The organism is Robinsoniella sp. KNHs210, from assembly GCF_000686105.1.
Lineage (GTDB): Bacteria > Bacillota > Clostridia > Lachnospirales > Lachnospiraceae > Robinsoniella > Robinsoniella peoriensis.
Genome location: NZ_JMLZ01000002.1, coordinates 885,858 through 1,116,543, shown reverse-complemented (window position 1 = coordinate 1,116,543; position 230,686 = coordinate 885,858). Strand labels below are relative to the sequence as shown.

Sequence of the window (230,686 nt, the reverse complement as noted above, 5' to 3'; positions counted from 1 at the left end):
CCAGCATTACGGAAGGGCTTTTCACCCAAATTTCCTCGTCCACTATTTTCACTTCACATCCCGGCAGAAGTTTGCCTACGGAATTTTTACGGCTGTCCCACTCCAGATTCGTACTGATCACCGGAGAACATTCTGTCATTCCATAACCCTGGAGAATACGGATCCCGTATGCACTAAAACCGTCGATTAAGTCCGGATTCAAATAGGCACCGCCGCTGCAGATCGTTTTCAGATTTCCTCCAAGAGCAGCTTTTGCCACCATCTTTTTCGGTAAAATCCCAGTTGCATCCACAAGCTTTGCATATAATGATTCAATCACCATTGGCACCAGCAAAATGATTTCCGGTTTAAATAATTTCATATTCTTCTGTACATGCATAATGGAATCATTGATGCAGATAACCATTCCGATATAGATGGCTTTTAAAATATCCATGGTAAAACAATAAGCATGATGAATGGGTAAAAGCGTCATGGATATGGTGCCTGCCGGAATCTTCATATCCAGACACACCGCATTATCCGCAAGATTACGATGGCTCAGCATAACACCTTTGCTCTTTCCGGTTGTTCCGGATGTAAAGAGAATAGCGGTCATTTTATCACAGTCAATATCGGTAAAAAAGGTGCCTTCATTTTCTACAATCAGCCTGTTAAAAGACAGGATTTCATCTAAACTTTCGGAAGCCTGCATGGAAATCAGGTACTGCAGTCCGGGACACTTCTCTTTTACTGCCTGTACCAGATCTTTACGAAGTTCATCAAATACCAGGACGCTGATATCTGCGCGGTTTATCAGTTCGCACAATTCCTCTGCGGGAAGCTGTGCATCCAGCGGCACTGCCACACTGCCCGAATTAACCGTTCCAAAATAACTGATAATCCATGGATATGTAGTGGGACCAATAATCGCCACATGCTTTTTAAGCATATTCAGTTTTTCCAGTGACCGGCTGAATGATTCACTGTCTTTTTTTATGTCCCGATAGGTTTTGGTAATGACCTCTTTACGCACCTTATACCGGATTGCAGGGGATTCCCCATACATTTCTGCGGCGTATTCAATAATGTCTTTCATATTTTGAATTTTAGTTTCCATATGCTCCTCCCATTTCAGGTTTGTTCCATAACGGTGTCAAAATCTACTTACGTTACTTATGCTTATGCTTCCTGAAGTTCCTTTATATATTTCACTGCATCGCCAACTGTTTTTACATTTACCACTTCGCGCTCTTCTACTTCAATATCAAAAGTATCTTCGATCTCCCCCACCATACTCATAAAATCATAGGAATTAAATCCAAGATCCTCGATAAAACGGCTCTCTTCTTTAATCTCAGACTGATCAACTTCCACATATTCACAAATCATTTCCTTTAATTGTTCCAGCATCTTTCCCGCCTCCCTTATACATGATCCATTATTTCTCCAACCGTATTCTCCGGATGGGTGGTTCCATAAAATAATATTTTGCAGAGATAGTAATATACATATTCCAGTTTTTCCGGTGTCACTGCTCCGGTCTGATATTCAAAACTAAAATCCAGTCCGTTATCCTGCGCTCTGTGCATAACTGTAAGGTACAGGGTATGGGCTGCTGCTCCATTGGTATACCAGGCAGTCTTGTATTTAATATCTCCCAGTTTGTCCAATCCCTTACTCTGCATGGTAAGTGGCTGGTAGGTCAGGCTCATGGGTTCATAAGTCTGTGCGCCCTGCATTTTATAATATTTTCTTCTCACATCAAAGTAAGAAACCGGGTCATAATTGGCATGTCGGAATAATTGATTCTGCCCGTCACGGATCTTATGAATTCCTTCCAGAAAGGTCTCATCCCGGGAAACAACTGTTCGGAAAGGAAAGCAGTGAATTCTTGTTCCGCCGCTTTTTTTCTCCGAAAGTGTTGCTCTTCTGGCAATCGTTGTGGTTAAGGAAACATCATCCATATCATTCTCTTTTTGTAAAAAGGTGCGAAGTCCCATCATGAGCAGGCATACCATGGAAATCTGGTGTTCCTCACAGAAATCCAAAAGCTGCTTGGAAGGCTCCGCTTCAAGATGAAATACCGTAATATTGGCATCCACATTATCGGTGAGATTTGTAGCAGCACGAAGTTTGGGATTGCCCGTGGATTTACGTTCATTCATCAGTTTCTCTGGTCCATGTATATCGCAGAAAAACGGCTCTGAATTTTTAATCAGGCTTTCAAAAAAAGCCGTATCCCTTTTCTTTGCAGAAGTTCCTGCTTCATAAGCAATATCTTTTTCCAACTGGGTAATGTAAGACGCCATTTCTTTTGGATAATCAATTCCTTCATACTTGTAATGACAGTAAATCTCGATGACATCCTTTAAAAAGACAATCAGCGACTGAGCATCCATAGTCATGTGGTCCACCAGCATATAAACGCCCTGATACCCATCGGGAAGCTGAATCATGACAATCCGGTTCATGGGACTGTCAAACCGCTCAAAGGGAATCCCAGTCCATTCTTTCATTTTATCCTCAGCATGTTTGTGCTGCCATCCGGTAAAATCAAAGTGTTCTATTTCACGTTCCTCTCTGTCCGCAATATATTGATATACATTACCAGCTTTATCCTTTGCAAAGCGGATGCGCATACTCTCACATCTGGCATATGCTTCATATATTGCTTTCTTTAAAACCTCCCAGTCCAGATCCTGTTCGATGGTTAGACTGGTTCCAATATTTAAGACCTGTTTCTTAGGGCAGTGAGCCAGTGTAAAGAAATGCAGGCGCTGCGCCGCAGTTATCGGATATACTTTTTTCCCATATCTTGTTTTCATCATAACTACTCCTCCAAAATGCTGTTCAAGAATTCTTTGACTTTATTTTCGTATTTTTCTGTGCCTTTATAATAACTTTCTGCATGGGCTGCACCTTTCACTATCAGCATCTCTTTTCGTGCTTTGCATGCTTTATACAGTTTATGACACATCCGGGACGGCACAAAAGTATCCGCATCCCCGTGAATAAACAAAATAGGAACGGTGGATTTTGCCACCTCATTTAATGCATTACACTCATTCAGCCCATATCCTGCTTCTCTTTTTGCCATTACATCGGCTATCTGTAAGATTGGGAATGAGGGCAGATGGTATGTATTTTTTAAAACCGAATCAAAGACCTCCCATGCAGAAGTAAATCCACAGTCGGAAATAATCCCTTTTACACAGTCCGGAAGTGAAAGTCCGCTGACCATTAAAGCAGTTGCGCCTCCCATTGAGATACCATGAAGCATGACCTGACAATTCTTTCCACATCTTTTTTCCAAATATTTTATCCATTTTAATGCATCAAATCTGTCTAAGCATCCAAAGCCAATATAGGTTCCTTCACTCTCCCCGTGTGATCTGTGATCTACAATCAACAGACTGTAACCTAAATGCAGATAGAAATATGCCAGAGAATTAAAATCATTGGAACCCCGGCTGGTATAACCGTGTAAACATAAAATGACTTTATCCGGATTAGCGCCCGGATAGAAATGTCCTTTCAGTCTCAATCCATCCCTGGCGATGATGGAAACAGCTTCCCGTGCCTGTCTGACTACCCATTCTTTTTTCTTCCGTATTTCCGGCAGATATTGGTTCCAGTCGGTTCCCGCCATCTTGGTGGTTCGTTCTTCTTTTGCATTTCCCCGAATCATGGTACGGCGGAAAAAATATCCTGCAATCCCGGTCTCCACTGCAGCAGCTACTATTCCTGCTCCCAGTATTATTACTGATTTACTCATAGATAAACTCCTTTCAACCCCTCCGGTCAAAAACCCCGTCGCCTGCGGGAATAAATTTCTGAAGCATCAGTGCTTTGTCAAAATCTCCTTCTACTTTTAACTGCCCAAGGGTAAATGCCAAAATGGGATCTGACTTCTTTTTTGCAATTTTCAAAAGTGTCTTTGCAGTGCAGGTAAACAGCACATCTCTGTCGTAATACTCATATGGTTCTATATAAAGCTCCCCGTCTTTCACCTCAGCATAAAATGCACCCTCAGCTTCTCCCTCAATATTAAACTGATATGCCAGGTGTGTGGCTATGTCACTGACATCCGCCTTCATAAACATACATTTAATCTCTTCAAATAAATCTTCATAGGTCATATTTTCCGCTCCTTCTCTTCCCTGATTCCTTCTTTTTCATCTAAAATATCCAGCACCCCTTTGTCATATTCATTCAGTTTCCTGCTGGTAATATCCAGACATTTTTTCATTGCCTGCATCCGGTATTCTAAATATTCACGGTATTGGGTGATTAGCGTTCTTCTCTGGGACAACGTAACTTCTCCCTGCACCAGAAGTGAAATATATTCTTTTATTTTTGCAATGGGCATATCGATTTCACGGAGGGCAAGAATCATATCCACCCATTCTACATCGCCTTCCGTAAAGACCCTGGTTCCATTTTCCTTTTTCTTAATAAATGGCAGAAGTCCCTCTTTATCATAATAGTGTAACGTATAAACTGATATTCCTAATTTCTCTGAAACTTGTTTTACTGAATATTCCATAACTGCCTCCTTGTTTTATTATGCGCTATAGAGTGCACTCTATGTCAATAGGAAAAGATTATACAGTTTATGCAGTATTTGGATAAAAAACTGTATAAATTTCATAGTTCTTTTTTCTTTGTATGTGGGTTTCATGTTGGATTTTGGGGGTTTCTGTCGAATCGCTTTGTATGTAAAGAAAGTGTAAATCTATGATTTGATATCATGAAAAAACACCAAAGAAAAACCTCACTGGGAAATGTTCTCTTTGGTGTTTTATTTATTTTTCTGTATAAATAATCATCTGTTTCCAGAATTCTTAAATTAGTGCGAACTCTTTCAGTCCATTATAAATGCCGTCTTCATACATCCCGTCAGTTCTGTATTTTGCAACTTCAAATACTTCTTCGCTGCTGTTGCCCATGGCAATTCCATAATTTACGTATTGGATCATTTCCAGATCATTTACACTGTCTCCAAATGCGTAACTGTCTTTCTTATCGATATCCAGGTACTGCAGCAGCGTTTCGATACCCGTTGCTTTTGTAAAACCAACAGGCACACATTCCGCATAATTCTCGTCATCTGATTCAAAATGTATAATAAAATCCAGAATGTCTTTTAACTCTTCCCGAAATCCTTTTAATTCAGATTCTTTCCCAAAATGTACTGTTAACTTATTTATTTGGATGGAATCTCTGTTCTCAATCATTGGCAGAAGTAAACAGTACTTTCCTGTCATATGTTTAATCTGTTCCAGATACTGGGGCAAATTTAAATTCTCATTGTAATACATGGCTTTACTTCCCTCCAGGATTACCTCCAGTCCGTATTTTACAGATGCGTCCACTACCCGCTGTACATCCCTATTGCTTAGGGTACGATTTTCTACCTGCTTTCCCTGATACTCAACATATGATCCACAGACGCCCACAATTCCCTGAAACCCCAGATCTATCAGTTCCTGCATGATCATCGCTCTTGCCCTGCCAGTACAAAGGACAGGAATATGGCCATTCTCTACCAGCATTGCAATTGCCTGCCTTGTAGATGGCTCTACCCCTGTCCTGTGATCATATATAGTTCCATCAATATCAAAAAATATAATTTTCTTATGATTCATCTTTTTACTCCTCATCTGTTCTTGCCCATGCCTGCAAAGCACATGCACTGTTCACCGGTATTTCAATATTAGGATATCGGGAGATGAGGAAAAAGTCAATATAGAAAACGCATGATAATTTTACCTTTTTTGATTTGAATTTGGAAAAATTGTGCGTAGTACTTTATGAATGATACATAAATCTCTTCATAACGTACTTTACGCGCCTTATTAATGGCTGCAGTTATGTCCGCAGCTGTGATCTGCATGGCTGCCGCAATCGCTGTGGCCTTCCCCATGAGCATGCTCATGATGGCTGCATTTTACATCCGGATTATACTGAAGCTTGTCCTTCAGCAAATCTGCAACAGCCTTATCTGCATCACCGGAAGCTCCGCCAAACAGCTTGATTCCTGCATCCTTAAGGGCATTCTGGGCTCCTCCGCCGATACCGCCGCAGATCAGCACATCAACACCTGCCTCTTTCAAAAATCCTGCCAGTGCACCATGTCCGCTGCCGTTGGTATCCAGTACTTCACTGGAAATAATCTCATTCTCATTGATCTCATATACCTTAAACTGGCTGCTATGTCCAAAATGCTGGAAAATTTGTCCGTTTTCATACGTTACTGCTACTTTCATGTTCGTTTAGTCCTCCTATAAATTGAATTTCTTATAGTTTAACATACTTTTGGATATAATTCCAGTAGGTCGGGACGGGGCAGGGTTGGTGACCGGAAGGCGCAGGGGGCCTTCCGTACACGCGCTTAATCAGCAAAGCGTCCTTTCTAATTAAAACACATCACTTCTTCAACCTTATCACATTCCAAGAAGCCCTGTTCAATACCGTCTTCAAAATTCCATCTTCCACTCTGCTGTTAGCAGAATGTCCAGGTACCACCCTTTCTTTTCCCGGACCATTGCTTGCCTTTAAGTCATCGCTTTCCAGCACGATATGCTCCAGTATCTGGTAACCTGGAAAGCTTCTGATATCGCATTCCATAGGTATTCCTTCTTCTAAATCGCGGTTTACGGCGAAGATGGTTACCTCCTCTGCTTCCTCGTTGTAAACTGCTACTGCATCCACATCCGTTACATCGGTATATTCTTTTGTATCGTGCCTGGAGCTGTCAAATACCGGCTGCAATGCAGTACCCCTTCCATATATGGAAGCATGGAGGTATGGATAAAAGATCGTTTGTTTCCACGCACCGCCGTCTGTCTCTGTCATTATGGGTGCGATAACATTGACCAGCTGTGCCAGGCATGCTATTTTTACCCTGTCGGCATGTTTTAAAAAGGTAATAAGCATCAGTCCCACTAAAAGAGCATCCTCAAAAGTATAGACATCTTCCAGAAGCGCCGGAGCTTTCTGCCATGGATGGTTTGCCATGGTATCTTGATCGGATTCGTTGGAGTGGAACCATACATTCCATTCATCAAAGCTTAAGTTGATATTCTTACTGCCTCTCTTTTTCGCTTTTACGAAATCACATGTGGCAATGACTGTGCGAATAAAGTGATCCATTTCCACGGAACGTGCCAGGAAGTTCTTTGTATCATGATCCGGATTACCAAAATACTGATGGAGGGAAACGTAGTCTACGTAATCATATGTATGTTCCAGGGTTGTTGCCTCCCACTGGGGAAACGTTGGCATTCCGGTATTGGAACTGCCGCAGGAAACCAGTTCTATGGAAGGGTCTATCAGTTTCATTGCCTTTGCCGTTTCCGACGCAATCCGCCCGTATTCAACCGGGGTTTTCGATCCTACCTGCCACGGGCCATCCATTTCATTACCAAGGCACCAGGTTTTGATTCCATGAGGCTGTTTTACACCGTGGGAAATTCTCAGATCGCTGTACTTCGTCCCGGATGGATGATTGCAGTATTCTAACAGGCTGCAGGCATCCGCTACACCTCTGGTTCCCAGATTTACCGCCATCATAATTTCTGAGTTTACCTCTTTGCACCATTTTGAGAATTCATTTACCCCGATTTCATTGGGTTCCAGACTTCTCCATGCCAGCTCCAGACGTTTCGGTCTCTGCTCCACCGGTCCCACACTGTCTTCCCAATAAAAGTTAGATACAAAATTACCGCCGGGATAACGTATTATGGGCACCTGTAATTCCTTTACCAGATCCATCACATCCTGACGAAAGCCATTTTCATCTGCCGTGGGATGACCAGGCTGATATATTCCTTCATATACGGCACGCCCCAGGTGTTCTATAAAAGATCCATAAATCCGCTTATCAATCTTAGATATCTTAAAATCTTTGTCTATTACCATTTTTGCATACTTTTTACCAGTCATTTCCTACTCCTTTTCTCCTAGTCACCATTCTGGAGTTGTGTGGGGGCAGCCATTTTTTTCAATGACTGCTCTCATTTCCACAAAACATCCGCATATTCTGCACATTCCATTTATCAGGCTGTCACACGCTTTACATTTATCAAGGCGTTCCCGATACTTATTTTCTTCTGTTTTAACATCTTCATCCAGCCGGCTGATGTAATCATAGAGATTTTGATAATAAACGCTCTCCGGCATTTCTTTTAAGAGGCATTTTTTACATACTCTCTGGCTTTGATTCATTTATTCCACCTCAATATGAACTACGCTGCACGGCGGGATTACAAAAGATATGCCCTGACCGGTAATCTGAATATCATCAAAGTTCTGAACCTTAACTGTTTCCGGCTCATCAAACGTATTCATAGCATGCATCTCATTTACCAGAATTTTGCCCACTGCCTTTTCCACGCTGCGCCCTGCGATTGTGGTATCAATCGGATAAGCTTCTTCTATGGATAAGTTGGTTATGGTAAGATGCATCTTGCCATTCTTATCTTCCGATACCGATTCTGTAAGATTTGGTACCAGGAACTCTTCTTCCAGTCCGATCTGGTCCGTATCTATATGGCTTTCCAGAAGCACTGCATCCTGATGGCACTGATACATATGGAACACATGGTAGGTAGGTGTCTTTACCATACGTGGTCCTTCGGTTAAAATCACAGACTGCAGTACATTTACTAACTGGGCGATATTTGCCATACGGACACGTTTGGAATATTTGTTGAAAATATTCAGATTAATACCGGCTACCAGAGCGTCCCGCATGGTGTTCTGCTGATAGAGGAATCCTGGATTTGTTCCCGGCATGGCATTGAACCAGGTTCCCCATTCATCTACAATGAGTCCGATCTTCTCATCCGGGTCATATTGATCCATAATTGCACTGTGGCGTTTGATCAGGGTCTCCATATAAAGGGTTTTGGAGAGTGTCTTATACCAGGCCTTTTCATCGAAATCCGTTGCACTGCCCTTATCTTCCCATCCCTCAGGGTGGGTGTAATAGTGGAGGGACAGTCCGTCCATAAAACCATGCTGGAAAGGCTGGGAATGACGGAAACAGGTTTTTAATACTTCCTGCGTCCATTCATAATCATCCACGTTTGGCCCGCAGGCAATCTTGTAGATTTTCTTATCCTGTTTGTAATCCCGGACGTATGTCTGATATCTTCTATATTCATTGGCATAATATTCCGGAGTCATATTACCTCCGCAGCCCCAGTTTTCATTGCCTACTCCGAAGAATTCTACATCCCAGGACTCTTTTCTTCCATTCTTTTTTCTGAGTTCTGCCATTGGTGAGACACCGTCAAAGGTGAGATATTCCACCCATTCAGACATTTCTCTTACCGAACCGCTTCCTACATTTCCATTGACATACGCTTCACAGCCCAACTGGCGGCACAGTTCCATAAATTCATGGGTTCCAAAGCTATTGTCTTCTACCACGCCTCCCCAATGTGTATTGATCATTTTCTTTCTATTTTCCTTTGGTCCAATACCGTCCTGCCAGTGGTATTCATCGGCAAAGCAGCCTCCCGGCCAGCGCAAGACCGGTATCTTCATATCTTTCAGCGCTTCTACCACATCGCTGCGCATTCCGTTCCTATTGGGTATCTGTGAGTCCTCTCCCACATAGAGACCCTCATAAATACACCTTCCCAAATGTTCTGAAAAATGACCGTAAATTTCCTTATGTATTTTACTTTTTTTCTGCTGCGCATCAATGAAAAGTCTTGCCATCTTAATTTTCCTCCAAAATTATTAAATTATTTTTTTCTTTTATCCCACACCGCTTCATTATCCTTTGACTGCTCCCGCCGTCATTCCATCAATAAAATACCTTTGAAAACATAAAAACAGTACAAATATTGGCAGAATAGAAAACATAGAACCTGCAATTAACAGGTCATAATTATTTCCATAAGGAGTCAAAAGCGTATTTAAACCGATGGGCAAAGTAAATTTATCAGCATCACGAAATACCAGCAGGGGCCATAGCATGTTATTCCAGGAACCCATGGCGCATAATATTGACATTGCCGCAAAAGCCGGCTTCGTGATTGGCATCATTATTTTAATACTGATTCCATACTCCGTTGCCCCGTCTATTCTGCCTGCATCCAGCAGTTCTTTCGGCAGCCCGCTCATGTACTGCCGGAAAAAGAAGATCGTTGACGCAGCACAAAGTCCCGGAAGAATCGCCCCCGCACGGCTGTTAATCAGTTTCAGGTCTATGATCTCCTGATACAGCGGAAGCATCAGGATTTCAAAAGGTACCATCATTGTTGCAATTACCAGGAAAAACAGTAAATTCTGCAGTTTATACTGATACATCGTCAGCCCGTATGCTACAAAATAACAGATCAGAAGTGTCAGTACAACTGTCAGAACCGTAAGCACCATACTGTTTTTAAACCATAAGAAATAACTGTGATTCCCGGTAAACAAGTATTTGTAATTATTCAGGCTCATGGCGGAAAAATCCAGATTCAGACTCATTCCATACCTTATCAGATCCTTACCTGGACGATATGATGCTATAAACGAAATAAGCAGCGGGGCTACTACAACTAAACTTACAATCGCAAAGATTCCGGTATTGACTGCTGCCAGGATCTTCTGGTTTCTGCTCATGGATGAACGTTCTTTTCTTTTACCCATCTTACCGTTCCTCCTTTTTAAAAGTCCCATTCATAACCAGTTGGAATATATTGATAATCAAGGCTATCAGAAGAAGCACCAATCCTACGGCAGATGCATACCCCAGCTGGTTCTTCTCAATACCGCGCCGATACAGGTACCCTACAATCGTAAGTCCGATATTTTTGGGTGACGAATTCCCATTCCATAGCATAAAGCTTTCCAGGAACATGGATAATCCTGCATAAATGCTGATTGTCAATACATAGATACTGGTGGGCTTCAAAAGCGGAACCGTTACAAAACGGAATTTCTGCCATTTTGTTGCTCCATCGATATCTGCCGACTCGTAAAGAGCTGTGTCAATATTTTTAAGCCCTGCTATAAAATACAGTGTATTCACACCGGTCCATCTCCAGCATGCCAGCACAAGTAATGCCAACATGCCTGTTGTGGATTCTTTCAGCCATTTCAGAGGGCCTGCTCCAAACAGTCCGATCAGCTGATTCATGGCGGACCCATTCAATTCGCTGAACATCAGCCGGAATATAGTACCTGCTACCACTACTGAGGTAAGGGCCGGGAGATATAAAATTGCTTTCCAGAGTCCCTTTGCTTTTGTCAGGCGGCTGTCCATCATTACCGCATACAGCATGGGAAAAGGGATCAGTAATGCAATGGTGAACAGCGTATATTTTGCGCTGTTCCAGACAGCCGTATGAAATGCAGCATCTTTTATTAGCTTGGTATAATTGGCTGTCCCTATCCATTCCACCTGACCCGGCAGGACCGACTGGAAACTCATCTTAACCGTACTGAACAAAGGATAGATCCAGAATACCAGGAAGCTTAAAATAAACGGAAGAACAAACACATAAGGTGCAATTTTCTGGGAATAAAATATTTTTTTTAACTTGTTCACGGTATTTCCCTCCTTTAACCAATTTTAGCATCTGCACTCATTACTGTTCCAGGGAAACATTATCCTGCGCTTCCTGCAGCGCCTCTGTAACATCCTGCCGGTCTTCTAAAATTGCATTTAAGGTGGTATTATTAAATACTTCGCCAATAGTCGGGGTAATCGTAACTACTTTTACAATGCCGATCTCATCTTTAATCTCATTTAAAGTATCAAATGGATTTGTCTTGAAATAGGAAATATATTTATTTGATGTATCTTCTGTTATGGATTTATCTGTCCATATTTTCGTATTACAGGTATCAAAGCCCAGGTCTTCCCAGATTTTCTTTTCTCCTTCTTCCGACAATTTCGCCCATGCCAGAAATTCTGCTGCCAGGTCTGCACTTTCACACTGATTGGTTACAACCGTTCCTGTTCCGCCGATGCCCACAGATCTGTTCTGTCCTTCTTCATATACCGGGCAGGGTGCAATCGCCCAGGTATCTGTCATTTCCGGCATATAATTCAGGAATCTGGACATAAACCACATTGCTTTTGGGAATGAAGCAATATTTCCATCTGCCACATTGGCATACCCTTCCTCCATATCTACATGGCCGCCCGGCGATACCATGGCAATTCCTTCATCCAGCCAGTCCTGCTGCATGGTAAGCATCTTGTTCACAGAATCAATGGTTACGTCTGCTGTGCCCTGTTCATCTGTCCAGTCCTCACCATATTCCGCCATAGACAGGGACAGCCAGTCCGTACCTGCCGTATCCACAGATGTCATCCTGACTTTACCATCAGACGCTTCTGCTAACTTCTTCCCTGCCTGTGTGTAATCATCCCAGGTTTTAATCTGCGTATAGTCTATACCATACTGATCCAGGATCTTTGTGTTATAGAACATTACCGTTGCCCCAACATGGGTAGGCACTCCGTAATTTTTCCCATCTTTACTGTAAAGGTCAATACGTGACTGTACGATATCTTTTGTATAAGGTTCCATAAAACTATTCAGTTCTTTAAACTGTACTTCCCCCTGCAGAAAATTGGGGAATTGTCCAACTTCCACATCGCATAAATCAGGTGCACCTTCGCCTGACTGTAATGCCAGGGTAAGCTTATTATGCATATCTGCAAATGGATATGTAGTAAATGTAACTTCAATGGTCTTATCCGGATTTTCTTCGTTCCACTTCTGCACCATATTTGAATAAAACTGTGAATGCATCTCTACAAATGTCCACATATCAAAATGCGTTCCATTGGCATCGCCGGTAGTTGTCACAACTTCTGTCTCAGAATCTGCTTCCTTCCCATCCGCATTTTCAGAAGAAGCATCCTCCTTAGAGCTTGTATTGGTCCCTTCCGTTCCCGAAGCCGAACTGCTCTCCTTACCTCCACACCCGGTAAGCATAGTAACTGCCATAGACACACACAATAAAGTACTAATTAATTTTCTTCTCATTTTCGTTCCTCCCTGAATAAACTCACTTAGAAAATAACTCACATAAGGTTACATTTACCAAGCAAAAAAGGTCATCAACCCACACATCACAGCACTGCTTCAACAATCATCAAAACTATTTTCTGCCGGCCGGCATTTAGTATATATTCATCATATGTATTTTGTGCAATTTGTATATTTTTAATGACTTTTTATTCGCTTCGTAACTAAACTATACATTTTAATCCATATCTTGTCAAGTTATTTTTAAATTAATTTAGTTTATCTTAAACTCTTTGATTTTGTTGTGTGTTCCTTCTGCTTCCGTATTCGTTATTGTATTTTCCTTCAAATAGCGCTATAATAATTCTCAATACGACCAAAAAGGTTTTACGAAAGGAACACCCTATGCGTTATCTCAAAGACATCGACAGCGGCCTGCCGCTTTTTAAAGCCCTTGGTTCCGATATCCGGATCTCTATTTTAAATCTGTTGTTGGATGAAGGCCCTATGAATATGAACGTACTCGCCGGACGGGTAAATATAACGAACGGTGCCCTGACCAGCCATATTAAGAAGCTGGAAGACTGCGGTCTGGTGAAAATCACCAGCGAAGGTGATGGACACGGCAACCAGAAGGTCTGCTCTGCTCATATCGGACAGATACTTTTTTCTCTGACTCAGGAACCTGTTATCCAGAACGAATCTATTGCGGAATTGAAAGTCGGGCAATATTCCGATTTTTCCATTTATCCCACCTGCGGCATCTCCACACCTGCTTCTCTGATCGGTGATGTGGATGATCCCAGATTCTTCGTTCATCAACAGCGTTTTGACGCTGATATCCTCTGGCTCGGAAAAGGCTATGTGGAATATATCCTGCCTAATGTACTGCCTGCGTCACAGCGAATTGATGAAATTGATATCTCTCTGGAAATCAGCTCCGAAGCCCCGGGAAGCAACAGTATCTGGCCATCCGATATTCATTTTTATATAAATGAAACCTTTGTGGGTTATTGGACCAGCCCCGGAGACTATGCAGACCGCCCGGGTCATTTTACGCCAGGCTGGTGGTTTCCGAATTGGAATCAATATGGCCTTTTAAAGAACCTGATCATAAATAAAAACGGCACCTTTATGGATGATTTGAAAATCTCAGATGTCACGATTGATGATTTTGCTTTTACCGACCGGGACATGATCCGGTTCAGACTGGGCGTTCCGGATACCGCCAGACATGTAGGCGGAATGACTATATTTGGCAGCTCCTTCGGGGATTATAACCAGGATATCCGCTTTAAGGTCCGCTATTCACCACTGAAAGACGAGGCTTAAATACAAAAAAACAATAGGATTACACGAAAAAACGGGCGTATTGTCATCAGCAATACGCCCGTTCCCCGTTCTATCTTTAATTACCGGACTTTCCTCATATCTATTTCAATATTCTAAGCAGCATGTCTCCGGTTCCAACATTATAGCCGCTGGTTGCATATACTCCGTTTAAGCCGGGATTTGTCACAATAATTAGCGGTAACTTATCCGGGTCTACATACATCCTTCTTCCCAGTGTATTTACATTTTCAGCAAAGCTGTCATAATAAATCTGAACATCCTTCAGAGATGCCAGCGTTCTGGATAAGGTAGGATCCTGCAGTGATTTTTCTTCCTTTACTACAAAGATAATCTGTCCGTCAATGCTGTTAAATTCCTCTTTCCGTTCATATAATTCATTTAAAATATGTTCGGTAGGCTCTTTGCTCTCTTCCATCCAGATAATCAGGTTCTTTTTATTCTGCAAGATTTCAGAAGCCATGATCTCGCTTCTGTCTTTTCTGTGAAGTATAAAATCATTAATCTCGATATTTTCCAGCATATCGGATAATTTTGCCTCGCGCAGGGAAAGAACTAATTCTTTCTTTTCTCCCTGGTCCAATGAGAAACAATACGTTTTTGCAAAAATATTTCCGTTTGGCAGACGGTTTGAGGTTACAATGCGGTAAACTCCTGTCTCTAATGGAACGGTCATACCATCCTTCCACACTTCTGCCGCCAGGTTCAAAGTATGATAATCACCATTTTTTAATACTGCAAGAGTCCAGTTCTGGAAATATACCCATTTTGTACTGTCGCCGGATGCCAGACTGAGTGTACAATCTTTTTTCGCATTTTCCAAGATGGGACAGAATGCTCCTTCTTTATAATACTCCATGGCAAGATCCGCAGGATTTAACCTTGCCGCTATGCCCAGTGTACGGCAGACTGCAACAAAAAGAATCTTTTTGGACTGGGTGCTGCCTGTCTTCAGCATCAGACATCCCACCGGTGAAGTTGTCAGGCTGTCATATTCTCTGTCTTTCTTTTCCCCAACGGCTGCTTCAATATAATCCCAGATACGGGATGGTTCTGCAATAAATGCCTGTTTTTGATCCTCTGTAAAATATCCAAGGATGGACTCACGGTATTTGGTAAGGGGTTCCATATGCACTCTGGGGTTTAAAATGTAACGAACAAAAATGTCATGGGGTACATGTTCGGCATAAGCCTTGCTTTCTCTTAGATGCTCTTCCAGTACGTCACTTTTCAAATCACGGTAATCTTTTTTTGTCAATACGAAGAGCAGTTCTTTTCTAAGATCCATTTCTTCGGAAGCAGACAAAAATTTTACTACTTCCTTAAAATTGCCCCTGCTTTCTTTTAGAATCTCATCAATCCCGCTTCCATATGAGCTGCTGATCTCATTTGCTTCTGCCGCCTGATAGAAGGATGCCGCCTTTTTCTGTCTGAGGGCTGCGGCCTCTGCGAAACGTACCTCTCCTCTTTCCTTTTGCTCTTTTGCCGGCTGCTTCGTGTTAATTCTGGCATCTTTAGGAGCAATCACGTCAAAATCCTGCCAGCCGTCCATAACCGGCGGTATGCATCCGGCTTTGACATCTGTAAGGTGATCTTCTTCCAGTACAGCATCAAAAGATACAGAACACTCCTTTTCTTTATCCACATCCACTAAGATCTCTGCAAATACCCCATCTTTTATCACATGCAGATGACAGCTTCCAAGTCCTGTACAAAATCCCGCCTGCCCCTTTTCATCTGTTACGATTGAAGCGATGGGAGCAAATTCGGAATAGTTTAAAATCTCAAATTTTACAAGTGCTCCCGGTACCGGCCTGCCATTACGGTCTGTAACGTGTACCGTCAGTTTTTCTGTGAGCGCATAACGCTTAAGCTGACCCAGCACGGTTACCATGCCATCCTTCTGGATCACTTCTTCCTCTGCCCCTATGAAATCAAACCATCTGGAATGAATCAGCATGGCCCTGGATGACGCATTGGTAAACCAGCCTTTGTCCAGAATTTCTTCCGGTTCACACGCACCAATAAAATGCCATTCACCATCGCACCATACTTCTACCCAGGCATGATTATCATCACAATGGGACCATTTGGGAGCATAGACCTGACGCGCAGGAATCCCCACACTTCGCAGTGCACTTGTGGTAAATGTAGATTCTTCCCCACATCTGCCAAACGCACTTTTATACACAGTCATAGGTGATACGGTACGGTCATCCGTAGTCTGGTATGTAGCTTCTTCGGCACACCAGTAATTTACTTCCAGGGCCGCTTCCTCCATACTTTTCCCCTCTATCCGTTTAGACAACTGTGAATAGAAAAAGCTTCTGCAAGGAGAAATATCCTCTTCATTTATACGGTGATAAACTACATAATTTAAGAAGATGTCCTCTGGAACTTTTCCGGCAAACGGGCCCTTTTCCCACAGTAACACGCCCTGTTTCGCATAATCTGAAAAGTCCTCAAAAGTGTAATTTCCAAGATCACTAAGGGGCATGGCTGCATATAAATATTTCATCAGAATTGTCTCATGTTCGGAGCATTCGTTAAATTTCTCAATGATTTTTCCATAAATCTCCGGATATGCCGCTGCTGCATCTGCAAATCCTTTTTCAATCCGTTCTTCGCATTTTATTGAAAACATTTTAATTTTCCTTTCTGTCTAATAAATAATAAAGGGATGTAACTCCTGCACCGGTTGCACCTTTTGACTGAAACTCAAAAAGTGGGCTGTCTACCCAGGCAGTACCTGCGATATCCAGATGAATCCACGGTTTTTCCTCCGCGAACGCTTTTATAAATAACGCTGCCGTAATGGTACCGCAATGGCTTTCTCCCATATTTTTGATATCTGCAATTTTACTCTCAATCATTCGCTCCTGCTCTTCATAGACAGGCAGCCGCCAATAGCGTTCTCCTGATATCTGATATGCCTCTTTAAAGTCTGCGAAAAGGTCATCGTTATCACATACAACTCCCGCTGTAGAGAATCCAAACATATTTACAACCGCTCCCGTAAGTGTGGCAATATCTAAAACCCGGGTCACATTTTCATTTTTCACAGCATAGGCAACCGCGTCCGCCAATATCAGGCGCCCCTCTGCATCCGTGTTACATATCTCAATTGTCTTTCCAGCATAAGAAGATATCACATCTCCCGGAACAAGGCTTCCTGGAGCAATCCGGTTCTCACACATTGGAATGAGACCAATTACATTTGTTTTAACCTTATTTTTTGCCAGCGCCAGTACCGCACCTGCAACGGCTGCGCCCCCTGCCATATCGCCTTTGATTCCAAGCATGGAATTAGCAGGCTTTAAGCAATATCCGCCCGTATCACAGGTAACTCCTTTTCCAACCAGGGCTGTTATTTCTTTACTGTCCGGAGCTGCAAGATATCGGAAAATTAAAAAGCAGGGTTCATTGGAGCTGCTCTCACCAACTGCCAGCAGACCTTTCATTCCAAGCTTTTTCAATTGTTCATAGCTGATAAGTTCGCAGACAGCACCACTACTTTCCATCTTTTTACTGATCTCTGCAGCGAAATCCAAGGGCTTAAAATGATTGCCGGGCATGTTAACCATATCTCTTGCCCATACTACTGATTCCCCGATATGAATCCCTGCCTCAAGCTCTTTTTTTGCCAGCTCTAACTCGGCTTGTGCTATTCCGGTTAAATATACTTTCCATTCTTTCTTTTCTTTCTCTCCAAAAAAAGGTCCTTCGTAAGCTCCCATAAGGATTCCCTCCGCTGCTTCACGAACGGCAAAGGTTCCCTTTTTTTCTATGAAGTCCGATACATCTATGGAAAACTCATAGATATTGTGCTGCTTCATCTCTTTTACTGCCTTGGCTGTAACCTCTTTGATCTCCTTACTGCTACACTCATTATCACCTAAACCGATGAATAAATCAATCCGTTCATTTGAATTTTTCATAAAGCAGGATTGAAGATATTCACCCTGGAAAAGTCTTTTTACATATTCCGGGCATTTCGTGCGGCTCCATGCCTCTTTATTTATAAAATTCACCTGAAAAGTCTCGCTGCTGTTCACAACTGCTTCTATCATAATCACACCTCACCTGACGTACTGTTGACGGCGGGCATTCCTTTCTCTGTTTTTATTTAGGACTCCATAAAGAGCAGGATGCTTGAGATCTCTCCTGGCATCCTGCTCTTTAATATTAATCGTGTTTTCCCGTTTTATTAAAATTGATAATATTCGGAAATAGACAAGTGTTTATTGAGGATTCAAGCTATATGGACTACTGGATTAATACTGGATACTAATCATGTTATGTCCTTTCACTTCCTGCAAAGTAAAAGTAATATACTGTCCTTCCTGTTTAAAGGAAATGGCATTGTTCTCCGGTACCAGAGACACGGATTTAACTTCTTTGTCTCCTGCATAAAGCTTCATTGTAATCATATACAGCGGGATGATATCTTCTACCGTATAGATATCTTCGGAACGTTTTTCAGTAATATAATGTAATAAATGAAGAATATCACGGTTTTCTGCTTCCTGGTGATTCAGTGATGATATCAGTGTGGATGGTCCATCATGGTTTACCAGCTTATTCTCTAATAATAAATCCAGCGCATCTTTCACCATCAGTTTGCACCATCTTGCCGCATTCTTGCGATAGAGATGGAAGATCGGATGTGAAAAATAAACGGCATTTCCATTTCTCGTCACAGCCGGATAACCTGCTTTTCCGGATGACGGAGCATGCTGATGGGAACAGAAAGTCTTGCCAATACGGTCAAAATAAGGTTCTATTTTATCCATTAACACTTCGGCTCCTGCCGCTTCCACATCAAATCCTCTTAAATACATAACAAATTCTTCTTTTGGAAGATCTTTGCCAATTACTTCATTCGGCATGACAAATTCACGGTAAAACTTAGATTCTCCTAAATATTTCACACCATAAATATTTTCACTTCCATCCTTTGGAATACAGGAATCAAAAGAACCAATTACTTTTCCGCCTTTTGCAATATAATCTTTCATCACCTTTTCCAAATCCGCATTGTAATAGATACAATCCGGTAAGATGACAACTTTATACTGATCCATAGGCATCTGACTGTCAATGATGTCAAACTGGTAGGACAATTCCTGAAGCATACGTACCGTACCAATCAGAGATGGTGAAATTCCCAGATCGTATTCTTCTTCCGGATAGAACTCTTCCGGTGTAAGCACTGCTATTTCTGCTACGGATGACGCACTGCGGCAATATGGTTCTTTTTCCTTAACGCTGCCATAAACCTGCCCGATCAGGTCATAGGCACCCGGGGATAATTTCCCATTTGGATGCAGCTGGTCACCTATAGAACAGCCTGCGCCCATTGCCAGCATGCTAAAGCATTCTAACTCCAGCGCCGCACGGTTTTTCAGAGAGTGGAAATCTCCCCAGTAAGTATGAAATTTACCGGTCATTCCGATCATCTCTTTTCCAAGGTTTCTTGCATATCGGCTGGTTGCCGGGAAATGATCATATCCCCACCCGCCGCTTGGCAATGACTCCAGCTCTAAATGGCTGTAATCCTTGAAACTGTCCTTATAAGCAGGACCCACATGGGAACTGTTATAAAAAATACTTGCTTTCGGCGCTCTTTCACGGATGAATGCTGAAATTTCAGACTTGAATTCTTCCAGCATATGTATGGAATAACGAAGGCGCATCGCCTTGCTTTCCACATCTACGTGAAGTTCTTCCATCTTCTTAACACAGTGCTCACATTTACAATCAACCTGGAAAAGTATATCCATGAAGATACCATCCACATTATCTGCCCCTACCACATCAATCATATCTTCCAAATGTTCCTTGAAGAATTCACGATATCCGCTGTTCAGGCAGATGGTATGGTAAAAATGAGGTGCCGGTACGTGCTGGGTATCGATATATTCACCATTCTCATCCACAGCAAGCCATTCCGGATGTTCTCTCATAATACGTCCATCCCACTGTGCAGTTGTATAGATCGGTACTTTGATGCCTTTTTCATGGCAGGCTTCAATCTGCTCTAATAACAGGTTGTGGTTCGTAAGTTCCGGATGGATTAATTCCGGAAATTTCTTAGATGGATAATAGAGCCATCCATGGTGGCATCTTGCAAAACAGGTAATAGAATCTACATTTGCTTTCACTAAGGTGTCTGCAAATTCTTCTTTATTGAAGTCTTTTCCTACTTCTGGTATATATTCACTGGTATGGAAGTCTAAATGAATTTGTCTGTATCTGATATTTCCCACGTACCATTCCTCCTGATGTTTTCCGCCCTTATTTCGTTTGTAAAAAACTGCCTGGGCATATATTTAAAATTATATCTGATTATTCAGCCAATAGCAATTATCAATTCTTATTCTTTTACTGCTCCTGCTGACAAACCGCTCTCTACTTTTTCCTGGAACAACAGGTATAATACAAGCGGTACTACTACTGTTATAACAATTGCAGCCATTAAAAGACCATGTTCACTTCCACGTTCTCCGTTGAAGTTCAGCAACCCTAAGGCAATTGGTTTTAATTTTTTATCATTGATGAACAACAGAGGGAATAAAATGTTATTCCATGCACCCAGGAAATTGAAAATGGAAATTGTGGACAAAGCCGGTACCGATAATGGAAGCATAACTTTGCGGTATATCTGGAAATAAGTAGCACCATCAATTAATGCTGCTTCTTCAAGGGATTTGTTAACCCCTTTCATAAAGTTTGAAGTTACAATTATACTGAATGGAAGGTTGAACGCAACATAGATCATAATCAGTGCCGGTATATTATTTTTCAGATTTAAAGCTCCGATAATATAGGAAACCGGAACAAGAACCGTATGCACCGGTATCATCATACCTACCATAAAGAATACACTTAAAAATCCATTTATTTTGAAATCAAATCTGGAAAGCATAAAAGCTGCCATAGATGCCACAATTGCTAACACGATAACCGTAGCACCTGCCTGAATGATACTGTTCATGAAATACTGGCCCATGTTGGCACCGTTCCATGCATCTACGTAGTTTTTCCACTGAAATACTTCCGGAAGCGCAAACGGCTTGGAGAAGATTTCTACTTTCGTTTTTACAGAAGACAACAAGGTGAAAACCATTGGCATTGCAAACATTACCGCATTCGCAATCAGGAATAAATACATTACCAAGGTACCCACTGTTATTTTTTTACGTTCTTTTTTCACTTTGTTTTTCATGGTATACCTCCTAGTTCTCTTTGCTGCTCATAAGTTTATTACTGATTAAAGTACCACCCAGACAGATGACCAGTATGATAATACCGATTGCACTGCCAAGTCCGTAATGACTGTATTTGAATGCCTCGTTGTACATAAGCGTTGTCGGCAGATTGGTAAGTCCGTTTGGTCCTCCGCCGGTCATCGCAAATACCAGGTCGAATACTTTTACAGATCCGATGATATCCAGTAAGATACACATAGAAATAGTTGGTTTCATCATTGGTACTGTGATTTTAAAGAACTGCTGTACTTTTGTAGCACCGTCTATGGATGCCGCTTCATACAGGTCTTCCGGTATTGTAGTCAGCCCTGCAAGTAAAATTACCATGAAATATCCAACACCCGCCCAGATATTAACGAATACGATTACGTTCATTGCAGATGCAGGGTTAACCAGCCAAGGGGTAACCAGATCGGAAAGTCCGATTACTTTTAATAATGCATTGAATGATCCTGTTGGCATAAATACAAAATACCACATCAGACCTACTGCAGTTAACGGAAATACTGTCGGTACAAAGAATAATGCCTTAAACACACGGTATCCTTTGCATTTCGTGTTAATTGCAACAGCCATTAAAAGAGCGATTGGTGTATGGAAAATAACACTGAATACTACCATCTTTAACATGTTTTTCAACGCTAATATAAAGTCGGGATTCTTAAATGCATTTGCATAGTTCTGGAATCCTACGAACTTCAGCTCTGATCCTGCAATTCCGCTCCATTCAATAAAGGAAAAATACACTGCTCCGATTAATGGAATAATCTGAAACAGAAGGTATATCACTAATGCAGGAACGATAAATAGAAAGATATAAAATTTGGTCTTCTTACTTTTTAGTTTCATTCGTATCTTTGTCCTCCTTTTAGACAAAAAATTTCACAATTCAATTTAAAGCACACCGCATCAGCGTGGTATCATTAACATACTCAAAAGTGAATTGTGAAATTTTTTATATACTGCCGGAGTATTCCCCGGCAGCATCTGAAATTATGAATTTAATTTACTGACTGATACCCCGCACTATTTTGCGTTATTGTCAACTTCGCCCTGAATCTCCTGTGCAGCTGCTTCTGCGGTTGCACCTGTAAACATACTTACGATAGAGTTTCTGGTTCTGTCCTGCATGGATGTCAATGGATCAAAGTCGAATATATCAACACCGATACCAGTTGAGGTTCCGCCTAATTTTACATTTTCAACAAATAATGGTGAGCATTTGCTTTCGTCAAGATCGATATCTGTTCTCGGGATTAAGAAAGCAGCTTCTTCTGCATATCTCTTAGCAGCATCTTTGTTTGTCAGCATTTTTAATAATTCAATTGTCAGGTCTAATTCTTTTCCCTGTAATTTGCCGCTTACCATGTATGGGCTTAATGTCTGCATATCTTCGTTTTTAAATTCCTCTTTTTCTTCGAAATATGGGAATTTTGCAACTTTGATACTGTCAGCTACAGGTGTTTTTTCTTTATCTGTAAAGGTTCCGATGTTCCATGGTCCTGTGATAACCATTGCTGCTTCACCCTGCTGGAACTGTGTCATAGCGATATCATCTGTGATACCAGCTGCACTTGCATCGAATGCACCTAAATCGATTAAGTCTTTTTCTTTCTGTAAGGTTTCAACAACGTCACTGTCTGTCCATTTCTTTTCACGGGTTCCAAGCAGTTTCGCTGCTTCTGTTCCTAACCATTTGTAGAAGATCTGGTCATGTAAATGTCCTGCCATGTAAGTACTCTGAGCTCCCATAGCAATCGGGATTACACCGCTGTCTTTTAATTTTGTAATAGCATCTGTAAATTCTGTCCATGTTTCCGGGAATTTATCAACGCCTGCAGCTTTGAATAAATCTTCGTTATAATATACACCGATCAGTCCGGATTCCATTGGTACTGCGTAAGTTCCTTCCTGTCCAGGTACCTGGTAGTATGCAAGGGAACCTTCTGTAAATCCGCCGCCCCATTCTTTATCTTCATCTAAATACGGCTGAAGATTTAAGATCATGCCGTTATCAATATACTCAGAAAGGTTTGCAACACCCTGGATTCTGAAGATATTTGCCATCGTTCCGGATGCAATATCTGTTGAGAGAATATTGTTAAATGCAGACTCATCACTCTGGGAATCATCCACGATTGTTACATCCGGATGTTTTTCCTTGAACTCATTGATGATATCATTGTAGATATTAACCTGAGTTGTTGTTCCTGCCATTCTGGTCAGAAGACGGATCGTAACTTTTTCACCATCACCGGATCCTTCTGATTTTGCCGCATCTGTTCCGTCAGCCGCTTTTGTTTCTCCAGCTGCCTGTGTATCACCTGCTGCTTTTGTTTCCTTTGTGTCGGATGAATTACCGCATCCAGCCAAAGCTCCAACGCACATAGCACTTGCCAGTAATAATGCTGTTACTTTTTTCATTCTCATTGCTTCTTCTCCTCCGTTTTTTATATTTTTTTAAGTTTTCATTTCTTAAGTCTTAATCATTATAAAAAATTTCCCCGCAAATTAGAATGGTCATTTTCTATTTTTTTTGTACATTTTGCATTTCATTTGCAAAAAGCATATTCCTTACGTAGACTTTTTGTCTAAAATAATATAATATAAGGAAGATAATAGGAGAAACTAAAAATCTCTTTATTTATAAGAAAGGAAATTTTTTCATGAATAAGAAAAATTCTGCCTCGATACAATCTAAATTTTTCCTGAGCAGTGCCGGGATTGCCATAGCATTTATGGTCGTTTTGCTTCTTAGCACGTCTTTTATTTTTTATAAACATTTTATTGCTTTGGAAACAAACTCCGCATTGCGGCAGTTAGATTATATTTCTTCTCAGCTAGATTATTATTTGACATCTACCAAAAATTATTCTAAGACTATTATTATAGATAATACGGTACAGTCTCTGATGCGAAAATATAAAGATAATAATACTGCCTTTAATGCTGATGACAAACGAAATATAACCGCCCAGATTAACCGCATTGTACAAGCCACTCCCTTTATACATGCGGTAACCATATATTCTTCAGAAAAAGATATGGTGGCTACTACTGAGATTTATCCCTATGATACGTCTCTTGATGATGTTCCGGTAGATACGGAATCCGTATGGGTACTTCGCACAAAGCACCCGCAGACAAATCGTTATCAGAATATGGAAGCGGTCTCTTTAGTCCGTCCTTTTTATCATTATCAGACAGCCTCCCTATTGGGCTATATTGAAATATCCATACCGGAGCACACAATTTCCCAGATTTACCGGGATAAGATTACCGAAACAAATCATATATTTATGGCGGATGAAACGGGCAATGTGCGAAGTTCTGATAATTCCATCTCCCTTGGCTCCCAATATGACTCTTTTTCTTTATTAAAGCCGACTACCGGGGATGAATCCAGATTTACGTCTCATTCCATTATATTATATAAGTATTTTCCTACCCTGGACTGGTACATTATAAACGAAATTAATCTTCTGGATTTTATCAGGCCAACCATGTTTTTATTTTTTATAACCATGATGATCACACTGATATGTATCGCAGTATGTATCTATGTATCCCATAAGGTTTCCCATACAATCAGTTCTCCTATTGACCATCTGATTCATCACACGCGGACGATCAAGGAAGGAAACTGGACACCCGTACAGGAAGAATGCAGCGATACGGAGATCGGAGAATTATTTAAGGCTTTTAACAGCATGATTGCAGCCCAGGAAAAGTTAAAAAATGACCTGCTGGAATCCCAGAAAATGAAAACTAAAATATCACTGGATCTGCTTCAGCAGCAGGTGAATCCGCACTTTCTCTATAATACCCTGGATAATATCTGTTCCCTTGCTGAAATTGATGAGAAAGAGACTCTGATTGATATCGTAATGAATCTATCTACTTTTTACCGGGAAGGCTTGAGTAATGGTAAGTTTTACATTACAATAAAAGAAGAGCTGGAAATAACAGAAGCCTATCTGCACATTATGCAGGTGCGATACTTTAATAAATTTGATTACTATATTCACTGCCCCGTTTATCTGTATGAATATCCCTGCCTGAAACTGCTTCTGCAGCCGATTGTGGAAAACAGCATTTATCACGGGATTAAAGAGCTGGAATATAAAGGTGTACTGGAAATTATGGTCACGGAATATACCGATGCTATCCGCATTGTTGTGCAGGACAACGGCATTGGTTTTTCAAAGGACGCATATGACCAGATATGGCAGGCTGGCAGCGATCACTTTGGTATTAAAAACATTCATCAGCGTATCCAGCTTTATTACGGAACGGAATATGGCCTGGAAATCGCTAATCGCCCTGAAGGAGGCTGTGTAACAACAATTACAATTGGAAAGGAGGCCGCAAATCAAAATGACCTTAAATCTGCTGATCGCTGACGATGAATATTTCATCCGACAGCGTTTAAAAAAAATTATTCCCTGGACTGCTCTGAATCTGAACTTTATCGGTGAAGCAGAAAATGGACTGGAAGTCATGGAACTGCTGGAGCACCACCCAGTGGATATCATTATACTGGATATTAAAATGCCAAAAATGACAGGAATTCAGGCAGCGGAACAAATTCACGAGGATTACCCTCACACAAAAATTATTATTTTATCCGGCTATAATGATTTTGAATATGCCCGTACTGCCATGCGGTATGGAGTTACAGATTATCTGTTAAAACCGGTGGATACACTGGTACTGAAAAGTACCCTGGAGGATTGTATAGAAAAAATTGCCCTCTCCAGACAACAGCATCGCCAAATTGAGAAACTCTATCATTACGAGAAATGTACTGCCCTTACAAATGTTCAAAACGGATCTCTGGATATCCAGGAACTATATACCAATTATCCTGAATTTTTACAGATCTCCCATGCACTTTATATTGGTGCTTTTGTATTTGAAGATACCGAGATTGAAGTTCATCGCCTGATCACGGCACTTCGTCTTGAAGGATTCCAATGTGAATACACCCAGGAAGCAGAATACATTTATGTGCTGCAGATCTTTTTTACTGCCCCCCAGGCTTCCCATCATATTGGCAGTGTATTAAATGAATTTGTAGAAAAAGAAAAACATTTTGTATTCCTAAGCGTGGGTAACCTGTTTGCATTAAGCGAAAGCTGGAATCCTTATTTTAAGCGTGTTTTGCATGGATTGAGCAAGCGCTATTTTTCTTCCGGCTCTAACCTGCTCTTAGAATATGCAGCTACACCGGAACCCGATTATTCCATTGACCTGCCTAAAATACGGCAAAATATTACGTTGCATCTCAATGGAAAAGACGAAAGAACATTTTCCGATTATATTGAAGAACTATTTTCATCCATTGAAAAAAAGCACAGTGTTGACTATCTGTATCTGATCGTAACGGAATTATTTATGACCTTTCATATTTATTACCACATACTGGAGAATACACCCCAGAATATCAATGAATTTATTTCTTCCATTCTGGATGAAGAGTATACACTGGAAAGTTTAAAAAATACAGCTATCCATTACGGACTGCAGTGTATCCAGCAAAATGACACCTCTCCTTCTGATGTGGCGCTGAGTAAAAAACTAATGTCTTACATCGATGAACATTACAGTGACCAGGATTTATCCGTGGCCCAGATTGGTGATATTTTTCAGCTAAACTCATCCTATATGGGCAGTGTATTTAAGAAAGTAAACGACATATCCATCCTGCAATATATCACAAATGTACGTATGGAGGCTTCCAAACGGCTTCTGGAATCCAATCAATATAAGATCTCAGAAATCGCTGAACAGGTTGGATACTCTGACGTTTTCTATTTCAGCAAGCGTTTCAAAAAATCTTACGGATACTCTCCAAAAGATTATGCACTTCGTAATAAAAATTAAAAGAATATGCGGATACTGTTTCATAACTTTTTATGCGTTAAATATACGCAGGTAGTTGAAAATACTGCCAGATGGGAGATTATATGAAAAAGAAATTAATGGCAGTGCTATTAGCACTATCGATGACGTTACCTATGAACCATGTTACAGCACTTGCTGCAGATTCAGCATTGTCAAAGACCTGGGAATATCAAAGGAGTGATGCAAAGCCGTCAGAATTACCGGAAAGAGGAACTGTTGAAAGCAGCTCTGTTGAAAGTAATACTTTGGAAAGCGAAACAAGTAAAATTGGGGAAAGTGATACCTTTGTGCCGGATACTGCAGTATCAGAAACTACAGATGATCCGGATCGCAATGATAAGAACCAGACTTCTTCTTCGGAATCTGAAATTCCTCTGTCCGAAATAACAGAGAAAACAGAAATGACAGAAAAAGTAACGGAACACCTTACAAAACCAGAAAAAGAAACTTCGACAGGTATGGTTACCAGCCCGAAACAGCAGCGCACAAAAGTATCCGAAACAGAACCTGCTTCTATCGGGAAAGTCTCTAAAGCAAAACAGACAAAGCAGAAAGAATACGCTCCAAAATCCAATTCTGCACGAATTACCAGTTGTAAAGGCAGCGGTGTGGATCGAATTACGATAAAGGCTAACATTGGCAAACGTATCAAAAGCGCTGATTCATATTACTACCTGGTAACTGTAGATCCCAATTCCGGTAAGATTTTAAAAAGGGCTGCAAAGACCGCAAAGAAAACTTCCGTAACCTTTACATTAAAAACGGCCGAACCTAATAGAGGTTATGTATTGGCTAAATATGCAATCGCCATTAAACAAAAAAAGGGATATAAAGTGATCAGCAGTGCCAAATATGTAACTAATCCGGAAATTACTGCTGTAAACAGACATACATATGAAACCGGTCAAACAAAAAAAGGAATCCAGTTTACTACTACCCAGGATGTCGAAAATGTGGATGCCAAGAATACATTTTTAAATCTATATGCATCAACAATTTTATCGAATCCCGATACGACTTATAAATACAACGGAAAAACTTATCATTTTAACAGCCTCCGGGGATATGAAATTGCTGTATCCGAATTTAATGCCAAAGGTATCAATGTAACTTTACAGTTAGGTTTGGATTGGGGTGACGGCAGTTATCAGGATTTAATTGCATCCCAGGCGAGAAGCGAGGGGCATATCCTATATACCTGGAATACGTCTAATAAAGCGGCAAGAGAAAAAATGGAGGCCATGTTCAGTTTCCTTGCTTCAAAGTTCAGTACCAGTGAATGCCACGTATCCAACTGGGTTTTAGGAAATGAGGTAAATTCCTGTAATCTTTGGAACTATAAAGGCAGTATGAGCAAGAAAAAATTTATCAATTCCTATGCTTATGCTTTCCGTTCCTTATATAACGCTGCAAAAAGCAACTGGAATAACTCAAAGGTATTTATTTGTCTGGATCATTGCTGGAATACTGCAGATGCCGGCTACACAGCAAAAGACTTTATGAATTCCATTGCAAAGAAAATAAAAAGCATGCAGGGTGGTATCAATTGGAATGTAGCATTTCATGCCTATCCGGCACCTTTAACAAGTCCTGATTTCTGGAATAACAGCGCTGTTTCATCCAAAGAAGATTCACCTTATGTCACGATGGAAAATATTCAGGTATTAACAAATTACGTTAAAAAGCATTACGGCTCAAAAACCCGCATCATCTTATCGGAGCAGGGTTTCAGTTCTTCAAAAGGGGAAGACGTGCAGGCAGCGGCCATTGCATACGGATACTACAAAGCAGCATGTAATCCCATGATTGATTCCTTTATCATAAGAAGTTACAGCGATGAACCCGGTGAAACGGCACAGGGTCTTTATATGGGTATTAGCGGTAAAAAATCATATAAAGTGTTTAAATATATGGACACCAGAAAATCAGGTAAATATACTAACAAATATTTGAAAACCATTGGAAAATCAAGCTGGAAGAAAGCCGTTCCCGGCTACACGCCAAACAGGATCTATAAGATGTACCGTAAGTAAATCCTATGCCAGCAGACCTCTCAAAAAGGTCTGCTGGGAAAATTACTCTTTTCTCATTTATTACATAGATATACTTTTTGGCATTTTCATAATATCTTCGATTGCCATTTCTGTAAATTCAGCAATCTCCTGTATGGTTTTCCCTGCACGAATCATATTTTCTGCAATTTTAATCTGTTTTCTATGTTCACCTTCCAAAATGCCTTCCTCCATTCCTTCCTCAAATATTATTTTTTCTACTTTCAACATACGAATTTCCCTCCTTATCTCTTCTGCCAGTTGTCTGCTTATTATCTTATCAGCAAATGTCAATAATCCTGCCATAATAAATGTACGATCATTTTCATCTTCCATTTCTTTTGCTAACATGATGATCTTTTTTAAAAGAATCAGTTTCTCCTCTTTTCCTTTTACCGTCAACGGCAAAATAATCATTTGCATATTTTCATCATCTGTCAGTTTCTCACGGCATTTTATTTTCTTATGTATATTTTCATAAATTCCGGCTGTGTCTAAGCCGCAAAGAAATGCCTGCTCAATTTTAAATGTGAGACATCCGATATCAAGAACATCGTTTGCATGTTCAACATCCGATGTATACAGGATTAAGACCCTTAATTTCACGCCAGACCATTCCTCTCCCAACCTTTTTAGAATTCTGCAGACATAGCCCAAATAATCTATCAGGTCTTCATTCAAAAACTTACTCTCATAATCTACCAGGACAATACTGTTATCCGCCAGCAAAAACAGATTATCTAAACGCAGTTCATTTACCTGCAGGCTGGGTAGATTGGTTGGCAGTACTTCTATAATCTTCGGTAGCTCAATTCCGTAAACAGAAAATGATTTCTCTTTTAGTGACTCTGCAAATATTTTCGATAAAATATCTTTGTTTTGATATGCAATTCCTTCCAGCTCGGACACTCTCCTTAACATGCAAACGTACCACCATACATATACTACACTAAAAAATATAACTTTAAACATATACGTATCATCATACTTTGCTTAACAACAGGGGTTTTTGATTTGAATAAATCAGAAGTTTTCAGATATTAAAATACACATAAATAGGTTGGATGAATCTCTTATTATTTATTAATATAACATAACCACAAGAATAATACAAGGAATTTTTCTACTAGGTATAATAAAAAGGCATCTTCCGCTCACCGCCAACGGAAAATGCCCTGCTCCCATGCCTTTTAAACCTCATGATTCCGATATTCATTTGCCGACATCCCAGTCTGCTTTTTGAACACCCTTGAAAAATGTGCCATATCCAGAAATCCCACTGCTTCTGCTATATCCCCGATTCGAAGGGAAGGATCCTTTAACATCTCTTTCGCATGTTCAATTTTTGTATGGTTTAACAGCTCTGAGAAACTTTGCCCTGTATGGCGGTTCAGAAGCTTACTCAAATGCCACTGGCTTACGTAAGTCTTCTCTGCCACCTCCAGAAGCGTTATTTTTCGATTATAATTGTCCTCAATATATTTCAATGCATTTTTAACAATAAAACTGCTGGCTGCACTGTCGGAACTCTCCTCCACTGCTTCCGCCTCTCCGGTAATTTTCTTCTTCCGGAGATTTTGCACCATTGCATCTACAGCTTCCTCTATTTCACTCATATTAGAAGGCTTCAGCAAGAACCTGGTCACCCCCAGGCGGATGGCTTTCTGTGCATAATCAAAATCCCGGAATCCGGTCAGGATGGTAATTTCCATGTTTTCAAATTCTGATTTCAACCCGGCTGCCATTGCCAGCCCGTCTAGTCCCGGCATAGAGATATCGGAAACTATGATATTGGGCTTATGCTCCCGGATTACTTCCTGTCCTTCAATGCCGTCATTTGCCGTGGCAACAACTTTACAATCCCATTTTTTCCAATCCACACTTCTTGAGATTCCTTCCACAATGATTGGCTCATCATCAATAATTACTACTCGATACATAACTACGGCCCCCAGTACTTTTCTTGTCCAGACAGACACATCCACAGACTGAAATGATCCCTTTATCTGGATAGTATATCCATATTATCCCTTAATTGCACCCGCTGTCAATCCCTTAATAATGTTTTTCTGCAGGAAAATGTATACAATTAATACCGGAACTACAATCAGGGTTACCGATGCCGCCATGAGTCCGAAATCCGTTCCGTACTTGGAACTGATCATTTCTAATAATGCACAGATCGGCATATTTTTTGGATCACGCATCATCGTTTTCTGTACAAACAAATCATTATAGGACCATAAGAAGCTGAAAATTGCTACGGTAGAAAGGGATGCTTTACATAGCGGTATAATGATTTTAGTGAATACCTGGAATACATTGGCACCTTCCATATATGCCGCTTCTTCCATCTCGATTGGCAGTCCCCTTAGAAATCCCATCATTACGATTGCCGCAAAGCTTAAATTTCCGGCTATCTGAGGGAGAATAACTGCAATCGGCGTACTCAGAAAATCTGCTTTTACCATCATTCTCAGTACCGGTATAATTGTGGAGAATACCGGAAACATCAAACTTGCCACAATAAAACTGTCCATGAAGTTTTTTCCCTTGAAATTATATCTGGTCATCGCAAATGCCATCATGGTTGAAAGCAGCATAACACCCAGTGTTACAGATCCTGAAATGGTAATACTGAACCCATAAGCCCTTAAAATATTCAGGCTTTCAAATGCTTTCTTATAGTTTGCCAGATCAAATGCCTGAGGCAGACTGAATGAATTACTGATTACTTCAGCAGACGGTTTGAAAGAGTTCAGGAACACCCATAAAAATGGAAAGATTGTAGTGACTGCCCATAAAATCAGCACCGCATAAATTACAATTTTCCCAATACCGGCCTTCTTTTTTGGTATCTTCAAATCCATTGAAAATTCTTTACTTTTACTATATCTTAATTCCGTCATAACCGTCCTCCTACATGTTTGCGTCTGGTCTGGCAACTTTTGTAACGATCTTGGATACGATAACTCCTAAAATAACGATCAAGATTGCGATTGCAGAGCCATAGCCATAATCATTTAATTCAAATGTGGTCTGGTACATATAAGTTCCCATAAAATGTGTCAGTCCATAAGGAGCTCCCTGACTGGCAATTACCCAGGGCAGATCGAATACCTTTAAAGCTCCTGTTACCGCCAGGGTAATACAGGTACAGAAAACACCGCGAAGCATTGGCATTGTGATATAAAATACCTGTTTGAACTTACTGCATCCGTCGATGGATGCTGCCTCATATACCTCTTCCGGTATGTCACTTAATCCGGTCAGCAGTATTACAAAATAGAAGCCCACATAAGACCAGAGCGTTGGTATACATACCATGATAAATGCAAGGCTCTCACCCAGCCACTTGACCTTGGCAAATCCCAGTGCGGTTAATATCTGATTTAACATACCGGAATCGTAGTTATAGAATAATTTAAACAGTAAGCCGATTGCTGTTGCTGAAATAACAATCGGGAAGAAGTATACGGTTCTGAAAAACTGCTGCCCTTTTTTGATATTGCTTACCAGTACAGCTAAGACAAATGCAATTCCTACTTCAAAAATTACAGTTAGAAACATCATTTTTACAGAGTTCCCCAGAGCCACACGGATCATAGGATCGGAAAACAGTTTCTGGAAATTTTCAGCGCCCACATACCGGAATGCACGGCCCGGCATTGCTACTGGAACGGACATATCATAAAGGGCATTTTTGATATTTTCTACAAAGGGTACGTACAGGAATATCACAAGAAATAAAATTCCTGGAATCAAAAAGATGAGAAGCGGCCATTTTTTCTTATATAACATGGTGAATTACCTCCTGTTTTAAAAAATACATTGAATTTTGGGTATAAAGAAGCAGAGGGGGCGGTTTTGAAATCTCCCTCTGCTCACAAGGACAATATTTATTTCTTTACTACTCTATGGTTTCACCGTTTTTATAACGTGTAATCATATCATTGATAATGTCTTCTGCCTTCACCATACCTGCTGCCATACCGGAAATCTGGCTGGTCAGTGCTTTGTATGTGTTGTATCTTGCGTCAGTTGGCAGTACCAGTCCTTTTGCTGCCTGAGCATACTCAAGACCGCTCTTAGCCAGGTTGTCAGAAGGCATTTCATCTTCAGAGATTTCACAGGTCGGGATACCTGCACCATTCCAGTATTTCATAAGGGAATCCTTACAGGTCTGAGCCATAACAAACTTGACTGCTGCATCTCTCTTGTCAGGATCATCCCATGCTTTTCTTGTGATATAGAATCCGGAAGATAAACCGCTTACCATATAGCCTGCTACATCTGCTGCCTGATCAGGTACACCCGGGAAAGGAACGACTACTACGTTTTCTTTATCATCAATACCATTCATTCTCCAGTTGCCGTCTAACTGCATTGCAGCTTTTTTGCTGTTAAATAGCTGCTCTGCGGATGAGTTGTCGATGGTATCGGTATCTTCAGGGAATGCGCCCATTTCTTTCAAAGTCTTAATGACTTCAATTCCTTTGATCCAGCTTTCAGGTGCTTTATCCGGCATGGAAACATATTCTTCCTGTCCAGCTGTATACAACATACAGAACTCAACCCAGTAATGAGGTACTTCATTCAGTGAACAAGCTATGGGGATGATATCTTTGCTCTTAAATGTCTCAATTGCTTTTGTAAAGGAGTCCCAGTCGGTAGGAAGTTCTACGCCATTTTGTTCAAATACATCCTTGTTACAGAAAAGTCCTTCCCAATAACCCGTTGTGGGAACTGCTCTTTTCACACCATCTGCATTTTTTACTTTTTCCAATGCATCCGGTAATGTATCCCCGGCATACTCCGGATATTCTTTTACGATTTCATCGTAAGGTACTAATTTATCGGTAGAAATAATATCATTTGCCGTAGCATCTACGAAGAACTGCAATACATCCGGTTCATTTCCTACGGAAAAGTCTGCTGCGATTCTGGATTTCCACTCTTCATTGGATACCTGGGAATCATCTTCCAGCGTTACATTTGGATGCTGTTCCATAAATGCTTTATTCACTGCCTGATAAACGATGGCATTGGGGTCTGTTCCACCGAACATGGAAACGGTCTTAAGGGTTACGTCTTTACCTCCTGCCACTTCTTCGGCTGCCTTTTTTGATGTTGCTGTCTCTATCGCCGGTGCGCTTTCCGATGCTGCTTCGGTTTCTTCGCTGCCGCCTTCTGTAGCTTCTTTGGTTTCTCCATCTGCTGCCGGAGCTTTTGTTTCCTCTGATGCTGCACTTGCTTCTGTTTTCTTTGCCTCTGTTGCTGCGCTTGTGGAGCTTCCGCAGCCTGCCATCATGGACATCGTCATCGCTGCTGTCATTGTTACTGCCAATACTTTTTTGAGTTTCATACTTATTTCCTCCCTATGAGTTTTTTATTTCTATGAGTATTTCTCTCATTTCTTATAATCCTATTATACTTGCAATGACCTCAAAATGCATTAGACCTACTTGACATTATTTGTTCATTCTTGCCCTCTTCACAAGAATGAACAAATCCTGCGACAAAGTTACCCGTTTTATTCCCCAATTTTACCGGTACTCTGCAATTCTTTTTGTGCCTTTTGTCTATTAATTTCTTCCTCTTTGTCCATTTCCTTCTCATAGGGCAGCGTAATGACGGATTCCGTTTTGCCATCCTCACCCGGTGTAATCGAAAGCCCGTACTGCGCCCCGTAGATCAGCTTGATCCGCTCATTTACATTGCGGATTCCAAGAGAAGTATGCTGCCCCGGCTCAGCCTTGATACTTCCGGGGCTTCCGGACAGGATCGCGTTAATTTTCTCCATATCTTCCCTGGTCATAGGCTTTCCGGAATTGAATACCTTTACATAGATCTTTGTTTCATCATGGAATATCTGTATTTCTATAATACCGTTTTTTACCTGCTCTATCCCATGTACTACGGCATTCTCCAAAAGCGGCTGCAGAATAAGCCTTGGTACCTTTACCTGTAACAGACTATCATCAACCTTCCATTCCACTTTCAGACGCTTTCCAAACCTCATAGATATAATATAGAAGTAAGCATCCGCACAATGCAGTTCTTCTGCAAGGTTAATCAGGCGGCTTCCTGCCCTGTCCATCCGGTAATCCAGTACTGTACTCAGGGATTCGATCATTTTACTGATGGTGGTATCTCCGGACATTCGCGCCTGCCAGTTCATCATTTCTAAGGTGTTATTTAAAAAATGCGGATTGATCTGTGCCTGGAGTGCCATAATTTTAGCATCTCTGCGTGCCAGCTTTTCATCATAAGCATAATCGAACAGATACTTTACCTGTTTGGACATCCGGTTAAAAGAATCCATCAGATATGAAAATTCTGCATTTGGCATATTTTCACCCTCCACCACAGTTCCAAGCTGTCCCTCTTCAATGGCTTCGGAAGCCCGGATCATCCGGCTGACCGGAATACTTACCTGCTTATTTAAAAATTTCACCCCGTACATTAGAACTGGAATTAGTATCAATATTATACATGCAATAATCTTGTATAGATTATACAGTGATTCATAAAATAATGCCTTACTTACCAGAAATGCAACGCCTACGTTATAATCCCTGCACTTTTTTTCTTTCAGATAACCTTTGTAGCTGTTGCTTAAATCCATCTGGATTGTGTCATCTTTATTCTTATCATACTTTTGAAACAGTGCCGGAAAGTATTTCAAAGATGCATCCTCATCCTGATTTCCCACCAGAACAAATTCCTCACCATCATTAAAGCAGATTGCCGCATTGACGCTTAAGTCCATCTGGATATTTCGAAACAGCTGATCCTGGTTCAATTCTACAATTAACGTTCCAAACTTAATATACTTGGTTACCGTATACATATTCCGGACAATATATATCCGCCCGTCCACTACGCGGAGTACCGCATCCGAAGAATGGCCTTCAATGAGATCTTTCATTTCCCCATGGATCTGCTCCATATAACTTAAGTAAGAAAATTCATTATTTGCAGAATAACATAAAGGCTCATCGTCGCCTTCCAGATAGAAAGTAAACATACTGAATTTCTTGTCTATGTAAAACTTGCTTTTCAACTCATTATTAATGTCCTGGTAAAACTGATTCTTATTTGTCTCACCTTTCCGGTACTTTCTCCAGGCTTTTTCACATACACCTTCATAAGATGGTTTTTTCGATGCCGTAATTGCCTCATCAATTCTCTGGGAAAGTGTAGATGTCACATTTTCTATGCCCAGATTCAACATCATTTCCGATTTTTCTAAAATTTCATTCCGATAAGAAAAAACCATAAATACAAATAGTACCAACAGCGGTATTACCCAGCAGAGCATAATGAAAAAAAGCATCCTTGATTTCAAAGATCTGGGCTTTTGTGTATTCTGAGCCTGATTTTCCATAGTCCTGAACCTCCCTCTTCCATGGGTCTATTGTAACATAGTACCCTTGCGTTTTGCATGAAAATTTATGGATAAATCCACTTTTTCTCCTATCAAAAGAGAGCAGATACAGTACGAATTGATGTACTGCATCTGCTCTGTTCTATTTCAATCATCCGTGTAAATACCGCCTGCATTCAAAACATGCCACCCACTCAGACGGGTTCACAGGTGATCCCCAGAAACTCTTCAAAAAGTCCGCAAAGTTCAGAAGCTTCTTTTGGCTTTGGCATTTCACAGAAAATCCGAAGAAGCGGCTCTGTACCCGAAAATCTTGCGCTGATCCAACCTCCATTTTTGAAATAGACCTTGCATCCGTCCAGATAGGATACCTTCTCTGCTTCTGTTTCAATCTCGGGCAGCAGTTTCTGTATCATCAGTATGTTATGGATTTCTTCTTTTTTCTCCTGACTGAATTTATAAGCCCGCTCTTCCATATGCAGAAATCCATACTCAAGTTCAATGTCCCTGGCAATCTGGGATATCTTTTTACCGGTTACTGCGATCATCTCAATCAGAAGTGCTGCTGCATAAATCCCGTCTTTTCCATTGATATGCCCCCGTACCGTCAATCCTCCGGAAGATTCTCCCCCAATCACAGCATTGGTCTCCTGCATCTTAGCAGACACATATTTGAATCCTACCGGAACTTCATAGCATTTTTCTCCGAAACTCTCCGCTACCCGGTCCAATCTGTGGGTGGTGGAAATATTTCTCACTACTGCCCCATGCCATCCCTTATATTTCACCAGATAGTAATACAGCAGCACCAGGATATCATTTGGATGAAGGAATCTTCCGGTATCATCAATCACACCGATGCGGTCGGCATCTCCATCTGTTGCGATACCAATATCACATCCTCTGTCCAGTACATAGTTCTGAAGAGAACGGAGGGTATTGGCATTTGGCGCCGGCAGCTTACCTCCAAACAGGGTATCATGACGTTCATGAATTACTTCCAGCTCACAGCGTGCAATAGAAAGCAGCGTTTTAATGGAGGTCTGGCTCACGCCGTACATAGGATCCAATGCCACCCGCAGCCCCCGTTCTTTTATGGCTTCCATATCTGTCGCAGCTATAATATTATCCAGGTATTCGTTTAAAGGATTGAACTCTGTTACCAGCCCTTTCTCCTTTGCTTGTTCATATTCCATAATTTCAATGGCATTACCCTTGCTGCATCTTTCTTCCACTTCTGCGATATAATCTTCTATATTTCTGGTCTGCTCTTCATCCGCATCCCTGCCTCCATGGGTGAACACCTTAATCCCATTATATATAGCAGGATTATGGCTTGCCGTCACCATCATGCCATAATGAAGTCCATGCTTCATAACATAATACATGATCAGAGGAGTCGGTGAAGAACGATTGATAAAATACGTATGGATTCCTTCTTTCGCGAAAACTTCACATGCCCACATGACCGCTTCTTTCGACAAAAATCTCCGGTCGTAGCCAATCACCATTCCGTCTTCTTCTACCCCTTCCGCCTTCATTTTCAGTACCATTGCCATTGAGAGTTTCTGTATATTTTCTCTTGTAAATTCGTCACCAATTACGGCTCTCCAACCGCCTGTTCCAAAATGTACCATAATCTTTTCGCCTACCTTCTTTTATCTTCCCATAACAACAGTTACTTCATGCCTGCTTCCGGCATCGCATACCGGTATCTGCTGCGTTTCCACACCATCCAGATACAATTTACTAACACCTTTCATTACGCCTTCCGGATTTAAAACTGTAATCTCATACATCGCACCCCGGAATTCTCTGCTCACCTTGAACTCTTTCCAGTCTGCCGGCACGCAGGGATCTATCTGAAGATGGTCAAACTGCGGTTTGACGCCAAGCATATATCTGGTTGCTGAAAAATACGCCCAGCCTCCTGTTCCGGTCATAAACGGATGTCTTGCCCTTCCAAATGCCTTGTGGTCCCGTCCCACAATAAACTGGCAGTAAGAATAAGGTTCCGACTCCCGGATCTCTATCTGGTCATTTTGGTTATACGGGCAAAGTGCATCATAAAATTTCATTGCACGGTCTCCCCTGCCCAATACACATTCTGCTGCCCATGCCCATGGATTTGGATGGCTGAATACCGAACTGTTTTCTTTTAATCCGGGATATACACGGGTTACAAATCCGATATCGTCATCCGGCCGGGTATAGGAAGGGCCATTTAACAAAATGCCATATGGTGTGTACAGGTACTTGTCTACACTGTCCATTGCCTTTTTGCCTTTTTCATCGGAAGCTGCACCGGATAAAACTGCCCATGCATTGGACTCCAGATGAATCTTTCCTTCTTTGTCCTTCATGGTACCAATTTTTCTGCCATTTTTCGTCACGCCCCGGATAAACCATTCTTCATCCCAAAGTCTGGTATCACAGACTTGCTTTACCTTCTCTGCCATTTGTTCATACTTTTCCACATCTGCGGTGCGGTTTAGATACCTTGCAGCTTCCAGGAAATTCCGGATTGCCCAGTAATGTAAGAAGGAAACCATGGCACTTTCACCGCCGCCCAGGTTGAGACAGTCATTCCAGTCTGCACGAAGCCCTTTACAGATTCCGCTTTCTCCCACCTGCTCTGCCGAGAAATCCAGAATCTTCATCATGTGCTCATAAACCGTTCCCTCACCCCCATCGGCATAAGACAGTACCTGATCCAGGAAAGAAAATTCACCGGTTTCTTTTACATACTCTACAATCGCGCTGACCAGCCAGAGCGCATCATCTGAACAGGTATCTTCCAGTCCGTGAATCATGTCTTTAGCATTGGGCGTTGGCACAACGGTAGGTGATTTAAAGGGTTTCACTTCCGTATCCGGATCAAACCATTCCGGTTGGAATAAATGAAGTCCGTATCCTTTTGAAACCAAGCCTCTCAGCAATTCCACCAGCCTCTGGCGGCACTTCTGCGGATTGGAATGGGGGATTGTCATTGCATCCTGCGCCGTATCCCGGTAGCCAAGTCCGGTTCTTCCTCCCACTTCGATAAACGATGCAAACCTGGAAAACATAACGTTTATTTCAGCCTGATACAGGGTCCAGGTGTTGATTAATGTATTCATGCCTTCATTTGGAGTCTGAATCTGGAGTTTATCCAATTTCTTTTTCCAGAAAGTCCGCAGATCGGCATATACCTTCTCCATTGCATCCGGCCTGCTGTATTTTTCCCGGATAGCAGCACCAACCTTTCGTCCGCCTTCTCCCAGCATATATACGACTCTTACTTCCTCTCCCGGCTGCAGCACAATCTTTTTCTGGAATGCACCGCAGTGATTATTGCCATTTTCAAATCCGCCCTCCAGATACCCCTGTTCTACCCCAATGGGATTATCTTCGGTCCGGTATTTCCCGATAAACTGATCTCTTAAGGTTTCAAAACTGTCCTGACTGACACTGGATGTAAAATACTGATATCCGAACTCTTCATAAAACAGGTCATGCTCTATAATTCCGTCTTCACAGGAAGACCCAGCTGCATACATACTCATCTGGAAATTCTGATTGTCCATATTGATATGATGGAACGAGAATTCACAGTAAGAAAACAAGCTTAATTCTCTCACCCGGTCACTCTGGTTCTGCACTTTCACATCCCATAATTCCACTGCATCTCCAATGGGAATTACCAGAGTCTGAGAAGCTTTGATTCCCTCATAATCACATTCATAAACCGAATAGGACAATCCATGCCTGCAGGTGTATTTCGCCTCGTCCAGAGACTTTCCTACGGGCTGCCAGGATATGCTCCAGTAGTCTTCTGACTCATGGTCTCTCAGGTAAACATAATGTCCAGGGCGGTCCATGGGAACGGCATTCGCCCGGAACCTGGTAATCCGGTGGTATTCCGGCGATTTATAAAATAAATATCCTCCTGCCGTATGGTTCACAACTCCACACATATCCTCAACCCCTATATAATTCGTCCAGGAAGCAGAAAGATCCACCCGTTCAATTACATATTCTCTATTCTCATTATCAAAATATCCATACCTCATAAACAACCTCCTCCAAAGCTTTTACTTTATACTTATTATAATCTCTCCGGCTTAAGGGAGGAATTGCCAGGTATGCGAATATTTGTACAAAGTTGTGCTCTTAAAAAATACCGCAAAAAACGCCCACAGGAGGAATTTTTACATTCCCGCTGTGAGCGTATCTCATCCGATATGATGTACCGACAGCTACTTAAAATTCAAATTTGTCTGCCAGATATGCTTCTAATTCTTCAATTTTAATTCTTTCCTGCTGCATAGAATCACGGTCACGGACAGTTACTGCTCCGTCTGTCTCGGATTCAAAATCGTATGTTACACAGAATGGAGTTCCGATTTCATCCTGACGTCTGTAACGTTTTCCGATGTTTCCACGATCATCAAATTCGCAGTTATACTTCTTAGCCAGCATGGTAAATACTTTTTCTGCGCCTTCATTTAATTTCTTGGATAATGGCAGCACGCCTACCTTAATCGGTGCCAGTGCCGGATGGAAATGAAGTACGGTTCTCTTATCCCCGCCTTCCAGTTCCTCTTCATCATATGCACTGCAGAGGAATGCAAGAACCACGCGGTCTGCACCCAGTGACGGTTCAATAACATAAGGAATATATTTTTCTTTTTTCTCGTCATCAAAATAGCTCATATCCTGTCCGGATGTATCCTGATGCTGTGTCAGGTCATAATCTGTTCTGTCTGCAACACCCCATAATTCACCCCAGCCGAATGGGAACAGGAACTCAATATCGGTAGTTGCTTTACTATAGAAGCAGAGTTCTTCTGCCGCATGGTCTCTTGCACGCATCTCGTCATCTTTCATGCCAAGAGCTGTTAACCAGTCCAGGCAGTACTTTTTCCAGTATGCGAACCACTCCAGGTCTGTACCCGGTTCACAGAAGAATTCCAGTTCCATCTGCTCGAATTCTCTTGTACGGAATGTAAAGTTTCCCGGAGTAATTTCGTTACGGAAAGATTTACCGATCTGTCCGATACCAAATGGAATTTTCTTTCTGGATGTTCTCTGAACATTTTTGAAATTTACGAAAATACCCTGAGCTGTCTCCGGTCTTAAATATACGGTATTCTTAGCATCTTCCGTAACACCCTGGAATGTCTTGAACATCAGGTTAAACTGACGGATATCTGTGAAATTATGTTTGCCGCAGGTCGGGCATGGAATCTGATGTTCTTCGATAAAGTTCTTCATCTCTTCCTGGCTCCAGGCATCTACGGAACCTTCCACTGCGATTTCTTTTTCTGCGCAGTAATCTTCAATAATTTTGTCCGCACGGAATCTCTCGTGGCATTCTTTACAGTCCATCAGCGGATCGCTGAATCCACCCAGATGTCCGCTTGCAACCCAGGTCTGCGGGTTCATTAAAATAGCACAGTCAACACCTACATTATAAGGATTTTCTGTTACGAATTTTTTCCACCATGCCTGTTTTACATTGTTCTTCAGCTCAACGCCAAGGTTTCCGTAATCCCAGGTATTAGCAAGTCCTCCATAGATTTCTGAACCTGGATATACGAATCCTCTTGCCTTTGCCAATGCTACAATTTTATCCATCGTTTTTTCCATTGTTAATTCCTCACATTCCATTCTATTTTCATTCTATTTTCTGACATTTTCTCTGCGTGCAGATAACGGTAATAACTTTTCAGACACGCTCTAAAACTTACCGGGGGTATTTAAAGATCACCCCAGCTCATAAATAATATAAGCTAATTTCTTACCAATTTCAACCTCTTTCGAAGAGGTCCCGGAATTACCACTCTCGGGGGACAATAAAACCATACCGGTCTCAGAATCCGTTTCTTCCTGCTTTGCCGTTTCCGACTGCTTTTCTGTAGCCGGCTCTGCGCCGGAAGATTTTACTTTTGCTTCACTTTTCCCTTTTACTTCCACATTGTCACTGGTAAAAAGGATGTTTCCCGGCACCTGAACCAGCACCGGTTCTTCCATTACAACTACCTGATAGTCTTTCTTAAGTACATCGCTGCTGGTCAAACCGCTCTTCGCCACCTTACCATCTTCCACGGACTGGAAGCCTCCGTCAAAGGTAACACCTGATTTTTGTGCCTCAGATATTTTCCCCACAAAAAATTCAACATGGTTAAAATTCGCATAATCCTGTGATGAAGCATAATCTATAATCAACTTTGCCGTATCTTCGCTGACGCTGAATTTATCCAGATCTATATTATCCTTGCCTGTACTGGCTTTATATGCATCAATTTCGCTCTCAATCATTGTTTTAAGCTCTGTCTCATCATAATACTCTTTATCCAGGCTCTCCACTGCTGTCCCTGTTATTCCTCCATCTTTGCTAATCGAAACTGCTGACTCATCTGGTGACGAGAATTTACTGCACCCGCTTAGCAGACACATAACTCCAACCATCACCGCCAGAATTCTCCTTTTTTTCATAATAAACTGCATCCTCCTTGTATAATCCTAATTATTATACCTTTAAAGTATGATATTTTCAACTAATTATTGGGAGAAGAACACTCTGGCGGGTCGATTTAAAACTTATGTAACAATCGACTCTAAAATATCGAGGGATTTAAACTGTTTATCCATATAAATTTTGCAAAGACGGCTCTGAAGACGTTTCATTTCACGCAGCACATCTTCAGAAACCGTAAAAGAATACAGCTTTTCAATGGTAGATGATGCGATATACTGATACGTGTAGATGGTTGACTCTAATAAAAGAACTGCTCCTTTTGATCCTGACAGGCAGTTTTTACAGACCAGCCCGTCTCCTGCAGGGACAAATGCACGCAGATCCTCCTGTACGCCGCAGCCTGTACAGCAAAACATCTGGGGATATTCTCCACTTATAACCATTGACTTCCACTCGAATATATACCGGATCAGCTCATTGGGTATATGCGCATTCATAAGCGCCCGCAGTGTTGCATACAGCAGCCTCAGCATTTCCGCCTCATCATTATTTTCCCTTGCGTAATAGTCTGCAATTTCCATAAAATAAAAGCCATAATAGGCCGCCTCATAATCCTGGGACAGCCCTGAAAAATAATTGCTGATCTCTGCCTGCATCAGGTTATAGGAAGTTCTTCCCTCAAAACAGGTAAACGCACCGAAGGAAAACGGATTTGCCGCCGCCAGAAGCGGACTGTTCTGTCTTCTTGACCCTTTTGCAAATGCTGTAATTTTGCCTCTTTCTTTTGTAAGCAGCACCAGCCTTTTATCATAATCACCAATTGGGGCGGCTAAAAGCACCATCCCCGTTAACGTCACTGTCTGTCCCATTATACACCTTCTGGTCAGAGCGTGTCTGAATTATGATTGTACCTGGCAGTCAGACAGGTGCAATGATTTTTCAGAGGCACTCTAGACATCCTTTTTATCATAACCAAAGTTCTTCATTAAGAAATCACTGTCACGCCAATCTTTCTTTACTTTTACCCAAAGCTGCAGATTGACTTTCATTTCTAACATTTCTTCAATTTCTTTTCTCGCCTGGGAACCTATTTTACGAAGCATCGTACCGCCTTTTCCGATTATAATCCCCTTGTGGGAATCTCTTTCACAGATAATCGTTGCTTCAATATCTGTCAGCTTTCCGCCTGTCCGCTCTTTCATTCTGTCTATGGAAACTGCAATTCCATGAGGAATCTCTTCATCCAGACTGCGAAGTGCCTTTTCCCGGATTAGTTCCGCAACAATCTGTCTCTCAGGCTGATCGGTTACGGTCTCTTCATCATAAAACTGTGGTCCGTAAGGAAGATATTTAAATACCGTATCAATAATATCCTGGGTGTTCTGCCCCTTCAGGGCAGACGCAGGAATAATTTCCGCAAAATCATATATTTTCCGGTACTCATCTATAAATTTTAATATCTCTTCTCTCTTTACTGTATCTATTTTGTTAATTACCAGAATAACCGGAGTCTTTGTCTTTAAAAGCTGCTCCGCAATATGGCGTTCTCCGGCACCAATAAAGGTACTTGGCTCTACCAGCCATAGTATTACATCCACCTCATTTAAAGTCCTCTGGGCTACGTTCACCATATATTCACCCAGCTTATTTTTCGCTTTGTGAATACCAGGTGTATCTACGAAAACAATCTGTCCTTTTTCACAGGTATAGACCGTCTGAATCCGGTTCCTGGTAGTCTGCGGCTTGTTCGATGTAATTGCAATCTTTTGGCCGATCAGGTAATTCATTAGTGTTGATTTTCCTACATTTGGCCTGCCAATTAAAGTAACAAAACCAGATTTATAACTTGCTGTTGTCATTCTTACTCCTATCTGCTGCCAATGGCAGCATACAACTTTATCCTTTGTTAATTAGCCGATAAAAGGCACCAGTACTTTAAACATGTCTTTTTCCGCTGCCAGCTTTTCTTCATTTCCAATTACACAGATATTGTCTGCCGCCACAATCGCCTCCATGATCTTCCACAGGGCACGGACATCTTCCTGGGTAGCATTTAACACCTCATCCCGTTCTTTTTGCAGATCTTCCTCAGACACTTTACTGATATAAGCCCCAAGGGAACGGCTGCCTTTTGCAGAAGGATTCAATGGTGTATCCATTTCGCTGATGGTGCCGATGATATATTTTGTCATATCCCTGTCTTCTACCGTGAAATTCTTTACATAATCCACAACACCTTCATAAACTTCATTTGTTTTCCTCAGATTTGGATCCCGGTAAGATACAAAGTAGGAATCCCCTGTCTTTCCAAAACCGCTCATACATCCATAGGCACCGCCTTTTACACGGATATTTACCCACAGGTATTCATAACTTAAAATGACTTTTAAGATCTTCAATACACCGGTATACTTCAGTCCTGCCTGTACGAAATTGCCTGCTCTTGCCACATACTGTATCTTGGAAGAAGTCTGGAATCCTTCGTTTTTCTGATCTGTCTCTAATTTCCCATGAGGCGTAACTCCTGCTTCTTCAAACAGTTTTTCTTTAAAAGCAGATAATCTGTCCATCAATGGTGCAAATCCGGCTTCATCAGCTGTATAGCTTCCCAGAAGCGTATCTTTTCGGAAAACCAGTTTCATCAGCTCTTTTAAAATACGGATCAGGTCTTCTTTTTTTTCATCAAAGTGTACTTCCAGTGACTCTACCAGTTTATAGAAACGGATTCCGCTAACCGCATCATTAAATGCATTTGTCTGGGAGAAATAAGACATGGAACGGATTGCAGCCGTAGAATGTCCTGCCGAATTTAATCGTACAGAAACCCTGGACTTTAATTCCGCAATGATTTCATACAGTCTCTTTTCATCCTCTATTTTCGATGTAAAAATTATTTCTTCTATCATATCAAAAGCAAAATCCAGCTTCTCATATAGAATCTTAGCCTTTATTTCAAGCATTGCCCTGCAGTCACCCTGCTTATCACCAACAAATATTTCGATGCCGGGGTAAATTCCGCCGGAATGAATATTAATTTCATTAAATAATTCACCGTAGCTGTAATGCTGTGTATCTACCATACCCAGTACTGCTTTTAAAATACCAAGATAAGGAATATACTCAAGTGGCACGTATTTGGTATCGAACAAAATCTTCAGGTATCCTATGCCGTTGGTATACATATTATGGTGTAAAACAGTAGTATCTCCCAGCAAATGTTCTTCATTATAGAACTTTCCTGCTTCTTTCTTAATATCAGACGCTTCCAGCACAGGAATCGCTTCCAGTTCTTCTTTTGCAGATGGTGTTTCCTGAAACAGGCGGAGCTTCTCTGTTTTGTCCACCAAGGTCTGGATTTCTTCCGCAGTCAGGCTTTCCTTATACTCTTTTAGCTTTTTCTTTATCTCCTCATCAATTATGGCTGTTAAACCTTTTTGCGGTTCCACAATTACAACAGACGCATGGGTATTATCCAAGAGATATTCCTGTATCAATTGTTCAAAATATCCGGTTTCCACCTGCTCTTTTAAGAATTGAAAAATGCCAAGCTGCTTTAAATAATCAAATGGTGCGGCATCATCATACAGCCAGCTGTCCATGGCATCAATACCATACATCAGCCCCTTAGGATACGAACCATAATCTGCTTCCCTGAATTTAAATTCCATATTGTTTATTCCGGCAAGAAGCGCTTTCTTATCTATGCCCTCTTTAACGATCCGGGTCAGAACATCTTGAATGATCTCCAAAAATCTGTCTTTGGAATCTATATTAGAGTTCTTAGCCACTACTGAAAATACCGGCTGATAAACCCCGCTGTCATAGGAACCCTGAATATCTTTCCCAACTTTTGCATCCAGCAGCGCCTGCTTCAAAGGTGCTCCGGGAGCAGTAAGCAAAGCGTACTCAATCACAGAAAATGCATTTGCCAGCCGAACATCCAGGCTGGTTTTAATAGCTGCATTATAAGAAAGGAAGGTATTGTCCTTCTCTTCATCAGTATTGGAAATCGAATACTTTTTCTTTATCTCGATAGGTTTATCAAATGGTTTCTGCATGGGAATTGCAGAATCCACCTGGATGGCATCATATTGGCTTAAATATTCCTCATCCAGCCATTTCAGCCTTTCTTCCATATCTGCATTCCCATACAGATAAATGTAACTGTTGGAAGGATGGTAATACTTACTATGGAATTCCAGAAAATCATTGTACGTAAGATCCGGTATAAATGCAGGATCACCCCCGGATTCATTTCCATATGGTGTATCCGGAAACAGGGAATTCAGAATTTCCCGATCCAGAACATCATCCGGTGAGGAAAAAGCCCCCTTCATCTCATTGTAAACCACTCCATTATAAGTCAGTTCATCTTCCGGAGTCTCTAAATGATAGTTCCAGCCTTCCTGGCGGAAAATCTCTTCCTTATTATAAATGTTTGTGTGGAAAACCGCATCCATGTATACATGCATCAGATTGCGAAAATCCTGGTCATTACAGCTTGCAACCGGATACATCGTCTTGTCCGGATATGTCATAGCATTTAAAAACGTATTAAGGGACCCTTTCACCAATTCAACGAAAGGATCCTTTGACGGGAACTTTTCACTTCCGCACAAAACACTATGCTCCAAAATATGAGCTACCCCTGTGCTGTCCTTGGGCGGTGTCCGAAAAGCAATATGAAAAACCTTATTTTCATCATCATTGGCAATCACCATAATTCTGGCGCCGCTCTTTTTATGTCTTAACAGATAACCCTTTGAATTAATATCCGCAATATCTTCTTCTATCTGAAGTTCATACTGCGGCAATGTGGTAAACTGCATAAAATTTCCTCCATTTCCATTTCTCGCATAAAATATGCTTATGTGAATATTATTGCGATAATTATAACATTTATTCAGGGGGGTGGGAAGTACTAAATTAAAAGCAGCTACAACAAGCGATTCCCCGCTATGCCATAGCTGCCTTTTCATCTAAAACGTAATCTTGTGTGTAAATTCATTTAATCAGATGTAGGCTCTTGAGGTGTTTTAAAATTCATTCCTGCCATCTGCACGCCCCACTTTGCGGTAGATTTGCCCCGAATTCAGGTTGCGTAGCCCGCTACGCGCCCTTCATCCGGGACAAATCTACCACAAACTGTGACGCACATCTGTCAGAAAGCAATTTTTAAACACGCTCTAGTACTAAGAAAGTACTTCCTCTAAAACACCCAGTCCATACTGGGCAAGCCTGTCATCTTCATCTCCGGTACCGCCGCTTACTCCAAGAGCACCTATCATGCGTCCACCTGATTTTAGCGGAACACCTCCGCCGAAGAATACCATTTTGTCTCCTTCGATATGATCCAGACCCTGGAACGTCGCTCCTGGCTTGATTAATTCCCCCAGTTCCAATGTGGACATCTTAACTGCTGCAGCCGTATAGGCTTTTTTAATAGCCACATCAAAGCTTACCAGGAAAGCTCCATCCATTACATGTACCGCAATGGGATTGCCATCCGGACCGCAGACTGCTATTACAGCCTGCATTCCCTGGGATTTGGAGTACTCTTCTACTTTCTCAATCAGCTTTTTTGCTGCATCCAGAGATATTTTCTCCGGCTTGTTCATTCTTTTTAATACTTCCTGTATAATTGCTTCACTCGTCATATCCATCAGTTTTTCCTTATTAACCATAACTGTATTTTCCATAACCGGATCAGCTTTTGGTTCTTCCATTTTTATGGATTTTACACCTGCATCCGCTGGAGCAGACCTCACAGGCTGTTCCTGAGCGGCTATAGAAGGAGCCATGAGTTGTATCTGCGGACTGACAGGCTCTGTCATGACCGCATCTGTATAACGTGCTAATATAAACAAGTAGTCTGACAAACGGTTCAGGTATTGTTTTGCTACTTTGTCCGAGCCGTATTTAATGGTAACACCGGACAGATAGCGTTCGCATCTCCTGGTTACCGTTCTTGCTATGTCCACCTCCGCAGACACGGCATTCCCGCCAGGCAGCACCCAGCCCTGAGGCATGGTGAACTCACTTTCCATGCGTGCCATCTCTGTTTCCAGTCTAGTGACTTCAGCTTCTTTTAGTTTGTATTTCATATTGTGCGGGTCTGCGATACCTGCCATTACGGTAATAAGCGTATCCTGAACAGACGCAAGCATTTCTTTCACCTGAGTCATGCATACTTTCGCCTTTACCAGTCCCAAATGGCTGGTAAGCTCATCTATGCTTCCTAACAAGTGAACACGCTCATCTGATTTTGGCACATTTTTTGTTTTTATCAGGTTGGTCATACCACCATCGCCATTTTTTGTCGAAATGCCCATACTTTCAAACCTCGCATCTATTATGCCCGATTCTTATGAATCTGGCAATTTAAAGTTATATCAACATGTCTCCGGCAGTCCTTAACACCTGAAAAGAAATCAGATTATCAACCACCGGATCAGTAAGCTTAACTGTTATCTTATGCCGGAATATGTACCTGCTGTGCAAAGGATGCCTTCACAATCTTACGTCCTTCTTCTAAGGAATCAATAGCTCCCATAGCTTTCAGCTGCATTACCACATTTCCGAGAACGGAACCTTCGATCGGACCTGCCACTACTTTCTTACCGGTTGCTTTCGCTGTCAGTTCACATAAAAGCTGATCCTGGATACCGCCGCCTACCATATTAATACATGGAATCGTCTCTCCTGTCAATACTTCCAGTCCTCTGATCGTTGCACCATATTCATTAGTAAGTCCATTGTAAATTGCCATAGCAATTTCTCCGAGCCCTTCCGGTGTTCCCTGTCCGTGTTCTTTACAATATGCGATAACTTCTTTCATCATGTTATATGGAGCCGTAAATCTTGGGTCATTAGGATCAATCATGAAATCCTGTCTCTTAGCTTCTCTGGAAGCCTTGATGATATCCGGGAAAGAAACGTCTCCCTCGAATTCACACCAGTTTTTACGCAGATTCTGCATAATCCATAAACCGTTGATGTTCTTCAGGTAACGGATTTTGCCTTCAACTCCGCCTTCATTTGTATAATTATATTCAAAAGATTCTTCCGTTAAAATAGGTTCATCAATTTCCATGCCAAAGAGTGACCATGTTCCGCAGCTTAAGAATGCCGCATTTTTCTCTTCAAATGGAGTTCCTGCTACTGCAGATGCCGTATCATGACTTCCAACTGCAATTACTTTTACCCCTGATAGACCTGTCTCTTCGATTACTTCCGGACATAAATCTCCGATAATTGTTCCCGGTTTTGTCAACTCTCCAAACAGCTCTTTTTTAAGACCCACTTTTTCAATCAACTCATAATCCCAGTCTCTGGTTTTGGCATCCAGAAGCTGTCCGGTACTTGCCATTGTATACTCATTGTACATTTTGCCTGTGAGGAAATATCCAAAAAGTTCCGGCATAAATAAGAGGCGAACTGCTTTATCATAAATGTCCGGGCGCATTTGTTTATCTGCATAGATCTGGAACAGCGTATTAAAATTCATGAACTGGATTCCGGTTGTGGCATAAATATCCTTTAGGGGAACAATTTTGCCTACTTCTTCGATCACACCAATCGTTCTGTCATCACGGTAGTTTACTGGATTGCCAATGAGATTTCCATCTTTATCGATTAAACCGTAATCAACACCCCAGGTATCAATTGCAAGGCTCTGGATCGGAATTTTCTTAGCTGCTGCTTTCTTCAATCCTGTTTTCAATTCATGATATAAACGGAAGGTATCCCAATAAAAATTCTTTCCTACACGAACCGGATCATTAGCGAAACGGTGTAATTCCTCTAATTCTATTTTCCCATCCTGATATTTGCTTAAAATCATTCTTCCGCTGGACGCTCCAAAGTCAAACGCCAGATTATAAATTACTTCTCCCATGTCTAGCACCTCTCATTTAAATTTTAGAATTTGTTTTTTATAATCATAGAAACCATATTATATAATTTCTAGTTTATTCATCCTCATTTGATAAAACTTTTACACCGCGCTCTGCCAGAGGCTTGCGCCATTCTTCCGGAATTTTGTCAGTAACAAGTATATCTCCGCTTTCCAGATTTAATACTTTTACAAAGAAGACTTCCCCCATCTTACTGCTGTCAGCCGCCAAAATCGTTGACTTTGCACTTTTGCGCATGGCGATTTTTACTTCTGCTTCCATTTCATGAGAGTCTGTGACTCCTTTTTCAATATCCACACCTTTACAGGAAATAACGGCTTTATCCACATAATAATGGGACAATACCTCCTGCGTTGCCTTACCAACCAGGGAAAGGGATGAGTCTCTAAGATTTCCACCGGTGGATATTACCTGGATTCCGTCATTTCCGGACAATTCAATGAGCACTTCCACAGAGTTGGTGATAACCGTGAGCTTTTTCATCCGTTTAAGCTCCTGCGCTATCATCAGGGAGGTGGAAGAGCTGTCCAGCATGATACAGTCCCCTTCTTCAATAAGCCCGGCTACTTTTTTCGCAATAACCTGCTTTTCTTTGCGGTTGGTCTTTTCCCTTATTTTCAGGGGCATGTCCATAGTGATATGCTTATTAAGCACAGCTCCGCCATATGTTTTCTTCACAAATCCTTCTTTTTCTAATTTTTCCAGATCTCTTCTGATTGTTTCTTCTGTAACATTGTATTTTTGACTGAGTTCCGCCACTAATACTCTTTGTTCTTTTTGTAAAATTGATAATATCTCATTCTTTCTCTCAATTGCCAGCATACGTGATCCCTCCAGATATTTCAATCAAATTTTCAAGCTGATTTTAAAGCTGCAGTCTTATTATACATCATATACCTTTTTAAAAGCTACTCTTTTAATTGCTCTGGCGCTATTTGCTCCCAGCGACCTGCACTGGGCAAAGCTCGGGCGGTTGACTTCAAATACGTTCTGCCCTTTATGCAGACCCCGCATCTGCATGGCTGCACGTGAACCGATGATCCCGATACCTGCTCCTAAAATAGACTCTGATGCCGCTTCGTATGCCAGTTCATCCAAATCCGCAGATTCCAGTTCCAATACTTCGTATAAAACGCCTTCTTCTTCAATACCTGCACAGATTTCCCGAAGCAGATCTCTGTCCGGCTGATTTCCACAAATTAGAATGGAAGGCTTTTTTGCAATCATTTGCTTCCTCCAAGATAGGAAAGCACCAGCCCTGTTGCAACCGCATTTCTGGGTCCCTCACAACGTCTGATATTTCCCCGTCCGCAGACAATCTTATAATTGGAAAGTTCCTCCATAAGCATCTGGGGAATCTCAAAGTCTTCTGCAGATCCGCCTACCAATACCACATTTGGAATATTTCTAAGATTATGATCAGGTGCCACCTGGGTCAGCGCTCTGACTGCATTGCGGACAAAAACCTTTTTCTTGGCCTCCCGCCTTACAGACGCAATTTTTTCCATTGGTATATCTTCTTCTATCTTTATGAGTTCTTCCGGATGGAGCAGTACCACATTTCCAAAATACCTCGGATCAATGGATTCATCAAAAAACTGCATTGCACCATTTTCCAGCCTCATATGAAACAGACTTTCCACTCTTGCAAGAGGATATCTTTTAATCTGTTCAGCTGTTGTTCTTGCGGACAGTCCAAGCTCGGTCTGAATCAGCATAGATACCAGTTCTCCCGCTCCAGCCTGATGGGTCGTTCTGACCATCCCCTTTTCATCTATCATAGCTGCATCTGTAGAACCGCCGCCAAGATCGAGAATTGCCAGAGGGAGCTGTGTTCCCGGGGTAGTACAGGCACCAAGCGTAGCCATCACAGCCTCCACTCCCGCCACCTTTGTATAAATCCCCAGTTCCTTTTTTAACTCATCTGCAATCTTTTCCATGGGCAGCTGCCTTGTTTTAACCATAGCCGCAATTCCCACTGCTTTTTCCATGCACATCTCTCCTGCGAGAGAGCCGGAAATCTGTACTGGAGCCAGGGTGTCAACAGCAAGTATATCTGTGATGCGAATATCCTGACCGGTCTCATCTGTCACTTTTTCCATGCCTTTTTTAATGCCGGAAAGCATATTTCCCACATTAGTTTCCTGTTGTCCGCTGATATCACGGATTTCTCCGGCTCCTGAAAGGGTATCCATAATTGCATCTGCACCCGCATCAATATTTACTGTCAGAGAATTTGTTCCTTCTATATAAATATCACCTGCAGGCAGAATATTTTCTTTTACGTTGCCGTGAGGTGTTTTGATCACTACGGCACTCCGCTTTCCAATCAGGCTTTTTGCAATGGGCGTCACCATTCTGGTTTCTTCGGGTCCAAGTTCCAGCAGTGTTGCGATTCCATAAGGATTAGACAGCATACTGATTCCCTGACCGGGCAGCGCAACTTCTATCGCCGCAAGCTTTCCTTCCGGTACACGCTCTATCTGACGCACTTCATCAATAATAGGAATTTCAATAGAAATTCTGTTTTCAACAAGAACCGCCTCGTCCGCCTGGAGTATCAACCCTTTGATTCCAATGCGCCCGCTGTATTTATTAATAATTCCTGCAACTTCATCATAGCCGAAACGGCTGGATGCTGTCAGTATATATGAGACATTGCTTTTTGCCGTTGCAATCTGTTCCAGAGGCAGTAAATATCCGACTGCCTGCCCCGCTCCGGCAGGTGTGGATGGATTGTGCCCGATCATAGAGGATTCTGTTATAATGGTTTCCGTTATGGTTTCCATCGCCGTATCCCCGATGACAGGTGCAGCCTCATTGATCCGGATCAGTTCTATCTCATTTACCTTCCGGTCAATACGGCCCATTGCCTCTAAAAGAGCTGCTTTTATCCCGTGAACATTTGCCACGGTGCCTTTGGTTCCCGTAGTCATGCGGGAAGCACTGGATAAAAAGCGCAGTTTGCCCTCTTCCGAAAAAGAGCCGATACATACTTCAGTTGTGGAATTGCCAATATCAACACCTGCAACTATTTTCACAGAAGAATCCCTCGTTTCTCGTACACCTCTGCAGCTTCCATAACCAGTTTTGCACAGTGTACCGCTCCATATTTCTCCAATAGTTCCTTCGCCATCTCTACCAGTTCCCGCTTCGTGGAACGGTTCGGGCGTAATTTATTATACATTTCCAGAATTACTTCATCCGGAACATCAACCAATTCTCCGGCACGTTCAAAATTTAACGCCATAGGGTCATTGCCGGCTTCCTTGGAAACCTGTCCCTGCTTTTTTAACATTTCCTTAGAGATTTTAATGTCATCTGCTGTGATATTCCCTTTTCTCACTTGATCCAAAGTAATATCTGACAGCTTTTTTCCGGTTTTTGAAGTAATACTCTCCGCTTCATGTTGTCCTAATGGGTATCTCATCCTATGCTTCCTCCCATTCAATAATTGGTATTTCCTTGTCCACCTGTTCTGTCTCGCGAATATGCATAAGCGCTGCTTTCACCTGGAACTTCGCACGAACCATTGGATCATTAATGCTCTCAATGGGAGTCACTTTTTCTCCTTTTACATACCGTGCTGCATTTCTGCCTATTTTCCGGTAAGTTTCCAGTGTCATAAGCGGTGCCTGTGGAAATAATTCCAGATTTGACAAAGGATACAAATCCTTCTGGTGAATTACAGCCGTTCCTTTCGACTGCAGTCCGATTCCGATGCCGGAACCGCTGATCTTGGCTGCCTCCAGTCCCATAAAACAAACATCTGATGTTTTCAGTACTTTTACTACCCTTGGAACCATTCCTTCTTCTTCAATTCCGGCTTTCAGGTTCTTCAATACCTCATTCAGATCCAAGCCAACAATTGTTGCACCGATTTCTCTCTGAAAAGCAGGTCCCACACCGATTACTACTTCCTTGGGATTTGTTCCTTTTTTCGCCAGGGGAAAGCCTGAATAATCAGTTTTTACAACTGTGTGGTCTTTTGCTGCAGATGCGGCAGACGGATGATTGCCAAGCTGAGCGATAACCGCCTTTGCAATGCTTTGTATTAACTCTTCATTTAATTCCATTCTGCCACCTCCTAAAACTTATCCGGATCGATAATATGTGGAATCGCTTTAATTTCTTCCCAGCGTTTTCCATCCACACGGTATCCGGTACCAGGTCCCATATAATCATTCGGTGTATTTACACCGGACAGCACATTAAAGTTCTCGTCCAGAATCGCCGATGTCTGCATATAATCTCCAATTACCCGTTGTTTTAACATATTGAGTATACTCTGTGCCAGATCTTCAAATCCGCTGTCTGCAAGGGCTTTTACAATATCAACACCTGTAATTCCCCGTTTCATCATATCTTCTACAGACATAAGATCGGCTGCCACATCACGGGATAAAGTATCCTTGCTTCCATGTGCATATGCCACTGCTTCTACCTGCTCATCTGTGACCTCAGTGAGTCCCAGATATTTAAATACTGCCTGAACAGCTTTTCCTGCTTTCATTCTGACACGGATAACTTCTTCTTCCGTAACAGGACGAAGACCCCCGTCCACCTGCATATCACGCTGAATAACATTGTAATCATCAAAGTCTTCTGCATCAAAGTTAGAACCTGCAAATAAATTATCATAATTCGGTTCTGCCGCATAACCGGAGAAAATGAAATCCGTACCCGGCATAAACTGAAGCATGGTTCTTGCTGTTCTTCGCATATCTGAGTTGGAAAAACTCTGATCATTGGAAGAAGCACATTCCAGTCCTAAAAGTGCGGCTACCAGATTCTCACCCATAACCTCGCGGATTCCTGCCGGCACGCTGGCTGCTATACCGATACAGCTAACGGATCCATTCTGAATTCCCTGTGATCCTGCACCTTTTGTGACATAGAGACATCTGCACTCCAGATAAAGCATCGACTTTTTCTCAGTGCTTCCCATTAATACTTCGGAACCTGCCCCCGAAGTAAAACGGACTTTCAGTCCCCTGGATGCATAAGCAGAATTCAAAAATGCTTTGGAATAAGGAGTATCATCTCCGTCTACAAAGACTTTTTCCGTACCATATACGGACAAGGTCTCTGCATATGTAGTAAGTCCGCGGATACCAAGTTCTAACTCTGTAGCCTCTTCTACCGCGCACTGGGTTAATACACCTTTTCTTCCTGCCTGGGAACCGATCAGCAGTGCGATTGCGTTAAACGGAGCATACCGTGCTATTCCAACCGTAGTCTCTTCTTCTGCAAATCCCCGAAGTGCACCTTCCGCCGCATCTGCTGCTATCTGTACCGGATCATCCTTCAGGTTTGTAATATGCGCCTGATTTCCCGGTGTCCTTCTGGCACGCATTTTCTGCATACCCATCATCATTTCTACCACATTCAGATAATTGATGACTTCCACCATTTTAGCCGGTGTAATCCCGGAAACAAGTTCCAATATTTCTTTTCTGGATACATGAATATCCACGATCATGCGGGCAATATCTAAAGACGGCACTGCCATAGAACGCTCTGCTCTTTCCACATTAATCGCATATTCTGCAATAAACTGGTCCAGGAAATCAAACTCCGCTTTTTTCTTTCCATCCAGTTCCGTAATGACACCATCTTCTACTTTAATAGAAGGTTTCGGGTCATATGGGCTTTTCATAGCAACAAAACCCATCTCCGGCCATTCATTGATAAATCCATCCATATTGACCGGGCGTTTGTCTAATGTTTCAATTCTTTTTGACCTCTTCATGCTTTCACCTTTTAACCGTTGTACCGGGTAATTGTCTGTAAAATACCTCTACTATAAGTTTCTAAAAATTATATAAGTATTATACTACAAAGTGATGTGGTTTTGCAAGTTTTCTTTTTGTTTTTTGTTGGTTTTATTTGTTTCCTGGGATTGTTTTTGAAAAACGGAATTAAGATTTATGTGGTTTATTGTAGGTATAAAAATTTATATATACACCGTATATATATATAATTGCAAATTATAAGACTGTAGAAATAATTAGACATCATAAATAGAATATGGTATACTAAATATCTGGAATAATCGTTACAGGGTGGTTACCCTCCAACTTCAAAAGAAGGGGGGTGATGTTATGAATACATATCAGGTATTAACATTATTGTTTATATTTGGAAGTTTTCTAATTTCTCTCCTTGCCTATATCGACAAGAAGAACTAAAAAAGCCTACCCTGTTCTCACCAACAAGGTAGGCAGCGTCCATTAAGGACAAGTCTTTATCATGAGGATAACTACCTGACATGGGGCGGTTATTCCTTTTTGTATAAATATAATATCACCTGTGAGTCTATTTGTCAAATGCCGAACAACACTTTATAAGGTCCTTTTATTCCTCAATCTCCGGCATCCTTTTAATCCTGCCATCTGTAAAAATATCATACTCATCATAGCAATGCGTACTGAATTCACTGATGACTGCTCCTTTTTCCCCTGCCTGGAACCAGTGCCTGGTATTGGGATACAGGGTATATTGTTCCCCCTCTTTTAAGCAGATTTCATGAAACACGGTAAATCCTGGCTGATCCGGTAATATTTTTGCTTTTATATCCTCCGTGGCATCCCCTTCCACATATAGGTAGACCTCTCCTTTCCTGCATCGGAAGGTCTCTTCTTTGCCTTCATAATTCTCTCCTACCGATGGATGCAAATGCTCGGGACAGGTTTGATGAGGTAACAACACCATCTCCTTAGCACAGCAGCGGTCCGTATTTACATACACAACGCTTTCCAAACCAATTCTATAGATATCATTTAATCCGAAATCTGCCACTTCAATCTGCTCCTCCTCATCCGGGGTCAGAACAATATTGGCTTCTTTAAAATATTTTAATGCCTCTTCTTTCACTTCCTGATAAACTTTTCTATTCATATCTCTTTCCTTTCCTGCCAAAGCCCTGTTTTAATTTTTTTCTGCTGCCTGCCCATTTAAAGCCGGCGCTAACAAAGGGCAGGCTCATTGGCTGTTTTACGGTATGGCTACAAGTCCATCAGCCAAGCGGTGTGTTTGGGTGTGAACAGTAACCATTTTCTTACATACTCTGTAATTTTTACAAAATATAGGTTGACTGGCAATAGCGCTGTTTGCTATAATTAAATTAATAAATAGTTTTTATTTATATACCTGTTTACTGGAACAAAGATTTGTTGGTATCTATTTTGTAAATATATTTTACAATTTTTTGATAAATACCTTATACTAAAGGAGGGTAATATCTTGCGTAAAGGAGTTAACCACACAGATGTCAAAAATACAAACCGCGGCATTATACTGCAGCTGATCGCTTCCGGAAGAGACTATTCCAGGGCGGCTATTGCCTCTAAAATTCATTTATCTAAGATGACCGTGACAAACATTGTGAATGAACTGATTGAGGAACGCTATGTCTGTGAATCACAAATTGAAGAAAATACCAATATTGGAAGAAATCCGGTTCAGCTGGATATCGCACCGGATGCCCCTAAGGTAATTGGCATTTACCTTTCCAGGGATGCGGTTCACTGTATTCTTACTGAGATCACCGGCAAGATTTTATATCACCAGTTTACCTCTCTGTGTGAAGAGACAGCTAATTCACTCACACAGAAAATCATAAAGCTTATTCAGGATGCAGCTTCCGTGACTACCGATACCATCCTTGGAATCGGTGTCTCCTCCATCGGACCTCTGGATGCTGAAAAAGGAGTCATTTTAAAGCCTACAAACTTCTTTCATATCTCTGACTATTCCATTAAAGCTATTCTGGAGGACTGCTTCCAGATGCCTGTATTTGTCAATAATGATATGAATGCTTCCGCACTTGCGGAAAAGCTGTTCGGTATGTGTATGGATACGAGGAACTTTGTCTACCTTGGAATCTCCAATGGCATCGGATCGGGCATCATATCGGATGGGAAGCTGTTTCAGAACAAAAGCGGCTTTGTGGGAGAAATCGGACACATGGGCATCTACTATGACGGCGCTCTGTGTTCCTGCGGAAGAAGAGGCTGCCTGGAGGCTTATATCAATATGCCGGTCATACTGGAGAAATTACGCCTTGCAAGCAATAACCCTGCTCTTACCTGCTCCGATTTTGTAACTGTGGCAAAACAGGAGTCATGCCATGCTGTTTTCCAGGATATGGCTGAAAAACTTTCCTATGCAATTATCAATGCCTGCAACATGATGGATCCTCAGATCATCATCCTTGGGCATGAAGGTTACTACCTGCCGGATTCTTATATAGAATACATCCAGCAGGAAGTAAATGCCAAGATACTTGCCGCAAGCCATAAGTACATTTCCATCAGAAAATCCAGCTTTGCCATGAAAACTCCCATTATTGGCAGCGCCTGCTGCCTGTTAAACGAATTTTTTGCCGGGAATTTCTTTACTTCCAATCATCCAAAGGGCAGCCGTTAAACTCGGCTGCTGCTTCTGCCATAGCCCTTACATTTTCAACAGGAGTATCGTAAAACATATAATCGCTGGCTGCCAGAATATGCTTTCTGCCCAGCCGCTTTGCCGTTTCCAAAATTCTAAAACTTATTTCTTTAATCTCCCCGGGCGTCCCCAACAGTAGTTTATCCAGACCGATATTTCCTCTGGTACAGATCATATACATTCCTCTGAACAACGCATACTGGCTTGCGCTATTCCTTAATTCGTAGTTTTAAAAACTGACTTTAATGGACCGGAATGCATATTTCGGCAGGGTTACCCTTACTTCGCATCCATCCATTTCCACTGCTGTGTCTGCACATTCATTTTCGGTCAAAGAGATAAATCCAGCCGTTATGGGTTTTTCTAAAAATTCCAGGCTTACCGGTTCTTCTGCTTCACTGCAGCTGTACAATCGGATGACTACCGCGTTGCTTCCGTCTTCCGCCGCCTTCACAGAAGAAACTTTTACATTTCCTGTAACCTTAAGGAAACATTCCCTCTGTTTTGCTTTTCCCTCATGAACCGTACAGGACAGCGCATAAACAGGATGTGAAAATAGAATTGCTTCCCTTAAAAGCGTCTCTCTGCTGTAATCTTTTTCAAAACCGATTCCAATGTTGATGTAATGCTCTCCCAGATCCGGATATGGGTCAGGATCAAAAGAACCCCTTACCAAATCAATTAAGAGTGCCTGGTTCCCTCCCCGGTAGCCGTATTTACAATCGGACGTCAGCATCATTGCCGTATCTCCCATTTTCGGCAGCGGCGCTCCATAGTATACAGCAGGAACATCATGCCCCAGGCCTTTTCGAACAACAGAACCCGCCGGAATATCATAGAGGTAATCCTCCGCCTCATAGCCAAATGGCGTATAGAACTGAAGCTGCGGAATTTTCTTATTCTTCGCTCCCGTCTCCAGCCAATCCAGTTTGATCTTATAACGAAGCATCGAGTCATCGCCATTCAGGCTAATCTTTACTTTTAATTTGAATTTTCCATATTCCAATTCATAAGTCAGATATCGGTTCAGACCCGTTAGTTTCTTGTCAATCACTCTGACAAATGCCTGCTCATTGACATCTGTTATTCTGGAGTACCGTCCAACGATCCAGGCTGTCATCTCCTCCGTATCACTTTCTTCCACATAGCGGAAATAAGCTGAGGGATTCTGATCGTCAATCAATTCCTTCCCGCCGTTTAAGCCTGCAAAGGACAGCAATTTCATTGTTCTGGTATCGAATACTGCCCGAACCCTGTCGTTTTCCAGAATATATGCCCCATCCTCCATATCGTGGACTCTTAGATCCTGCCTTACCGGAAGCTTTTCTGACTGGGCTGGCGTATGCTTCACACAGTAAGATGCATAACCAAATGGTCCTACCTCAGCCATAAACAGCAGTTTGAGATAATGGTGCTGCCAGTAATGAAGCCCTTCTCCTTTTATTTCCCAGGGAACTTCCCTTCCCATCTCATCCACAACCGTAATCTCATCCACCGGGAATTCCGGATCCCAGACAGTAATTTCCACAAGCTCTTTTCTCAAGTACTGGGTAGTATTGAACAGCGTATAAACCCTGGTGTCTCCGCTTCCTCTGTGGGTACTGGAAAAGCCAAAACGTCCGTCACCTTCATTTCCGTAACAATCCTCCGTCTGCCCGGTACCATAGCCCACGCCTGCTCCTTCTGACATGGAGTCTTTTGTATCGTTTCCTCCAAATATACTGGTATCAATGCACTCACTTATTGCCCGCATAGCCCGGTTTGCATTTGCCATGGAGATGGTCAGCGTCTCCTGGAAAAGTCCCATAGCATGTTCTCTGGTTTCTATAACCCCTGACCCTGGCAGGATGTCGTGGAACTGGTTAAACAGCACATTTTTCCATGCCCGATCCAAACGATCCGTCAATCTGCGGTTACCGGTTAACTGTGCTCCCATGGTACAGAGCATTTCCGCATCATATAACTTATCTTCTCCGATACGGTTTGCCATCTTGATTCTGGCCTGGGTAGTATAGCATCCCGTCAGAACATAATTTAATTCTCCGGTAACTACAGGGAACCGGTCTCTGTCCTTTTCTACAGCATGGAAGAACTCATGCATGGTTCCAAAACGAATATCCGGCATCAACGGCCAGTTGCTCATATCCATAATACGTTCAATATCTCTTCTTGTCGGTCCGCCGCCATGGTCTCCCACACCATATACTTTTAACATGGTACTGGTATGATTTTCCCTGGAAAATTCAGGAACATTAAGCATCATGTCATATTCAATGGGTCCCAGATACCAGGTTGGCTCACGGTATACCAGTACTCTTTCCCCTGAAGGTGCTTCCCAGTTGTACAGCATATATTTATCAAAGCCTCTGCAATGGTAGTAATACTTAATCCCACCCTGATTTAAAATTTCCGGCACACATGCGCTGTGACCGAAGGTATCCGGCTCAAAATCCAGTTCCATCGCCTCTTTTGGCAGCTCCAACAGACCTGACAAATAGTTTTTGGTATACAGAATATGCCTGGCCATACTCTCCGTACCTGTCATATTTTTGTCCGGTTCCACCCAGGTAGATGCTGTAACTTCCCATTTTCCTCTTTTAATCTGTTCTCTGATCTCCGGCAGCATGTCGGGACAATATTTTTCAATTGCCTCATAAGTAGATGCCTGGGACTGGGAAAATGTAAAATCTTCATATTCCCGCATCAGATTCAGCATGGTCTGAAAGGTATCTATTGTAACAGACACAGTTTCCTGATATCCCCACATCCAATTCATGTCAATATGGGCGTGTCCTGCACAGATTACACTTAATTTCTTGGCAGATTCTTTATAATGAAGCAGTTTATTTTCCGCAGCGGCTGCTTCCTGTTTTGTGATAGCCCCTTCTTCCTTCTCCTGCTGATAAAGATGGTCAATTACTTTCGCTGCATCTTCCGGGATTTCCCCATTTCTTAAATGTATCAGGTATCCCAGCTGGGCAAGAATACGTTCTTCCCAGTAATTTTTCCCTTTTTTCTCTTTCAGTTTCAGATACTTTTCCATTGTATTCACAAATACACCTTCTTTCTTTAACCTTTTGTTCCGCCCCGCATGCTGAATCCCTTGGACATATATCTCTGCGTCAATACATATAAAATAATGGACGGAAGTGCATAGATAATGGAAAATGGATTCCCTTTAACTTACCTGCACCGCCAACCCAGGCTCCCATAATTGTTGCAATCAGCAAAGATGTACTTTGGCATTCATATACAAAATTATGCCGTTGTTTTTGTCAAATTGTATAATATATTTTTATAAACATGGCTTTCATTAGCGAGTATAACCACATTAAAGCATAATATAAATTAATTGTCAATGGTTTTTACTATTACGAAATAAATATTTATATATTTAGAAAGAAATGCGATCATTTTCCATTCCAAAAATGATCAGAAATTGTTTTTCAGCTAATGATAGGCACGAAAAAAGGATAAGCCAAATTCTGGCCTATCCTTGTACTACAGCGAACAGTTTATAAATGGCTTATGGCTCATGCCAGTTCTGCAGTAAGCCTTCTAAACGCCTGTCATGGTCCGCCCCTTTTCTTTACAAACACTATCTCCTGATACAAAGCGTCCCTTAATCAGCATTCATAATCCACACAAACTTTCCCGACCGTAATTGCTTTTATATACTCTTTTATCTTCACATGCTCCGGATGTCCCTGATACGCTGTTTCCGACACCCTGTCCACAAACTCCGTATAGAGTGCAAAGTCAAATTCACCGCCATTATAATTAGCTCCCACTTCCGCTTTCAGAAGTCCCTTTATTTGCGGCTGCATATTTTGGAATTTCCAGTTCAGCTCTGTTACTATTTCTTCTGCATCCTGTTTTTTCTCTGGTTTTAACGCCCAGAATAAAATATGTTTTACCATAGTTCCACTTCCTCTCTTAGCATGTTTTTGATAATTGGTTTCTGTAAGATATGCGTCACGATTTCTTTTATGCTTTCTGTGAGCTTCCAAACAGACGCATTTTGCTTCCTACTTCAGCCTTTATGCCGTCTATGGTATAATTAATTAATTCCGGATAACTGATGGAAGTACAGGTGCAGCCCTTTAACTGCTGCATTACCGCTTTCACGATTCCTTCTATCAGTTCCTGGCTGTTTCCAAGATTTATCTTACGTGCTCCGCAGAGATTTTCATTAATAGTGTTGACTGCAGCTTTCGACATATCGGTAAAAATATTAACTTTACTGATTCCATTTGCCACACAGCTTCGGAAATCCTGATCCGTCAGCCCGGATCCTCCATGCAATACTAATGGAACGTCCACAGCATTTCGGATTTCCCGCAGCCGGTTTATATCCAGAACCGGTTTTATCTTATATTCTCCATGAGCTGTACCGATTGCCACAGCCAGAGCATCAATTCCCGTCCTGGCGGTAAAATCAGCTGCCTGCTCTACTTTGGTATACATTTCCTCATGCCCGTCATCACCGCCGCCTTCCGCACCGCCCACATGCCCCAGCTCTGCTTCCACTGATACGTTCAGCGCGTGGGCTACTTTCACAATTTCTTTTGTCTGACGGATATTCTCTTCATAGGTTAGTGTGGAGCCATCAAACATTACGGAGGTAAAGCCATAATGGATGGCCTTCATGATATATTCAAAGGTCATTCCGTGGTCAAAATGAATCGCAACCGGCACCACTGCTTCTCTTGCAAATTTCACCATAATCGGCGCGATGTCTTCGAGATTTGCGTAAGGAAGATGTGCTTCGGCAAAACCGATGATCACCGGGGAACGCTCTTCTTCTGCTATCCCTATAATTGCCCTTGCCATTTCAAGATTAATGGTATTAAACATTCCAACGCCATATCTCCGGTTCTTTGCATCTTTTAATATTTCTTTTAGTGTCACAATCGCCATATATACACCTTCTTATCTTTATTGAATTGGGGCATGAAACTAAATGCAGGCTCTGGCATCTGTAAATTCCAGTCCGTAAACCTCCGCTACTGCCCGGTATGTTAGCTTTCCTTTGTATATATTCAAGCCTTCGAAAAGACCCGCATCTTCTTTCAGTGCCGTCTCTGCACCCTTATCTGCAATATGGAGTCCGTAGTTTAATATAGCATTATTTAATGCATTGGTAGATGTATTCGATACCGCTCCCGGCATATTCCCAACACAATAGCAGACCACACCTTCTGTCACATATACCGGAGCATCGTGATAAGTCACGTGGCTCACTTCACTGCATCCGCCCTGGTCAATTGCCACATCCACAATCACCGCACCTTTTTTCATATTCTTTAAATACTCTCTTTTAATCAGCTTTGGTGCCGCCGCACCCGGGATTAATACCGCCCCGATCACAAGATCCGCATCTGCCAGGCATTCCTGTATATGCTGGGGTGTGGAAAAAACCGTATTAATTCTGCCCTGATAAATGTCCTCCAGGTATTCCAGCCGGTCCAGATTAATATCCAGAACTGTAACTTCTGCCCCCATTCCCGCAGCAATTTTAATTGCGCTGGTTCCTACAATTCCCGCTCCCAGGACTACCACTTTTGCCCGTTCCACACCCGGAACTCCCGCTAACAGGACACCTCTTCCGCCAAAGGGTTTTTCCAGATATTTCGCACCCTCCTGAACGCTTAACCTTCCTGCTATCTGGCTCATGGGTTTTAAACAGGGCAATCCGCCATTTCTGCCTTTTATCGTCTCAAATGCAATACCGATACATTTGCTCTCCAGCATAGCGTCCGTCAGCGCTTTATCTGCTGCCAGGTGAAGATACGTATAGATAATCTGGTTCTCTCTGATCAGCCGGTATTCCGGTTCCAGCGGCTCTTTTACCTTTACAATCATGTCACAGGTGTCAAATACCTCCTTTGCCGTATCCTGTAAAATACATCCTGCCTGTTCATACAAATCATCCTGGTAGCCAGATCCTTCCCCGGCGCCTTTCTGAATATAAACCGCATGTCCGTGATCAATAAATGCTTTTGCTGAATTTGGTGTAAGGCCTACGCGGTATTCATGTTTCTTAATTTCTGTAACGGTACCTACTTTCATTTACTTACCCCTTTCCGGCTATTCGCCGCACCCTTTTTTTGATCTCTCTTTATGATCTTACTTTATGATCTCTTACTATGATCTTCTAGCATGATCTTCTAGCATGATCTTCTATTATGATCTTCTATTATGATCTTCTATTATGATCTTCTATCATGATCTGCTATCATGAATCTTTTGCATTTCATGCCCGATTCCCAACCGTGCTATCCATTATAGATTATGGGAATCTGCAGGCAAAGGAGTAAGATCCAGTTCCACTGCCCGTTTTTCCTGATAAGACTTTAATGCCGCCGTATGCAGGGCATGGGAGATTCTGGTCTCCTCTGGTGTAAAGCAGCCGAATGCTGTCTCTTTTCCCTCTACTTCCAATATAAATGCCGCCCACATCTGTAAAATGGCATCGGTAAATCCAAATTCAAATATATCTCCGGTAATGGTAGGAATCAGTGGTTTTGTTCCGATATTGACCCTGCTCCACGCCTGATTCTTTCCTTCGGAAAACAGATAGTGAAAAGCGTTTGGGTCATCCGAATAAAATCGGACGGATGCATCCATTCCCGTCACCTCCAGATACCAGTTACTGGTAGCCCCGGGCTCCAGCCTCTTCGTCTCGATATACAAGGCAAACTCATTATCATCTTTATCGGCACACTGGCAGATCATCGTTCCGTTGTCATATGTATCACATGCTGCCATGCCGCCTTTTCCATCCGGACGTTCAGTTACGATATCACTTAGTACCGCATAAACATTTTTCGGAATCCACCCCAGCCGGAAAGGTACATGTTCCGCATGAATGCCCAAATCCCCAAGGCATCCATATTCCCCATTCATGCGAACGGTACGCTTCCAGTTAATGGGCTTATGAATATCCAGGTCGCTGGCATGGTTAAATCCTGCCTTCACTTCAATGATCCGTCCCAGTTTATCATTTTTAACCCAGCGTATTAATTCCTGGCAGGCCGGAAAATAGGGATACTCGCTGGCACACCGCACCACTACTTCCGGATTTTGTGCAATGGCCTCCAGAATTTTCTGATTGGCTTTTTGATCAATTCCAAAGGGTTTTTCCCCCAGCAGGTGCTTCTTGGCACGAATGATATCACAGTATACCTGTTCATGCAGCAGATGGGGAAGTGCACAGTATACCGCTTCTACATCTTCCCGTTTCAAAAGTTCTTTGTAATCCGTTGTTGTAAACTGAATGGTATCAAAGTTATCAGTAAACCATTTCTGAGATGCTTCATTGACATCACAGACTGCCACGATCTCCGGCCTTGCTACCTGTACCGTCAGATGGCACCATCTTGCGGCTGCACTGGCAAATTCTTTTCCCATAAGCCCGCATCCTATAATTCCAAAACGTATTGTTTTTCCCATATCAGATTCCCCCTACTTTCCTTCTTCCATTTCATGCAGTGCAGCTTCCATATGCCAAATCAGGCAGTCAATCAGTTTGTGTGTCGCGATTAATGGCAGCTTCAATAACGCAGCCGGCGGGCAGAATGCCTTGTATACCTGAGCACTGATATCAAAATATCGTCCCGTCATCTTCTTCACAAAAGTAACCGTATCGTCCACATATTTAAAGGTGATGGCACTTAACATCTGTTCCCCTTCCACATAGTCAATTACTTCCGGAAACTTATCTTTCAACGTTTTCACACGTGCTTCATAATACCTGCCTGTTTCGGAAACAGCACTGCCGTTTTGTTCCACAAATGCCATTGTAATCAGGTAAGACAACGATGCCAGTTCTTCCTGTCCGTTGGTAACCAGTGCACCGAACTGGTTTAGGTTGTCCATTTCGGCGGTGGTAATAATTCTGGAAGCCGGGTACTGCCCGCCCGGAAAGCCTTTTCCTACCACTGAGAAATCCGGATTCAGACCATATTGCCGGAATAAGAACATACCATCATACCACATACAGGATTGAATCTCGTCACACATGATAGGCGTATCACCTTCATGGCAGATTTTATATACTGCTCTCAGATAATCTTCCTCCAACCGGATGCCCCCATAATTCATCAGAATAATTTCATGGGTAAAGCCAGCTGCTTTATATTTGCCCTGATTATACATTTCATATTTTTTCTGGAAATCCTCCAGGTCATTAATCGCAACCGGAACCACTTTATAGATATCATTTTCTTCATTCTTTTTATAAAATTCCGGCCACATATCCCGGAAAGTCTGGGCAATAACGGTTGTGCCATGGTAGTTTGCCATACGTCCGCCTTCATAGTCGCCCATCACAAAGAAAACAGGAATTCGTCCGCTGTATTTTGGTGCAGGGAATGTTTTGTCCAGTTTATAAAATCTGGCGAGCATCATCTTAATTCCCGCTTCACATGCAAGAGAACCGGTCTCCAGATTGATCACGCGGTTTAGTACATGGGGTTTATCACTTTTTAATATATCCTCCAGCTCCTGCTTCTGGTCTTTCCCCATCCCATTGGCAATTCTCACTAATTCCTGTTCACACAATCTCGTTATGTAGCCTCTGGTATTATTGTGTGTTGCGTTGGAAATCCCAAGTGTTCTGGCATTATCGATCAGTTTATATCCCGGAAAGAAATGTCCCAGCGGCGTGTGGTAATGCTCACTCTTGGCAATGACATACAGCTTTCCATCCTGCCCTACCCGGTAGTATCCGAATCCGGAAATAGGACTTGCATCATGATTTGCCGCCTTGGCAAAAGCCTGTGTCGGTGCTCCTTCCATTTTACCTGTAAAAGGCACCGTCACAATTTGACCGATTCTGTCAAGCATGGAATCCAGCTTTTCCACATAGGACTCCGGGAAAAATTCTACCTTTTCTGTCTTGGCAGACTCCGCCTTTTCTTCCTCTACCCCCAGCAGCGAAACTGCTGCAGCAGCAACCGCATTCACATATTCCTCCCCCAACAGATCCCCCAGAGACATAGCTAAATCATTTCTCATAATAAAATCCTCCTTTACATTATATGTGGTTTGTACATCCCTTTCTTCCACTTCATAATATAACGTTTCTTTCATTTTGTCAACTATTTTTGATTGTTTCTTTCATTTTATTGTTTTTTCGTTCAATTATTCGGGATATTCATTGACAGATCATTCTTTTTATACTATAACTAAAGATAAGAAATTCCAGAGCTAACAGGCAGTACGGAAACAGGTTCTAGCCTGACGTACTAGCCTGACGCTCTACTTGCTTCAGACAAAAATGAAAAGGAGGTTTCTTATGAGCAAACAGACACAACGAACTGAAACCATTTTAAATATACTGAAAATCAGGCAGCGCCTGACCACCATAGAAGCTATGGAACTTTTAGATGTATCCGAATCTACCGTGAGGAGGCTGTTTAGCGAACTGGAGCAGGAACAAAAAGTGATTCGCAGATATGGCGGAATACAGCTTGCCAATAAAACCCCCGGCGAATATTCTTTCGACCGCCTGATTGAAAGCCATCAGGAGGAAAAAGAGGCGATTGCCGTATGCGGACTCCGCTATATTCAGGATTCTGATATCCTTTTTTTCGATTCCGGCACCACCCTGTATTATCTGTGCCAGGCACTTGCCCAGAAGCTGGAAGCCGAAGAAATCAAGGATCTGACGGTTTTTACTAATTCCCTGGCTAACCTTCAGATTCTATCCCCGGTTTGCCGCGTTATTCTGATCGGAGGAGAATACCGCCAGAAACGCATGGACTTTGCCGGCTATGCCAGCAACAAATTTATCAGTCATTTTAATTTCACCAAATGCTTTATCGGCGCTGACGGCATTTCTCTGGAAGAGGGCCTGATGGCTACCGACTCCGATACGGCACTTATGGCAGAACTGGCAATCTCCCGCTCCGAACAGACAATTGTCATGACCGATGCCGGGAAGCTTGGAAAGCGTTCCTTTTTAAGCTATGCATCCTTAGACCAGGCTGACTGCATTATCACTGGAAGGACAGCGGATCCGGAATTTTTGGAGACGGTGCGACTGAAGGGTATTGATATCTGTACTGCCTGAAAAAAGCAGGTAAAAAGCAGGCAAGCTTTGGATTTCGATTATTTTAAAACTCCGGCTTGTCTGCTTTTTTTCATTTATAATACTGTTTCATTTCCTCTAAAAATGGAAGCTCCAATAATTCATTTAAAAATCCTTCCGCCTGATTTCTGGACTTTGTGAAAGGATCCATCATAATCAATTCTACCAGCAGCTCCCTGCTCCCTTTATCATAAGCCTCCAGCTCCATCTCTACGGACGCAATGCGGTCTCTTTTCATATGACTTTGTACCATTTTGGGAAGTGGCAGCGTGTGAATACCCTGAATCCCTCTCCCGGATACCAATGCCGGTATTTCCACTTCAAAATCTTCCGGCACTCCCTCCACATAGGTAAAGTCATTTGGTATATTCACAATGACCACCCGCTCAACATCGCACGCCAATGCTTCCATTAAGGGTATCATTGGCTCATCCGAAGGTACTTTGGAAAATAATTCCATCATACGAATGGACTCGTCGCAGGCTGCCCTGTGTATGTCATCCACATGCTTTTGGGAAATCTTAAAATATTCATCATAAAAAAGATCGGGATCTTCTTTCCAGACCTCCTGTACTTCCCCGTCGGTATGATACCAGTATCCCCAACTGCCTCCGCCCGGAGTACAGGTATCCCCAATAGGCATGATTCCATATTTCTTATACAGATCAATCGCTTTCGGCCCAAAATCATCACTGTATCTGCAAGTTTTAAAATAATCCTCTGATTTTTCTTCAATCCACTGATCCAGAAGCGGATAGGCATCCCGGCCTTTATAGCAGAAGCTGTTCAGCCACACAAAATGGTTAATGCCCGGAACTTGAAAGGTAACATTTTCCCGTTCCAGCCCCAGCAGTTCGCAAAGCCGGTATACACCACCGTAGCCATGGCACATACCTGCCAGTTTTATTCCTTTGTATTTCCGGGTCAGATAGGTCACTCCTCCCATCACCGGATTGGAAACCATAATGTACCATGAATCCGGACACACCTTCTGCATATCCTGATAAATATCTTCCATCAGCCTCAACTGATAAAAGTTTACCCAGAAGGACTCATCATGTACGATGTGAAAACTTCCTCCAAACCGGTAGCCCCATTTCTTGGCAAGCTTCCACCCCTCTTTCAGCCTTTCGTAACCTCCTGCCAGTGCTGTATTAACCACAAAGTCCGCATCCTTAAGGCACTCTAAACGATTCGTCGTTCTGGTAATCTTAAGTGCAGTGCCTGCTTCCGCTGCATACCGTACACACATCCGGTAAATGTCATCCAGCCTGCCCTCATTTATATCCATCAGGCAGATCCAACTGTCTGATAGATTTTTATTAAGGCACAAATCCTTAATCAAATTTATAGAAAAAATTCCGGAACCTGCGCCGATTAAACTGATTTTCACACTCATTTCTTATCCTCCTGTATTCATAGCCTGCTGCCCGCATAGGCCGGCTCATCTTTTTTATTTAATAGCACCTGCCGTCAGTCCTTTTGTCATATACTTCTGGAAGAGCAGATAAATGATCAGTGTGGGTATTACACTGATTAAAAGCCCCGTCATCTGAAAAGTGGGGTCAACCGAAGTCCGGTCAGCCATAAGGGATGACAGTGCAACCATAACTGTTCTTTTATCCATAGATTTTAACAAGATCATCGGAGTAAACAGATCATTCCAATAGCCGATGAAGTTTGTAATGACAGACATGGCAACCCCGGCAATTCCCATAGGGACAATTACATTCGCCACTAATCCAAAATAACCGGCACCGTCAATTTTAGCAGCTTCCATGACTTCCTTATCGATCCCCCGAAAGCAGGTAGTCATCAGCATAATCGTACTGGGAAGCCCCATCGCCAGATAGGATAATACAACTCCAGTATAGGTATCTACTAATTTAAACTTTGCAAATATAACATACATTGGAATCATGGTAACCTGTGCGGGAATAAACATGGTAGCGATAATAATTAAAAACATCACGTTTCTTCCCCGGAACCGGAGTTTGGTAAACGCATAGCTGGCAAATACGGAAAAGATGGTAATCAGAACCACGCTGGCACCCACGACGATAAAGGTATTCAGAAAATTCTTCATAATCTTGAATCTGGAAATCAGCGCCTCAAAATTATCCAGGTTTATTGACTTTGGCAGCGCAAAAGGGTCAGCCAGATACTCGGCTCCTGACTTCATGGCAGTCATTGTCATAAAAATCAGGGGATATAAAAAGGTAAGGGACATCAGGCAGAGTGCGGTAAATACCAATATTTTAGACCACTTTATTTTTTTCACTAAGCTCCCTCCTCCCTTTCTTTTTTCTGTGAAATTCCCTGTTGAACCGCCGTAAAGATCAAAATAATGATTAATAGGATGACGGACATTGCACAGGAATATCCCATTTGGCTTCCGCTTACAAAAGATTTCTGGTAAATCATATAATCAATTGTCATGGTCTCGGTTCCCGGACCTCCCCTGGTAAGGGAATAGATCAGCGGAAACAAGCTGGTAAAAGACCAGATTACCGATACCATAATGGAATATTCTATGGTCCTGCGCAGAAGCGGCAGGGTGACCAGGAATAATTTCTGCCAGTAGCCTGCACCATCCAGTCGCGCCGCTTCATAAATATCCGGTGAAACAGATGCCAGACCGCCCAGCACCAGCATTCCCTGCCATCCGATATTAATCCATACCAGGCAAAAAATAATGACACCCAACCCGCTGGAAGCCTGTCCCAGCCATTCGATTGCCAGTCCGTCCATCCCAACCGCCCGAAATAAGGTATTGATCGGTCCGTTAAATCCAAAAAAGATAGCAAACAAAAATCCAACAATCAAGGAAGATACTACCTGCGGGATATAGTAAATTGTACGGAATATCTTCCATCCCTTCACTTCTTCATAAAGTAAAACAGCAACCACAACCCCGATAAAGATCTGGATTGGTATATATATCAAAAGCACCAGATTGTTCCTGAAAAGCCCCCAAAATTCCCCGTGTCCCAAAATCTGGATATAATTTTTCAGTCCCACAAAATCAGATTTAAACATTCCGTCCCAATTTGTAAAACTTTTTATAACAGCTGCTGCCACGGGTATTCCCCTGACAGCAACTAAAATAATTAACACCGGCAATATGGAAAGCCATCCCTGAAGTGCTTCTCTATGACAGAATCTTCTTTTCTTCATGTCCCGGCTCCTCCCCGTTCACATGCCGGAGCCTCCGTTTACTGGAGCTCCTGCACTTTTTCATCCAGCTTCTGCGCCAGTTCATCCGGCGTCATTTTACCTGTAACCGCAAGCGTGCCCAGAGAGAAACATTCATTTGCAATGTCCGGCACCATACTGTTATCTGTCCAGTAGGAATAATTCTGGGCTATATCATAAAGTTTTTCCATCACACTGTCCCCTTCCCAGCCAAGCTCTTTTAACGTAATATCCTTTCTCAGCGGAAGCATCGGATAATTTTGCAGCAGCTTCAGATGGTTTTGTTTGTTGCTTAAGAAAGAACAGAATTTTACTGCCAATTCGGGATTGGGACAGTAATTTGCAACTGCCAGTACCTGTCCGGAGCCGCCAATTGCCGTATTGCTTTTCAGGACATTACCGTCATAATCCGGCAGTGTATAAAATCCAGCCTTATCATTTCCAAGGGATTCCCGCACTACCTGAAGGATACCGGTAGTCACACCCCCAAGCATCGCAGCATCTCCTTTCAGGAATCTGGATAAAGCATCCTGCGAACTGGCATAATCCTCGTTGACATATCCTTTCTGGAACATATCCTGGGTAACTCGGAAAGCATTTTTAAAGTTTTCGTCATCGGAGAATTTCTTTTCTCCCTTGCTCTCTGCCGCAATATCTTCATTACTGGTCTTTTGCACCCACCAGGTTGCCATATCCATGGTAAACAAGGAGTTTACCCCTGCCGAATCTGCAATTATCGGAAGGATTCCGGCATCTTTTACTTTCTGCAGCATTGTAAGAAATTCATCTACTGTTTTTGGCGGATTGCCTTCCAGATCCACACCTGCCTGTTTCATAATATCCGTATTATAGATAAATCCACATATTTCCGATCCTGCTGCGGGATAGCCCAGTATCTTTCCGCCTTCTTTAAAATCTTCCGTAACCACATCCCACCCCATCAGATTTTCCTTATCTTCCGGTGGAATCATATCGGAAATATCCAGCACCACATCTTTTAAAGCAAAGATCGGCTGTCCCGACCACAGGTTAATGATATCCGGTCCGCTTTTTGCCAATGCTGCGGCTTTATAAGACTGATGTGCCGCCCCCTGGTCTGGAAGCAGTGTAATCTCTACCCTGACACCCGGATTTTGCTTTTCGAACTCATTGCAGATCTCTGTAATCGGCCACTCTTCCTGAGGCTTTTTCTTATCTTCATCTGAAATATAAGTCGCCAGCCAGATACTCAAAACTGTTTCCTCTGTTTTTGCTTCTTTCTCCGTTTTCTCGGTTTCCCCGGTTTGCTCCGTTTTCTTTTCTTCCGTTTTTACCTGTTCTTCCTCCTGCCTCTTGCTTTCACTGACAGGTGCTGATGCATCCGTCTGTTTTGGCGACTCCTGTGTACTCTGGCATCCCGCCATCGTCAGCCCCAGAGCCGCTGCCATTCCAAGTGCCATAAATCTGTTTCTTCTCTTCTTCATGAAAATCCCCCTTTACTGGTTTTAAGTTTCATCCGGCTTGTTCCTGTTGTACTATTATTGTAAGATTTTACCTGAAAAAAGACAATGAAACAGATTGATGAGTTCCTACAGGATCTTGACCTGCGGCATGGGATTTGCAGGGCTTTTTTTCTTTTTGTGCTGATTTATACCGCCATATTTTGTAATCAGAACAACATCTTGGAATTATCTGACACGCTCCTGCTTAGCAAACAATTACTTTACTGCTATACCCGCTTATTTATGGATCTTCTTCATATATGCGCCCGGTGTGATTCCGCAAAGCTTTTTGAAGGTTGTTATAAAATGTCCCTCGGAAGAGAAGCCCAGACATTCGCTGATCTGGGTAATCCTCATCCCTTCCTTAAGGTATTCTTTTGATAGCGAAATTTTATATTTCAGAATATATGCAATCAGATTTTCACCGGTCTTTTTCTTGAAAAGCTTACAAAGATAATCCGGATTGAGATATACCTGTTTTGCAATGCCGCCCAGTGTCAGCTTCTCTCCTATATTGTTCTTTATGTACCGGATGACCTCCCCGATCAGGGTGTCTCCGCTGTTTGCACATACCGCCAGTTCATCAAAGCCTATGATCCATTCCTGCATACACCGGAACAACTCTTCACAGCTTGCGCACTCCATGATCTTGCAGAACATTTCTTTGAGCTTATTCTGTCTCTCCTGATTCGGTGCCGATAATGCAGTAAGCACCGCAATAGTCTGCTTCATGGCTTCCTTTAATTCTTTTTCCGGTATCACCGGATAATCCTGTAAAAGCATATAGAGATTTCTTACATCCTCTCCAAAGGTGTTCATATCGTCTATGAAACGGCAGCGTTCCATGGAGTTTTTAATTTTATCCTGAATTTCTCTGGTAATCAGAAGATCTTCAAAAAAGCAGAATCTGCACTGCGGCTTATAAAACCGCTGGCTGAGGGCTATATCCGCCTGTTCGTAATATTTCGGCAGGTCAAAATCATCCTTTACCACCCGGACAATTCCAAAAGAAAGATGCATGTCCAGATATTGGTACATGGTTAATTCCAGACGGTTACAGATATCTTTAAGCAGCTGCACCCCGTCCTCACGATAAGATATCACTGCCCAAAGCTTGGTGCTGTCCGTTAAAAATACCTTGCCTCCCGCCATGGTTTCTATAATATTCTGGCAGATCGCTGCTACAGAATACTCCACCCCTTTGACGGCACTCAATATTTCAACCTTGGGAATCTCAATGCACACCAGAAAAACAGACGCATCGCAGGGATTCATAAAAGCACTTTCAAAGCGTTCCCGAACCGCCTGTTTATCCGTAATAAATCCACGGAGAACCAGATTGGCATATTCTCCCAGAACTGCATTGGCATTGACATAACGGTGTTCTTCCATATCCGTATCATCGCATACCCGTTCTGCTTTTATCTCTTCTATTACCCTGGTGACTTCTTCCATCATATTCTGAGGCTCTATTGCACTTTTTAAAATATACCCGCTGACCCCAAGCTTAATAGCCTCCTGCAGATATGACACCTCGTCCACGCAGCTTAGAATCAGGAATTTACAGTCAGGCTGTATCCGCTTCAATTCCCGGATAAAGATAAGTCCATCCATTTTCGGCATCATAATATCCGCAAGCACAATATCCGGTACAATTTCCTTTGCCAGCCCAAGGGCCTGTTCTCCGTCTTCTGCCTCCCCAACTACCTGTAAACCGTACTCTTCCCAGGGAATTATGGATCTCATCCCTATTCTGGTTAATATTTCATCATCCACAATCATTACTTTTAACATGCTCATGTTCATCCCCACCTTTGCTTATTGCCGGAAATACCATGGTTACTGCGCATCCTTTTCCGGGTTCACTGCGAATCTCTATAACGGCGCTTCCTCCATAATGCATCTGCATTCTCTGATTGATATTCCAAAGTGCAATATTTTCTTCCTCATGGGCTTTTTCCCAGTTCTCTTTTTCATCCAGAAGTGTATCTACCTGTGCCTGTTCCATTCCAACACCATCATCGGTTATTTCAAAGACATAGTTATCTTCCCATCTCCGCCCTTTGATCACAATCCGTCCGATTCCCCTTTTTGGCAGCACACCGTGATTAATGGAATTTTCCACCACAGGCTGAAACAGCAGTTTTAAAATCATGCCCTCCATCATCTCTTTTTCCACATCAATCTCATAACTGAATTTGTTCTGGAACCGGATTTGCTGCAGATAAAGGTATTCTTCTACATATTTTAATTCTTCTTTTACTGTCACAAATATCCGGCTGTCCGAAAAATTGTAGTCCAGCATATTGGAGAAAGCAAGGATACTCCGGCTGATTCCTTCGGCTCCTTTTAGCTTCGCCATCCACCGGATACTGTTCAGGGTATTCCGGACAAAATGGGGTTTAATCTGTGCCTGCAGCATCTTCATTTCCATCTGGTGTTTATTCTGCTCCTGCTCTTTAATCTGACCGATGCTGTTTTTTAAATCCCCAGCCATTTCCGAAAATGCTTCCATCAGCCCCTCAATTTCATTTTTGTCACCTAAGGTCTGCACAGGCAGCTCTATATCCAGATTTCCCTTTCCAATCTCTTTCGTCATCTGGTTTAAAACCTTGAGCGGCTTAAAAATCTTCCTGCTGAAGAAAAACAGCAGAATCGTTATACAGATCACGCAAAGTAAGATCATAATATAATTCACCAGATTAATATACCTGAGATCACTGGTCAGATCATTCTGGGGAGAAATATTGACCATCTGCCATCCGCTATTGCACCCTTTAACTTTTACAGCATGGGTAAACAGTATATACGTCTGGTTACGGTAGAGGAATGTCTGATATCCCTCTTTTCCCATATTGGAGAGCAGTTTCTCCCTTAGGTTCCCTGAAAGTTCTTCGTACCGCAGTTTACTTTCATCCCCCTGAATCAGACATTCTCCTTTTTCATCAATCAGAAAAACAGACCCGTTTTCTCCAAATAAACTTCTGGACAATAGCTTTGCAAAATAGGAAGCATCCATCCCCACAGCAATAACCCCCAGCTGTTTATCTGCTTTTAGAAGATTTGCACCACAGTAAAGCTGTGTGCCTGACTTCGATAAAATGTAATTATCATGAACATAAAATTTATTGGCAAATGTATAGGAGTGCCAAAGCCCTTTCACTATCTCATCATTGCTAAATCCAACCCCCCGTGCATCTGACTGACCTTCCTTCAGTGCAAATGCTGATGTGAAGAATTCTCCGTTCTGGTTTACAATAATATAATGAAAAGGATATGCATTTTTTGTGGCATCCGAATTTTTCACGATTTCATAATATATCCCGGCATAACGCTGCTGAGTAGTTCCCCCCTGCTCCCCGGACACATAATTTAGAACTGCTGTATTATTTGCCGCACTTTTAACAATATCAAATTGAGCCTGCAGTGCATTGCTGACACTGTAGGAAAGGCTTTCCGCCGTCTGGTCTGATAATTTATAAATCTTACTCTCTAAAATATTCTCAAATACGGATTTATTCACCAGGTTTTGTATCAGTAACGGAAGCAGAAAAAACAACAGTAAAAAGAAAATAATTGAGTATTTCAAATGATACTTCAGATTTCTTATCTTTCGTAATCCCATAGCCTACCCCTCTCCAGTGGACTTTTTATTATTCCCTAATTATAACACAATCCACTCTGAAGCAGGACTACTACTCCACAGTGGATTCTGGAAAATTATGTAAATTCTTTCGGATAATGCTGGCGTACCTGTTTATGGTAAAGCTGATAAACCTTTATATTTTTTACAGCGATCATACTTGCATAAGCTTCAAAGCCAATTCTTCCAAACCTTCTGGAATCGATGGGATCAGGATCCGTTACTTCGATAATCAACCGTCCGTCTATCCGTAAAAAGCAATGCCCCTTTACACTTCCCGCCTGGATATGATAGACCTTTCCGGGACAGAACTCGAACAGTGGTGTACCTACATTCAAAAGATAATCGGGTGATTTCTCTATTCCCACCTTCCCTTCCCACCAGCCCTGAACACCGGCTACATAAGCAATGCCTCTTTCCTTCTTCTTTTCATCCCAGCAGCCGTTCCACATTACATTAATATCGTGTGTTGACGGCTCCAGAACCTTTGCAAGAAAATCCACCATCACATCTCCATAAAAATCCTGTCTGGAGATTATCATCCCTGGATATTCATCCGGATTCTTCCCTGTGATCCAGCCATTTTTATAGTCCCACACGCCTGTTTTTATCTCAAAATCCCACTCCAGAACTTCCCCGGATACTTTTTTATCATACAGTGGACAGTCCGGGTCATACCACACTTCTTTATGCAGCAGCCTCATATTTTCTCCTTTCCAAACACCCCTACTGTACAACTTCTATATCCAATAACCTGCAGACTGTTTTCACATCTTCCATCCAGTCACCATATACCATAATGATATGCTGTCCGGGCACCTTGTCCAGATACTCCTCCATGGGAATAGATGGTTCCAGCAGTACCGCCGGGAAGTCCGGTGTGGGTTCTTCCCATCCAAGTTCTGTCCATTTGGGTGCTGCTTTTGCTATTCCTTTTGAAAGAAACAGCTTAAACGCTCCACCTGTCTGATAAAACCGGGCAAAGGTAACTTCTCCGGTACGAACCTTTGATACATTGCTGATACCTGTATTGATTTCACCTAAGTTTGCAGCACGTATTTTTACTCCATTCTCGGTAAATTCTTCCGGTATAAAACCACATACCCCAACCAGTACTTCTTTTTCAAACACTTCGTAGTGTTCCATAAATGCTGCCGCGTGTCCGGTAACTGCTGCCAGCAGAATACTGGTAACCAGGCCGTAGGCATCGCATTCGCAGATAACAGACAGGTCTTTTCCCGCCAGCAGGCTTTGTGCAAGGCAGGGATTCAGCCCCAGATGGTCTGTGGTTCCGTTCACACACTTAATGGAAATGGCATCTAATTCACTCCCGTCTGCTTTACTTTTCATGGCGTAATAGAGTCGGGCTGCTTTTTCCAATACCTTATCTGATATCTGGTTTTCAAACTTTAGATTCTCCCGAATATCAGCCACGATCTCTGCCGCCTGCTCCCGGGTACATTGTTCCATCCGGTTCATAATCTCGTATCCGGAATAATCTTCAATATCGATCCCCAATTTTTTAAATAAAGCTGTCTTATCGTAAGCACAGGTATACAGCCCCATATCAGCATACCCGATTAAACCGATTCTGGACTCTCTGATCTTCTTAGCACAGGCTGCCAGGTGAATAAAATGGGCAGCTTCTTCTGCTGCAGGCACACTGTCCGGTTTCTGAAGAATCACTTTTACAGTAAACCCAAATTCTTTGGCGACTGGGAGAAAGCCGGTAATACCTGCTGCTGCTGCAGGTGAATGCAGTTTTCCGGTTTCATCGGTAGTTCCTCCAATTCCCCAGATTAAAAGTGGAATACGGGTATTGTTTTTTAATATGTGCATGACATAGGGTGTGATATGCCAGGAGACAAAATTTAATATAAATAAATCCACTGGCATGCCTTCTATACTTTTTCTGCACATTCCTGCATCCTTTTCTGACATGACTTTATAACATCCCAGCAAATTACAGTCCATCCCTGCAACTGCTTCCTGCACCTTCTGAATCACATCTGCCAGATAATCCTGAGGATACATCGCTTCCCCCAGATGAAGCATAATTACATTAAGTTGTTTCGCATTTTTCACTGTTCTTACCTCCCATTGGTTCATTGATTAACTGCCTGCATAGCACAAATCTGCCTGACACACTGATTAATTTCTCATGTATCAACTTTCTGAATTCATTTTAGGGGAAAATCAGCTAAAAAACAATGTTACGCCTGGCTTCATTATTACAAAAAATTGACCAGTCACAAAAACCTATTCTCTGTTTTCCAGAAAAAGATTCTTGAAACCGGTCAATATTTTAGTATTATGTCAATATGCTAAAACCTGGTTTACATTGTTCTCAAAATAGTATTCTATGGTTTTATAACTTTTCAAATACCGGGATCAGCGCCCGGTACAGTGCCTGGTAAAGCTGATATCCCTCCTGATAAATTTGTTCTTCCTGAAAATATCCGGGTTCATCCACATGAACAGCTTTTTCAACCGCTGCTTCCACCGAAGGGCAGATTCCTACTGCCACCGCACCCAGAATTGCCGCACCCAGAGATGTGGTTTCCTTATTGTTCATCACGCGAATAGGCTTTTGGCAGATGCCTGATTTTATTTCACACCAGAGCGGACTGGCTGCTCCGCCGCCCATAGAACGGATTTCCTGAACTTTTAGTCCCGCTTTCTCTAATGTTTCTATGATTTCTTTCAGCATATAGCCAATACCTTCCAGCACAGCCCTGGCAAAATCAGCCTTTGTAGTCGCCAGTGTCATCCCAAAAAATACGCCTTTCGCCAAATCACTGGGACAAGGTGCCGGCTTCCCCGCAAAATGGGCAAGCAGTATTAGTCCGTTACTTCCGGCAGGAGACTTTTTAGCCAGTTCATCAATCAAGTCATAAGCGGACTGTCCGTTTAAAAGGGCTTCCCTTTTCACTTCTTCAGCCAGCGTATCCCGAAACCATTTCAATACAATTCCCGCCGTATTGCAAAACGGCATATACAGATAGCCCTGTCCGTAATCTTTATAAATGGTAATCCGCTGGGGATTTGCAAAGTCCGGTGATGCCGTGGCTGCCCCCACTACCAGCGCTGTTCCTGTCGTTTCTGTCACCATACCTTCTCTGATATTTCCGGCACCAACCGCAGAAGCAACCTGATCCATGGCACCTGTCGTAACCCGGGTATGTATGGAAAGACCTGTTTTAGCCGCCGCCGCAGATGTAACATTTCCTACAATTTTCCCGCACGCACTGATTTGGGGTAACTTATCTTCATCCAGTCCTGCAGCTTTTAGCATCTCTGCCCAGTAACATTCCTCCCGGATGTCAAACCATCCCGTGGAGGATAAAAGCGCCATTTCCGTAACCGCCCGTCCGGTGAGCCGGTAGATAAAATAATCCTCCAGTAGTAAGAATTTTTCTGCCTTTTCATATATTTCAGGCTTATGTTCTTTTAGCCACATCAGCTTAGCTGCCGGCGCCGCACCGGTAAATTCACCGGCTCCCGTATGGCGGTAAATCTTTTCTTCTCCAAGGACATCCTTCAGATACCGGGCTTCCTCCTTTGCCCTGGAATCAATCCAGACAATCGCGGGATACAGCGCCTGACCGTTGGCATCAATGGGTATCAGGGTTTCTCCCTGGGTTGTAAAGGTAACTGCTGCTATCTGCTCCATGTCTATACCGGAGCTTTCCATCCTCTTTATGCTCAAACAGAAAGCCTCCCAGTATACCTGAACAGGAAGTTCCACAATCCCAGCTTCAGGCGTGAGCAGATCATATTCACCGGAGTCAAAAAATACCACATCAAACAATTCATTATAAAGGGTACACTTCATAGCGGTTGTTCCTACATCAAAAGTCAATATATATTTCATGTTCCGACCTCCTCTGTTTATTCTATTCTGATCTTAAACCTCTTTACTGTTTCTGTCAATACAAAATGATTGTTTCTTTCATTCAGAGATTGTTTCGATCATACAAAAAGCGTCTTCCGGAGTCACCCGAAAAACGCTTTCAACTGTTTCAAATACAATCCGCCGCGCGGCACCTGTTTTACCCAATCAGACAGAACTCCCAGCCCATCACTTCCGCCATCATCCGCAGCGCTGTCTCACCTGCATAATAGACAATTGCACCATGATGCCCGCCGCCGGCCTTACTGTATCTGGATAAAAATTCGGAAACCGGAACATCCGGGCGAAACCATCCCCGCACTGTCTTTTCAAAATCAGGTGAAGTTTCCGTCATTTCTACCATATTTCCGGTGGCCATAATCAGCACAAACCTTCCTTCAGACAGTGGATTTAAATTAACAAAAGCCGCCCTGCCTTCTTTCATGCAGCCATAAAGTGCCGCCGGATTCCCAGCCGACGTATAGGGAAAATCCAGTTCTGTAAGCAAAGGCTTTCCAGCACCGATCCGCAGATTATATTCTCCCATATGGCTTAAAAATACCGTATTTCCTTTCCAGTCAGGGCAAAACATTTCCGCAAATGTAGTCTCTTCAAATCCCTTCATCAGTGCCGCCGTAAAGGAAGCCGTCAGGACATCCCCTTCTCCTGCATAACCGATTCCCGCCTCCATTGCCTTACAGGTCTCCATAAATGGCATCCTGGGCAGGGCAGGATTTTCATCTGTTGCCATAAAGTTTACGGTAAATGCATCCAGATTGTTTTTCCCGATCCATTTTCTCATAGCCAGATTTACTCTGGCTGATTCGGCATATACATCAAAAGTAAGATCTCTGCAGACAAACCGCTCACAGTCCATTTCCCATTCCGCTTTTATATCCGCTTCTGTTATACTCTCAAGCAGATCCACACTTTCGTTAAAATCATAATCGATGATTGAAATACCGGTCTTTTCCTGAAGCACTTCATCCGGTAGGCAAAAATCTCCCATTCCTGTAAATGGTTCCCCAACTCTTCCCACCCGGCACTGCTTCATCCGGGCAGCCATCATTGCTCCTTTTGCCGCTTCGGATACGTTTTTGATTACTTCGGATTCCAGATAGTGCCCGGCAAATACTTCATATGCCACATTATTTCTTCTTAACAGGCTGCACATATCCTGCACTCCGTGAATACCGTGGTTCTGCATAATCCTGCCTGCTCCTGTGATACCGTCAAAGGAATAATCCGGTGTGGTATCCAATACCAGAATGGGAAGAGAAGTATTTTTTAGTACCCGCTCCGATTCCAGAGATGGGGAATATGCCAGATGCAGTGTAATCACCGCATCTGCCCCCTGTTCTTCAAATTCTGCAATGGCTGACTGAAATTCCTCCTCCTGCCTGCAGATATCATGGCGGAACAGTTCCAGTCCTGCCTGCTCCAATTTCTGTGCAATCTGCTCCTGGAACCACTCCACATCCTTTCTGAGCCAGGCTTGCGTGTCATCGTAAAGTTTTACGTACAGACACAATAACCCTGCTTTTGGTCGTCTCATATTGTTATCCTCCTGCGTGTTTCTTTTCCATAGTTGTTTTCAGACACGCTTCTGCCCGTTTATTTATCATAAGTATATTTTTCTTTAAATTGCTCTACGTTATCTTTGGTGATAATAATGGAACCGGAATCCACAACAGGCGGAAGGGGATTAATTCCCGCATCCAGATAATTCTGCGTAACTTTCAGATTTCCATTTACATAGTCATGAAGCCATTTAACGGCAATATAGCCTTCCACATATGAATTCTGAGCGAAGGATGCCGCAACTTCTCCGCTTTCAATCAATTCCAGTGTCGCGCTGTCCCTGTCTCTGCCTACAATCTTAATGCCGTCAATTCCGGCTTCCCTGACTGCAGTAGCAGCTCCTACTGCAGAAGGAGCCTGCATACCGATAATTCCCACTACATCCGGATTAGCCTGAAGTGCCGCACCAACCGCCGTTGCCGCCGTAGTCTCGTCTGCCTTATCATCTACTTCTGCAGCGATTTCAATATCCGGATGATTCTTCTCTAATTCATCCCTGCAACCTTCCATATTCGAAATTGCAGAGGGCTGTCCGCCGCTGATGAAGTTTGAAATGATTATCTTTCCTTTGTCACCGATTTCTTTTGCCATCTGCTTTGCCATTTCCACTCCGGTATTATATGGGTCACATCCCAGGAAAGAGAGGCGGTTAGATTCAATATCTGTATTCACGCAGATCACGGGAACCCCTGCTGCAATGGCATTGTCAATGGCTGCCCCGGTCTCCTGGAACTGTCCGTGAACCACGATTCCGGTCACTTTTTTCGCTACTGCCTGATCGATTGCTTCCGCCACTTTATCCGGTGCCAGATCCTGTGGTCCTGCATAGTACCATTTGGCGCCCAGACTGTGTGCCGCATCATTAACACCGGCTTTTAATGCATCAAAAAATTCCAGCTGGTTTACGGACATGATAACTGCATACTCTTCATCTGCGCCTGATGCCGCCTGAACTCCTGCTCCTTCTTCTGCTTTTGTCTCTGCCTTACCGTCTGTCTTCTCGCTGTCCCCACAGCCTGCCATTGATAATGCCAGTACTCCTGCCAATAAGATCCCCATTACTTTTTTGTACTGTTTCATACGTAAAATCCTCCTTTTTCCCTTTTATATAGTTTTTATTAAGCGGTAATTCCGGACGCCAGACGCATCATGCCATTCTCCGTCACTTCTTTACCGCAGAGTTCCCCGGTTATCCTTCCATCATGAAATACCAGTACCCGGTCGCAGGCTGCCATAATTTCCGGCATCTCCGACGAGATCATGATAATTGCCTTTCCTTCTCCAACAAGACGCCGAAGCAGCATATGTATTTCGGCCTTCGCACCTACATCAATCCCCCTGGTAGGTTCATCAATTAAAATGATATCGGGATTTGCAGTCATCCACATAGACAAAAGCACCTTCTGCTGGTTCCCTCCTGAAAGATTCCCCACCTTCTGTTTCACATCCGATAATTTAATCTGCATCTTCTGCTGGTATTCTTTTGCATTCTTTGTGATATGTTTATAATCCACAAGTCCTTTTTTCACAAACTTTCTTCCGTTTGCCGCACTCATATTGTCTTCGCTGCTCAGTTCCAGAAACAGCCCTAACGTCTTACGCTCTTTTGTAATGTAAGCGATTCCGTTTTTCTTGGCATCAATTGGGCTGGTGATCTTAACCTGCTTCCCGCCGATTTGGATGGTTCCTCCGGTTTTCTTTCTCCAACCGAAGATCGTCTCCACCACCTCGGTACGTCCAGACCCTTCCAACCCTGCAAATCCCAGAATTTCTCCCCTTCTAAGGGCAAACGTCACATTTTTTACCTTTGATCCGCTGCATAGATTTTCAGCACGCAGAATTTCATTCTGTATCTTTGAAGTTCCCACCCCATAATCGTAAGCCACATCTCTGCCAACCATATACCGCACCAGATCATCCTTGGTCAGTCCGGGACTGTTTGGAAATGTTGCCACATGTTCACCATCTTTTAAAACCGATATTTCATCTGCCAGATGCAGCACCTCATCCAGTTTATGGGAAATATAAACAATGGAAACATCTTTCGCCTTTACCTGGTCAATCAGCTTATACAGCAGTTCTACTTCCATATCCGTCAATGCAGATGTGGGTTCATCCAAAATCATAAGTTTTACATTCATAGACAAAAGCTTTGCAATCTCCACCATCTGCTGCGCCCCCAGGCTGATGTGGTCCATACTGTCCGTTGGCCTGATATGCCCCAGGCCGAAGCGCTCCAGCAGTTTCTCCGCTTCTTTGTACATTGTCTTGTAATCAATACATCTTCCTCTCTTTGGAAAGCGTCCGATAAAAAGATTACTCGCCACATCCAGATGTGAAAAATTATTAAGTTCCTGATATACAATACCAATGCCTGCTTTTAAAGCATCCCCGGGATATGAGGGATTCAGCTCCTGTCCATCCATGACCATCAGCCCTTTATCTCTCTTATAGGCACCGGACATAATTTTCATCAGCGTAGATTTTCCCGCCCCATTTTCTCCGATAATACAGTGCACACTGTTTTTCTTAATAGACAGGCTCACATCATTCAGCGCTTTAACTCCGGGGAAAAATTTACATATATTTTGTAATTCGATTAAATTTTCCAAACTGCTTCCTCCTCCTTAAGCGCCGCCAGCCATCTGTTCTGCTTTTTCAGGCTGACGGCATTACGGTCTGTCAAACCCGTTTTTTCCCCATCACGCTGCTGCCTTTAATTTGCGCTGCTTATTCAGCTGGTCAATCGCAACTGCAATAATCAAAATGGCACCCTGGATCACCTTTGTATAACTTGCATTAATATCCAGCAATACCAGTGCGTTGCTGACAACCTGCATAATGGTTACGCCAAGAACCACTCCTATCAGGCTGCCCTCGCCGCCGTCCATGGAGACACCGCCAATCAGCAGTGCCACCACATTTCTGAATTCCAGACCGGTTCCGGAGTTCTGGGATACGCTTCCAAGCCTGGCTGCCAGCGTCATACCTGCAAATGCAGCGACTGCTCCTGTCAGGGCATAGCTGATATAAATGAATTTTTTGGTATGAATCCCCGCCAGCAGCGCGGAGTTTTTATTACTGCCGATAAAGTAAGCTTCATGGAAAAAATTAACGTACTTTAATACAAAAATACCTGCCACAATGATAATTACCATATAGATGATAGTAAACGGAACGCCCCCTGCTTCCATCCTGCCAAAGCTTTTAAATGCTGCCGGAAGATTGGAAACGGTATTCCCCCCTGCCAGCACCAGTGCAATTCCCTGATATGCCATCCAGGTTCCAAGAGTTGCAATCAGAGGCGTAATCTTGAACTGATTAATAATCACTGCATTGATTGCTCCCAATACTGCTCCGGCCAGAAGCCCCACCAGAATACCGAGCCAGGCAGGAGCCCCCGCTCCCATAGCCATACAGCCGATGTAGCTGGAAAGACACAGCGTTGACCCTACGGAAAAATCAATATTACCGGCAATAAGAGAGATAGCCATTGGAATGGCAATCATCATGTCCACACTCATTCCCTGGATCAGGACTCTGATGTTGGCACTGGTTGCAAAAGTACTGGTACTGATCATCAGGAAAACCACCATAATTGCAAGTATAATTGCAATGGAAAGCTCTCTCATCTCCAGTATCTTCCACAGCGTATTTTTCCTGACTCCCGAAGCAGTATGCGCTTTTCCTTCTACTGCCTCTGATTTTACACTTCCTTCTTTCGTTTCTGTAACACCCATGTTTTCATATCCTCCTTTTTTGAAAATCATACCTTACCCCAATATTAGATATTGTTTTATCCTGTAAAAATCACTTCCCTCCTTTTCGAAACGCATCCAACGCATTTTTGTAGAAAATCTGTTCTTTTCGAATATGGTCATTTCCTATGGCATCCAGCATATTCTTAAGCTGTACATAAGCGATAAAAGTGAATCCCGCTTCTGCCTCTGCTCCTTTTTCATGCCTGTTCCATCCAAAATTTTCTCTGCAATAATTGGTGGGTGTATCCGTATGCCACTCCCGCATCCCATGCCAGGTCATAATTGGAAAATCCGTTCCGAATAAGATCTGCCTGCTGTCCAGCCGCTCCATAGCCATCTGATGAACCCCTGGATTTACCACCGCCGCCGTATCAAAATAAAACCCTTTTAAATCTTCCCCCAGCGCCGTGATTCCCTGGTTAAATATTTCTGTTGTAAAGCTCCGTCCGAAATGTGCAAGAATGATATGTATATCCGGGAATTTCTGTCTGATTTCACGCAGTTCCCGTATGTTGTCAGGAGCCGGCAGTCTTCCTTTTCTGGGAAGATGCAGCATTAAAGCCTTCTTATGCCTGTCCAGAACAGAAAGCTGACTCTCCGGCATAAAATCATATATGCTGATATCAGCCCCTTTTATGGCAGAAGCCAGATAAGGATACGGCTTAAATCCCAAAAACGGATTATTCACAAGTATTTCTTCACAGTACTGCGCCGTCCACTCCGGCCTCACACTCATCAGGGCATCAATCTTTCCTGTTTTCGCCAGTCCTGATAAATATGCATTATTTGCAGGTATATCCACTTCTGCCAGGGGAAATGGGAAAGCCGTCAATAAAATCTGTTTACCCGGAAACATGGTCTGATAATAATGCTGAGCCGCTTCATATTCCATCTGAAGCCCGCATTCCAAAGCCCAATCCATTGAAATCCGCTCCTTGCTTACACCTTTTACATGTTCTTCCAGATTCATATGTACATGCACATCTGTTATTTTTTCAGGCAGCCTTTCTTCTAAATATTCGTTATAAAATTCAATATCCAGCTCTGTCTTATGAAACCATTTATTGATCATATTGCCACTCCTTTCTTCCCGGTACTATGATAGATTTCCCTGACTATGATCCAGTTTTTTTTGTAAGCTTCGTATTTCTTACGGTAAAATGTCTTTAACTTCACGGATACATCAGGCATACGCTCGTAAGTAACCATGGTTCTTACCGCCATAGGATAATCTTTATATATTCCGTATTCTACAGCGGCAATCATTGCCGCTCCTACGCAAGCCGCATCCGTCTGGGTAACCCGGATTACCTCACAATCCAGCACTGCCTGCAGCATAAGCATCCAAACTCTGCTGTTTAAAGCACCACCCATTACTCTCAGACTGTTAATCTGTGCCCCATTTTCCCGGTAATCCTCTAAGAGCATCGCCGTATGAAAGACAATTCCTTCCATCACAGCCACTGCCACATCCAATTTGTCGTGTTTTAATTCCAATCCAGTCAGCGTCCCTTTTGCCCTGTCGTCCCATACAGGGCATCCTGCTCCCGTGAGATAAGGGAAAAACATAAGTTCTTCCTCTCTTCCTAACTTTTGGACAGCTCCGTCATTTAAGGCTTCATAGGTGAATCCCCCCATCTGGTCTTTCCACCAGTCCAGTACAATACCACCGCCACTAATGGAAGATAAAGCTCCCCACAGCCCCGGCACAACATGTCTGGCAGGTGAGATTCCGGATTTTGTCAGCATGGGTCTATCCGTTATACTCATCACTGCCCATGCAGTGCCTGTACCAAGGAGCAGATCCCCATTTTCCACGCTGCCTGACCCCAGTGCACAACAATACTGGTCATGGGCTCCGTTGTATACTTTTACCTCAGCCGGCAGCCCTAATTCCACAGCGGCATTCCCTGTCAATGTTCCCAGATATTCCCCTGTCCTTTTTATTTCCGGAAGCAGCTCTGACGAAATGCCGATATCCCCCAATATCTTTTCATCCCACCTCCAGGTCTGTATATCCATCATCTGGCGGATTGCTGCATTGGTAGGATCGATTACCGCATTTCCTGTCAAATGATAATTCATATATTCCAGGGTGGAAATAAATTTCAAAGCCCGCTCTGCATCTTCCCTGCGATTTCTTTTTAGCCAAAGCATTTTACAGGCATCCAGGCTGGCACTTAATTCCCATCCTGTTTTCGAATAATAATACCCTTTGCCTGCCTTTTTTTCTAATTCCTCCACCTCTTTCATAGCTCTTTTATCCATCCAGGTAACCGCATTTCCAATGGCGTGGAAATCAGCATCCACCAGCAGGGAACTGGCTCCCTGAGTAGAAAGTGCCAGTGCAGCAACCTGGGATTTTTCACACCCTGCACAGGCTTCTTTAACTGCCTTAACGGAAGCCTCCCACCAGTCTTCTGCCCTTTGTTCTACGATGCCCCCCTCTCCCGGAATCGTCTTGTAGCCCTGATATCCTCTGCCCTGCTGCTTCCCGTTTTCATCTATCAGCAGAGCCTTTGTCCCAGTCGTCCCCACATCCAGTCCAATCACAAACATGCTGCCACACCTCATTCCTTTCGATTTACAAGGGTGCGCCTGAATGATACTCCAGACACACATAAGCTTTTAGATGAGTCTCAATACTCATTCCGGCTTCTATTTTAATTCCCGCATCTTCTCTTTCCACTTCCTCCATGCTCTCCGCCAGCACCGACCAGGGTTCACAGCCCAGGGTATAGTTTCTTCCGTACCAGGGATACCCCTGTGCCGCACAATTCGGCTCCCAGATCCAGAGATACGGAAACATATCTTTCTCCCACTCCATTCCAAATCCAATGTGCAATCCATGGTTCCAAACGCAATACCTGCTGTCTTCTATTCCGGAAATCCCATATTCCAGATACTTCTTTTCTCCCGGATTACGCACTCTGGATAAATCCAACTCATTTCCGTTAACATCTTTTACCACCGGCCAGTCCATCTGCCTGTTTGCCGGCAGTGCACTCTGTATATTTAAAGTATGTACCTTACAGTCACCATTTATAATAATCTCGCAGTTCCCATCCAGAAACGGTGCACCCAGAGCAGGATGATGTCCCCACATAAACTGCAGTGGCACCGCACCTTCATTAGTGACACGCTCACGTATATAAAGAGTAGGGTCACCGCTTTTTAAGGTCATCCATTTTTCCAGATAGAACGGCGTCTTCGCAGTGCGGATCTCAAATTTCACCGTTATCTCTTCCTCGGTATCTTTTTCAATCTGGTAATCCCACTGTGCTACACAGACCTCACCGTGGATACCAAGTTCTGCATTCATATAGGTACTTGCCGCCCCGTAGTTGGGAAATAACTCCTGCCACCCGCCTTCGTATAAATCTAAAAATCTTCCATATCTGCTGTTCTTGGTCGTTACAAAAGTCTGCGGATTCTTTACCCCATGAAAAGAATGCCACATAAAATCCAAATCCATCGGCTTATAAACAAATTCAAAGATATCACTGCCTTTCCCTGCCAGAACCCCAATATGCAGGTATTCATTTTCCAGATTAACCTGCCTGACCCCCTGATACACTACTTCCCGGATCCTGCAGTTATAATTTCGCTGGTTCCGATAGCTTTCCACTGACTGATACATCTTTCCTCCTTCGTGCACTCGAGTGCACTATGTTTGTTAAAGGAAAGAGTAACCGAAAATTCTTCGTTACTCTTCTCTATACCGCAAACACTCACTAGTAATAATTGATACATCTGTATAGATATTTTTCTTAACTTTTACCCCATAAGAAATATAATCACACATTTTCTGCAATACTTTATAAGCCTGTTTATCCGGATTCTGACTGAGCACCACTTTAAAATAGTCCTCTTTCAATAGCTGTTCTGTGTCATCTGACAAGTCAAAACCCATAGCAGTAATATCCCGGTTCTTAAGATCCCTCAGAACATTTCCAACAATATAGCAATCCGCATCTGCCCCCAGAATCCCCGATACCTGCTGGGTTTCTATCAGCCTGCGTACCTTGTCGTAATACTCTTTTTCATTTTTCTGTACCGTAATCTGCTGCACTTTCACCTCTGGACAATATTCCATTATATAATCCATAAATCCCCGGTTACGTTCTACCGTCTGCATCTCTTCTATACTTTGGTTAACGATAAAAACATTTCCCTTTTTCCCAATATAATTCACCATGATCTGCGCCGCAATCCTGCCTGATTCATAAGCTTTAGGTCCTACGTAACAGATGCGGTCACTGGAGGGAGCATCCGCCCCAAAAGTAAATACCGGCTTTCCTTTTTTAACCAGGGCATTGATCTCCCGGTTCAGACCGCTCATGCTGCAGGCATGCATAATCACTGCATCAATATTGTCATTATCCTGCAACTCCTGTAAAAGCTCCCTGGAAGCCAGAACTGATTCATTGGCGGGCGTAAAAAACTCAATACCAATCTTCAGTTCCCGGTATTCCCGGTAACACTTCCCAAAACCAGCTTTCGCCTCAGGAAAGAAGTACTTAAAATCGCCGATTACAATAGCGATATTATGCACCTTATTTGTAGCCAGAACACTTGCCATCCGGTTCTTGCGATACCCCAGTTCCTTGGCTACCAGTAAAATATGTTCCTTTGTCTCCGGTCTCACCGTCTCATCACCGGATAAAACTTTTTTGACCGTCCGAAGGGAAAACTTCGACTTCTCTGCTACATCTTTTAATGTTATCGGTTTCTCATACACACAACCCACGTCTCCTTTATTTGCACTCGAGTGTAATTTCTTATATCATAGCATTCCAAAGGGGGTTTGTCAAGACAAAACATCCTCCGGCAGGAGGAAATTATAGAGATATAAACAATATACCGGTGGTGATGGAAAGCGCAGGGAACACGTAAAGAAAAGCAGAGGAACCGATATCTAATATCTACGTTCCTCTGCTGCATATTGCATTTATTAATTATACTAATTTCTTCTCAATGCTTCAATCGGGCTGAGTTTCGCTGCTTTTCTAGCCGGATAAATTCCAAAAAAGATACCAACTGCACAGGCAAAAAACGTTGCCCCCAGAATTGTTCCTGCACTAATTCCCGGACTGATGGTACTTCCTAAGGAAACAGTCATAATACTGCAGATACCAAAAGCTGCTATTACCCCTAAAATGATGCCAATCACTCCGCCCAGTGCTGTAATAATTGCCGATTCAGCCAGGAATTGTACCATAATAGAAGAAGTCTTGGCTCCCAGAGATTTTCGGATACCGATTTCCCTGGTACGTTCCGTAACGGAAACCAGCATAATATTCATAACGCCAATTCCTCCTACCAGCAATGAAATCGCTGCTACAAATGAGATAAATGCTGTAACCATACCCATCATACTGTTAATACTCTGCAGCACATCCTGAAAGTTCTGAACCCGGTAGAAGTCCTCTCCCGCACTCTGATGCCTGGATTCCAGTATGTGAATTACGGAATTTGTAATTTGTTTTGCATCCATCGTCTTATCCGCAAATACATAAATACTGTAAAATGGCTCCGGATCATAACCATAATTTGTCAGTGAAGTATACGGAATATCAAGGGTAACCGGCTGCCCTTCGTAACTATAGCTTACAAATGCTGTATTTTCCTTTGCCCCGGTGATTCCCACGATACGGTATGCATATGTCATACCATCCATGGTAACATCAATATCCATTCCCACTACATCGTCAGATCCAAATAGACGTTTGGCATCTGTGTCGGTCAGAACGCAGACGTTCTTTCCTTCCTGTACATCTGCATCCGTGAAATATTTTCCTCTTTTCATCGTAAAGTTGCTCATTCTCTGCAGCATCTGTGTTCCTGCACTGAGACTCAGCTGAAATTCACCTTTTCCGGTTACCGTAGTTCCACTGCTTCCGGAAGCCGGTGTAACACCTTCCACACCTTTTACTTTCGAAGTAATAGCTTCCATATCAGCCGCCGTGATCATCTGATTGGCATTTACTGCATCTTCACTACAGGATACATAGATCTGTCCGCCTCCCACATCGTTTGCTTCCGCTGTCATGGACTCCGTGGTTCCGGCACCCACTGACATAATTGCAATAACAGAAGCAATACCAATAATGATACCCAGCATAGTCAGGAAAGAACGGCCTTTATTTGCAACAATACTTTTTATTGCCATTTTAAAATATTCAAGCAAACTACTCATATATGTGCCCCTTTCATTTTTTACTCCCGAATAGCGCAAGCTGGCTTGTGCTATTCCTTAATCAGTAGTTTGAAAGCGATTTCCTTTCAAACTTTGCAAATATCAGCTGTTCTTATGATTCTGCCTGAACTGCTCCGCCTTCCGAACCGCCGGCACTTCCTGTTCCTGCATTCATGCTGTTTTCGTCCATTGGCACAACCGGGCTTCCTTCCTGATACATTCCGATATCCGGAATTATCTGGTCTCCGGGCTCCAGTCCTGATTTGATTTCAATATAACTGTCTGAGGACACACCTGTCTCAACAATCTGCTTCGCCACTACACCATCTTTTACGATATAGCAGAATGAACCATCGTTTCCGGTATTGACTACCTCAACAGGAACAATCGGAACCTGTTTCGCTTCTGCCGCCTGAATCGATACCTTTGCTTCTACGCCCAGAAAAATATCTTCATCCGGATTGTCAATGGATACTGCCGCACTGATGATCGGCGTTCCCTTTTCATTTGGAATTGCGATATGACTGATCTTACTCACAGTACCTTTGTATTCTTTTGCTCCAATCTTAACAGTTGCTTTTTGTCCCTTCTGGACTTTTTCAAAATCATATTTGGAAAGTGAGATGTTTACATCTACATCCTGGGTACTCTGAAGCGTAAACATTTCACCACCCTGTGTAACCATACCTCCCTGTGCAACCTTACTATCAGAAATAACTCCGCTGAATTCTGCGGTAATGCCCTGTTTTCCCTTTATAATTAGTTCTTCTAATGTTTTACTCTCCAGTTCCTGGAGGTTATTATTTACTTCCATCTGCGCTTTGGATTCATCTGATAAAGTTGCCCCATCTGCTTCTGCAATCGCCTTTTTAGATGCCAGATCCGACTGTAATTCAGCCAGCGTTGACTGGGCATCCTGAAGTTCCATCTGAAGATCCGTAGTATCTGCCTCTCCTGTCTGGCTCATGCCGTTTCCGGACAGATCTGTTCCTCCGGTCCCTCCCTGCGTCCCCACCTGGGTGCTGCTCTCAGGAGATGACAATTTCTGAATCTGTGCCTGGTATTCCGCTATCGGATTGTCGAAATCCTGTGCAATCTTGGCATTCAGCTCATCTGCCTTTGCCTGAGCGGCAGGTACCTTGTTGTCCTCCAGCTCATGTACAACTGCCATCTGGGCTTTTAATGCCTGGCTTGCCGTTTCAATCTTTGCCGCATCCCCTAAACCGCTTGCTTCATCATAGCTCTGCTGCAGGATGCCCTGTTGGAATTTTGCATCGTTCAACTGTCCCTGAAGCTGTGTTAAAGTCTGAACCGCCGCATTTAATTTTACGGTATATTCTGCTTTCTTCTTGGTTAATTTTTCGATTTTGTCCTTTAATTTATCTGTCTCTGCTTTGATTTCTGCTTTTGCTGCCTCTGCCTGGGCTTTAGCCTCAGATTCAGCCTGTGCCGCAGCTTCCGACTGCTTTTGGATTACTTCAGCCTGGGCATCTTTCGTCTTCTGTGCGATGGCACGGTTTAAATCCGTAACTCTCTGTTTCCACTGATCCACCTGTGCCTGCAGACTGTTTACCTGGCTGGCTGCATCTGCTTTATCGTTCGCAGCTTTATTCGATTTATTTATCGTATCCTGATATCCGTATTTGCCGGATAACACATTTAATTCTGCTTTTTTATTGTCCTTTTCCAGATTTTCCAAATCAAAAGTAATCAGCATATCACCTGCTTTCACAGAATCTCCACGCTGAAAATTCAGATTCTTTATGGTTGCATTGACCGGTGAGAAAAAGGTTTTCTTAGTACGGCTCTCAACCGTTCCACTGGTATCTACATATTCCTGCACATCTCCGGTAGTTACCGGTACTACTGCTACGGCCTGTGTATTCACCGTCTGGGTTCCCTGCCCTCTGAGGGCAAAAAAACCGACGCCCGCCACTACGACGACGCCTGCAATAATAAAAGGTAATTTTTTATGTTTCTTTTTCATAATGATCTCCTCCATCTTATTTGACTACCCGTGACTATTGACTCACTCATTTATTGTATCTGATTCTATCTTCCCATCCATAATCCGCACAACCCGTCGTGCCTGGTCTGCGATTCCATTATCGTGTGTAATCAATATGACGCTTCTTCCATCTTTATGTAAATTTTTCAATATTCCCAGTATTTCTTTACTGGATGCAGAATCCAGGTTACCGGTAGGCTCATCCGCCAGAATAACCGGTGGTTTTGCTGCGATTGCCCTGGCAATTGCTACTCTCTGCTGCTGTCCTCCCGACATTTCAGTAGGTTTGTGGTGCATGCGCTTTTCCAGCCCCACCATCTTTAGTGATTCTATTGCCAGCTTCTTTCTTTCCCTCATGTCAACTCCCCGGTATATCAGTGGAAGTTCCACATTCTCCACCGCAGTCAGATTGGCAATCAGATTAAATCCCTGAAAGATAAAACCGATCTCCCGGTTTCTTACCGCCGCCAGCTCATTATCTTTCATCGTTGATACATCCACACCATTTAAATAATATTCTCCGGATGTGGGCACATCCAGACATCCCAGCATATTCATCAGCGTAGATTTTCCGGAACCTGACTGACCGATAATCGCTACAAACTCACCTGTATTGATTTCCAGGCTGACATGATCCAGGGCACGCACTTCATTCTCTCCCGGATTGTATATCTTACTCAAATCCTTTACCTGAATTAACGACGCCATGTATTCTGCTCCTTTCCGCATTTCCATAATGGATACGTGATCACACATAACACTTTTCCATAGTCATCAATTATTTTGATTCACAAAGAACTATATCATATATAACGTCGTTTTGCTATACAAATAAAAGTTAACTTTTCATTAAACTTTCATTAAACTTCTAAAAATATTGTAAATATAAACAATTCATAAAATGATAGGGTAATTATTTTTACTTTCTTTAGAAACCATACATAAAGGTGTCACATTTATCCAATATGCTATTTGTAGAAAAGACGCCCCGGCTGTGTCGGCATCTGTCGAAATGGGGTTGTATCAAAAAGAAAAGATGAGATGAGAAAGAGGTATATGAAAATGAGTAAAATTATTGGCATTGATTTAGGTACGACGAACAGCTGTGTGGCTGTTATGGAAGGGGGCCAGCCTGTCGTAATTGCAAATGCAGAAGGATTTCGGACAACTCCATCTATTGTGGCTTTTACCAAAAATGGTGACCGCCTTATTGGAGAACCGGCTAAGCGTCAGGCTGTGACTAATCCGGATAATACTATTTTTTCCATAAAGCGGCACATGGGTTCTGACTATACAGTAAAAATAAATGGCAAAAAATATTCTCCACCGGAAATCTCCGCTATGATTCTGAAAAAATTAAAAACAGATGCTGAGAGTTACCTTGGTGAAACAGTTACCGATGCAGTTATCACGGTTCCCGCCTATTTCAGCGATTCACAGAGACAGGCTACCAAAGATGCCGGAAGGATAGCAGGCCTTAATGTTCAGCGTATCATTAATGAACCGACTTCAGCTGCTCTGGCTTACGGCCTTGACAATTTCGCACCTCAGAAAATTCTGATCTATGATCTGGGCGGCGGAACTTTTGACGTGTCCGTGATTGAGATCGGTGAGGGTGTTGTGGAAGTGCTTGCAACTGCCGGGGATAATCAGCTGGGTGGTGATGATTTCGATAAACGCATCTGCGATTACCTGATCAGTGAATTCAAAAAGCAGGAAGGTATCAACCTGACGAAAGACAATGTTGCCATGAACCGTATCCGGGAAGAAGCCGAAAAGGCCAAGAGAGAATTATCTGCAGCTACTACCGTGAATATCAATCTTCCTTTTATCAGTACTACCCGTTCCGGTCCGGTACATCTGGATATGAACCTGACCAGAGCAAAATTTGAGGAACTGACCAGTGACCTGGTGGAACGTACTGCCCTCCCTGTCCAGACTGCCTTAAATGATGCAGGAATTTCCACCTCTGAGCTTGGCAGGGTACTTCTGGTTGGCGGTTCTACACGTATTCCGGCTGTACAGGAAAAAGTAAAAATGCTGACCCGCCACGATCTGAGCAAGAATTTAAATCCGGACGAATGCGTTGCACTGGGTGCTTCTATCCAGGGTGGAAAGCTGGCTGGGGACGCAGGCCTGAACGAAATCCTCCTGCTTGACGTCACGCCCCTTTCCCTGTCCATAGAAACAGTGGGCGGAGTATGTAACGTACTGATTCCCAAAAATGCAACCATCCCCAGAAGGGAATCCAAAATTTTTACCACCGCCGGAAACTTCCAGACTTCTGTCGACATACATGTTCTTCAGGGAGAGCGCCAATTCGCCAGAGATAACAAAAGTCTTGGCAAATTCCGTTTAAGCGGTATAAAACGTGCTATGGCAGGAGGGCCACAGATTGAAGTTACCTTTGATATAGATACCAACGGCATTGTACATGTCTCTGCCAAAGATCTGGGAACCGGAAAAGCTCAGGATATCACTATTACTGCGGCTTCCAACCTGTCAGAAGCCGATATTGAAAAAGCAATTCAGGATGCCCAGCAGTACGAATCCCAGGATTCCAGGCGTAAAGGCTCACTGGATACAATAAATGATGCCCAGGGAATGATTATCAAAGCAGAACAGCTTTTATCCGAACGAAAAAAAGAATTGACAAAAGATCAAAAGAATTTCTTGAAAAATGATATCGCAAATCTAAGGAAACTATTGAAAAAAGCAAAACCGGAAACCATCTCAGATGTGGAAACGGATGAAATTAAAGCATCCGCGGATGCTCTTCAGCGTTCCATTGATATGGTAGGGTAGCACGAACAGTTTATGGGGGCATTCACCAGAAATGCATCAGTATTTCCCGGTGAATGCCCGCGTGCCGCTACGCTTAACACTTCCTTAATCACATTCCATCTTCTCAATTTTATTCCAAACTAATTCGGCTGTCTCTTCATTCGTAATTAATACATTTATCAGCCCGCCATTTAGTGCTCCACAGATGGAATCAATTTTACTGGTTCCCTGTGCTACACCAATGCGGTATTCTTTTTGCCTGATTACATCCAGAGGCACTGCAATCGTTCTTTCATCTAATTCCATATCACAGATATTCCCGTTAATGTCAATAATATGGGAACAGATATCCCCTACCGCACCTTTTTGTGAGAGTTCTTCCATTGTGCGGTCACTTAAGTAGCCTGCACGTACAATTGCGCTTTTCAACCCAAATGCCCCCATTGTGAAAACTGCAATGTTGGCATCATATCCATATTGGAGTACTTTGCCCATATTGTGATCCCGCTGGATAATATCCTTCATTTTTTTATTATCCACCACTGCCGGAAGGGGCAATACATAAGATGAGGCTCTTAGCTTGTTAGCAAAATTATTTGCAATTTCTGTAGAATAGATATTTTTCTTTAAATTACTGATACCGCCGCAAAGAAGCACTGCTGTTACATTTTCCAGGTCTTCTCTTCCAATCAGGGATTTAGAGCACTCAAATAAGGTATCGCCCCAGGAAAGCCCCAGAATATCACCATTTTTTATAATACTGTTCAGATATCTTGCCATTTCCATCCCAATGCGGGACAACGGATTCTCATCGGCATTCGATGGCGTTATAATCACTTTCTTCAAATTGAATTTATTCCTGAATTTCTGCTCCAGCTTGCTCTCTACGCTCATAGGGTCAATCACCTGGACGCGAACAATGCCCACCTCTTTCGCTTCATTCAAAAGTTTCGATATGTATGGTCTGGACAAACTTAACTTCTTTGCCACCATCTCCTGGCTATAGTCGTTTTCATAATAGAGTTTAGCAACCTGAACCAAAAGCTCTATCTTCTTATAATCATTCATCATCATTCTCCTCCCGACAATCATCTCCCTATTTTATATAAAAGGACAGTATTTGGATATTATTTAGGTATTATAACATAGTTCTGTTTTATATCCAATAATGAACAATAAGAAAGACAGGGCTTTCCATCTCAAGACCCTGCCTTTTGTCCTTATCTTATATTGTCTGGAATTTATGCCTGGGGCAATATCTTTTCCACATCACCATGAGGTCTTGGTATCACATGTACCGCAACCAGTTCCCCCAGCTTTCCTGCTGCCTGAGCTCCCACTTCAGTTGCAGCTTTCACCGCTCCCACATCTCCCCGTACCATGATCGTAACTAATCCGGATCCGATTTTCTCTGATCCCACCAATGTTACATCTGCAGCTTTTACCATCGAATCAGCTGCTTCAATTGCCGCTACCAGACCTCTTGTTTCTACTAATCCTAACGCTTCCTGTGTCATTTACTTATCCTCCTGCTTGGTTTCTATTTATTAAATATCTCAAATTTCCCGCTCCTGATGTTTCTTAAAAATGCTTTCTGCATAATGTACCGTCCACCCGTTACATCTCCGGTTTAAAGAGTACTTTCGTAAATACCTCTGTTCGGTTAAACATCATATCAAATACTTCTTTACAATCTTCCAGGCGCACCCTGTGGGTAATTAACGGGTCTACGTTCATCTGTCCGGTATGTATAAATTCCAGGGCACTCTTCCATTCGTTAATCGGCAGCGGGTTAATGGATGAGTTCCAGCTTCCGTGAATGGTCAGTTCCCCTCTTAATATAGATGCTATGACACTGTTGGGGAACGTTACATCATCATAAGTGATACCGCCGTATACGACCTCGCCATTTTTCTTACAGGAAGCTACTGCCTGTACATGGGTATATTTACTACCAGCAAATTCGATTGCAATATCTACCCCTTCCCCTCCTGTCAACTCTTTAATTACCTTTACTGCGTCCAGGTCTTTTCCGTTTACACCGGCTGTGGCACCAAGCCGCTTAGCCAGACGGAGCTTGTCATCGGATACATCTACAGCAATTACCTTTGTGCATCCAAGGGATTTCAGCCACTGAACCGTAATAAAGCCTATGGCTCCCAACCCGAATACTGCTGCCGATTTTCCAGCTTCTATTTTTGTTTTCCGCACTGCATGCAGTCCTACCGATACGGGATCCGTAAAGGAACCTTCTTCGTAATCTACTCCGGATGGGAGTTTAAGACAGTTTTCTGACTCTACCACGATATATTCTGCCATTGCACCGTCTCTTCTGGAACCATAGTAGTCATATGTGTCGCAGAGATGTGACTGCCCTACTTTACAGTATTGGCATTCACCACATGGAATTAAAGGCATAACCGATACCCGGTCCCCCACATCCAGCTGGTTTTTCACCTTATCACCGCAGGCTATAATCTGTCCTGCAAACTCATGCCCTATTGTAGTTGGAAAATGATAGGTTCCCTTTACCATAACTCTGGGAATATCAGATCCGCATACCCCACAGCTTTTTACCTTAATCAAAACCTGGGTATCCTTTTCAATCTGGGGTACATCTACTTCCACACAACGGATATCTTTTGGTGCAAACAATCTTACAGCCCTCATTTTTTGTGCCATTTCCTTCACTCCTCTCCTTTAATAATTACTGCTTCCGGTCAAACCATTTATGATTGCAATACCGGAACTGGTACCCAGCCTTGTTGCTCCCGCCGAAATCATTTCTTTGGCTGTTTCTGCACTCTTTACACCGCCGGATGCTTTTACGCCCATCTCATTCCCAACCGTTTTCCTCATAAGTGCCACGTGAGCTGCGGTAGCCCCTCCGGTGGAAAATCCGGTGGATGTCTTTACAAAATCTGCACCTGCCGCTTTACAGATCTGGCATACATGTACAATTTCTTCCTCCGTGAGCAGGCAGGTCTCCAGGATTACTTTTACAATTGCTCTTCCATGTACAGCAGTAACCACATCTGAAAAATCTTTTTTTACAAAATTCCAGTCTTCTGATTTCACTTTCCCTACATTAATCACCATATCTACTTCATTCGCTCCGTTTTCGATGGCTTCATTCGCTTCAAAAACTTTGGATTTCGTTGTAGTGGCACCTAGCGGGAATCCGATGACGGTACATACTTTTACGTCTGTCCCTCTCAGCATTTCATAGCAAAGGGGAACGTATCCGGGATTTACGCACACTGAGCAAAAATGATTATCTTTTGCTTCCTCACACAATTTTTTGATCTGTTCTTCGTTTGCATCCTGTTTCAGCAGCGTATGGTCTATCATACCTGCAATAGATCCGGACGGGGAAGATTTCAGCCCTCCCTGGCTTTCCAGCTTTCTTAAAATCTCATCTGCAATTTTTGCAACCAACTGTTCCATTTCCATATGTATGTCCTCTCTTCCTAATATATTATCTTACGGCACATTGAACTTTCAGACACTCTCCTGAATGTGGTTTAATTTTCCGGCATGAATCCCTGCACTTCCAATTAAAAATCCATCTACGGAAGGAATACTGCCAATGGCTGCCGCATTCTTTTCATTTACACTGCCTCCATAAAGTACTGGCACTTCCGCACCTAAGATCTCCCGGATAATTCCTTTTAAATATACATGTGTTTCATGAATCTCTTCTATCGATGCACTTGCACCTGTCCCGATCGCCCAGACAGGTTCATATGCGATATGTAATTTTGAAACCGCCTCCCAGGGCAGTCTTGCCAGATCTTTTTGAAGCTGGCTGCGAAGCGTCTCTTTCCACATGCCTTCCTGGCGTTCCTTCATACTTTCCCCAATGCAAAGCATGATTTCCATAGATGCCTGTGCAGCGGAAAACACTTTTCGATTAATTTCCTCATCCGACTCATAATTGTATATTCGCCGTTCGGAATGACCTGCCATCAGATACGTACACCCCAGCTCACGAAGCATGGGAATAGAAATCTCTCCGGTAAAGGCACCTCTCGGCTGATCGTGGAAATTCTGCGCTCCCATGAGAATATGACGCCCGGAAAACTCCTCTGCTAATGCTGCTAATGTTGTGAAGGGCGGGAAAATGACAAGTGGTACATCCGGAATATATTTTAGATCCTCTAAAAATTTCCTTCCCTCCGCTATTGTCATATTCATCTTCCAGTTTACTGCAATTATGGGCTTTTTTTTCTGATATCTTTGGATGGTATCACGGATAATTCTTTCTAATTCTTCCTTATCTATCATCTATCCACAGCTTTCTATTTACATTTGTTCATGCTATAGTAAATTATGTTACTTTAAAATTATAATAACACAACGCATATTTAAAGTCAACAATTTATATGCGTTGTCTTATCCTGACACAATTTATATGCATTGTCTTATACTGAATTAACTGATTTATTCTTTGCTATTTATCATTTAACGGTTTACAAATGTTCCTTTAAGCAATACTTTCCATTGAAATCTTTATGGGTGGATAATTGCTTTTAGAATCCGGCCCGCCTTCAAATGTTCAAAAGCTTCCAGGATTTCTTCTAATGGGTATTCTTTCGTAATATATTTTTCCGGCTGCAGCTGTCTCCTGGCTATTTTTTCTAATATCTCCCTGTTCTGCCTGCTGGTGGAAGCATGAACACCAAAGACCCCCAGTTCTTTATAATGAATATCGTTGGAGTCTAAAAATCCCTTTCCGTCTCCCGGTATTCCTCCAAACAGGCTGATCCGGCCATGCTTTGCTGCTATCTTCAGTGCGTCCGTATGTACCTGTCCAACTGAACATGCCGTAATTACCACATCCGCCCCATTGCCGTCTGTTTCTTCCATAATTCTGTCATAACAGTTTTCCGTCTTAGAATTGATGACAATAATATCCGGGATTAATTCCCGTGCCTGACGGATGCGAAAATCCGATACTTCCATCATCATGACCTTAGATGCCCCCGCTGCAAATGCAAGTTCTGCATGGGAACAGCCGATGAAACCGGAACCAAATACAGCAACGGTATCCCCCTCTTTGATATTGCATATTTGCTGTGCATTGTAAGCACATGCCATTGGTTCTGCAAGCGCCGCTTCATTTGCCGTCACATGCTCGTTCACCTTATTGACATTCCCCTGGTGAAAGGCATCGGCAGGTATCTCCATATATTCTGCAAAAACTCCATCAAATTCAAAACCGATTGTCCTTAAATGGTCACACATATTCGTATGCCCTTTTTGGCAGGGCCTGCACACACCGCATCCAATCGCAGGCGCGATCTGAACCCGGTCCCCAAGTGCAAATCCCGGCACTTCTCTGCCGATCTCTACAATTCTTCCGCAGCACTCGTGCCCGATAATCCTGCCTGGAGTGATCTTTGGGTTTCCATTGGCATAAGTTCTCACGTCCGTTCCACAGATAGATGCAGCTTCTATTTTAATCACTGCCGTATCTTTAGATGCAGACGGTTTTTCCCTGTCTTCGATACGAAAATTTTTATCCCCATTATAAACAAATGCTTTCATAGTCTCCTCCTGTTTTGACGGTTAATAAGCTATCCCCTTCAAAGTTTACCGCTGTCAGGTCATTCCAGTAGGTGCGTTCCGGAAGTACGATCAGGACATGAACTTCTTCCTTGTTTAACGGTTGGGGCATGTAATGCCAGGTACCGGGATTCAAATGGATCATGGTACCACAGGGTATAAAAAATGCACGTATGTCTCCGGTTTCCGGTCTCCCGGTATTCCCTGCAGGCGCAAGGCACAATACGGTATCATCATCCATAGGCATCATGATTTCAGCCGTGTGATCATGATATTCCAGTGCCGGAACCAGGAACCGGACTGACCTCTCTACCTGGAGGGTTGAAAATGCAAGTGCTGATACCGGCGGTACCATGCGGATACTGTCGCGGTAAAACGTAAAATTCTGATCTCCAAAACATGCGCCTTCCTCTGCGCACATAGGATGGAACTGGCCAAATATATCAAAACTCTCTTTGCTTAACTGCTCTGCCTGTACTGTAATCATTTTCATTCCTCCATTATCATGGTTTTATAACAACCTTAAGAGATCCATCTCCTTTGGCATTCTGTTCAAAAGCCTGCTGCCACTGATCCAGGGAAAATGTATGAGTCACTACACCATCCGTATAAATGGTATTATCAGCAATCCATTCCGTTACCACATCAAAACAGTAAGGTCCTAAATGTGCTCCCAGAATATCCAGTTCCTTTCCATCACCGATTACAGACCAATCCACACTTACTTTTTGTCCGAATACGCTGAACTCAATAAATCTCCCCAATTTCCGTATGGCATCTAAACCCTGCTGCACACTGGAAGGATGTCCCGTTGCTTCTATATAAATATCACAGCCATAACCATTTGTCATGCTCTGAATCTCTTTTACTACGTCACACTCTGACGGATTGAGGCAGACATCCGCACCAAAACTTTTGGCAATCGCAAGCCTGTCTTCCTTCATATCAATTGCAATGAGCTTTTTAGGCCTTCTCAATCTCGCATAATTAACCATTGCCAGCCCCAATGTTCCCACTCCGGAAATTACAACTACATCGGTATTGGAAATATCCGCACGGTCCACTGCGTGCTTTGCACAGCTGTACGGTTCAATTAAGATGGCTTTTTCTAATTCCAGATCCTTAGGAATCTGATAAATCCTTGTCTTTTCAGGCAATATCATATATTCCGCCATGGCACCATTGACGTGGGCACGGAATCCAAAGATATCTGCCTGGTCACACATCCAATAATGCCCGGTCCTGCAGAACATGCACTCCCCGCAGGGTACAATCTGTTCACCGGTTATCCGGTCACCTGCCTTTGCACATCCTTGGTAACCTTCAGCCACCTCGACTACTTCTCCCACAAATTCATGCCCGGGAATAAACGGTGTTTTTACCCAGGGCTCTGATTTACCATCTCCCCAATAACCTTCTGCTCCATGCCAGTTTTTAATATCACTCGCGCACACACCGCAAGCCTCCACTTTAATCAGTACCTCACCCTTTTTTAATTCCGGTACCGGATAATCTGACTCCAGCCGATAATCATTTTTTCCGTAAACAACCAGTGCTTTCATTGTTTTTACTGTCTTAGCCATAATTCCTTCTCCTTCTATACCATATTATTGGATAATTGTCCTATCCGCTCATAGAAATCATGAAGCTCCACCATGTAATCCTTATATAAATGCAAGTAAGGCATATACGCTTCTCTTTTTGTTAAATCCGGTAGGAATTCCCGTTCTACTTTCACATGCTTTAATGCGGTCTCTTTTAAATCCGGAAAAACACCTATGGCATTTCCAGCCAGAATTGCAGCTCCCCACATGGCAGCATCCTCCCGGTTCAGAACCTCATATCGCTTTCCCTGGACATCGGCACACAACTGCGTCCATACCGGCGATTTGGCGCCCCCTCCAATGATTCGGACATGATCAAGCTCATATTCCGGATACAGTTCTTCCATTCGCTGCATACACAGGGTAAAATCATAGGTAAAGCTTTCTAACAGCGCTTTATAAAAATGCTCTTTGGAATGGCTCCAGTCGAATCCCATCCACATACCCCGCAGTGAACCATCAAGCGGCATAGAGCTGCCGCCCAGCAGCCCGATTCCCATCAGACCATTGCATCCCGGCGCAATGCTGCTCATTTTATGTTCCATATCTGCAAACATTTCTTTCGTACTGATTCCTGCCTGTTTTACGAAAGTATTCATAAACCAGTCTAAAGTAATCCCGGAACCTGCTGCAAAATGAGTGGCATAAAACTCTCCCGGTACCGCTGATGGAATGACATCCAGACGCCTTTCATCCATATCCGGACGATATTCACTGACACAGCAGCTCACTTCTCCATAGGACGAAGCTTCAAATATCATATCTCCATAGTTTACAATTCCAGCCCCCAGACAGCCCGCAGGCTTATCTCCTGCACCGGATACCAGAACAACCCCTTGTTTTAATCCCGTCGCTGCTGCCATTTCCTTATTTAGCCGTGCACAGATGTGGTTAGAATTCACAATTCTAGGCAGATATTTCTCATCCAGTCCAATCTCCCTGCAGATTTCCTGTGACCATCTGTCATTTTGTACATCAGCAAGTCCGGTCCACTGGGTAAAGGATCTGTCTATTACCGCATCTTCCACGGATATATCTCCTAATTTTCCAATTACGTACCCACTGATCATCAGATATTTTGCAATCTTTTTGCTCTGTTCCGGATATTCCATTTTGAACCACTCATATTTTGGTGCCATTTGGGGAAAGTTCGTTCCCCCAATACATAAAAATGGATCTCTTAGTTTTTCCATTTGTTTTTCTGCATAAGGCATATACCGGCTGTCCAGAGAACAGGACCAGGTGGTGATATCATTCCAGTTTTTATCCACTCCCATGAACCCTGACATCTGTCCGGTAAAGGCAATGGCTTCAATACATTCTGCCCTTCCCTCCAGTGCTGCACATACTTTTTTCATACAGGTGATTACGGAGGCTAATAATTCTTCTCCCTTTTGTATAAATATGCCGGGACCCGGTCTATAATCTTTTACCGGTTCTGTCTCCAGGGTAATACACGTACTGTCCGTATCATAAACTCCAACTTTTATAAAACTTGTGCCCAAATCCACTGCCATCAGTAAAATATCTTTCATTGCAATGCTCCTCTCTGTCAAACCATGACGTACAGCTATTAGAAAGCTATTTTATAACACTCTAGACTGTTTTATTTTTAGAAGTAAGACCCTGTAATAGCACAGAAATGATAATAATAATGCCTTTTATGATATCCTGGGGATAAGAAGGAACTGCGAGCAGATTCATGATATTGCTGATCAGTGCCAGCACCAGTACACCTACAACGGTCTTAATACAGGACCCTTCTCCGCCCGACAGGCTTGCGCCCCCAATCACGCAGGCTGCAATAGCATCCAGTTCCAATCCCTGTCCTATAATCGGTGTTCCGATAGCCGTTCTGGAAGATGCGATAATGCCACCAATAGCAGCACAGATTCCGGAGATAGCATACACGGACATTTTATACCGGTTTACACGGATTCCCGCTAATTTTACGGCCGTTTCATTACTTCCTATGGCAACTATGATACGTCCAAAAGCAGTATACTTATGAATAAACGCAAATATCAAAATAACAACTACCGCAATGACTGCCAGCCATGGAATCACGCCCCCGATCATCGCTACACCCAATTTACCAATGGTATCCTTTGGTGTCTGCACCGGCTGCCCATTGGATATAACAAATGCCAGACCTCTTGCAATGGTCATCATTGCCAATGAAGCCACAAAGGCTGCCATCTTGGCATAAGATACCAGAAATCCGGTAGCTGCACCTAATACACACCCAACCAGAACCGGTAGGAGAATTGCAGCTCCCATACCCAGACTGTGGGTTGTCAGTGCAAATGCCACCATTACGCTTCCAAGTGCCAGAATAGATCCAACAGATAAATCAATTCCCCCAGTCAGAATTACAAACAACATCCCCATACAGACAACGGTGGTACCTGAATACTGGCGCAGGATATTAATGATATTCTGTAAGGTAAAGAAATCCGGCGATATGCAGATACAGATAACCACTAACAGCAATAGCATAAAATAAGTATTATGTTTGACAAATAATTTTGCAGCTTTATTTTTTGTATTCATTTTTTCACCCATTGCATACAGCAGGCATGCCTGCTGTACTGCCACAACTAAATCAATTTGAAAGAATCAAAATGTGGCTTCCTTTCGATTTCATATTTTTCTTTCAAACCTAAATCCATGAAAACCTCAAGCCGGCTTACACTTAAACCCCCATTGCGTATTTTATCAGCACATTTTCAAATAATTCTTCTCTGGCAACTTCGCCGGTAACCCTGCCCTGCCTCATAATGATAACCCGGTCGCACATTCCGATGATTTCCGTCATCTCCGAAGAGATCATGACGATTGCAACTCCCCGTCCCGCCAGATCATTAATTACTTTATATATTTCTACCTTTGCCCCGACATCCACTCCACGGGTAGGCTCATCCAGTATCATACATTTACAGTCAGCCGCCAGCCATTTTGCAAGAGCCACTTTTTGCTGGTTGCCTCCGGATAGACTGGATACATCATCCTCCATGGATGCATATTTCGTAGACAATTGCCCCAGGATATTTTCTACTGTCTGTTTTTCTTTTTTTCCGTTGATAACGTCCATGGCGTATTTTACCTGTTTCAGGGAAGCAAGGGTCGTGTTAATACGTATGGATTGATTTAGCAGTACCCCCTGCTGCTTTCTGTCTTCGGGCAGGAATCCCAGCCCGCGTTCCACTGCATGCTTAGGCGCCTTAAACGACACCTTTTCCCCCGCCAGCGTAATTTCACCGCTTTCTTTACGGTCTATTCCAAATACGGCACGCATAGTCTCTGTCCTTCCTGCCCCCACCAGTCCGCTGAATCCCAGCACTTCACCTGCCCGAACAGAAAAAGACACATTTTGTACCATATTTCCGCAGTTCAGGTTTTTCACATCCAGAACCACCTCTCCCAGCTTCACTTTTCTCTCCGGATACAGGGTAGACATTTCCCGACCGACCATAAGATTGATCAGCCCATGCTTATCGATATCTCCGGTAGAAAGCTCTTTTACAAACTTCCCGTCTTTAAATACCGTTATTGTGTCGCATAACTGGAATATTTCTTCCAACCGGTGGGATATGTAGATGATGCTGACTCCGTCTTTTTTCAAAAGGTTCACCAGTGAAAAGAGTTTTTCAATTTCTGTAAATGTCAGCACTGCAGTTGGTTCGTCCAGCACCAGAATCTTTGCATCCCGGCTGAGATTCTTGCAGATTTCCACAACCTGCTGATATGCCACCGACAATTCCGCAACCTTTTGTTTCGGGTCAATTTCTCCAAATCCCAGCTTCTTTAATATTTCGGAAGCATCTTTATTTAATTTTTTCCACCGAATAGCCGCTCCGCCCTGATTTAACCGGTCAATAAATATATTTTCAGCAACCGTTAAATGAGGCGCCAGCATAAACTCCTGGTATATCGTTGCAATCCCCAGGTCTTTCCCTTCTCTTGGAGAGGTGATCTTTACCTCCTGCCCGTCAATCCGAATAGTCCCTCCATCCCGTAAAACCGCCCCGGATAAGATTTTCATCAAAGTAGATTTTCCTGCACCGTTTTCTCCGATTAAAGCATGGACTTCTCCTGGCTTTACCCGCAAAGAAACATCCTTCAGTGCATAGACGCCGCCAAACTTTTTGTCAATATGCTCCATCTCAACCCGATATTCACTACCCATCGCCTACACTCCTCATCATTTTCTGTGTTTCTGCTGCTTTTCTTTTTTGGGGATGCCGCATCGTTATCTTTCTTCTGATAAACTGACACAACACCCCCATTTTTGATTCCTTTATTCCCGCGGGCAGCAAACCAAACGGACTCGTTTGAGGAACCATTTGGCATCTGCCGCCAGGGGCAAAACCCGCTGCCTGCGGCGGTGAATTACACCTGCCTTACATTATGTTGTTAAAATGCCGCATTTTCATCATAGTAGTCTTTTGCATTTTCAATGGTATAACAAAGAGGCGGTGTCCGCGTGATATCCTCATAATCGTCTGCTGTCTTACCATTCAGTAAAACATCGTCTGCAACCTGCATAGCCATAGCCGCAACCGTCTTTGGATTATTATCCCCGGTAGCAATATAACCCGTATTATCTGCGATTAGTTTGATTGCTTCCTTCTGTCCGTCTGCTGCTGCCGCGAGTTTAATCTTATCGGTTAAGCCTGCATTTTCAATAGCAGTCATAGCGCCTAATAACATATTGTCATTCTCACCTAATACCAGGTTGATATCCTTATTTGCTACCAGTAAATCCTCCATTGCCGGAAGACCTTCATCTGCAGTCCAGTTACCCCAGCCCTGGCCGTTGATCTTGAAATCTGCATCCGCATTTTCAGCTTTACCTTTGTCCATCAGCTCCTGTTCCATTGTTTTTGCTGCAGCCCAGGCTTCATCTTCCGTACAGCCTGTTCTCTGTTCAATAATTCCGCACATAAGACCGGTACGTCTTTCCTGAGATACCACCGCACCTTTTACACCGGAAAGGAGTACGGATACAATCGGGTCTTTCCCGAACTGCTCACCAACATAGAGTCCTACTGCTCTTCCGTTTCTCAGGTTATCGGAACAAACGGTCGTAATATTATCAGCCGATGTATCGCAGGCATTATCTACATTGATTACCGGAATACCTGCTGCTGTTGCATTTGCAATCGCCGGAAGACAGGCCTCGGAATCTACACAGTTCATAATAATACAATCATAATTCTGGGAAACGAACGTTTCCATATTTTCCATTTCCTTGGAAATATCTTCGGAAGCATCCAGGCTGGCATAAGACCATCCCCTTGATTCGACTTCTTCTTTGAGGGCTGCATCCAGAGCTACAAAATATGGGTTATTTAAGGTCTTATTTACATAGCCGACTTTAAAACTTTTACCGGAAGCATCCGCTTTTTTCTCTGCTTCCGTGACTGCCTCTGATGCTGTTTCTTTTGCTGATTCCGTTACTGCTTCTTTTGTTTCTGCTGCCTTTGTCTCTGCAGCTTTTGTCTCTGCCTGAGCTTCTGTTTTTGCCGCGGTGTCCGCATCAGAACTCTTCGTTGTGCCTCCACATGCCGACAGCATGGAAACGGACATTGCCACTGTTAATAAAATCCCCAACATCTTTTTGTACCTTCTCATTTTATTCCTCCTTAGAATATGAATATTTGCGGCTGCTGCTATTCTGGTGCGTGTCAGAAAAGTTTTCTGTTTCTGCAAGATTATGCATTCCGCTTATTGTGGCGGATCGCTGAATCTGCAACAGGCTCCCGGAAGCAGTCTGCCATATATTAGATTTATTTAGCACCATGCTAAATAAGGCTAATCTCCTGGGTATCATGCATCAAATCCTTCAAACTCCGGTAAAGCTTCAGATATCTCCGGAATGGTTCCTGATACAATTTGTGCTTTTCCATATCGGGTTTGATCACTATTTCGGGCACTACCATCTTATCTGCTGCATCCTGAAAACTATGATAATGTCTTCCTTTTGATGCAGCTGCCACACAGCACCCCAATACCCCTGCCTGGCTGTTCCGATTGATAATAATCTTTTTACCGGTTACATCCGATATCATCTGAATCCATCCACGGTCTTTGGTAACTCCCCCGCAGACAGTCAGCGAATTTATTTTATATCCCTGGGTTTCATAATTCCGTATAATGTTGTATGTACCAAATGATACGGATTCCAACACAGCATGGTAAATATGTTTCCAGGTATGTTTGACATTCAGTCCATAGATCACACCTTTGGCCATTGCATCCTTATACGGTGTTCGGTTTCCCTGGAAAAAATCCAGAATCGTTAACCCGTCAGATCCGGGATCGACTTCCTCTGCCGCCCGAAGCAGTCTGGCATAAGGATTACCGTCTTCTTCTCCGATATGAAAATTTTTCCGAAACCAGTTTACCAGTCCGGCAGCCGATATCTGACCTCCTTCAAGCAGCCAGAGTCCGTCTACCAGTGCACTGTCATAAGGCCCCCAGATGCCTTTTAGATCCGGCTTCTCTTTGGACATACACAGATGTACAAAACTGGTTCCCATTACAATACCCAGTTTATGAGGCTTAATAACATCCAGTCCAAACATCGCCATATGGGCATCAATTCCTCCCTGTACCACCACTAAATCAAGATTAAATCCAAAACGCTCTGCCAGTCCGGGTCTTATTTTCCCCACAACCTCACCGATTTTATCTACCTGTGTGACGATTTTTTCCTGATAATCTTCAAAACCTATCCGTTCAAAATATTCCTTCTGGTAACCGCCTTTTGATTCTATGTAATTCCATTTGCATGTCGTATTGCAGATGGAACTGGATAGCTTTCCGCATAACATGTAATTAATCCAGTCCAGTTGTTCTACCAGCCGGAAACACTTATCGTAAATATCCCTGCGGTGTTTTTTGATCCATAATGCTTTTGGAATCATCCATTCAAAGGATGTCTCCTGCCCACAGTAATCCAGAACCGGATCATGCGTTTCATTGATCTCATTCATTTCCTCCCGGGATCTGGCATCCATCCACATCATGGCATCCATAAGAGGCTTTCCCTGTTCATCGATAGCCAGTACCGTAGAAGATGTAGCACAGACACAGCACGCCTTCACGGATTTCTTCTGCTCATCCGTCATTTCACGGGAGCACTGTTTTAGCACCTCCAGAATGCTCTCCCACCAATCCATAGGATTTTGTTCTGCCCAGCCGACTTTAGGATAAGAAGTTTCCCACTTTTTTTCATGGCTGATCAGCATTTCACCATCTTCATCAACAATTCCAACCCGTACGCCCTGAGTCCCCGTATCAATTCCAATAAAATACGATTTCATTCCCTTGTCCTTTCAAACATATTATAGGAACATATGTAACTATGTGATTATCATTTGTATACATGGATAATACTATAAGTTTTGTGCATTGTCAATATAAATTGCAATTATTTTTATAATATCAGGGCATTTTGTCGATTTTCATAATTTTTACACTTAAAATTCAGTAAACATTTTATAGCTTTATATCATTAAAGCAGCTCTCCCTGGGTAATTTGTCGATAAAGATTTGCTATTACCCTATTACTGGCATTTTGTAACCTTGCCTCATTGACTTTCCATTTAATTTATGCTATTTTAGTTTTAATAACATATGTTTTTATTACACTATCATTTGTTCATGAGATGCTATTAAATGTATAGGAGGGTGTTTAAATGAATTATCGAGAATTGTACCAACCGGCACATACGTTGATTGGTAAGGGCTGTATTTGTGAAATACCGCGGCACATTGATCTTATATCAGGTAAGAAGGCATTTATTGTCACTGATAAGCCGCTTGTAGATATTGGAACTGTAAAGAAGGTCACTGATGTGCTGGATAGTGCCGGTAAAGACTATACGATTTATGACGGAGTTAAACCGAATCCGACCGTATCTATCGTAAATGAGGCTAAATCACTTTTTGACCGGGAACACTGTGACTACATGATCGGGATTGGAGGCGGCTCTTCCCTGGATGTTTCCAAGGCTGTCAGTATACTTGCTAATAATGGCGGGGATATTGCCGCTTATAACGGATTGAATAAATCAAAAAACCCCGGTATTCCGCTTATTGCCATTAATACAACTGCAGGGACCGGCTCAGAAGTAACCCGGGCTTATGTGGTTACGGATGAAATTAATAAAGTAAAAATGCTGATGGTTGATGCCAACTGCCTCTCTTATCTGGCAATTAATGATCCCATGCTGATGCTGGATATGCCTGCCTTTTTGACGGCATCTACCGGAATGGATGCTCTGACACATGCCATTGAGGCTTATACTGCCAAATCTAATTTTCCTTTTACCGATGGAATCGCACTTGAAGCAATTCATTTAATTGGTATGTCCCTGGAAAAGGCCGTATTTGAAGGCAGAAATATAGAAGCCCGTACCGACATGTGCTGGGCAGAATATATGGCTGGTCTTGCATTTTCTAATTCGGGTCTTGGAATGGTACACGCTATGGCTCACCAGCTGGGCGGTTTTTATAATACCCCTCATGGTGTTGCAAATGCTATCCTGCTACCCTATGTTATGAAATACAATACATCTGTATGTAAAGAACGGTATTCCCGGATTGGTCAGGCACTTGGTATTGACACTTCCCGGATGACGGCAGATCAGGGGGCAGCCGCAGCTATCTGCCACATCCGCGAACTATCACAACGGATCGGAATTCCTAAATTGAACACAACATCATTTCGGCCTTCTGATGTGGTGACTTTGTCTTTACATGCTCTGGAGGATACAGGAATGCCTGAAAATCCGAAAGAGGCTGCACTGGTAGATGTGCAGAAGGTTTATATGGACGCTTATTATGACAGTGCTCCCTGATCCAGAATTATTATTTCTTCATATAAAAAACCGGCTGCAGCAGCCGGTTTCAGATTGTAGATAAAGTAAATTATGCTATATAGCACTGTATATCAAGAGAATAGGGTTCTTTCTCATGTTTGTATATTTTGTATCAATTGGCAATTCTGATTTTCTTATGCCAGAATGCATTATGCAAAATTAGGAGTCCATTGAATATCCAAAGTTAAGTAAGAACCAGAGAATAGATATACAGTGCTCTATTTTTGTTTTTTTCTGATATCATTAAATAAACGGGAATTACGTTAAGCAACTGCAAGAATCTGATACTACCGAAATAATTTCCGTCCCAACGGTAAATTTTTTGAATCTCTTCATGATTCCCCTGTCTATTTCATATACTTCATCGCATAACACATTGATATCCTCTTTGTTGTGACTTGCCAGCAGAATCGTTTTGCCACACGCCTTCAGTTCCAGGAATAACTCTCTCATTTCAAGGACTCCCTGGTTGTCCAGTCCGTTCATGGGTTCATCCAGGATTAAGATTTCCTTGTCCTCCATGATCGCCTGAGCTATGGCCAGCCGTTGCCGCATCCCCATGGAATAATTCCCCACCTTTTTTTTAGAAAGGGCATCCAAGCCTACCTTGTTAAGAATACGAATAAGGTGGTCTCTGTTCTTTTTGTTGTTAATCATGTAGAGGTATTCCAAATTTTTATATCCATTTTCATTTTTTAGAAAAGCAGGTTCTTCAATAATAATTCCGCTGTTGGTTAAAAGATCAAGATCCTGTCCCATCTTTTTGCCTTCAACCCGTATCTCCCCTTCATCCAGTTTCAAAAATCCGCAGATGCATTTGAACAATACCGTTTTACCTGATCCGTTTCTCCCAATAATGCCATATATTTTACCCGGTCTGCACTCTAATGAAATATTTTGTAAAACTTTTTGATTTTTAAAGCTTTTTGAAGCATCCACAATTTTAATAATGCTTTCTGTTAACATTCATTTCTACTCCTTATTTATTCTTCCTTGTTCCATTTTAACTCAATGTACTTAAATCTGATTAGTATGAGAACCGACATTAGTATAATCAAGATGCAAAGTGCCGGAATGCTGTAATGCAATGGCGGGATAGTTCCATAGCCAAATCGAGTCTCCCCAATTCTTGTAATCTGCATCCATGCCAGGGGTAAAAAGTAGTATAACTGTTCCTGAATTTTCGGATGAAAGTTTTCAACTATCACAACCCCAGTTAACAGAACCATAGTTATGCTGATTGCAACAGTACGATTTAGGAAAACACTGAAAAAGAACATAAAAATTCCCGTAAAAGAAATGGTAAGTCCGCAAACGCCCCATGCCAGCAGCATGGCGGGAATCGGCTGTATTTTATTTATTAAATTATACGAAATAGAAAAAGACAAATTGTATCCTACGCCCAGGTCCGTAAGGGAAAGAGTATGCAGCAGCTTCCCCCAATCACTGGTAAGAAAAACCCTTGGCGCAAGTATGATGACCGAGAGCAATAACGCTGCCGCTGCAAGAGTGAATCCGCTAAAAATAATGCTTATGATCTGGGAAATACACCAGCGATAACGTCCGCTGCGAATCATTTGGTACATACCTGCATGATTTAAGAACGGTGCATTTGAGTAGAAATAAATAATTCCCAAAATAAATGTAAATAAAAAGTACAGGTGTGACATCAAATGTGGAAAGACCCAGGGCGATATTTTATATCCAGTGTCCTTGGATGCAGCCATCAGCGGCGATATATATACGAAAATCAGAAAAGCTAATAGTATTAGAAAAGTAACGCTGCGTTTAGAGCATATCTTATGCCGGGTTTCGCAATATGTTAAGTTTAGAATAGATAAAATATTATGCACTCCGGATCCTCCCCCTGATTTTTTTGTATATAAGACCCATCAGACAGCCAGAAAAAATACCTCCGAAAAGAATTGGCCAAAAAAAGGATATAAGGTCATTTTCCCATACATTATATCTGGCATCAAAAATAATAGAAATATTAAATATAGAATCATGGCCCCATATGGAATTTCCTAAATACAGTAAAAAATAGTATCCCATAACAGGAATTGACAATACCAGAAGAGAATTAACAATATACAAAGACGCATACGCTGCCAGAAGGGATAAAGAAGCAGCAAGGATTCCCTTTTGCACCGTGAATAGGAAAAAATATACCGGGTACCTGCCAGGGGTAAGAAAATACCGCAATCCTCCTACTTCCTGAAGTAAAGATATCGAGGTAAAATTAGCATCCTCCCAGGGCATTCTGCACCGCAAATACAGGACAAACAGCATTGTTCCAATGGAATAAGTCAACAGTGCAGTTAAAAATATCGTGATAGACCTGGAAAAAGTATACAGGAAGACAGAACCCTTCTGTACCATAAGATACGCATAACGATTCTCCATATCCTGACAGAAACTATTTGCATAGGGATAGGCACAAAACAGCATTACGATCATGGCGGGCATACCAAACTGTATCTGATCAAAAACAAAGAAAACCGTTGTATCCAGGGTAATATCATCCAACGTACCAAACATCAGGGTAAAGAAGACACCCGCGATGCCCAGAAGAAATTCTCTGGAACAAATTCCTCTGCTTATGTCCATCCGCAGATATCTGAATAATTTTCGGCAGTCCGTTATCATTGGATAAACTCCTCTCCGGTAACCGCATTTACGATAACCTGGTTCAATACTGAGTGCTCCACAGCAGAGTCTTCCCCAGACTGCAGCTTAAGATTCTCGGTAACATCGAATACCCATACTGGTGTTAACAGATAACTATCATTCTTCTCATGCTGTGACATCATCATTAACTGGGCCTTGGTAACGATATAATTATCATCAGATATGATATTTGCATACTTGTGCTCCACAGTGCCTGCAATTTCCTCAAAGTGCTTTAATTTTAGCTTTGTATCCTCTTTTTGAAATTTAAAGGTCTTGTCCATCAAAAGATAAAACAAACCATCTTTTGAATAGGCAGCCTGTACTTGCGCAAATGCATCGGAGGCCTCTTTATAAATATCGCTATAGATATAATAAATCGGCAACGATTGGCATGTCTGGCGCAGGGCAAAATAATAACAGTCATCGTCAGGGGACCAGTTCTCCTTGTATTGTGAGGTATCCGCCTCTCCTTGCATCCCTAATACTGTCTCTTCATTTTTCATCGTTTGATAGTCCAGAGAATACCCACTATAACTATAATCATTCCCAATCATTATGCCCATTTTTGAAAGTATGTCCAATATATCTGTCAGCGCTGTTTCCCGTGTAGCGAAAGAAAATTCCTCCGACTGTGAATATTTGTTCCCATTATAATTATATTTGTAGGATAGACTGAGTACTCTTGGCAAATGGTCAGCAAAAGATTTGTATAAATGAACTGATTCAGGATATATCAACAATGTTTCCCCATTCTGCCCTGCATAGTAATAGTCTGTCTGACCAGAGTCGTTTGTCGTGATCTCTTCCTGGTAATCAATTCCGGAAAAAAGTGTATTCAGGGTATTAGAGGGGTCCGGGTTCTGTTGGGTAGCTGTATAAGCGTAGATTTCATTAGGGTTAAAATCCTTATTCAGCTCAACTATGGTATCAAATGTAATGTTTCCCGTTTCCTTTTCATACTTTTTGGGAAAGATGATTCCGTCATTGTCTGAAGGGGATGTATCTTCCGCTATATCAGTTTCAACAGAAGAGTGCACTACGGGCACATCACTTTCCTGACATCCAGTGCATAAAAATGAGCTTATTATTAAGATGCCCAATAGTAATTTTGATTTTTTATTTAACATATGTAATCCATTTCTTTTTGTTTTATTAGTTTTTTGATTTCAGTATTTTCCCCAGGCATTGACTGTCATAGCTTCGAAGATCCACGGCGAGTACTCATAAAAAAAAGCTGACGCGGTCTAGCCGTTCCATTTTTATAAGGGGATCTTATGTTAAGCCCTAAAAGACGTCTTTCATTATATTTATAACATACTTTACCCGTTATTCTATATAGCGGGTAAAAAATGTATATATTTTTGGTAAAATCAGACTGGATTCAGATTAGTTGTTTTGCCTATACGTCACCAACAATACCCATATGGCTTAGTATCCTTTCTCTTATATCTTTTCGATAAGTTTTACTGATGGCCAAAACCTCGCCATTTCTCATTTTCACAGATTCAAAACAATATTCTTTTATATAATTTAAATTAATAATATACGATTTGTGGATTCTTATAAATTTTTGCAGAGGAACCTCAGACATAATCAGATCAATTTTCCCATAGAATTCTTTGCTATGATCATCTAAAATAATATATACTTTTTTACCTTCACTTTTAAAATAAAGAATACTACTATATAATATTCTATGATAAGTCCTGCCATTTTTATATTGATAGCAAAGGTTTTGTTTTTCAATTAATTGTACAGCCTTATGCAGATTTTTCCACATGGCTGAATCATAAACAGGCTTAATCAAAAAATTTAGCGGCCTTATCTGAAATAATTTCATAGCGTGATTGGTACTCTCGGAAATATAAATGAGATGTGTTGCATCATTTCCCAGCTTCTCCCTCAAATAGAGTCCCACATCTATCCCACTCATTTTCTGTAATTGAATATCTAAACAGATCAGATCATAATAATTAGAATTTTCTAAAGACTTGCACAGAGCTTCACCACTATAAAAAATGTCTATTTCCACATTAATAGCATTTTCCCGGGCATACTTTCGAATAATATGTTCCATAAACGAACATATCTTGTTATCTACATCACAAACTGCAATATATATCATAAAATCATCTCCCATAAATAGTATAGCATAAAAATAAATCGCTCCATACTATTTTATCATCAAACTCATAACTTCCCTTCTTCCATCATACCTTTTCCCACACACCCTTAAGAAAAGACCGGACAGCCAATCGCCATCCGGTCTTTATTTTCTTTAAAATATTTCTATCTTATTGTTCTCCACCATACAGAGTAATTAATTTCTGCAGGTAAGCATATCTTTCTTTTGCGTATTCTTCAGATTTAGCGAAGAGTACAGCAGCTTTTTCAGGATTAGAACGTTTCAGTGAATTGTAACGAACTTCTCCGTCTAAGAATGCCTGGTAATCTCCTGTTGGAGCTTTGCTGTCTAAGCTGAATGCAGCTTTTCCTTCTTCAGCCAATGTTGGGTTGAAGCGGAAGCAATGCCAGTAACCAGCTTTTACTGCGTTATCTTCTTCTGTCTGAGCTTTGCTCATACCGATCTTGATTCCGTGGTTGATACATGGAGCATAAGCGATAATTAAGGATGGTCCTGGATAAGCTTCTGCTTCCGCAATCGCTTTTACAGTCTGATTGTAATCAGCACCCATAGCGATCTGTGCTACATATACATAACCATAACTCATAGCGATACTTGCAAGGTCTTTTTTCTTCGCTTCTTTACCACCGGCAGCGAACTGTGCTACAGCTCCTGTAGGTGTAGATTTGGAAGACTGTCCGCCTGTATTAGAGTAAACTTCTGTATCGAATACCATGATGTTGATATCCTGTCCGCTTGCTAATACATGGTCAACACCGCCGAAACCGATGTCATAAGCCCATCCGTCACCACCGAAGATCCACTGGGATTTCTTAGCTAAGAAGTCTTTGTTATTTACAACTTCTTTGCATGTATCGCAGTCTTTGCCTTCTAAAGCAGCTACCATTCTGTCAGTTGCAGAACCATTTGTAGCGCCTGAATTAAAGGTATCGATCCAATCCTGGCAAGCAGCTTTTACATCAGAGTCTTCTGTGTTTGCAATGATTTCTTCAACTTTTGCTTTTAAGCCGTTTCTCAGGGCTTTCTGAGCTAATAACATACCATAACCAAATTCTGCATTATCTTCAAATAAGGAGTTACACCATGCTGGTCCCTGTCCTTTTGCATTTACAGTATAAGGTGTGGAAGGTGAAGAGTTACCCCAGATAGAAGAACATCCTGTAGCATTTGCAATGTACATTCTGTCACCAAATAACTGAGTGATTAATTTAGCGTAAGGTGTTTCACCACAACCTGCACAAGCTCCTGAGAACTCAAGTAATGGCTGTTTGAACTGGCTTCCCTTTACGGTATTTTCTTTGAATTTTTCAACAACATCTGCTTTTGCAGGTAATTCTACAGCGTAGTCAAAGTATTTCTGGCAGCCAGCATTTGCTTCCATATTTTCAAGAACAAGTGCTTTTTCACCCTTCTTACCTGGACATACGTTCGCACAAGATCCACATCCTGTACAGTCATAAGCAGAAACGGTTATTGCAAATTTATAATTTGGCATACCTGTCATTGGAATGGTTGTCATTCCTTCCGGTGCTGCAGCAACTTCTTCATCTGTCATAGGAACCGGACGGATAACTGCATGAGGACATACATAAGCACATCTGTTACACTGGATACAGTTTTCTGGTTTCCAAACAGGGATATCTACTGCGATACCACGTTTTTCATATGCAGAAGAACCGGATGGTGTAGATCCGTCTACATATTCTTTGAATGCAGATACTGGTAAGGAGTTACCTTCCTGTGCATTTACTTTGCTCTGGATATTGTTAACGAAATCAACAACGTCTTTTCTTCCGCCTTCAGCGTGAGACATTGCAAGTCCTTCGTCAGCAGAATCTTTCCAGCTGTCCGGTACTGTGATTTCAACAACCTGTTTCGCACCGGCATCAATTGCATCATAGTTCATCTGTACAATCTTATCGCCTTTTCTTCCGTAAGTAGCTTTTGCAGCTGCTTTCATCAGGTCAATAGCCTGTTCTTCCGGAATGATGTTTGCAAGTTTGAAGAATGCTGACTGAAGAACAGTATTGATACGTCCGCCAAGTCCGATTTCTTTACCAATCTTGATACCGTCGATTACATATAATTTAATACCGTGGTTAGCGATAAAGCTCTTAACCTGTCCTGGTAAATGTTTCTCAAGACCTTCCATATCCCATGGGCAGTTTAATAAGAATTTGCCGCCGTCTACTAATTCCTGAACCATGTTATATTTATTAACATAAGATGGGTTGTGACAAGCAACAAAGTTAGCCTGACGGATTAAGTAAGTAGATTTGATCGGGCTCTTACCAAAACGTAAATGGGACATGGTAACACCGCCGGATTTCTTTGAATCATAATCAAAGTAAGCCTGAGCGTACATATCTGTGTTATCACCGATAATCTTAATGGAGTTCTTATTAGCACCAACAGTACCGTCAGCACCAAGTCCCCAGAATTTACAGTTGATTGTTCCTTCTGGTGTAGTAACAAGCGGTGTTCCTAATTCAAGAGACAGATTTGTTACATCATCCACGATACCGATTGTGAATTTCTTCTTTTCTGCATTTTTGTATACAGCAACGATCTGAGTAGGTGTTGTATCTTTAGAACCTAATCCGTAACGTCCTGAGTATACCGGAACTGCATCAAATTTCGTTTCTTTTAATGCTGCAACTACATCTAAGTATAATGGTTCGCCAAGTGCGCCTGGTTCTTTTGTTCTGTCTAATACGGAGATCTGTTTTACAGTTTCCGGAATAGCATTAATCAAAGCTTCTGCGCTAAATGGTCTGTAAAGACGAACTTTTACAACACCGACTTTTTCGCCTGCTGCTGTTAAGTAGTCAATTGTTTCTTCGATTGTGTCACATACGGAACCCATAGCGATGATTACGTGTGTAGCATCTGCTGCTCCGTAGTAGTTGAATAATTTATAATCTGTACCGATTTTTTCATTTACTTTGTCCATGTAGTCCTGAACGATAGCCGGTAAAGCATCGTAGCTTTCGTTACAAGCTTCTCTAGCCTGGAAGAAGATATCAGGATTCTGTGCAGAACCTCTGTGGCATGGATGATTTGGGTTTAAAGCATGTTTACGGAAAGCATCAACTGCATCCATATCTACCATATCTTTTAAATCTTCATAATCCCATGTTTCGATCTTCTGGATTTCATGAGATGTACGGAATCCGTCGAAGAAGTTGATAAATGGAATACGTCCTTTGATGGAAGCGAGGTGAGCAACAGCTGTTAAGTCCATTACTTCCTGTACGCTGGATTCACAAAGCATAGCGCATCCTGTCTGACGACATGCATAAACGTCAGAATGGTCACCGAATATAGATAATGCATGGCTTGCAAGAGCACGTGCGGAAACATTGAATACACCTGGTAACTGCTCGCCTGCAATTTTGTATAAGTTAGGGATCATAAGTAAAAGTCCCTGAGATGCTGTATAAGTAGTTGTTAAAGCACCTGCTGCAAGGGATCCGTGAACGGTACCGGCAGCACCTGCCTCAGACTGCATTTCAGTTACCTGAACTTCCTGTCCGAAGATATTTTTTCTTCCCTGGGTTGCCCATTCATCAGTTGCTTCAGCCATAACAGATGATGGTGTGATCGGATAGATTGCTGCTACGTCTGTAAACGCATACGAAGCATGAGCTGCAGCATGATTACCATCCATGGTCTTCATTTTTCTAGCCATTTGTGTTTTTCCTCCTTATTATTTAGAATCCCCGAAAGGATTCATTTGTACATATGGATTTATGATTTTCCTCATATGAACTAATCATAGCACATTTCGGGATACTTGTCCATTTGCCTGGTACTTAATTTAACATTTTTTTTGTACTTTTCACAATACACAAAAAATTACGGGATGCACTGCCAAAAGAGCGTATCTTAAAATATTTGAGTCTGTACTGTCCGCTTCACACAAGCGTCAGACAGGTGCAATTATTCTAAGACACGCTCTATACTATCCTCTTATCGGTTCAAATACCGGATCTTTTTCCTCTGTCTCAAGGCAGACACAGTAATTTTTTTCATCACATAATTCTTCTGGGACTTCTACTTCAATCACATCTGCTCCCTCACAGGTAACGGAACACTCGTATTCCAGTTCCTGTCCATTGCTTACTAAATATGCACTTTTTACTTTATTGCCTACATTAAGCAATTCAATACGGCGCCTCGGAGCTAAGACATGTACAAATAACTTATAATCTTTCTGTGTAAATTGAGCCCACTCTAATTCATAAGCATAGAGGTCTACTCTTCTGGTTCCAAAGATACTGTCCGCATTATCCTGAACATATTTACCCACCTCGTCCAAAATAGCGATGCTTCTGTCCGGTACATGTCCGGTTGCATCCGGACCGATATTCAGAAGGTAATTGCCTCCCCTGCTGGTTACTTTCAGCAGAAGCCGGATAATATCATCCGGGTTCTTCCAGTTATGGTCATCCTTGTTGAATCCCCAGGTATCATTTAAAGTAGCCGGCAGTTCCCAGTCTCCTTCATACGGCAGCCTCGGTATGAAATTATCTCCCGTTGTCATATATTCACCCAGTTCATTTCCAATTCTGCCGCTGACAATGCAGTCCGGCTGCAGGGATTTTACCAGGTCAACCAGGGATTTGCTCTGCTCCGGAGTGGTTCCCATCGGTGTATCAAACCATATTAAAGCAATATCTCCGTACTCCGTTAGAATTTCAGTTAACTGCGGTTTAACCTTTGTATCCAGATAGTGCTGATAATCTTTGTGGGAATTATCCTTTAAATACATTAACCCGTCAGGATCATGCCAGTCCTGCGCCTGGGAGTAATAAAGACCCAGTTTCATATCATATTTATCACAGGCATCTTTTAACTGTCTCAGAATATCTTTTTTGTAAGGTGTTGCCTTTACTACGTTGTAATCACTGCACTTAGAGTCATACATTGCAAAGCCTTCATGATGTTTCGAAGTAAATACAATATATTTCATTCCCCAGCTCTTCGCCTTTTTTACAATCTCCTCCGCATTAAAATTTACCGGATTAAACTGTCCTGACAGCTTTTCATACTCACTGACCGGTATATCCAGATGATTCATAATCCACTCCGCAATCCGGTCTGTCTTCTTGCCATTGTATTCCCCTGCTAAAATAGAATATAATCCCCAATGGATAAATAATCCAAACTTTGCATCCTTAAACCATTGCTGTTTTGTATCTTTCATTTTTTAATTCTCCTTTACGAAATGATCATTTGAACCGACTCCCTTTCCTTAAAAGTAGTCGGCAGTTTTAAATTCTTAGGGAAATCCGTATAATCCCCTTCCATTCTTTTCAATACCAATTCCACACATTTGCGGGCAATCATTTCAATCGGCTGTCTGACTGAAGTGAGACTGGGCCGTGACATTATGGAAAATTCCATGTCATCAAAAGTAACAAAAGACAATTCACCGGGAATGTCAATGCTCAGATTATGAACCGCTGTCATGGCACCGAGACACATATTATAATTGGAAACAAATACTGCTGTAGGCCTCTTCTTCAGCTTCCAGATTTTCTGCATGCATTTATATCCGGATTCAAAAGTAAAATCTCCTTTTTCGATATATTCTTTTGTCACCGGGATATCATAATCTTCCATCGCACGCAAAAAGCCTTTCATCCGGTCTTTAGCCGTAAACCGTTCCGGTATCTTCTCACTGGTTCCTGACAGAATTGCAATCTGCCGGTGCCCCTGTCCAATTAAATATTCTACTGCTGTATAGGTGCCTGCCGCAGAATTTGCCATCACGCTGTCGCAGGGCGTGTACTGGCACAGACAATCTACCAGCACCACTGGTATCTTCCGTTCTCTGGCCGGTGCCATAAAATCCACTTCACTTTTCATGGCATAGCTGAAAATAATCCCATCTACCTGTTTATCTGAGAGAAATTTGACTGCCCTTTGTGCCTCCTGTGCATTCCCTCTGTGACAGCAAAGCAGCAGCGAATATCCCCTGTCCTTCAAAAGTTTTTCTATATATGCCGTAATCTTTGCCAGAAACTGGCTTTCCAGTGAATCTATCGCGATGCCGACGGTATAGGTTTTAGCGCTTCTTAGGCCTCTCGCTGCATTATTCGGCTGATATCCCAGCTTTTGAACCGCTGCTTCTATCACCATCCGGTTCTGGGGTTTAACATTTCCTCCATTCATATATTTCGAGATTGTCGAAATCGCTAAATTTGTTTCTTTTGCTACATCTTTTATTGTAACTGCCATCGTTCTTCACCCACATGTAATTTTTCTTTATTTATCTTGAAAAAGTCCCTAAAGGACTATTCAGACTACTGTTTACCCATAATATTATCACAGTCTATCTGAACCAACAACTATAAATATGAATTACATATGCGCATGTTCTTAATACTGAAATTCTATCATACAATGGCCTTTTATTTCAGGAACGATAAATTCGATTCTGCCATCCATGCATGAAAATTCTAATTCACTTCCTTCCGGTACAAGGCGTACTGATTTTATTTTTTCCGGTAAATTTACGGAATAATGAATATCATACAATGGAATAATATCCTCTATTGTAAATAGTTCTTCCGAGACTTTCACCGGTATATAGTGAAGACCGTGAAGCACATACCGTTTTTTATCTGCCTGGATATTCACCGCGCTGAGCAAAGAGGTGGGACCGTTATGTTTTAGCAGAGGGTTTGGGAGTACCAGTTCTAAAATATCTTTTACAATTTCCTTACACCATTTGGGATGCTTCATATAATAAGTAGTAAATACCGGATGCATCATATAAATACAGGAATCTGTCTGAACGATTGCAGGGTATCCCTTCTTATGCGAAGAAGGTGTGTGGCGATGAGAACAAAAATGCTCCCAGGTTCTGTTAAAATACGGAATGTAAGTGTCCGCCAGTACCGCTGCCCCTGCTGCTTCCACCTGCGCTCCCTTATCGTACATTACATGTTCCGTTTGTGGAAGAGACTTGCCGATCTGTTCATTGGGCATAATAAAATCCGGACTATAAGGCGCCTCTCCTAAATAATGCACACCTAATTCATCAATCGCAAAATCCGTCTCATCATCGGAAAGTCCGGACTTGTAACTGGCAATTACCTTACCGCCATATGCGATAAAGCTTTTTATCTTCTCGGCCAGCTTGGAATCACAAAGTATGCTATCCGGTAAAATCAATACTTTGTACCCATTAAACTCCGAACGGTCATCTACAATATCCAGCTGGTATCCCAGTTCATCCAGCATCGTACAAGCGCCGTTAACTTCCCTGGGCACTGAACCTCCGGGACCGGTATGCTCCTTGAGACATTCGCTTGTAAAAACTGCAATCTCCGTCAGGGCTTTTGCTTTTTGGCACCAGGGCTCTTTCTTTTCTACTTCCCGATACACACTGCCGATCAAATCATATACCGCGCCGGATATTTTGCCATCCGGATCCAGCTGGTCCCCGATCAGACATTTAGAATTATATGCCAGCATCCGGAAACACTCATATTCCAAAGCCTCCCTGTTTTTAAAGGAATGAAAATCTCCCCATTCCGTATGAAATTTTCCGGTATGTGCAAGATAGTCCATACCGGTAGTTCTGGCAAAACGGGCTGTATTCATGAAATGGGAGTATCCCCATTGTCCGCTTGGAAGGGATTCTAATTCCCAATGTGTATAAGCATCTCTGGCATCTACCGAAACCGCATTAATATGCCCGGCATTATAGAAAATTGTAACATCTTCTTTCAGACTTCTGATATAAGCCGAAATATCTTCTTTGAAATCCTGCATGGTCTTTCTGGCAAAAAGCATCCGGTCTTCCTTCTTATCCGGGCGATATCCTTCTGCTTCCATTTTTTCCACACAATGTCTGCAGGAACAGTCTACTGGATTTACAATATCAAGGAATAATCCGTCAATCCTCTCTGCTGTCAGCACTTCAAAGACATCCAGAATCTGGTCTTTTAAAAACTGTCTGTACGGTGAATTGACACACAGGGTTCTGTAAAATCCTGCATCATATACTTTTGCAGACTTATCATCCTGGCAAAAATCCTTTAAACTTCCATCCTCATTTAAGCAAACCCAGTCCGGGTGTTTCATACCGGAGTAATAATCCCACTGTACCGTAGTGTAAACAGGTACTTTTATTCCTCTTTTATGGCAGGCGTCAATCTGCTGGATTAATAAGTTCTTATTGACCAGACCCGGATGCACCAATTCCGGAAATCTGACTGAATCATAATACAACATCCCATGATGGCATCTGGAGAAGCAGGTAACCGAATTAACCCTTGCTTTATCCAGTGTATCTGCAAATTCTTCCGCATCAAACGCGGCTCCCACATCCATTATTTTCTCACTGGTGTGAAAATCCATATGAACCTGCCGAAATCTTAATTCTTCCATATATAACCTCCTAATTAAGTAGGGTTCCCTGTCAACCAGCTTACCCTCTAAGATCGCAGTATGCGTTTTAACCTATTTCATTCTGGCAATTCTTGTTTTAATCTGAACACTTAAATCATCGTTACAGTTCCAAACCAGACATGCCTACCCTTTAACGGCTCCCGCCATCATACCGGCCTGCACTTTTTCATGGAACAGTATATAAAGGATAATCATCGGCAGCACTGCGACTATAATACATGCAAAGATCGGTCCCAGCTGCTGCTGATATCCTCCCGAAAATGCCAGCATCGCTCTTGACACCGTATATTTGTTTTCATCTGAAAGTAAAAGCATGGAGAAGATCAGCTCTCCATAGCCATATATAAATACCAGGATTGCCTCTGTGGATATAATCGGTATGGAAACCGGGAACAGTACCCGGAACAGCAGTTGTATGTCGTCACATCCGTCAATTATGGCTGCTTCATCCAGCTCCCTGTCCACCCCGTTCAGGTACCCTGTATAAAGGAAAATCGCCTGGGCCAGGTTAAACGCCACATAAATCAGGGTCAGAAACAGGAATGAATTTTTCCCCCCTACCTCCGTCGCCAGACTGGACACCGGAATAATCGTACAGTGCACCGGTACCATGACCCCTACCATAAACAGGGCATAGACCGTTCCCTTTAACCGGAAGCTTTTTCTGGATATGATGTACGCTGCCAGCATGCCTATGACCGTTACCACAATGGTGGACGCAATGCCCAGAAACACCGAATTCACCACCGCCCTTCCGATATGGGCGCTTTCAAATGCCGCCGTATAATTGGACCACAGCCACTGCTCCGGCAGTTTAAACATGCCCAGGTTTATGCCCTGGTTATCCTTCACCGAAGACAGGAATGTTATCAGCAGCGGAAATATCGTTATCATTCCCCAGAATACTGCAAATATATAAATAATGGTTCTGCCTATTTTTCTCTTCATATGATACACCTACTCCTTCTCCGGTTTAAACAAACGGTTTACCATCAGGCTCAGTACGATGCCCAGCACCAGAAGGATTACACCGATTGCACTGCTCTTCCCAAAAAATTTAAAAGTAAACGCCTCGTTATAAAGCAGGGTTGCCGGTGTGTCAGATGTGTGGTTCGGTCCCCCTTTTGTCATTGCCCATACCAGATCAAAGGCTTTGAGGCAGCCGGTAATACACATGATCGCAAAGATCTTAAAAGACTCCTTCGATAACGGAACCGAAATATGCAGTACTTTCTTCCATCCGGTGCATCCGTCTATTTCCGCCGCCTCATAAAGAGAATCCGGAATCGATACTAGCCCTGCCGCAAAAATCAGCATATTGTATCCGGCATACATCCACTCATTTACCAGCACAACACTCCAGATGTTTAAAGTCGGGGTCGTCAGCCATTCCCTGCACAGGGATTCCAGACCCAGGAACCGCAGGATCTCATTCAATGCGCCGTACCCGGGATTTAATATGTACACCCACATTAGCGCAACCGCTGTGGTGGATAGCATGACCGGCATAAAAAACGCCGTTTTCATGATCTTTGTGCCCTTCAGCTTCGACGTGATCAGCAATGCCAGACCGAAAGCCAGGGGCATCAGCACCACAAAGCCCCCAATCGTAAAGTACAGTGCATTCAGCATCGAATTCCAGAAACTGTCACTGGCCAGCACCTTGGTATAATTCGATAATCCAATAAACTTCTTTGCCGCACCATGGACCCCTTTCCAGCTGTGGAAGGAAAGAAAAACCGTATTACAGACAGGATATACAATTAACCCCAGAAATATCAACAGGGCCGGAAGTAAAAACAAGATAATGATCCATCTGTCCTTTGCCTTTTTTTTCACTATAACTTCCCCTTTCTTAATAGAAGGCCGCCTGTACAGTCTCCTGCGCCAGGCAGCCACTCGGAACCGCCGTCCGGTCCGCTTTCCGGTTATCTGCTCTTATTCTGCATATTCTGCAATCCGGTCCACGATTTCCTTACCGCATTCTTCCGGCGTATTGCCCATTGCTATTCCCTGCAGGGCATTTCTTACCGTATCCATCATATGGGAATCCGGATCCGGGTTCTGCAGGTCTGTCTGCATTGCCGTATAGCCTGAAACGATTTTATTCACCTCATCCAGCAACGGGTTCTCCGGTGTATTTGCCGTGGCTTCGAATTTAGCAGGATATATCACTGCCGCCACTTCATTGTTCTGTGCATAGTATTCCTTTGAAGTCACATATTTTACAAACTCCACCGATGCTGCGATCTCTTCCTCTGACTTGTCCATCTTCGTGATAAACCACATGTCCGATGCGCCGCCCTGGGCATTGTCCTTGTACGCTTCATTAATGTATGGAAATGGCACCACTCCTGTTTTATCATAAATCTCCGAACCGTAAATCTCCGATACATACCAGGAACCATCCCAGCGCATTGCACATCCCCCGTCTGCATAAACAGATTTCTCCGTATTGTAATCCGTATTAATGATATCGTCTCCAAAGTATCCCTTATCCACCATATCTTTTATGACCTGATAGGTTCCGGTCATTTCTGGGCTGTCATAGGAAAGGCTTCTGTCCGCAAGCTTGGCCGCCGCATCTGCACCCAGGGTTTTGATTACCACGTTATTGTGGAAATGCCCCAGTCTCCAGACATCGTGCTCCCCTACCTGGAAAGGCTTGATACCGGCTGCTTTCAACTTTTCACAAACCTCCAGCAGATCGTCAAATGACTCCGGCGGTGTGAGGTTCTGGGCTTCAAAAATTTCTTTATTATAATAAAGGGGTACGGTATAGGATTTAAACGGCACTCCCCAGGTTCCCGGATATTCCTCATATTTCAAATCCCCAAACATCGATGGGTAAAAGCTGTTATACCAGTCCGGGTCTTCCTCAAAATATGGCTGCATATCCAAAAGTGCATCGGATTCCACGTAATCCAGTGTTCTGGATCCGCCATATTCTATAAATACATTTGGCGCATCACCGCTTGCAAAGGAAGTACGGATTTTATCAAAATACTCTGCTTCCGGCGGGATATTATCCATTACAACCGTAATTCCATTATCCAGCGCATTGAATTCCTCTACTTTTTTTCGGTAAAACTCTTCATCCGGAACATCTGCCCCATACCTGGAAGATACATAGATCGTAACATCATCACCGCTTTTTGCATCCTCTTTTGCCGCCGTTTCTTTCCCTTGGGTATCGTTTGCTTCTGTTTCGTTTGCTGCTGCCGTGTCCCTGGCCGCTCCCTGCTCAGAGGTTTCTTTGCTTTCAGTTGTTCCCGGACTCTGGCTGTTTCCACAACCCGCAAGTGATAAAACCATCGTTCCTGTTAACAAACATGCCAATAATCTTTTTTTCATTTTGTTTCTCCTTCTCACTTTTCATAACTGGGTTAATATGGTTCTGCGCGAAACGTTTCGTTTTTGTAACTATATAATAATATTAATTCCAAATTATGTCAATACTTTATTGTTCATTTTTTATATTATTTATAGCTAACACAACATTTATATAAACATAAATATTTAATTAAAAGCAAAACGTTTCGTATATTTAACTATTATTATTGATTTAATTAATTTTTATGGTATAATATTATTCAATTCTACCAATCAAAGGAGGGGCACGAAATGGGTTGTACAATCAAAGATATAGCCAGAGACACGAACCTGTCTCTGGCTACTATTTCAAAATATCTAAATGGGAAAAATATCATTCCCGAGAACCGGGCAAAAATAGAAAAAAGCATAAAAAAATTAGGCTATACACCTAATAAAACCGCACAAATGCTTCGTGCACGAAAGACAAATACCATCTGTATTCTGATTCCTGTAATCGGAGATTATTTTTGGGGTTCACTCTGCTCATACATTGAAGAGTATGTACAAAAATATAACTATTCCACAATTGTCAGTTCTTATGATTCGAAGACGGAAGATAATTCTGATGTTATGCGCTTATTACTAAGCAATCAGGTAGATGGTGTTATTTTAATTCCTGAAAATGCATCACATTTAAATTTGATCCAATCTATTATCCAAAATAATATTCCCCTGGTATATCTGGACCAGGTAGTCACGAACCCTCCTGGTGATTCCGTTACTTCTACGAACCGTAAAAGTGCTTATGATGCCACAGAATACCTGATTTCGAAAGGACACCGCTGTCTGGGTGTAATCGGCGGTCTGCTGGACAGTTATACCATCAAAGAGCGCATACAAGGCTTTTATGATGCCTGTGACGATCACCAAATCCCTTTTCCCTGCCGTATTGTAATGAACGGCGACTTTTCACCCCATTCCGGAGCTGTACAGCTGCGCCGTATGTTAGAGCTGACCCCTCGCCCTACTGCAGTTTTAATTCTGGGCTATATCACGACACTGGGTGTCATTATGGAACTCAATACCCTTGGTATATCTATTCCCCAAGACCTGTCTATCCTGACATTTGACGACGATGAAATCTTCTCTGCCTTTGAGCCGCCCATTACAGCTATCGTACAAAACTTGCAGGAAATGGGGAAACAGGCAGCAAAACTACTGCTCAAACGCATCAATGGATGTGAGACCAATTTTCCCGTGGTAAAAATGATCGACACCAATTTTATCGAACGAAAATCCGTACGTAATATTACCGAAATATAACACCGGACATTTTCTTAGAATGTTTTTGCATAGGTTAAAATATTGGCAGCATTCAATGATTTTCGCAATACGGCTCCTACTACAAAAGCAAGTACTATAGAAATAATGTCTTTAATCAGATACGGAACAGAAACCAACACGGCTGATGACCAGAATGACATATTCATCAACAGCATAAACTGCAGGATACCAAGTATATGGCAGATCAGCAGACCGCATACGGCAAATACTCCGCCAATCACCCTATTTTTTATACTGACGGCCAGTCCGCACAGAAGGGAAAGGAAAATAAATCCAAATATGAATCCTCCTGTTTTGCCAAATAAAATCCCTAATCCCCCCGCTAAGCCGGAAAATACAGGAACACCAACTCCACCCAGAACAATATAGATTACCGTTGCCATAGTTCCTTTTTTCCACCCCAGTACACACCCGGTTAAAGCTACTGCAAAGGTCTGCATTGTTACAGGCACCCCTGACGGCATCGGAATTGAAATCTGGGATAGTACTGCCAGGATAGCGGCAAACATTCCCACGAGAACTATAGACTGCGTTTTTATATTATTTTTCTTATTCATAAGATCCCTTTCATTGTAAACTAATATGTATATTTTGTTGACAATCACATTATAAACGAAGGCATACCTATTGTCAACCTTACTTTTAATAAAGTTAACAACAGCCATGCCTCTTTCAAAAACTTCTTATTCCCAGCCTTTACATACATCGACCCATTCCTTTGCCTTTGCATATAGCTCTAACTGGGAACAGGTCAGTTCTATCGCGCTATTGCTGCTCCCACATGCCGGAAAGACAGTATCAAACCTTTTTAATGATTCGTCCAGATATATTTCTGCTGACTCTGGCACTGCAAAAGGACATACCCCTCCTATAGCATGACCCACCAGATCTTCCACTTCTTCCGGTGCCAGCATCTTCGCTTTCATGCCAAAAAAGCCCTTGAATTTGCTGTTATCTATTTTCGTATCTCCCGCCGCAACAATTAAAACTGCATGATCTCCGGACTTACTCTTAAAAGAAAGTGTCTTTGCTATTCTCGCCGGCTCTACTCCCGCTGCCTGGGCAGCCAGTTCCACGGTCGCACTGGAAGTATCGAATTCCAATACTTGATCATCCATATTAAATACTTTTAAATAAGCCCTAACTTTCTCAATTGCCATGATGTACACTCCTTTTCTGGTCGTCTTTTTTCTTTTTGTGATTTTTCTTGTTCTATCAGCCGTCTGATCTTAAAAAACTACTTATCATTATAATCAGAATATGCTAAATATTCAATCCCCCAGTTCATAGAAAGTGGATTAATCCCCGTATTCCACCATACTGTGAAAATCAGCCTTGTATCAATAAACTGCATCGGAAAACCATATCCATATAATGCGAAAAAAAGCCCGGTGATAAACACCAGGCTTTTTTCCGACAAGGTTTAAATTAAGGTTTTTACAAACTCTTTAGAAGGACTAGGAATGACTGCATAATCCAGTACAAGACCCTCTTCTTTTATTAAAGCAACAGCAGAGGTTACAGATTCTGTAACTGCAGATACTGTTCCTGTTAATAACACATATGATTTACCGCACATACCTCTTGCAATTCTGATTTCAAAAAGGTCTACTTCTGCGGTTTTTGCTGCGTGATCAGCAGCTACAATAGCCGATGCTCCGGTAAAGGTTTCAATTACACCTAAAGCTTGAACATCTTCGATATCTGCTGTGCAGTTAAGTGCTTTAAATACGGATTCGTGCGGGTTACCCAGCACGAAGCTGTCAATCATGCTTTCCGGATACTCTTTTTTAGCAGCATCTACGGAAACTCTGATTGCACTTAGATCGCCGGTAAATAAGATAATGAATTTACCCGGGCAAACTGTTTGAGCCTGAATCAGCTCAACATCAGCTGTTTTCACAATAAGGTCTGCCGCCTTAATACCTGTGGAAACAGTTTTATATTCCACCATTCCAATTGCTCTCATCGTTCTCATCTCCATTATGATTTAATGCTGATAAAGTTATCAGTAACTGCCGTAACTTTTCCGGCAATACTTGCATGTAAACAGGTTCCTAAAGCACCTTCCGGCGGTGCAGCGATTTGTTGTCCGACAGACACCTCATCTCCCACCTTTACAGATGGTACACAAGGTGCGCCAATATTCTGACGAAGCATTAATTTTACTTCGTTAATTTCAATCGGACAGCCTTTCATCGGTGCCGGAATATCAAATTTAGCCAGACCAAGCCTGAGCATCAGACGGTGTTCCGGAACTTTACGTTCCTCACGCATACTGCTTGCCACGCCTTTCCCTGCTTTATCCGGTATCTTCACGCCTTTGCTTCTCAGACCCGTTTTATATGCATCCAGTAATCTTCTTGGAGATAAATCCTGATGACAAGAATACAGTTCACATAATCCACATGAACAACAGAAGAAAGAGTTCAGGAACGGCTCTACATTATAAGTAGTTCCATTTGCGATCGCTCTCATAAATTCATGAGGTTTAATTGACTGTCCAAGTAAATTCCTAGGACATAAACTTGTACACATGGAGCATTGTGAACAGACAGACATTGCATTTCTAAGGTCTAACTTATTGCTTCTCTGTCTCTTAACGACTGGCGGACAGGTAGGAGGCAATACTAAAATTGCTTTTGTAGTCTTCGTTACAATATCTCTCGCGGAACAAATGCGTCCCGTCATAGGACCCCCCATGATTATCACATGATCTTCCGTAGAGAATCCACCTGCCATGTCTACTAATTCTTTAACCGTAATACCAATCGGCACTTCTACCGTAAGCGGAGCGTTTACCAAACCTGCTACCGTTACAAACTTCGTAACAACATTGGTATCGCTTGTTACCTTGCGATACAGGTTCAATACTGTCTCCACGTTAACAACAACACATCCAACCAGGATCGGAATCTTACCCTGGGGTACGATTTTTCCCGTGGTTTCATAAATTAATACGACTTCATCTCCCGCCGGATAGATGTCCGGTAAAATATGAAGGCGAAGTTTATTATAATTACCAATGCAACTGTTTACTGCCTCTATGGAAGCAGTATAAGACTTTTTCACAGCGATGATTCCTTCGTTGGCACCTAACGTATCAGCAAGCATCTGCATGCCCGAAAGTATTTCGTTTATGTAATCACTCATGAGCTGTCTGTCAACCTTGATCAAAGGTTCACACTCTGCACAGTTCAAAATGATTGTCTCTGCCTGGTCTGAAAGTTTTGCATGAGTCGGGAAACCTGCTCCGCCTGCTCCTACAACACCGCCATCGAATAAAGCCTTTTTCATATCTACCATATTCATTGCGTCCACTCCAACCTATTCTACTATGACTATTTTTTGCGGGTCATCTACAATACCTACAATACATGCATCAATCGGAGAATCCGGATCACCACAGCCAAGCCGCGCAGAACTACCTGTTGTCACCAGCACGATATCACCGATACCAGCTCCTACGTTATCCACAGCAACAAGACGATTACTATTTTCAGTTTTCATCTTTTCCATTGGATCTACGATCAGGAATTTGCTTCCAACAAGATCATTATTCTTTCTTGTACAAATTACCGTTCCTACTACTTTGCCTATAATCATGTTTTCCTCCTATGTCGCATTTGCTGCGTCATTCGTCGCACTACCACAACATTTGCCGCATTTGCTGCGTCATTTACCGCACTCACTGCGTCATTTGCTGCATCAGCTGCGACATTACTTTATCGGGAATATCCGCTAATTCATGCTTTTTCCTCATGCAGTCATCCATAATTATATGGATTTATACGAATGCCGATCGGGTTTCATCGAATTATTTAATTAAAATTCCCTTATCTTTACCGATACCCAAGCCATTTGCTTCATCGGTATCTATATGCATCTCTAATGTAAATGTATCATCTACTCTGATGACAACATCTTCAAAAACACCGCCGCGGCCGCTGTCAAAACGTACTTTAACAACCTGCTTATCTTTTACGCCATATCTGGCTGCATCTGCCGGTGCCATATGAATATGTCTTTTGGCAACAATACATCCTTCTTTCAAATATACAACACCTTTTGGACCAACCATAGCAATTGGTGCGGAGCCTGCAAGATCCCCTGACTGACGAACCGGCGGGTTTAATCCCAGACGTATCGCATCTGTCTTGGCAACTTCAACCTGAGACTGGATTCTCTCCGGTCCCAAAACTCTGACATTTTCAATTGCTCTTAATTTTGTTCCAACGATGGTTACACACTCCTGGGCTGCAAACTGTCCGCCCATAAGTTCTTTTTTCTTATTTAACTGATAGCCCTTACCAAATAAGGTTTCTACATCTTCTCTGCTAAGATGCACATGTCTTGCAGAAATTCCAATAGGAATCTCATCTGCCGGGTTATATACATCAACACTATTTTTTAATTGCTCAGCTACTAACCTTGCAATCTCATCTACTAATTGTTGTTCCTGCATTTTTTCGGTCCCTCTCTTCATGGGGTTATTCAATTCATAGAGCATCCTGGACACAGCTACCATATCCATTATGTTGGATTTCAAAAAATCACTTCCTGACATATAAAGTCAACTGCATGCCTCTTTCCGGGCAATTATCTGTCCGCGAAAAAAGCATGCAATGTCATTTGTTTATTAAAACTGTGGAAGGATCTTTTCTACATCTGTATGAGGTCTTGGGATTACATGAACAGCGATAACTTCGCCTAATCTTCCAGCAGAAGCGCTTCCAGCTTCAACAGCTGCTTTCACTGCTCCAACATCGCCACGAACCATAACACTTACAAGACCGGAACCGATTTTCTCTGTTCCAACTAAAACTACATTAGCTGCTTTTAACATAGCATCTGCTGCTTCGATTGAAGCAATAAGTCCTCTTGTTTCTATCATTCCTAATGCCTGAAGTTCCATTCTGATATCCTCCTTAATTACTGGTTTTGCTGCCGGTGCGGCAGCATTCGCATTTTTGCGGGTTGTTCTTGGTTTTCTTTTTGCAGGAGCTTTCGCAGCTGCGGTTTTTACATTTTTTTCATCGGCCATATCTTTTACCTCGATTTATCCTGAAGTCTTAGAATCTGTTTATAACAGATTTTAATCTTCCTGTAGAAATTTATATTTCTTTCTACTGATTTCTACAAGGTTCATCGTTTCTTCATGTGGATTTGCTATTACTGCAGATGCCACAATATTGCCTACCGCACTTCTCTTTGCAGACTCTATTGCTTCCGTCACCGCAGAAACATTGCCTTGAACGATTATGGTTACCAGTCGTCCGCCTAACTTCTTTTCCCAAGTCAGGAACCTGATATCTGCTGTTTTCAGCATGACATCAAGAGCCTGAATCGCATCCGTAATATTAGGTAATTCAATTAATCCAATTGATTTCATATATCTTTCCTTCTGTTTTCAGGATATTGGAGCACGTTTTAGATGCTTGGTAATATTTTTTCTACGTCTGTGTGAGGTCTTGGGATAACGTGTACTGCTACTAACTCGCCAAGTTTTCCTGCTGCTGCTGCGCCTACTTCTGTAGCTGCTTTAACAGCTCCAACATCTCCACGAACTAAAACTGTTACAAGACCTGATCCGATTTTTTCTGTTCCTACTAACTGAACGTCTGCTGCTTTCACCATAGCGTCAGATGCTTCAATTGCTGCTACTAAACCTCTTGTTTCTACCATTCCTAAAGCTTCCTGTGTCATTATAAAAATCCTCCTTAATTAACCTTGTTGTTGTTTTCCAACATCAGATATTCTTCATTTTATCTACTCTAAACATTTATTCTACACTATATTGCACTTAATCTCAACATCTTTTCAGTATCCTCTGATGGAGCTGGGATAACATATCTCGTTACAACACCTGTAATACTGTTTGCTGCTTCTTCTGCCGCATCCATTGCAGCATTAACATCTGCAACACTGCCTCTGATTTTTAAGCAAGTAATAAGCGGTACCGGTAACGCATCTGCATTTGCAGGTTTGTTCTTGTCGATGGATTCGATCCGGACATTTGCCGCTTTTGCTGCTGCATCCGCCGCCACAAATGCTGCTACGCATCCAAACACTTCTAAAATTCCTGCTGCTTCACGCATGGCCTAACACACCCCTTTCACTTACTCATTGATGATAGCGATCTTAAGACCTTCCATCTTCAGGTTTGTTACATGAGCTTCATTAATTTCACTTAACGGGAACTTATGTGTGATCAGTTTCTTCATTGGAAGTCCGATAGCCTGAGCGCCCTTTAAGAATTCAAATGTAGTTGCGTAATCTCTGAGTGTATATACCCAGGAACCAACGATTGTGATTTCTTTGGAGCAGATATCAAAGTGAGGATTGATTGTTGCATCTCCACCATTGATGAAGAATCCAAGTTCACAAAGTCCGCCGCCGTTACGGATGAATTTGTAGATATTTGCATGAGCGATCGGAGATCCGGTACACTGGAATGCAAAGTCTGCAAGGTATCCGCCAAATGCTGCTTTCACGCCTTCTGCAAGAGCTTCAATTCCTTTGTGGTCTTTGAAGTTTACAGTTTGAGATGCGCCCATTTCTTTTGCGAAATCAAGTCTCTTCTGCTCGCCGTCTACTGCGACGATATTCTGAATTCCCATAGTCTTTAAGATTGAGATACAGATCAAACCGATCGGTCCGCATCCCTGAACAACAACTCTGCTGTTGAATCTTAAGATTCCGGTTGTTTTAGCTCTTTCTACAGCATGGATTAATACTGCACATGGCTCAATTAAGATTCTGGACTCTAAATCCAGTTCACTTACATTAAATACGGTAGAACCTTTACGGATTACCAGGTAATCTGCAAACCATCCGTTCAGATGAACATCATCATCCGGAAGTAAGCCGTATACATCAGCTCCGCCTACGTTCTGCTTATTTAAATCGAACATTGTAATGTCCGGATCGTCTTTGAAAATCATACAGGTAACAACTTTGTCACCAAGTCCAAGAGCTTTGCCTGCGCTGTCTTTTTTCACGTTTTTACCGATTTTAACAATTTCACCGGTTCCTTCGTGTCCAAGTACAACAGGAATTAAACCAAATGGATCTCTTTTGAATTCGTGTGCATCTGTACCACAAACGCCGCATCCTTCAACCTTAACCAGGATGTCGTCATCTCCGATTTCAGGAATCGGGAACTCTTTAATATCATAATGCTCTAATGCTGTCAGCATAGCTACTTTTGAAGTTGCCGGAATTGTTCCGGAAGCTTTGCAAGGAGCTGCTGCTGGTGCTGCGCTGCTGGTATTGCCCTGCATTTCAGAAAGCACCTGTTTTACAATTTCTTCTATATTCATTTCCACGTCTATCACTCCTTATCTGATGCAAAGTGCATCGCCCATTACGCATCTTCTGCTCTTAGTAAAGTTTTTAGCGGAGGTTAATCCTTCACCTGTACGGCTGCAGATTGTGAAAGTAGGATATCCTTCTCCTCCAAAACCAAGTGCTGCATAAGATGGGGCATTTTTAACAAAGATCGCGGTGTCGATCATTTTACCAAACTTTGTAAGGTTATTTACATTTGTTGAATGCATATGTGCGGAATGTCTGTTGCCATGTTCTAATTCAAGAGCAATGCCCATACCTTCTTCTACATTCTTTACTCTTACGATACCCAGAATCGGCATCATAAGTTCTTCCCAGATCATAGGATTTGTTTTTTCACCTTCGAATATGATACAACGGATTTCATCGCCAACCGTAACTCCGATTTTGCCAAGAAGAACTTTTGCACTGCGTCCAACGCACTGTCTGTTCAGGGTTCTCTTACCATTGTTTTCAATAAAAACAGTCTGGATCAATTTCTGAACTTCTTCTGCGTTTGCATGATAACATCCAACCTGTTCCATATGGTAGATCAGCTCGTCCGCTATCATATCAACTGCAACAACTTCCTTTTCAGCAATACAAGGCAGGTTATTGTCAAATGTACATCCATTGATGATATCTTCTGCAGCTTTCGGGATATTAGCTGTTTCATCAACTAAAACAGGTGGATTTCCTGCGCCCGCTCCCATTGCTCTCTTACCGGAAGAAAGAACGGTGGTAACTACACCCGGGCCTCCTGTTGCTACTAATAATGAGATATCTTTATGTGAGAAAATCACTTTGCTGACTTCCATAGTCGGTTCTTTTACAGCAACGGCTATATTTTCCGGTCCGCCCACTTCAACACTGGCTCTGTTAATCATATCAATTGCCAGATTTGAAACGTTTTTAGCAGATGGATGTGGTGCAAATACAACTGTGTTTCCTGCTGCGATCATTCCGATAGAATTACATACTACGGTTTCCGTAGGGTTCGTAGACGGACAAACTGCACCGATAATTCCGAACGGTCCCATTTCTACCAGAGTAAGTCCTCTGTCTCCTGACCATGCCACTGTAGACAGATCTTCCGTACCCGGAGTCTTCTCTGCAACCAGCTGGTGTTTCAAAATTTTATGTCCTACATTTCCCATTCCGGTTTCTTCTACACCGAGTTCAGCAAACATTTTTGCATTTTCCAGTGTTTTCTTACGGATATTGGAGATGATCTTTTCACGAAACTCTAATGGCATTGGCTGAATTTCTTTCTGGGCTTCTTTGGCTGCTGCTATTGCATCATTGATATCATCAAATACACCCAGTAATTTTTTAGAAGATCCTGCCGGTTTATCCGCCGTCGTACCCATGCCTTTTAACACGCTTCGAACAATATCTTGAATTTCTTGTTCGTTAATAGCCATTTTGTGGTACCCCCTTATTTCATCTGAGCAAGGATTTTCTTTGTCACTTCTGCAACGATTGCTTCAACGCTAGGTTCGTCAGCTTTTGCTGATCCACAGTTGCAGCCTTCTGCTGAGTGGCATCCGCCGCCGCATTTTCCGCCTAATTCAGCGCAGATATTTGCAGGATGTTTTCCTGGAAGACCCATCTGTCTTCTGATTTCATATAATTTAGCGATCTGCTCTTTGTCAAATTCCTTTGGTCCGCCAAGCATTTTGGATTTGTATAATAACTCTGCGTAGAATTCAACAGATTCCATTTTGTGGTAAGCAGCTAACAGGTCTGTGCTCCATGTTAAAGCTCCGTGGCTTTCCAGTAATACTGCATCATAATATGGTAAGTATTTTTCTACATTGTCTGGAATTTCAACTGTAGAAGGTGTACCGTATTCAGCGATCGGAACGCATCCTAAAGCGATAACTGCTTCCGGCATGATTGGCTGTGTTAAAGGAATACCTGCGATTGCAAAGCTTGTTGCAAATGTAGGATGAGCATGTACTACTGCTCCAACATCCGGTCTTTTTTCGTAAACTCTCATATGCATTTTGATTTCAGATGAAGGTCTGAAGTTTCCGTTTGCCTGAAGAACATTTCCTTTTGCATCTACTTTACAGATAAATTCTGGTGTCATGAATCCTTTAGAAACACCTGTTGGTGTACATAAGAACTCGTTATCGCTTATTTTTACTGAAATGTTACCGTCGTTTGCAGCAACCATATTCCTGTCGTAAATTCTCTTACCGATCTCACAAATTTGTTTTTTGATTTCATATTCATTAGCCATGAAAAAAATCCTCCTTACATGTTTGTTTGTGTTGTTTTATTTTTGGTTTAATTTATTTTAACACGAATGCCACTAAAAATCAACATCTTTCTCAATAATTTTTAGGACAAAAAAAACCCTGTAAAATACAGGGTTTCAGAGGAATTAGCAGATTTTGGGGACAGGGTTTTCTTCACTCCACACAATACCACGCAATCCCAAATCCAAAGATTTGATAAAAATTTATCATTGTATCATGCCGGGCTTATAGAATACATATTGGTTTCTGCCCCGGCGTTTTGCCTCATATAATGCCAGATCTGCCTTTTTGTATAATCCGTCAAAATCTTTTCCATCCTTTGGATAGACGGCAATTCCAAGGCTCCCGGTAATATTATAGGCGCTGCCCGTGGAAAACGCCAGTTTTTGCAGAAGCGTATCCAGGCGTTCCTGTATAACATGTTCATCCGGTACATCTTTTAAGAAAGCTATAAACTCATCGCCTCCCAGACGCCCCAGTATGTCATCTGCCCGCAGGGATTCTTTTAATTTGCTGGTTATCACCGACAGCACCCAGTCTCCAAACTGATGTCCCTTGTTGTCGTTTAATTCTTTAAAATGATCAATATCTACCATGATAAAGATGTGATTGCTGTTTGGCTGGCTTTTATCCAATACATCCGTAACCTGGTCAATGATCGCCCGCCTGTTAAGAACCCCGGTCAGCGGATCACGCCTTGACCGTTCATGAAGTTCCAGGGCTTTGCGTTTTTCTTTGTCAATATCTGTTATCAGTATAAATGCTTTTATGTGATCCGAATAGGGATCGGGCAGCATCTGGAGGGATGCCATAACCCAGTATACATTCCCATCCTTTGCATATCGCTGGCATTCCATTTTCATTTCCCGCTTCCCGTTATGGAACTGGCGGATCATTTCACTCCTGCAGAATAACTCTACATAACCCTGCCTGTCCTCCGGCACGATCAGGTTGTCCACAACATATTCTAATGTTTTATCATAGGACACTACTGCATCTTCCGGCAGTATATTATTGATATCGGTCCTGACACTTTCCAGAATATTTTTCGTTATATCACACTCATAATATGCTACAGCTTTTTCCTGCTGTGACTGATTAAACTGGCTCCATTTCTCATATGCAATTTCTTTTTCCCGCTGTTCACTGATATCTTCAAAAGAAACTACAGCATGCAATGGCATTCCGTCACGGTTATATACCATAGAAAAGGAACATTCATACCAGGTATAATCCCCGGTCTTGTTTCTAAAATGCAGGATTGCAGTTCCCTTAGGCTGGCCTTCCAGCATTCGGTCGTAAAAATTTATAAATTCTGTTCTGCTCTCTTTTGCGGGATACGTATCCGCAATACTCTCCGGCAGATTTTCCACTTTGACCGGCAGCCCAAGTTCCAGCGCCGTATCTTCTGACAAAACAGCAGCTCGTGTCATGGGATAAAATCGAAACGCGAACCGTTTGGCATGTCCAAGCAGCAGCATTTTCTCTTTTTCTCCCATTTTAAGGACTTCAATAGCCTCCATCCGTTTACTGATATCCAATACGACACAATTGAAGCAGTCTGCTTCATGAGGATCAGCCGTACACTTTATCAGACTCCAGAGTACGCTTCCGGATCTATGTATTGCTTTTACTTCTATATCTATATAATCTAATTTCTCTTTCTTACATCTGTCTACTTTCTCTTTTGCCTTCGGCCAGTCAGCCGGATATATGATATTACTAATTGTCGTGAAGCCTGCAGATTCTGCTTCCTGCGGTACGTATCCAAAACTCTTATAAAAGAGGGCATTTGCACTCACAATTGTCAGATCATCATCATTTCTAATTTTGCAGAAACCACATGGGAGATTGTCAATTTCTATGACGTCCTCCTCCCCATTATTCCGCATATCTGATCTCCTCCTGTCAATGGCATATTTTCCAAATCATTTTTTTCATTATAGAACATTTTATCAACAAATACAACTCAATAAATAGCTTGAATTATTCCACTTTTTTTCTATACTGTCTGAATTTGTCGCTTTGTCTGGATTTATAGATTTTTACGCATAATTGCTTAAAGAAATAGTGCAGAATAAGTCATGATCCCCCGAAAAAAGTTGAATGATTTTTTTAAACATATTTCCCCTTGCATTTTTCCAATTTTCGGTTACAATAGAAGGGACTATGCAATATGATTTTTATATAGAAAGATAAAAAGAGGTTCTAGAACATGATAAGTGCAAATAATGTAACACTTCGAATTGGTAAAAAAGCGTTGTTTGAAGATGTAAACATTAAATTTACAGAGGGAAACTGCTATGGTTTAATCGGTGCCAATGGTGCAGGTAAATCTACATTCTTAAAAATTCTTTCCGGACAGTTAGACACAACAAAGGGTGATATCGTCATTACACCGGGTCAGCGTCTCTCATTCTTACAACAGGATCATTTTAAATATGATGAGTATACCGTTTTGGATACTGTCATTATGGGAAATAAGAGACTGTATGAAATTATGAAAGAAAAAGAAGCCATCTACGCAAAGGAAGATTTCACCGAAGAAGATGGTATCCGGGCAAGTGAACTGGAAGGTGAGTTTGCTGAAATGAATGGATGGGAATCAGAATCCGATGCTGCCCAGTTATTAAACGGACTTGGCATTGAAACAGATCTTCACTATTCTATTATGAAAGATTTAAAAGGTAGTGAAAAAGTTAAGGTACTTCTCGCCCAGGCGTTATTCGGTAATCCTGACATCCTTCTACTGGATGAGCCTACCAACCATTTGGACCTGGATGCAATTGAGTGGCTGGAAGAATTCCTGATCAACTTTGATAATACAGTTATCGTTGTATCCCATGACCGTTATTTCCTGAATAAGGTATGTACCCATACTGCTGATATTGACTATGGTAAGATTCAGCTTTACGCCGGAAATTATGATTTCTGGTACGAATCCAGCCAGCTGCTGATCAAACAGATGAAAGAAGCAAACAAGAAGAAAGAGGACAAGATCAAAGAGTTACAGGATTTTATCTCCCGATTCAGTGCTAATGCTTCAAAATCCAAACAGGCAACTTCCAGAAAACGTGCTTTGGAAAAAATCGAGCTGGATACGATCCGTCCTTCCAGCCGTAAATATCCATATATTGATTTCCGTCCAAGCCGTGATATCGGAAATGAAGTTCTGACTGTCGAGGGTCTTTCAAAGACAATTGAAGGTGTGAAAATTCTGGACAACTTGTCCTTTACATTAAATCACGATGATAAAGTTGCGCTAGTAGGCGGAAACGAACTGGCAAAAACTGTTCTTTTCAAAATTTTAGTTGGTGAAATGGAGCCGGATTCCGGATCTTATAAATGGGGTATCACTACTTCCCAGGCATATTTTCCAAAGGACAGCACCAAAGAATTTGATAATGACTATATAATCGTAGACTGGTTAACACAGTATTCCGAAATCAAAGATGCTACTTATGTGCGTGGATTCCTTGGACGTATGCTTTTTGCCGGCGATGACGGCGTGAAAAAAGTAAAGGTATTATCCGGTGGTGAAAAGGTTCGCTGCCTGTTATCCAAGATGATGATCTCAGGTGCTAACGTATTAATCCTGGACGAACCAACCAACCATTTGGATATGGAATCTATCACAGCATTAAATAACGGTTTGATTAAATTCCCAGGAGCAATTATGTTCGCATCCCATGACCATCAGATCGTACAGACCACTGCTAACCGTATCATGGAGATCATGCCGGGTGGTGCACTGATCGATAAGATCACTACTTACGACGAATATCTTGCAAGTGATGAAATGGCCAGAAAACGTCAGGTATACTCCACAGAGGGCGATTTAGACGATAATTAAATAATAATTTAAAAAAAGAGGCTGATAAAAAATCAGTCTCTTTTTCTACCAGCCGCCAGTTTCTTTCATGATTTGTATTCGGTCTGTATCTGTTCTTCATATTTCGTTATCTTTGTATTTTCGCATTCTGCATCACAATATTTACTTCCGCTTCCATTTCCGTTACCGGTTCCATCTCTTTAGCCGTCTTTAGTTGTGTACAGGCTGTGACATTGCACAATACCATTAACAAGAAACCCATTATTACGATTTTCTTCTTCATCTTCATCCCTCCAGAAAATTACAAACAAGTTTACATGTTCTTCTCCAAATATTATAAGCAGCAATTGGAAAATCTGTCTGTAGGTTCAGGTAAAGAATTTGTAAAATTTGAAACTGCACAATTTATAGCTGTTTATACTATAATTGTATGTATGATTCGATGTTATGTCAAGTGTTATTGTTTTTTAAAGGTTAAACTTACAAAATTACTAAATTTGGGTTTAGCTGAGTAATGACGCTTTGTCCTTTCCAATACACTTTTTAATGAACCGTAAATTTATCTTCCAATGGATTTGGATAGGTACTTCCTTAGTTACAGGGTCTTTCTTTCCAACTAATATGTAATCAATCAGCTTTTCAACCATTTCCCTGTCTAAGTGTTCAAGATTTGTATATTGCTCAATTACACTATTTCCTGGTCGATTCCTTCTGTCAGATGCGCTTCGGTATAGTCAAGTGCCCGCTGTATTCCTGTAATCCAATCCACTCCATGACCGCCTTCCGTATAATGTAATTCTATCAGTGTTTGTTCTGCTTGAGAGCCATAAATATACATTCTCTCTCCAAAAATATGTGGTTCACCATCAGGCACAAATTCACAACATGGTATCAATGGATTTATTGAATAAAAATCCGGTCCATAATTCTTTTTTTCATAAAGTATCGCCTCTTTTATCTATGACTACTGTTGCATTCTATCCCTGTTACTTACAATGTTCCAAAATGAATTTACCCATCTCATCTATACAGTCTTCACATTGCGGATATACGCCAGTATTATCAAAAAAGGCGTGTCCGAAGCCTTTATATAATACCATCTTCGTCTCGATTCCTGCTTTATTAAGCTTAACACCATAGCCCAGCGTCTCGATTTTCAGAAAATCGTGTTCGCCCACTGTAAGAAAAGTCGGCGGGTTATTCTTCGCATCTCTTGTATATGGATTCAGGTAATCATTTTTTACGTCTTTTGTTCCGAGAATCGACTCTAACCCTGCTGACATATTTCCGAACATTCCAATCATCTTAGTGAGTCCTCTTTTTTGTTTTGGTGCCATTTGGAAATATTCCATGCTCGGATTAAAATATTCATCCTTTATACCAGCCATATTGAGGGTTGGATAGAGAAGAAGCTGCCCTTTTATCAAATAATATCCCTCTTCTCTGTCGCGGGTTGAACAGTATTGTGCAAGGTTACCGCCTGCGCTGTCTCCAGCCACAAACACATGATTCTTATCGCCACCAAAAGAAGCTGCATTTTCATAAATCCATTTTAATACAGAAAAACAGTCCTCATGTCCTGTGGGAAATGGATTCTCCGGTGCAAGACGGTAATCCGGAGATACCACGCAGATTCCCGTCTTTTCCACCAGCATTTTCACAGATTCTTCTACAATATCCGGTGAACCTCCAAAAAATCCACCTCCATGAATGTAATAGAGAACCGGTCTGTTTTCAGCATCTTCCTTGTCCTTGTAAATATGTATTGGAATTTGGTATCCATCCACTGCTGTCACTTTTTTCTCTTTGATATCAATCTTTGCTTCTACACACGGAACACTCTTCTTTGCATTAAACATTTTTCTTAAATTGGCAATTCCCTTCTCCGACACATCCATCTTCATAAATTTTGATGGAATCCATGCAAGGATACGAAGCTGTTTTTTCATATCATTGTAAAGACGCGGATCCATTGCCCCTTCCTCGTCACAATCCGGAAGATTCTTCACCAGAAGAGGTACTCCGTGATACTCTGTCATTTTCTCTTTTTCTTTCAGAAGTTTTACTAATTTATCATTATATTTATTATTCATATGAATCCCTTCCTATCTTATAAGTCTTCATAAGGCACGAGTTCCCCCGTGCCTAAGAAGTCTTTGAAAGTATATCCGTCAACTGTCAGAATGTTTACCTTACTGTCTTTTGCGATACCAAGTGGCTGCCCGCCTTTGTTATCAATCAGAGTATATCCATCCTCTGCTCTTCTTGTCCATTTCTGTTCCATCAAACTGAATTTCTCCTCTTTCTTTTGTATATAATTGTGCTGGTTAATTCAAACAATACGAAGGATAATAAAATTCCTACTGTTACATCACTTGCGAAATGTGCTCCCATGAATACCCTGCTGGCTCCTACAACGATACACCATGTATATGTGCAGATACGAAACAGCTTTTTCTTATCCTTCAATGCCGGAATGATATCCGGCAGAAGCAGCATAAGAATCACTCCGGCAGAATTCATGGAATGTCCGGATGGAAAAGAAGCGTAAGCATTATCAAAACCTCCTCTTCCGCAAATCTGATACCACCGGGTAAATTCATTTACAGGATCCGTCATTTCACGGAAGCGCATTCTTCCCCATACTGTCTTCAGGGAATTCATTACAATGATTACAAGCAGAAAATAAATCAGGGCTGTTGCTGCATACCGAAGTGCCTTACTTCCATTCACTGCCGGAACTTTAAGGGCAATCCAGACTGCCATTCCTGCCATAAGGATTCCTATAACCGGAATCAGGATTTTAGGCACTTCCCCCAGATTATCACCGAGATAATTCCATGTCATAAAGCCGCCCATAACAGAAAATAATATAAACAGTGCTCCACCTCCCAGCAAGGCTAACCATTTCTTTGCCATTGATTTGCGGTTACGAAAACGGACAATCATCGAACATCCGGCCATGTTGAGAACCGTAAAAGGAATTTCACCTACAACCTCCAGTACTCTTGCAAAAAATGGCTTTTTAGCAATTGCCAGAGAAATCTGCATATCCGTAAAAGTAAAAATCAAAAGCAGTACCAGACCTGCCCCAAATACAATTTTTCTCTCCTTTTTCTCCATTTTTTTCTTTCTCCTTCCTTCACAAAAAACTTTAATGCTGTATTTCGTTCTCTCCCTCCATCAGCATCTCCATTAAATTAAAGGGCGGAAGAATACTGTCAATCTTTTCATATAATTTGTCATCAAAATTATATCGGATTTCGCACTCTCTGTCAAAAATCATAGTTGGCTCTTTCTCTGTAGTTACAGCCTCCCACTGGGGAAGTTTATCACTTTCCGGCCTTCCTTCCTTTGCAAATGACATAAATGCTTCGAAAATCTGACTTTCCAGCCTCTCTCCCACTTCCGGGATCTGGCAGACTTCCACCAAATTTGTGTTATGGAAGAAAAAGGGAATATCTGAACAGTGCCATGCAATCTTGTTATGATGAATTGGAAATTCCAGTGTGAAATCGTACAGGTACGTTCCCGCTTTTTTCCCTTCTGCATGAAACTTTGCAATCTGCTTTGACGGCTGTCTCATGACACGGTCAACAGAAAGCAAGTCTGTCACATCTTTTCCTGGATAAGCCTCCTTAAACACATCCATCATTTCATCGGTATGTTCTCCGTATACAGCACTTACAATTACTTTCCTCTGTTCCTCTGTCAGCTGATTTTTATCATATTCTGCAGGCATAAATGTAAATTCACCAAACACGCTTCCCACCATAACCGGAATCTCAAGTGCATGTTCCCTGAATCCATAGTCAAGAGGAGCTCCTTTATAGTAATCATTTACAAGGGGACCGTTTCCTATATATCCGCCCTGCATTGCAATCATCGGGCTTACCTTTGTATATGCATTTGCAAGCTCATAATAAGGAATCGTTTCAAGCTTCTCCACATCATCCTCAGAAAGCCTCAGTTCCTTAAGAAGTGAAGTAACAATCATACGGCCGTCTCCTGTACAGGATTGCATCAGAGAAGCATTGCTCACTCCGCTCATGATCAATCCTCTGTGGAATAATCCATCTGCATCAGCAATCTGCATCAGGTCAGCAACCTTCATTCCACCGCCTGACTGTCCGAATATTGTTACATTTTCCGAATCTCCTCCAAACAGAGCAATATTGTTATGTATCCATTTGAGCGCTGCCACCATATCAGCATGACCTGCATTTCCGGAGTTTGCATATTTTTCATCGAATGGGGAGAGATCAAGATAGCCAAGTATATTCAATCTGTGGTTAATCGTTACAACAACAACATCCCCATTCATACACATATTGAAGCCGTCATAAGCAACCTGTTCAATGGAAGAACCTGCAAAATATCCGCCGCCGTGAAGCCATACGATAACCGGGAGCTTCTTCCCGCTGTCCAAAGTCTTAGTCCAGATATTCAGGTTCTGGCAATGCTCATCCTGCGGCCAGTAACAGTGCGGAACCATAAGCTCTGCGCTTGCAGAATCCTTCGTCATAAGCGGACATACAAATCCGTAAGAAGTTACATCTTTCACTCCTTCCCATGTAATTTCCTTCGGCATTCGGAATCTTTCTGCATAAGCATACGGAACACCCTTGAAAATATATTCTCCATTGTAAAAATATCCTTTTAACTTACCTCCTGTTGTCTCAAGTACAGGAACGTCATCATAACTAAATCGAGCCATTTTGCCTTCTCCTTTTCAAATCATTTTCACTATGTGTTTAGCGCTTCTACAAGTTTCTCTATCATTTCCGGCTGAACTCCCGGTGCAAACATCAGAATTGTACGAAGCGGCATTCCTTCCATCATCGCTGCTATCATCTCCTGGCTGATTACGCCTTCACCGCCCTCGCTGCCCGCGATGGCTGCCATGCTTTCTCCCACATTCATTTCTTTTCCCAATGCTTCCAGAACTGCACGTCCTTTCGGATCTGCCATTACTTCACCAAATGTGGAATTTTCCGTGTATACCTTCGGAATCACTTTTTCTCCTTTGACATGGATTTCTTTGGAAAGTACAATCTCAGAAGCAGATTTTCCTATCTGTATCTCGTATGTACCGCTTTCTACAAACCAGTCATGTATTTCCATTTCCCAGTATGCAAAAGCACGGTTTCCAAGTGTAAATTCTACTGTCTTTGTCTCTCCCGGATTTAATTCGATTTTATCAAATGCACGAAGCTCACGAACCGGCCGTACAATGCTTCCTTCTTTCCTTCCCACATAAAACTGAACTACTTCTTTGCCAATGCAGTTTCCACTGTTAGTCACATCTACCGTAACCTTTATACCTTCAGATTCTCTGATACTGTCCTTTTCAACAGTAAGATTGCTATATTCAAATGTTGTATAAGAAAGCCCATATCCAAATGGGAAAAGTACCGGCATTTCTTTTGATTCATAATAGCGGTATCCTACAAATACACCTTCTTTGTATTCTACTTTATCTCTTTCCCCACCATAATTTAAATAGCATGGTGTATCCTGAAGACGAAGCGGAAATGTCTCCGGAAGCCTTCCACTTGGATTTACATTGCCATATAATACATCGGCAACTGCACTTCCCACTGCCTGACCGCCAAGATACGCTTCTACTACTGCCTTTACATCTGTAATCCAAGGCATCTCCACCGGAGAACCATTGTGAAGAACAACGATTGTGTTTGTCTGTATCTTTGCCACTTCAGCAATAAGTCTGTTCTGGCATTCCGGCATCCTAAGTTTCTTTCTGTCATAGCCCTCTGACTCAAAGCTATCCGGAAGACCTGCAAAAATCACAGCTGCTTCTGCATTTTTTGCCACCTCAACCGCTTCTTTAAGCATTGCTTCGTCTATTATATCTTCTGCATCATCATATCCCTTTGCATAAATAACTTCTGCCCACGCTTTCACTGTTTCCAATGCCGAATCCACCTTGGAACTATTTATATGTGAGCTTCCGCCTCCCTGATATCGTGGAGTTTCTGCATATTTTCCAATAAAAACTACCTTTTTTTCTTTACAAAGCGGAAGAATATGTTCTTCGTTCTTCAAAAGAACAATACATTCCTGCGCAAGCTCTCTTGCAATTTCATGGTCTTTCTCCCTATCGAATAAGATTCCTTCCTTATGGTTTTCTGTGTAACGGAACACGATATTCAGAAGTTCTTCACAGGACTGATCCAATACCTTTTCTTCAAGTTCTCTGTCTTTTACAGCTTTTACGATCTGTGCATCTGTCACACAACTTCCACCCGGCATCTCAAGATTGCAACCTGCCTTTAACGCTTCTACACGGCGGTTCATTGCACCCCAGTCTGTCATAACATATCCGTCAAATCCCCAGTGCTTTCGAAGTACTTCTGTAAGAATTTCTTTGTTTTCACAGAGATATGTTCCGTTTAATTTGTTATAAGAATTCATAATTGTCCACGGTTTCGCGTTTTTTACCATTCCTTCAAACGCTGCAAGATAAACCTCTCTTGCTGTTCTCTCATCCATATCAGAACTGCTTGTCATACGATGGTGTTCCTGATTATTTGCCATAAAGTGTTTCGGACTTGTTCCTACATTCCGGCTCTGCACTGCATTTACATATGCGGTTCCAATCTCTGTTGCAAGAAGCGGATCCTCAGAATAATATTCAAAGTTACGTCCGCAAAGAGGAGAACGCTTGATATTCATTGCAGGTCCCAGAATTGTACTGATACCCTCTGCCTGACACTCATCACCAAGAGTTTCTCCAAGTTTTGCTGCTGCCTCACGGCTGAAGCTTGCTGCCATGGCACAGCCTGCAGGGAAGCATACTGCTTTAATGCTCCCATTTAATCCGAGATGATCGGTTTCTTCTTCCTGTTTACGAAGCCCGTGAGGTCCATCTGACACCATCACAGACGGAACTCCCAGACGCTCTACGCCTTTTGTATGCCAAAAATCTAATCCGGAACAAAGAGATGCTTTTTCCTCTAACGTCATCTGCGCAACAATTTTTTTAATTTTATTTAATTCCATAGTTTGTCTCCTTTCTTTCAGATCGAGAGGGAAATATTTTCCACATATTTACCTGCCCCTTGTGTGTTTGCTTTTTGCTTCATTGAGAATTCCTCCAATCATTTCAATCTACTACATTATATAAAATATGCGCGCTCTTTCTCTATCTACTTCCTATGCAATTTCTATACGTTTATTGTCCTTTTCAGAGTGTCGCTCCCTCAACGCAGTTTGAAAGTGCAAAATTCAACAATAAAAAGAGCAATAATGAATGATTTTCTTCACTACTGCTCTTCTTAATCAAAAAATTTTTATCTTTATCAGGCAGATTTCCTGAGGATTTAGGCTTTTTTTAACACTTAGGATGCCTTCTTCCTTCACCTCCGCGGATTCTCTTCGATACAGAGGTTCTGACAGATTTTGAAGCATTTTTACTTCCTCAAGTGTAAGGGGCTCTGGTGCTCCCATTTTCACCCAAATATCGTAACTGTTTCCCCCTTCTTTTGTAATACTATAAGATTTCATTTCATATGTTCCGGCATCCATATTTTCAAAACAGATATAAAATGCACGTGGTTCATTCGATACAAACACATCATAACGGTTTGTTCTGCTCAAATTTACAACATGCCTGTACCTGTATAGCAAATCATAGTGGCTGTAGTTATATAAAAATATCTGAATTTCATTTTCTGTACAGGTAATATAATATCCGTTACCCTTTTGAACCAGGCTTTCACCCATCTGCCCAAGAAGCTCCATTGCACGGCAGGCACTCTTCGGAATATCATTTTTTGTAAAAAGCCCAAATCCGCCATGAAATGTATCTAATGCAGGCGGCACTTCATCAATGCGGTCATTTAGTGTAAAATATGCCATCCCATTTAAGTTCTCATTATTTTCTAAAATATTTTTAAATAAATATGCCGATTTATAGCATGTATCATTACATAAATCTCTCTGCCATACATTATTGCTCCACTCTTCAAGAATCAGAGGAATATGGGACAACCCCTCTTCTTTTAAAACAACTCTCATCTCCCGGACTGTATTCTGAATCAGATTTTCATCCCCACTCACTGCTGCTGAAAAACTCTCATTGTTACCAATGAGGTTAAGTCCCTGTTCCTCCTGCTCAGATCCGGCAGCAAAGGAGCGAAATGTAATCATCTCCGGAACACATTCTCTTCTTTTGCACATTTCCAGAAACCATTTTAGATAACGTCCCAGGTCTGTACTTCCCAAACCGGTAATCAGAAAATTGGAGTTCACTTCTTTGATTGCAGAATAAGATGCGAAATAAATCTCCTCATATTCTTCCAGACTGCACAATCCCAAATCCACAAAATCCGGAGGAAGCCATGGGGAAAAAAGCCATTTTCTTACATTTTTATCTCCATAACGTTTTACGATATGCAAAAGCAGTTCTTTTATAAAATCATGCCATTGCTCAATGCTCTTTGGTGCACCAAAAATCCCATTTCTCATAGACTGAAACGCAATACTTCCGGCAAGTATTCCCGGCATATATCCAAGTTCAATCATAGGTTTTGCTCCTATCGAAAGTATAAAATCAAGAGCCTCATCCACATATGCATAGTTTACAATAGTTTCTCCGTTCATATCCGTTCTGAGAAGACACATATCATCATCCAAAATTCCTTTAATACGTATATATTCAAATCCTATTTTCTCCTGAAGATAAAGAAGCTCCCTCTGCACTGTCCCCTCAAATAAGCTTCTTGCATATCCGGCATTTATAATACGTTTCCAATGAGCAGAAATTCTTTGTTTTTTCCCATTTATATCTACGGTAATTTCTGTCATGGTTTCTGTAGGAGACTCCGGCTGTACGTCTTTCGCTGCATATTTCATCAGCGATGCAAAATCCTCTCTCACCTCATCCCTACCTGCATTTTCATATCTTTGCACCGTTTGTTCTGAAGCTTCCAGTTTTTTCCGATATTCTCCCGGTGTGCTTCCCCGATAACGTTTAAATGCAAGAATCATGGCATTTACATTTGGAAAACCACTCTCAAAAGCAATCTTGGAAATCGTATCTTTCCCCTGAAGCATTCCGGAAGCATATGCGACCCTCAAAAGTGTTATATAATCCGTAAATGATACTCCAAAATATTTTGTAAAGCTTCGGGAAATATATGTTTTACTCAAATATGTCTGTTCTGCAAGATTTTCAAGTGTAATATTTTCTCTGTAAAAAGACTGTATATAATTAATTGCCGGCTTAAGGGATTCAAAACTTCCCCAACTCACAAACGGGTGATTTCTATCCAAAAAATATCTGCTTAAATCTTCCAGAACTGCTGTCACCTTACTCTTAAAATATATTGAAGGCTTATTTACATTTTTGTACTGTTCTTCAAATGCCTTGGCAATGTCACTTCTTAATATATTGAAAGCTTCTTGTTTAGTCTTACTATACAAAAAAGACCGGCAGTTAATCTGATATTTCAAAATCTCAGGGCTCATAGAGTATAAGAATCTTAAAGATATGGAAAAAGAAAGTGCAACCGCACTTTCCTCCAATTCTAAATTCTGCATCTCAAAACTATTGATTACAAAGATATCCTCTTCCTGAACAGTATATGCTGTTTTCGTATTTGCAAAATAGATCTGACCTTTTCCTTTCAGAATGAATATAATCTCAAACTGAGGTTTCCAAAGTCTCCGCCGATCTCCTCTTCTAACAAGAGTAAACCAGAATTCTTCTTGCCTTTCATCTATTTTATTCATATTATTTGTCATATGCCTGTCCTTTCAATTATCAGTTTATATCAAAAAAGTATAACATAGGGATATTGTCTTGTCATGCCTTTCTATGATAAAATGCTTTAGAGATGAGCAAAATGAAAAGATTGAAATTCCATATAGCGCAACTAAGGTTATCTCAAACCGGACGCGACTTTGTTCAACTTGGAAAAATCAACATTAATAGATACGAAAGGGCAGCTATTGGAAATCTCCAGCTTTAGGGCTTTGGTTTGGATTGCAACCTTACCCACCTAATCGCCTTATCAAGTTTCTGTTCGTAGGCTCAAGAATTTCGCTACACCACTTCCTTCATCCATACCATTACTGGCACCAACTTGTGGTTCACTACACTTGGCGGTAAATACCCGTGGCTAGAATTCCACTGGCTAGATTAGTGCCATGCCTGGCACAATGCAAAAAAAGCAAAGACACTGAAGTCTTTACTTTTCCTATTTTTATGCGATTGCATAATTACGTGCTAATTGACCGACTCTTATATTCAGCAACTGTACAATCGATACCACAACCTGCTGGCAAAGAGATATAATGTATTTCACATCCTCTTCTACGGAACGCTTAAATTTCAGATATTCCTGATGTGAAGTTTCAATAAAATGGAATAACGCTTCTACTGTTTTGAAAGTTTTCATTTCTTTCTGCTGTCTTAACGCTTCTCCACTTTTGATATATTCTTTTAAATGTTTTTTCAAATGTTTTTCGTAAATGCAGTGATCTTTCAAATTCCCATCATAAGTATCATTATGGGGAAAAGTAAAATAGTCAGCAACGTAATGGATTACTTCTCCAAGACGTCTCCAGTATACACGCTCATTTCTTCCAAATATATCACAATCTTCTGTTAAATTACGGATATCCTCACGTACCTGATCAAAAGTTCCAAAAAACTCATGTTTCTTAGTCAAAAAAGAAGGCTTACAATCTGGAAGTATACTTCCCAAATAAAATGCTTTCTTATGGTTATCAAGCTCCTGGGTGTTCAGATTATTAACAATATATCTCGCAACTGAGATATGAGATTTTTTTCTCAATGGATTGGCCTCCTGGCTTTTGCTTAACCTTTTTTGCTACCTTTCTCATTGTAGCCTTTTCAAAGTAAAAAAGCAAGTGAAAATTTAGTGAAAAGCATAACACATTTTAACAATCTTGTTAGATTATTCTTATGCATTATCAACAAGCAAAAATATTCATAAAAACAATTAGATAAATCATGCATGCTTTTTCATTTTAATTTGGATGTTATTAACAGTACCATATTTTTCATTAGTAAATATTTCTAACAAATTTAAAAAAGTCTGGATACTATTTTCAGGAAACACCCGTTTTTCATATCCAGACTTTTCTTTATCAAATTTTAAACAGTCGCTATATCAATTAATGTAAGCTTTTCTATATCAGTATTTTCAAGACTGGTTATCAAAGCCTCTGCCGTATCCAGAGAAGTCAGGACATTTACGCCGGTTTCAATGGCATTACGTCGAATCAGGAAACCATCCTTCGCACGTTCCACCCCTGGTGATGGAGTATCAATAACCAGGTCGATTTCATGTCCCAGAATCAAATCCAATAAGTTTGGCGATTCCTGTTCAATCTTATTAATTCGAATTGCATGTACGCCATTTTCATTTAATTTTTTGGCAGTACTTCTGGTTGCGTATATTTTATAACCGATTGCTTCAAATCTTCTTCCAATCTCTACCGCATCTTCTTTATCTGCATCCTTCACTGTCATAATCATATTCTTATATTTCGGAAGATTTATGCCTGCGCCAAGGAAAGCTTTGTAAAGGGCTTCATCGAAAGTTTTCGCAATACCCAGACATTCACCTGTGGATTTCATTTCCGGACCAAGGCTGATATCGGCACCGCGGATTTTTTCAAATGAAAATACCGGCATCTTAATTGCAATATAGTCCGCTTCCGGCTGTACTCCGGGTGTATAACCCAGATCTTTTATTTTAGAACCTAAAATTACTTTCGTAGCAAGGGTCACAATTGGAATTCCGGTAACCTTGCTGATATAAGGAACGGTACGGCTGGAACGGGGATTTACTTCAATTACATACACATCTTCCTGGCATACGATGAACTGGATATTAATTAATCCGATTACATGAAGTGACTGCGCCAGCTTTTTGGTATAATCTTCGATCTTAGCCTTTACCTTTGCATCCAGGCTCTGTGCCGGATATACAGAAATACTGTCACCGGAATGAATGCCTGCTCTTTCAATATGCTCCATGATTCCAGGGATTAAGATGTCGTCTCCATCACATACCGCATCTACTTCGATTTCTTTACCAACCAGATATTTATCTACCAGAATCGGATGTTCCTGTGCAATTCGGTTGATAATTCCGATAAACTCATCTACATCTTCATCATTAATTGCTATCTGCATTCCCTGTCCGCCCAATACGTAAGAAGGTCTTACCAGTACGGGATAACCCAGTTCATTTGCTACTTTCTTCGCTTCTTCTGCCGTAAATACGGTATGTCCTGCCGGCCTTGGAATCTGGCATTCCTCCAGAATCTTGTCAAACAGTTCCCTGTCTTCTGCCGCATCTACATTTTCTGCGGAAGTTCCTAAAATCGGAACACCCATCTTCATCAGCGCTTCCGTGAGCTTAATCGCAGTCTGACCGCCAAACTGCACCACTGCTCCGTCCGGTTTTTCAAAGCGAACAATATTTTCCACATCTTCCGGTGTAAGCGGTTCAAAATACAGTTTATCTGCAATATCAAAATCGGTACTTACCGTTTCCGGATTATTATTTACAATAATAGTCTCATAACCTTCCTTTGAAAATGCCCAGGTACAATGTACGGAACAGAAGTCAAATTCAATCCCCTGTCCAATTCGAATAGGACCGGAACCTAAAACCAGTACCTTTTTACGGTCTTTGGTTTCAATTGCTTCATTTTCACTTCCGAATACAGAGTAATAATAAGGTGTGGTTGCCGCGAATTCTGCTGCACAGGTATCTACCATCTTGTATGCTGCAACAATTCCGTTATCATAACGCATATCGCGGATTTCTTTCTCTGTTTTTCCGGTAAGTGCTGCAATTACATTATCCGGGAATTCAATGCGCTTCGCTTCTTCCAGTAATTCTTTTGTTAATTCCTGTCCCTTAAGCGCCTGTTCCATTTCCACTAAAATTGCAAGTTTATCAATAAACCAGATATCGATCTTGGTTATATCATGAATCACTTCATAAGATACGCCCTGGCGGATTGCTTCTGCGATGACCCAGATTCTTCTGTCATCAATTTTCCCAAGCTGCTTTAACAGGTCATCCCCATGAAGATTTGAGAAATCATAAGACATTAAGCTGTCCACATGCTGTTCCAGTGAGCGGATTGCTTTCATAAGTGCACCTTCAAAATTATTGCAGATGCTCATTACTTCTCCGGTTGCTTTCATCTGTGTAGTAAGTGTTCTCTTTGCACTGATGAATTTATCAAATGGAAGTCTGGGTATTTTTACAACACAATAGTCCAGCATCGGCTCAAAGCTTGCATATGTCTTTCCGGTTATGGCATTTTTAATTTCATCCAGCGTATAGCCAACTGCGATTTTAGCAGCAACCTTTGCAATTGGGTAACCGGTTGCTTTGGATGCCAAAGCAGATGAACGGCTTACTCGTGGGTTTACTTCGATAACACAATATTCAAAACTGGTTGGATGCAGTGCATACTGAACGTTGCAGCCTCCGGTGATTTTAAGCTCACTGATGATATTCAGAGCAGAGGTACGAAGCATCTGATATTCTTTATCTCCCAGCGTCTGCGACGGTGCTACTACAATACTGTCTCCGGTGTGAACGCCTACGGGATCAAGATTTTCCATATTACAAACTGTAATTACGTTTCCTGCGCTGTCACGCATTACTTCGTATTCGATTTCTTTCCATCCGGAGATACAGCGTTCTACCAGAACCTGTCCCACACGGCTTAAACGAAGTCCGTTACCAAGGATTTCAACCAGTTCTTCTTCGTTGTGGGCAATGCCGCCGCCGCTGCCCCCCAGGGTATATGCAGGTCTTAATACGATTGGATAACCAATGGTATTCGTAAATGCGATACCGTCTTCAATATTTTCTACAACCTTGGAAGCTGCAACCGGCTCTCCTATTTTTTCCATGGTACTCTTAAATTCCAGACGGTCTTCTGCTTTCTTAATGGTCATGGAAGTGGTACCAATTAATTTTACATTGTTCTTTTCAAAGAAGCCCTCTTCATCCAGCTCCATCGCCAGATTCAGTCCTGCCTGTCCCCCAAGGGTAGGAAGCACGCTGTCCGGTCTTTCTTTTAAAATCAGCTGTTTTACAACTTCTGTTGTCAGTGGTTCAATATATACTTTATCCGCAATCTGCTTATCTGTCATAATCGTAGCCGGATTAGAATTCAGCAATACAACTTCTAAGCCTTCTTCCTTCAGAGAGCGGCAGGCCTGTGTACCTGCATAGTCAAATTCTGCTGCCTGTCCAATGATAATCGGACCGGAACCAATTACTAATACTTTTTTTATCTCAGGATTTTTTGGCATTATTTTGTCACCTCCATCATTTTCATAAACCGGTCAAATAAGTATCCGGAATCTAACGGTCCCGGACAAGCTTCCGGATGGAACTGTACGGTAAAAATATTCTTACCTGTATATGCCAGCCCTTCATTTGTTTCATCATTTACATTTACAAAAGCAGGTGCAGCAACAGCCGGATCCAGATTGTCCGTATCTACTACATAACCATGATTCTGTGAAGAGATGTATACTCTTCCTGTAGACAGGTCTTTAACCGGATGATTGCCTCCACGATGTCCATATTTCATTTTATGAGTATCTGCACCTGTAGCCAGTGCCATTAACTGATGTCCAAGACAGATTGCGAAAATCGGAATCTCAGAGTCATATAACTTCTTGATTTCTTCGATAATAGAAGTACACTCTTTGGGATCTCCAGGTCCATTGGAAAGCATGATGCCATCCGGATTGGATGCGATAATTTCCTCAGCAGTAGTCAGCGCCGGATAAACCGTCACTTCACATCCCAACTGATTCAAAGAACGTGCAATATTTCTTTTAGCTCCTAAATCTAACAGGGCAACTTTCGGGCCATTCCCTTCCAATACATATTTTTCCTTACAGGAAACCTTTTCCACTACTTTTCCAGTGGTATACGCTTTTAGTTTCGGAATGATTTCTTCTATCATATAATGCTCGTTTGTGGTTATCATCCCGTTCATGGTACCCTTTTCACGAAGGATCTTCGTGAGCGCTCTGGTATCAATTCCTGCAATACCGGGTATATCATGCTTTTTCAGAAATTCCTGAATCGTACCTTCACTTCTGAAGTTACTTGGGATTCTGGATAACTCACGCACGATGTATCCGTCCGGCCATGGCCTTGCAGATTCCATATCCTCATGGCAGATACCATAATTACCAATCAGCGGATAGGTCATTACCACTGCCTGTCCTGCATAAGAAGGATCTGTCAGAACCTCCAGATATCCTGTCATGGATGTATTAAATACGATCTCACTGATAATCTCCTTCTCGGCTCCGATACTGGTTCCGGTAAATACAGTGCCATCTTCTAGTATTAGAAAAGCTTTCATATGCCACCTTGCCCTTTCTTTTTCTTTTATTTATAGTAACCATTTTGTGCGAACCATAACCGTTATTTCCAAAGCAATCTGTTCAAGAAAACCTTGAAAAAATACTTAAGTTCCTATCTTCGCGCAAAAAAAAAGAGAACGCCACTAAAATCTCAGGCTCCTATAGCCGCAAAATTTTGCCATGCGCTCCCCCTCGAGTCAAACTTTGAAGTCTGAATCCAAATTCAGGCTTCTTTGTATCACCACACTATAGGTTCTCAAATTGTTAAAATTCTACCATATCTTACGACACATTTCAACCTTTTTTTTGAGAAATTTTTGGAATTATTTTTTTGAAATCATTCGCATCTCTGTTTTAGCCTGGAGCTATACCGCTTTTTATACAAGATTGGTATGATTTCCGCTTATGAATTTATAAAAATTTCACTTGATTAATGAGGGGGATCTGCGTTAAACTATAACTGTAGATTTAAAACATAACAAAACATAGGCGGCCGCTTTATCTTTCTCGATTGTAAAAAAGAGAATTCTAAAGTAGCCGCCCTCTACGAAAGCAATGGATTCAAGTCTTATCAGGAAATCACCATGTCCGATGGCAGTACCTATCTTCAGATGGTTAAAATCTTCTAATAAATTTCATTATCCTAAAAGTAACCCTTTTATCAAAAACCAGACAGGCGGTACAAGCAGCGCCGGAAGCATGTTCAATGTTTTACAGTCTTTTATTTTTAGAATAGAAAGTCCTGAACTGGCAATCAGAAAACCTCCAACAATAGAAATCTCAGTCAAAAGTTGCGGTGTTAAAAAACCGCTTAAAAGTCCTGCCCCCAGATAAATACTTCCCTGCCATACAAACAATACCCCTGCTGTTATCGCCATCCCGATTCCATAAGTGGAAGCAAGAACCATAGAGGTCACAAAATCTAATGCAGCATTTGTAAATAAATAAGTATTGTCCCCATGAAGTGCACTTTCCATAGGTCCCAAAATTGACAACGTACCAATGCAGAATAATAAAATTCCGGTAGCCAGCCCCTGCCCCAGATTACTGCTTGAAAATTTACTGGTTAACCGCGCAAACCGTCTGTCTATGCCGAGCATCGTGCCAAGCAGGCTGCCAATTGCCAGACTGATAATAAACAATACCGGGAACTGGCTTTTAGGCATGTTCTGTACGATTGCATTGATGCCAAGTCCTGCTGCAGCCAGACCCATTGCGTTAAAAAGTGCCCCCTGATATTCTTCTTTAATTCCCTTCTTAACCAGACTCCCAATCAGACTTCCAGCCAGAATCGTTCCTGTATTTACAATCGTTCCAATCATAACAAATTTATCCTCCTCATACAGACTCAAATATAAACCCTCCAGTAGATAGAGGGTCAAGTAATTTTGTATGGAATCTGCAATTCAGTTACAAATCTGGAGGAATCATTTGTCATCCCCGCATCAATCAGGGTTATTTCAACAGAATCTCCATCCGGTTCATACCCCTGCTGCTCCATATAAGACAGTAATTCAAGATAATATCTCTCCGCTGCCTGATGGGTTCCCTGAAAACGGATAGACAGATAATCCGCTTCTTTTAAAAACACGGTGTCGCCCCGGTATTCATCCTCTTGTTCCAGCAACACAAAAATCCCGGAAAACTTTTCAAATCTGCGCTTCAGCAAATCTTCCCGGGATACAGAAACTCCTACCTTTCCAAGAAACATTACCGCATTTAATTTATTGTTACGCTCCAGTTCACGGATTGGATATTCCAGATCCTCACCTACCGGGATCTCTTTTCTGAGATATGCTGCTTTTCTTAACGGTATTCGCTTTTCCATTATCCGGTCATACACTGTTTCCACTGCATCCTGAATCTGAGTCAGCCTTCTCTTCAGCTTTTTCTCCACCAGATCCAATTCGCGTTTTCTGGATGCAATTTCATCCTGCTGCACTTTTAAGATATAAACCATCTGGTCAATATCCTTATTTCCAAAAAAATCTGCGATTTTCCCGATCGGCATATTGAGTGCCCTGAGATACTTTATGGTATTCAGCCGTTCAAACTGTCTGGTAGAATAGTACCGATATCCGGTAGCTGAATCTGTCAGCTCCGGTTTTAAAAGTCCAATCCCATCGTAATACCGCAAGGTACGTATATTAACATCAAATAATTTTGCAACTTCTCCAATTGTAAATAATTCTTTCATAAATGTTGTCTCTGCCTGTATAATTCTTTTAGGTCTTCTATTGCCATTCCCATATCCAATATATGAAAACCAAAATAAATTTCATTCATTATCTGTGCATCCGCCTGCTCAAAGATATCACGGCTCTTCTCTCCGGTCATAAAATGCCAGCACCGGTACAGATAACCGCTCCAATACATCACTTCATTGGTATATTTATTGCCAGCCCCTTTCAGTCCCCGGGCTTCCTGTGCCAGCAGTTCCAACAGGTAAGCTTCTCCCGCCCACTGCAGTCTGTCGTAATCCTCATCTAATCCTGCCGCTGCACTGCTATTCATAAAAACTTTTATAAAATCAGGGCTGTCATATCCCATTTTCAAAGAAAGTTCAAATAATCGCCCTTGTACATTACAGATCTGGTGTTCCATCAAACTTAACTTTCTCCTCATATACGGCTGCCCCCATTCAGTATTTCATCAAAATAGCGGCCTTCCCTGCGATATTTTCTGCAGATTTCCTCCGCCCTGGTGATTTCGCCGGCACGGTTTGCTTCGCACATTTTCCTGGAATAAGCTCTTTCCTTTTCACCAATAGGAAGATTTTCAATGATCCGAATCTGCTTACAGGCGCGTTCGCTGACGGCTGCATACTGCTTGTCTGCCTTAAGCGCACTCAGACTGTTCATCAATGCCACATCTGTAATCTCGCAGGAGAAAAAACGTTCCAGAACAACAAACATTCTGTCACTCACAACGTATCCGCTTATCATATCACAATCTTTTGCAATATTTTTAAACTTTTCATAATAAGGAGTTCCCTTCATGTCCTCCATTCTTCCTCTGTTTAAAGCAATCAGCATGGCCCAGTCAATACTTACCTCTAAATTCAATATCTTTAACCCCGTAAGATCTACTTTTACGGTATACATCCTTGCCTCCGGAAAATTGCAGATGAGTGACATTGGCTGACTCTGATTTGTCCCCATATAAAAACCTTTGCCAAAATCACAAAACTCACTGCTGATTGGGCGTACGGCTCCCTGAATCCCTCTTTTGGAACCATGATATAACATCAGGCTTTTTTCCGAAGTAATCACCACTGCATCCTTTTGCAGTTCATCAAAATCAATAAGATTATCCCGGCAAATCATACGAAGGCTGTTAATCGCCACTGCTGTCGGCTCACAATGCCCATTTTCCCAGCGATTCACCGTGGCAAAGCTGACGCCCAGTACTTTTGCAAGCTGAGTCTGGCTAAGCCCGGCACGCTTACGAATTTCCTTTACCATCTCAGAACTTTTCATATCCGCCCTCCACCTTGGAACATGTCCTAAAATGATTATACCCGTCTAACCACTCCGCCGCGTATGCTGCAATCGTGCAATTTCAGGAATGCAGCACCGCTACGCTCCTGAAATTACACGGTTACATCCCACACACCGTTACAATCAGACAGGCACAAGCATTTTTTCACACACTCTGATAAATTTCATATTGATATCATACCATGGTCGATTTTTGATTACAAGTCGATGTGTTCTTAACTTAGCAAAATTTTACAAAAAATATGTACATTTCAGGGATATTTTTTCTCAGAATTCAAAAACTAAATAGAAAACAAAGAAACAGGTTGAAAAATATAATAAGAAGGGAACTGCCAAAAGCTACTCAACCTGTGAAATCGGCAGAATCATTTTATGATATGGTGAACTAACATGATTAACAATGAAGAACTTCCTATCGGATTTACAATGGAAATGGCCATGCATTCCGAAGTTTTAAATCGTTTTGCAGGACTCCCCAAACAAGAACAGGAAAAGATTATTAACGGTGCAAGAAACATTAACAGCCATGATGCGATGCGCAGCTATGTAGAAAATATTTTTAATAATGGTATGCAGTAAAACAATAAAAAGTTCCGGTTAATAGCACCTCTGCTATTACCGGAACCAGTAGTTCATAAAGCTTCTGTTTCAATAATAATTCTAAAATCCAGTACTCCATCCAGCCAGAAACCCTACTGACAGTGCTGATTATTTTGTCAGTCTGCAAGGTGGAGGATGGAAGCGGAGTGGTTCCTCCGCTGACTGACGACAACGCGGCAGATGGCAAAATAGAGTGCTGTCAGCAGGGTTTCTAGCCGGATGGAGTACTAGCTTACACTTTCTTTCGGTTTTCCATCCGGATAAATCGTTTTCATTTTTTTCATTGTCATAAAATACGCTATTCCCAGTGGTATTGCAGCTCCTATCCAGGCAAGCGGATTTGACCAGCACGCTCCGGCAAACCCCATAATTCCTGACAAACAAATTGCAGCAAAACAGCGCATAACCAATTCCATTACACCTGCAAGTGTCGGCATAAAGCTTTTTCCAAGCCCCTGTAACGTAAACCGGAAAACAAACAGCAGTGCTAATACAAAATACAGGCTTCCGTTTATGCCCAGATATACCTGTGCCAGGTTAAGTACCTCCGGTTGTCCGGGGCCTACAAATATTCCCGCAAGCTGATAACCGGCAAAGATATTTACAAGTCCCATCACGATACTAAATCCTACAGAAATCAAAGCACATTGGAATACCCCCTTACGGATACGGTCTATTCTTCCTGCACCCATATTCTGCGCTGCATATGTACCCATGGTAGTTCCAAAGGAATTCATCGGCTGTGTGGCAATACTGTCAATCTTCTGTGCCGCCGTATATGCCGCAACAGACACAGCTCCCAGTCCATTCAGAGCATATTGCAGTATTACTGCACCAATTGCTATAATGGACATCTGAAATGCCATAGGAAGGGCTAATTTCAGATGCAGGGTAACCTCCCAGGATGTCACCTTCCAGTCATCTTTTTTGGGAATCAGGAAAGTAAGCCGCTTCTTCATATACCACAGACATAATAATCCGGATACCAGCTGTGCCAGAATCGTTGCCCATGCAGCTCCTGCCACACCCATCTTAAATACCAGAATCAAAACAAAGTCCAGAATAATATTCAGTATACATGCAATGATCAAAAACAGCAGAGGCGTCTTACTGTCGCCAACCGCCCTGATAATATTCGATAACATATTAAACAGCATACATGCCGCAGTTCCTGTAAATATAATTACCAGATAACTCCAGGCATCATCAATAATCTCTGCCGGTGTCTGCATCCACTCCAGGATTGGTCTGGTCAGAGGAACCGCAATCACGGTCAGCAATATTGTAACTGCCAGGCTGATTAATGCCCCAACTGCAATACTGCGGCGAACTCCATTCTCATCAGAAGCACCAAACCGCTGCGCCGTTACGATAGACAACCCGGCGGTGAGCCCCATTGCAAATCCCAGTATCAAAAAGGTAATACTTCCCGTACACCCCACTGCTGCAAGCGCATGGACTCCAATTGTCCTGCCTACAATTAAGGTATCCGCCATGCTGTAGAACTGCTGAAATATATTTCCAATCAGCAGCGGAATTGTAAAAAACAGGATTAATTTCGCCGGTTGTCCGGATGTCATATTTTTTGTCATAGTTGCTTTCCCCCTTCATTATTTTAATGAAACACGGTCTATTATAGTATTTCGTCAAAAAAATAGAATGTAATTTCTTGTACAGTTCATGTAGTATTTTGCATTCTGCCTTGCATCCCATCCAAAACCGTGTATAATAAAATTATAAAAGACCCGGAGTGATGATACATGTGCAATCAAAACTATGATATTACATACGAAGATTTAAATCCTACATTTTTATACTTCTGTACTCTGAAGCGAAATGAGGAAGAGACCAATTACCACTGCCACGACTTTATTGAGTTCTCCATCATTCTGAAAGGAGAAGGTGCACACGTGATTGATGGCGAGATTTATCCTGTAAAAGAAGGGGATTTCGTCATTTACAATCCCGGTACCTATCACCGAAGCCTGGTTACCTCTTCGGATAACCAGGCCCTGGAGTGTTTCCTGTCCTTTTCCGATGTACATTTTCAGAATCTTCCGAAAGGACAAATGCCCTTGATCAACGGAGAAAACATTATTGCCATGGATGCAATTATCAAGCAGGAAATCTTCAAAATCTGTTCTGCAATGGAAAAAGAATACCAGACCTGGAAACCGGGACGATACTTTATGTTAAAATCTTATCTGATACAGATTATTCTTTTAATCATACGGGAACAGCAGGATTCTCAAAAAATTCCGGATGGCTGTATCTTTGAATCTACGAACCGTAAATATGTCGTCAAAAAAATTATTCAATATTTTAGCCAGCACTATTCCGATAAAATATCCCTGGATCAGATCGCCCAGAATATGTATCTGAGCACTTTCTATATTTCCCGTATTTTTAAAAGTGAAACCGGAGAATCTCCGATTAACTATCTCATTAACCTGAGGATGGAAAAAGCCCGGGAATTAATTGAAACAGATGAAGCGATCAGCGTGCAGAATGTTGCCGCCTGTGTTGGATATGATGATGTATACCACTTTAGTAAATTATTTAAAAAGCATTATGGGGTGGCGCCTTCCAAATATCGTGTCGGGAAAAGATTTGAGTAGATATTGGAATGAGGTGAATGAATGGCATATACGGAACTGATTAAAAATTTTGAGCGCATACGGGATTATATGAGAGAATTCTACGTCTATGGTTTTAAGTGCAGAGAGGAGTTCGAAAAGAAAAGCAGCCGCTCATACGATAATGAACGCCGCAGAATCGAAAGTTATCTTGGTGATTACATGGGCTTTCGCCAGACTCCCGGCGGAAAAAATGTCTTTCTTTCCATTGACAGCAGAACCTGTGTGCACAATCCTCTCTATAAAGCATTAAAAGCAAAGAGCTTTACAAACGGCGATATCACTCTGCATTTTATATTATTCGATATCTTGTATAATCCGGGTATTTCTTATACTTTAAAAGAAATAACAGATAAAATTGATGCATCATACCTTTCTTTTTTCCAATCCCCTATGCTTTTTGATGAATCTACTGTTCGGAAAAAACTAAAAGAGTACATCGAATCAGGCTTAGTAAAAGGTAAAAAACAAGGAAGGCAGATTGTGTACAGCAGAACCTGCTCTGAAGACCTGTCATCCTGGTCCGATGCATTAAATTTCTTTTCTGAAGCAGGGCTTTGCGGGGCAATTGGCAGCTTTTTACTGGATCAGACCGGTTACGAATCTGAATTTTATTCTTTCAAGCATCACTACATAGCACATGCTCTTGAAAGCGAAGTACTCTGCCAGCTTCTGTATGGGATTTCCCAAAAGCGTTTCGTAACTATCACGAACTATACAAACAGATCAGAAAATACAAACACATGGGACCTGATCCCTCTCAGGATATTCGTAAGTGTCCAAAATGGAAGACGCTATCTGATGGGCTATAGCACCAAATATCACAGGATCAATTCCTACCGTCTTGATTATATTACCGGTGTAAAACCTGGGGATATCTCAGAAAATTTTGATCAGCTGCGGGACAAACTGGCAAATATGCAAAAATACATGTGGGGCATTTCATGTAACTGGCGGAACGCATTGGAACATGTAGAATTTACCATACATATTGGTAACGGTGAAGAACACATTTTTCATCGGCTGGAACGTGAAAAACGATGTGGGACAATACAGCGGATTGATGCTAATACCTGCCGCTTTATTGCTGATGTATATGATACCGGCGAGATGATTCCCTGGATACGTACCTTTATATGCCGGATTACTTCCATGAACTTTTCTAACAGAACAATCGAAAACCAGTTCAAACAGGATATCAGGGATATGTATGATTTATATCAATTATAAGAATCAGGAGGGGATACGTAGTGCTTTTTCATGAAATCTACAGTTGTTACTATCATGCAGTAGCAAATATTTTATCAGCATCAGTAAAAGGAAACCTGACTAATACGGAAATGGAAAAGATCATAAATGAAACAGCCTTTGGTGAAAGTCATTTAACCATTATACCTGCATTGAAAAATGAAGAATGGCAATTAATGGATGACTCATTACATACACCGCTGACCCACGAACCTTCCATAGGGCTTACAACCCTGCAAAAACGCTGGTTAAAGGCAATCACCCTTGATCCCAGAATCAAACTATTTGAGATTGATTTTACGTTTTTAAAGGATGTGGAACCACTGTTTACACCCGCAGATTATGTTGTGTTCGACAAATATAATGACGGAGATGAATATGAAGACGAAAATTATATTAAGATTTTTCATAAACTCCGCAGCGCCATGCATGCCCGTAAAAAGGTAATCATCCGGTATAACAGTCAGAAAAACAACTACAGGGCCATCCTCTGTACACCTTATCAGTTCGAATATTCAGAAAAGGATGATAAATTCCGTATTCGTATTTTAGGGTGCCGGTACGCAGATATGCTCAATGTGGGCCGCATCAAAGAATGCGAAATAACAGAGGCAGAAGGGACAGCCGGCAAGAAAATCAGGAACGTCACTTCAGAATTTCTGATAATGGAACTTTTAGACGAAAGAAATGCATTGGAGCGTATCATGCTTCATTTTGCTCACTTTAAAAAAGAAGCCGAACGCCTTTCCGAACATAAATACAGAATAAAAATATATTATGAGCGGGAAGATGAGACAGAATTGCTGATCCGGGTTTTATCATTTGGACCTTTCGTCAAAGTAACGGAACCGGAACACTTTGTAGGATTGATAAAAAAAAGACTGTTAATGCAGAAAAGTTGTGACCTCAAATAAGAGTTCGCAACTTTTTTTCCGTGATAAATACATAATTTTTCATTAGAATATAGTTGCAGGGTTGCTTCAGTGTGTGTGTTCTGATCTCACCACGGTGCGCCAGGTCTGCCAAAGCGTATGCCAGAGCAATGCTGCCGACAATCGCAGGTTCGAATCCTGCCCGGGAATATTCACCGGCCAAGTGGTTTTGGTGTGCTTAAAAGGCACAATCTGCTGTGCTCATTACACAGAATTTAACATTACAACATACAGACATTCCCGCAGGTAAATGCCGGATCTGCACCGTTACGTGCAAAGGTCCCTTTGCCTGCAGTGTATCAAATGCCTTGCCTGAAAAGGATACCGTTTTGCTTAATCATCGGCCAGAGCTAATGCTTACGCCCGTGACAATGTTAAACTTAATTACTCAGCCGCATTTTTTACATTGGATGTCTGTCAATCAAAGAATCATCGGGAGGTATACATATGCGCATTATTATTCAGGAAAATCAAAGAGGCCTGCTCTTTAAAAACGGAAAGTTTGTGAAATTACTGGAAGCCGGAAGATATTTCATCTTTGGCACTCAAAACATGGAAATCGTCCAGCTGGATCAGCCGCTTACATCTGAGACCTGCTCACCGGAAGTTCTGCTTCGTAATGAAAAGGTTGCAAGACAGACAGCCACTGTAGATGTAGCGGATGAAGAACTGGCACTTCATTTTATAAACGGTAAATTTGAGGAAATACTAAGGCGCGGCAAATACGCATATTGGTCTGTTATTCATAAACATGAATTTACCAAAGTGTCTATTAAGGCACCGGAGGTACCAACCGATATACCGCAGTATATTTTTAGTAAAATCCCATCATATCTATATTCTAAAATTGAAGTGAAAGAATATCAAAAAGCACTGTTATACTATGACCAGAAGCTGGTAAAACTGCTTGATGCAGGAACCTACTACTACTGGAAATGCAGTACAAAGGTTGACTACAGCATTGTAGATACCCGTCTTACCCAGATGGATATAAACGGGCAGGAAATACTCTCTCAGGATAAAGTCGCACTACGAATCAATTTCGTATTTACTTATAGGATCACAGACTACGTAAAAATATTTACAGAAATAGATAATTATGAGGAACAAATGCATGTTGCGGCCCAATTTGCACTTCGGGATTATATCAGTAAATACCGCATTGATGAGATTCTTGAAAATAAAGAGCAGATTTCTGCCTATGTCTTCGAAAAGCTAAAAGAAAAATCAAGTGAACTCTACGTAGAAATTACTGATGCAGGCGTAAAAGACATCATACTCCCCGGCGAAATCCGGGATATTATGAATACCGTACTAATTGCCGAAAAACGCGCCCAGGCAAACGTGATTACCCGCCGGGAAGAAGTCGCTTCTACACGGTCACTGCTTAATACCGCCCGGCTTATGGATGAAAATACTACACTATATAAACTCAAAGAACTTGAGTATCTGGAAAAAATCTGCGAGAACGTGGGCAATATTTCTGTTAATGGCAGCAGTGGCCTGCTTACACAGCTGACTGCTATTCTGCATGGCGGATCAGCCTCCTGACACGCTGTAGTACTAATATGCCTGATTCAATAAACGCATCCCCTATGCATGAAAATTCCGGCAAATTATGTCACAAAGCCCTGGACAGCACAGCTTAGCCGGAAAACAAAAAATAAAAGCGTGTCTGAAAGATATCCTTCCCTTTTTCAAACACGCTTTCACTAATTAGAGATTTTATAATGATCCTCTAAATCATCTCATAAATCATGCAATTCATTTTGCACTTCATTAACCAAATCACGGATTTAATTCTGCTATCCTGGTAACACCCACATAAATCTCCTGAATCTTATACCAGGTTCTATAATCTACTATCCCCGTCTCCGGCAGCCCAAACACATCCTGGAATACCCGGACTGCATTCTGCGTACCCTCTCCATAAATCCCATCCACTGCAATTTTAGGTATCAGCGGATATGCATTGGAAATTGCATTTAACTGTTCCTGAATCTGTCTGACTTTATCCCCGCTGGAACCAATATCCAGACTGTAACCCGGCCAGGATGAAGGAATGCCCGCAATTTCCTCTGCACTATTAATATACATACTCTGACCATAATAATTACGCAGAATCTCAATCGGTGTGTACCCCTGATCCCCCAGTGTCTTTGATCCCCACTGCGTCATCCAGTTTGGACACTGGACTCTCTGTCCATCACAATACTGTGTCAGAATAGGCTGTTTAACATTCGGCCTGGACAGATAGTTACTGAACAAATCATCTACTACTTCCGAAATGCTTTCAAATATATTGCGGCCATAGATCCATTTATGGTCAAATGCTGTAGATGAGGTGATCGTAAAATCAAATCCTTTATTCCGGTACCATTCCGTATAAACCCTGTTCAAAGTAAATGACATAATAGCCAGTACATTCGCTTCAATTGTAGCTCTTGGCCAGGTCGCATAGATCTCGCTTGACGCTACATTTTTGATATAATCCTTGTAACGAATGTAGTAGTCTGTCGCTGTTGTGTCCCTTGGAGAACCATCGTGTACCACGATAAATTCAGGGATAACGACACGGCTCAGAACAATTTCCCCGATCTGATTAACAGGCTTAATTTCCGCTTCCGCGATCTTCGGCGGATAAACCCCATAGAGCGTATGTGCCGGAATTACGATTACATCAATCCCTTCATTATCAACAAGGGGGCGCAGCCGCACTTCCTGCAAAGCTGTCTGATCCGCCAGAATCTCTGTACCACTAATCGTGATTGTCTCAAATCCTTCAGCAGTAATCCGAAGTGTATACTCCGAATAAGGCTGTGTCTCTGATGGAGCAAGACTGTATTCCAGAGGCGGCGTTGCCAATTCTATAGCTGCCGTCTGTCCTGTGCTGTCTGTTTTGATTTCTTCTACTGTACTTTCCGGGTCCCCTGAATAGGAGATATCTATCGTCGCGTCTGCAACCGGCGTAGCACGCTGGTTCGACAGTACACGTATCTGTAAACGCCCCCGATCCGGGGTGTCCTGCTGCATGGCTTTGATTGTATTATTTGACATGCCTGACCTCGCAAATATCCTGTCATCTATAGTATATGCAGAAATTTAACATGTGTATACGATATTCGTTATCTGTCAGCAATCAGAGCATTTCCTGACAAAAAACGGCGTCTTTGAACTGTCTCTTAAAAATTTTTCTAAAATAGTTCCTTCATTTCTTTAATAAAAAAAGCTGCGAAATAAAGTTAATCTTCCTTTATTTCGCAGCTCTGACTTTTACACTTCTAAAATAAAAAAATACTCTGCTATAATGATCCTATATTTTTATAAACGGTTTACCAGCCTGATCACATTTACAGAATCTTCATAACATCATTAAACATAACGACTACCATCAGAACCATAAGTGCCATTAGCCCAACAAAATGTACCATTCCTTCTTTTTCCGGACTGATCCTCTTACCCCGTATAGCTTCCAGAATTAAAAATACCAGCCTGCCGCCATCTAAAGCCGGAAGCGGGAGCAGATTCATAACCCCAAGATTGGCAGTTAATAATATGGAAATGTTCAGCATATTCAGCCAAACCAGGAAACCGCCTCCCTCTCTGGCACTCTCTTCGTATGCATCACCAATGATCGTTACAACACCAACCGGACCCGACATATCATTGATACCCACCTGACCTCTGACAAGCATCTTCAGGCTTCCAATCGTGGTATCGATCCAATATTTCACCTCATAGGCGCTATACTTAAGCGTACTTATAGGATTGCCTTTCACTCTGGTACCTGCAGGAGTAATGCCAAATACGTATCTGCCGCTGTCCGTCTTCTCAGGTGTCATCTGAATAGTATGGCTTTCCCCATTTCGTTCAAAATCAAGCGTAACCGGTTTCCCCTGATTAAATGTAACATAATTATTGATTTCTCTGGAAACACGTATCTTCTTATTATTCATCTTCGTAATAACATCGCCTTCTTTTAGACCTGCTTCTGCCGCAGGATAACCTTTGGTAACGGCTCCTACTACAGGTGAATCATGGCCAATGCTACCAATAATAAACAATGCCAGAACAAATGCTAAAATAAAATTAAATATCGGACCTGCGGCAATAACGGAAATTCTTGCCCAAACGGATTTACTGCCAAAGGAACCATCGTCACCGGCTGCTTCATCTTCCCCAAGCATCATACAGGAACCTCCGAACGGGAGCAGTTTCAGCGAATACCTGGTCTCACCTTTTGTAGTGCTTACCAGTCTTGGACCCATACCCACTGAAAACTCTGTAACGGTAATTCCATTTAATTTCGCCAGGATAAAATGTCCCAGCTCATGAATAATAATGATAATACTAAATATTAATATAGCAATAACGATTTTCAATCTACCACCTGCTTTCAATCAATTCATAAGTTGCCTGTTCCGTAGCCAGTATCTCTTCCACAGTTGGATTCTGGATGGTCTTATGTTCCTCCATACAGTACATAATGATATCATAAATATCCAGGAAACGGATTTCCTTATGTAAAAATTTACTGACTGCACGCTCATTGGCTGCATTGAATACCGTCGGCATAGATCCGCCTGCCTTCGATGCCTGAAATGCCAGCGGCAGTCCGAGGAAAGTATCCATATCCGGTTTTTCAAAGGTAATCTGTGACAATTTCCAAAAATCCAGCCGTTCTCCGCCCAGGTACTTACGATCCGGATAATAAAGCGCATATTGTATCGGCAGCTTCATATCCGGTGTTCCCAGTTCTGCCATAATCGCTCCATCTACATATTCCACCATAGAATGGATAATACTTTGCGGCTGTATCACTACTTGTATTTTATCCAAATCTACTCCAAACAACCACTTGGCTTCCATAACTTCCAAACCTTTATTTACCAATGTTGCTGAGTCTATGGTAATTTTCTGTCCCATTGCCCAGTTTGGATGCTTCAAAGCATCTTCCAAACGGACTTTTTCCAAAAATGATTTGGTTTTTCCTCTGAATGGACCGCCTGATGCCGTCAAAAGTATTTTACCAATTCTTTTTGGATTCTCTCCATTTAAGGACTGGAAAATCGCGCTGTGTTCACTGTCCACAGGCAAAATACGGACACCGCATTCTTTAGCTAATGGCATAATAATATGTCCTGCCGTAACCAGTGTTTCCTTATTTGCCAGCGCAATATCCTTTTTCGCCTTAATTGCTTCAATTGTAGGCAGAATTCCAATCATCCCCACAATAGCAGTGACCAGAATCTCCACCTCCGGCAGCGTGGAGATCTCAATTAATCCCTCCATGCCGCTTACAACTTTTACATCCAGATCTTTAACGGATTCTTTTAATTCCGAAGCAGATTTCTCATCCCAGACCGCAACTGCCTTTGGCGCAAATTCCCGAATTTGTTTTTCCAAAAGCACGATATTACTGCCTGCCGCCAATGCCGCTACCTGTAAGTCATTATTTTCCCTTACTACTTCTAATGTCTGGGTTCCGATAGAACCTGTTGATCCTAACACTGCTATCGTCTTCATAAAAAATCCTCTCTTGTTCTTTCTTGGAGTGTACTTAAAATATCATTGCAGCAATCTGCCCGCCCCATTAGCCAGGCACTTTTTCAAACACACTCTGATTCTTAATTAAAAAGTGTTGCTAAAAAGTAAATAACCGGAGCTGTAAATATAACACTGTCAAAACGGTCCAGTATCCCGCCATGCCCCGGTATCAGCTTGCCGTAATCCTTAATATCGTGATTTCTCTTAATTGCAGAAGCTGCCAGGTCGCCTACCATGGAAATCAATGCACCAATTCCGCAAATAACCGCATAGACTGCAATCTGATTCTGTGCCTCCAGATATTTTCCAATTACAGCAGCATAAATTGCTCCCAGAAGTGCAGCGCCGATTACTCCGCCAACTGCCCCTTCTATGGATTTTTTCGGACTTAACTTCGGAGACATTTTATGTTTCCCAATTAATACACCCACACAGTACGCACAGGTATCGCATCCCCAGGAACACAGGAAAATCAGCCACACGATAAATGCACCGTCCTGTAGATTTCTCGTCTGGAAAATATAGGACAGCATCACAGATACATAGGCAACGCCAAAAAATCCTGCCATCACCTGTTCTGCCCGATACTTCGGGAATGTAAACACATAGACAAACATAAATGCTACCAGCAGAAAAATCAGCCCTATCATACTATATGCTTCAAATCCAAAAAGTAACATGAAATAGTAACCAACAGTTCCAATATAACCTACTATTGCCAGTCCATGGTTCTGCTCGGATTCTACTTTCATTGCTCTGTAAAGTTCGTTCAAGCCGATCAACGATATCAGAAGCAAGGTAGCAAATAATACATAGCCCCCTGAAATAATCGTCAACAGCGCAATCAGTACCAACACAATACCACTTATGAGCCTCGTCACAAACATGGTTAATCCTCCTTCACGCCCCCGAAACGCCGATCTCTGCCATTGAATTTATCAATCGCTTTCATCAGTTCATTCTTATTAAATGCCGGCCACGGCACATCTGTGAAATAAAATTCCGTATATGCCAGCTGCCACATCAAATAATTGGAAAGACGAAGTTCCCCGCTGGTTCGAATCAGAAGATCCGGATCCGGTATCCCTTTCGTATCCAGATAATCGGAAAAAACATCCTCCGTAATATCCGATACCATTACTTTTCCATCCTTACAGTCCTGTGCCAGATTGCGGATAGCACGCACGATTTCATCACGGCTTCCATAATTAATGGCAATCTGAAAATTCAGTCCCGTATTATTCTTCGATGTCTCCTGCAAAGACCGCATACTAGCCTGTAAATCCGGATCCAATGCCGAGGGATCTCCCAACATACGCACCTTCATATTATTCTTCTGAGCCGTCTTAATACAGGTCTTCGTATAGCTACGAAACAGCTTCATAAGTGATGCCACCTCTTCGCTTGGACGGTTCCAGTTCTCTGTTGAGAACAAGTACACCGTCAAATATTTGATTCCCATATTATAAGCATCTTCACAAATAATCTCCAGATTTTTTGCTCCTCTGACATGCCCGTAATTTCTGGGCATTCCTTTGCTCTTCGCCCATCTTCCATTTCCATCCAGTATAATTGCCACATGCTGTGGTATTGCCATCTTTATTCTCCCTCCTGCGCCTATCTCACAGGACAGCCAAAACACTGCCATTTCATAGACCTTTTTCCATCATATCACAAAAAAGGGGACTGTCAAGAAGCCCCCTTCTATTATTTATAAAATTATAATAATTTCTTAAACCGTTAAGATTTCTTTGGACTTTTCTTCTACTGCCTTGTCCACTTCCTTGATGTACTTGTCCGTCATTTTCTGAGTCTTATCTTCTAATTCTTTGATCTCATCCTCAGAGACATCTTCTTTTGCCATTTTCTTAAAAGCATCGTTTGCATCACGACGAATGTTACGGATTGCAACCTTAGCAGCCTCGCCTTTTTTCTTCACATCTTTAACCAGTTCTTTTCTGCGTTCCTCTGTTAATTCCGGAAATACAAGGCGAATAATCTTACCATCGTTATTCGGGTTAATTCCAAGATCAGAAGTCATGATTGCTTTTTCAATCGCCTTAACGAGAGTTGCATCCCAAGGCTGAATCTGAATCATTCTGGCTTCCGGAACGGTAATATTACCAACCTGCTGAAGGGGTGTCGGGGTTCCGTAATAATCTACCTTAATCTTATCCAATACATGTGGATTCGCACGTCCGGCTCTGATCGCTCCAAACTCTGATAACAGGTTATCATAAGATTTTGTCATTTTTGTGTCGTATAACTTAATTCTTTCATCCATTTTTCATTCCTCCTGATTTTTATAGTTGAAATTATACGGTTACTTTTGTACCGTTAATCTTACCTTTTGCGGCATTGACAATGCTGTCCTTTTCGTTTAAGCCAAATACCAGCATCGGCATTTTATTCTCCATACAGAGTATGGATGCCGTCATGTCCACAACAGCAAGTTTCTGATCAATTACTTCCTGGATAGAAATCTCGTCGTATTTCTTAGCATCCGGGTTGTCCTTTGGATCGCTGTCATAAACCCCGTCAACAGCCTTTGCAAGCAGAATCATATCTGCTTCAATTTCAACGGCACGGAGTACAGTAGAAGTATCGGTTGAGAAATAAGGATGTCCGGTTCCTCCCGCAAAGAAAGAAACAACTCCTTTTTCAAAATATTTATTCACACGGTCCTTCGAGAACAGTTTTGTGAAAGAGCCACATGCAAATGGCGTTAAAATCTGTGTCATTATTCCAACGGAACGGAAAATTTCTGAAACATAAATACAATTCATAACAGTTGCCAGCATTCCAATCTGGTCTGCCTTCGTGCGGTCAATCGTCTCACTGGAACGTCCCCTCCAGAAATTACCACCGCCAATTACGATTCCAACTTCAATACCATCATCTACTAATTGCTTTACCTGATTCGCCACTTCCGTTACGGTAGGCTCATCAAACCCTGTCTTCTTACTTCCGGCTAACGCTTCGCCGCTGAGTTTCAGTAATACTCTCTTCATCTTTGCACCTCTGCTATATTTTTTCTTTCCAGCAGGTCATTGACCCGAGTAGAATCTTCGATGATAGTATAGCATACTTTGGGGGATATGTAACGTTGTTTTTTGGGAAAATTAACTTCATTACTACAAAATTATATTCTAAAGAACTCCTTAAGCAAAAAAACTATGTAGACATAATGAAATTACATCTACATAGTTTATATATCAAATCAATTTATAAATCCTAAAAACAATTTTTTCATAAAATATATTAGATACTATCTTTTGATATAGATTGTTATTTATTTTTATAAGATATTGTAAAATTTAAAGTTCCCTTATATGTCCCTGCTACAGTCGGTTTACTGTTTCCTTTAACTTTAATAGTCTTTGTATCTGTGGTACCATTTTCAAATGTTACAATTGGATCTGAAACATCCAACACTCCATCATCTTCGCCTTTTAATGTAACATCATAAGCAGGTGACCCGTCTTCTTGCGTTAAAGTTAATGGTAAACTTATCTTATCACTTTTGATATTCACTGTTCCTCCCTGATCCAAAATTAATACCTTTGGCACAAATGATAATGTTCCATCAGCTATATCAGTTCCAGTATCAATAGTCAGTGTTGATGGTATTGTAACCGTATATGAAACAGGAACAGTATAGCTTACGTCTAATCTCTTTCCTATATCCTCAGTTGCACCATTAACATTACTAACATCTCCATCTGCCGCAAACACATTCATACTCATCCCCATCAACATAACCCCAGCTAACCCAAACGCTACTAATCTTTTTTTCATCATGATAAATTCCTCCTATATTTTACAATTATTTATTCATAGACTACATTAAATCTCAAACCACCACTATACTTCCCAGCCGGCACGATCTCTTTATCATCCATTGATACAATCCTTGCCTTCTGGCTATCCTTTGTCTGATCCAATCCTATGCGATTATCTCCCTTACGTATCAACTTTCCTTCTATATATAATTGATATTTCCAGGTTGTATCTTCATCGCCGTCCCGCATCAGAACAAAACAATCTGTTCCATCATCTGCCCAGTCCCCATCTATCTCAAGATATGCTTTTTTATCTCCCACATCTTTTATAAAAGAAGTCCCAATCTTAAAGTCCGTGCTTTCATTGATCATCACTTCCGAAGGAATTTTAATAGCATAGTATGGCGATAGAATATCATACGAGCCATCGCCCTTTTCCTTTTCTGTTTCGCTATCTGATTCCTGCGTTATGACTTTGTCTGTTTTGGGCTTTAAAGCTTTTGCTTCATTCCGTACTTCTGTCTCATGTTGGGCACTGTCTTTTTCAGGCACTTTACTTTTTTCTTTTGTACTACCAGCTTCCTGCACGTCACTTTCCGTTTCCGTACATTTTTCGGTCTCTAAACACTTTTCAGCTTCTGTTTCCTCTTCTGAATCCGTATTGGAATTCCCGTTGGTCTCCTCTATGGTTTTCCTCTCATCCTCAGTCACCTCTTCCACATCATTAAGAACCTGCTCTGTCGAAAGTTCCGACATATTTTCTGTATCTTCTTCTGTCATTTCTTCCGGCTGGATTACTGTTTCTTCCATATAAAACCCACAATATTCATTATGTACATGCATACATGGTTTTCCTTCAACTGCAGGCATATAAGAGCATCCCTGGCAATGTTCAATCATGCCATCACCATCTGTATCTTTGCAATCCATATCACAGGAAACCTCAGGTAACGCTTCTGCATACCCGCAAGTTCCATCGTGTTGATGGCTGCATACCGAATTTTCTGTCCCGGCATTCATGAGACAGCAGGTGCATCCTTCTCCACACCGGACACAACCTTGATTTAATTCCGCTTCATTACAAGCACATATTTCATTACCCTCTGTAAGATCGTTACTTATTATTTCTTCTTTTTCCTCATTATCGCAGCTGCACTGTTCACAGGAACAGATACAACTGCCTGCCTCTTCGGCTCTAACCACTTTCATGGGAAACGTTTGTGTTATCAGGGCTGCGATCAGAATTAGAGGAAAACCTTTCTTCCAGGATCTGTGTCTAAATACCACCCTCCTATACGCCTCCTTACTTCACTTCCAGCGTTGTCTCCACATTTGCACCATTCATACTGGACTGGGTTACGATATGGAATGTGGATATTTTTAATACTGCCGGATATTCTCCCGCATCCAGCGCACGGTTTAAAGTAATATGAGTAATTGCCTCACCCGGCGGAACCTGTTTTGAAGTATACAGTACTTCATCCGTATCTTTTAATACAAGTTCAAAGGTAAAATAACAGGGGTTTCCTTCCGGATTTGAAAATGCCACATCTACTTCAGTCTTACCAGCCGGTAAATAGATCTGGGGATATCCCGGGATCGCTATGGAATCTGCATTTGGATCACCTTTAGGTGCCTGGGGTACTGTCCCGTCCCACTCTCCTGCATTTGGATCAACATCTGCGGATGCCGGCTGCTGCTTTTCTGTGGATACATCTGCTATCGACTCTGTCATCTGAGAGGAAGCCGGTTTGTTGCCAAACCATCCCATATTATAACCAATTGCAGCTCCTGCACCGCCCAGAGCAATTACGCCTGCCAGGCTTCCGATAATAATCTTTTGCCTGATAAGTGCTTTCGCCAGTTCTTCTGCTGTCTTTCCGGCTGCTTTTCCCGCCGACTTTGCAGCTGTCTCGCCCGCCGCTCTCTTGGCCGCTTCGGTTGATAATTGTTCCTCTTCGTTAGGTAATTTCTTCTCTTCCGCCATATTTGCCACTCCTATGTCTTTATTTAATGCTGCTATGGCTCTCTGACTTGGATATTTCTTACTATCTGCCTAGATTATACCGCCATATCCAAAATCATGCCAATACTTAATCCGGATAACCTTGTGATGCTTTTTAGGTATCACGGGTATCTGATTTATCCCCATAGTATTCCCGGAATAGTTGCAGGAATTTCCTTCCATTCCCTGAGATCACTTCTTTTTTTCGTTTTATCCAAATAAGCAGCATCTCACCGGTAACATCTTCTATTTCCCTGCTGACAATTCTGCCTTTTGCAAGTTCTTCCATCTGCCATTTGTTCCCGAAAATAAAGGCGTCTGCGTGCTTTAACATTCGTATGATCGCATGATAATTATTCATGGTTATCGTTTTCCTAAAATCTGAAAAACGGACACCTCCCATATCTAATCCAAAATTTATATTAGCATAATAATCATATGGAAGGTGAATGTAACTATAATCCAGCAAATCCCTTGCATATATTTTTCCCTGTCTTAACAGTGGACTTTCTTCGCTCACCTGTATATATATTGGACCCCTGTCCAGAACTTCGTATTCCATTTCTTTTAATTCCAGCGATCTGCGAAAGATAGGAAACTGGAAGGTATTGATTGCAACAATGCCTATTTCTGACTGTATTGTAGCCACACTGTTAATCACCTCTTCTACTGTGGTTTCAAATAAATTAATCGTTGTATGGTTTGACTTTACCGTCTCGTAGAAGCGCAGCATTAAATCATCCGCAAAAATAATCCTGGCAACGGCAACATTTAATTTACTCTGCACCGTTTCCTGACTCAGCATCTTTAAACCTGATACAGCATCTAACTGGGTTAGGATAGATTTGGCATAATAATATAAACTTTCACCTATAGGTGTTAATTCTACCCCCTGATTAGATCTTTTCAGCAATTCCGCCCCTACTTCTTCTTCCAGGCTGTGCATTGCCCTGGTCAGATTAGGCTGAGAGTTAAACAAGACCTCAGCCGCTTTATGCAAACTCTTCTGTTCTGCAATAACGATAAAATATTCCAGATATTTTAGTTTCATTCTCTATTCCTTTGCTTCGTAGTTTCATTTTTATAACGGAAGATCCACAGCGTCTGCTGGAAGTGATTCTACGGCTTCCAGATATTCCGTCATATTTTCATCATCCTGCATTGGATACAAAAAGCCCAATTGTACTCCAACACTTTTTGCCAGTTCCCGAAAAAGGCTGCAGGCTGCCCATATTCCCAGCCACATATTTTCATAAACTGCATCCGTATAGGTCTGCCTGTAGAGTCTCCAGTATTCTTCGGTAAGATAGCGTTTAAAATATTTCCCCATCTTCCCGGATGATACCTCGAAATTATTTTGACATCCGATCCACCAGCCGACCATGAGATCCAACTTCGGCCGGATTACTGTCTCCAGCATGTTTTTTGCATAGGGTAATTCATCTCTCCAGATTCCCTTTGCAGCATTTGCCATACACCACCAGAAATCGTTGCAGCATGCAGTATAATCCCCTTCCTGGGGGCATTTTACCAGATAGCTGTACCTTTTGATATCATTGATTTTACTTAAACAGCCATCCTTCTCCCAGAGAATCACTGTAGAATCCTTGAAATACTCTTCCGTTTCAACGGCTTCCAGAATCTGTATATGCAAATCGATGCGGTTTCCATCCTGAAACAACATAAGATATCCATATGAGCTGGTAAAATCCACCTGCCTCCCCAGCATTTTATCCAGCTTATCCGGTTCCTGTACCATACGGAGTTCTCCGAATACCTTAATCCACTCCCTGTCTTCTAAAAAAGATGCGGTTTCTGTTACCACATACACAATGTCATAATCCTGAAATAAGTCCCTTGGCGCATCAGATTTCGCTCTGGACCCATTTAAATAAACCCCCAGAATTCTGTCATCATTTTTCGCAACTCCTACTATCAGTTCGTACATCTCCTGCTCACTTCTCATATAAAACTCCCTTTCTGATCTCATTAACCCTAATCTTGATTGCTGTCACTTCGATTGCTGTTACTTCTGTCGCCGTTACTTTGGTTGCTGCCATTTCGATCACCGTTACTTTGGTTGCCGCCATTTCGATCGCCGTTACTTCGATTGCCGTTACTTCGATTGCCGTTACTTCGATTGCCGTTACTTCGATTGCCGTTACTTCGATCGCCGTTACTTCGGTCACCGTTACCTCGATTGCCGCCATTTCGATCGCCGCCATTTCGATCGCCGTTACTTCGATCGCCGTCACTCTAATTGCCGTCGCTTCGGTCACCGCCACTTCGATTACCGCCACGTCATATGATATAGACAAAACCTGCTCTTAACGGATAACTTCATGTAATTCTATAACCGCTTTCCATTCACTTTCAACCACCGCTGCCACACTTTATAATCCGGCATGATCTCTGCTACCACCGCATAAAACCGTGCTGAATGATTCATCTCTCTCCGGTGGGCAAGTTCGTGTATCACCACATAATCCACTACTTCTTCCGGCGCCAGCAAAAGTTTCCAGTTAAAATTCAAATTCCCTGCTGAGCTGCAGCTTCCCCATCTGGTCTTCTGTTCCCGAATAGTAATTCTTCCATATGAAACACCCATTATTCTGGCAAAGTACGCCGTCTTTGCACCAAACACTTCTTTTGCCAGATTGATCATCTTAAGCCTCTGGGCATCCGTTAACTGTCTGCTTTTCCTATTTTCAGAAGCTTCCCGGATTTCCTGCTGTTTTGTCAGTATCCAGTCTTCTTTTTCTTTCAGAAACTTCTCTATTGCATGCTTTCCGGCTCTTTTAGGTGCCCGCACCACTACATTGCCATCCTCCATAAGCTGAATGGCAAGGGTTTTTCTGGTACTGTAAATCAGTTCATATTCCATCCTGTTCACCACCGCATGTTATCTGAGAAAGATAGCAGTTCACTTCCTTCGTTGATTTCTTCTGCTTCTTCCGTCAGATAGACGCTGAAAAATGCTACCCGGTTATCCTTGCACCAGTATTCCAAACCGCAGTTCTCTGCCATTTTCTGTGCATTGATACAGTAAGCCGACAAACAGGATGCAATCTTCCTGGGGAACCTGCAGGGCATACCTTCCTGAATCCCGCAATTTGCGCAAAGAGAACAGGGTCCCGCCATAATAATAAGTCCCTGCTTTCCGTTCTCTTCCATTCTGGCAACAAATTCCCGTGTCTTCTGGTTGTGGCGCTTTTTAACAGCTTTTGTCTCCTGGCTGTCCATAATATCCTCAACCTGGGTTATCGTCTGCAAAACCAGTGCCTTTTTATATTTTCTTACTCTTTCTTCCATGTCAACCGCAGTCCCGCAATCCGGTGGACAGGCATAGTTCTTTCCATAATTTCCACAGAGATTCTCTTCACAGTATTTACGAAGGGCAGCATCGAAAATCAATTCTTTGCTGTCTATCCATACCGCGTGGTGAAAACCGCTGTTTACCGCTATCTTAACTGCTTGTTCCATTTCTTCTTCTTGGTTTCTATCGATGTCTTCTGCCATATCATCGTCTCCTTTTCACAGATATTACCTGATCCAAACTTTTCTATGTAATAACAGGTCATTTTCCATCCAGTTCACTGCATCCTGCCAATCCTCAAACTGATATCCCTTCATTCTGCGTTTTATCTGGGAGAAGAAAGTGCTGATCACAGCGTTTCCGCCCCGTTCTCCGGGAGATGTCATGGACGGTGTAAGCGCCCGGGCTTCTATCTCCTGATGATAATCTTTTGTTCGATAAATGGGGTTTTGACTGCTATGAAGAATAGGTGCATTTGATTTTTTCGATTCCAGAATCATATCCATTGCCGCTCCGGCAAGCTCTGCAGAACGATAGCCGCCCAGCATGACACCGGCGGCACTTTTATCATACATATCTATAATGCCTGCAAGGTATATGGTCCCATCCATTTTCGTAGTGTATACGCCAATGCCAATACTATACTTTTCGCCCCGGGTCAAGGGGCGGAAGTCTCTGTGTATGAGATTTTCATAAATACCCCCATTGCCTTTTCGTTTTTCTGCTGTCTGCTCTTTACCCTTGTCCTGCATGTTCCCATGCAGCAGCTGAGAATTCTGTTCCCGGAAATTTACCCGCTCCCAGGTTAGGTATCGATCCGTCTGAATCCCCAGTATCCTGCAGACTGCATGTGGCTCTTCACCGGAACAGATATCTTCATCATCTTTTCTTTCCAATAATGGATTTGTAATTTCACGGTATTCATACAGATAACGGTATTTTTTAGCCGTGCAGAACCGGATCCATTGAAACAGTGTTTCTTCATCCGGACTAAGTTCTCCGCTTCCTATTTTTAAGGCAGTCTCATACAGGCTTTGCCGCAGATAGGGATTTCGAATTTCACTTGTCAAAAATTCCTACCCCTCCTGCAATTCCTGGTTTAGCTCTATTTTTTCAACCATATATCTGCCGTCATGGATTTCCATAACCGCCATGGTAATCTGCTGATCAAACCGGCGTTTGCCACAGCTGCCGGGATTGAGCCACAGGACTCCATCTTTTTCTTCACAAAAATACTTATGGGAATGTCCAATTATTACAGCGCCCACATGCGTAAGATTTTCCGGAATGGATTTTTTATTATGAACCATATAGAATTTCATATCTGAGATTTCAAAATATAGTTCCTCCGGCAATTCTTCCGCCCACTGCGCTTTGTCATTATTTCCGCGGACTGCGTATACCGGAGCAATCCGTTTTAACTCCTCTAATACTTCAGCCTTATTAATATCGCCTGCATGTATGATATAATCACACATTTCCAGAACTTCTAAAACTTCCGGTCTCAATAATCCATGGGTATCTGCAATAATTCCAATTCTGCATTTCTTCATAATCATTCCTCCTCTGTGAATCCAAAACACCTACACTGCGCCATTTTTCCAATTCAGATCCTTTCATCCCGCACTTTTCAGTGTGGGATAATCCTGCCATCTGACATGTAAGGTCATTATAACACACTTCGCGGTTTACGACACAGAATGTCTGTTTTTTAATAACAATTTTAGAATTATTCCAGTTAATTCCTTTTCGTCATTCCCATGTATAAAAGGCGTTCTTTTCCACATAAAAAACTGCACATTATTCTGTGCAGTTTCCTTCATCAAACGGTATATGTACGGTAACCTTTGACCCATCTCCTTTTTTAGAAAAAATATGGATTCCGTATTTCTCACCATAAGTGAGCTGTATGATATGATGGGCATTATTTAGTCCCACATGATTGTGTCCTTTTTCTTTCACTTCTTTGTTAATTGGAAGGCTTACCTGCCCTTCCTGATCAAATCCCACACCGTCATCACTTATTTCAATATAGATACTGCGGTCCTTTTCAAACATGACGATTTCTACAAAACCCGGTTCCAGTTTAGGCTCAATCCCATGTACTACCGCATTTTCTACAATCAGCTGAAGACACAGCTTAGGAATAAACATATCCAATACTTCTTCATCTTCCACAATAATATTATAATTAAGTCTGTCTCCATAACGGTAGCTCTGCAGATACAGGTAATATTCCACATACTCCAGTTCCTGCCGTATCTGTACCTTCTCCGTATCTTTTCGATATATTTTCGCCTGTATCAGCTGGGAAAATGAGGTTATCATCTTATAGGTCTCATCGTTATGATCCATCCTTGCCTGCAGTGCAATCGTATTTAATACGTTAAACATAAAATGGGGATTAACCTGGGTTTGTAAAAATTTCAATTCCATTTCTTTAATCGATAGCTGTTTCTCATAAACCTGTTTAATCAGATAATTTACATATTCGGTCATTTCATTGAATACCAGGCTGATCTCATGGAATTCTTCTGTACTGTAATCCGGAAGTTTTGTTTCAAAATCCCCTTCTTTTACAGACTGCAGTTTTTCTGTAAATTCTTTCAGTGGTTTTGTCAGATGATAGACAATCGTTACAAATGCGGCAAATACTCCAACACAGATTACAGCCAGTATAAAAATATAAATTTTAACGGAATCATAAAGTAAGTAGGTAGTTTGTCCCTCCGGAATTCCTATGGTAGCCCTCAGATACATGCTCATATCTTCTGTATACAGGCGAAACCCCGTGTTATCAATTACGTCCTCATATGGTACCGTCTGAAATGACTGATTGATCTCACCTAACTTCTCACCAGCCATATTATAATTCTCACCACTGATTATATTGCCCCTCCGGTCATATAACATCCAGAAAGCTCCCTTATAATTCTCCACCTGGTTCATAATACCTTCCAAAACATCCAGGCGGATCTCAAAGATAACACTGCCCTGATCCTTCATATTCCGGTCATACAGGGTAAATGCAAGGTACTCCCTGCCTTCCTGACCCGGATAATAACAGTAATCTGCGCTGCCTCCCGGTTTTTCCTGTTGTTTCCTGAAATTATTATATACCCCGATTGCTTCTTCCCTGCTTTTTTGTACTTCCGACTCCACCATCGCATAGTAACCGGTAAATAAAAAGTCATCCTGACTGTCAAATAAATACACCTTTTCCACAATCGGTTCATTACCATTGCCCAGGTTTTTCTGACTGCTGATATTTACCGTACGGGTATAAATATTTTGCAGCCTCTCCTGTTCCTTATCGTCCAGATCCGCCCTGCCTGCTTTATCCAGATATGCCATAAGTTCTTCGGAACCCCGGATTTCATAAATAATATTTTCCAGATATTCTGTTTTCGTATTGAGATTATTATTTGTTTCGGTCAGGAAAAAATCCAGATCATGTTCTATATACTTTCCCACGATCAGCCAAACCGAACAGATGAATACCACCCCGCAGAAAATAAGGGACAGCAGTGTAACGCTGAGATTTAATGCCATCATTTTCTCTCTTAGGGAATGACGTTTCGTTTTTCTATCCTTCATCGTTTCCTCCGCCTATATTCTCTGTTATTGATTTAGATAATTGACCACTGTCTCCGGTCCTATTTTGCCTTGTGCTTCCTCATATAAACGCTGGGACAGATCATCTACCGCATCATTTCCCCAGGACAGGCTGATTGCCTTAATGTGTATGTCTGCATCATTAGCAAGTTCCAACGCTTCTCCCAAAAGTGGATAGCCTTCTTTGATTTCATTTCCGCTTACATTAGGATTAGACGGTGCCTGTCCGGTTTCCATTGCCATTTTTTTCTGAACTTCTTCACTCAGCATATATTTAAGGAATCGTATACAGGCCTCCTGCTTTTTCGGATCCTCATTTTTATAAATCACGTAACCGGAAGAAGGTGAGATATAAGCAACACTTCTGCCATCTTTCGTAGGGTAATTGGCATATGCCACATCTTCCTTTATGGAACTGCTTCCAAGCAGCTCACTATCCCAAACTCCGTTAAAGTATACCGCACTCTTTCCATCCAGAAAATACTGCCTTGCATTGTCAATGCTGGACACAAAGTTAGACTCCTTACCCAGCTTACGGATATCCTTTAGAGATTGAAAAATTATCTTACTGCTGAAATTCTCCGGCAGTTTAGACGCCAGCTCTACGCCCTCTTCTCCTTCACCCGCGACTCTTGCCAGAAAAATATCTTCCGACAGCTGTACACTGTCTAGTGCTGCCGCGGCAAAATCAGGATTCTGCTGTTTTCCCCACGCATTTAAAATTTTACAGTCAGCCAGGAATTCCTCCCAGGTGTCCGGCGTTTTCGCTGCTCCATACTCATCCACAATTCCCGCTTCCACAAAAAATTTCTTATTATACCAGTACCCTGCTATTTCCAGCGCATCCGGAATAGAATACAGCGCCCCGTCTTCCGTGGTCCAGCCAGCCAGAACTGCGGGATGAATACTCTCTTTCAGCTCCGGGTCTTCTTCTATAAATGGCATTAAATCAAGCGCCATCCCCCTTTTTACCGCATTAAAAACATAATATGACAAACCATTCGTACTGACAATATCCGGCATCTTTCCGACAGCCAGCATATCATTTGCTTTTTCCACCGCAATACTGCTGTCTGATGATGGGTAGGTGGTCAGGTTAATATCCGGATTTAGTTCGGAGAATTCCTGATAGATTTCCTGCATTGTGGCATGGGTGGGAAGTGTTCCGCCCCATCCGTGCATAAGAATGATATCCGTAACCTGAACATCCTCATTTTCTGAACACCCGCCCAGGAGGCATGCTGCCGCTACAAACAACAAAAGCATTGTTTTTTTCTTCAACATCCGATCCTCCCCGCTATTTAAAGTCTTTTGGTGAAACCCCAGTATATTTTTTAAAGAAATATGAAAAATAAGTGGTATTTTCAAAGCCCAGTGCATCTGCAATCTCATATATTTTCATGTCTGTATTTTTCAGATAATCCTTGGCTTTCTCTATCCGCATCTGATTTAACCGGTTCAGAATTTTTTCCCCTGTTGCTTCTTTATAAATTCGGCTCAGGTAACTGATACTGGTACCAACGTGTTCGGCAATATCCGTTACCGTTATTCCTTTATGGAAATTTTCTTCTATGTAACGCTCACATTCATTAACAATAGTATTCTTATGACTGGATGCGTTTGAGACATAAGAGGAGGTACCCTGCAGAATTTCCAGCATGACTTTTTCATACTCATCTGCATAAAAACACCGGTGAATCTTCTCCGTAATGCTTCCGCGATAGCCGGTGATCTGATAAATATCTGTACCAAAGGAATCTAAGATTTTTCTGCATCTCTGCTGTATAATAATTCCGGAATTTTTAATTGTATTTGCTGCGCACAACTCCAATTTCTGCGTTTTTAAGATTTCTTTGAATTTTAGCTGAACCTCTTCCGTATTGCCCTGGCTTACCTGAAAGCAGAGCTGTTCAATCAATTCATCCACCTTTGCACTATATTTTTCCGGATTCACTCCGTCCCTTTCATAGAAGCTAATCTTACTGTCTCCGCTGATAAAGCTGTTTCCAAGAACGCTCTCCGCCTGATCATAGGCTTTTTTCATATAAATAACTTCCTGCTGCCTGGAACTGACTCCGATATTGACATACAGCCCCATAAAGTTATCCATCATATCTGTAATCTGCTGTCCCTTCATTAATATGGTATCCATATAATTTTCCGGCACATTTTGTACTACGATGGCATACATATCCCGCTGAACCGGAATCCCTCTTAACATCTGTTCCCCAAACACCATGGAAAAGAAGTTTAAAAGGCTCTTATACGTCCTGCTTTTCTTCTCCGTAGTCATGTCTTCATTGAGGCGGAAATGCAGGAGCAGTACCAGATAATTTTCCGGTTTCATGCCTAGTTCTGACATCTTTGATCGTATCTCTTCTTCATCATAAATTGACCCGTCAAATACCGATTTCAGGAAATATTCCAACACCGTTTCTTTATCTTCCCTGGATATGCTGGTCTGCTCTTTTTTAATCAGATCTTTTGCCTTATTGATCGCCATGATCAGACCATCAAAAGCACCTGTTTTCGTCACATAGTCCACCACATTATATTTAACTGCCGACTGGGCATAGGAAAAATCAGCATACGCGGTCAGTAAAATAATTTTTATAGGCAATTTTTCTTCCCAGATATATTTGGCGATTTCAATCCCGTCTTTTCCAGGCATTTTAATATCTGTGATTAAAATATCCGGCTTGATCTCCTTAAGATTTTCCATTACCTGTTGTCCATTTTCAGCAGTATATACTACCTCGCATCCTAACTCATGCCAATTTGTCAAAGAAACCATGGCCTTTCTCATTAAAGGTTCATCATCAGCTACCATTACACGATACATTTCGTCTTCTTCCTCCCGTCCCGCAGACATTTCCCTAATCTGCATACCCAATACTTTCCTTCACGATTAACATCATATCATAATCATTTTCTAAAAGAAATCTCTTTTTCCGCCCGTTATACGCAGTCCTTTCATGTTAATTATAATTTACCATTCTGAAAGTGGATTTTGAATAAACAGAATCTTCATAAAGAATCGTTTTTTTGACCTGGGTTTTGACTCTAAAATAAAAAATACGTTTTTTTGACTGTCATCCGCTGTTTACGCCGAATCCAGTTAAAAAAACGTATTTTTATATACTGCTGTCCTGAAGCTGAATAATTCCTCATATCAAACTCTATAAAACTTTAGAATACGTGACTTTTCTCACATTTATCTTCCATTAATTTCTCCACCGTACCAAACTTAATACAAAACCCTATCCCCGCTGCAACAAGAGAAGCACCTAAGCCGGTATAAAACATCCGTATACAATGTCCCGGCCAAACATCTGCACGCCGCAGCAGAATGCCAAACGTCATCATAAATGCCATAATACAATAAGATTTTAAATCAAAAAATCGAAGGATATGCATCCGTTCCCCTTCGTAACGAAGGATGCGCGCCGTATGCTTTCCAATTAACCGTCGAAAAATAAAACCATAAAACACGCCAAATACCAGTAAAGCAGAAAATACTGCCCAAATGCTCCAGGGCCTGCCGGAAGCCAGTATTCCAATTCTTATAATATTGAACCCTGCTGCAAACCAGACAATTCCAGCTGCCAGCAGCAGATACTTCTTCGGTATATGAAAAAATTTATTTTTCATTTTTAGCCGCACACTCCTTTAAACATAAAAATAGTAAAACGATACCCACACCTGTCAGGATATGTCCAATTCCGGCAATACCCGAAATCGATGCATCCAGTGCTGCTGACCCTTTGATCCCAAGCACCTGTATCACACCTCTTATCAGAAGCATCAATGCTGTTAAAGGTACGCCGATATTATAAATCACCATAAATGCTTTCCATTTTCTGGACCTGCATAAATCCTCTAATTTTCCCACAAACAAAGCGGTCACCAGGAACATTACCATTCCAAGTAAAAATAAATGGGTATGTACGAATGCCAGGGATGTGCGACCCTCAAAACCGTTAAACTTCGTAAATTCCCGATAGAAGACGCCTCCTGCCATTGCTGCAATCGCATAACCAAAGGCAATATTTATCATTTTCTTCATGTACATTTCTCCTCTCGTGTAAAAATTTTGAACACGTCTTTACTGAACGATGTTCATTTTTGTTTTAAGAAAATCCACTCTTTCAAGTGCCAAAAAGTGGATCAGATAATATATAAAATCCTGTTTAAGACTTCTTTAAAATAACTGCAGTCTCTTTCTTCATCCGTAAGCATAGAGAACATATTGGTAAAAAGAAATGCTACGAATTTCTCTTTTGTAAATGTATCTGTCCATACAGCATCCGATATTTTTTTATCCTGCCCAAGAGCGATCAAAAACCCGTCCTGTACGTGTTCCAGATACTTCTGTTCCACCATCCTGCCTTTTTCTTTTTCCGAACTCTTCATTGCTTCAAACTGGCTCATGAAAATCGAACGGAAATCTTGGAGATTGGCACAAAGCCTGAGATAAACAGTTTCAAAAAATTCTACAAACGAAATATCACCCTGCATTTTACATACATCCTGATGAAATATCGTTTTCCAGAATTCTTCCACTACTGCAAATATCAGTTCTGACTTAGATGGAAAATAATTATAAACGGAACCCGTGGCTATGCCGCATTTTTTAGCCAGATACCGTATATTTAATTTATCGGCACCTTCTTCAAAAACAATTGCCTTCGCAGCTTTTATCAGCTCTTCTCTCGAAGTTACAACACGGTTCACTCGCTCACCTCCATCTTGAACAACGTTCATTATATCAGTATTCCAGACTTATGTCAATCTCCTTTTTCCAAAGTTTCTTGATACTGCTCTACTGCAGGATCCCTGAAATCATAGATTCTGTGATATTCCTTTGTCTCCAGATTCTTTTCCGTGAGACTCCTGTTCTGATAGAGAAACCTTGTCAGCTGATAACAGTCAACCCATATTTCTCCGTTTCCTTCTTTTTGGGATTCATCAAATATCAGCTGCAGTCCCCAGTGAAGATGGGAGGTATCAATATTATTCACATTTTCATTAGCACTGTACCCGGTACGTCCAAGATAACCGATTACATCTCCTGCCTGCACTACACTTCCCACCTCCAACTGCTTGTTATAAGGGAAATTCTTTCTCAGATGTGCATAATAGTAATATCTCTTTTTATCAAAACTTCGGATTCCCAGACGCCATCCGCCATACTGGTTCCACCCGATTGCTTCTACGCAGCCCGACTCTACCGCAATAATCGGTGTACCCACCTGCCCCATCATGTCATGCCCCAGATGAGGACGGCTGTATCCATAGGATCTCGAAGTTCCAAAATCATCATAATCGGAATATTCATACCCTTTCGCTATAGGCAGGTATGCTTTCAATCCGTATTTCTTTTCCCATACCACTGCATTGTCTTTTTCTACCTGAATCTCATATTCTCCAACCCAGCCATCCAGAACAGCTCCATATGCTTCCCGGTAATAAGGATAATATTTTAGATCTTTTGTCAAATCCTCCATAGTCTGTCCCTGAGTGGTCAGCTTTTCTTTTAACTCCTGCAGATCTTTCTCTTTATATCGTGTGAAATCACCACCATATCTTGTTCCCAGATAAGCCAGCAGGTCTACCCAGTCCAGATGTATCTCCTGTCCGTAACTCTCTGTATCAAGCTGGTAAGCTGCCCGCATAGCCTCATTTGTCACATGAAAATCAACCCATTTTATGAACTTCTTTTCTGTTTCCGTTTCTGCTGCGGAAGATTCCTCTTTCTCACTAACCCGGGTCGTTTGCCCTGTTTCCTGCTCGCCCGTATCTTCAGTACTCTTTAAATTTTCCGCTGCAGCGTGGTTCGACAATGAACTATGTACCCCTCTGTAAACGGCAAAAATTGTTAGCAGTATCAATATAATAAGTTCTATTTGTATAATACGTTTTTCACGTTTCTTGTCCATGGCAGACTCCGGATATTAAGTCACTTTCATTTTATTCCGAAGATCCGATAATATGCAGATAAATTCTCTGTTAATCATAAAGCCCGGTATTTACCGTTTTACGATAAAGTGCGATTGTAAGGATTCCTGTTATAATCGTTGCGGCAATTAAAACAATTTCTATATATTGGTTAAAAATTACTGCTGCTATGATGGGCACAAATGCTGACAACGCTCCCACACCCATGGTAATTCCCATTGACATAGACTGTTTTACAACTTCAACTTCATTATTCCAATCGTATTTTGGATATTTTAAATTAATAGCAAGCCCTAATACTGAAATGTAAAAAGCATACACTGCAGGAACTGTGAAAATCAGGATCCCATTCAGTAACCCCGATTTAAAGGCTATGGTAAATAAAATTCCCGTTACAATGATTGCCGGTAGCAGCACTGTAAGGTTTAACGCAATTTTACTATTGTAAATCAAACTGTTTTTAACCGGCATTGTACAGTTGATCCACCTGCTTTTTCCTTCCAGCGATATGGTTGAAGATGTGGTACAGCACAGTGAGGAAATTAATATCATAACAAAAGGTGCATACTTTTGTAAGTTTGAAAATAACCCCGGCATTTCCATCATTTTATCTATCTGATCCGGTTTGATAAATAACAGGGTGATTCCCATTACAACCATCAGTATTGCTGTAATAGACGTATTCATGATATAAATACTGCATGATGTATACTTTGTAAGTTCTCTTTTATATACTGCCATAAATGGAGAACGCACACTCAGAGCACCTATTTTATAATTACTTTTTGTATGATGATTTAATATGGCTGTATTTATTTTCTTATAAAACTTAGCAAGCAGCGCTACAAATAAAGCAGCCGGAATTACCGATAGCGCTAAAAACAGAACAAAATCCATCCAGCTTCCCTGAACCAGTGCGTTAGAAAACATGCGGGCTGGCGGATAAAAACGGTTTATCGCATCGGATAACATTGTCCCGATCTCCACCAACTGGACGGTTCCTCCCTGCAGGCTGAATGAACCGGCAATAACAGCTATCGTAGCAGCTATACTCAGGATAATCACTACCATATTTTTGTATTTGAACCGGGATGCAATGGCTGTAATCAGTGCTCCCACTGCCAAAGCAAGTGTCATTGGAAGTAACGGTGCAAAAAATATACCGATTAGCATCATTAGCCAGACATCAACACTGCTGTGCATTGTCACACCAAATACTATAATAGAAGGCAGAAGCGCAATACAGCCTACCAGAAGATTCAATATGTATACCCCAAGCAGCCTGCTTAATATAATAGACGCACTGCTTACCGGCAGTGACATCACCATGTCATAGTCCTTCATGCCAAATAATACGCCTGTACTTCCGGTAAAGGTAAGCACAATTGTCACCATTGCACCTGCCATCAGCATCATCCCCGGCAGCATCTCAGTCAGCCCCAGTACCCGGTATCCGATTGCCAGCCCCGTACTGTATCCAAACATCAGTAAAATCAGAATAACTGCCACAATCACAACTTTGACAGCTCTGCTTTTTTCCTTTTTATCTCTGGCATGCAGAAGCTTATTCACTCCAAACGTTCCTAATATCTGCACTCTCAATAGCCCAATAAATTTAGTCATGTGCTGCCACCTCCAAAAATACTTCTTCTAAGCTGCTGTTGCCCCTGACATCTTCTGTCCTACCGCTGGCAATTAGTTTACCTGCTTTAATAATTGCAATTTTATTACAGAGTTTTTCTGCCACCTCCAGAACATGGGTAGAAAAGAAAATCGCACCTCCGTTATCGCATAATTCATGCATCATTTTCTTCAGGTTAAAAGCTGCTTCAGGATCCAGACCCACAAAAGGCTCATCCAGCACCAACAATCGTGGCTGATGTATAAAAGCCGATATGATTGCCAGCTTCTGTTTCATACCATGAGAATAAGAAGAAATCAAATCTCCCAGATTCTTCGTAATTCCTAACAGATCTCCATATTTTCTGATTCTCTTCTCACGCTCCCCTCCCTGTACCTGAAACATGTCACCGATATAATTCAGATATTGTATCCCTGTCAGGTATTCATACAGATCCGGATTATCAGGAATATAAGCAGTCATCTCTTTACACCGTATAGGCTCCTCTTTCACAGAATGCCCACCTATCCATATTTCTCCGCTGTTAAACTCCATCACTCCCACAACAGAACGGATGGTAGTGGTTTTTCCAGCTCCATTGTGGCCGATAAATCCATAAATATCCCCCGCCTCTACTTCCAGGTTCAAGTGGTCAACTGCTTTCTTTGTATCACCGTACATCTTCGTTAAATCCTGTATTTTTAAAACCGCTGCTGCATGATTTTTCTTTACCATAATTTTCCCTTACCTTTCTTAACTTAAAGCGTTTCATTTGTTATTCGTATTGTATATGTTTCAACAACAATTAGCAAGCGAAGCGCCGTTAACTTTATGTGGCAAAGTAAACCAACACGATACTTTTTCTACAATTATTTTCCAGAATTCTTCTCTAGATGAATTTATTTTTATTTTTTTCATAATTTTTCTTAAAAGTGGTATATTTCATAAATATTTTACATATACTTTACGGAGGTATCATGCTGTGTTGACAGAATCTTAGTAAGATAATGAAAAGAACACAGCTGACAGACACAAAAACACTCACATTTTAGAAAGGAAGGGCGCTATGGTTAACTACACCATTAAACTGAAATCTTTTGAAGACATCTACGAATTTGTAAAAAAATGCAACCAACTGGACTGTGATGCAGACTTAATCTGCGGACGGGCAACGGTTGATGCAAAATCTTTGTTGGGGGTATTCAGCCTGGATATCAACCGGTCTCTCAAGCTCGCTATTAATACAAACAATCCTTTTTTAGCAGAACGGATCATGGAGCCTTATATCGCAGCATAATTTACATACAAATCCATCCGTTCACAAATCATTTTGTGCAAAACAAAATGGACCGGGAAAGATTTCAATTCTTTTTCTCCTGGTCCATTTTATTTGTTGTATTATATTTTTCTGATCCTCTTATGCAACAAGATCCGTTTCTTTTTCCGTATCCGGATCCGCTTCTTTTTCAACTGCTGAATTTATTACTTCATCCGGTACTGTTATTTTTTCAACTTCTCCAAAAGATCCAAACTTTAAATCAAACGTACATTTATCACATTTAAATTCTACATCCACTTCGCCGGTATCCGACCCTTTCATAGACTCAAGCATCATGGATTTCATATCCAGACTCATTTTAACCGGTTTTTTCTCTTTTTTGGAAATATAGATTTCAACCGGAAGTTCCATTTTCGTCCAATCAGCTTCTCCCATTAACTTCGTGGAATCATCCATGATACTAAGAGCTGCTTTAATCATCGTTTCTAATGCTTCTCCGTCTAAGGTTCCTTTTAATGCATAACATTCTACTCCGTCAACGTCTTGTGTTTTCTCTTCCAGTTCCAGATCTCCCGCTAATTTCTGAACTTCTCCGAAATCATAAGATTTGATCATTTCATCAATATCTCCACTGATTTCTTTCTGCCATTCACCTTCATCTAATTTCGAGTAGGAAACGGTATTATCCCCATCTTTGGCAGTATACATTTGCATATTCATTTCCTGATTCATCCCCAGCATATCTAACGTTATAGCCCCTTCACCATAAATCACCTGGGGATTGGTATTTACTTTCATGCCCATATCCATATTCATTTTAATATCCAGGGTGATTCCCTGAACACTGCCGCCCGCCTGCAAATCCATTATCATATCCAGCTTATAATTTTCTTCTTTAGACATATTCTCTGACATGGATTTTAAAAGCGTCTCTGAAGTTACCTTGCCGCATCCTGCCATACTAAAAGCCAGAATTCCTCCTCCCAGTACAACACATCCCCGTTTCCACAATTTCTTCTTCATACTTTTGCCTCCTTTTCAACAACGATTTTGACTTGCTCCCTCATGTATCCATACATACTTCAACGCTTAACGTATATAGATTATATTAATGGAATAACGAAAAAATCGCAATACTTTTTTATAAATCAACATAAAACGCAAAAAAACCGCTGCTCCGGCATGTACTAATCTGCCAAAGCAACGGTAAATTTATTATCTTAGTGATGGAAGAAACGAATACCTGTCATTGCCATCGCAATGCCATATTTATCACAGGTGTCAATTACATTGTCATCTCTTACAGAACCACCGGCCTGCGCTACAAACTTAACACCGCTCTTATGTGCTCTCTCAATATTATCACCAAATGGGAAAAATGCATCAGACCCCAGTGCTACATTGTCCATTGTCTTCAGCCATTCCACTTTTTCTTCTTTTGTCAAAGGTTCCGGTTTCACAGAAAATACTGCTTCCCACATGCCATCACGCAATACATCATCGTAATCGTCTGATACATAAACATCAATAGCGTTGTCTCTGTCAGCTCTTCTTACACCTTCTTTAAATGGAAGGTTCAGTACTTTTGCGTGCTGTCTTAAATACCATACATCTGCTTTATTGCCTGCTAGTCTGGTACAGTGTACTCTGGACTGCTGTCCGGCACCTACGCCAATTGCCTGTCCGTCTTTTACATAGCAAACAGAATTGGACTGTGTATATTTTAAAGTAATCAGTGATATCAATAAATCTCTTTTTGCTGCTGCCGGCATATCTTTTACCTGAGTCGGAATGTTCTGAAGCATTTCTTCATTCAACGCAATATTATTTCTTCCCTGCTCAAATGTGATTCCAAAAATATCTTTTGTTTCCTGTACAGCCGGTACGTAGTTAGGATCCATCTGGATAACTACATAATTTCCGCCCTTTTTCGCTTTCAGGATTTCTAAAGCTTTTTCAGAGTAAGAAGGTGCAATAATACCATCGGATACTTCTCGTTTAATATATAATGCGGTTGCTTCATCACATTCATCTGACAGTGCTGCAAAATCTCCATAAGAAGACATTCTGTCTGCGCCTCTTGCACGGATATATGCAGTAGAAGCTTCTGTTAACGGACAGCCTTCCACAAAATAGATTTTTTTCATCGTTTCATCAAGGGGTTCTGCAACGGCTGCTCCTGCCGGGCTGACATGCTTGAAAGAAGCTGCTGCTACCATTCCTGTTGCAGCTTTTAATTCCTTTACTAACTGCCAGCTGTTAAAAGCATCCATAAGATTTATGTACCCTGGTCTGCCGTTTAAAATCTTGATCGGGAGTTCTCCCTCTTTCATAAAAATCTTAGCTGGTTTCTGATTTGGGTTACAACCGTACTTTAATTCGAATTCTTTCATCACTGTTACACTCCTTTTCATGCTAGAGCGTGCTTATAAATTGCTCTATGGTTAATATTTGATAAAAAAGAGCCTACTACCCGGGCTCTCTGCCCAGACGGTCGGCTCATTATCATTATACTTCATGTGGTTAATTCCACTTCCGTCAGTCGTATAACTAAAATCAACATAACATTTTTTACTGTAGATGTCAAGAGCTTTTTCGGTATTTTCAGGTTCTTTCCCACTGTTGCAGATCTATGAATATTATTTCCCCTGGATTAATGCCTCTAGCTGTTCATCAGACAGACCCGTCTCTTTCAGAATATATTCTCTTGGTTTTTGTTCCAGCAACATTCGCATGGCTTTTAAATCCTTGTTTTTTTGTTCGGTAATTTTGTCTATTTCATCCTTTTTCTCTTTTTCCAGCTTTTCTTTTAATTCTTCCATTTTTTTATTATTCTCATATTCAATAATATCAATATCTAATACCAGTGCCTCTTCTACCATCTCTGACACACCCCTTTCCTCCAGTTCTTCATATCGGTCGTAGATATGATGGTATAACTGCAGTGTAAGACGTTTTAATCGTCTTGCATCATCTTTGGTTATATTACCCAACTTTTCATTCTCTATGATACTTTCGATTGTTCATCCTGATACATTTGGGCTTCCAGATGATAACTGTCTGTATGATTAATAGTAATAATTGTATCTGCGATCGTTTTTCTTAAGTCTTTGTCCACATGTTCCGTCCAATTATATTCTACTTCACTGTCTTGAGGATAACTCTGTTGAAATAAACCATTAATCAAATGAATGACTGCTTTCTTGGACAAGGTTAATATTCTTTTAAATATCTTATCATAAATATGATATGTATTGTTTTCTCCCCGGATTTTTTCAGAATTAGAATCTGAAAATGTATTTTCTCCATTTATCATCGTTTTCTTTATTTACCTTTCTTCAATTTTATATTTGTTTTGGGAATTTTTTTATATTAGATCGAAAAGAATTGTTTTTATAGAGATCCTATTTGATTATATATAGTATCATATTAATTATTAAGTTTCAATTATTTTTTATCAAATATCTTATTATATTTTATGTATAATAAAATTGTTTATTATTCTTATTTTACAAAAAAAAACCTTGAATCCAACACGCACTAATACGTATCTATCGATTCAAGGTCTTTCTCAATCTGTACCTCATTAATTATATTAATTCTAAGATCCCACGGATATCCTTAATCACACAGTCTGCACCGGCTTCTTTATAGATTTTACTCACTCTGTCCAGTTCTGCCTGTTTTTCTTCTTTGGAAAGAGCCTCATATTCCTCCTGGGTAAGTGCCATCTCGGAACTGCCTTCCAGTATGCCAACGGTATATACACCGGCATTTTTTCCTTCTTTTATATCAGATACGGTATCTCCCACCTTTATGACGCTTTGTACGGAAGATATTTTAAGGGTCTCCATGTTCTTGAAAATCATGAAAGGATATGGGCGTCCCATGCTGCCCACAGCATCCGGACTAAACCATGCATCCGGCTCATATCCGGCTTCTTTTGCCTTCTGCGTTACGATATCCATCATAATATCTGTATAACCGGTTGTTGACCCGATTTTTATGCCTTTTTCTCTCAACTGTTCAACTGTTTCCAGCACATAAGGCTTTGGCTGTGCAAATTCGTCCAGTATACTCAGTAATTTGCTTTCGAATAACTCATAGAGCTTTTCCACATCGCTTTCCTGCGATGGACCCTGATATTTTTCAACCCATAATTTCTGTATGCGGGGCATTGCAAGCATGGTACGGATATGATCTCTTTTCAGCATACCCATGGGTTTTCTGACTTCTTCCATAGTGGGCTCGATTCCAAAGTGTTTAAACACTTCGACAAATGCCTGTACCGGCGCAAAACATCCGTAGTCTACGGCGGTTCCTGCCCAATCTAAAATAATTGCTTCTATATTATTCATGTTCTGTCTCCTTATCTTTTCACGTTTTCTCATTACGTATGACGAAATATATACATTTGAATTTTCTACTAAATGGGGCGTACCGTTTTAGAAACTTTCAGAAAGTAACTTTAAAACAGGTTCTAATGCTGGCGAAAAAACGCTTCCATGATTTCACATAACTTTTCAATATCTTCTCTATAGATCTCACCGATATTGCCGATACGGAAGGTGTCAGCCTCTGTAACTTTTCCAGGATAGATTGCATAACCTCTCTCCTTGATGTAACGGTACATTTCATCGAAGGAAAAGTGATGGTTATCCGGATAGAAAAAGGTTGTAATAATCGGTCCCTGCAGAACACCTCCGATATATGGACGAACTCCCATTTTTTCTAACTTCTCTATTAATAGCCTGTTATTGTCATAATAGCGTTTGCTTCTGGCTTCTATACCGCCTTCTGTTTGAAGTTCGTCTAATGCTTTTGAAAATGCCAGAACTACATGGGTGGGGGATGTAAATCTCCATTTTCCATCCTTGTTCATGGTTTCCCACTGGTCATATAAATCTAATGACAGGCTTCTTGCTTTCCCTTTGCTTTCCATCAGTTTCTCTTTATTAGCTATGATAAAGGAGAATCCCGGAACTCCCTGGATGCATTTATTGGCACTGCTCACGATGAAATCAATTCCCCATTCCCCAACTGGAATTTCTACACCGCCAAAGCTGCTCATTGCATCTACGATAAAGGTGCGTCCTCTTTCTTTTACAACCTTTGCAACAGCCTGAATATCGTTTAAGATCCCGGAAGTAGTTTCGCTGTGTACCATAGACACATGGGTGATCTGAGGATCTGCATCCAAAAGTTCCGCTATTTTTTCGGCATCCGGAACCTTGTCATAATCCTGCTGGTATAAAGTATAAGGAATTTTCCCATGCTTTGCAATATCTCCCATACGTTCCCCATATGCTCCATTCGATGCAATTAATAGCTTTTCTCCATCACCGATTACACTGGTAATGACAGATTCAACCCCAAAGGTTCCGCTTCCCTGCATCAGAACTACCGTGTAGTCTTCTTCGGCAACATGTGCCAGCTCAAGAAGCTGTTTTCTGATCTTCATCGTAATCTGTTTGTAATCGTCATCCCATGTACAATGATCAAACATCATCTCCTTTTTAACAGTATCTGTCGTAGTTAATGGTCCAGGGGTTAATAATTTATAGTTATTCATTTGTGTATATCTCCTTAATTTGATTATTTTTATTTGATTATTTTGATTAATTGAATTCATCTGTTTTTATACTTTTTGTATTATTTTGCTTTACTGCCTTCTGATAATTCCTGATGTCTCTTTAAAACATCCACCGTCAAAGCTTCTTCAAATATTTTTGGATTTGCAGACATATTTTCGCTGTCAGCTGTTTCACCTTCATAAATTGGAATTGGATAAGTCTTGATTAATTCTGCTCTGCCCTTATTGATAATACAGTCTGCCATCTCCATTGCCATTTCATTTGTTTTATCACCCTTATCAATTACTGCAGCTGATTCGGTGAGTGAAAAATTACCTTCTTCAGGATCTACGAAGTCGATGGGCAGACCACTCTTCTTATCTGCCGCTGCCTGATGCCTTAATCCGAATCCAATAGCAACTTCACCTGCACGCACTTTTTTGATTGGTCCTGAGCCGGAGTCCTCAATATGCGGTCCTGCATTTTCATAAATCTTAGTCAGTACATCTTTTGCTCCATCTTCCCCATAAGCCGATACAAGTGCCTGAATCAGAAGCCATGCTGTAGAGGATGACATGATATCCGTTACGGAAACCATATCTTTGTACTGTGGATCCGCAAGGTCTTTTAATGATTTTGGCATGGGAAGGTTCTTTTCTTTCATAAGTTCGGTATTTACAATAATTGCGCCTTCCTGAGCGGTAATCGGTGTATAATAGGATGGGTACTCCGTTAAGGTTTTATGGTCAAATGTCAAATCTTTGAACATGCTGTTTTGCTGCTGCGCACTATCAATATAGAAGGAACTCATCGTTACTAAATCAGCCTCTATATTCGTCCCTTCTGCCAGGAGCTTCCCGCCAAGTTCGGATGTTCCAAATGACTGCAGTATGTATTTGTCCTTAAATCCATTATTGTCCAGCGCATTTTTCATGGCTGTCATAGCCTCGTCATCCGCATTGGAATAAATAATTACCTGATCATTTTTTTTACCGCAGCCTGCCATTAAAGTTCCCGATGCCAGAATCACTCCTGCCATAAGCGCTGCTGTTGCTCTTTTCCATCTTTTCATAATATTACTCTCCTTTTGAATTTCTCTGTTTGCGATTAGCCAGCCATTGGAATATAATTTTCCCAAGGATATTGGTAAATAAAATTAACAGCGATAACACAAATATCTCATTAAATTTTGCATAGTGCTGTAATTCTTTGATTTTGGTGGTGATAACCATCGTTCTGGCTCCTGCAATGAAGATTACAGCACTGATTGTCACCATAGCATTAATAAAATAGTAACTGAAGACTTCCAGTATTGTGGAAACTGCATTGGGCGTTACAATCCGAATGACTGTTTTAATCCAATTATCACCCATCAGTTTCGCCGTTGTTTCCCAGGATGCATTCATTTTTGTCAGAGAATTTTTCATCATTAAATAGGGTGTAGAGAAGAAATGAACGATGTTGCAGATAATAATGATAAAAAATGTGTTCTGCAGGCTGCTTCCTGAAAATGCAAACAGGAATGCAAGACCTAAAACCATCCCGGGAATGGTATTTGTAATAAGAGCAATGCTCTCGATTACGCTTTTTAACTTGCTGTTAATGGTACTTCTGGCTGTAACCAGTGCAGCTCCGTAGGCGGTCAGCGTTCCGCAGACTGCTGTAATCACAGCTACAAATAATGAATTCGTATATACATTGGACAGATTGGGATCTGACAGAACATTCTGAATGTTTTTCAGCGTAAAACGAATATTGTATGGCCATTCTTCCACAAATGGAACAATGAAGATCACCAGGAATATGGATACGATACAGAGCATAAATATTCCGCTGATAATCGCACATGATGTATCCCGTTTTTTGTTTTTCTTAATTTCAATTGCCGATATTTTATTGTACCGGACATTATATTTTTCCAGATAATGCAGTACCAGGATGCTTACAATGGAAGGTACCAGCATTACGACTGCCACGACTGCCCCTTTGTTGAAATCCGGAATGCTTCCAAGCATCTGATTATACAGCACACTTGCAATTACATCGAATTCCCCTCCTACCGATGCCGGGATACCGAAATCCGTAAAACAGAGGAAAAACGACTGGATAAAAGATGCCGCCAAAGTTCCCAGAAGGGGCCTCACAACCGTAATCCAAAAAGTTGAAAATCCATTGTCTCCCATGATCCTGGATACGATCATATATTTTTTATCAATAAACCGCATGGTGTTGTCAATCAGCATGAAGGAAATGGGAAGGGTATAAATCACATAACCTAGCAGCAGTCCATTAAATCCATATATTTCAAACAGCTGTGTTCCAAATAATTTTGTGAGAAGCCCCTGTTTTCCAAATGAATAGATAATTGCAAATCCATATGTAATTGTAGGCAGCAGCATGGGAAGAACTGCAATGGCTCTTATGATTTTTTTATAAAACTGTGCAATGTTAGTATAATGAATCGTATATGCCATAAAAAATGCCAGCAGAGTCGTTACAAATGCACTGACTCCCGCTATCAAAAAGCTGTTTCCTACCGCTTTCCCAAACCCTCTGCCGGTAAATACTGATTTATAGTATTCCAGGCTGATGCCAGAACCGCCCACAATAGACTTTAATAAAAGCTGTACTACCGGCACTGCCAGAAATATGAGAAAGAGCAGTGCCAGCAAAATAAATACAACTTTGACCTCTTTATTTTTCTTCATAACCCTATACCGCCTGTGAAACGAAATTGGTTTTTCCCGGCATTTGGAATAAAGTAAAAATATTGTTTCTCTTAATTTCTAATTGGTTTAATATGAAGTTCTTCACAAAATCATTTTCCGGCTTCTGTATAATATCTTCCGGTTTCCCATACTGGGAAATGCCGCCCTCATTTACGATCAATACCCGGTCAGACAATGTCAGCGCTTCTTCGGGATCATGTGTTACAATAATTGTTGTGAGATGATATTCTTTTGCAATAGTTTTGATCCGCTCCTTGATCGACTCTTTAATAACCCCGTCTAAGGCACTCAGCGGCTCATCCAGCAAAAGGATCTTAGGTTTCATTACCATAGTCCTTGCCAGCGCTACCCGCTGCTTCTGACCTCCTGAGAGCTGGTCAATCTTCTTTGACAGATGTTCCCTCAGCCCCAGCAGATCAATTAATTCTTCTACTTCATTTTTAGAAGCGATCAGCGGTTTATTCTTTAATCCGTATGTAATGTTCTTATATACATTCAGGTTTGGGAACAAGGCATAATCCTGAAATACAATATTGAATCCACGCTCTTCCATAGGTACATAAGTAATATCTACATCATTAAAAATAATTCTTCCATTATCTACATCGGTAATTCCCAGAATCAAATTCAAAAGCGTCGTTTTTCCGCATCCGGAAGGTCCCAGGATCGAAACAATCTGACCATCCTCTATTTCTAAACTAATATCATTTAAAATACTGACTCCATCATAGGACTTATTCACCTGATCTAATTTTAACATCACAATACTCCTTTACTTTTCAACACTGTTTTCCTTTGAACACCGCCATTATAGCAATGCCCTCTCCAAATAACAATAAAATCCAGTTCAATTCTTTGTAAAGTTATTGTAAAATAGGCACAAAAAAGGAACTGTATCTTTGTAGTTTTTCTACAAAAATTACAGTTCCTTCTTCGATTCCTTTTAGAAAGTATTTTGCTGTCTGCTATTATCGCACTTATGCATCATATGCTTTGTCTCTTATAATGCGTCCGCTCTTATCTAAACGCCTGGCATATTTATCGTAATCACTTAAAATAATCCCCAGGTAAATCATATCCACCAGGGCAAGCTGGGATGCCCTGGAAAAGATAGCATCACCATAAAGCAGCTGTTCATGAGTGGTGCACAGGGTAATATCCGCATATTTGCTGATCAGTGCATTTTCAAAATTTGTAATTACGATGGTTTTTGCCCCGCTTTTTTTGGCTATCCGCATTACATCTACCGTATCCTTAGAACAGCCCGAATAAGAGATACCGATTGCCACGTCTTTTTCTGTTAAGTTGCTGGCACAGATTCTCTGCAGGTAATAGTCATTAAAGCTACGGCATTTCAGCCCCAGATAGAGCAGCTTCGTATACAGGTCACTGACCGTAGTGCCTGAATTTTCCACACCATAGACATCAATTAAATCGGCATTGGCTATGAGTTCTACCACCTGGCTGTACTTAGTGGCAGATATGCATTTCAGTGTATTTTCCATCACCTTGATTGTGGTAGCAATTGTTTTGGCGGGCACCTTATCTACAGAATCAGAAGCATTCAGCCGGTATCCGTACATCGCAGAGATCCCATCCGGCTGTGTTTTCACATCCTGTGCCATCTCTTCCACAACAGCATATTTAAATTCCCGGAATCCCTTAAATCCCAAAGCCTTTACAAAACGCAGAATCGTAGGCTGGCTTACCCCTGCCTTTTTTGACAAATCCGTAAGTGACATTTTCCCAACCTGTGCTAAAGACCCTAACACATAATCCGCTGTCCGCTTTTCTGATGTCCGCAAAGATGCATAAACTTCTTCGATACGAAAACTAATTGTTTCTTCTAAACGCATACTGATTCCTTCTTCCTGGAAAATGAAATCACCATTCTTGTAGAAAAACTACAATATTCCATGGTGTCACAAGCTTACATATATTTTCCTGCCTGTTTTTATTTTACATGAATCCGTGAAAATGTAGTGTAAAATCTTTGTAAAATCTGCCGCACGTCTTACTTTTCCTCTATAAATCAAGATGTTTTATTCTTATGTATCCGGATTTTCCACTCAAAGTCACCTGAATTTTTATCAAATGCTTTTTTTCTTCATATAATAGAAAAAACGAATGAGTTGGAAAAATGGTTACTGTGGAAGATTTTTTACTGGAAGATACCCTGTATTTCGAAAATACCCCTGTTCTTTCTTATACGATTAATTACCCGCAGCTCAAAGACGGCTGTGACGAAGACGCTTTGGAAAAAGTTAATAAATTTTATGTAACAAGAGCTAAAGTCTACGAAAATGAATGCCGGACCAACCTGTTTCATGATGCTTCTATGCAGCTGCAGTATACTAAGACACACGGATATCCTTTTCTCCCGGACGAGGTAGATATCCGGTATAAAGTAACTTTCAATGAAAGCTGTATTCTAAGTCTGTATTTTGACCACTATTTATTTACCGGCGGAGCTCATGGTTCTACTCTCCGCTATTCAAACACCTGGAACTTAAATAATGGCCACATGATCCGCCTCAAGGATTTCTTTGAACCCGGCAGCGACTATAAAAGCTATATTCGTAACAAGATCAATGAAATGATAAGCAAGCAATTGGAAAGTTCTGTTTCCCATCCGGATTATTTTAAAAATCCTGAGCAAAATGTCTCTGTATCCTTTTCCCCGGATAACTTTTATTTAACACCGGAAGGAATTGTAATCTATTTCCAGCAATATGATATTGCACCCTATTCCAATGGTATTATTGAATTTACGATACCTTATGAAGAAGGGATGAAGTTTTGGGAAAAATGATAAAAACTGCCGTATCATGATGAATACGGCAGTTTTTATGCTATACTAAACTATTTCCACACCTTATAAAATTACTAAATCAGAATTTTATTTCATATCCCGTATCATATACTGTCCCATCCGCTTCAATATAAATATGATACATTTTTCCTGCAAGATCTTTGCTGGAGATTGTTGCAGACATATTCAATATTTTTGAATCATCTTTCTGTTGCATAGGAATGATTCCCAACGTATATACATTCTGATTGCCTTCTTCATCTTCTAATATTATGTAACCAGGTTTTACATCTTCACTATTACTCGGCAATGTACCGCTAAACATGAGTCCAAAAGGCTTCTGATCTAATACCCAAGATTCTTCTCCAGCAGCAGCGTTTCCACAATCTACCTTCTGATCTACTGTTTCTGTTACACCCAGATCACCCAACCATTGACCTTTGACCGTTAAGTCTAAGTAAGAACTTTCTTCAGCATACATATCTGCTCGTATGCTACGGTAAACAAGGCTTGGAACAACCATTTCAAATACTAACTTATTATCTTTAACCTGATCAATATAAGCCTGTTTTTTTACATCTGGTGATAGTTGATCATATGGTGATACGTCATATGTATTCTTATTCGCATCAAACATATTTCCACCTGAAGTTATCCAATAGTTATTATCTCCAATATAATCAGCACCACTAATAAATGAAGAATACCATTCCGGACCTCTTTCTTTGCCATATTCCCAAACCTGCTCAATTGTCATATTGTCATAATCTAAGTGATAAACAACTGCTCTGGAGTAAACCTGATCCCCTGCTACAGCATTATCTGGTTGTGTTTTTTTAGTCCGAGAATCTCCGTTATCAAACACCATGACGTCTCCATTTGGAAGCATCGTAATATTATGCTGTGCATACTGCCATTCGAAATTATCACCTATCGGCTTGAAGAAATATTTTTCATCGACAGTTGTCCATCCCTCTGGGTTTCCCATCACCCAGCTAAGTGTCTTATTTTCTTTATTAACACCAATTACTGCATCAACATGCCTTCCAGAAATTAAGATTGTGTCAGTTTTTTCATCATACCAAACAGCATTATTATGAAACCAGTCTTTCTCCGTTTGATTAAGAGAGCTTCCATCAGTCACATCTAAAAGTTCTTCCAGATTCAATTCCCAGACAACTTCGCCTGTTGTTCTATCAATTTCAACAATTCTATCTTCAACATTTGAAAAATCTGTAGTACAGCTTCCAATCAGCAAGTTTCCATTTGGCATCTCGAAAGCAGCATGATGAGATCCGCCCGGAATACTATACTCATTATATATTTTACCTGTTAAATCAAATTCAATTATACCTGACATATAGTAAAGTGGATGTATTAAGGTATCCGTTTGTGCTAAAAAATGCCCATTAGATAGTTGTTTAAATGGAAGTCCAGACGTCTTACAATACCACCTAATAGCTCCTGCACTATCATATGCTGCGATCTCATTTGCTGCTCCACCCGAAGCAAAAGTAAGCTTGGAAAAATCATATTCATTATTATCAATCGTTTTTATTTCTGCCTGATTTCCAATAGTAGTCTCCAAGGCTTCTGTTGTTACCTGAACTGTTTTAGTTGTCCCATCATCAAGTGTAAATGTAACTTCATTTTCTTTTCCGGAATATAAGCCATAGATTGGAATTATATGTGTAGTTTCCTTACCAAATGATGCTTCAATATTGTCTTCTGTTTTCTCCCCTTTAACTAATAACTTTACTCCTGTGGACTCATCCGTATTAAAAATAGCTACCGCTGTTAATGGTGAATTACCATACGGATTTACAACTATAAATGGTTCATCGATAGTGTAGCCGCTGGACACTTCTGCCATTAACTGCTCATCTACTTTAGCTTGCTCTGCCAAAGTATCATTCATTATTACACGTTTTGATTCTTGCTGTTCCGAATCAATCGTTGTTTCTGAATCAACTATTGTTTCATCATTATTTGCAGCAGTTTCCGTTTCCACATTTGATTCAGAATTTTCTGTTGCCATAGCTGTTTGCGACTCTTGTGTCTGTTTACCTGTATTGCTGCATGCCGATGCCAAACACATTGTTCCAATTATTAAGCCTATAAATAATGCCCGCTTTTTCATATTTTTCTCCTCATTGCTAAGAAATGGTTATCGACTGGTTTAAGTTAAAATACTCATCCTGGCACATAATGTATATATTGTATGTATCAGCTACAAATTCAGTTAATGGAATTGGTATTGCATATACAAAGGAATATTCAAACCTCACTTTTATATCAGATATGTCATATATATATGTGTTATTTTGTCCTGAGAAAATTACCTGTGTGTAGCTATGATTTTTAGCTGTAAAAAGCAATAGATCTTTTAACATCGACATACTAATCTGAGCTTTTGAATCAGACTTTAAATTTCTCTTGGGTTTTTCTACCTTCGTATCCACTTTAACCGGATAACGCATCTGTCCTTTTAAATACGTGTCATTCACATTAATATTCTGCAAACAACTGCTAAAATCCAAATCTATATTATAAGCACGATAATAATTATGATTAATTTTATATTGATTTAAAACTTCTTCACTGTCAAAATCATATTCCGTAACGGTTCCATAAAGTCCTGTCTTTTTACTCCCTGAATATGCAGATGCAGCAAACACTCTTTTGTTATCATAATCTAAAAGGTAATTTGAAGTAACTGGAGAATAATCGCATTGGTAAATATGGTCTTGTTTTACTGTCATTTTTTCCGGGTCAATCGTATATAATTTCACATATGAATAACCTGTCTTTTCGAATCCTTCCACTTTTCTGTTTTTATCATTATGATTATCAAACAACATTACATGTATCGTATTCGGATCATTGTCAATATCTTCCTCTAACTGATACACTGTATGTGGCTGATAATGCCATTGAATATCGCCCTCCGGCTGCAGTACCTTGTCTTCTAATCCCGTACCTTCCCAAAATTCCGGATCACCTAAAATCCATTCAATTTCATCAGTGCTCCAGTTAATCTTAACCGCCGAATGCAGGTTTCTTGGATTAACGATAATGGAATCCGTTTCTTTATCATAAGAGAGAGTATTTGTATGTGCCCAGTCTGCTTTATTAACATACCCTGATTTCTTAAATAGCGGTCGTAAGTTTAACTCCTTAACAACCTCGCCTGTCTCACGATCATATTCTTGTAAAAGATCTTTTAAATAACCCTTTCCTGAATCGGATAATACAAGAAGATTACCTCCTGGTTCTTTTTCCTTTATTTCATGATGGGCCCCTGAAGTAAAGAAGTAATCCTGATATACCCTTCCTAAGTAGTCAACCTCGTGATATTGCGTAGATCTGGGTTCACCGGCATTTGCCATCATTGTGTTTTCGGATTCAATAAGAAAATGTCCATTTGTTAATGGATATCCTCCAAAATTAGCTCCCGTGGAATACATTAATGCCCACCTAATGTCTCCACTGGAATCAAATCCATATAAGTGAGGAATTGCGCCTCCGGTTACAACCATCAGCTTGATAGACGATTCTGTAGTCTTCTTTTCCATTTTCACGGCATCTATAAAAGCATCTGGCAATGAATCTGTTTGTATCTTCAAAGTGGTAGAGCGAACCGCCTTCCCATCTTTATCCAATTCTTCCAGTAAAACATTGTTCTCCATATTCGCATACAATCCTATAATTGGTATAATATGCTGTTTTGTTGCTTCTATCGTATCTGCAATATCATTCTCTTGCGTCTTACCCTTCACAGTCACCTTAATCTGACTCTCTTCTTCTGTGGTAAAAACAGCAACAGCTGTAAGAGGAGAATTTTGATAAGGATTTTGTATAACCAGCGGTTCCTCAAAGCTATATTCACCTTTTTCTAATTCTGCCTGAATCATCTCGTCTATTTGAATCGTTTGTTCTTCCAATGACTGCGTTTGCTTTATCCCCTCTGATACAGATATATTTTTACCAGAATCTACATTACTCTTTATCGTTTTTTCTTCACTTCCATCCACTTTTACTTTTACATATTGTGGACCTTTATCCTTTTTACTCAATCTTGTATTAATAAAACGAAAATTAGGCTGAGTTAAATAAAAAATTGCTGAACCAGCTAATAATATCAGAATAACGGCTACTATACTTCCAACAACAATATACTTTTTTTTCCTACCCATTATGTCTCCCTTCAATATTATTCAACTGGTATGCTTAATGTTTCTCCTTCAAAAGGATACTCTAATGTAAATTTATTTGCAGATTCATCAACTTCATAACAAATCCAACCTTCGTTCGTTCCAAAATTTAATTTTGTACCCTGAAGACGTTTCATTCCTAAATCGCTGAGAAACGCATCATCCATTCGGCTATATTCTTTTCCATTTTCATCTTTTACCTTTAACTTTGTAAAATCAATTTCTTCCTTACTATCCACTTTTTCAAATATTACTTTTAGCAGGCAAAACTTCATACCTTCTGAAGCCTCTTTATGATATTCACTGGATTCAACACTTGTATACCCTAATTGTGTAGATACATTTTCAAGCTTTTTATTAAACATTGATTCTTCATATGTAACTTTCCAGCCGCCAACTTCAGATACACTATTCTTGTCCACCTTAGCAGAACCCTCTGTAGTTTTTTCATTCGATGGCTTTGCAGTTTCTGAATTCCCTGCTGCCTCTGTTGTTGTAGTGACCTCAGTACTGTTACCGCCCTGACACCCTGTTAACGAAAGAATAGTTGCACTTATTAAAATAGCATATAACAATTTTTTCTTCATTGATTTTCTCCTCCAGATTTATTAAGTAATAATTCCAAACATATCAACTTCAGATTTTAGCATGAAAATGTGAATAAAATATGATAAAGTTGTTTAGTATTGTCGAAAGGACCTATGTATTTGAGATTTAAATCAGTAAATATTCTATCAAACTGATTTTTCTCCTCTTAAAAAACAATTTGATAGAATATCACTGCTCCTTATACTACAATAATTCCCCATACCGCCGCACATACATCTTCTTCATAAAAGTTGCCACCCCCATATAACAAACAATCACTGCTGCCAAAATGGCAAAATATACTGCCGGCAGTGCTGCAAGACCTATCGCACTGCCTAATCCCGTAAATGGAATTATGGTAGCGGTCAGGATTCCACCCAGTGTCAGTATTGTTACCGGGGCTGCTGCATGACTCTGAATGAACGGAACTTTTGCTGTCCGGATCATATGAATAACTAACGTCTGGCTCCACATGGATTCTATAAACCAGCCTGCCTGAAATACAGCAACAAATGCATCCTGCATCTGAGGATCCGAAATCTGATGATACAGTAATCCGCCGCTCATCAACGGACAAATTACGAAATACATCACAAGATATGTTGCAATATCAAATATCGAACTGGTAGGCCCTATCCACAACATGAATTTACTGACAGAAGATGCATCCCACTTTTTGGGCACAGCCAGAAATTCAATATCTACATTGTCCCATGGTATCGCTGTACAGGATATATCATAAATCAGGTTCAGCAAGATTAAGTGGATTGCTGTCATCGGTAAAAACGGCAGAAATGCACTGGCGGCAAGCACTGAAAACATATTTCCAAAATTAGAGGACGCTGTCATTTTTATATACTTTATCATATTCGCATAGGTTTTTCGTCCTTCCAGAATTCCCTTTTCCAATACCATTAGATCTTTTTCCAGAAGAATTGTATCTGCCGATTCCTTTGCAATATCCACCGCCGTATCTACGGAGATTCCCACATCTGATGCTTTCATCGCAGCTGCGTCATTAATTCCATCTCCCATATATCCCACCACATGCCCGTTCTTTTGGAGGATCTTTACTACTCTTGCCTTTTGAGCCGGAGAAAGCTTTGCAAAAACGGTTGTCTTCTCAGCTTCTTTTGCCAGCTGGTCATCATCCATAGCATCCACCTGTGTTCCCAGAAGCAAATATTTCGTAGATAAGCCTACCTGTTTGCAAATACAGCAGGTAACCTTTTCATTATCTCCGGTCAGGACTTTTACATTTACTCCGTAACCGTGCAGTGCTTTGATTGCGGCTGCTGCTGTTTCCTTCGGCGGATCCAGAAATGCCAGATAGCCAATCAAAACCATATCCGCCTCATCTGCAACAGAAAACGCTCCTTCCGGTGATGGATTTGTCTTTTGTGCCACTGCTATCACACGCATTCCGCTCTCATTTAATTCTTCTACCTTTGTAAGGATTTTATTGCGCATCTGATCCGTCAGCGGTTCTACTTTTCCTTCGTATTCTGCGAATGCACAAACCCGCAGCATCTCCTCCACTGCACCTTTTGTTATCATCTGTGTCTTTCCATTTTTATCGGCTACTACTACACTCATCCTGCGTCTTTCGAAATCAAATGGTATTTCATCTACTTTTTCGTAGTTGGACTGTATACCCTGAAGCTGTACCTCCTGCTCCTGCAGTTCGTTCGTCCTGTCTATAATCGCAATATCCATTAGGTTTTTAAGCCCTGTCTGATAGTAGCTGTTTAAAAATCCATGACGCAATACTCTTGGATCTTCATTTCCTTCAATATCCAGATGATATTCCAATACTACCTTATCTCTGGTCAGGGTACCTGTCTTGTCGGTACACAGGATGTCAATTGAACCCAGATTCTGGATCGCATTCAGATTCTTAATAATTACTTTCTGCCTGGACATGGATACTGCACCTTTTGCCAGGCAGGTGGTTACGATCATTGGCAGCATTTCCGGCGTCAGACCTACCGCAACGGAAATGGCAAATAATGCTGCGTCCATCCAGTCATTTTTCGTATAGCCATTGATAAAAAATACAACTGGAACCATAATCAGCATAAAACGGATCAATACCCAGGATACCGAATTCACCCCTTTTTCAAAGGAAGTCTGATCCGGTTTTTCAGAAAGAGACTTCGCCATTTCACCAAGCATCGTATTGTTACCAACTGCAATTACAACTCCTGCCGCACTGCCGCTGATTACGTTACTGCCCATAAATGCCAGATTGGAATAATCGGTTACCGCATCTTTGCTGCCAATTAAAGCGCTGCACTTCTCAACCGGTTCACTTTCTCCGGTAAGTGCTGACTGGCTGATGAATAGATCCTTTGCCGAAATAATACGGATATCAGCAGGTATCATGTCTCCTGCCGAAAGCAGCACAACATCCCCAACTGCCACATCTTCCAGTAGAATTTCCCTTGTTCCTTCTTCCATTCTCTTAACACAGGTAGTGGTCCGGATCATTGCTGACAATCTGGCAGCCGCATTACCACTTCTCGTTTCCTGTATGAACCGCAGCATACCGGATATCATTACCATAGTTGTGATAATAATAACCGTAACGGGATTTTGCTCGCCTGGATCCGCAAAAATAATATCTGTAAATACGGAAACTGCTGCCAAAACAAACAAAATTGCTGTAAATGGATTAATAAAAGCACCGCAGATTCTCTTGACAAGGGATTCCTTCTGTCCGTGAGTCACAATATTCTTTCCATATTCTTCTTCAGAAACTTCTAACTGTGCATTTGTCATTCCCTCTGATGATGTCTGAAATTCCTCATAAAATTTATTCCATTCAACAGTTGCTGCATATTTTAATTTTTCGTTCACCGTTTCACGGCGTACCATATTTCTCATTCTGTTTTTTTTCATTGTCTTATACCTCCTTTATTCATGTTCACAGTAACATTTCTTAAAAAAGGGCATAAAAATCCACCGCTATTGTTTTCATTTACATAGCAGGCATAAATGCCGGGAACACTTTATTCTCAGCAGATATATCAAATGTGTATAAAAACAGCAGCGATGGCATCCGATGAAATATTCCAGTACATCTGTCACAAAGCAATTTTAAAACATGCTCTAGAACCTGGAAATGGCATTATTATCGAAAAAGACCGATCACAAAAACCACCCCGGGAAGTCCAAGAATGGATAAATGATCCACTCCCGGCAAATCCGGAACTTCATCTATACCCTCTACGCTGATGTCATATCGCTCATGACTGCCTCCACTATCCATTCTTACCACCTCCTTTTCTTTTCACAAAAAAAATCCCGCACCAAAGGACAAACTATGGTATGGGAATTAAACATTCTACATTCAGCCATATTATAAAATAATATGGAACTGCCACCGTTTGAGCTTTAGTATCACAGGGCGATGAAATTGTATTATGCTGCACCTTGTTTTTCGATGCGGCCTGTTCAAACCAACTGATGATGTCTCCATCATTTCGCGGCAACAATCCGTATCCCTGTGGTAACCTTACCTACCGGAACTATTTAGTTTTCTTAAGTGTACACTCCCGCGAGTGGTTTGTCAAGGCTAACTTTAAATTAATCATGATAAACTTATCGGTAACTCCCAGCTTTATTCCATCTCCATGACATAAAAATGCAGATGAATACGAAATAACTTTTCGCATTCTCTGCATTTCCCATACGTTTTGTATATTTATTAGAAAGTCTCTTTCAGGCTTTCTCCATTCGTTTCAATTACTTTCTTATACCAATAAAACGATTTTTTCTTATAGCGTTCTAATGTTCCGGTTCCATCATCGTTACGGTCTACATAGATAAATCCGTAGCGCTTTTTTAATTCTGCCGTCGATGCACTGACCAGATCAATACATCCCCAGGTTGTGTAACCCATCACCTCAACGCCATCTTCTACTGCTTCCGCTACCTGCAGTAAATGGTCTCTCAGATACTCAATGCGGTAATCATCTTCTACTGTGGGGTTTCCATCGTTCCCAGTCACCAGTTTATCAACTGCACCAAGCCCATTTTCCACAATAAACAATGGCTTCTGATACCGGTCATAAAAGGTATTCAGTACGTAACGCAGCCCCTTAGGATCTATCTGCCATCCCCATTCACTTTCCTTTAATAACGGATTCCTGACTCCTCCCAGAAGATTTCCTTTTCCCTGCACACCCAGGCTTTTATCTGCAGTCTCGCAAATGCTCATGTAATAGCTAAAAGAAACAAAATCTACGGTATTTTTCAGAATCTCACGCTCTTCCTCTGTAATCATCAGCTCAATGTCATGCTCTTTAAAATATCTTTTCACATAACCGGGATAAGTTCCACGTACCTGCACATCTGCAAAGAACATATTCATATGGTCTTTTTCCATAACAGCAATCACATCATCGGGATTGGGCGTTAGTGGATAAACAGGCATGCTCAGTACCATACAGCCGATTTTAAAATCCGGATTTATGGCATGCCCGATCTTTACCGCTGATGCACTTGCTACAAATTCATGATGTACTGCCTGAAATAATTGTGTCTGAGACAATTTATCTTTGGGTGTATTAATTCCTCCGCTTAAGAACGGCTCATGCAGAATGGAATTAATTTCGTTAAATGTAAGCCAATACTTTACTTTATCTTTATAGCGCCGGAAAACACAAGTAACATAATTTTTATAAAATCCGATCATTTTCGGGTTGATCCAGCCATCATACTCCTCTGCCAGATGGAGAGGTGTCTCATAATGTGACAGGGTAACCAGCGGCTCTATGCCATATTTATGGCATTCGTCAAAAAGGTCATCATAAAATTTCAGTCCTGCTTCGTTTGGCATCTCTTCATCACCTTTTGGAAAGATACGGCTCCAGGCAATAGAGGTACGAAATACTTTAAATCCCATTTCCGCAAACAGTTTTATATCTTCTTTATATCTGTGATAAAAATCAATACCCACCAGCTTCATGTTATCTTCCGTTGGCTCCTTTGTTCTTGGACCTACGATACCATGTGGTGTTACATCCTGTATGCACAGACCTTTTCCGGCTTCCTGATAAGCACCTTCACACTGGTTTGCCGCAACTGCACCGCCCCATAAAAAATTTTCTGGAAATCCCATTTATAATGCCCCTCCTTCTTTTTGTAAGAAATGATATAATGCTCCGATTAAATTCGCATCATTATAGAATTCACAATTTGTAACAACCGGCTTTGGTATATAAGGACTTAAAAACCTCATCGGATGATTCTCTAAATATTCATCAATACTTTTTTGCAGAAATTCATGCAGCAGCGGCTGCCGGCTGATACCACCGCCTACGGCTACCACATCCAGATCCAGCAGCATATTCAGATTACATACCTGCAAAGCAAGGGTGTCCGTAAAATCTTTCAGCCCTTTTAATACCATATCATCGCCTGCTGCAGCGCGTTCAAATAATTTCAGCCCGTCATAGCTTTCCCAGTCTTCCCTGGTGTAAAATGCCGTTCTTTTAGCTAGTCCCTGGAAGCCGCTCTTCATTCCCCAGTAACCGTCCAATTCATATTTCTGGTTTTCATCAACCATTACATAACTGAATTCTCCTGCTGTCTGCCGTCCGCCTTTATACAGCTTTTTATCAATAATAAGTCCGCCGCCTAATCCGGAACCGAGAATTAAAACCGCACCATTGGTACAGCCCTTCAGACTTCCTTTCCAGAATTCTGCCAGAGCAGCACATTTTCCGTCATTTTCTATTGTGACAGGAATTTTATGTTTCTCCGATAAAATTTGTGCCAGTGGGGTACCGCACAAATATGCCAGATATCCGGCAGTTACACAGTAACCGGCATCACTGTCCAGCATGCCCGGCATGCTGAAAGCAATCCCCTCACTTCTGTCCTTATAACGCTCAATCACCTCGCTGATCATGCTAATAAACTGTTCTTTTGTTCCTGATGTATAATCCGGTGTATTAAATTTCCCACGCTCCAGAATATCTGTATTTTCATTCATCAATGCAAACTTCGTAAATGTTCCGCCTGCATCAAATACCAGATATGCCATGTGTCACTCCTCCATTTCCCTTATCTGACGATAAAACGTGTTTTAAAATGCCTGTGCATGGCTGATTGCTCTACTTAGTTGACTCAGACAGTCCGGCTGCCAAAATTAATTGCCAGTTTTGCATAGAAATCCTCCATTGTCATTCTTGCATCTAATGTATGGTAGACACGGATATCACGGTTATTTTGCTCATGAATATATGTCATGTCATCCGCAATTGCCGGAGCTGGTTTTAAATCATAATTCATTTTCTCCAATTCATCTAAAAGCAGAGTAACCGTAGCCTGATCTCCCAGTCCCCATGTCTCCCCATGAGGCCATGGCGCAAAATCTGCAAGCTTGTTGTTGAATTCCACCATTTGATCGAACAGGTATCTCCCAATTTCACCGCATGGTTTTACTCTGTATTGTAATTCAGCCAGTGATACCGCTATTTGCTTATACACATCCATGGGAACCTGCCATAATGGAACCTTAGAGCAAAATACCAGGTTTGCTGCTTTGACATCCATCATCAGATTGAATTCAAATCCACCTTTTGGCCATACACCGCCGCCAATCCAGATGACCGTCATACGTTCTGCAATTTCCGGTTTCATAAGCAAAGCACTTGCCAGATCTGTAATTGCGCCCTGACAAACTACGAACAGAGGGCGCGGGTCTTCCTTTAATGCTTCATCGATGATGAATCTGGCTCCCTCTGATTCTATGGGAGTCTCCCCATCATCTAAGGAATGGGGTGCACCAAGCAAAACAGGATATTCATCTTCCACTCCCATTAGCCCAAGTACTTTTTTTACCTCATCAAAGCTGGCTTTTGCCGTATTTTCCTCCCCATATTCCTGAGGATTTTTGCAGAAATGACCTGCAATAATCCCCATTACATCGAATTTAGGAGTCATAATATGGTGCGCAACGGCAAATTGGTCATCGGCTTCATTTTTACAGTCTGTGTGAACAATGACCCGATACTTTTTCTGATCCGGAACTTTAAAATCATACTTCCACATACGCATTCTCCTCATTCTCGTTTAATGCTCTTCTCTCATCCATTTCTCTCTTGATCTTTGGATATATTTTATCTAAATCATAGAAAAACAAGATAATAATACATGCTACATTACAAACAATCGGTATTCCGATAAAAGCAATGTTAATCGCCGTATTGGCGCTGGCGCTCTGTACGGCAGCTGCCCCGTCATATGCTCCCCATGCAAGAAGTCCTGCCGCTATCGCACTGGCAGAAGCGCTTGCTACTTTATTAATAAATCCGGAAACAGCCGTCTGGGTACCTGCCAGATTCTTACCGTTTTTCCATTCTCCGTAATCCACTGTATCTGCAAGCATAGAGAAGAACATTGTCTGGCGGAATCCCATTCCAAAACCAATGACTCCAATACTGAGATAGATGATGGAGATGGATTCTTTTGCTATAAACAGCAATGCGAATCCTAAAATCTGAATTGCAGTACCAAGAATGGAAATATTTTTCTTGGATACTTTCTGGTTCATTACACCTGACATAAGCATGGAGACAATCGGCACAATCGTTAACAGTGATACTGCAACAGAGGTAAGCATTTCATCTCCCACAATATATTTAAAATAATAAGCGATCGTTGCGAACATTCCCAGGTAACCTACAAATAAAAAGAAAGTCTGAGCCAGCATTAACATATAAGGCTTGTTCTTAACAAGACTTCCAAGGTCATTAACGATGCTTGTTTTCTTTACAACCTTCGGTGCGGGGTTTATTTCTTTAATATTAAAAACACAAATAAATAAAATTATAACTACAATGATTCCAAAAATAATATTCGTATTACGATAACCGGTAGCTACATCTCCTCCGCCCAGTCTGGAAATTAAAAACAGTGCCATTGATGCAGATGTTAAGGAACCAAGATTGGAAAAAATCGTTCTTGAAGTAACAATTTTTGTACGTTCCGTTGGATCTGAACTTAAGGTTGGAAGAATGGATCCCATCGGAATATTTACCAGTGTATAACCAAATGAAAAGATAATGTAAGTTGCATAAGCCCAGATCATTTTACCTGACTGTGAAAAATCAGGACTGGTGAACACAAGCACCATACCAATTGCCAGAACAGGAGCACCTGCCAGCATCCATGGGCGGTTTCTTCCCATCTTGGTATTTGTTTTATCAATTAAAGTACCTACTACATAATCTGTAAATGCATCAAAAAATTTCGTTACTAAAAACATAAATCCCACGGCTGCTGCATTCAGGCCTGCTACATCCGTGTAATAAATCAAAAGATACGTATTTACCATCAGATACGCCAAATTACAAGCATAATCAGAGATTCCAAATCCAATTCTCTGCCGCCATAAAAATTTCTTGCTGTAGGTCTTCTTCATTCCAGTTTTCTGTTCCATTTTCAATTTCTCCTTTTGTAATATCAAATTCTCTTGATCTGTTATTATGCTTATCATAACTTGTATTGCACAATTCTTATATCAAAATATTTTGATATTTATCATAATATTCAGGAAAAGATTATTAAATAAAGAATGTCTAAATATAAAGAGGTAGGTGTTCGATTTATGAAGGCAATAGAATATGAAGATATGATTCGTGAAGAAGGGGAAGACCGATTTGGAAAACTGACATTAAAACTTTTAGAGAGTCTGCATTTTAATAAGATCCACTAAACCTAAAAGGAACCTATACATTATCTGATTAAGACAGTGCATCGGTTCCTTTTTTATCATTGACTGCATGATATTTTATTAAAATATGATTTAGCTTTGCCAGTCTGCCGGATAAACGAAATATGCAAATCTTGCTTTATCCGGACTTTGGAAATGAATATGGCTGTTTTTTGGAATAAAAATGATATCACCGGCATGTCCGGTTACGACACGTCCATCAATTTCTATTTCCAGAGTTCCTTCTATTATGTAATCAAATTCATCATATGTCAGGGTCCACTCAAAACTGGTATGATCTACTTCCATGATTCCTGCTCCCATTCTCGGGCTTTCTTCCAGTGAAACGATATCCTTTAATGATACACCCTGGGCGCCTTTGAATGGTTCTGTCTGAACGGTATCGCAGGAGACAGACAGTATCCCGCTTGGATCTTTTACTTTTTTAAAGTCTGCTTTTTCCCTGGTAATCAAAGACTGCTTTACCACTTTTTCTACGATCTCACGGATGGTTGCTTCGCTGATACTCATTATATAACCTTCTTTCTGAAACTAATCTTTATTCGCTGCCTTTAACAGCATTTGGTCTGGCTGCTGTCTTTCCCGGCTATTTATCTGATATATTAATCTGTTTTTTCTTCTATCTCCTCTTTGCCTCCGCTTGCCTTAATTTTTGCCAGCAATTTTGGTGCCAGCGCATTTGCGAGGATTAAAGCTGTAATTCCGGCTATCAGTTTACCCACTACAACCGGGAAGATCATATCCGGATTTGCACCTGCGGTGAATCCGAGGTGATCTCCAAATACAAATGCTGCTGAAACGGCAAATGCTACATTTAACAGTTTACCCTTAGCATTCATATTTTCCATAATATTGAACATTGCGATATTATTTGCAAGAGAAGCTACTAAACCGGCGGAGCCGTCTGCATTCATTTTCAGCTTTTCTCCTACTTTCATCAATGGTTTCTTAAATGTCTTGGTGATCCATTTTACCATTGGGAAAGCACCGATTAATACGCATGCAATCGTTCCTACAACCTTAATACCTTCTTCCAGAGGAATGGTACCGCCGTTTTTGTTCGGGTCAACCATAATATCAAATAACGGAAGACGAATGCCGGTCTCATACTGGAAAACAGCTATTGCAGTAAAAATAGTAATTAATATGGTAACTCCATTTCCAAAATGATTAAATCCTTTCATCATCTGGGTTGGTTTAAACCAAAGTCCAATCGCGATCAATCCTGCTACAATAATAACCGGAATTAAATTCTGTAAAATTGTAATCATATCAATCTTATTTGGTGTCATATTCATTACCAGACCACCTGCGATACAACCGATTGGAATGGTAATTAAACCAGCCAGTACTCCTGCTGCAAGAAACGGTCTGTCTTTTGGTTTAATAATAGACAGCGCAACCGGAATGGTAAATACAATGGTTGGTCCCATCATGGAACCCAGGATTAATCCTGCAAAATTACCAATGGCAGTATTGTCTCCTGCCAGCTGCATTGCCAGGGGATATCCTCCCATGTCATTTGCCAGAAGTGTGGTTGCGAACATCGCCGGAGATGCTCCGAATAATTCATAGACCGGTGCAATAATCGGCTGCAGAATTACCCGGAGTACCGGAGCTGCTGCAACCACGCCCATCATGGCAATTGCCAGGGGGCCCATTGCATTAAAACCGGCTTCAAATTCTTCTCCGTACCCCAGTTTATTTCCCCGGATACGGTCAATAGCTCCAATGACCATGAAGATCATCATAATTGTAATAATTACGGAATTGATTGACAATCCGCTGATGTACTGTTTAATACTCTCTGTAAATACATCTAAGTTTGTTATGTTTTCAATTAATTCACTGAACATGTACTCTTTCCCTCCTCTTTCCTCTATAGCCTGTTTCAAAATCATGCTAAGTATTTTTTAACACGCTCCGGACCACAATTGGATTATTGTGACCGCACTAATTGTATTCTCCCGCAAGATATTTGCACATCATTATATGCAGCGCGCTGGAAAGCCTGTTGAATTCTTCCAGTATATCCTGGTGTGTGTAATCATTTCCTACCTGATATGCATTGATCGCACTGATCTCGCATTCCCGGATCGCTGTACGGATTTGATTCAGTATAGCATATTCCTCCCCCATGGTGTAGTGGGGCAGGATCATTTGCCGGATATTGTAAAATTTCCCTGGATTGTGCGAGTGTTCCCGCAGCTCTGCGTGAGTCAGTCCGATAATGCGCTCTATGGTAAATGGCTCATCCAGCACATCACACCGCATAATATTCTGTAAGATCTTCATGATATCTTCCAGATCCTCCAGCAGCTTTGAGCGCCTGGGATTCTTTGCAATGGCAGTCTGGTTACGTATAATCAGTGACTGAAGTGAATCCAGTTTACCACGAAATATAATACGCAGATGATTCTTTGGAACCAGCTTATTACCGGTTAGCTGCGTCATATGCTCCGGTTTGGATGTAAAAAATGCTCCGGTGGCATAATCCACATATGCAGCTTTCATATCATCAGGACTTTCTGCCGCCGGTTTCTCTGCATTTTCTTTTTCTAAAGTGCCCGATTCCTGCTTTTCTATCTTTATTTTATATTGATTCAAATAATCACGGGCAGAAGGGGATAATAAACTTCCCTCCGGCACATAAAAGACCTCCGGGCGATTCTCTTTCATGATATCCCGTAAATACGCTTCTGTTATAACATTCAAATGATTGCCCCCTTAAGCCTGTCCCTGTATTGTTCCAAAGTATATGATTTTGGGACTCTCTCTATAAATGTGGCAGTATGGTTTCTACATCTCCGTGAGGTCTTGGTATTACATGCATGGAAATCAGCTCTCCAACCCGTTCTGCTGCTGCCGCACCGGCATCTGTAGCTGCTTTTACTGCACCTACGTCACCTCTGACTAAAACAGTAACCAGCCCGCTTCCGATACGTTCTTTTCCAATTAATTTCACATCTGCCGCTTTTGTCATTGCATCTGCTGCTTCGATTGCACCAATTAAACCTTTTGTCTCTATCATTCCTAATGCCTGCATAACCGCCATTTTATTGTCCTCCTGATTCTAATCTTATCTCAATTTCATCTTATCTAATTTAAACTTTAAGTTTAAATTCTATTATGAACTACCTGTTTTTTACTTACTCTGCTGCTTCAGCAATTACCGGAAGAATGCTCTCCACATCCTTATGCGGTCTTGGTATTACATGTACGGAAACCACTTCACCCACAGCAGCTCCTGCTGCCGCTCCTGATTCTGTTGCAGCCTTTACCGCTCCAACATCGCCTCTTACCATAATGGTAACAAGTCCGCTTCCAATATATTCTTTTCCTATTAAAGATACGTCCGCAGATTTCACCATTGCATCTGCTGCTTCGATTGCTGCGATCAACCCTCTTGTTTCGATCAATCCCAATGCCTGTAAATTAGCCATTGTAATTCCTCCTGCCTGTTATTTTATTTTTACCAGAGCTATAATTTTCAGATACGCTCTAATTCCTTCAAAATCTTCTCAACAATATAATCTACATTTATATGGCAGGGCTCAGCTGCCGGTATTGCCAGATCTGCCTCTTTCCGGATTTCATCCAGTTCCTTTGTACCATAAGCTGCCTTGCGAATATTCAGCAGGTTCATAGGACCAATATTATCTGAGGTTGCACTTCCGCCTACCGCTCCGCATCCCAATGTAAATGCAGGCATTAAAGAGGTTGCGGCACCTACACCACCCAGGGCTCCCGGTGCATTCACCAGAAAACGGGAAACCGGTATTCTCTTCGCAAAATAATTGATGATTTCCTGATTTTCAGAATGAATGATAAAGGTATGACCTGCTCCTTCATAATGAAGAATCTGCTGACATCTTTCACAAATCTTATGATAATTATCTTCCACATAAAATCCCAGAATCGGCGCCAGTTTTTCATTGGAATAGGGATGCCCGTTTCCAACACCGTCTTCTTTTGCTACCAGAACCCTGGCATCTGCCGGAAACTTAAGACCAGCCAGATCTGCAATATGCTGAACATTTTTTCCAACAATCATCGGGTTCATAGTTCCATTGGCGCGAAGAATGAATTTTCCCAGCTTTTCCGATTCTTCGTTACTTAAGAAATATGCTCCCTGTGCCTGCATTTCCGCTTTAACGGCTTCTTCCCGGTCACTCTCTGTAATGACGGACTGCTCAGATGCACAGATCGTGCCATTGTCAAATGTCTTACTGTCCATTATGCGTTTTACGGCTTTTTTAAGATCTGCAGACCGCTCAATATAAGCCGGTCCGTTTCCGGGTCCCACACCAATTGCAGGTGTTCCGGAAGAGTAAGCCGCACGTACCATGGCACTTCCTCCTGTTGCAAGGATCAGAGATATATCCGGATGGCGCATCAGAGTATCCGTAGACTGAATCGTCGGGATGGTGATTACCGATACCAGATCCTCCGGTCCTTCCGCTTCTGCAATTGCCTGTCGGATTACTTTGACTGTTTCCAGAATCGCTTCTTTTGCATTTGGATGCGGGGAAAAGATAATGGAATTTCCGGCCTTTATTGCAATTTCCGATTTATATAAGACTGTTGATGTAGGGTTCGTCGAAGGAATCAGCCCGGCAATTACACCTACCGGAACGGCAATATCTTTTGTTCCTGCTTTTTCATCTTCCGAAATTACTCCAATCGTCTTCATATCTTTGATGTATTCAAATACGCTCTTGCTGGCAAAGATATTTTTAATTACCTTATCTTCCATGATTCCGAATCCCGTCTCATCATGAGCCATCTGTGCAAGCCTTTTTGCATTTCTCACACCTGCATTAGCGATACTCTCCACAATTCTGTCAACCTGGCACTGGGACATCTCCAGTAATTTTTCCTGCGCTGCCTTTGAGCGCTCTACCAATTCTCTTACTTCCTGTACTGATAACAGGTCTTTATCATAAAGCTGCATAATTACCTCCCGTTTTGCATTTTCTGCGTATCATTATAATGCCAGCGGATTATCCGCTACAAACTCAACTGCAGCGGCAAATGCTTCACACGCTGCTTTGCATGCTGACTGGCTCCCGGTGAGCAGGGCCCCGCCAAAGTTTGTCTCAGAGGGCGGTGCATACAGTTCACACATGGTTACGTCTGCTGCTTTTAATGCGGCATCCAACGCATAAAGTGCTTCCAGAGGCGGTGCAATCAGATATGCCAGCGCCTGTCCTTCTTTAATTCCTGCTGATTTTGATAAATAGCTTCCTGTCCTTGCAATACAATGGGCATAGTAAGGTATGGAATCATCTTCGTTTGCGCTTACAAACCATGCACCATTTTCAATCGTACCGATGACAGCGTCCAGACCGCTTTTCACTTCTGCCGGATTGGTTCCTGCGATAATACCGATAACTTCACCAGCCAGCTTTGTACTTGCATTGCCTGCTCCGCCGTAAAAACTCTTCGCATAAACTACCTGCACATCAGCCGCTTTGGTCGCTTCATCCAGTGCCGTATAAGTTACATCATCGCAGTCCGCCGTTACCATTCCGATGGATTTTTGTCTCGGCGATAATCCCAGGCTTTTTGCCAGATCCGGCGATACATTGGGAATCATTTTTGTACTGAGTACCTTTGCTTTTAATGGATCTCTTTTCATGTTTCATTACACCTCTCTCTCAATTAGAGTTTCAAATCCGTTCCGCTTGCTTTTTTCTCTAACATAATCTTAATGATTTCTGCAATATGGGCACCTGCTTCTACCGGCACTGTTCCAGCTTTATGTATATTGGATAATACGGTTCTTCTGGCTTCCGGCATGTCCATCGTTGCTTTATAAGCGATATATGCACTCATGGATTCTGCTGTAATAAGTCCCGGGCGCTCTCCGATCAATACACAGGTTACATCTGCCCCGGTAATTTCTGATACCTGGTCCATAACTCCCACTCTGCCGTATTTTACGAAAAACGGCGTTCCCACATCGATCTGATAGCTTTCCAGCCCCTGCAGAATAGCCGGCAGCAAATCCCCCACATTTGCAGCAACTGCAGCGGAACTCAGCCCATCCGATACATAAACCTGAACAGTAGGATGCTTTTTGCATTTTTCCTGAACTGCTTTGACCCCTTCTTCATTCAGTCTTCTTCCAAGATCCGGACGGGTCAGATAAATGTCTTTATTGTCGCACTTGGTCTGAATGCTGAATAAGTTCATCTTTTCTACAAAAGCTTCATCCACATTAGAGAATACTGCATCCTGCGCTGCAGAATGGTCTGCCCGGAAACGCAGCCAGGTAGAAGTCATGTATCTTGCTCCGGCTTTCCAGATACCCAGGCGGCAGGGTGCATACTGCTTTAATTCATAATATGCCTCCCCGTTTACCGGATTTGGTACCAGATACTGCTTTTTAATATCTATCTCTGTAATATCTTCCAGACATCCGTCTTCAATTACCGGCGGTTCTTTAACATTTTCAGAGTATTCTGCCTGCTGAAATGTATTTACGGTCTTTGCCTCTGCCTTTGGTACTGTCTGGGCATCAGCTGCAGATATTGCCGGTGAAGTGCCCTGGCTTTCTAACGCTGCACCATTTGTACCTGATGTACTTTTTGTCACCTGCATTTCTACTAATACCTGCTCTATTATTCGTTTTAAATCCTTCTGGTCAATCATATATATCTCCTTTCTCTCTTAGAGCGTGTCTGAAAATTCATTTCATCAGGCTGTATGCCGATAGAAATATTTTTTAGACAGGCTCTGGCAGCTTCCTGCATTCTTCACTTCTTATTTCATAAATACGGATGCATCACCTGCAAGAGAGGTCAGTTTTCCGTCTTTTGAAAATCCCATTTTTTCCAGCCACATATCAAACTCTTTAATCGGACGCAGTCCCAAAATTTCACGGAATGCCGCTGCATCATGATATCCGGTACACTGGTACATCAGCATACAGTCATCCCCGTGAGGAACTCCCATGATGTAATTACATCCCGCCGCTGATAAGAGCATACCCAGATTCTCAACGTCATTCTGATCCGTTTTCATATGGTTGGTGTAACAACAGTCACATCCCATCGGAATTCCCGTAAGTTTTCCCATGAAATGGTCTTCTAACCCGGCACGGATAACCTGTTTGCTGTCATAGAGATATTCCGGTCCGATAAATCCTACCACGGTATTGACAAGGAATGGATTATATTTCTTGGCAAGTCCGTAGCAGCGTGCTTCCATTACCACCTGATCACATCCATAATGTGCATCTGACGACAACTCGGAACCCTGACCGGTCTCGAAATACATGTAATTCGGTCCAGTGGAAGTTCCATGCTGAACCATCATCTGATGGCCTTCATCTAACATTGCCCCATTTAATCCAAAAGCTTCATTACCCTTCTGAGAACCTGCGATAGACTGGAACATCAGATCGATCGGTGCATTGTGTTTGGTAATGGCCTCCATCTGGGTGCTGACATGGGCAAGTACGCAGATCTGTGTAGGGATATCCCATTTATTTTTAAATTCATCAAAACTTTTTAAGATTCTGGCAACACTTTCAGCCGTATCATCTACCGGATTTAATCCCAATACTGCATCACCGCAGCCTAAGCTGAATCCTTCCATTGCCGATGCGATGATTCCCTTGGGGTTATCGGTGGTATGATTTGGCTGTAATCTGGATGAAAATGTGCCCGGAAGTCCGATTGTAGTATTACAATGTGCCGTAACTACAATTTTTTTTGCTGCATAAATCAAATCCAGATTTCCCATTAATTTCGTAACTGCCGCAACAATTTCACTTGTGATTCCACGGCTGGCACGACGGATCATATCTCCTGTTGTGCTGGTATCCAAAAGCCATTCACGAAATTGGGCAACTGTCATATTCTTAAATTCATTGTAAATAGGTTCATTTACCGCATCCTGGATGATTCTAGTAACTTCATCGATTTCATAAGGAACTGCCGGTGAATTTCTTAATTCCCCCAGGGTTATCTGTGATAATACTACCTTTGCCGCAACTCGCTCTTCCGCTGATTCTGCCGCAATTCCGGCTAATTTATCACCGGACTTTTCTTCATTCGCCTTTGCCATAACCTCCTTCAATGATTTAAACTCATAAGTATGGCCGAATAATTTTGTTTTTAATATCATGACTTTCACCTCGTATCTTTTCTTTAAGAATTAAAAATTAGTGTCTTGATGACGACAGGAACTACCCGCCCTTCACCGATTGGTTCTCCGATATCAATGTAATCACCGCTTTGTGTCCTGATACCGTCGATGCAGATGACCTCCTTACTGTGCTTTAATTTTACATTCAGAGCATGTCCCAGTGCTTTTGCGATATCGTGTTCTGCCACGATCAGTAACGGATATCTGATTGATATCAGTTCCTTCGCCCCATTGATAATAGCCTGGGCCAGTTCCTGGATACCGGCAAAACCCGAATATCCTGTTCCCGCAAATGAAATAGCGATTTGTTCAGCTTCCCCCTCGGAAATATACAAAGGTATCTGCCGCCTGATGGATTCTTCGATTCCCTGACAGGTTTTTTCTTCCTCTTCGCTGATTTTCAGGATTGGTATATTTTTCATCGGAAGCTGATTTTTTTCATAGGAAATCGTACTTCCGCTGATTTCTGTGGTATGAGTCCCGGCACCGACTACGGTAGCCCGGATCGTCTCTACTGCCTGATACAGTTCTAAATTCTGTAAAAACCGGTTTCTTCTGATTTCCTGTCCCAGTATGATTCCTACATCTCCATACTGAAACAGAT

200 protein-coding genes, 1 pseudogene and 2 riboswitches (2 of these 203 only partly in view) are annotated in these 230,686 nt (G+C 41.6%); of the genes and pseudogenes, 20 read left to right on the top strand and 181 right to left on the bottom strand.

Annotated features, from left to right (window positions below; translation table 11 throughout):
• From CD03_RS0111725 to CD03_RS0111660, 14 genes and pseudogenes are all read right to left on the bottom strand, one after another.
• Positions 1 to 1,099 carry the 5' portion of an AMP-binding protein gene (locus CD03_RS0111725; RefSeq protein ID WP_027293796.1) on the bottom strand. The gene continues 416 nt to the left of window position 1, outside the view, so 1,099 of the gene's 1,515 nt are visible here — the first part of the coding sequence; it begins with the start codon at positions 1,097 to 1,099; its stop codon lies beyond the left edge, outside the window.
• A 62-nt stretch (positions 1,100 to 1,161) separates the two neighbouring features.
• Positions 1,162 to 1,392 carry an acyl carrier protein gene (locus CD03_RS0111720; protein ID WP_027293795.1) on the bottom strand — a complete coding sequence of 77 codons (231 nt, stop codon included), beginning with the start codon at positions 1,390 to 1,392 and terminating at the stop codon, positions 1,162 to 1,164.
• 14 nt (positions 1,393 to 1,406) lie between these two features.
• Positions 1,407 to 2,807, bottom strand: coding sequence for a condensation domain-containing protein (locus tag CD03_RS0111715; protein ID WP_027293794.1), 1,401 nt, complete (start codon positions 2,805 to 2,807; stop codon positions 1,407 to 1,409).
• 5 nt (positions 2,808 to 2,812) lie between these two features.
• Positions 2,813 to 3,757, bottom strand: a complete 945-nt coding sequence (locus tag CD03_RS0111710) for an alpha/beta hydrolase (RefSeq protein ID WP_027293793.1) — start codon at positions 3,755 to 3,757, stop codon at positions 2,813 to 2,815.
• A 13-nt stretch (positions 3,758 to 3,770) separates the two neighbouring features.
• Positions 3,771 to 4,121: an SCP2 sterol-binding domain-containing protein gene (locus CD03_RS0111705; protein WP_027293792.1), complete on the bottom strand. Its 351-nt coding sequence runs from the start codon at positions 4,119 to 4,121 to the stop codon at positions 3,771 to 3,773.
• Entirely contained in the window at positions 4,118 to 4,528 is a 411-nt protein-coding gene (locus CD03_RS0111700) for a MerR family transcriptional regulator (protein WP_027293791.1), read from the bottom strand. Before CD03_RS0111700 ends, CD03_RS0111705 begins: the two co-directional genes overlap by 4 nt.
• Positions 4,529 to 4,826: 298 nt before the next feature.
• Positions 4,827 to 5,630 carry a Cof-type HAD-IIB family hydrolase gene (locus CD03_RS0111695; RefSeq protein WP_044289319.1) on the bottom strand — a complete coding sequence of 268 codons (804 nt, stop codon included), beginning with the start codon at positions 5,628 to 5,630 and terminating at the stop codon, positions 4,827 to 4,829.
• A 210-nt stretch (positions 5,631 to 5,840) separates the two neighbouring features.
• Positions 5,841 to 6,251 (bottom strand): annotated as a pseudogene (locus tag CD03_RS0111690) (NifB/NifX family molybdenum-iron cluster-binding protein); the annotation flags it as partial.
• Between the two features lie 160 nt (positions 6,252 to 6,411).
• Positions 6,412 to 7,929: an arabinosylfuranosidase ArfA gene (gene arfA / locus CD03_RS0111685; RefSeq protein WP_027293788.1), complete on the bottom strand. Its 1,518-nt coding sequence runs from the start codon at positions 7,927 to 7,929 to the stop codon at positions 6,412 to 6,414.
• Positions 7,930 to 7,950: 21 nt separating this feature from the next.
• Positions 7,951 to 8,211, bottom strand: a complete 261-nt coding sequence (locus CD03_RS0111680; protein ID WP_027293787.1) for a DUF6171 family protein — start codon at positions 8,209 to 8,211, stop codon at positions 7,951 to 7,953.
• Positions 8,212 to 9,714 carry an alpha-N-arabinofuranosidase gene (locus CD03_RS0111675; RefSeq protein WP_027293786.1) on the bottom strand — a complete coding sequence of 501 codons (1,503 nt, stop codon included), beginning with the start codon at positions 9,712 to 9,714 and terminating at the stop codon, positions 8,212 to 8,214.
• A 57-nt stretch (positions 9,715 to 9,771) separates the two neighbouring features.
• A complete protein-coding gene (locus CD03_RS0111670) occupies positions 9,772 to 10,635 on the bottom strand; it encodes a carbohydrate ABC transporter permease (RefSeq protein ID WP_027293785.1) in 864 nt (287 codons plus the stop codon).
• 1 nt (position 10,636) lies between these two features.
• Positions 10,637 to 11,536, bottom strand: a complete 900-nt coding sequence (locus CD03_RS0111665) for a carbohydrate ABC transporter permease (protein ID WP_027293784.1) — start codon at positions 11,534 to 11,536, stop codon at positions 10,637 to 10,639.
• 40 nt (positions 11,537 to 11,576) lie between these two features.
• Positions 11,577 to 12,989 carry an ABC transporter substrate-binding protein gene (locus CD03_RS0111660; protein WP_027293783.1) on the bottom strand — a complete coding sequence of 471 codons (1,413 nt, stop codon included), beginning with the start codon at positions 12,987 to 12,989 and terminating at the stop codon, positions 11,577 to 11,579.
• Between the two features lie 387 nt (positions 12,990 to 13,376).
• Here CD03_RS0111660 and CD03_RS0111655 point away from each other — a divergent pair, with 387 nt between their 5' ends.
• Positions 13,377 to 14,303 carry an ArsR/SmtB family transcription factor gene (locus tag CD03_RS0111655; RefSeq protein ID WP_027293782.1) on the top strand — a complete coding sequence of 309 codons (927 nt, stop codon included), beginning with the start codon at positions 13,377 to 13,379 and terminating at the stop codon, positions 14,301 to 14,303.
• Between the two features lie 100 nt (positions 14,304 to 14,403).
• On the opposite strand, the gene CD03_RS0111650 is transcribed toward CD03_RS0111655, so the two are convergent.
• The 6 genes from CD03_RS0111650 to CD03_RS0111625 all read right to left on the bottom strand — a co-directional run bounded on the left by CD03_RS0111650 (position 14,404) and on the right by CD03_RS0111625 (position 24,022).
• Complete coding sequence (locus CD03_RS0111650; RefSeq protein ID WP_027293781.1) at positions 14,404 to 16,965, bottom strand: transglutaminase domain-containing protein; 2,562 nt, start codon at positions 16,963 to 16,965, stop codon at positions 14,404 to 14,406.
• A 1-nt stretch (position 16,966) separates the two neighbouring features.
• Positions 16,967 to 18,391: a leucyl aminopeptidase family protein gene (locus CD03_RS0111645; RefSeq protein ID WP_044289318.1), complete on the bottom strand. Its 1,425-nt coding sequence runs from the start codon at positions 18,389 to 18,391 to the stop codon at positions 16,967 to 16,969.
• Positions 18,392 to 18,595: 204 nt separating this feature from the next.
• Positions 18,596 to 20,590, bottom strand: coding sequence for a beta-galactosidase trimerization domain-containing protein (locus CD03_RS0111640; protein ID WP_027293779.1), 1,995 nt, complete (start codon positions 20,588 to 20,590; stop codon positions 18,596 to 18,598).
• Between the two features lie 107 nt (positions 20,591 to 20,697).
• Entirely contained in the window at positions 20,698 to 21,549 is an 852-nt protein-coding gene (locus tag CD03_RS0111635) for a carbohydrate ABC transporter permease (protein WP_044289317.1), read from the bottom strand.
• 10 nt (positions 21,550 to 21,559) lie between these two features.
• Complete coding sequence (locus CD03_RS0111630) at positions 21,560 to 22,441, bottom strand: carbohydrate ABC transporter permease (protein ID WP_044289315.1); 882 nt, start codon at positions 22,439 to 22,441, stop codon at positions 21,560 to 21,562.
• A gap of 177 nt (positions 22,442 to 22,618) precedes the next feature.
• The gene (locus CD03_RS0111625) at positions 22,619 to 24,022 is read right to left on the bottom strand and encodes an ABC transporter substrate-binding protein (protein ID WP_027293776.1); all 1,404 of its coding nucleotides are present in this window, start codon (positions 24,020 to 24,022) and stop codon (positions 22,619 to 22,621) included.
• Between the two features lie 236 nt (positions 24,023 to 24,258).
• Between CD03_RS0111625 and CD03_RS33290 the strand changes: the two genes are divergently transcribed.
• The 3 genes from CD03_RS33290 (at position 24,259) to CD03_RS0111610 (ending at position 29,532) form a co-directional block, all read left to right on the top strand.
• Entirely contained in the window at positions 24,259 to 25,995 is a 1,737-nt protein-coding gene (locus tag CD03_RS33290; RefSeq protein ID WP_052377770.1) for a cache domain-containing sensor histidine kinase, read from the top strand.
• Positions 25,970 to 27,478: a response regulator transcription factor gene (locus CD03_RS0111615; protein ID WP_027293775.1), complete on the top strand. Its 1,509-nt coding sequence runs from the start codon at positions 25,970 to 25,972 to the stop codon at positions 27,476 to 27,478. The genes CD03_RS33290 and CD03_RS0111615 overlap by 26 nt, the downstream gene beginning before the upstream one ends.
• Positions 27,479 to 27,561: 83 nt before the next feature.
• Entirely contained in the window at positions 27,562 to 29,532 is a 1,971-nt protein-coding gene (locus tag CD03_RS0111610) for a DUF5722 domain-containing protein (protein WP_027293774.1), read from the top strand.
• A 60-nt stretch (positions 29,533 to 29,592) separates the two neighbouring features.
• Here the strand turns inward: CD03_RS0111610 and CD03_RS33285 are convergent, their stop codons facing one another.
• The 13 genes from CD03_RS33285 to CD03_RS0111545 form a co-directional block, all read right to left on the bottom strand.
• Positions 29,593 to 30,471 (bottom strand): hypothetical protein, encoded by an 879-nt coding sequence (locus CD03_RS33285; protein WP_052377769.1) that lies wholly within the window; start codon positions 30,469 to 30,471, stop codon positions 29,593 to 29,595.
• A 269-nt stretch (positions 30,472 to 30,740) separates the two neighbouring features.
• A complete protein-coding gene (locus CD03_RS0111600; protein WP_027293773.1) occupies positions 30,741 to 31,490 on the bottom strand; it encodes a response regulator transcription factor in 750 nt (249 codons plus the stop codon).
• Between the two features lie 84 nt (positions 31,491 to 31,574).
• Complete coding sequence (locus CD03_RS0111595; RefSeq protein WP_242849084.1) at positions 31,575 to 32,459, bottom strand: carbohydrate ABC transporter permease; 885 nt, start codon at positions 32,457 to 32,459, stop codon at positions 31,575 to 31,577.
• A 10-nt stretch (positions 32,460 to 32,469) separates the two neighbouring features.
• Positions 32,470 to 33,351 carry a carbohydrate ABC transporter permease gene (locus tag CD03_RS0111590; protein ID WP_027293771.1) on the bottom strand — a complete coding sequence of 294 codons (882 nt, stop codon included), beginning with the start codon at positions 33,349 to 33,351 and terminating at the stop codon, positions 32,470 to 32,472.
• A gap of 109 nt (positions 33,352 to 33,460) precedes the next feature.
• Complete coding sequence (locus tag CD03_RS0111585) at positions 33,461 to 34,915, bottom strand: ABC transporter substrate-binding protein (protein WP_027293770.1); 1,455 nt, start codon at positions 34,913 to 34,915, stop codon at positions 33,461 to 33,463.
• Between the two features lie 168 nt (positions 34,916 to 35,083).
• The gene (locus CD03_RS0111580; RefSeq protein WP_027293769.1) at positions 35,084 to 36,940 is read right to left on the bottom strand and encodes a sensor histidine kinase; all 1,857 of its coding nucleotides are present in this window, start codon (positions 36,938 to 36,940) and stop codon (positions 35,084 to 35,086) included.
• Positions 36,941 to 37,134: 194 nt separating this feature from the next.
• Entirely contained in the window at positions 37,135 to 38,577 is a 1,443-nt protein-coding gene (locus CD03_RS0111575; protein WP_027293768.1) for a phosphoglucomutase/phosphomannomutase family protein, read from the bottom strand.
• 21 nt (positions 38,578 to 38,598) lie between these two features.
• Positions 38,599 to 40,992: a GH36-type glycosyl hydrolase domain-containing protein gene (locus CD03_RS0111570; RefSeq protein ID WP_027293767.1), complete on the bottom strand. Its 2,394-nt coding sequence runs from the start codon at positions 40,990 to 40,992 to the stop codon at positions 38,599 to 38,601.
• A 190-nt stretch (positions 40,993 to 41,182) separates the two neighbouring features.
• A complete protein-coding gene (locus CD03_RS0111565; RefSeq protein ID WP_027293766.1) occupies positions 41,183 to 42,571 on the bottom strand; it encodes a glycine--tRNA ligase in 1,389 nt (462 codons plus the stop codon).
• A 117-nt stretch (positions 42,572 to 42,688) separates the two neighbouring features.
• A complete protein-coding gene (locus tag CD03_RS0111560; protein WP_027293765.1) occupies positions 42,689 to 43,420 on the bottom strand; it encodes a hypothetical protein in 732 nt (243 codons plus the stop codon).
• A 105-nt stretch (positions 43,421 to 43,525) separates the two neighbouring features.
• The gene (gene recO, locus CD03_RS0111555) at positions 43,526 to 44,272 is read right to left on the bottom strand and encodes a DNA repair protein RecO (protein WP_027293764.1); all 747 of its coding nucleotides are present in this window, start codon (positions 44,270 to 44,272) and stop codon (positions 43,526 to 43,528) included.
• 81 nt (positions 44,273 to 44,353) lie between these two features.
• Entirely contained in the window at positions 44,354 to 45,262 is a 909-nt protein-coding gene (gene era / locus CD03_RS0111550) for a GTPase Era (RefSeq protein WP_044289314.1), read from the bottom strand.
• A 51-nt stretch (positions 45,263 to 45,313) separates the two neighbouring features.
• Positions 45,314 to 48,232 carry an insulinase family protein gene (locus CD03_RS0111545; protein WP_027293762.1) on the bottom strand — a complete coding sequence of 973 codons (2,919 nt, stop codon included), beginning with the start codon at positions 48,230 to 48,232 and terminating at the stop codon, positions 45,314 to 45,316.
• A gap of 197 nt (positions 48,233 to 48,429) precedes the next feature.
• Here CD03_RS0111545 and CD03_RS39490 point away from each other — a divergent pair, with 197 nt between their 5' ends.
• Positions 48,430 to 48,582 (top strand): DUF6783 domain-containing protein, encoded by a 153-nt coding sequence (locus tag CD03_RS39490; RefSeq protein WP_334291646.1) that lies wholly within the window; start codon positions 48,430 to 48,432, stop codon positions 48,580 to 48,582.
• Positions 48,583 to 48,595: 13 nt separating this feature from the next.
• Here the strand turns inward: CD03_RS39490 and CD03_RS0111540 are convergent, their stop codons facing one another.
• The 8 genes from CD03_RS0111540 to CD03_RS0111505 all read right to left on the bottom strand — a co-directional run bounded on the left by CD03_RS0111540 (position 48,596) and on the right by CD03_RS0111505 (position 57,071).
• Positions 48,596 to 49,735, bottom strand: a complete 1,140-nt coding sequence (locus CD03_RS0111540) for a cob(I)yrinic acid a,c-diamide adenosyltransferase (RefSeq protein WP_027293761.1) — start codon at positions 49,733 to 49,735, stop codon at positions 48,596 to 48,598.
• Between the two features lie 140 nt (positions 49,736 to 49,875).
• On the bottom strand, positions 49,876 to 51,300 hold the full coding sequence (locus CD03_RS0111535) for a rhamnulokinase (RefSeq protein WP_027293760.1): 1,425 nt from the start codon (positions 51,298 to 51,300) through the stop codon (positions 49,876 to 49,878).
• A 73-nt stretch (positions 51,301 to 51,373) separates the two neighbouring features.
• Positions 51,374 to 52,141, bottom strand: a complete 768-nt coding sequence (locus CD03_RS0111530) for a DeoR/GlpR family DNA-binding transcription regulator (protein ID WP_027293759.1) — start codon at positions 52,139 to 52,141, stop codon at positions 51,374 to 51,376.
• A gap of 60 nt (positions 52,142 to 52,201) precedes the next feature.
• Positions 52,202 to 52,546: a glycerol dehydratase reactivase beta/small subunit family protein gene (locus tag CD03_RS0111525; RefSeq protein WP_027293758.1), complete on the bottom strand. Its 345-nt coding sequence runs from the start codon at positions 52,544 to 52,546 to the stop codon at positions 52,202 to 52,204.
• Positions 52,543 to 54,360, bottom strand: a complete 1,818-nt coding sequence (locus CD03_RS0111520) for a diol dehydratase reactivase subunit alpha (RefSeq protein ID WP_027293757.1) — start codon at positions 54,358 to 54,360, stop codon at positions 52,543 to 52,545. Before CD03_RS0111520 ends, CD03_RS0111525 begins: the two co-directional genes overlap by 4 nt.
• Positions 54,357 to 54,749 (bottom strand): diol dehydratase small subunit, encoded by a 393-nt coding sequence (locus CD03_RS0111515; RefSeq protein ID WP_027293756.1) that lies wholly within the window; start codon positions 54,747 to 54,749, stop codon positions 54,357 to 54,359. Before CD03_RS0111515 ends, CD03_RS0111520 begins: the two co-directional genes overlap by 4 nt.
• 1 nt (position 54,750) lies before the next feature.
• Complete coding sequence (locus CD03_RS0111510; protein WP_027293755.1) at positions 54,751 to 55,395, bottom strand: propanediol/glycerol family dehydratase medium subunit; 645 nt, start codon at positions 55,393 to 55,395, stop codon at positions 54,751 to 54,753.
• 11 nt (positions 55,396 to 55,406) lie between these two features.
• Positions 55,407 to 57,071, bottom strand: a complete 1,665-nt coding sequence (locus CD03_RS0111505) for a propanediol/glycerol family dehydratase large subunit (protein ID WP_027293754.1) — start codon at positions 57,069 to 57,071, stop codon at positions 55,407 to 55,409.
• Positions 57,072 to 57,423: 352 nt separating this feature from the next.
• On the opposite strand from CD03_RS0111505, the gene CD03_RS38565 reads away from it, so the two are divergent.
• Entirely contained in the window at positions 57,424 to 57,510 is an 87-nt protein-coding gene (locus tag CD03_RS38565) for a putative holin-like toxin (protein WP_242849181.1), read from the top strand.
• Between the two features lie 166 nt (positions 57,511 to 57,676).
• On the opposite strand, the gene CD03_RS0111500 is transcribed toward CD03_RS38565, so the two are convergent.
• Entirely contained in the window at positions 57,677 to 58,219 is a 543-nt protein-coding gene (locus CD03_RS0111500) for a D-lyxose/D-mannose family sugar isomerase (RefSeq protein WP_027293753.1), read from the bottom strand.
• Positions 58,220 to 58,564: 345 nt separating this feature from the next.
• On the opposite strand from CD03_RS0111500, the gene CD03_RS33280 reads away from it, so the two are divergent.
• Complete coding sequence (locus CD03_RS33280; RefSeq protein WP_027293752.1) at positions 58,565 to 59,749, top strand: ROK family protein; 1,185 nt, start codon at positions 58,565 to 58,567, stop codon at positions 59,747 to 59,749.
• On the opposite strand, the gene CD03_RS0111490 is transcribed toward CD03_RS33280, so the two are convergent.
• The 7 genes from CD03_RS0111490 to CD03_RS0111460 form a co-directional block, all read right to left on the bottom strand.
• Entirely contained in the window at positions 59,718 to 59,945 is a 228-nt protein-coding gene (locus CD03_RS0111490) for a uroporphyrinogen decarboxylase family protein (protein ID WP_027293751.1), read from the bottom strand. The two genes, CD03_RS33280 and CD03_RS0111490, sit on opposite strands and share 32 nt — an antisense overlap.
• A gap of 54 nt (positions 59,946 to 59,999) precedes the next feature.
• Positions 60,000 to 62,813: a glycoside hydrolase family 38 C-terminal domain-containing protein gene (locus CD03_RS33275; RefSeq protein WP_242849180.1), complete on the bottom strand. Its 2,814-nt coding sequence runs from the start codon at positions 62,811 to 62,813 to the stop codon at positions 60,000 to 60,002.
• A gap of 583 nt (positions 62,814 to 63,396) precedes the next feature.
• Positions 63,397 to 63,690: a Dabb family protein gene (locus CD03_RS0111480; protein WP_027293750.1), complete on the bottom strand. Its 294-nt coding sequence runs from the start codon at positions 63,688 to 63,690 to the stop codon at positions 63,397 to 63,399.
• Between the two features lie 67 nt (positions 63,691 to 63,757).
• Positions 63,758 to 64,690, bottom strand: a complete 933-nt coding sequence (locus CD03_RS0111475; protein WP_027293749.1) for a class II fructose-bisphosphate aldolase — start codon at positions 64,688 to 64,690, stop codon at positions 63,758 to 63,760.
• Positions 64,691 to 64,729: 39 nt separating this feature from the next.
• Positions 64,730 to 65,842 (bottom strand): alanine dehydrogenase, encoded by a 1,113-nt coding sequence (gene ald, locus CD03_RS0111470; protein ID WP_027293748.1) that lies wholly within the window; start codon positions 65,840 to 65,842, stop codon positions 64,730 to 64,732.
• Between the two features lie 213 nt (positions 65,843 to 66,055).
• The gene (locus CD03_RS33270; protein WP_044289312.1) at positions 66,056 to 67,225 is read right to left on the bottom strand and encodes a Gfo/Idh/MocA family protein; all 1,170 of its coding nucleotides are present in this window, start codon (positions 67,223 to 67,225) and stop codon (positions 66,056 to 66,058) included.
• Between the two features lie 12 nt (positions 67,226 to 67,237).
• Positions 67,238 to 68,791, bottom strand: coding sequence for an aminotransferase class III-fold pyridoxal phosphate-dependent enzyme (locus CD03_RS0111460; protein ID WP_027293747.1), 1,554 nt, complete (start codon positions 68,789 to 68,791; stop codon positions 67,238 to 67,240).
• 280 nt (positions 68,792 to 69,071) lie between these two features.
• Here CD03_RS0111460 and CD03_RS0111455 point away from each other — a divergent pair, with 280 nt between their 5' ends.
• On the top strand, positions 69,072 to 69,848 hold the full coding sequence (locus CD03_RS0111455; protein WP_027293746.1) for a DeoR/GlpR family DNA-binding transcription regulator: 777 nt from the start codon (positions 69,072 to 69,074) through the stop codon (positions 69,846 to 69,848).
• Between the two features lie 70 nt (positions 69,849 to 69,918).
• Here CD03_RS0111455 and CD03_RS0111450 read toward each other — a convergent pair whose 3' ends face one another.
• The 20 genes from CD03_RS0111450 to CD03_RS0111350 all read right to left on the bottom strand — a co-directional run bounded on the left by CD03_RS0111450 (position 69,919) and on the right by CD03_RS0111350 (position 96,334).
• Positions 69,919 to 71,265 (bottom strand): family 4 glycosyl hydrolase, encoded by a 1,347-nt coding sequence (locus CD03_RS0111450; RefSeq protein WP_027293745.1) that lies wholly within the window; start codon positions 71,263 to 71,265, stop codon positions 69,919 to 69,921.
• Between the two features lie 54 nt (positions 71,266 to 71,319).
• Positions 71,320 to 72,147, bottom strand: coding sequence for a carbohydrate ABC transporter permease (locus tag CD03_RS0111445; RefSeq protein ID WP_027293744.1), 828 nt, complete (start codon positions 72,145 to 72,147; stop codon positions 71,320 to 71,322).
• A complete protein-coding gene (locus CD03_RS33265) occupies positions 72,147 to 73,043 on the bottom strand; it encodes a carbohydrate ABC transporter permease (RefSeq protein ID WP_052377767.1) in 897 nt (298 codons plus the stop codon). The genes CD03_RS0111445 and CD03_RS33265 overlap by 1 nt, the downstream gene beginning before the upstream one ends.
• A gap of 38 nt (positions 73,044 to 73,081) precedes the next feature.
• The gene (locus tag CD03_RS0111435; protein ID WP_027293743.1) at positions 73,082 to 74,524 is read right to left on the bottom strand and encodes an ABC transporter substrate-binding protein; all 1,443 of its coding nucleotides are present in this window, start codon (positions 74,522 to 74,524) and stop codon (positions 73,082 to 73,084) included.
• Positions 74,525 to 74,779: 255 nt separating this feature from the next.
• Positions 74,780 to 76,342 (bottom strand): response regulator transcription factor, encoded by a 1,563-nt coding sequence (locus CD03_RS0111430; RefSeq protein WP_027293742.1) that lies wholly within the window; start codon positions 76,340 to 76,342, stop codon positions 74,780 to 74,782.
• Positions 76,311 to 78,167: a cache domain-containing sensor histidine kinase gene (locus tag CD03_RS0111425; RefSeq protein WP_027293741.1), complete on the bottom strand. Its 1,857-nt coding sequence runs from the start codon at positions 78,165 to 78,167 to the stop codon at positions 76,311 to 76,313. The genes CD03_RS0111430 and CD03_RS0111425 overlap by 32 nt, the downstream gene beginning before the upstream one ends.
• Positions 78,168 to 78,262: 95 nt before the next feature.
• Positions 78,263 to 78,889 carry a hypothetical protein gene (locus CD03_RS0111420; protein ID WP_027293740.1) on the bottom strand — a complete coding sequence of 209 codons (627 nt, stop codon included), beginning with the start codon at positions 78,887 to 78,889 and terminating at the stop codon, positions 78,263 to 78,265.
• Between the two features lie 22 nt (positions 78,890 to 78,911).
• Positions 78,912 to 80,270 (bottom strand): hypothetical protein, encoded by a 1,359-nt coding sequence (locus tag CD03_RS0111415; RefSeq protein WP_027293739.1) that lies wholly within the window; start codon positions 80,268 to 80,270, stop codon positions 78,912 to 78,914.
• Positions 80,271 to 80,553: 283 nt separating this feature from the next.
• Complete coding sequence (locus CD03_RS0111410; RefSeq protein ID WP_027293738.1) at positions 80,554 to 82,059, bottom strand: xylulokinase; 1,506 nt, start codon at positions 82,057 to 82,059, stop codon at positions 80,554 to 80,556.
• A gap of 178 nt (positions 82,060 to 82,237) precedes the next feature.
• Complete coding sequence (locus tag CD03_RS0111405) at positions 82,238 to 83,632, bottom strand: L-arabinose isomerase family protein (protein ID WP_027293737.1); 1,395 nt, start codon at positions 83,630 to 83,632, stop codon at positions 82,238 to 82,240.
• A 59-nt stretch (positions 83,633 to 83,691) separates the two neighbouring features.
• Positions 83,692 to 84,738, bottom strand: a complete 1,047-nt coding sequence (locus tag CD03_RS33260) for a substrate-binding domain-containing protein (protein WP_052377766.1) — start codon at positions 84,736 to 84,738, stop codon at positions 83,692 to 83,694.
• 38 nt (positions 84,739 to 84,776) lie between these two features.
• Complete coding sequence (locus CD03_RS0111395; RefSeq protein ID WP_027293736.1) at positions 84,777 to 86,270, bottom strand: sugar ABC transporter ATP-binding protein; 1,494 nt, start codon at positions 86,268 to 86,270, stop codon at positions 84,777 to 84,779.
• A 90-nt stretch (positions 86,271 to 86,360) separates the two neighbouring features.
• On the bottom strand, positions 86,361 to 87,398 hold the full coding sequence (locus CD03_RS0111385) for an ABC transporter permease (protein WP_027293735.1): 1,038 nt from the start codon (positions 87,396 to 87,398) through the stop codon (positions 86,361 to 86,363).
• A gap of 70 nt (positions 87,399 to 87,468) precedes the next feature.
• Positions 87,469 to 88,491, bottom strand: coding sequence for a hypothetical protein (locus CD03_RS0111380; RefSeq protein ID WP_027293734.1), 1,023 nt, complete (start codon positions 88,489 to 88,491; stop codon positions 87,469 to 87,471).
• Positions 88,488 to 89,978: an FGGY-family carbohydrate kinase gene (locus CD03_RS0111375; RefSeq protein ID WP_027293733.1), complete on the bottom strand. Its 1,491-nt coding sequence runs from the start codon at positions 89,976 to 89,978 to the stop codon at positions 88,488 to 88,490. Before CD03_RS0111375 ends, CD03_RS0111380 begins: the two co-directional genes overlap by 4 nt.
• Before the next feature lie 25 nt (positions 89,979 to 90,003).
• Positions 90,004 to 91,059, bottom strand: coding sequence for a DUF4432 family protein (locus CD03_RS33255; protein WP_052377765.1), 1,056 nt, complete (start codon positions 91,057 to 91,059; stop codon positions 90,004 to 90,006).
• Between the two features lie 66 nt (positions 91,060 to 91,125).
• Positions 91,126 to 92,160, bottom strand: a complete 1,035-nt coding sequence (locus tag CD03_RS0111365) for a substrate-binding domain-containing protein (protein ID WP_027293732.1) — start codon at positions 92,158 to 92,160, stop codon at positions 91,126 to 91,128.
• 222 nt (positions 92,161 to 92,382) lie between these two features.
• A complete protein-coding gene (locus CD03_RS0111360) occupies positions 92,383 to 93,618 on the bottom strand; it encodes an ABC transporter permease (protein ID WP_027293731.1) in 1,236 nt (411 codons plus the stop codon).
• 112 nt (positions 93,619 to 93,730) lie between these two features.
• Positions 93,731 to 95,605, bottom strand: a complete 1,875-nt coding sequence (locus CD03_RS33250; RefSeq protein WP_052377764.1) for an efflux RND transporter periplasmic adaptor subunit — start codon at positions 95,603 to 95,605, stop codon at positions 93,731 to 93,733.
• Positions 95,606 to 95,647: 42 nt separating this feature from the next.
• Positions 95,648 to 96,334, bottom strand: coding sequence for an ABC transporter ATP-binding protein (locus tag CD03_RS0111350; protein WP_027293730.1), 687 nt, complete (start codon positions 96,332 to 96,334; stop codon positions 95,648 to 95,650).
• A gap of 354 nt (positions 96,335 to 96,688) precedes the next feature.
• Between CD03_RS0111350 and dnaK the strand changes: the two genes are divergently transcribed.
• Positions 96,689 to 98,431, top strand: coding sequence for a molecular chaperone DnaK (gene dnaK / locus CD03_RS33245; protein WP_044289311.1), 1,743 nt, complete (start codon positions 96,689 to 96,691; stop codon positions 98,429 to 98,431).
• A gap of 84 nt (positions 98,432 to 98,515) precedes the next feature.
• Here the strand turns inward: dnaK and CD03_RS0111340 are convergent, their stop codons facing one another.
• The 14 genes from CD03_RS0111340 to CD03_RS0111270 form a co-directional block, all read right to left on the bottom strand.
• The gene (locus CD03_RS0111340; protein ID WP_160295753.1) at positions 98,516 to 99,484 is read right to left on the bottom strand and encodes a sugar-binding transcriptional regulator; all 969 of its coding nucleotides are present in this window, start codon (positions 99,482 to 99,484) and stop codon (positions 98,516 to 98,518) included.
• A 167-nt stretch (positions 99,485 to 99,651) separates the two neighbouring features.
• Entirely contained in the window at positions 99,652 to 99,927 is a 276-nt protein-coding gene (locus tag CD03_RS0111335; protein ID WP_027293728.1) for a BMC domain-containing protein, read from the bottom strand.
• A 100-nt stretch (positions 99,928 to 100,027) separates the two neighbouring features.
• The gene (locus tag CD03_RS0111330; protein WP_027293727.1) at positions 100,028 to 101,092 is read right to left on the bottom strand and encodes a galactitol-1-phosphate 5-dehydrogenase; all 1,065 of its coding nucleotides are present in this window, start codon (positions 101,090 to 101,092) and stop codon (positions 100,028 to 100,030) included.
• An 18-nt stretch (positions 101,093 to 101,110) separates the two neighbouring features.
• The gene (gene deoC, locus CD03_RS0111325; RefSeq protein ID WP_044289901.1) at positions 101,111 to 101,761 is read right to left on the bottom strand and encodes a deoxyribose-phosphate aldolase; all 651 of its coding nucleotides are present in this window, start codon (positions 101,759 to 101,761) and stop codon (positions 101,111 to 101,113) included.
• A gap of 150 nt (positions 101,762 to 101,911) precedes the next feature.
• The gene (gene tpiA, locus CD03_RS0111320) at positions 101,912 to 102,697 is read right to left on the bottom strand and encodes a triose-phosphate isomerase (protein WP_052377763.1); all 786 of its coding nucleotides are present in this window, start codon (positions 102,695 to 102,697) and stop codon (positions 101,912 to 101,914) included.
• 225 nt (positions 102,698 to 102,922) lie between these two features.
• Positions 102,923 to 103,960 carry an alcohol dehydrogenase catalytic domain-containing protein gene (locus tag CD03_RS0111315; RefSeq protein WP_027293724.1) on the bottom strand — a complete coding sequence of 346 codons (1,038 nt, stop codon included), beginning with the start codon at positions 103,958 to 103,960 and terminating at the stop codon, positions 102,923 to 102,925.
• Complete coding sequence (locus CD03_RS0111310; RefSeq protein ID WP_027293723.1) at positions 103,941 to 104,465, bottom strand: ureidoglycolate lyase; 525 nt, start codon at positions 104,463 to 104,465, stop codon at positions 103,941 to 103,943. The genes CD03_RS0111315 and CD03_RS0111310 overlap by 20 nt, the downstream gene beginning before the upstream one ends.
• A gap of 16 nt (positions 104,466 to 104,481) precedes the next feature.
• Positions 104,482 to 105,561 carry an alcohol dehydrogenase catalytic domain-containing protein gene (locus CD03_RS0111305; protein WP_027293722.1) on the bottom strand — a complete coding sequence of 360 codons (1,080 nt, stop codon included), beginning with the start codon at positions 105,559 to 105,561 and terminating at the stop codon, positions 104,482 to 104,484.
• Between the two features lie 14 nt (positions 105,562 to 105,575).
• Positions 105,576 to 107,117, bottom strand: a complete 1,542-nt coding sequence (locus tag CD03_RS0111300; RefSeq protein ID WP_027293721.1) for a xylulokinase — start codon at positions 107,115 to 107,117, stop codon at positions 105,576 to 105,578.
• Between the two features lie 61 nt (positions 107,118 to 107,178).
• Complete coding sequence (locus tag CD03_RS0111295) at positions 107,179 to 108,180, bottom strand: ABC transporter permease (RefSeq protein ID WP_242849083.1); 1,002 nt, start codon at positions 108,178 to 108,180, stop codon at positions 107,179 to 107,181.
• Between the two features lie 97 nt (positions 108,181 to 108,277).
• Positions 108,278 to 109,771 (bottom strand): sugar ABC transporter ATP-binding protein, encoded by a 1,494-nt coding sequence (locus CD03_RS0111290; protein WP_027293719.1) that lies wholly within the window; start codon positions 109,769 to 109,771, stop codon positions 108,278 to 108,280.
• Complete coding sequence (locus tag CD03_RS37805; RefSeq protein ID WP_156042877.1) at positions 109,764 to 109,928, bottom strand: hypothetical protein; 165 nt, start codon at positions 109,926 to 109,928, stop codon at positions 109,764 to 109,766. Before CD03_RS37805 ends, CD03_RS0111290 begins: the two co-directional genes overlap by 8 nt.
• Positions 109,929 to 109,998: 70 nt before the next feature.
• Entirely contained in the window at positions 109,999 to 111,219 is a 1,221-nt protein-coding gene (locus CD03_RS33240) for a substrate-binding domain-containing protein (protein ID WP_052377762.1), read from the bottom strand.
• A 170-nt stretch (positions 111,220 to 111,389) separates the two neighbouring features.
• On the bottom strand, positions 111,390 to 112,913 hold the full coding sequence (locus CD03_RS0111270; RefSeq protein WP_027293718.1) for an FGGY-family carbohydrate kinase: 1,524 nt from the start codon (positions 112,911 to 112,913) through the stop codon (positions 111,390 to 111,392).
• 375 nt (positions 112,914 to 113,288) lie between these two features.
• Here CD03_RS0111270 and CD03_RS0111265 point away from each other — a divergent pair, with 375 nt between their 5' ends.
• Positions 113,289 to 114,452 carry an iron-containing alcohol dehydrogenase gene (locus CD03_RS0111265; RefSeq protein ID WP_027293717.1) on the top strand — a complete coding sequence of 388 codons (1,164 nt, stop codon included), beginning with the start codon at positions 113,289 to 113,291 and terminating at the stop codon, positions 114,450 to 114,452.
• A 279-nt stretch (positions 114,453 to 114,731) separates the two neighbouring features.
• On the opposite strand, the gene CD03_RS33235 is transcribed toward CD03_RS0111265, so the two are convergent.
• The 12 genes from CD03_RS33235 to CD03_RS0111205 form a co-directional block, all read right to left on the bottom strand.
• Positions 114,732 to 115,439, bottom strand: a complete 708-nt coding sequence (locus tag CD03_RS33235) for an ABC transporter ATP-binding protein (RefSeq protein ID WP_044289310.1) — start codon at positions 115,437 to 115,439, stop codon at positions 114,732 to 114,734.
• Between the two features lie 17 nt (positions 115,440 to 115,456).
• Entirely contained in the window at positions 115,457 to 116,059 is a 603-nt protein-coding gene (locus CD03_RS0111255) for a hypothetical protein (RefSeq protein WP_156042875.1), read from the bottom strand.
• 259 nt (positions 116,060 to 116,318) lie between these two features.
• A complete protein-coding gene (locus CD03_RS0111250) occupies positions 116,319 to 117,083 on the bottom strand; it encodes a hypothetical protein (protein ID WP_156042873.1) in 765 nt (254 codons plus the stop codon).
• 35 nt (positions 117,084 to 117,118) lie between these two features.
• Positions 117,119 to 118,192 (bottom strand): hypothetical protein, encoded by a 1,074-nt coding sequence (locus CD03_RS0111245; protein WP_027293714.1) that lies wholly within the window; start codon positions 118,190 to 118,192, stop codon positions 117,119 to 117,121.
• Between the two features lie 353 nt (positions 118,193 to 118,545).
• Positions 118,546 to 119,286, bottom strand: coding sequence for a LytR/AlgR family response regulator transcription factor (locus CD03_RS0111240; RefSeq protein ID WP_081820220.1), 741 nt, complete (start codon positions 119,284 to 119,286; stop codon positions 118,546 to 118,548).
• 154 nt (positions 119,287 to 119,440) lie between these two features.
• A complete protein-coding gene (gene nifJ / locus CD03_RS0111235) occupies positions 119,441 to 122,983 on the bottom strand; it encodes a pyruvate:ferredoxin (flavodoxin) oxidoreductase (protein ID WP_027293712.1) in 3,543 nt (1,180 codons plus the stop codon).
• 273 nt (positions 122,984 to 123,256) lie between these two features.
• Positions 123,257 to 124,501, bottom strand: a complete 1,245-nt coding sequence (locus tag CD03_RS0111230; RefSeq protein ID WP_027293711.1) for an alpha-L-fucosidase — start codon at positions 124,499 to 124,501, stop codon at positions 123,257 to 123,259.
• 14 nt (positions 124,502 to 124,515) lie between these two features.
• Positions 124,516 to 125,538 carry a LacI family DNA-binding transcriptional regulator gene (locus tag CD03_RS0111225; RefSeq protein ID WP_027293710.1) on the bottom strand — a complete coding sequence of 341 codons (1,023 nt, stop codon included), beginning with the start codon at positions 125,536 to 125,538 and terminating at the stop codon, positions 124,516 to 124,518.
• Between the two features lie 141 nt (positions 125,539 to 125,679).
• Positions 125,680 to 127,698, bottom strand: coding sequence for an alpha-amylase family protein (locus CD03_RS0111220; RefSeq protein WP_027293709.1), 2,019 nt, complete (start codon positions 127,696 to 127,698; stop codon positions 125,680 to 125,682).
• Positions 127,699 to 127,842: 144 nt separating this feature from the next.
• Positions 127,843 to 128,667, bottom strand: a complete 825-nt coding sequence (locus CD03_RS0111215) for a carbohydrate ABC transporter permease (RefSeq protein ID WP_027293708.1) — start codon at positions 128,665 to 128,667, stop codon at positions 127,843 to 127,845.
• A 9-nt stretch (positions 128,668 to 128,676) separates the two neighbouring features.
• Positions 128,677 to 129,558, bottom strand: a complete 882-nt coding sequence (locus CD03_RS0111210; RefSeq protein ID WP_242849082.1) for a carbohydrate ABC transporter permease — start codon at positions 129,556 to 129,558, stop codon at positions 128,677 to 128,679.
• A gap of 99 nt (positions 129,559 to 129,657) precedes the next feature.
• Positions 129,658 to 131,073, bottom strand: a complete 1,416-nt coding sequence (locus CD03_RS0111205) for an ABC transporter substrate-binding protein (RefSeq protein ID WP_027293706.1) — start codon at positions 131,071 to 131,073, stop codon at positions 129,658 to 129,660.
• 270 nt (positions 131,074 to 131,343) lie between these two features.
• Here CD03_RS0111205 and CD03_RS0111200 point away from each other — a divergent pair, with 270 nt between their 5' ends.
• Positions 131,344 to 132,357, top strand: coding sequence for a LacI family DNA-binding transcriptional regulator (locus CD03_RS0111200; RefSeq protein WP_027293705.1), 1,014 nt, complete (start codon positions 131,344 to 131,346; stop codon positions 132,355 to 132,357).
• A gap of 14 nt (positions 132,358 to 132,371) precedes the next feature.
• Here CD03_RS0111200 and CD03_RS0111195 read toward each other — a convergent pair whose 3' ends face one another.
• The 14 genes from CD03_RS0111195 to CD03_RS0111125 all read right to left on the bottom strand — a co-directional run bounded on the left by CD03_RS0111195 (position 132,372) and on the right by CD03_RS0111125 (position 143,866).
• Positions 132,372 to 132,935, bottom strand: a complete 564-nt coding sequence (locus CD03_RS0111195; protein WP_027293704.1) for a biotin transporter BioY — start codon at positions 132,933 to 132,935, stop codon at positions 132,372 to 132,374.
• A 126-nt stretch (positions 132,936 to 133,061) separates the two neighbouring features.
• A complete protein-coding gene (locus CD03_RS0111190; RefSeq protein WP_027293703.1) occupies positions 133,062 to 133,538 on the bottom strand; it encodes a YbaK/EbsC family protein in 477 nt (158 codons plus the stop codon).
• Positions 133,539 to 133,801: 263 nt separating this feature from the next.
• On the bottom strand, positions 133,802 to 134,347 hold the full coding sequence (locus tag CD03_RS0111180; protein WP_044289309.1) for a BMC domain-containing protein: 546 nt from the start codon (positions 134,345 to 134,347) through the stop codon (positions 133,802 to 133,804).
• A gap of 14 nt (positions 134,348 to 134,361) precedes the next feature.
• Positions 134,362 to 135,690, bottom strand: a complete 1,329-nt coding sequence (locus CD03_RS0111175; protein ID WP_027293700.1) for an SLBB domain-containing protein — start codon at positions 135,688 to 135,690, stop codon at positions 134,362 to 134,364.
• Between the two features lie 15 nt (positions 135,691 to 135,705).
• Positions 135,706 to 135,984: a EutN/CcmL family microcompartment protein gene (locus tag CD03_RS0111170; protein ID WP_027293699.1), complete on the bottom strand. Its 279-nt coding sequence runs from the start codon at positions 135,982 to 135,984 to the stop codon at positions 135,706 to 135,708.
• A 211-nt stretch (positions 135,985 to 136,195) separates the two neighbouring features.
• Positions 136,196 to 136,843 carry a phosphate propanoyltransferase gene (locus tag CD03_RS0111165; protein ID WP_052378077.1) on the bottom strand — a complete coding sequence of 216 codons (648 nt, stop codon included), beginning with the start codon at positions 136,841 to 136,843 and terminating at the stop codon, positions 136,196 to 136,198.
• A gap of 174 nt (positions 136,844 to 137,017) precedes the next feature.
• Entirely contained in the window at positions 137,018 to 137,293 is a 276-nt protein-coding gene (locus CD03_RS0111160; RefSeq protein ID WP_027293697.1) for a BMC domain-containing protein, read from the bottom strand.
• A 180-nt stretch (positions 137,294 to 137,473) separates the two neighbouring features.
• The gene (locus CD03_RS0111155; protein ID WP_027293696.1) at positions 137,474 to 137,770 is read right to left on the bottom strand and encodes a BMC domain-containing protein; all 297 of its coding nucleotides are present in this window, start codon (positions 137,768 to 137,770) and stop codon (positions 137,474 to 137,476) included.
• A gap of 38 nt (positions 137,771 to 137,808) precedes the next feature.
• Entirely contained in the window at positions 137,809 to 138,084 is a 276-nt protein-coding gene (pduA, locus tag CD03_RS0111150; RefSeq protein WP_027293695.1) for a propanediol utilization microcompartment protein PduA, read from the bottom strand.
• Between the two features lie 86 nt (positions 138,085 to 138,170).
• A complete protein-coding gene (locus CD03_RS0111145) occupies positions 138,171 to 138,476 on the bottom strand; it encodes a BMC domain-containing protein (protein ID WP_027293694.1) in 306 nt (101 codons plus the stop codon).
• Positions 138,477 to 138,497: 21 nt separating this feature from the next.
• Positions 138,498 to 139,700: a zinc-dependent alcohol dehydrogenase gene (locus CD03_RS0111140; protein ID WP_330377478.1), complete on the bottom strand. Its 1,203-nt coding sequence runs from the start codon at positions 139,698 to 139,700 to the stop codon at positions 138,498 to 138,500.
• Positions 139,701 to 139,718: 18 nt separating this feature from the next.
• Positions 139,719 to 141,131 carry an aldehyde dehydrogenase family protein gene (locus tag CD03_RS0111135; RefSeq protein ID WP_027293692.1) on the bottom strand — a complete coding sequence of 471 codons (1,413 nt, stop codon included), beginning with the start codon at positions 141,129 to 141,131 and terminating at the stop codon, positions 139,719 to 139,721.
• Between the two features lie 14 nt (positions 141,132 to 141,145).
• Positions 141,146 to 141,955 carry a class II aldolase/adducin family protein gene (locus CD03_RS0111130; RefSeq protein ID WP_027293691.1) on the bottom strand — a complete coding sequence of 270 codons (810 nt, stop codon included), beginning with the start codon at positions 141,953 to 141,955 and terminating at the stop codon, positions 141,146 to 141,148.
• 225 nt (positions 141,956 to 142,180) lie between these two features.
• The gene (locus CD03_RS0111125; protein WP_027293690.1) at positions 142,181 to 143,866 is read right to left on the bottom strand and encodes a sensor domain-containing diguanylate cyclase; all 1,686 of its coding nucleotides are present in this window, start codon (positions 143,864 to 143,866) and stop codon (positions 142,181 to 142,183) included.
• A 323-nt stretch (positions 143,867 to 144,189) separates the two neighbouring features.
• On the opposite strand from CD03_RS0111125, the gene CD03_RS0111120 reads away from it, so the two are divergent.
• Positions 144,190 to 145,827, top strand: a complete 1,638-nt coding sequence (locus CD03_RS0111120) for an ABC-F family ATP-binding cassette domain-containing protein (RefSeq protein WP_027293689.1) — start codon at positions 144,190 to 144,192, stop codon at positions 145,825 to 145,827.
• Between the two features lie 106 nt (positions 145,828 to 145,933).
• Here the strand turns inward: CD03_RS0111120 and CD03_RS37800 are convergent, their stop codons facing one another.
• The 16 genes from CD03_RS37800 to CD03_RS0111045 form a co-directional block, all read right to left on the bottom strand.
• A complete protein-coding gene (locus CD03_RS37800) occupies positions 145,934 to 146,089 on the bottom strand; it encodes a hypothetical protein (protein WP_156042869.1) in 156 nt (51 codons plus the stop codon).
• 220 nt (positions 146,090 to 146,309) lie between these two features.
• Complete coding sequence (locus CD03_RS38560) at positions 146,310 to 146,453, bottom strand: hypothetical protein (protein WP_242849080.1); 144 nt, start codon at positions 146,451 to 146,453, stop codon at positions 146,310 to 146,312.
• A 38-nt stretch (positions 146,454 to 146,491) separates the two neighbouring features.
• Complete coding sequence (locus CD03_RS37185; protein ID WP_156042867.1) at positions 146,492 to 146,644, bottom strand: hypothetical protein; 153 nt, start codon at positions 146,642 to 146,644, stop codon at positions 146,492 to 146,494.
• A gap of 148 nt (positions 146,645 to 146,792) precedes the next feature.
• Positions 146,793 to 147,899, bottom strand: a complete 1,107-nt coding sequence (locus tag CD03_RS0111105; protein ID WP_027293688.1) for an alpha/beta hydrolase — start codon at positions 147,897 to 147,899, stop codon at positions 146,793 to 146,795.
• A 17-nt stretch (positions 147,900 to 147,916) separates the two neighbouring features.
• The gene (locus CD03_RS37795; protein ID WP_156042866.1) at positions 147,917 to 148,093 is read right to left on the bottom strand and encodes a hypothetical protein; all 177 of its coding nucleotides are present in this window, start codon (positions 148,091 to 148,093) and stop codon (positions 147,917 to 147,919) included.
• Positions 148,090 to 148,929 (bottom strand): phosphatase PAP2 family protein, encoded by an 840-nt coding sequence (locus CD03_RS35985; protein WP_052377761.1) that lies wholly within the window; start codon positions 148,927 to 148,929, stop codon positions 148,090 to 148,092. The genes CD03_RS37795 and CD03_RS35985 overlap by 4 nt, the downstream gene beginning before the upstream one ends.
• 31 nt (positions 148,930 to 148,960) lie before the next feature.
• Positions 148,961 to 150,523 (bottom strand): carboxylesterase/lipase family protein, encoded by a 1,563-nt coding sequence (locus CD03_RS0111090; RefSeq protein WP_027293687.1) that lies wholly within the window; start codon positions 150,521 to 150,523, stop codon positions 148,961 to 148,963.
• Positions 150,524 to 150,552: 29 nt separating this feature from the next.
• Positions 150,553 to 152,829 (bottom strand): glycoside hydrolase family 3 C-terminal domain-containing protein, encoded by a 2,277-nt coding sequence (locus tag CD03_RS0111085; RefSeq protein WP_027293686.1) that lies wholly within the window; start codon positions 152,827 to 152,829, stop codon positions 150,553 to 150,555.
• Between the two features lie 279 nt (positions 152,830 to 153,108).
• Positions 153,109 to 155,562 carry a GH39 family glycosyl hydrolase gene (locus tag CD03_RS0111080; protein WP_027293685.1) on the bottom strand — a complete coding sequence of 818 codons (2,454 nt, stop codon included), beginning with the start codon at positions 155,560 to 155,562 and terminating at the stop codon, positions 153,109 to 153,111.
• 473 nt (positions 155,563 to 156,035) lie between these two features.
• Positions 156,036 to 156,629, bottom strand: coding sequence for a zinc dependent phospholipase C family protein (locus CD03_RS33225; RefSeq protein ID WP_044289308.1), 594 nt, complete (start codon positions 156,627 to 156,629; stop codon positions 156,036 to 156,038).
• Between the two features lie 323 nt (positions 156,630 to 156,952).
• Positions 156,953 to 160,150 (bottom strand): carbamoyl-phosphate synthase large subunit, encoded by a 3,198-nt coding sequence (gene carB / locus CD03_RS0111070; RefSeq protein ID WP_027293684.1) that lies wholly within the window; start codon positions 160,148 to 160,150, stop codon positions 156,953 to 156,955.
• Complete coding sequence (locus tag CD03_RS0111065) at positions 160,150 to 161,223, bottom strand: carbamoyl phosphate synthase small subunit (RefSeq protein ID WP_027293683.1); 1,074 nt, start codon at positions 161,221 to 161,223, stop codon at positions 160,150 to 160,152. Before CD03_RS0111065 ends, carB begins: the two co-directional genes overlap by 1 nt.
• Positions 161,224 to 161,862: 639 nt before the next feature.
• Positions 161,863 to 162,576 carry a DUF554 domain-containing protein gene (locus tag CD03_RS0111060; protein ID WP_330377178.1) on the bottom strand — a complete coding sequence of 238 codons (714 nt, stop codon included), beginning with the start codon at positions 162,574 to 162,576 and terminating at the stop codon, positions 161,863 to 161,865.
• A 26-nt stretch (positions 162,577 to 162,602) separates the two neighbouring features.
• Positions 162,603 to 163,421, bottom strand: a complete 819-nt coding sequence (locus tag CD03_RS0111055; RefSeq protein WP_027293681.1) for a MerR family transcriptional regulator — start codon at positions 163,419 to 163,421, stop codon at positions 162,603 to 162,605.
• Positions 163,418 to 163,849, bottom strand: coding sequence for a hypothetical protein (locus CD03_RS0111050; protein WP_027293680.1), 432 nt, complete (start codon positions 163,847 to 163,849; stop codon positions 163,418 to 163,420). The genes CD03_RS0111055 and CD03_RS0111050 overlap by 4 nt, the downstream gene beginning before the upstream one ends.
• On the bottom strand, positions 163,846 to 164,703 hold the full coding sequence (locus CD03_RS0111045; RefSeq protein WP_044289307.1) for a DUF3990 domain-containing protein: 858 nt from the start codon (positions 164,701 to 164,703) through the stop codon (positions 163,846 to 163,848). The genes CD03_RS0111050 and CD03_RS0111045 overlap by 4 nt, the downstream gene beginning before the upstream one ends.
• Positions 164,704 to 165,114: 411 nt before the next feature.
• Here CD03_RS0111045 and CD03_RS0111035 point away from each other — a divergent pair, with 411 nt between their 5' ends.
• Positions 165,115 to 165,303: a hypothetical protein gene (locus tag CD03_RS0111035; RefSeq protein ID WP_027293679.1), complete on the top strand. Its 189-nt coding sequence runs from the start codon at positions 165,115 to 165,117 to the stop codon at positions 165,301 to 165,303.
• A gap of 248 nt (positions 165,304 to 165,551) precedes the next feature.
• On the opposite strand, the gene CD03_RS0111030 is transcribed toward CD03_RS0111035, so the two are convergent.
• Entirely contained in the window at positions 165,552 to 166,916 is a 1,365-nt protein-coding gene (locus CD03_RS0111030; protein WP_027293678.1) for an MATE family efflux transporter, read from the bottom strand.
• Positions 166,917 to 167,084: 168 nt separating this feature from the next.
• On the opposite strand from CD03_RS0111030, the gene CD03_RS0111025 reads away from it, so the two are divergent.
• From CD03_RS0111025 to CD03_RS0111005, 4 genes are all read left to right on the top strand, one after another.
• Complete coding sequence (locus CD03_RS0111025; RefSeq protein WP_027293677.1) at positions 167,085 to 167,942, top strand: AraC family transcriptional regulator; 858 nt, start codon at positions 167,085 to 167,087, stop codon at positions 167,940 to 167,942.
• A gap of 21 nt (positions 167,943 to 167,963) precedes the next feature.
• On the top strand, positions 167,964 to 169,190 hold the full coding sequence (locus CD03_RS0111020) for a WYL domain-containing protein (RefSeq protein WP_027293676.1): 1,227 nt from the start codon (positions 167,964 to 167,966) through the stop codon (positions 169,188 to 169,190).
• Between the two features lie 20 nt (positions 169,191 to 169,210).
• Complete coding sequence (locus tag CD03_RS0111015; RefSeq protein WP_027293675.1) at positions 169,211 to 170,122, top strand: WYL domain-containing protein; 912 nt, start codon at positions 169,211 to 169,213, stop codon at positions 170,120 to 170,122.
• Between the two features lie 465 nt (positions 170,123 to 170,587).
• Positions 170,588 to 171,691, top strand: a complete 1,104-nt coding sequence (locus CD03_RS0111005) for a slipin family protein (RefSeq protein ID WP_027293673.1) — start codon at positions 170,588 to 170,590, stop codon at positions 171,689 to 171,691.
• Positions 171,692 to 171,928: 237 nt separating this feature from the next.
• Here the strand turns inward: CD03_RS0111005 and CD03_RS0111000 are convergent, their stop codons facing one another.
• From CD03_RS0111000 to CD03_RS0110870, 26 genes are all read right to left on the bottom strand, one after another.
• A complete protein-coding gene (locus CD03_RS0111000; RefSeq protein ID WP_027293672.1) occupies positions 171,929 to 173,197 on the bottom strand; it encodes a peptidoglycan-binding protein in 1,269 nt (422 codons plus the stop codon).
• 293 nt (positions 173,198 to 173,490) lie between these two features.
• Positions 173,491 to 174,522 (bottom strand): RIP metalloprotease RseP, encoded by a 1,032-nt coding sequence (gene rseP / locus CD03_RS0110995; RefSeq protein WP_027293671.1) that lies wholly within the window; start codon positions 174,520 to 174,522, stop codon positions 173,491 to 173,493.
• Position 174,523: 1 nt separating this feature from the next.
• The gene (gene dxr / locus CD03_RS0110990; protein ID WP_027293670.1) at positions 174,524 to 175,666 is read right to left on the bottom strand and encodes a 1-deoxy-D-xylulose-5-phosphate reductoisomerase; all 1,143 of its coding nucleotides are present in this window, start codon (positions 175,664 to 175,666) and stop codon (positions 174,524 to 174,526) included.
• A gap of 101 nt (positions 175,667 to 175,767) precedes the next feature.
• A complete protein-coding gene (locus CD03_RS0110985; protein WP_027293669.1) occupies positions 175,768 to 176,574 on the bottom strand; it encodes a phosphatidate cytidylyltransferase in 807 nt (268 codons plus the stop codon).
• A 2-nt stretch (positions 176,575 to 176,576) separates the two neighbouring features.
• Positions 176,577 to 177,284 carry an isoprenyl transferase gene (locus CD03_RS0110980; protein ID WP_027293668.1) on the bottom strand — a complete coding sequence of 236 codons (708 nt, stop codon included), beginning with the start codon at positions 177,282 to 177,284 and terminating at the stop codon, positions 176,577 to 176,579.
• 135 nt (positions 177,285 to 177,419) lie between these two features.
• Complete coding sequence (gene frr, locus CD03_RS0110975; RefSeq protein ID WP_027293667.1) at positions 177,420 to 177,971, bottom strand: ribosome recycling factor; 552 nt, start codon at positions 177,969 to 177,971, stop codon at positions 177,420 to 177,422.
• 31 nt (positions 177,972 to 178,002) lie between these two features.
• Positions 178,003 to 178,698: a UMP kinase gene (gene pyrH / locus CD03_RS0110970; RefSeq protein ID WP_027293666.1), complete on the bottom strand. Its 696-nt coding sequence runs from the start codon at positions 178,696 to 178,698 to the stop codon at positions 178,003 to 178,005.
• Between the two features lie 277 nt (positions 178,699 to 178,975).
• Positions 178,976 to 179,488: a hypothetical protein gene (locus tag CD03_RS0110965; RefSeq protein ID WP_027293665.1), complete on the bottom strand. Its 513-nt coding sequence runs from the start codon at positions 179,486 to 179,488 to the stop codon at positions 178,976 to 178,978.
• A 29-nt stretch (positions 179,489 to 179,517) separates the two neighbouring features.
• On the bottom strand, positions 179,518 to 180,678 hold the full coding sequence (locus tag CD03_RS0110960) for a hypothetical protein (RefSeq protein ID WP_156042864.1): 1,161 nt from the start codon (positions 180,676 to 180,678) through the stop codon (positions 179,518 to 179,520).
• 94 nt (positions 180,679 to 180,772) lie between these two features.
• Positions 180,773 to 181,456, bottom strand: coding sequence for a hypothetical protein (locus tag CD03_RS35980; protein ID WP_052377760.1), 684 nt, complete (start codon positions 181,454 to 181,456; stop codon positions 180,773 to 180,775).
• A 133-nt stretch (positions 181,457 to 181,589) separates the two neighbouring features.
• Positions 181,590 to 182,525, bottom strand: coding sequence for a LysR family transcriptional regulator (locus CD03_RS0110950; RefSeq protein WP_027293663.1), 936 nt, complete (start codon positions 182,523 to 182,525; stop codon positions 181,590 to 181,592).
• A gap of 30 nt (positions 182,526 to 182,555) precedes the next feature.
• Positions 182,556 to 183,440 carry an aminoglycoside 6-adenylyltransferase gene (locus CD03_RS0110945; protein ID WP_027293662.1) on the bottom strand — a complete coding sequence of 295 codons (885 nt, stop codon included), beginning with the start codon at positions 183,438 to 183,440 and terminating at the stop codon, positions 182,556 to 182,558.
• Positions 183,430 to 183,792: a hypothetical protein gene (locus CD03_RS0110940; RefSeq protein ID WP_156042862.1), complete on the bottom strand. Its 363-nt coding sequence runs from the start codon at positions 183,790 to 183,792 to the stop codon at positions 183,430 to 183,432. The genes CD03_RS0110945 and CD03_RS0110940 overlap by 11 nt, the downstream gene beginning before the upstream one ends.
• A gap of 32 nt (positions 183,793 to 183,824) precedes the next feature.
• Positions 183,825 to 184,358, bottom strand: a complete 534-nt coding sequence (locus CD03_RS0110935) for a M48 family metallopeptidase (RefSeq protein WP_044289306.1) — start codon at positions 184,356 to 184,358, stop codon at positions 183,825 to 183,827.
• A 5-nt stretch (positions 184,359 to 184,363) separates the two neighbouring features.
• The gene (locus tag CD03_RS33215; protein WP_063837241.1) at positions 184,364 to 184,993 is read right to left on the bottom strand and encodes a DUF2284 domain-containing protein; all 630 of its coding nucleotides are present in this window, start codon (positions 184,991 to 184,993) and stop codon (positions 184,364 to 184,366) included.
• Between the two features lie 24 nt (positions 184,994 to 185,017).
• Entirely contained in the window at positions 185,018 to 185,860 is an 843-nt protein-coding gene (locus CD03_RS0110925; RefSeq protein ID WP_027293659.1) for a hypothetical protein, read from the bottom strand.
• Positions 185,861 to 185,866: 6 nt separating this feature from the next.
• Positions 185,867 to 186,343 carry a metallophosphoesterase family protein gene (locus CD03_RS0110920; protein ID WP_044289305.1) on the bottom strand — a complete coding sequence of 159 codons (477 nt, stop codon included), beginning with the start codon at positions 186,341 to 186,343 and terminating at the stop codon, positions 185,867 to 185,869.
• A 247-nt stretch (positions 186,344 to 186,590) separates the two neighbouring features.
• Positions 186,591 to 188,387 carry a sensor histidine kinase gene (locus CD03_RS0110910; protein ID WP_027293657.1) on the bottom strand — a complete coding sequence of 599 codons (1,797 nt, stop codon included), beginning with the start codon at positions 188,385 to 188,387 and terminating at the stop codon, positions 186,591 to 186,593.
• 24 nt (positions 188,388 to 188,411) lie between these two features.
• A complete protein-coding gene (locus CD03_RS33210) occupies positions 188,412 to 189,689 on the bottom strand; it encodes an ABC transporter substrate-binding protein (protein WP_044289304.1) in 1,278 nt (425 codons plus the stop codon).
• Between the two features lie 13 nt (positions 189,690 to 189,702).
• Entirely contained in the window at positions 189,703 to 191,292 is a 1,590-nt protein-coding gene (locus tag CD03_RS0110900) for a response regulator (RefSeq protein ID WP_081820216.1), read from the bottom strand.
• A gap of 302 nt (positions 191,293 to 191,594) precedes the next feature.
• Entirely contained in the window at positions 191,595 to 192,056 is a 462-nt protein-coding gene (locus CD03_RS33205) for a hypothetical protein (protein ID WP_044289303.1), read from the bottom strand.
• Positions 192,046 to 192,471, bottom strand: a complete 426-nt coding sequence (locus CD03_RS0110890; RefSeq protein ID WP_027293655.1) for a DUF2871 domain-containing protein — start codon at positions 192,469 to 192,471, stop codon at positions 192,046 to 192,048. Before CD03_RS0110890 ends, CD03_RS33205 begins: the two co-directional genes overlap by 11 nt.
• A gap of 101 nt (positions 192,472 to 192,572) precedes the next feature.
• On the bottom strand, positions 192,573 to 193,169 hold the full coding sequence (locus CD03_RS0110885; protein WP_197041658.1) for a TetR/AcrR family transcriptional regulator: 597 nt from the start codon (positions 193,167 to 193,169) through the stop codon (positions 192,573 to 192,575).
• A 23-nt stretch (positions 193,170 to 193,192) separates the two neighbouring features.
• Complete coding sequence (locus CD03_RS0110880; protein ID WP_027293653.1) at positions 193,193 to 194,344, bottom strand: M23 family metallopeptidase; 1,152 nt, start codon at positions 194,342 to 194,344, stop codon at positions 193,193 to 193,195.
• 70 nt (positions 194,345 to 194,414) lie between these two features.
• On the bottom strand, positions 194,415 to 195,986 hold the full coding sequence (locus tag CD03_RS0110875) for a hypothetical protein (protein WP_027293652.1): 1,572 nt from the start codon (positions 195,984 to 195,986) through the stop codon (positions 194,415 to 194,417).
• Positions 195,979 to 196,719 (bottom strand): ABC transporter ATP-binding protein, encoded by a 741-nt coding sequence (locus CD03_RS0110870; RefSeq protein WP_044289302.1) that lies wholly within the window; start codon positions 196,717 to 196,719, stop codon positions 195,979 to 195,981. The genes CD03_RS0110875 and CD03_RS0110870 overlap by 8 nt, the downstream gene beginning before the upstream one ends.
• A gap of 331 nt (positions 196,720 to 197,050) precedes the next feature.
• Between CD03_RS0110870 and CD03_RS0110865 the strand changes: the two genes are divergently transcribed.
• Positions 197,051 to 197,281 (top strand): HPr family phosphocarrier protein, encoded by a 231-nt coding sequence (locus tag CD03_RS0110865; RefSeq protein ID WP_027293650.1) that lies wholly within the window; start codon positions 197,051 to 197,053, stop codon positions 197,279 to 197,281.
• Positions 197,282 to 197,401: 120 nt separating this feature from the next.
• On the opposite strand, the gene CD03_RS0110860 is transcribed toward CD03_RS0110865, so the two are convergent.
• The 10 genes from CD03_RS0110860 to CD03_RS0110815 form a co-directional block, all read right to left on the bottom strand.
• Complete coding sequence (locus CD03_RS0110860; protein WP_027293649.1) at positions 197,402 to 198,286, bottom strand: DUF6612 family protein; 885 nt, start codon at positions 198,284 to 198,286, stop codon at positions 197,402 to 197,404.
• 197 nt (positions 198,287 to 198,483) lie between these two features.
• Entirely contained in the window at positions 198,484 to 199,656 is a 1,173-nt protein-coding gene (locus CD03_RS0110855) for a phosphoribosylaminoimidazolecarboxamide formyltransferase (protein ID WP_197041657.1), read from the bottom strand.
• Between the two features lie 84 nt (positions 199,657 to 199,740).
• A riboswitch (ZMP/ZTP riboswitch) is annotated at positions 199,741 to 199,819 on the bottom strand.
• A gap of 83 nt (positions 199,820 to 199,902) precedes the next feature.
• Positions 199,903 to 200,256, bottom strand: coding sequence for a hypothetical protein (locus CD03_RS38555; RefSeq protein ID WP_027293647.1), 354 nt, complete (start codon positions 200,254 to 200,256; stop codon positions 199,903 to 199,905).
• Positions 200,257 to 200,267: 11 nt separating this feature from the next.
• On the bottom strand, positions 200,268 to 200,579 hold the full coding sequence (locus tag CD03_RS38550; RefSeq protein WP_027293646.1) for a hypothetical protein: 312 nt from the start codon (positions 200,577 to 200,579) through the stop codon (positions 200,268 to 200,270).
• A 274-nt stretch (positions 200,580 to 200,853) separates the two neighbouring features.
• On the bottom strand, positions 200,854 to 201,621 hold the full coding sequence (gene phnX / locus CD03_RS0110840) for a phosphonoacetaldehyde hydrolase (RefSeq protein WP_027293645.1): 768 nt from the start codon (positions 201,619 to 201,621) through the stop codon (positions 200,854 to 200,856).
• A 122-nt stretch (positions 201,622 to 201,743) separates the two neighbouring features.
• Entirely contained in the window at positions 201,744 to 202,835 is a 1,092-nt protein-coding gene (locus tag CD03_RS0110835) for a 2-aminoethylphosphonate--pyruvate transaminase (RefSeq protein WP_027293644.1), read from the bottom strand.
• Positions 202,836 to 202,915: 80 nt separating this feature from the next.
• Positions 202,916 to 203,908 carry an extracellular solute-binding protein gene (locus CD03_RS39940; RefSeq protein WP_027293643.1) on the bottom strand — a complete coding sequence of 331 codons (993 nt, stop codon included), beginning with the start codon at positions 203,906 to 203,908 and terminating at the stop codon, positions 202,916 to 202,918.
• A 4-nt stretch (positions 203,909 to 203,912) separates the two neighbouring features.
• Positions 203,913 to 205,544 carry an ABC transporter permease subunit gene (locus tag CD03_RS39935; RefSeq protein ID WP_044289300.1) on the bottom strand — a complete coding sequence of 544 codons (1,632 nt, stop codon included), beginning with the start codon at positions 205,542 to 205,544 and terminating at the stop codon, positions 203,913 to 203,915.
• Between the two features lie 4 nt (positions 205,545 to 205,548).
• Positions 205,549 to 206,325, bottom strand: coding sequence for an ABC transporter ATP-binding protein (locus CD03_RS0110820; protein ID WP_027293642.1), 777 nt, complete (start codon positions 206,323 to 206,325; stop codon positions 205,549 to 205,551).
• A 217-nt stretch (positions 206,326 to 206,542) separates the two neighbouring features.
• Positions 206,543 to 207,421 (bottom strand): MurR/RpiR family transcriptional regulator, encoded by an 879-nt coding sequence (locus CD03_RS0110815; RefSeq protein ID WP_027293641.1) that lies wholly within the window; start codon positions 207,419 to 207,421, stop codon positions 206,543 to 206,545.
• A gap of 284 nt (positions 207,422 to 207,705) precedes the next feature.
• Between CD03_RS0110815 and CD03_RS0110810 the strand changes: the two genes are divergently transcribed.
• On the top strand, positions 207,706 to 208,377 hold the full coding sequence (locus CD03_RS0110810; RefSeq protein WP_027293640.1) for a DUF3298 and DUF4163 domain-containing protein: 672 nt from the start codon (positions 207,706 to 207,708) through the stop codon (positions 208,375 to 208,377).
• Positions 208,378 to 208,456: 79 nt separating this feature from the next.
• Here CD03_RS0110810 and CD03_RS33195 read toward each other — a convergent pair whose 3' ends face one another.
• From CD03_RS33195 to CD03_RS0110765, 9 genes are all read right to left on the bottom strand, one after another.
• Positions 208,457 to 210,517 carry an aryl-sulfate sulfotransferase gene (locus CD03_RS33195; protein WP_052377759.1) on the bottom strand — a complete coding sequence of 687 codons (2,061 nt, stop codon included), beginning with the start codon at positions 210,515 to 210,517 and terminating at the stop codon, positions 208,457 to 208,459.
• A gap of 16 nt (positions 210,518 to 210,533) precedes the next feature.
• Positions 210,534 to 212,573 (bottom strand): aryl-sulfate sulfotransferase, encoded by a 2,040-nt coding sequence (locus CD03_RS0110800; protein ID WP_027293639.1) that lies wholly within the window; start codon positions 212,571 to 212,573, stop codon positions 210,534 to 210,536.
• A 17-nt stretch (positions 212,574 to 212,590) separates the two neighbouring features.
• Positions 212,591 to 213,178, bottom strand: coding sequence for a DUF4352 domain-containing protein (locus CD03_RS0110795; RefSeq protein ID WP_027293638.1), 588 nt, complete (start codon positions 213,176 to 213,178; stop codon positions 212,591 to 212,593).
• 205 nt (positions 213,179 to 213,383) lie between these two features.
• The gene (mgtA, locus tag CD03_RS0110790; protein WP_027293637.1) at positions 213,384 to 216,080 is read right to left on the bottom strand and encodes a magnesium-translocating P-type ATPase; all 2,697 of its coding nucleotides are present in this window, start codon (positions 216,078 to 216,080) and stop codon (positions 213,384 to 213,386) included.
• 232 nt (positions 216,081 to 216,312) lie between these two features.
• Positions 216,313 to 216,450, bottom strand: a complete 138-nt coding sequence (locus tag CD03_RS37790) for a hypothetical protein (protein ID WP_156042859.1) — start codon at positions 216,448 to 216,450, stop codon at positions 216,313 to 216,315.
• A gap of 102 nt (positions 216,451 to 216,552) precedes the next feature.
• Positions 216,553 to 216,715, bottom strand: a riboswitch (M-box (ykoK) riboswitch).
• Between the two features lie 173 nt (positions 216,716 to 216,888).
• Positions 216,889 to 218,304 (bottom strand): glycoside hydrolase family 1 protein, encoded by a 1,416-nt coding sequence (locus CD03_RS0110780; RefSeq protein ID WP_027293636.1) that lies wholly within the window; start codon positions 218,302 to 218,304, stop codon positions 216,889 to 216,891.
• Positions 218,305 to 219,231: an ROK family protein gene (locus CD03_RS0110775; protein ID WP_027293635.1), complete on the bottom strand. Its 927-nt coding sequence runs from the start codon at positions 219,229 to 219,231 to the stop codon at positions 218,305 to 218,307.
• A gap of 83 nt (positions 219,232 to 219,314) precedes the next feature.
• Positions 219,315 to 220,241: a nucleoside hydrolase gene (locus tag CD03_RS0110770; protein WP_027293634.1), complete on the bottom strand. Its 927-nt coding sequence runs from the start codon at positions 220,239 to 220,241 to the stop codon at positions 219,315 to 219,317.
• A complete protein-coding gene (locus CD03_RS0110765) occupies positions 220,228 to 221,631 on the bottom strand; it encodes an MFS transporter (protein WP_027293633.1) in 1,404 nt (467 codons plus the stop codon). The genes CD03_RS0110770 and CD03_RS0110765 overlap by 14 nt, the downstream gene beginning before the upstream one ends.
• Positions 221,632 to 221,766: 135 nt before the next feature.
• On the opposite strand from CD03_RS0110765, the gene CD03_RS38245 reads away from it, so the two are divergent.
• Entirely contained in the window at positions 221,767 to 221,907 is a 141-nt protein-coding gene (locus CD03_RS38245) for a hypothetical protein (RefSeq protein WP_197041656.1), read from the top strand.
• A 90-nt stretch (positions 221,908 to 221,997) separates the two neighbouring features.
• Here CD03_RS38245 and CD03_RS0110755 read toward each other — a convergent pair whose 3' ends face one another.
• The 10 genes from CD03_RS0110755 to eutA all read right to left on the bottom strand — a co-directional run.
• Positions 221,998 to 222,435 (bottom strand): cupin domain-containing protein, encoded by a 438-nt coding sequence (locus CD03_RS0110755; protein ID WP_027293632.1) that lies wholly within the window; start codon positions 222,433 to 222,435, stop codon positions 221,998 to 222,000.
• A 92-nt stretch (positions 222,436 to 222,527) separates the two neighbouring features.
• Positions 222,528 to 223,781 carry an ethanolamine utilization protein EutH gene (locus CD03_RS33190; protein ID WP_044289299.1) on the bottom strand — a complete coding sequence of 418 codons (1,254 nt, stop codon included), beginning with the start codon at positions 223,779 to 223,781 and terminating at the stop codon, positions 222,528 to 222,530.
• 97 nt (positions 223,782 to 223,878) lie between these two features.
• Positions 223,879 to 224,640 (bottom strand): ATP-binding protein, encoded by a 762-nt coding sequence (locus CD03_RS0110745; protein WP_027293631.1) that lies wholly within the window; start codon positions 224,638 to 224,640, stop codon positions 223,879 to 223,881.
• Between the two features lie 61 nt (positions 224,641 to 224,701).
• The gene (gene eutM, locus CD03_RS0110740; RefSeq protein WP_027293630.1) at positions 224,702 to 224,980 is read right to left on the bottom strand and encodes an ethanolamine utilization microcompartment protein EutM; all 279 of its coding nucleotides are present in this window, start codon (positions 224,978 to 224,980) and stop codon (positions 224,702 to 224,704) included.
• A gap of 94 nt (positions 224,981 to 225,074) precedes the next feature.
• Positions 225,075 to 225,368, bottom strand: coding sequence for a BMC domain-containing protein (locus CD03_RS0110735; protein ID WP_027293629.1), 294 nt, complete (start codon positions 225,366 to 225,368; stop codon positions 225,075 to 225,077).
• A 47-nt stretch (positions 225,369 to 225,415) separates the two neighbouring features.
• Positions 225,416 to 226,879: an acetaldehyde dehydrogenase (acetylating) gene (locus tag CD03_RS33185; protein WP_052377758.1), complete on the bottom strand. Its 1,464-nt coding sequence runs from the start codon at positions 226,877 to 226,879 to the stop codon at positions 225,416 to 225,418.
• A gap of 33 nt (positions 226,880 to 226,912) precedes the next feature.
• Positions 226,913 to 227,566, bottom strand: a complete 654-nt coding sequence (gene eutL / locus CD03_RS0110725; RefSeq protein ID WP_027293628.1) for an ethanolamine utilization microcompartment protein EutL — start codon at positions 227,564 to 227,566, stop codon at positions 226,913 to 226,915.
• A gap of 23 nt (positions 227,567 to 227,589) precedes the next feature.
• Positions 227,590 to 228,582 carry an ethanolamine ammonia-lyase subunit EutC gene (eutC, locus tag CD03_RS0110720; RefSeq protein ID WP_027293627.1) on the bottom strand — a complete coding sequence of 331 codons (993 nt, stop codon included), beginning with the start codon at positions 228,580 to 228,582 and terminating at the stop codon, positions 227,590 to 227,592.
• Between the two features lie 111 nt (positions 228,583 to 228,693).
• On the bottom strand, positions 228,694 to 230,061 hold the full coding sequence (locus CD03_RS0110710; protein WP_027293626.1) for an ethanolamine ammonia-lyase subunit EutB: 1,368 nt from the start codon (positions 230,059 to 230,061) through the stop codon (positions 228,694 to 228,696).
• 23 nt (positions 230,062 to 230,084) lie between these two features.
• Positions 230,085 to 230,686 carry the end of an ethanolamine ammonia-lyase reactivating factor EutA gene (gene eutA / locus CD03_RS0110705; RefSeq protein WP_027293625.1) on the bottom strand. The gene runs 835 nt beyond the window's last position, so 602 of the gene's 1,437 nt are visible here — the last part of the coding sequence; its start codon lies off the right edge, out of view — the gene reads right to left on this strand; its stop codon occupies positions 230,085 to 230,087.

What these genes read in the sequence shown, in the direction of transcription:
- CD03_RS0110835 (WP_027293644.1), bottom strand. Translation starts at nt 202,835, where the DNA reads ATGAATAACTATAAATTATTAACCCCTGGACCATTAACTACGACAGAT.
- CD03_RS0111575 (WP_027293768.1), bottom strand. Translation starts at nt 38,577, where the DNA reads ATGGTACATTTTGGAACAGGCGGTTGGAGAGCCGTAATTGGTGACGAA.
- phnX (WP_027293645.1), bottom strand. Translation starts at nt 201,621, where the DNA reads ATGAATAATATAGAAGCAATTATTTTAGATTGGGCAGGAACCGCCGTA.
- CD03_RS0111590 (WP_027293771.1), bottom strand. Translation starts at nt 33,351, where the DNA reads ATGTTATATAAGAAAAAATGGCCGCTTCTCATCTTTTTGATTCCAGGA.
- CD03_RS37790 (WP_156042859.1), bottom strand. Translation starts at nt 216,450, where the DNA reads ATGGATAGTGGAGGCAGTCATGAGCGATATGACATCAGCGTAGAGGGT.
- pduA (WP_027293695.1), bottom strand. Translation starts at nt 138,084, where the DNA reads ATGACACAGGAAGCTTTAGGAATGGTAGAAACAAGAGGTTTAGTAGCA.
- CD03_RS0110900 (WP_081820216.1), bottom strand. Translation starts at nt 191,292, where the DNA reads ATGCAGATTAGGGAAATGTCTGCGGGACGGGAGGAAGAAGACGAAATG.
- CD03_RS0111500 (WP_027293753.1), bottom strand. Translation starts at nt 58,219, where the DNA reads ATGAATAGAAAAGTTTATCAGGAAGTGAAAGAAGAGGCATTAAAATAT.
- pyrH (WP_027293666.1), bottom strand. Translation starts at nt 178,698, where the DNA reads ATGAAGAGAGTATTACTGAAACTCAGCGGCGAAGCGTTAGCCGGAAGT.
- CD03_RS0111560 (WP_027293765.1), bottom strand. Translation starts at nt 43,420, where the DNA reads ATGAAAAAAAGGAGAATTCTGGCGGTGATGGTTGGAGTTATGTGTCTG.
- CD03_RS0111585 (WP_027293770.1), bottom strand. Translation starts at nt 34,915, where the DNA reads ATGAAACTCAAAAAAGTATTGGCAGTAACAATGACAGCAGCGATGACG.
- CD03_RS0111480 (WP_027293750.1), bottom strand. Translation starts at nt 63,690, where the DNA reads ATGGTAAAACATATTTTATTCTGGGCGTTAAAACCAGAGAAAAAACAG.
- CD03_RS0111660 (WP_027293783.1), bottom strand. Translation starts at nt 12,989, where the DNA reads ATGAGAAGAAAATTAATTAGTACTTTATTGTGTGTGTCTATGGCAGTT.
- CD03_RS0110950 (WP_027293663.1), bottom strand. Translation starts at nt 182,525, where the DNA reads ATGAAACTAAAATATCTGGAATATTTTATCGTTATTGCAGAACAGAAG.
- CD03_RS0111715 (WP_027293794.1), bottom strand. Translation starts at nt 2,807, where the DNA reads ATGAAAACAAGATATGGGAAAAAAGTATATCCGATAACTGCGGCGCAG.
- CD03_RS0111055 (WP_027293681.1), bottom strand. Translation starts at nt 163,421, where the DNA reads ATGAAAGAATTATTTACAATTGGAGAAGTTGCAAAATTATTTGATGTT.
- CD03_RS0111160 (WP_027293697.1), bottom strand. Translation starts at nt 137,293, where the DNA reads ATGGAACTTCAGGCATTAGGAATGATAGAAACAAGAGGACTTATTGCT.
- CD03_RS0111580 (WP_027293769.1), bottom strand. Translation starts at nt 36,940, where the DNA reads ATGGAAAATCAGGCTCAGAATACACAAAAGCCCAGATCTTTGAAATCA.
- CD03_RS0110810 (WP_027293640.1), top strand. Translation starts at nt 207,706, where the DNA reads ATGGTTACTGTGGAAGATTTTTTACTGGAAGATACCCTGTATTTCGAA.
- CD03_RS0111680 (WP_027293787.1), bottom strand. Translation starts at nt 8,211, where the DNA reads ATGAATCAAAGCCAGAGAGTATGTAAAAAATGCCTCTTAAAAGAAATG.
- CD03_RS0111505 (WP_027293754.1), bottom strand. Translation starts at nt 57,071, where the DNA reads ATGAAGAGGTCAAAAAGAATTGAAACATTAGACAAACGCCCGGTCAAT.
- CD03_RS0110765 (WP_027293633.1), bottom strand. Translation starts at nt 221,631, where the DNA reads ATGGAACAGAAAACTGGAATGAAGAAGACCTACAGCAAGAAATTTTTA.
- CD03_RS0110775 (WP_027293635.1), bottom strand. Translation starts at nt 219,231, where the DNA reads ATGGCATATCTGGTATTTGATGCAGGCGGAACATTTACGAAGTTTGCA.
- CD03_RS0111650 (WP_027293781.1), bottom strand. Translation starts at nt 16,965, where the DNA reads ATGTTTTCAATAAAATGCGAAGAACGGATTGAAAAAGGATTTGCAGAT.
- CD03_RS0111220 (WP_027293709.1), bottom strand. Translation starts at nt 127,698, where the DNA reads ATGGAAGAATTAAGATTTCGGCAGGTTCATATGGATTTTCACACCAGT.
- era (WP_044289314.1), bottom strand. Translation starts at nt 45,262, where the DNA reads ATGACAACAGCAAGTTATAAATCTGGTTTTGTTACTTTAATTGGCAGG.
- CD03_RS0110860 (WP_027293649.1), bottom strand. Translation starts at nt 198,286, where the DNA reads ATGAAGAAGAAATTGTGGAAACGGGGATGTGTTGTACTGGGAGGAGGA.
- CD03_RS0111340 (WP_160295753.1), bottom strand. Translation starts at nt 99,484, where the DNA reads ATGATGATGAATGATTATAAGAAGATAGAGCTTTTGGTTCAGGTTGCT.
- CD03_RS33205 (WP_044289303.1), bottom strand. Translation starts at nt 192,056, where the DNA reads ATGAAAAATAAATTTTTTCATATACCGAAGAAGTATCTGCTGCTGGCA.
- CD03_RS0111615 (WP_027293775.1), top strand. Translation starts at nt 25,970, where the DNA reads ATGACCTTAAATCTGCTGATCGCTGACGATGAATATTTCATCCGACAG.
- CD03_RS0110780 (WP_027293636.1), bottom strand. Translation starts at nt 218,304, where the DNA reads ATGGGATTTCCAGAAAATTTTTTATGGGGCGGTGCAGTTGCGGCAAAC.
- CD03_RS0111140 (WP_330377478.1), bottom strand. Translation starts at nt 139,700, where the DNA reads ATGAATATAGAAGAAATTGTAAAACAGGTGCTTTCTGAAATGCAGGGC.
- CD03_RS0111540 (WP_027293761.1), bottom strand. Translation starts at nt 49,735, where the DNA reads ATGGGCATTTCGACAAAAAATGGCGATGGTGGTATGACCAACCTGATA.
- CD03_RS0111000 (WP_027293672.1), bottom strand. Translation starts at nt 173,197, where the DNA reads ATGTCAAATAATACAATCAAAGCCATGCAGCAGGACACCCCGGATCGG.
- CD03_RS0111020 (WP_027293676.1), top strand. Translation starts at nt 167,964, where the DNA reads ATGGCATATACGGAACTGATTAAAAATTTTGAGCGCATACGGGATTAT.
- CD03_RS0110875 (WP_027293652.1), bottom strand. Translation starts at nt 195,986, where the DNA reads ATGACTAAATTTATTGGGCTATTGAGAGTGCAGATATTAGGAACGTTT.
- CD03_RS0111170 (WP_027293699.1), bottom strand. Translation starts at nt 135,984, where the DNA reads ATGATTATAGGCAAAGTAGTAGGAACGGTAATTTGTACAAGAAAGAAT.
- CD03_RS0111410 (WP_027293738.1), bottom strand. Translation starts at nt 82,059, where the DNA reads ATGAAATATATATTGACTTTTGATGTAGGAACAACCGCTATGAAGTGT.
- CD03_RS0111625 (WP_027293776.1), bottom strand. Translation starts at nt 24,022, where the DNA reads ATGAGAATGAAAAAAGTAACAGCATTATTACTGGCAAGTGCTATGTGC.
- CD03_RS0111675 (WP_027293786.1), bottom strand. Translation starts at nt 9,714, where the DNA reads ATGGCAAGACTTTTCATTGATGCGCAGCAGAAAAAAAGTAAAATACAT.
- CD03_RS0111695 (WP_044289319.1), bottom strand. Translation starts at nt 5,630, where the DNA reads ATGAATCATAAGAAAATTATATTTTTTGATATTGATGGAACTATATAT.
- deoC (WP_044289901.1), bottom strand. Translation starts at nt 101,761, where the DNA reads ATGATAGACCATACGCTGCTGAAACAGGATGCAAACGAAGAACAGATC.
- CD03_RS0110945 (WP_027293662.1), bottom strand. Translation starts at nt 183,440, where the DNA reads ATGAGAAGTGAGCAGGAGATGTACGAACTGATAGTAGGAGTTGCGAAA.
- CD03_RS0111190 (WP_027293703.1), bottom strand. Translation starts at nt 133,538, where the DNA reads ATGGCAATTGAGAAAGTTAGGGCTTATTTAAAAGTATTTAATATGGAT.
- eutM (WP_027293630.1), bottom strand. Translation starts at nt 224,980, where the DNA reads ATGGCGGTTATGCAGGCATTAGGAATGATAGAGACAAAAGGTTTAATT.
- CD03_RS0110795 (WP_027293638.1), bottom strand. Translation starts at nt 213,178, where the DNA reads ATGAAGAAAAAATTGTTATATGCTATTTTAATAAGTGCAACTATTCTT.
- CD03_RS0110800 (WP_027293639.1), bottom strand. Translation starts at nt 212,573, where the DNA reads ATGGGTAGGAAAAAAAAGTATATTGTTGTTGGAAGTATAGTAGCCGTT.
- CD03_RS0111105 (WP_027293688.1), bottom strand. Translation starts at nt 147,899, where the DNA reads ATGAATAATAAATATAATGATAAATTAGTAAAACTTCTGAAAGAAAAA.
- CD03_RS33235 (WP_044289310.1), bottom strand. Translation starts at nt 115,439, where the DNA reads ATGTTAACAGAAAGCATTATTAAAATTGTGGATGCTTCAAAAAGCTTT.
- CD03_RS0110965 (WP_027293665.1), bottom strand. Translation starts at nt 179,488, where the DNA reads ATGATGAAAAAAAGATTAGTAGCGTTTGGGTTAGCTGGGGTTATGTTG.
- CD03_RS0111165 (WP_052378077.1), bottom strand. Translation starts at nt 136,843, where the DNA reads ATGCAGGAACAACAATTAGTAGATGAGATTGCAAGGTTAGTAGCTGAG.
- eutC (WP_027293627.1), bottom strand. Translation starts at nt 228,582, where the DNA reads ATGATTGACCAGAAGGATTTAAAACGAATAATAGAGCAGGTATTAGTA.
- CD03_RS0111035 (WP_027293679.1), top strand. Translation starts at nt 165,115, where the DNA reads ATGATTAACAATGAAGAACTTCCTATCGGATTTACAATGGAAATGGCC.
- CD03_RS0111565 (WP_027293766.1), bottom strand. Translation starts at nt 42,571, where the DNA reads ATGGAAAAAACGATGGATAAAATTGTAGCATTGGCAAAGGCAAGAGGA.
- CD03_RS0111180 (WP_044289309.1), bottom strand. Translation starts at nt 134,347, where the DNA reads ATGAGAGCAATTGGAATGGTGGAATATAAAACTGTTTCCACAGGTATT.
- CD03_RS0110920 (WP_044289305.1), bottom strand. Translation starts at nt 186,343, where the DNA reads ATGAAGAAATGCAGAATTGGAATTATTGCAGATACCCATGGATTATTG.
- CD03_RS33185 (WP_052377758.1), bottom strand. Translation starts at nt 226,879, where the DNA reads ATGCAGCTTTATGATAAAGACCTGTTATCAGTACAGGAAGTAAGAGAA.
- CD03_RS0110865 (WP_027293650.1), top strand. Translation starts at nt 197,051, where the DNA reads ATGGTTAACTACACCATTAAACTGAAATCTTTTGAAGACATCTACGAA.
- CD03_RS0111380 (WP_027293734.1), bottom strand. Translation starts at nt 88,491, where the DNA reads ATGATCAATAAATGGTTTCATAAGACAGAGCTGGATATTGAATTTTAT.
- CD03_RS0111705 (WP_027293792.1), bottom strand. Translation starts at nt 4,121, where the DNA reads ATGACCTATGAAGATTTATTTGAAGAGATTAAATGTATGTTTATGAAG.
- CD03_RS0111135 (WP_027293692.1), bottom strand. Translation starts at nt 141,131, where the DNA reads ATGGCTATTAACGAACAAGAAATTCAAGATATTGTTCGAAGCGTGTTA.
- CD03_RS0110870 (WP_044289302.1), bottom strand. Translation starts at nt 196,719, where the DNA reads ATGGTAAAGAAAAATCATGCAGCAGCGGTTTTAAAAATACAGGATTTA.
- CD03_RS38245 (WP_197041656.1), top strand. Translation starts at nt 221,767, where the DNA reads ATGTCTAAATATAAAGAGGTAGGTGTTCGATTTATGAAGGCAATAGAA.
- CD03_RS0111265 (WP_027293717.1), top strand. Translation starts at nt 113,289, where the DNA reads ATGAATTATCGAGAATTGTACCAACCGGCACATACGTTGATTGGTAAG.
- CD03_RS0111310 (WP_027293723.1), bottom strand. Translation starts at nt 104,465, where the DNA reads ATGATTACAGTACAGGCAGAGCAGTTAAGCAAAGAGAGTTTTGATATA.
- CD03_RS0110815 (WP_027293641.1), bottom strand. Translation starts at nt 207,421, where the DNA reads ATGCGTTTAGAAGAAACAATTAGTTTTCGTATCGAAGAAGTTTATGCA.
- CD03_RS0111005 (WP_027293673.1), top strand. Translation starts at nt 170,588, where the DNA reads ATGCGCATTATTATTCAGGAAAATCAAAGAGGCCTGCTCTTTAAAAAC.
- CD03_RS0111700 (WP_027293791.1), bottom strand. Translation starts at nt 4,528, where the DNA reads ATGGAATATTCAGTAAAACAAGTTTCAGAGAAATTAGGAATATCAGTT.
- CD03_RS33250 (WP_052377764.1), bottom strand. Translation starts at nt 95,605, where the DNA reads ATGAAAAAGAAACATAAAAAATTACCTTTTATTATTGCAGGCGTCGTC.
- CD03_RS0111600 (WP_027293773.1), bottom strand. Translation starts at nt 31,490, where the DNA reads ATGTATCGAGTAGTAATTATTGATGATGAGCCAATCATTGTGGAAGGA.
- CD03_RS0111335 (WP_027293728.1), bottom strand. Translation starts at nt 99,927, where the DNA reads ATGACACAGGAAGCGTTAGGATTAGTAGAAACAAGAGGTCTGGTAGCG.
- CD03_RS0110735 (WP_027293629.1), bottom strand. Translation starts at nt 225,368, where the DNA reads ATGGCTAATTTACAGGCATTGGGATTGATCGAAACAAGAGGGTTGATC.
- CD03_RS0111545 (WP_027293762.1), bottom strand. Translation starts at nt 48,232, where the DNA reads ATGCAGTTTACCACATTGCCGCAGTATGAACTTCAGATAGAAGAAGAT.
- CD03_RS0111425 (WP_027293741.1), bottom strand. Translation starts at nt 78,167, where the DNA reads ATGGGATTACGAAAGATAAGAAATCTGAAGTATCATTTGAAATACTCA.
- CD03_RS0111430 (WP_027293742.1), bottom strand. Translation starts at nt 76,342, where the DNA reads ATGAGCATGTTAAAAGTAATGATTGTGGATGATGAAATATTAACCAGA.
- CD03_RS33190 (WP_044289299.1), bottom strand. Translation starts at nt 223,781, where the DNA reads ATGTTCAGTGAATTAATTGAAAACATAACAAACTTAGATGTATTTACA.
- CD03_RS0111595 (WP_242849084.1), bottom strand. Translation starts at nt 32,459, where the DNA reads ATGACGGAATTAAGATATAGTAAAAGTAAAGAATTTTCAATGGATTTG.
- CD03_RS0111205 (WP_027293706.1), bottom strand. Translation starts at nt 131,073, where the DNA reads ATGAAAAAAAGATTATTGGCATGTTTGTTAACAGGAACGATGGTTTTA.
- CD03_RS33210 (WP_044289304.1), bottom strand. Translation starts at nt 189,689, where the DNA reads ATGTTGAAGAAAAAAACAATGCTTTTGTTGTTTGTAGCGGCAGCATGC.
- CD03_RS0111655 (WP_027293782.1), top strand. Translation starts at nt 13,377, where the DNA reads ATGCGTTATCTCAAAGACATCGACAGCGGCCTGCCGCTTTTTAAAGCC.
- CD03_RS0110910 (WP_027293657.1), bottom strand. Translation starts at nt 188,387, where the DNA reads ATGAAGGATAGAAAAACGAAACGTCATTCCCTAAGAGAGAAAATGATG.
- CD03_RS0111420 (WP_027293740.1), bottom strand. Translation starts at nt 78,889, where the DNA reads ATGAGGCTGCTGCATAAAGAAGTGTGGTATGACCCGGACTGTCCACTG.
- CD03_RS0111475 (WP_027293749.1), bottom strand. Translation starts at nt 64,690, where the DNA reads ATGGCGATTGTGACACTAAAAGAAATATTAAAAGATGCAAAGAACCGG.
- CD03_RS37800 (WP_156042869.1), bottom strand. Translation starts at nt 146,089, where the DNA reads ATGAAGAAGAAAATCGTAATAATGGGTTTCTTGTTAATGGTATTGTGC.
- CD03_RS0111255 (WP_156042875.1), bottom strand. Translation starts at nt 116,059, where the DNA reads ATGTACCAAATGATTCGCAGCGGACGTTATCGCTGGTGTATTTCCCAG.
- CD03_RS33195 (WP_052377759.1), bottom strand. Translation starts at nt 210,517, where the DNA reads ATGAAAAAGCGGGCATTATTTATAGGCTTAATAATTGGAACAATGTGT.
- CD03_RS0110770 (WP_027293634.1), bottom strand. Translation starts at nt 220,241, where the DNA reads ATGTGGAAGTATGATTTTAAAGTTCCGGATCAGAAAAAGTATCGGGTC.
- CD03_RS0111720 (WP_027293795.1), bottom strand. Translation starts at nt 1,392, where the DNA reads ATGCTGGAACAATTAAAGGAAATGATTTGTGAATATGTGGAAGTTGAT.
- CD03_RS0110960 (WP_156042864.1), bottom strand. Translation starts at nt 180,678, where the DNA reads ATGAAAGTGGTTAGAGCCGAAGAGGCAGGCAGTTGTATCTGTTCCTGT.
- CD03_RS0111630 (WP_044289315.1), bottom strand. Translation starts at nt 22,441, where the DNA reads ATGAAACTAAAAAGTAAGAAGACCAAATTTTATATCTTTCTATTTATC.
- CD03_RS0111145 (WP_027293694.1), bottom strand. Translation starts at nt 138,476, where the DNA reads ATGCGTGAAGCAGCAGGAATTTTAGAAGTGTTTGGATGCGTAGCAGCA.
- CD03_RS0111360 (WP_027293731.1), bottom strand. Translation starts at nt 93,618, where the DNA reads ATGAGTAGTTTGCTTGAATATTTTAAAATGGCAATAAAAAGTATTGTT.
- CD03_RS33290 (WP_052377770.1), top strand. Translation starts at nt 24,259, where the DNA reads ATGAATAAGAAAAATTCTGCCTCGATACAATCTAAATTTTTCCTGAGC.
- CD03_RS0111300 (WP_027293721.1), bottom strand. Translation starts at nt 107,117, where the DNA reads ATGAAAGATATTTTACTGATGGCAGTGGATTTGGGCACAAGTTTTATA.
- CD03_RS0110880 (WP_027293653.1), bottom strand. Translation starts at nt 194,344, where the DNA reads ATGGACAAGAAACGTGAAAAACGTATTATACAAATAGAACTTATTATA.
- CD03_RS38560 (WP_242849080.1), bottom strand. Translation starts at nt 146,453, where the DNA reads ATGGTTGAAAAGCTGATTGATTACATATTAGTTGGAAAGAAAGACCCT.
- CD03_RS0111025 (WP_027293677.1), top strand. Translation starts at nt 167,085, where the DNA reads ATGTGCAATCAAAACTATGATATTACATACGAAGATTTAAATCCTACA.
- CD03_RS0110820 (WP_027293642.1), bottom strand. Translation starts at nt 206,325, where the DNA reads ATGTTAAAATTAGATCAGGTGAATAAGTCCTATGATGGAGTCAGTATT.
- CD03_RS0111330 (WP_027293727.1), bottom strand. Translation starts at nt 101,092, where the DNA reads ATGGCACAAAAAATGAGGGCTGTAAGATTGTTTGCACCAAAAGATATC.
- CD03_RS0111130 (WP_027293691.1), bottom strand. Translation starts at nt 141,955, where the DNA reads ATGGCTAATGAATATGAAATCAAAAAACAAATTTGTGAGATCGGTAAG.
- CD03_RS0111490 (WP_027293751.1), bottom strand. Translation starts at nt 59,945, where the DNA reads ATGATCTGTACCAGAGGAAATATCGGTCTGGATAAACTACTGTTGGGG.
- CD03_RS0111315 (WP_027293724.1), bottom strand. Translation starts at nt 103,960, where the DNA reads ATGAAAGCATTTGTTTATAATGGGGATAAAAATTTTCGTATCGAAGAC.
- CD03_RS0111155 (WP_027293696.1), bottom strand. Translation starts at nt 137,770, where the DNA reads ATGAAATCAATTGGATTAATTGAATTACCTAATATTACGGATGCGATT.
- CD03_RS0110985 (WP_027293669.1), bottom strand. Translation starts at nt 176,574, where the DNA reads ATGTTTGTGACGAGGCTCATAAGTGGTATTGTGTTGGTACTGATTGCG.
- CD03_RS0111645 (WP_044289318.1), bottom strand. Translation starts at nt 18,391, where the DNA reads ATGATAGAAGCAGTTGTGAACAGCAGCGAGACTTTTCAGGTGAATTTT.
- CD03_RS37805 (WP_156042877.1), bottom strand. Translation starts at nt 109,928, where the DNA reads ATGGTTCCTCAAACGAGTCCGTTTGGTTTGCTGCCCGCGGGAATAAAG.
- CD03_RS0111080 (WP_027293685.1), bottom strand. Translation starts at nt 155,562, where the DNA reads ATGAATAAAATAGATGAAAGGCAAGAAGAATTCTGGTTTACTCTTGTT.
- CD03_RS33270 (WP_044289312.1), bottom strand. Translation starts at nt 67,225, where the DNA reads ATGGGAAAAACAATACGTTTTGGAATTATAGGATGCGGGCTTATGGGA.
- CD03_RS0111515 (WP_027293756.1), bottom strand. Translation starts at nt 54,749, where the DNA reads ATGAGATACCCATTAGGACAACATGAAGCGGAGAGTATTACTTCAAAA.
- CD03_RS0111405 (WP_027293737.1), bottom strand. Translation starts at nt 83,632, where the DNA reads ATGAGACGACCAAAAGCAGGGTTATTGTGTCTGTACGTAAAACTTTAC.
- CD03_RS39935 (WP_044289300.1), bottom strand. Translation starts at nt 205,544, where the DNA reads ATGAAGAAAAATAAAGAGGTCAAAGTTGTATTTATTTTGCTGGCACTG.
- frr (WP_027293667.1), bottom strand. Translation starts at nt 177,971, where the DNA reads ATGGATGAAAGAATTAAGTTATACGACACAAAAATGACAAAATCTTAT.
- CD03_RS0111710 (WP_027293793.1), bottom strand. Translation starts at nt 3,757, where the DNA reads ATGAGTAAATCAGTAATAATACTGGGAGCAGGAATAGTAGCTGCTGCA.
- CD03_RS33240 (WP_052377762.1), bottom strand. Translation starts at nt 111,219, where the DNA reads ATGAGAAGGTACAAAAAGATGTTGGGGATTTTATTAACAGTGGCAATG.
- CD03_RS0110980 (WP_027293668.1), bottom strand. Translation starts at nt 177,284, where the DNA reads ATGGCAATACCACAGCATGTGGCAATTATACTGGATGGAAATGGAAGA.
- CD03_RS0110755 (WP_027293632.1), bottom strand. Translation starts at nt 222,435, where the DNA reads ATGAGTATCAGCGAAGCAACCATCCGTGAGATCGTAGAAAAAGTGGTA.
- CD03_RS33260 (WP_052377766.1), bottom strand. Translation starts at nt 84,738, where the DNA reads ATGAAACAGTACAAAAAAGTAATGGGGATCTTATTGGCAGGAGTACTG.
- CD03_RS0111045 (WP_044289307.1), bottom strand. Translation starts at nt 164,703, where the DNA reads ATGAAAAGTTCTGAGATGGTAAAGGAAATTCGTAAGCGTGCCGGGCTT.
- CD03_RS0111460 (WP_027293747.1), bottom strand. Translation starts at nt 68,791, where the DNA reads ATGAGAAATGATTTAGCTATGTCTCTGGGGGATCTGTTGGGGGAGGAA.
- recO (WP_027293764.1), bottom strand. Translation starts at nt 44,272, where the DNA reads ATGGGACAGACAGTGACGTTAACGGGGATGGTGCTTTTAGCCGCCCCA.
- CD03_RS0111125 (WP_027293690.1), bottom strand. Translation starts at nt 143,866, where the DNA reads ATGCGGAATAATGGGGAGGAGGACGTCATAGAAATTGACAATCTCCCA.
- nifJ (WP_027293712.1), bottom strand. Translation starts at nt 122,983, where the DNA reads ATGGCTAGAAAAATGAAGACCATGGATGGTAATCATGCTGCAGCTCAT.
- CD03_RS0111350 (WP_027293730.1), bottom strand. Translation starts at nt 96,334, where the DNA reads ATGGCGTCGTTAATTCAGGTAAAGGATTTGAGTAAGATATACAATCCG.
- CD03_RS0111290 (WP_027293719.1), bottom strand. Translation starts at nt 109,771, where the DNA reads ATGGGTAGTGAATATCGGGTTGAGATGGAGCATATTGACAAAAAGTTT.
- CD03_RS0111385 (WP_027293735.1), bottom strand. Translation starts at nt 87,398, where the DNA reads ATGGGTGTTACAGAAACGAAAGAAGGAAGTGTAAAATCAGAGGCAGTA.
- CD03_RS0111090 (WP_027293687.1), bottom strand. Translation starts at nt 150,523, where the DNA reads ATGGCTCGATTTAGTTATGATGACGTTCCTGTACTTGAGACAACAGGA.
- CD03_RS0111525 (WP_027293758.1), bottom strand. Translation starts at nt 52,546, where the DNA reads ATGATTGCAAAAAAGCCTTCCATTCTAATTTGTGGAAATCAGCCGGAC.
- CD03_RS0111230 (WP_027293711.1), bottom strand. Translation starts at nt 124,501, where the DNA reads ATGAAAGATACAAAACAGCAATGGTTTAAGGATGCAAAGTTTGGATTA.
- carB (WP_027293684.1), bottom strand. Translation starts at nt 160,150, where the DNA reads ATGCCAAAAAATCCTGAGATAAAAAAAGTATTAGTAATTGGTTCCGGT.
- CD03_RS0111030 (WP_027293678.1), bottom strand. Translation starts at nt 166,916, where the DNA reads ATGACAAAAAATATGACATCCGGACAACCGGCGAAATTAATCCTGTTT.
- CD03_RS0111065 (WP_027293683.1), bottom strand. Translation starts at nt 161,223, where the DNA reads ATGAAAGCTTTTCTAATACTAGAAGATGGCACTGTATTTACCGGAACC.
- CD03_RS0111375 (WP_027293733.1), bottom strand. Translation starts at nt 89,978, where the DNA reads ATGTTTGTGATTGGACTGGATGTGGGGACGACTGGGACAAAGGCTCTG.
- CD03_RS0111450 (WP_027293745.1), bottom strand. Translation starts at nt 71,265, where the DNA reads ATGAGTGTGAAAATCAGTTTAATCGGCGCAGGTTCCGGAATTTTTTCT.
- dxr (WP_027293670.1), bottom strand. Translation starts at nt 175,666, where the DNA reads ATGAAGACGATAGCAGTGTTAGGATCAACAGGTTCTATCGGAACCCAG.
- CD03_RS0111240 (WP_081820220.1), bottom strand. Translation starts at nt 119,286, where the DNA reads ATGGGAGATGATTTTATGATATATATTGCAGTTTGTGATGTAGATAAC.
- eutL (WP_027293628.1), bottom strand. Translation starts at nt 227,566, where the DNA reads ATGAAAAGAGATCCATTAAAAGCAAAGGTACTCAGTACAAAAATGATT.
- CD03_RS0111530 (WP_027293759.1), bottom strand. Translation starts at nt 52,141, where the DNA reads ATGCTGGCAATTGAGAGAAAGAATGAGATATTATCAATTTTACAAAAA.
- CD03_RS0111250 (WP_156042873.1), bottom strand. Translation starts at nt 117,083, where the DNA reads ATGGACATAAGCAGAGGAATTTGTTCCAGAGAATTTCTTCTGGGCATC.
- tpiA (WP_052377763.1), bottom strand. Translation starts at nt 102,697, where the DNA reads ATGATAGATAAGGAAGAATTAGAAAGAATTATCCGTGATACCATCCAA.
- CD03_RS0111175 (WP_027293700.1), bottom strand. Translation starts at nt 135,690, where the DNA reads ATGAATATGGTAGATATGAAAAAGGCTTTATTCGATGGCGGTGTTGTA.
- CD03_RS35980 (WP_052377760.1), bottom strand. Translation starts at nt 181,456, where the DNA reads ATGGCGGAAGAGAAGAAATTACCTAACGAAGAGGAACAATTATCAACC.
- CD03_RS0111570 (WP_027293767.1), bottom strand. Translation starts at nt 40,992, where the DNA reads ATGAGGTATGGATATTTTGATAATGAGAATAGAGAATATGTAATTGAA.
- CD03_RS33285 (WP_052377769.1), bottom strand. Translation starts at nt 30,471, where the DNA reads ATGTTAAGGAGAGTGTCCGAGCTGGAAGGAATTGCATATCAAAACAAA.
- CD03_RS0111305 (WP_027293722.1), bottom strand. Translation starts at nt 105,561, where the DNA reads ATGGCTAAGACAGTAAAAACAATGAAAGCACTGGTTGTTTACGGAAAA.
- CD03_RS0111610 (WP_027293774.1), top strand. Translation starts at nt 27,562, where the DNA reads ATGAAAAAGAAATTAATGGCAGTGCTATTAGCACTATCGATGACGTTA.
- CD03_RS0111670 (WP_027293785.1), bottom strand. Translation starts at nt 10,635, where the DNA reads ATGGGTAAAAGAAAAGAACGTTCATCCATGAGCAGAAACCAGAAGATC.
- CD03_RS0111200 (WP_027293705.1), top strand. Translation starts at nt 131,344, where the DNA reads ATGGGTTGTACAATCAAAGATATAGCCAGAGACACGAACCTGTCTCTG.
- CD03_RS0110855 (WP_197041657.1), bottom strand. Translation starts at nt 199,656, where the DNA reads ATGAAAGAATTCGAATTAAAGTACGGTTGTAACCCAAATCAGAAACCA.
- CD03_RS39940 (WP_027293643.1), bottom strand. Translation starts at nt 203,908, where the DNA reads ATGAAAAGATGGAAAAGAGCAACAGCAGCGCTTATGGCAGGAGTGATT.
- CD03_RS0111635 (WP_044289317.1), bottom strand. Translation starts at nt 21,549, where the DNA reads ATGAAAAACAAAGTGAAAAAAGAACGTAAAAAAATAACAGTGGGTACC.
- CD03_RS0111215 (WP_027293708.1), bottom strand. Translation starts at nt 128,667, where the DNA reads ATGAAGAGAAAAATAGGCAGAACCATTATTTATATATTTGCAGTATTC.
- CD03_RS33255 (WP_052377765.1), bottom strand. Translation starts at nt 91,059, where the DNA reads ATGTATCAGTCAGTGGAAAGCTATCGGAACCAGCGAAATTATAACTGC.
- CD03_RS35985 (WP_052377761.1), bottom strand. Translation starts at nt 148,929, where the DNA reads ATGGAGAAAAAGGAGAGAAAAATTGTATTTGGGGCAGGTCTGGTACTG.
- CD03_RS0111120 (WP_027293689.1), top strand. Translation starts at nt 144,190, where the DNA reads ATGATAAGTGCAAATAATGTAACACTTCGAATTGGTAAAAAAGCGTTG.
- CD03_RS0110890 (WP_027293655.1), bottom strand. Translation starts at nt 192,471, where the DNA reads ATGAAGAAAATGATAAATATTGCCTTTGGTTATGCGATTGCAGCAATG.
- CD03_RS0111435 (WP_027293743.1), bottom strand. Translation starts at nt 74,524, where the DNA reads ATGAAGAAGAGAAGAAACAGATTTATGGCACTTGGAATGGCAGCGGCT.
- CD03_RS0111510 (WP_027293755.1), bottom strand. Translation starts at nt 55,395, where the DNA reads ATGGAATTAAATGAAGAGTTAATACAAAGCATTGCAAAGGCGGTTATC.
- CD03_RS0110710 (WP_027293626.1), bottom strand. Translation starts at nt 230,061, where the DNA reads ATGATATTAAAAACAAAATTATTCGGCCATACTTATGAGTTTAAATCA.
- mgtA (WP_027293637.1), bottom strand. Translation starts at nt 216,080, where the DNA reads ATGAAAAAAAACAGAATGAGAAATATGGTACGCCGTGAAACGGTGAAC.
- CD03_RS0111225 (WP_027293710.1), bottom strand. Translation starts at nt 125,538, where the DNA reads ATGGCAGTTACAATAAAAGATGTAGCAAAAGAAACAAATTTAGCGATT.
- CD03_RS0110935 (WP_044289306.1), bottom strand. Translation starts at nt 184,358, where the DNA reads ATGGAATATGAACTGATTTACAGTACCAGAAAAACCCTTGCCATTCAG.
- CD03_RS37185 (WP_156042867.1), bottom strand. Translation starts at nt 146,644, where the DNA reads ATGTATATTTATGGCTCTCAAGCAGAACAAACACTGATAGAATTACAT.
- arfA (WP_027293788.1), bottom strand. Translation starts at nt 7,929, where the DNA reads ATGACTGGTAAAAAGTATGCAAAAATGGTAATAGACAAAGATTTTAAG.
- CD03_RS0111455 (WP_027293746.1), top strand. Translation starts at nt 69,072, where the DNA reads ATGAGCAAACAGACACAACGAACTGAAACCATTTTAAATATACTGAAA.
- dnaK (WP_044289311.1), top strand. Translation starts at nt 96,689, where the DNA reads ATGAGTAAAATTATTGGCATTGATTTAGGTACGACGAACAGCTGTGTG.
- CD03_RS0111085 (WP_027293686.1), bottom strand. Translation starts at nt 152,829, where the DNA reads ATGGAATTAAATAAAATTAAAAAAATTGTTGCGCAGATGACGTTAGAG.
- CD03_RS33265 (WP_052377767.1), bottom strand. Translation starts at nt 73,043, where the DNA reads ATGAAGAAAAGAAGATTCTGTCATAGAGAAGCACTTCAGGGATGGCTT.
- ald (WP_027293748.1), bottom strand. Translation starts at nt 65,842, where the DNA reads ATGAAAGTAGGTACCGTTACAGAAATTAAGAAACATGAATACCGCGTA.
- CD03_RS38565 (WP_242849181.1), top strand. Translation starts at nt 57,424, where the DNA reads ATGAATACATATCAGGTATTAACATTATTGTTTATATTTGGAAGTTTT.
- CD03_RS0111535 (WP_027293760.1), bottom strand. Translation starts at nt 51,300, where the DNA reads ATGGGAGAAGTAATTTATAATCTGGCGTTTGACTTTGGAGCGTCCAGC.
- CD03_RS0111270 (WP_027293718.1), bottom strand. Translation starts at nt 112,913, where the DNA reads ATGAAATCGTATTTTATTGGAATTGATACGGGGACTCAGGGCGTACGG.
- CD03_RS0111050 (WP_027293680.1), bottom strand. Translation starts at nt 163,849, where the DNA reads ATGAGGAGAAAGTTAAGTTTGATGGAACACCAGATCTGTAATGTACAA.
- CD03_RS0111195 (WP_027293704.1), bottom strand. Translation starts at nt 132,935, where the DNA reads ATGAATAAGAAAAATAATATAAAAACGCAGTCTATAGTTCTCGTGGGA.
- CD03_RS0110885 (WP_197041658.1), bottom strand. Translation starts at nt 193,169, where the DNA reads ATGAACGTTGTTCAAGATGGAGGTGAGCGAGTGAACCGTGTTGTAACT.
- CD03_RS33215 (WP_063837241.1), bottom strand. Translation starts at nt 184,993, where the DNA reads ATGGCAGAAGACATCGATAGAAACCAAGAAGAAGAAATGGAACAAGCA.
- CD03_RS33275 (WP_242849180.1), bottom strand. Translation starts at nt 62,813, where the DNA reads ATGGAAAAGTATCTGAAACTGAAAGAGAAAAAAGGGAAAAATTACTGG.
- CD03_RS38550 (WP_027293646.1), bottom strand. Translation starts at nt 200,579, where the DNA reads ATGATAAATGGAGAAAATACATTTTCAGATTCTAATTCTGAAAAAATC.